Annotated in this window: 206 protein-coding genes, 4 tRNA genes and 3 rRNA genes (2 of these 213 running past the window's edge); 80 read left to right on the forward strand and 133 right to left on the reverse strand. The window is 74.8% G+C overall.

The window, feature by feature from the left end:
• From DMP17_RS18970 to trmD, 9 genes are all read right to left on the reverse strand, one after another.
• A protein-coding gene (locus DMP17_RS18970; protein WP_226355755.1) for a tyrosine-type recombinase/integrase crosses the window boundary here: on the reverse strand, positions 1-187 show its start. Its footprint begins 887 nt before the window's first position; only the first 187 of its 1,074 coding nucleotides appear in the window; its start codon is at positions 185-187; the stop codon falls past the left edge of the window.
• 31 nt (positions 188-218) lie between these two features.
• Complete coding sequence (locus DMP17_RS18975) at positions 219-1,400, reverse strand: DNA-processing protein DprA (protein ID WP_337830212.1); 1,182 nt, start codon at positions 1,398-1,400, stop codon at positions 219-221.
• A complete protein-coding gene (locus tag DMP17_RS18980) occupies positions 1,397-2,911 on the reverse strand; it encodes a YifB family Mg chelatase-like AAA ATPase (protein ID WP_337830213.1) in 1,515 nt (504 codons plus the stop codon). The genes DMP17_RS18975 and DMP17_RS18980 overlap by 4 nt, the downstream gene beginning before the upstream one ends.
• The gene (locus DMP17_RS18985) at positions 2,911-3,273 is read right to left on the reverse strand and encodes a YraN family protein (protein ID WP_062401027.1); all 363 of its coding nucleotides are present in this window, start codon (positions 3,271-3,273) and stop codon (positions 2,911-2,913) included. Before DMP17_RS18985 ends, DMP17_RS18980 begins: the two co-directional genes overlap by 1 nt.
• Before the next feature lie 134 nt (positions 3,274-3,407).
• Positions 3,408-3,731 carry a DUF2469 domain-containing protein gene (locus DMP17_RS18990; RefSeq protein WP_020627284.1) on the reverse strand — a complete coding sequence of 108 codons (324 nt, stop codon included), beginning with the start codon at positions 3,729-3,731 and terminating at the stop codon, positions 3,408-3,410.
• Positions 3,728-4,498, reverse strand: coding sequence for a ribonuclease HII (locus tag DMP17_RS18995; protein WP_226356680.1), 771 nt, complete (start codon positions 4,496-4,498; stop codon positions 3,728-3,730). The genes DMP17_RS18990 and DMP17_RS18995 overlap by 4 nt, the downstream gene beginning before the upstream one ends.
• Positions 4,499-4,590: 92 nt before the next feature.
• The gene (gene lepB, locus DMP17_RS19000) at positions 4,591-6,852 is read right to left on the reverse strand and encodes a signal peptidase I (RefSeq protein ID WP_337830214.1); all 2,262 of its coding nucleotides are present in this window, start codon (positions 6,850-6,852) and stop codon (positions 4,591-4,593) included.
• Positions 6,853-6,894: 42 nt separating this feature from the next.
• Positions 6,895-7,251 carry a 50S ribosomal protein L19 gene (gene rplS, locus DMP17_RS19005; protein ID WP_226355751.1) on the reverse strand — a complete coding sequence of 119 codons (357 nt, stop codon included), beginning with the start codon at positions 7,249-7,251 and terminating at the stop codon, positions 6,895-6,897.
• Between the two features lie 398 nt (positions 7,252-7,649).
• Positions 7,650-8,426, reverse strand: coding sequence for a tRNA (guanosine(37)-N1)-methyltransferase TrmD (trmD, locus tag DMP17_RS19010; protein WP_226355750.1), 777 nt, complete (start codon positions 8,424-8,426; stop codon positions 7,650-7,652).
• Between the two features lie 51 nt (positions 8,427-8,477).
• Here trmD and DMP17_RS19015 point away from each other — a divergent pair, with 51 nt between their 5' ends.
• Entirely contained in the window at positions 8,478-9,236 is a 759-nt protein-coding gene (locus DMP17_RS19015; RefSeq protein WP_178376860.1) for an MgtC/SapB family protein, read from the forward strand.
• Between the two features lie 31 nt (positions 9,237-9,267).
• Here the strand turns inward: DMP17_RS19015 and DMP17_RS19020 are convergent, their stop codons facing one another.
• The 18 genes from DMP17_RS19020 to DMP17_RS19105 form a co-directional block, all read right to left on the reverse strand.
• A complete protein-coding gene (locus DMP17_RS19020; protein WP_337830215.1) occupies positions 9,268-9,807 on the reverse strand; it encodes a Clp protease N-terminal domain-containing protein in 540 nt (179 codons plus the stop codon).
• Positions 9,808-9,820: 13 nt separating this feature from the next.
• Positions 9,821-10,036, reverse strand: coding sequence for a helix-turn-helix domain-containing protein (locus DMP17_RS19025; RefSeq protein ID WP_062401017.1), 216 nt, complete (start codon positions 10,034-10,036; stop codon positions 9,821-9,823).
• 95 nt (positions 10,037-10,131) lie between these two features.
• Positions 10,132-10,683 carry a ribosome maturation factor RimM gene (gene rimM / locus DMP17_RS19030; RefSeq protein ID WP_337830216.1) on the reverse strand — a complete coding sequence of 184 codons (552 nt, stop codon included), beginning with the start codon at positions 10,681-10,683 and terminating at the stop codon, positions 10,132-10,134.
• Positions 10,680-10,910 (reverse strand): RNA-binding protein, encoded by a 231-nt coding sequence (locus tag DMP17_RS19035; protein ID WP_149663515.1) that lies wholly within the window; start codon positions 10,908-10,910, stop codon positions 10,680-10,682. Before DMP17_RS19035 ends, rimM begins: the two co-directional genes overlap by 4 nt.
• 5 nt (positions 10,911-10,915) lie before the next feature.
• Positions 10,916-11,419: a 30S ribosomal protein S16 gene (gene rpsP, locus DMP17_RS19040; protein WP_337830217.1), complete on the reverse strand. Its 504-nt coding sequence runs from the start codon at positions 11,417-11,419 to the stop codon at positions 10,916-10,918.
• A 147-nt stretch (positions 11,420-11,566) separates the two neighbouring features.
• A complete protein-coding gene (locus DMP17_RS19045; protein ID WP_337830218.1) occupies positions 11,567-12,484 on the reverse strand; it encodes a CPBP family intramembrane glutamic endopeptidase in 918 nt (305 codons plus the stop codon).
• A complete protein-coding gene (locus DMP17_RS19050; RefSeq protein ID WP_337830219.1) occupies positions 12,481-13,599 on the reverse strand; it encodes an amidohydrolase family protein in 1,119 nt (372 codons plus the stop codon). The genes DMP17_RS19045 and DMP17_RS19050 overlap by 4 nt, the downstream gene beginning before the upstream one ends.
• Positions 13,600-13,614: 15 nt before the next feature.
• On the reverse strand, positions 13,615-15,183 hold the full coding sequence (ffh, locus tag DMP17_RS19055; protein ID WP_062401008.1) for a signal recognition particle protein: 1,569 nt from the start codon (positions 15,181-15,183) through the stop codon (positions 13,615-13,617).
• A 10-nt stretch (positions 15,184-15,193) separates the two neighbouring features.
• Positions 15,194-15,832, reverse strand: a complete 639-nt coding sequence (locus DMP17_RS19060; RefSeq protein WP_226355744.1) for an AAA family ATPase — start codon at positions 15,830-15,832, stop codon at positions 15,194-15,196.
• A gap of 113 nt (positions 15,833-15,945) precedes the next feature.
• Entirely contained in the window at positions 15,946-16,284 is a 339-nt protein-coding gene (locus tag DMP17_RS19065; RefSeq protein WP_226355743.1) for a P-II family nitrogen regulator, read from the reverse strand.
• Positions 16,281-17,573 carry an ammonium transporter gene (locus tag DMP17_RS19070; RefSeq protein ID WP_226355742.1) on the reverse strand — a complete coding sequence of 431 codons (1,293 nt, stop codon included), beginning with the start codon at positions 17,571-17,573 and terminating at the stop codon, positions 16,281-16,283. Before DMP17_RS19070 ends, DMP17_RS19065 begins: the two co-directional genes overlap by 4 nt.
• A gap of 99 nt (positions 17,574-17,672) precedes the next feature.
• Entirely contained in the window at positions 17,673-20,072 is a 2,400-nt protein-coding gene (locus DMP17_RS19075; protein ID WP_226365984.1) for a [protein-PII] uridylyltransferase, read from the reverse strand.
• 138 nt (positions 20,073-20,210) lie between these two features.
• Positions 20,211-20,549: a P-II family nitrogen regulator gene (locus DMP17_RS19080; protein ID WP_062401001.1), complete on the reverse strand. Its 339-nt coding sequence runs from the start codon at positions 20,547-20,549 to the stop codon at positions 20,211-20,213.
• A gap of 3 nt (positions 20,550-20,552) precedes the next feature.
• A complete protein-coding gene (locus DMP17_RS19085) occupies positions 20,553-21,881 on the reverse strand; it encodes an ammonium transporter (RefSeq protein ID WP_226365986.1) in 1,329 nt (442 codons plus the stop codon).
• 219 nt (positions 21,882-22,100) lie between these two features.
• Positions 22,101-23,846 (reverse strand): signal recognition particle-docking protein FtsY, encoded by a 1,746-nt coding sequence (gene ftsY, locus DMP17_RS19090; RefSeq protein ID WP_226355739.1) that lies wholly within the window; start codon positions 23,844-23,846, stop codon positions 22,101-22,103.
• Between the two features lie 56 nt (positions 23,847-23,902).
• The gene (smc, locus tag DMP17_RS19095; RefSeq protein ID WP_337830220.1) at positions 23,903-27,508 is read right to left on the reverse strand and encodes a chromosome segregation protein SMC; all 3,606 of its coding nucleotides are present in this window, start codon (positions 27,506-27,508) and stop codon (positions 23,903-23,905) included.
• Positions 27,509-27,559: 51 nt separating this feature from the next.
• A complete protein-coding gene (locus tag DMP17_RS19100; RefSeq protein WP_337830221.1) occupies positions 27,560-27,976 on the reverse strand; it encodes a VOC family protein in 417 nt (138 codons plus the stop codon).
• Positions 27,977-28,037: 61 nt separating this feature from the next.
• Positions 28,038-28,328: an acylphosphatase gene (locus tag DMP17_RS19105; RefSeq protein WP_226355736.1), complete on the reverse strand. Its 291-nt coding sequence runs from the start codon at positions 28,326-28,328 to the stop codon at positions 28,038-28,040.
• 22 nt (positions 28,329-28,350) lie between these two features.
• Between DMP17_RS19105 and DMP17_RS19110 the strand changes: the two genes are divergently transcribed.
• Complete coding sequence (locus DMP17_RS19110) at positions 28,351-29,151, forward strand: CAP domain-containing protein (RefSeq protein ID WP_337830222.1); 801 nt, start codon at positions 28,351-28,353, stop codon at positions 29,149-29,151.
• Between the two features lie 7 nt (positions 29,152-29,158).
• Here DMP17_RS19110 and DMP17_RS19115 read toward each other — a convergent pair whose 3' ends face one another.
• From DMP17_RS19115 to kdpF, 6 genes are read right to left on the reverse strand one after another with little or no spacing between them, the layout of a single operon-like run.
• Positions 29,159-29,860, reverse strand: a complete 702-nt coding sequence (locus DMP17_RS19115) for a response regulator (RefSeq protein WP_308253085.1) — start codon at positions 29,858-29,860, stop codon at positions 29,159-29,161.
• On the reverse strand, positions 29,857-32,370 hold the full coding sequence (locus DMP17_RS19120) for a sensor histidine kinase (RefSeq protein ID WP_337830223.1): 2,514 nt from the start codon (positions 32,368-32,370) through the stop codon (positions 29,857-29,859). The genes DMP17_RS19115 and DMP17_RS19120 overlap by 4 nt, the downstream gene beginning before the upstream one ends.
• A 23-nt stretch (positions 32,371-32,393) precedes the next feature.
• Positions 32,394-33,002 carry a potassium-transporting ATPase subunit C gene (locus DMP17_RS19125; RefSeq protein ID WP_226355733.1) on the reverse strand — a complete coding sequence of 203 codons (609 nt, stop codon included), beginning with the start codon at positions 33,000-33,002 and terminating at the stop codon, positions 32,394-32,396.
• The gene (gene kdpB / locus DMP17_RS19130; RefSeq protein ID WP_443217895.1) at positions 33,002-35,092 is read right to left on the reverse strand and encodes a potassium-transporting ATPase subunit KdpB; all 2,091 of its coding nucleotides are present in this window, start codon (positions 35,090-35,092) and stop codon (positions 33,002-33,004) included. The genes DMP17_RS19125 and kdpB overlap by 1 nt, the downstream gene beginning before the upstream one ends.
• Before the next feature lie 38 nt (positions 35,093-35,130).
• Positions 35,131-36,813, reverse strand: a complete 1,683-nt coding sequence (gene kdpA, locus DMP17_RS19135; RefSeq protein ID WP_337830225.1) for a potassium-transporting ATPase subunit KdpA — start codon at positions 36,811-36,813, stop codon at positions 35,131-35,133.
• A complete protein-coding gene (gene kdpF, locus DMP17_RS19140; protein WP_062400985.1) occupies positions 36,813-36,899 on the reverse strand; it encodes a K(+)-transporting ATPase subunit F in 87 nt (28 codons plus the stop codon). The genes kdpA and kdpF overlap by 1 nt, the downstream gene beginning before the upstream one ends.
• 346 nt (positions 36,900-37,245) lie before the next feature.
• Between kdpF and DMP17_RS19145 the strand changes: the two genes are divergently transcribed.
• The gene (locus DMP17_RS19145) at positions 37,246-37,638 is read left to right on the forward strand and encodes a hypothetical protein (RefSeq protein ID WP_226355731.1); all 393 of its coding nucleotides are present in this window, start codon (positions 37,246-37,248) and stop codon (positions 37,636-37,638) included.
• Between the two features lie 44 nt (positions 37,639-37,682).
• Positions 37,683-38,729, forward strand: a complete 1,047-nt coding sequence (locus tag DMP17_RS19150; protein WP_226355730.1) for a magnesium and cobalt transport protein CorA — start codon at positions 37,683-37,685, stop codon at positions 38,727-38,729.
• Positions 38,730-38,769: 40 nt separating this feature from the next.
• Here DMP17_RS19150 and DMP17_RS19155 read toward each other — a convergent pair whose 3' ends face one another.
• Positions 38,770-39,957 carry an HAAS signaling domain-containing protein gene (locus tag DMP17_RS19155; protein ID WP_337830226.1) on the reverse strand — a complete coding sequence of 396 codons (1,188 nt, stop codon included), beginning with the start codon at positions 39,955-39,957 and terminating at the stop codon, positions 38,770-38,772.
• Entirely contained in the window at positions 39,954-40,271 is a 318-nt protein-coding gene (locus DMP17_RS19160) for a PadR family transcriptional regulator (protein WP_226355728.1), read from the reverse strand. The genes DMP17_RS19155 and DMP17_RS19160 overlap by 4 nt, the downstream gene beginning before the upstream one ends.
• Positions 40,272-40,474: 203 nt before the next feature.
• On the opposite strand from DMP17_RS19160, the gene lysA reads away from it, so the two are divergent.
• Positions 40,475-41,809 carry a diaminopimelate decarboxylase gene (gene lysA / locus DMP17_RS19165; protein ID WP_337830227.1) on the forward strand — a complete coding sequence of 445 codons (1,335 nt, stop codon included), beginning with the start codon at positions 40,475-40,477 and terminating at the stop codon, positions 41,807-41,809.
• 13 nt (positions 41,810-41,822) lie between these two features.
• Here lysA and mutM read toward each other — a convergent pair whose 3' ends face one another.
• The 6 genes from mutM to DMP17_RS19195 all read right to left on the reverse strand — a co-directional run bounded on the left by mutM (position 41,823) and on the right by DMP17_RS19195 (position 46,293).
• Positions 41,823-42,701: a bifunctional DNA-formamidopyrimidine glycosylase/DNA-(apurinic or apyrimidinic site) lyase gene (mutM, locus tag DMP17_RS19170; protein WP_226355726.1), complete on the reverse strand. Its 879-nt coding sequence runs from the start codon at positions 42,699-42,701 to the stop codon at positions 41,823-41,825.
• 6 nt (positions 42,702-42,707) lie between these two features.
• Positions 42,708-43,457, reverse strand: coding sequence for a ribonuclease III (gene rnc / locus DMP17_RS19175; RefSeq protein WP_226355725.1), 750 nt, complete (start codon positions 43,455-43,457; stop codon positions 42,708-42,710).
• Positions 43,458-43,465: 8 nt separating this feature from the next.
• A complete protein-coding gene (gene rpmF / locus DMP17_RS19180) occupies positions 43,466-43,648 on the reverse strand; it encodes a 50S ribosomal protein L32 (RefSeq protein ID WP_020626225.1) in 183 nt (60 codons plus the stop codon).
• A 70-nt stretch (positions 43,649-43,718) separates the two neighbouring features.
• Positions 43,719-44,294: a YceD family protein gene (locus tag DMP17_RS19185; RefSeq protein WP_062400972.1), complete on the reverse strand. Its 576-nt coding sequence runs from the start codon at positions 44,292-44,294 to the stop codon at positions 43,719-43,721.
• A 26-nt stretch (positions 44,295-44,320) separates the two neighbouring features.
• Positions 44,321-45,421, reverse strand: a complete 1,101-nt coding sequence (locus tag DMP17_RS19190) for a MinD/ParA family ATP-binding protein (RefSeq protein ID WP_337830228.1) — start codon at positions 45,419-45,421, stop codon at positions 44,321-44,323.
• Positions 45,422-45,525: 104 nt separating this feature from the next.
• Entirely contained in the window at positions 45,526-46,293 is a 768-nt protein-coding gene (locus DMP17_RS19195; RefSeq protein WP_226355724.1) for an AraC family transcriptional regulator, read from the reverse strand.
• 62 nt (positions 46,294-46,355) lie between these two features.
• Here DMP17_RS19195 and DMP17_RS19200 point away from each other — a divergent pair, with 62 nt between their 5' ends.
• Positions 46,356-46,853: a VOC family protein gene (locus DMP17_RS19200; protein WP_226355723.1), complete on the forward strand. Its 498-nt coding sequence runs from the start codon at positions 46,356-46,358 to the stop codon at positions 46,851-46,853.
• Between the two features lie 287 nt (positions 46,854-47,140).
• Here the strand turns inward: DMP17_RS19200 and DMP17_RS19205 are convergent, their stop codons facing one another.
• On the reverse strand, positions 47,141-47,299 hold the full coding sequence (locus DMP17_RS19205; protein ID WP_337830229.1) for a hypothetical protein: 159 nt from the start codon (positions 47,297-47,299) through the stop codon (positions 47,141-47,143).
• A 60-nt stretch (positions 47,300-47,359) separates the two neighbouring features.
• On the opposite strand from DMP17_RS19205, the gene DMP17_RS19210 reads away from it, so the two are divergent.
• Both DMP17_RS19210 and DMP17_RS19215 read left to right on the forward strand, forming a co-directional pair.
• The gene (locus tag DMP17_RS19210) at positions 47,360-48,628 is read left to right on the forward strand and encodes an HNH endonuclease (protein ID WP_337830230.1); all 1,269 of its coding nucleotides are present in this window, start codon (positions 47,360-47,362) and stop codon (positions 48,626-48,628) included.
• Between the two features lie 118 nt (positions 48,629-48,746).
• Positions 48,747-49,946 carry an MFS transporter gene (locus tag DMP17_RS19215; RefSeq protein WP_337830231.1) on the forward strand — a complete coding sequence of 400 codons (1,200 nt, stop codon included), beginning with the start codon at positions 48,747-48,749 and terminating at the stop codon, positions 49,944-49,946.
• A 46-nt stretch (positions 49,947-49,992) separates the two neighbouring features.
• On the opposite strand, the gene DMP17_RS19220 is transcribed toward DMP17_RS19215, so the two are convergent.
• From DMP17_RS19220 to DMP17_RS19250, 7 genes are read right to left on the reverse strand one after another with little or no spacing between them, the layout of a single operon-like run.
• Positions 49,993-50,745, reverse strand: a complete 753-nt coding sequence (locus tag DMP17_RS19220) for a DivIVA domain-containing protein (RefSeq protein ID WP_226355720.1) — start codon at positions 50,743-50,745, stop codon at positions 49,993-49,995.
• A gap of 59 nt (positions 50,746-50,804) precedes the next feature.
• Positions 50,805-51,287, reverse strand: coding sequence for a pantetheine-phosphate adenylyltransferase (coaD, locus tag DMP17_RS19225; RefSeq protein ID WP_226355719.1), 483 nt, complete (start codon positions 51,285-51,287; stop codon positions 50,805-50,807).
• 30 nt (positions 51,288-51,317) lie between these two features.
• The gene (locus DMP17_RS19230) at positions 51,318-52,064 is read right to left on the reverse strand and encodes a GntR family transcriptional regulator (protein WP_226355718.1); all 747 of its coding nucleotides are present in this window, start codon (positions 52,062-52,064) and stop codon (positions 51,318-51,320) included.
• An 8-nt stretch (positions 52,065-52,072) separates the two neighbouring features.
• Positions 52,073-52,852, reverse strand: coding sequence for a glucosamine-6-phosphate deaminase (locus DMP17_RS19235; protein ID WP_337832701.1), 780 nt, complete (start codon positions 52,850-52,852; stop codon positions 52,073-52,075).
• On the reverse strand, positions 52,852-54,012 hold the full coding sequence (locus DMP17_RS19240; RefSeq protein WP_337832702.1) for an N-acetylglucosamine-6-phosphate deacetylase: 1,161 nt from the start codon (positions 54,010-54,012) through the stop codon (positions 52,852-52,854). The genes DMP17_RS19235 and DMP17_RS19240 overlap by 1 nt, the downstream gene beginning before the upstream one ends.
• A complete protein-coding gene (locus tag DMP17_RS19245) occupies positions 54,012-54,278 on the reverse strand; it encodes an HPr family phosphocarrier protein (protein WP_062404348.1) in 267 nt (88 codons plus the stop codon). The genes DMP17_RS19240 and DMP17_RS19245 overlap by 1 nt, the downstream gene beginning before the upstream one ends.
• A 26-nt stretch (positions 54,279-54,304) precedes the next feature.
• Positions 54,305-55,624: a PTS transporter subunit EIIC gene (locus DMP17_RS19250; protein ID WP_337830232.1), complete on the reverse strand. Its 1,320-nt coding sequence runs from the start codon at positions 55,622-55,624 to the stop codon at positions 54,305-54,307.
• Between the two features lie 168 nt (positions 55,625-55,792).
• Between DMP17_RS19250 and DMP17_RS19255 the strand changes: the two genes are divergently transcribed.
• From DMP17_RS19255 to DMP17_RS19265, 3 genes are read left to right on the forward strand one after another with little or no spacing between them, the layout of a single operon-like run.
• Positions 55,793-56,023 (forward strand): glucose PTS transporter subunit EIIB, encoded by a 231-nt coding sequence (locus DMP17_RS19255; protein ID WP_020626212.1) that lies wholly within the window; start codon positions 55,793-55,795, stop codon positions 56,021-56,023.
• Positions 56,020-56,469 carry a PTS sugar transporter subunit IIA gene (locus tag DMP17_RS19260; protein ID WP_073578206.1) on the forward strand — a complete coding sequence of 150 codons (450 nt, stop codon included), beginning with the start codon at positions 56,020-56,022 and terminating at the stop codon, positions 56,467-56,469. The genes DMP17_RS19255 and DMP17_RS19260 overlap by 4 nt, the downstream gene beginning before the upstream one ends.
• The gene (locus tag DMP17_RS19265; protein WP_226355715.1) at positions 56,466-57,134 is read left to right on the forward strand and encodes an HAD family hydrolase; all 669 of its coding nucleotides are present in this window, start codon (positions 56,466-56,468) and stop codon (positions 57,132-57,134) included. Before DMP17_RS19260 ends, DMP17_RS19265 begins: the two co-directional genes overlap by 4 nt.
• Before the next feature lie 7 nt (positions 57,135-57,141).
• Here the strand turns inward: DMP17_RS19265 and rsmD are convergent, their stop codons facing one another.
• Both rsmD and DMP17_RS19275 read right to left on the reverse strand, forming a co-directional pair.
• Positions 57,142-57,696 carry a 16S rRNA (guanine(966)-N(2))-methyltransferase RsmD gene (gene rsmD / locus DMP17_RS19270; protein ID WP_337830233.1) on the reverse strand — a complete coding sequence of 185 codons (555 nt, stop codon included), beginning with the start codon at positions 57,694-57,696 and terminating at the stop codon, positions 57,142-57,144.
• A 21-nt stretch (positions 57,697-57,717) separates the two neighbouring features.
• The gene (locus DMP17_RS19275) at positions 57,718-61,098 is read right to left on the reverse strand and encodes a pyruvate carboxylase (RefSeq protein WP_226355713.1); all 3,381 of its coding nucleotides are present in this window, start codon (positions 61,096-61,098) and stop codon (positions 57,718-57,720) included.
• Positions 61,099-61,367: 269 nt separating this feature from the next.
• Between DMP17_RS19275 and DMP17_RS19280 the strand changes: the two genes are divergently transcribed.
• Positions 61,368-62,021 (forward strand): hypothetical protein, encoded by a 654-nt coding sequence (locus tag DMP17_RS19280; RefSeq protein WP_226366003.1) that lies wholly within the window; start codon positions 61,368-61,370, stop codon positions 62,019-62,021.
• Between the two features lie 4 nt (positions 62,022-62,025).
• Here DMP17_RS19280 and recG read toward each other — a convergent pair whose 3' ends face one another.
• Together recG and DMP17_RS19290 are read right to left on the reverse strand one after the other, a co-directional pair.
• Complete coding sequence (gene recG / locus DMP17_RS19285) at positions 62,026-64,206, reverse strand: ATP-dependent DNA helicase RecG (RefSeq protein WP_226355711.1); 2,181 nt, start codon at positions 64,204-64,206, stop codon at positions 62,026-62,028.
• Positions 64,207-65,952, reverse strand: coding sequence for a DAK2 domain-containing protein (locus DMP17_RS19290; protein ID WP_226355710.1), 1,746 nt, complete (start codon positions 65,950-65,952; stop codon positions 64,207-64,209).
• 157 nt (positions 65,953-66,109) lie between these two features.
• Between DMP17_RS19290 and rpmB the strand changes: the two genes are divergently transcribed.
• On the forward strand, positions 66,110-66,301 hold the full coding sequence (gene rpmB, locus DMP17_RS19295; RefSeq protein WP_020627372.1) for a 50S ribosomal protein L28: 192 nt from the start codon (positions 66,110-66,112) through the stop codon (positions 66,299-66,301).
• 73 nt (positions 66,302-66,374) lie between these two features.
• On the opposite strand, the gene DMP17_RS19300 is transcribed toward rpmB, so the two are convergent.
• From DMP17_RS19300 to DMP17_RS19310, 3 genes are read right to left on the reverse strand one after another with little or no spacing between them, the layout of a single operon-like run.
• Entirely contained in the window at positions 66,375-66,980 is a 606-nt protein-coding gene (locus tag DMP17_RS19300; RefSeq protein ID WP_226355709.1) for a DUF1707 SHOCT-like domain-containing protein, read from the reverse strand.
• A 10-nt stretch (positions 66,981-66,990) separates the two neighbouring features.
• Positions 66,991-67,671 carry a uracil-DNA glycosylase gene (locus DMP17_RS19305; RefSeq protein WP_062400939.1) on the reverse strand — a complete coding sequence of 227 codons (681 nt, stop codon included), beginning with the start codon at positions 67,669-67,671 and terminating at the stop codon, positions 66,991-66,993.
• Positions 67,668-68,192, reverse strand: coding sequence for a gamma carbonic anhydrase family protein (locus DMP17_RS19310; protein WP_226355708.1), 525 nt, complete (start codon positions 68,190-68,192; stop codon positions 67,668-67,670). The genes DMP17_RS19305 and DMP17_RS19310 overlap by 4 nt, the downstream gene beginning before the upstream one ends.
• A 188-nt stretch (positions 68,193-68,380) precedes the next feature.
• Between DMP17_RS19310 and mbhE (DMP17_RS19315) the strand changes: the two genes are divergently transcribed.
• From mbhE (DMP17_RS19315) to mnhG (DMP17_RS19340), 6 genes are read left to right on the forward strand one after another with little or no spacing between them, the layout of a single operon-like run.
• Positions 68,381-71,119, forward strand: coding sequence for a hydrogen gas-evolving membrane-bound hydrogenase subunit E (gene mbhE / locus DMP17_RS19315; protein WP_337830234.1), 2,739 nt, complete (start codon positions 68,381-68,383; stop codon positions 71,117-71,119).
• On the forward strand, positions 71,116-71,424 hold the full coding sequence (locus DMP17_RS19320; RefSeq protein ID WP_062400935.1) for a sodium:proton antiporter: 309 nt from the start codon (positions 71,116-71,118) through the stop codon (positions 71,422-71,424). The genes mbhE (DMP17_RS19315) and DMP17_RS19320 overlap by 4 nt, the downstream gene beginning before the upstream one ends.
• Positions 71,421-72,950 carry a monovalent cation/H+ antiporter subunit D family protein gene (locus DMP17_RS19325; protein ID WP_337830235.1) on the forward strand — a complete coding sequence of 510 codons (1,530 nt, stop codon included), beginning with the start codon at positions 71,421-71,423 and terminating at the stop codon, positions 72,948-72,950. The genes DMP17_RS19320 and DMP17_RS19325 overlap by 4 nt, the downstream gene beginning before the upstream one ends.
• Entirely contained in the window at positions 72,860-73,351 is a 492-nt protein-coding gene (locus DMP17_RS19330) for a Na+/H+ antiporter subunit E (protein WP_337830236.1), read from the forward strand. The genes DMP17_RS19325 and DMP17_RS19330 overlap by 91 nt, the downstream gene beginning before the upstream one ends.
• On the forward strand, positions 73,348-73,620 hold the full coding sequence (locus DMP17_RS19335) for a monovalent cation/H+ antiporter complex subunit F (protein WP_226355704.1): 273 nt from the start codon (positions 73,348-73,350) through the stop codon (positions 73,618-73,620). The genes DMP17_RS19330 and DMP17_RS19335 overlap by 4 nt, the downstream gene beginning before the upstream one ends.
• Positions 73,617-73,985: a monovalent cation/H(+) antiporter subunit G gene (gene mnhG, locus DMP17_RS19340; protein WP_226355703.1), complete on the forward strand. Its 369-nt coding sequence runs from the start codon at positions 73,617-73,619 to the stop codon at positions 73,983-73,985. Before DMP17_RS19335 ends, mnhG (DMP17_RS19340) begins: the two co-directional genes overlap by 4 nt.
• Here the strand turns inward: mnhG (DMP17_RS19340) and mnhG (DMP17_RS19345) are convergent.
• The 11 genes from mnhG (DMP17_RS19345) to DMP17_RS19395 form a co-directional block, all read right to left on the reverse strand.
• Positions 73,901-74,371, reverse strand: a complete 471-nt coding sequence (gene mnhG / locus DMP17_RS19345) for a monovalent cation/H(+) antiporter subunit G (RefSeq protein WP_308016740.1) — start codon at positions 74,369-74,371, stop codon at positions 73,901-73,903. The two genes, mnhG (DMP17_RS19340) and mnhG (DMP17_RS19345), sit on opposite strands and share 85 nt — an antisense overlap.
• Complete coding sequence (locus DMP17_RS19350; RefSeq protein WP_062400930.1) at positions 74,353-74,619, reverse strand: monovalent cation/H+ antiporter complex subunit F; 267 nt, start codon at positions 74,617-74,619, stop codon at positions 74,353-74,355. The genes mnhG (DMP17_RS19345) and DMP17_RS19350 overlap by 19 nt, the downstream gene beginning before the upstream one ends.
• Positions 74,616-75,398, reverse strand: coding sequence for a Na+/H+ antiporter subunit E (locus DMP17_RS19355; protein ID WP_337830237.1), 783 nt, complete (start codon positions 75,396-75,398; stop codon positions 74,616-74,618). Before DMP17_RS19355 ends, DMP17_RS19350 begins: the two co-directional genes overlap by 4 nt.
• Positions 75,395-77,026 (reverse strand): Na+/H+ antiporter subunit D, encoded by a 1,632-nt coding sequence (locus tag DMP17_RS19360; protein ID WP_337832703.1) that lies wholly within the window; start codon positions 77,024-77,026, stop codon positions 75,395-75,397. The genes DMP17_RS19355 and DMP17_RS19360 overlap by 4 nt, the downstream gene beginning before the upstream one ends.
• 5 nt (positions 77,027-77,031) lie before the next feature.
• Positions 77,032-77,490: a Na(+)/H(+) antiporter subunit C gene (locus DMP17_RS19365; protein WP_020622059.1), complete on the reverse strand. Its 459-nt coding sequence runs from the start codon at positions 77,488-77,490 to the stop codon at positions 77,032-77,034.
• Complete coding sequence (locus DMP17_RS19370; RefSeq protein WP_226355701.1) at positions 77,487-78,071, reverse strand: MnhB domain-containing protein; 585 nt, start codon at positions 78,069-78,071, stop codon at positions 77,487-77,489. The genes DMP17_RS19365 and DMP17_RS19370 overlap by 4 nt, the downstream gene beginning before the upstream one ends.
• Positions 78,068-80,440 (reverse strand): hydrogen gas-evolving membrane-bound hydrogenase subunit E, encoded by a 2,373-nt coding sequence (gene mbhE, locus DMP17_RS19375; RefSeq protein ID WP_226355700.1) that lies wholly within the window; start codon positions 80,438-80,440, stop codon positions 78,068-78,070. Before mbhE (DMP17_RS19375) ends, DMP17_RS19370 begins: the two co-directional genes overlap by 4 nt.
• 173 nt (positions 80,441-80,613) lie before the next feature.
• The gene (locus DMP17_RS19380; RefSeq protein WP_226356674.1) at positions 80,614-81,057 is read right to left on the reverse strand and encodes a GNAT family N-acetyltransferase; all 444 of its coding nucleotides are present in this window, start codon (positions 81,055-81,057) and stop codon (positions 80,614-80,616) included.
• 52 nt (positions 81,058-81,109) lie between these two features.
• Positions 81,110-82,330 carry a cytochrome P450 gene (locus tag DMP17_RS19385; protein ID WP_226355699.1) on the reverse strand — a complete coding sequence of 407 codons (1,221 nt, stop codon included), beginning with the start codon at positions 82,328-82,330 and terminating at the stop codon, positions 81,110-81,112.
• 225 nt (positions 82,331-82,555) lie between these two features.
• Positions 82,556-83,737 carry an MFS transporter gene (locus DMP17_RS19390; RefSeq protein ID WP_337830238.1) on the reverse strand — a complete coding sequence of 394 codons (1,182 nt, stop codon included), beginning with the start codon at positions 83,735-83,737 and terminating at the stop codon, positions 82,556-82,558.
• A gap of 80 nt (positions 83,738-83,817) precedes the next feature.
• The gene (locus tag DMP17_RS19395) at positions 83,818-85,968 is read right to left on the reverse strand and encodes a malate synthase G (RefSeq protein ID WP_337830239.1); all 2,151 of its coding nucleotides are present in this window, start codon (positions 85,966-85,968) and stop codon (positions 83,818-83,820) included.
• A gap of 173 nt (positions 85,969-86,141) precedes the next feature.
• Between DMP17_RS19395 and DMP17_RS19400 the strand changes: the two genes are divergently transcribed.
• The 3 genes from DMP17_RS19400 to DMP17_RS19410 are packed head-to-tail and all read left to right on the forward strand — an operon-like array spanning position 86,142 to position 90,194.
• A complete protein-coding gene (locus tag DMP17_RS19400; RefSeq protein ID WP_337830240.1) occupies positions 86,142-87,596 on the forward strand; it encodes an FAD-binding oxidoreductase in 1,455 nt (484 codons plus the stop codon).
• A 56-nt stretch (positions 87,597-87,652) separates the two neighbouring features.
• Complete coding sequence (locus DMP17_RS19405; RefSeq protein ID WP_337830241.1) at positions 87,653-88,798, forward strand: FAD-binding oxidoreductase; 1,146 nt, start codon at positions 87,653-87,655, stop codon at positions 88,796-88,798.
• A gap of 7 nt (positions 88,799-88,805) precedes the next feature.
• Positions 88,806-90,194, forward strand: coding sequence for a (Fe-S)-binding protein (locus DMP17_RS19410; protein ID WP_337830242.1), 1,389 nt, complete (start codon positions 88,806-88,808; stop codon positions 90,192-90,194).
• Positions 90,195-90,207: 13 nt separating this feature from the next.
• Here the strand turns inward: DMP17_RS19410 and DMP17_RS19415 are convergent, their stop codons facing one another.
• Positions 90,208-90,543 (reverse strand): hypothetical protein, encoded by a 336-nt coding sequence (locus DMP17_RS19415; protein WP_337830243.1) that lies wholly within the window; start codon positions 90,541-90,543, stop codon positions 90,208-90,210.
• 248 nt (positions 90,544-90,791) lie between these two features.
• On the opposite strand from DMP17_RS19415, the gene DMP17_RS19420 reads away from it, so the two are divergent.
• Positions 90,792-91,067 (forward strand): hypothetical protein, encoded by a 276-nt coding sequence (locus DMP17_RS19420; protein WP_226355692.1) that lies wholly within the window; start codon positions 90,792-90,794, stop codon positions 91,065-91,067.
• Positions 91,068-91,132: 65 nt separating this feature from the next.
• Here DMP17_RS19420 and DMP17_RS19425 read toward each other — a convergent pair whose 3' ends face one another.
• Positions 91,133-92,119, reverse strand: a complete 987-nt coding sequence (locus DMP17_RS19425) for a thiamine-phosphate kinase (protein WP_226356673.1) — start codon at positions 92,117-92,119, stop codon at positions 91,133-91,135.
• A 100-nt stretch (positions 92,120-92,219) separates the two neighbouring features.
• On the opposite strand from DMP17_RS19425, the gene DMP17_RS19430 reads away from it, so the two are divergent.
• A complete protein-coding gene (locus tag DMP17_RS19430) occupies positions 92,220-92,456 on the forward strand; it encodes an Lrp/AsnC family transcriptional regulator (RefSeq protein ID WP_020627802.1) in 237 nt (78 codons plus the stop codon).
• Between the two features lie 28 nt (positions 92,457-92,484).
• Positions 92,485-93,006: a DUF3515 domain-containing protein gene (locus tag DMP17_RS19435; protein WP_226366013.1), complete on the forward strand. Its 522-nt coding sequence runs from the start codon at positions 92,485-92,487 to the stop codon at positions 93,004-93,006.
• Here DMP17_RS19435 and DMP17_RS19440 read toward each other — a convergent pair whose 3' ends face one another.
• Positions 93,007-94,077: a D-alanine--D-alanine ligase family protein gene (locus DMP17_RS19440; protein ID WP_337830244.1), complete on the reverse strand. Its 1,071-nt coding sequence runs from the start codon at positions 94,075-94,077 to the stop codon at positions 93,007-93,009. It lies immediately after the preceding gene.
• Positions 94,078-94,141: 64 nt separating this feature from the next.
• Positions 94,142-95,479 carry a MocR-like pyridoxine biosynthesis transcription factor PdxR gene (gene pdxR / locus DMP17_RS19445; protein WP_226366014.1) on the reverse strand — a complete coding sequence of 446 codons (1,338 nt, stop codon included), beginning with the start codon at positions 95,477-95,479 and terminating at the stop codon, positions 94,142-94,144.
• Positions 95,480-95,586: 107 nt separating this feature from the next.
• Here pdxR and DMP17_RS19450 point away from each other — a divergent pair, with 107 nt between their 5' ends.
• The 5 genes from DMP17_RS19450 to DMP17_RS19470 all read left to right on the forward strand — a co-directional run bounded on the left by DMP17_RS19450 (position 95,587) and on the right by DMP17_RS19470 (position 103,093).
• A complete protein-coding gene (locus tag DMP17_RS19450; protein ID WP_255655939.1) occupies positions 95,587-96,201 on the forward strand; it encodes a pyridoxamine 5'-phosphate oxidase family protein in 615 nt (204 codons plus the stop codon).
• A 50-nt stretch (positions 96,202-96,251) separates the two neighbouring features.
• The gene (locus DMP17_RS19455) at positions 96,252-97,283 is read left to right on the forward strand and encodes a mechanosensitive ion channel family protein (protein ID WP_226355688.1); all 1,032 of its coding nucleotides are present in this window, start codon (positions 96,252-96,254) and stop codon (positions 97,281-97,283) included.
• 23 nt (positions 97,284-97,306) lie between these two features.
• Positions 97,307-97,690, forward strand: coding sequence for a globin (locus DMP17_RS19460; protein ID WP_062400907.1), 384 nt, complete (start codon positions 97,307-97,309; stop codon positions 97,688-97,690).
• Positions 97,691-97,876: 186 nt separating this feature from the next.
• Positions 97,877-99,247, forward strand: a complete 1,371-nt coding sequence (locus DMP17_RS19465) for a hypothetical protein (protein ID WP_337830245.1) — start codon at positions 97,877-97,879, stop codon at positions 99,245-99,247.
• Between the two features lie 12 nt (positions 99,248-99,259).
• A complete protein-coding gene (locus DMP17_RS19470; RefSeq protein ID WP_337830246.1) occupies positions 99,260-103,093 on the forward strand; it encodes a hypothetical protein in 3,834 nt (1,277 codons plus the stop codon).
• A gap of 27 nt (positions 103,094-103,120) precedes the next feature.
• On the opposite strand, the gene DMP17_RS19475 is transcribed toward DMP17_RS19470, so the two are convergent.
• The 9 genes from DMP17_RS19475 to DMP17_RS19515 all read right to left on the reverse strand — a co-directional run bounded on the left by DMP17_RS19475 (position 103,121) and on the right by DMP17_RS19515 (position 122,039).
• Positions 103,121-103,765: a hypothetical protein gene (locus tag DMP17_RS19475; protein ID WP_337830247.1), complete on the reverse strand. Its 645-nt coding sequence runs from the start codon at positions 103,763-103,765 to the stop codon at positions 103,121-103,123.
• Complete coding sequence (locus DMP17_RS19480; RefSeq protein WP_226366018.1) at positions 103,762-104,187, reverse strand: acyl-CoA thioesterase; 426 nt, start codon at positions 104,185-104,187, stop codon at positions 103,762-103,764. Before DMP17_RS19480 ends, DMP17_RS19475 begins: the two co-directional genes overlap by 4 nt.
• Before the next feature lie 9 nt (positions 104,188-104,196).
• Positions 104,197-109,098, reverse strand: coding sequence for an NAD-glutamate dehydrogenase (locus tag DMP17_RS19485; protein ID WP_443217896.1), 4,902 nt, complete (start codon positions 109,096-109,098; stop codon positions 104,197-104,199).
• A 57-nt stretch (positions 109,099-109,155) separates the two neighbouring features.
• The gene (locus tag DMP17_RS19490; protein ID WP_337830249.1) at positions 109,156-113,463 is read right to left on the reverse strand and encodes a hypothetical protein; all 4,308 of its coding nucleotides are present in this window, start codon (positions 113,461-113,463) and stop codon (positions 109,156-109,158) included.
• Positions 113,464-113,567: 104 nt separating this feature from the next.
• Positions 113,568-115,244, reverse strand: a complete 1,677-nt coding sequence (gene ettA / locus DMP17_RS19495) for an energy-dependent translational throttle protein EttA (protein ID WP_226355681.1) — start codon at positions 115,242-115,244, stop codon at positions 113,568-113,570.
• Positions 115,245-115,268: 24 nt separating this feature from the next.
• Complete coding sequence (locus DMP17_RS19500) at positions 115,269-115,811, reverse strand: single-stranded DNA-binding protein (RefSeq protein ID WP_226355680.1); 543 nt, start codon at positions 115,809-115,811, stop codon at positions 115,269-115,271.
• A gap of 1,022 nt (positions 115,812-116,833) precedes the next feature.
• Positions 116,834-116,950 (reverse strand): 5S ribosomal RNA (gene rrf, locus DMP17_RS19505).
• A gap of 141 nt (positions 116,951-117,091) precedes the next feature.
• Positions 117,092-120,192, reverse strand: a 23S ribosomal RNA gene (locus DMP17_RS19510).
• A gap of 327 nt (positions 120,193-120,519) precedes the next feature.
• Positions 120,520-122,039: ribosomal RNA gene (locus DMP17_RS19515) — 16S ribosomal RNA — on the reverse strand.
• Together the 16S, 23S and 5S rRNA genes form the textbook arrangement of a ribosomal RNA operon.
• 734 nt (positions 122,040-122,773) lie before the next feature.
• Here DMP17_RS19515 and DMP17_RS19520 point away from each other — a divergent pair.
• The gene (locus tag DMP17_RS19520) at positions 122,774-123,397 is read left to right on the forward strand and encodes a class I SAM-dependent methyltransferase (protein ID WP_226366088.1); all 624 of its coding nucleotides are present in this window, start codon (positions 122,774-122,776) and stop codon (positions 123,395-123,397) included.
• 3 nt (positions 123,398-123,400) lie between these two features.
• Here DMP17_RS19520 and DMP17_RS19525 read toward each other — a convergent pair whose 3' ends face one another.
• Positions 123,401-124,204, reverse strand: a complete 804-nt coding sequence (locus DMP17_RS19525) for a PP2C family protein-serine/threonine phosphatase (RefSeq protein WP_226355678.1) — start codon at positions 124,202-124,204, stop codon at positions 123,401-123,403.
• A 192-nt stretch (positions 124,205-124,396) separates the two neighbouring features.
• On the opposite strand from DMP17_RS19525, the gene DMP17_RS19530 reads away from it, so the two are divergent.
• Positions 124,397-124,470, forward strand: a tRNA-Arg gene (locus tag DMP17_RS19530).
• Positions 124,471-124,536: 66 nt separating this feature from the next.
• On the opposite strand, the gene DMP17_RS19535 is transcribed toward DMP17_RS19530, so the two are convergent.
• Genes DMP17_RS19535 through DMP17_RS19545 form a run of 3 tightly spaced genes read right to left on the reverse strand, consistent with a single transcriptional unit; the run spans position 124,537 to position 126,788 of the window.
• Positions 124,537-125,358, reverse strand: a complete 822-nt coding sequence (locus DMP17_RS19535; RefSeq protein WP_226355677.1) for a family 1 encapsulin nanocompartment shell protein — start codon at positions 125,356-125,358, stop codon at positions 124,537-124,539.
• Positions 125,359-125,360: 2 nt separating this feature from the next.
• Positions 125,361-125,933, reverse strand: a complete 573-nt coding sequence (locus DMP17_RS19540; protein ID WP_226355676.1) for a hemerythrin domain-containing protein — start codon at positions 125,931-125,933, stop codon at positions 125,361-125,363.
• A gap of 9 nt (positions 125,934-125,942) precedes the next feature.
• Entirely contained in the window at positions 125,943-126,788 is an 846-nt protein-coding gene (locus DMP17_RS19545) for a serine/threonine-protein kinase (RefSeq protein ID WP_226366090.1), read from the reverse strand.
• Between the two features lie 380 nt (positions 126,789-127,168).
• Here DMP17_RS19545 and DMP17_RS19550 point away from each other — a divergent pair, with 380 nt between their 5' ends.
• Positions 127,169-127,981 carry an LmeA family phospholipid-binding protein gene (locus DMP17_RS19550; RefSeq protein ID WP_337830250.1) on the forward strand — a complete coding sequence of 271 codons (813 nt, stop codon included), beginning with the start codon at positions 127,169-127,171 and terminating at the stop codon, positions 127,979-127,981.
• A gap of 127 nt (positions 127,982-128,108) precedes the next feature.
• Here DMP17_RS19550 and DMP17_RS19555 read toward each other — a convergent pair whose 3' ends face one another.
• Together DMP17_RS19555 and DMP17_RS19560 are read right to left on the reverse strand one after the other, a co-directional pair.
• Positions 128,109-129,608, reverse strand: a complete 1,500-nt coding sequence (locus tag DMP17_RS19555; protein WP_226366092.1) for an FAD-dependent oxidoreductase — start codon at positions 129,606-129,608, stop codon at positions 128,109-128,111.
• A gap of 13 nt (positions 129,609-129,621) precedes the next feature.
• Positions 129,622-130,566, reverse strand: a complete 945-nt coding sequence (locus DMP17_RS19560; RefSeq protein ID WP_337830251.1) for an AurF N-oxygenase family protein — start codon at positions 130,564-130,566, stop codon at positions 129,622-129,624.
• 187 nt (positions 130,567-130,753) lie between these two features.
• Between DMP17_RS19560 and DMP17_RS19565 the strand changes: the two genes are divergently transcribed.
• Both DMP17_RS19565 and DMP17_RS19570 read left to right on the forward strand, forming a co-directional pair.
• Positions 130,754-131,575: an MSCRAMM family protein gene (locus tag DMP17_RS19565; protein ID WP_226355671.1), complete on the forward strand. Its 822-nt coding sequence runs from the start codon at positions 130,754-130,756 to the stop codon at positions 131,573-131,575.
• Complete coding sequence (locus DMP17_RS19570; RefSeq protein ID WP_226355670.1) at positions 131,568-132,371, forward strand: YceI family protein; 804 nt, start codon at positions 131,568-131,570, stop codon at positions 132,369-132,371. The genes DMP17_RS19565 and DMP17_RS19570 overlap by 8 nt, the downstream gene beginning before the upstream one ends.
• Positions 132,372-132,470: 99 nt before the next feature.
• Here DMP17_RS19570 and DMP17_RS19575 read toward each other — a convergent pair whose 3' ends face one another.
• From DMP17_RS19575 to DMP17_RS19625, 11 genes are all read right to left on the reverse strand, one after another.
• Complete coding sequence (locus DMP17_RS19575; RefSeq protein ID WP_226355669.1) at positions 132,471-132,800, reverse strand: hypothetical protein; 330 nt, start codon at positions 132,798-132,800, stop codon at positions 132,471-132,473.
• Between the two features lie 38 nt (positions 132,801-132,838).
• On the reverse strand, positions 132,839-134,134 hold the full coding sequence (locus tag DMP17_RS19580; protein WP_226355668.1) for a YeeE/YedE family protein: 1,296 nt from the start codon (positions 134,132-134,134) through the stop codon (positions 132,839-132,841).
• 26 nt (positions 134,135-134,160) lie between these two features.
• Positions 134,161-136,173 carry a hypothetical protein gene (locus tag DMP17_RS19585; RefSeq protein ID WP_337830252.1) on the reverse strand — a complete coding sequence of 671 codons (2,013 nt, stop codon included), beginning with the start codon at positions 136,171-136,173 and terminating at the stop codon, positions 134,161-134,163.
• A complete protein-coding gene (locus tag DMP17_RS19590; protein WP_337830253.1) occupies positions 136,173-138,005 on the reverse strand; it encodes a hypothetical protein in 1,833 nt (610 codons plus the stop codon). The genes DMP17_RS19585 and DMP17_RS19590 overlap by 1 nt, the downstream gene beginning before the upstream one ends.
• Positions 138,002-138,352, reverse strand: a complete 351-nt coding sequence (locus tag DMP17_RS19595; protein WP_062400879.1) for a hypothetical protein — start codon at positions 138,350-138,352, stop codon at positions 138,002-138,004. The genes DMP17_RS19590 and DMP17_RS19595 overlap by 4 nt, the downstream gene beginning before the upstream one ends.
• A gap of 701 nt (positions 138,353-139,053) precedes the next feature.
• Positions 139,054-139,926, reverse strand: coding sequence for a 4-hydroxyphenyl-beta-ketoacyl-CoA hydrolase (gene couO, locus DMP17_RS19600; RefSeq protein ID WP_226355665.1), 873 nt, complete (start codon positions 139,924-139,926; stop codon positions 139,054-139,056).
• A 13-nt stretch (positions 139,927-139,939) separates the two neighbouring features.
• Positions 139,940-140,905 (reverse strand): 3-hydroxyacyl-CoA dehydrogenase NAD-binding domain-containing protein, encoded by a 966-nt coding sequence (locus tag DMP17_RS19605; RefSeq protein WP_337830254.1) that lies wholly within the window; start codon positions 140,903-140,905, stop codon positions 139,940-139,942.
• Complete coding sequence (locus DMP17_RS19610) at positions 140,902-142,848, reverse strand: acetoacetate--CoA ligase (protein WP_337830255.1); 1,947 nt, start codon at positions 142,846-142,848, stop codon at positions 140,902-140,904. Before DMP17_RS19610 ends, DMP17_RS19605 begins: the two co-directional genes overlap by 4 nt.
• The gene (locus tag DMP17_RS19615; RefSeq protein WP_337830256.1) at positions 142,845-143,621 is read right to left on the reverse strand and encodes a crotonase/enoyl-CoA hydratase family protein; all 777 of its coding nucleotides are present in this window, start codon (positions 143,619-143,621) and stop codon (positions 142,845-142,847) included. The genes DMP17_RS19610 and DMP17_RS19615 overlap by 4 nt, the downstream gene beginning before the upstream one ends.
• Positions 143,618-145,126 carry an acyl-CoA synthetase gene (locus tag DMP17_RS19620; RefSeq protein ID WP_337830257.1) on the reverse strand — a complete coding sequence of 503 codons (1,509 nt, stop codon included), beginning with the start codon at positions 145,124-145,126 and terminating at the stop codon, positions 143,618-143,620. Before DMP17_RS19620 ends, DMP17_RS19615 begins: the two co-directional genes overlap by 4 nt.
• A 57-nt stretch (positions 145,127-145,183) precedes the next feature.
• Positions 145,184-145,663, reverse strand: a complete 480-nt coding sequence (locus DMP17_RS19625; RefSeq protein ID WP_226366750.1) for a MarR family winged helix-turn-helix transcriptional regulator — start codon at positions 145,661-145,663, stop codon at positions 145,184-145,186.
• A gap of 85 nt (positions 145,664-145,748) precedes the next feature.
• Here DMP17_RS19625 and DMP17_RS19630 point away from each other — a divergent pair, with 85 nt between their 5' ends.
• Positions 145,749-147,080: an MFS transporter gene (locus DMP17_RS19630; RefSeq protein WP_226355659.1), complete on the forward strand. Its 1,332-nt coding sequence runs from the start codon at positions 145,749-145,751 to the stop codon at positions 147,078-147,080.
• A gap of 132 nt (positions 147,081-147,212) precedes the next feature.
• Here DMP17_RS19630 and DMP17_RS19635 read toward each other — a convergent pair whose 3' ends face one another.
• Positions 147,213-148,664 (reverse strand): DHA2 family efflux MFS transporter permease subunit, encoded by a 1,452-nt coding sequence (locus DMP17_RS19635; RefSeq protein ID WP_337830258.1) that lies wholly within the window; start codon positions 148,662-148,664, stop codon positions 147,213-147,215.
• 150 nt (positions 148,665-148,814) lie between these two features.
• On the opposite strand from DMP17_RS19635, the gene DMP17_RS19640 reads away from it, so the two are divergent.
• The 4 genes from DMP17_RS19640 (at position 148,815) to DMP17_RS19655 (ending at position 152,333) form a co-directional block, all read left to right on the forward strand.
• Entirely contained in the window at positions 148,815-149,984 is a 1,170-nt protein-coding gene (locus tag DMP17_RS19640; RefSeq protein ID WP_337830259.1) for a geranylgeranyl reductase family protein, read from the forward strand.
• 52 nt (positions 149,985-150,036) lie between these two features.
• Positions 150,037-150,576 carry an isopentenyl-diphosphate Delta-isomerase gene (idi, locus tag DMP17_RS19645; protein ID WP_062400875.1) on the forward strand — a complete coding sequence of 180 codons (540 nt, stop codon included), beginning with the start codon at positions 150,037-150,039 and terminating at the stop codon, positions 150,574-150,576.
• Positions 150,577-150,600: 24 nt separating this feature from the next.
• Positions 150,601-151,596, forward strand: coding sequence for a small ribosomal subunit Rsm22 family protein (locus DMP17_RS19650; protein WP_337830260.1), 996 nt, complete (start codon positions 150,601-150,603; stop codon positions 151,594-151,596).
• Positions 151,597-151,760: 164 nt separating this feature from the next.
• On the forward strand, positions 151,761-152,333 hold the full coding sequence (locus DMP17_RS19655) for a hypothetical protein (RefSeq protein ID WP_226355655.1): 573 nt from the start codon (positions 151,761-151,763) through the stop codon (positions 152,331-152,333).
• Between the two features lie 16 nt (positions 152,334-152,349).
• On the opposite strand, the gene DMP17_RS19660 is transcribed toward DMP17_RS19655, so the two are convergent.
• Positions 152,350-153,351, reverse strand: coding sequence for a CobW family GTP-binding protein (locus DMP17_RS19660; RefSeq protein ID WP_226355654.1), 1,002 nt, complete (start codon positions 153,349-153,351; stop codon positions 152,350-152,352).
• Positions 153,352-153,449: 98 nt separating this feature from the next.
• Here DMP17_RS19660 and DMP17_RS19665 point away from each other — a divergent pair, with 98 nt between their 5' ends.
• Positions 153,450-154,439, forward strand: a complete 990-nt coding sequence (locus DMP17_RS19665; protein WP_226355653.1) for a carbohydrate kinase family protein — start codon at positions 153,450-153,452, stop codon at positions 154,437-154,439.
• A 3-nt stretch (positions 154,440-154,442) separates the two neighbouring features.
• On the opposite strand, the gene DMP17_RS19670 is transcribed toward DMP17_RS19665, so the two are convergent.
• Positions 154,443-155,552 carry a glycoside hydrolase family 16 protein gene (locus DMP17_RS19670; protein ID WP_226366755.1) on the reverse strand — a complete coding sequence of 370 codons (1,110 nt, stop codon included), beginning with the start codon at positions 155,550-155,552 and terminating at the stop codon, positions 154,443-154,445.
• 547 nt (positions 155,553-156,099) lie between these two features.
• On the opposite strand from DMP17_RS19670, the gene DMP17_RS19675 reads away from it, so the two are divergent.
• Positions 156,100-156,501, forward strand: a complete 402-nt coding sequence (locus DMP17_RS19675) for a cupin domain-containing protein (protein WP_226355651.1) — start codon at positions 156,100-156,102, stop codon at positions 156,499-156,501.
• A gap of 25 nt (positions 156,502-156,526) precedes the next feature.
• Here the strand turns inward: DMP17_RS19675 and DMP17_RS19680 are convergent, their stop codons facing one another.
• The 4 genes from DMP17_RS19680 to DMP17_RS19695 are packed head-to-tail and all read right to left on the reverse strand — an operon-like array spanning position 156,527 to position 161,700.
• The gene (locus tag DMP17_RS19680; protein WP_226355650.1) at positions 156,527-157,561 is read right to left on the reverse strand and encodes a PHP domain-containing protein; all 1,035 of its coding nucleotides are present in this window, start codon (positions 157,559-157,561) and stop codon (positions 156,527-156,529) included.
• 10 nt (positions 157,562-157,571) lie between these two features.
• Positions 157,572-159,158 carry a CYTH and CHAD domain-containing protein gene (locus tag DMP17_RS19685; RefSeq protein ID WP_226355649.1) on the reverse strand — a complete coding sequence of 529 codons (1,587 nt, stop codon included), beginning with the start codon at positions 159,156-159,158 and terminating at the stop codon, positions 157,572-157,574.
• Between the two features lie 60 nt (positions 159,159-159,218).
• Positions 159,219-160,706 carry an FAD-binding oxidoreductase gene (locus DMP17_RS19690; RefSeq protein ID WP_226366758.1) on the reverse strand — a complete coding sequence of 496 codons (1,488 nt, stop codon included), beginning with the start codon at positions 160,704-160,706 and terminating at the stop codon, positions 159,219-159,221.
• A gap of 40 nt (positions 160,707-160,746) precedes the next feature.
• A complete protein-coding gene (locus tag DMP17_RS19695; protein ID WP_226366759.1) occupies positions 160,747-161,700 on the reverse strand; it encodes an NAD(P)/FAD-dependent oxidoreductase in 954 nt (317 codons plus the stop codon).
• A 73-nt stretch (positions 161,701-161,773) separates the two neighbouring features.
• On the opposite strand from DMP17_RS19695, the gene DMP17_RS19700 reads away from it, so the two are divergent.
• Positions 161,774-162,385, forward strand: a complete 612-nt coding sequence (locus DMP17_RS19700) for an MSMEG_1061 family FMN-dependent PPOX-type flavoprotein (protein WP_337830261.1) — start codon at positions 161,774-161,776, stop codon at positions 162,383-162,385.
• On the opposite strand, the gene DMP17_RS19705 is transcribed toward DMP17_RS19700, so the two are convergent.
• Positions 162,372-163,343 (reverse strand): o-succinylbenzoate synthase, encoded by a 972-nt coding sequence (locus DMP17_RS19705; RefSeq protein ID WP_226356672.1) that lies wholly within the window; start codon positions 163,341-163,343, stop codon positions 162,372-162,374. The genes DMP17_RS19700 and DMP17_RS19705 overlap by 14 nt on opposite strands.
• Before the next feature lie 49 nt (positions 163,344-163,392).
• Between DMP17_RS19705 and DMP17_RS19710 the strand changes: the two genes are divergently transcribed.
• From DMP17_RS19710 to DMP17_RS19725, 4 genes are read left to right on the forward strand one after another with little or no spacing between them, the layout of a single operon-like run.
• Positions 163,393-163,998 (forward strand): TetR/AcrR family transcriptional regulator, encoded by a 606-nt coding sequence (locus DMP17_RS19710; RefSeq protein WP_226355645.1) that lies wholly within the window; start codon positions 163,393-163,395, stop codon positions 163,996-163,998.
• A gap of 26 nt (positions 163,999-164,024) precedes the next feature.
• Positions 164,025-164,786, forward strand: coding sequence for a siderophore-interacting protein (locus tag DMP17_RS19715; protein ID WP_226366761.1), 762 nt, complete (start codon positions 164,025-164,027; stop codon positions 164,784-164,786).
• 52 nt (positions 164,787-164,838) lie between these two features.
• A complete protein-coding gene (locus DMP17_RS19720) occupies positions 164,839-165,579 on the forward strand; it encodes a response regulator transcription factor (RefSeq protein ID WP_226355643.1) in 741 nt (246 codons plus the stop codon).
• 4 nt (positions 165,580-165,583) lie between these two features.
• The gene (locus DMP17_RS19725; protein WP_337830262.1) at positions 165,584-167,086 is read left to right on the forward strand and encodes a sensor histidine kinase; all 1,503 of its coding nucleotides are present in this window, start codon (positions 165,584-165,586) and stop codon (positions 167,084-167,086) included.
• Here the strand turns inward: DMP17_RS19725 and DMP17_RS19730 are convergent.
• The 3 genes from DMP17_RS19730 to DMP17_RS19740 all read right to left on the reverse strand — a co-directional run bounded on the left by DMP17_RS19730 (position 167,075) and on the right by DMP17_RS19740 (position 169,021).
• The gene (locus tag DMP17_RS19730; protein ID WP_226355641.1) at positions 167,075-167,869 is read right to left on the reverse strand and encodes a MerR family transcriptional regulator; all 795 of its coding nucleotides are present in this window, start codon (positions 167,867-167,869) and stop codon (positions 167,075-167,077) included. The genes DMP17_RS19725 and DMP17_RS19730 overlap by 12 nt on opposite strands.
• Before the next feature lie 349 nt (positions 167,870-168,218).
• Positions 168,219-168,758, reverse strand: coding sequence for a spermidine N1-acetyltransferase (speG, locus tag DMP17_RS19735; RefSeq protein WP_226355640.1), 540 nt, complete (start codon positions 168,756-168,758; stop codon positions 168,219-168,221).
• 62 nt (positions 168,759-168,820) lie between these two features.
• Entirely contained in the window at positions 168,821-169,021 is a 201-nt protein-coding gene (locus DMP17_RS19740) for a hypothetical protein (RefSeq protein WP_226355639.1), read from the reverse strand.
• 165 nt (positions 169,022-169,186) lie between these two features.
• Between DMP17_RS19740 and DMP17_RS19745 the strand changes: the two genes are divergently transcribed.
• On the forward strand, positions 169,187-170,845 hold the full coding sequence (locus DMP17_RS19745; RefSeq protein WP_337830263.1) for an AMP-binding protein: 1,659 nt from the start codon (positions 169,187-169,189) through the stop codon (positions 170,843-170,845).
• Between the two features lie 53 nt (positions 170,846-170,898).
• A complete protein-coding gene (locus tag DMP17_RS19750) occupies positions 170,899-171,888 on the forward strand; it encodes a sucrase ferredoxin (RefSeq protein ID WP_337830264.1) in 990 nt (329 codons plus the stop codon).
• A gap of 63 nt (positions 171,889-171,951) precedes the next feature.
• On the opposite strand, the gene DMP17_RS19755 is transcribed toward DMP17_RS19750, so the two are convergent.
• The gene (locus tag DMP17_RS19755) at positions 171,952-172,737 is read right to left on the reverse strand and encodes an HAD family hydrolase (protein ID WP_337830265.1); all 786 of its coding nucleotides are present in this window, start codon (positions 172,735-172,737) and stop codon (positions 171,952-171,954) included.
• A gap of 100 nt (positions 172,738-172,837) precedes the next feature.
• Positions 172,838-173,350 carry a hypothetical protein gene (locus tag DMP17_RS19760; RefSeq protein WP_337830266.1) on the reverse strand — a complete coding sequence of 171 codons (513 nt, stop codon included), beginning with the start codon at positions 173,348-173,350 and terminating at the stop codon, positions 172,838-172,840.
• A gap of 315 nt (positions 173,351-173,665) precedes the next feature.
• On the opposite strand from DMP17_RS19760, the gene DMP17_RS19765 reads away from it, so the two are divergent.
• From DMP17_RS19765 to DMP17_RS19785, 5 genes are all read left to right on the forward strand, one after another.
• On the forward strand, positions 173,666-175,873 hold the full coding sequence (locus tag DMP17_RS19765) for a glycosyltransferase family 39 protein (protein ID WP_443217897.1): 2,208 nt from the start codon (positions 173,666-173,668) through the stop codon (positions 175,871-175,873).
• A gap of 101 nt (positions 175,874-175,974) precedes the next feature.
• Complete coding sequence (locus DMP17_RS19770) at positions 175,975-177,252, forward strand: bifunctional glycosyltransferase family 2/GtrA family protein (protein ID WP_226355634.1); 1,278 nt, start codon at positions 175,975-175,977, stop codon at positions 177,250-177,252.
• A complete protein-coding gene (locus DMP17_RS19775; RefSeq protein ID WP_337830267.1) occupies positions 177,249-179,540 on the forward strand; it encodes an ArnT family glycosyltransferase in 2,292 nt (763 codons plus the stop codon). The genes DMP17_RS19770 and DMP17_RS19775 overlap by 4 nt, the downstream gene beginning before the upstream one ends.
• A gap of 167 nt (positions 179,541-179,707) precedes the next feature.
• Positions 179,708-180,256, forward strand: a complete 549-nt coding sequence (locus DMP17_RS19780; protein WP_226355632.1) for a PH domain-containing protein — start codon at positions 179,708-179,710, stop codon at positions 180,254-180,256.
• A complete protein-coding gene (locus DMP17_RS19785) occupies positions 180,253-181,971 on the forward strand; it encodes a PH domain-containing protein (RefSeq protein ID WP_337830268.1) in 1,719 nt (572 codons plus the stop codon). The genes DMP17_RS19780 and DMP17_RS19785 overlap by 4 nt, the downstream gene beginning before the upstream one ends.
• Before the next feature lie 8 nt (positions 181,972-181,979).
• Here the strand turns inward: DMP17_RS19785 and DMP17_RS19790 are convergent, their stop codons facing one another.
• Complete coding sequence (locus tag DMP17_RS19790; RefSeq protein ID WP_226355630.1) at positions 181,980-183,548, reverse strand: helicase HerA-like domain-containing protein; 1,569 nt, start codon at positions 183,546-183,548, stop codon at positions 181,980-181,982.
• A gap of 79 nt (positions 183,549-183,627) precedes the next feature.
• On the opposite strand from DMP17_RS19790, the gene orn reads away from it, so the two are divergent.
• From orn to DMP17_RS19825, 7 genes are all read left to right on the forward strand, one after another.
• Entirely contained in the window at positions 183,628-184,260 is a 633-nt protein-coding gene (gene orn, locus DMP17_RS19795) for an oligoribonuclease (protein ID WP_208821361.1), read from the forward strand.
• Between the two features lie 64 nt (positions 184,261-184,324).
• Positions 184,325-184,397: transfer RNA gene (locus DMP17_RS19800), tRNA-His, on the forward strand.
• Positions 184,398-184,478: 81 nt separating this feature from the next.
• A tRNA-Lys gene (locus tag DMP17_RS19805) sits at positions 184,479-184,551 on the forward strand.
• A gap of 23 nt (positions 184,552-184,574) precedes the next feature.
• Positions 184,575-184,650: transfer RNA gene (locus DMP17_RS19810), tRNA-Lys, on the forward strand.
• Positions 184,651-184,750: 100 nt separating this feature from the next.
• Positions 184,751-185,533: an SDR family NAD(P)-dependent oxidoreductase gene (locus tag DMP17_RS19815; RefSeq protein WP_337830269.1), complete on the forward strand. Its 783-nt coding sequence runs from the start codon at positions 184,751-184,753 to the stop codon at positions 185,531-185,533.
• Positions 185,534-185,559: 26 nt separating this feature from the next.
• Positions 185,560-187,488: an NAD(P)/FAD-dependent oxidoreductase gene (locus DMP17_RS19820; protein ID WP_337830270.1), complete on the forward strand. Its 1,929-nt coding sequence runs from the start codon at positions 185,560-185,562 to the stop codon at positions 187,486-187,488.
• Between the two features lie 81 nt (positions 187,489-187,569).
• Entirely contained in the window at positions 187,570-189,015 is a 1,446-nt protein-coding gene (locus tag DMP17_RS19825) for an MFS transporter (protein ID WP_337830271.1), read from the forward strand.
• 16 nt (positions 189,016-189,031) lie between these two features.
• Here the strand turns inward: DMP17_RS19825 and DMP17_RS19830 are convergent, their stop codons facing one another.
• The 7 genes from DMP17_RS19830 to DMP17_RS19860 all read right to left on the reverse strand — a co-directional run bounded on the left by DMP17_RS19830 (position 189,032) and on the right by DMP17_RS19860 (position 194,888).
• On the reverse strand, positions 189,032-189,841 hold the full coding sequence (locus tag DMP17_RS19830) for a D-glutamate cyclase family protein (RefSeq protein WP_226355626.1): 810 nt from the start codon (positions 189,839-189,841) through the stop codon (positions 189,032-189,034).
• Complete coding sequence (locus tag DMP17_RS19835) at positions 189,838-191,169, reverse strand: MFS transporter (protein WP_337830272.1); 1,332 nt, start codon at positions 191,167-191,169, stop codon at positions 189,838-189,840. The genes DMP17_RS19830 and DMP17_RS19835 overlap by 4 nt, the downstream gene beginning before the upstream one ends.
• Before the next feature lie 192 nt (positions 191,170-191,361).
• Complete coding sequence (locus DMP17_RS19840) at positions 191,362-191,835, reverse strand: VOC family protein (protein ID WP_226355624.1); 474 nt, start codon at positions 191,833-191,835, stop codon at positions 191,362-191,364.
• A gap of 11 nt (positions 191,836-191,846) precedes the next feature.
• Positions 191,847-192,788, reverse strand: a complete 942-nt coding sequence (locus DMP17_RS19845; protein WP_337830273.1) for a biotin-dependent carboxyltransferase family protein — start codon at positions 192,786-192,788, stop codon at positions 191,847-191,849.
• Positions 192,785-193,420 carry a 5-oxoprolinase subunit B family protein gene (locus tag DMP17_RS19850; RefSeq protein WP_226355622.1) on the reverse strand — a complete coding sequence of 212 codons (636 nt, stop codon included), beginning with the start codon at positions 193,418-193,420 and terminating at the stop codon, positions 192,785-192,787. Before DMP17_RS19850 ends, DMP17_RS19845 begins: the two co-directional genes overlap by 4 nt.
• Positions 193,417-194,217, reverse strand: coding sequence for a LamB/YcsF family protein (locus tag DMP17_RS19855; protein WP_337830274.1), 801 nt, complete (start codon positions 194,215-194,217; stop codon positions 193,417-193,419). The genes DMP17_RS19850 and DMP17_RS19855 overlap by 4 nt, the downstream gene beginning before the upstream one ends.
• Complete coding sequence (locus DMP17_RS19860; RefSeq protein WP_226355620.1) at positions 194,214-194,888, reverse strand: GntR family transcriptional regulator; 675 nt, start codon at positions 194,886-194,888, stop codon at positions 194,214-194,216. Before DMP17_RS19860 ends, DMP17_RS19855 begins: the two co-directional genes overlap by 4 nt.
• A 147-nt stretch (positions 194,889-195,035) precedes the next feature.
• Between DMP17_RS19860 and DMP17_RS19865 the strand changes: the two genes are divergently transcribed.
• Genes DMP17_RS19865 through DMP17_RS19875 form a run of 3 tightly spaced genes read left to right on the forward strand, consistent with a single transcriptional unit; the run spans position 195,036 to position 197,932 of the window.
• On the forward strand, positions 195,036-195,668 hold the full coding sequence (locus tag DMP17_RS19865) for a class I SAM-dependent methyltransferase (RefSeq protein ID WP_226355619.1): 633 nt from the start codon (positions 195,036-195,038) through the stop codon (positions 195,666-195,668).
• Positions 195,669-195,677: 9 nt separating this feature from the next.
• On the forward strand, positions 195,678-196,919 hold the full coding sequence (locus tag DMP17_RS19870) for an FAD-dependent oxidoreductase (RefSeq protein WP_226364787.1): 1,242 nt from the start codon (positions 195,678-195,680) through the stop codon (positions 196,917-196,919).
• 32 nt (positions 196,920-196,951) lie between these two features.
• Positions 196,952-197,932, forward strand: a complete 981-nt coding sequence (locus tag DMP17_RS19875) for an asparaginase (RefSeq protein ID WP_337830275.1) — start codon at positions 196,952-196,954, stop codon at positions 197,930-197,932.
• Positions 197,933-197,941: 9 nt separating this feature from the next.
• Here the strand turns inward: DMP17_RS19875 and DMP17_RS19880 are convergent, their stop codons facing one another.
• Positions 197,942-198,919, reverse strand: coding sequence for a helix-turn-helix transcriptional regulator (locus tag DMP17_RS19880; RefSeq protein WP_337830276.1), 978 nt, complete (start codon positions 198,917-198,919; stop codon positions 197,942-197,944).
• A gap of 75 nt (positions 198,920-198,994) precedes the next feature.
• Between DMP17_RS19880 and DMP17_RS19885 the strand changes: the two genes are divergently transcribed.
• Both DMP17_RS19885 and DMP17_RS19890 read left to right on the forward strand, forming a co-directional pair.
• Entirely contained in the window at positions 198,995-200,446 is a 1,452-nt protein-coding gene (locus tag DMP17_RS19885; RefSeq protein WP_337830277.1) for a carboxylesterase/lipase family protein, read from the forward strand.
• Between the two features lie 49 nt (positions 200,447-200,495).
• A complete protein-coding gene (locus DMP17_RS19890) occupies positions 200,496-200,825 on the forward strand; it encodes a putative quinol monooxygenase (protein WP_020623433.1) in 330 nt (109 codons plus the stop codon).
• 22 nt (positions 200,826-200,847) lie between these two features.
• Here the strand turns inward: DMP17_RS19890 and DMP17_RS19895 are convergent, their stop codons facing one another.
• From DMP17_RS19895 to DMP17_RS19905, 3 genes are all read right to left on the reverse strand, one after another.
• Positions 200,848-201,852: a TerC family protein gene (locus DMP17_RS19895; RefSeq protein WP_226355614.1), complete on the reverse strand. Its 1,005-nt coding sequence runs from the start codon at positions 201,850-201,852 to the stop codon at positions 200,848-200,850.
• A 110-nt stretch (positions 201,853-201,962) separates the two neighbouring features.
• Positions 201,963-202,862, reverse strand: coding sequence for an SCO6745 family protein (locus DMP17_RS19900; RefSeq protein WP_337830278.1), 900 nt, complete (start codon positions 202,860-202,862; stop codon positions 201,963-201,965).
• 23 nt (positions 202,863-202,885) lie between these two features.
• Positions 202,886-204,202, reverse strand: a complete 1,317-nt coding sequence (locus DMP17_RS19905) for an SLC13 family permease (RefSeq protein WP_337830279.1) — start codon at positions 204,200-204,202, stop codon at positions 202,886-202,888.
• 367 nt (positions 204,203-204,569) lie between these two features.
• Here DMP17_RS19905 and DMP17_RS19910 point away from each other — a divergent pair, with 367 nt between their 5' ends.
• Positions 204,570-205,097: a MarR family winged helix-turn-helix transcriptional regulator gene (locus tag DMP17_RS19910; RefSeq protein WP_337830280.1), complete on the forward strand. Its 528-nt coding sequence runs from the start codon at positions 204,570-204,572 to the stop codon at positions 205,095-205,097.
• 3 nt (positions 205,098-205,100) lie between these two features.
• On the opposite strand, the gene glpK (DMP17_RS19915) is transcribed toward DMP17_RS19910, so the two are convergent.
• Entirely contained in the window at positions 205,101-206,618 is a 1,518-nt protein-coding gene (glpK, locus tag DMP17_RS19915; protein WP_226355608.1) for a glycerol kinase GlpK, read from the reverse strand.
• Positions 206,615-207,376 carry an IclR family transcriptional regulator gene (locus DMP17_RS19920; RefSeq protein ID WP_226355607.1) on the reverse strand — a complete coding sequence of 254 codons (762 nt, stop codon included), beginning with the start codon at positions 207,374-207,376 and terminating at the stop codon, positions 206,615-206,617. Before DMP17_RS19920 ends, glpK (DMP17_RS19915) begins: the two co-directional genes overlap by 4 nt.
• 302 nt (positions 207,377-207,678) lie before the next feature.
• On the opposite strand from DMP17_RS19920, the gene DMP17_RS19925 reads away from it, so the two are divergent.
• The 8 genes from DMP17_RS19925 (at position 207,679) to DMP17_RS19960 (ending at position 216,185) form a co-directional block, all read left to right on the forward strand.
• A complete protein-coding gene (locus tag DMP17_RS19925; protein WP_374203678.1) occupies positions 207,679-208,419 on the forward strand; it encodes an MIP/aquaporin family protein in 741 nt (246 codons plus the stop codon).
• Between the two features lie 52 nt (positions 208,420-208,471).
• Positions 208,472-209,989, forward strand: coding sequence for a glycerol kinase GlpK (gene glpK / locus DMP17_RS19930; RefSeq protein WP_226355606.1), 1,518 nt, complete (start codon positions 208,472-208,474; stop codon positions 209,987-209,989).
• A gap of 130 nt (positions 209,990-210,119) precedes the next feature.
• The gene (locus DMP17_RS19935) at positions 210,120-211,832 is read left to right on the forward strand and encodes a glycerol-3-phosphate dehydrogenase/oxidase (RefSeq protein WP_226350901.1); all 1,713 of its coding nucleotides are present in this window, start codon (positions 210,120-210,122) and stop codon (positions 211,830-211,832) included.
• 16 nt (positions 211,833-211,848) lie between these two features.
• A complete protein-coding gene (locus DMP17_RS19940; RefSeq protein ID WP_337830282.1) occupies positions 211,849-212,151 on the forward strand; it encodes a hypothetical protein in 303 nt (100 codons plus the stop codon).
• Positions 212,152-212,261: 110 nt separating this feature from the next.
• Positions 212,262-212,855, forward strand: coding sequence for a DinB family protein (locus DMP17_RS19945; RefSeq protein ID WP_337830283.1), 594 nt, complete (start codon positions 212,262-212,264; stop codon positions 212,853-212,855).
• Between the two features lie 154 nt (positions 212,856-213,009).
• Positions 213,010-213,972, forward strand: coding sequence for a cytochrome c oxidase assembly protein (locus tag DMP17_RS19950; RefSeq protein WP_337830284.1), 963 nt, complete (start codon positions 213,010-213,012; stop codon positions 213,970-213,972).
• 49 nt (positions 213,973-214,021) lie between these two features.
• Positions 214,022-214,978 carry a pyridoxal-phosphate dependent enzyme gene (locus DMP17_RS19955; RefSeq protein ID WP_226350897.1) on the forward strand — a complete coding sequence of 319 codons (957 nt, stop codon included), beginning with the start codon at positions 214,022-214,024 and terminating at the stop codon, positions 214,976-214,978.
• Between the two features lie 67 nt (positions 214,979-215,045).
• A complete protein-coding gene (locus DMP17_RS19960) occupies positions 215,046-216,185 on the forward strand; it encodes a flavin-containing monooxygenase (RefSeq protein WP_337830285.1) in 1,140 nt (379 codons plus the stop codon).
• Here DMP17_RS19960 and DMP17_RS19965 read toward each other — a convergent pair.
• Genes DMP17_RS19965 through DMP17_RS19975 form a run of 3 tightly spaced genes read right to left on the reverse strand, consistent with a single transcriptional unit; the run spans position 216,162 to position 218,655 of the window.
• Entirely contained in the window at positions 216,162-216,683 is a 522-nt protein-coding gene (locus DMP17_RS19965) for a DUF2127 domain-containing protein (protein ID WP_337830286.1), read from the reverse strand. The two genes, DMP17_RS19960 and DMP17_RS19965, sit on opposite strands and share 24 nt — an antisense overlap.
• Positions 216,680-217,843, reverse strand: a complete 1,164-nt coding sequence (locus tag DMP17_RS19970) for a YncE family protein (RefSeq protein ID WP_337830287.1) — start codon at positions 217,841-217,843, stop codon at positions 216,680-216,682. The genes DMP17_RS19965 and DMP17_RS19970 overlap by 4 nt, the downstream gene beginning before the upstream one ends.
• A 23-nt stretch (positions 217,844-217,866) precedes the next feature.
• Positions 217,867-218,655 carry a polysaccharide deacetylase family protein gene (locus DMP17_RS19975; protein WP_226350893.1) on the reverse strand — a complete coding sequence of 263 codons (789 nt, stop codon included), beginning with the start codon at positions 218,653-218,655 and terminating at the stop codon, positions 217,867-217,869.
• Between the two features lie 123 nt (positions 218,656-218,778).
• Between DMP17_RS19975 and DMP17_RS19980 the strand changes: the two genes are divergently transcribed.
• The gene (locus DMP17_RS19980; RefSeq protein ID WP_226350892.1) at positions 218,779-220,491 is read left to right on the forward strand and encodes an MFS transporter; all 1,713 of its coding nucleotides are present in this window, start codon (positions 218,779-218,781) and stop codon (positions 220,489-220,491) included.
• Between the two features lie 29 nt (positions 220,492-220,520).
• On the opposite strand, the gene gndA is transcribed toward DMP17_RS19980, so the two are convergent.
• Entirely contained in the window at positions 220,521-221,957 is a 1,437-nt protein-coding gene (gndA, locus tag DMP17_RS19985) for an NADP-dependent phosphogluconate dehydrogenase (RefSeq protein ID WP_337830288.1), read from the reverse strand.
• Between the two features lie 94 nt (positions 221,958-222,051).
• A complete protein-coding gene (locus tag DMP17_RS19990) occupies positions 222,052-222,915 on the reverse strand; it encodes an alpha/beta fold hydrolase (protein ID WP_226350890.1) in 864 nt (287 codons plus the stop codon).
• 77 nt (positions 222,916-222,992) lie between these two features.
• On the opposite strand from DMP17_RS19990, the gene DMP17_RS19995 reads away from it, so the two are divergent.
• The gene (locus tag DMP17_RS19995; RefSeq protein ID WP_337830289.1) at positions 222,993-223,817 is read left to right on the forward strand and encodes a sulfite exporter TauE/SafE family protein; all 825 of its coding nucleotides are present in this window, start codon (positions 222,993-222,995) and stop codon (positions 223,815-223,817) included.
• Between the two features lie 35 nt (positions 223,818-223,852).
• Positions 223,853-226,156, forward strand: a complete 2,304-nt coding sequence (locus tag DMP17_RS20000; RefSeq protein WP_337830290.1) for a UvrD-helicase domain-containing protein — start codon at positions 223,853-223,855, stop codon at positions 226,154-226,156.
• On the opposite strand, the gene DMP17_RS20005 is transcribed toward DMP17_RS20000, so the two are convergent.
• The 4 genes from DMP17_RS20005 to DMP17_RS20020 all read right to left on the reverse strand — a co-directional run bounded on the left by DMP17_RS20005 (position 226,153) and on the right by DMP17_RS20020 (position 229,277).
• Positions 226,153-227,040, reverse strand: coding sequence for an SCO1664 family protein (locus DMP17_RS20005; RefSeq protein ID WP_308253083.1), 888 nt, complete (start codon positions 227,038-227,040; stop codon positions 226,153-226,155). The two genes, DMP17_RS20000 and DMP17_RS20005, sit on opposite strands and share 4 nt — an antisense overlap.
• The gene (locus tag DMP17_RS20010) at positions 227,037-227,621 is read right to left on the reverse strand and encodes a DUF3090 domain-containing protein (protein ID WP_208821306.1); all 585 of its coding nucleotides are present in this window, start codon (positions 227,619-227,621) and stop codon (positions 227,037-227,039) included. The genes DMP17_RS20005 and DMP17_RS20010 overlap by 4 nt, the downstream gene beginning before the upstream one ends.
• A gap of 97 nt (positions 227,622-227,718) precedes the next feature.
• Positions 227,719-228,426, reverse strand: coding sequence for a histidine phosphatase family protein (locus DMP17_RS20015; RefSeq protein WP_337830291.1), 708 nt, complete (start codon positions 228,424-228,426; stop codon positions 227,719-227,721).
• Positions 228,427-228,455: 29 nt separating this feature from the next.
• Positions 228,456-229,277, reverse strand: a complete 822-nt coding sequence (locus DMP17_RS20020) for an undecaprenyl-diphosphate phosphatase (RefSeq protein WP_226355602.1) — start codon at positions 229,275-229,277, stop codon at positions 228,456-228,458.
• A gap of 168 nt (positions 229,278-229,445) precedes the next feature.
• Between DMP17_RS20020 and DMP17_RS20025 the strand changes: the two genes are divergently transcribed.
• Together DMP17_RS20025 and DMP17_RS20030 are read left to right on the forward strand one after the other, a co-directional pair.
• Positions 229,446-230,393 carry an aldo/keto reductase gene (locus tag DMP17_RS20025; protein WP_226355601.1) on the forward strand — a complete coding sequence of 316 codons (948 nt, stop codon included), beginning with the start codon at positions 229,446-229,448 and terminating at the stop codon, positions 230,391-230,393.
• Between the two features lie 105 nt (positions 230,394-230,498).
• Positions 230,499-230,686: the 5' portion of a DUF5703 family protein gene (locus DMP17_RS20030; RefSeq protein ID WP_062400830.1), read on the forward strand. The gene runs 97 nt beyond the window's last position; 188 of the gene's 285 nt are visible here — the first part of the coding sequence; it begins with the start codon at positions 230,499-230,501; its stop codon lies beyond the right edge, outside the window.

The following is a 230,686-nucleotide window of genomic DNA, read 5'->3' on the forward strand; positions in this document are numbered from 1 at the left end:
CCGGCGCGAGCCCGTCACCCGCGGCGGCCCCGCCACCCCCTGTGGACCCGTCGCCCGCTGCGGACCCGTCACCCGCGGCACGGGCGCCCGCGGGACCCACGGCCGGCCCGTCGACCGCGCCGGGGACCGGCTCGGTGGCCGTGGGACCGGACGACCCCGCGGGACCGGAGGACTCTGTGCGCGCCATGCCCGGACGGTCCGCCGCCGCGGGGCCCCGGTCAAGGACCCGCCCGGCGTGCCGGACGCTGCCACAGCCCCTGGTGGTACTCGGCGAGCCCACGGTCCTCCAGCTCGGTCAGCGCCGCGCGCAGCTCGTCGGGGCCGACGCCCGCGGCCTCCCCGATCCGTCCCGGCGGCCACGCGGCACGGGCGGGCAGCGCGTCGTGGACCGCCAGCACCCGCGGGTCGAGCCCGTCGGTCGGGCGGGACTCCCCCTGCGGCGGCAGGGCGAGGTCCACACCCAACCGGCCGACGACCTCCAGGACGTCCTCGGGCCGCCCGACGAGGCCCGCCTGGTGGGTGCGGACCAGCTCGTGGCAGCCGACCGACATCCCCGAGGTCACCGGGCCCGGCACCGCCATCAGCGGGCGCCCGAGCGCGGTCGCGTCGGCGGCGGTGCGCTTCGTCCCGCTGCGTGCCCCGGCCTCGACGACGAGGGTCCCGACACCCAGTGCGGCCAGCAGCCGGTTGCGGACGAGGAACCGCAGCCGCCCGGGGATCGTGCCGGGCGGGTACTCGGTGAGCACCAGACCGGTCGCGGCGATCCGTTCCAGGAGACCGGTGTGCGCGGCCGGGTAGACGCGGTCCGGGCCGCAGGCCAGCACGGCGACCGTCGCGCCGTCGACGGCGAGCGCCCCGCGGTGCGCGGCCGCGTCGATCCCGAACGCGGCGCCGGAGAGGACCGCGACGCCGCGCCGGGCCAGCGTCGCGGAGAAGTCCGCGGCCACGTTCAGCCCGTACGGGGTCGCGGCACGCGACCCGACGACGGTGACCGACCGGTCGGCGAGCGTCGCGATCTCCCCCGGCCCGCGCGCCCACAGCGCGATCGGGGGCGCGAGGTCGGCCCGCGGGGCCTCGGCGAACGACCGGAACGGCCACGACGGCCAGCCCGGGTCCTCCGGCACGAGCAGCCGGGCCCCGGCGGCCGCGGCCGCCTCCAGGTCGGCCCCGGAGCGGTCGGTGCCCCGCCGGGCCGCCGCGGCGCGCAGCAGCTCGTCGGAGACGGCGCCACGACGCAGCCGGTCGGCCGCCTCGACCGGCCCGTACCGGTCGACCAGGGCGACGAGGTGCCGGTTCGGGGGTTCGACGCAGCGCAGCAGGTAGGCGCGGGCGCGCAGGACCTCCTCGGGCACCGCGCCGGCGTCGGTACCCGGGCGGACGGCCGGGACCGGGGCGCTCACGCGGCACCCCGCTCACGGAAGTACAGCGCCGCGTCGACCAGGCCGCGGTCGGGCCGGTCGGCTCCGGCGAGGTCGCTGAGCGTCCAGGCGACCCGCAGCGCGCGGTCCGCGCCGCGGGCGCTGAGATCGCCGGCCCGCAGCCGGGCCTCCAGCGGTGCGATCACCCGGGCGGGCAGCGGGAAGCGGGTGCGCAGGGCGGGGCCGGGCACCTCGGCGTTGCACCGCCACCCGTGCTCCGACCAGCGTGCGACGGCGGCGGCGCGGGCGTCGAGCACCCGGCGGCGGACGGTCGCGGTGTCCTCACCCCGCTGCTCGGTCACCCGCAGCGCGGTCACCGGCTCCATCGCCACCCGCAGGTCGACCCGGTCGAGCAGCGGGCCGGACAGCCGGGACATGTAGCGGCGGCGGACGTCGGGGCGGCAGGTGCAGTCGCGGTCGATCGGCGGTGCGCACGGGCACGGGTTCGCCGCGAGGACGAGCTGGAACCGGGCCGGGTAGCGCACGGTGCCGTCGGCGCGGGACAGCCGGACCTCGCCCTCCTCCAGCGGGGTGCGCAGCCCGTCGAGGACCGAGGCGGGCCAGTGCGGGCACTCGTCGAGGAAGAGCACCCCGCGGTGGGCCAGCGACACCACACCGGGCCGGGCGACGCCGCTGCCCCCGCCGAGCAGCGCCGCGGTCGACGCCGAGTGGTGCGGCGCCACGAACGGCGCACACGTGCTGAGCGCCCCGGTGTCGCCGAGCCGGCCGGCCACCGACCGGATCGCGGCGAGCTGCAGCGCCTCGGCGCGGTCGAGCTCGGGCAGCAGCCCCACCACGCGCTGGGCCAGCATCGTCTTGCCGGTGCCGGGTGGGCCGACCATCAGCAGGTGGTGCCCGCCGGCGGCGGCGATCTCCAGGGCGCGCCGGGCGTCGTGCTGGCCGAGCACGTCGGCCAGCTCGGGCGCCGCGACGGCCGGGGCCTCCTCCCGCCCGCCGTCGTGCCGGTGCAGCAGCCGGTTGCCCGCCGCCCAGTCCAGGACGTCGCCGAGGCTGTCGGCACCGAACGCCTCGATCCCGTCGACCAGCGCGGCCTCGGCGAGCGCGGCACGGGGCACGACGGCGCGGACCATCCCGGCGTCGCGCGCGGCGAGCAGACAGGGCAGCACGCCGATCACCGGGCGCAGCCTGCCGTCGAGGGCGAGCTCGCCGAGCAGCGCGGTGCCGCGCAGCCGGTCGGGCGGCACCGCGTCCGCGGCGACGAGGACGCCGAGGGCCAGTGCGAGGTCGAACCGGCTGCCGGTCTTGCGCAGGGTCGCCGGGGAGAGGGCGAGCACGATCCGCTCGTTGGGCCAGGTGCGGCCGGAGTGCACGATCGCGGACCGGACCCGGTCCTTGGACTCGTTGAGGGCGGCGTCGGGCAGGCCCACGAGGTGCACGCCGGGCATCCCGCCGCCGATGACCGCCTCGATCTCGACGGGGACGCCGTCGACGCCGTGCAGCGCCACCGACCAGATCCGTGCCGGGGGCCGCATCAGAACGCCGCCGGGTAGTGGGTGAGCGTGACCGGCCGGCCGGGCCGGATCAGGACCGCCACGACGTCGAACCTGATCTCGACCCAGCTCACCCGGTGGGCGGCCATGAACGCCTTCGCCAGCAGCCGGATCCGGCGGGTCTTGCGGCGGGTCACCGCCTCGGCGGGCTCGCCGTAGCGGAGCCCGGAACGGGTCTTGACCTCGCAGAACACCAGCCGTTGCTGCGGGTCGACCGCGACGATGTCGATCTCGCCGTGCGTGCACCGCCAGTTGCGGCTGAGCACGACCATCCCGTGTGCCCGCTCGAGGTACTCGGCGGCGGTGTCCTCACCGCGGCGGCCGAGCTCGTCCTTCGCTGCCATGGGTCCACGATCGGGCCGGGTGGGCCCGTCGCGGGGGTGGATCGGCCGGCTGTGGACGGATCCGCCGGTTGGGGATGGGCACCGCCGGCCGCGCCGCCGGAGCGGCGGAACCGTCGGTGGGGTCTGCTACGCGCTCATCCCGGGAACTGGTCGTCGTCGGGGAGCCGCAGGTCAGGGGTGTCGAGCTCCTCGATGTTGACGTCCTTGAACGTCACCACCCGCACGTTCTTGACGAACCGCGCCGGGCGGTACATGTCCCACACCCACGCGTCGGACATGCGGACCTCGAAGTAGACCTCGCCGTCGGCGTTGCGCGGGGCGACGTCGACGGAGTTGGCCAGGTAGAACCGACGCTCCGTCTCCACGACGTAGGAGAACTGGGCGACGATGTCGCGGTACTCCTTGTAGAGCGTGAGCTCCATCTCGGTCTCGTACTTCTCGAGATCCTCGGCGCTCACCGGCCCGCTCCTCCTGTGACGATCTCCAACGGCTCCCACGCCCCGACCGTGTCCTCCGGGTCTCCGGGGTCGGGTTCCTGCTCGGGGAGCGCCCCATTGTGGACCAGCCCCGCCGGGACCTCGCGCCCGGCCACCGCGGCGACGTTCGCGAAGGAGAACCGGTGCTCCGGACAGGGCCCGTGGGCGCGCAGCGCGGCCTCGTGGTCCGGGGTGCTGTAGCCCTTGTGCACGGCGAAGCCGTAGCGGTCGTGCTCGGCGTCGAGCGCAGTCATGATGCGGTCCCGGGTGACCTTGGCCAGCACCGACGCCGCCGCGATGCAGGCTGCCACCCGGTCCCCCTTCGGCACCGCGAGGGCGGGGCGGCCGAAGCCGCGGACCGGGAAGCCGTCGGTCAGGACGTAGCCGGGCCGGACCGCGCCCAGCGCGGCCACCGCGCGGCGCATGCCCTCGATGTTGGCCACGTGCACCCCGCGGCGGTCGACCTCGGCCGCCGGGATCACGACGACGGCGTGGTCCAGCGCCCGCGCGCGGATGCGGTCGTACCAGTGGTCGCGGGCGGCCGGGGTCAGCAGCTTGGAGTCGGTCAGCCCGTCGAGGGCCTTCGCGTCCGCGGGCCGCAGCACCGCCGCGGCGACGACCAGCGGTCCGGCACTCGCCCCGCGACCGGCCTCGTCGACGCCGGCGACCGGGCCGAGCCCGTGGCGCTGCAGGACCGTCTGCAGGGTCCAGGTGCCGCCGTCGCGGACGACGGCGCGCGGCGGACGCAGCCCGTCGGGCAGGACCCGTACGGGGCGTCGGCGGGTACGCGGCCGTCCGGTGGGACGGGCGCGGCTGGGCGGAACCGGCACGGTGCTCCCGGTCAGGCTCTCCGGCGCCACCCGTGCGGGGGGCGCGTCGCGGGCAGGAACCGCTCGGCCTCGGCACGGGCGAGCAGGGCGCGTCGCCGGCCGGCCGCGAGCGGCAGGGTCCCCATGATGCCCAGCGCCAGCGGCAGCCCGCTGGGTAGCCCCGGGAGCCCGGCCGCCTCGGCCGTGGTCTGCGGGTCGACCGCGCTGACCCAGCCGAACCGGTCGAAGGGCAGCACGATCAGCCGGACCTTGCCGATGATGTTGGCCTCGGGGATGGGGCCGTGCCCGGCCGCCCGGGAGTCCGCGGAGTTGTTCCGCGAGTCGCCCATCATCCAGTACTGGCCCTCGGGGACCGTGATCGGGCCGAACGGGATCTGCCGGGCCGGACCCGCCTCGGGCAGGTAGTAGATGTAGGGCTCCTCCAGCGGCTGCCCGTCGACGACGACCTGGTTGAGCGCGTCGCAGCAGGAGACGGTCTGGCCGCCGACGGCGATCACCCGCTTGACGAAGTCCTTCTCGTCGGGCGGGGCGATCCCGACCAGCGAGCCGAGCGACTGCAGGCCCTTGAGCAGCGGGTTCTCGGTGCCCTCGCCGCTGTAGGTCTCGCTGGCCCAGCCGTCGGTGCCGCGGAACACGACGATGTCGCCCGGGGTGATGTCGGTGAAGTTGTAGGTGACCTTGTCGACGAGCACGCGGTCGTTGTTGCAGCCGGTGCAGCCGTGCAGCGTCGTCTCCATCGAGCCCGACGGGATGACGTAGACCTTCGCGAGGAAGGTCTGGATGAGGACCGTCAGCAGGATGGCGACCCCGGCCAGGAGCAGGATCTCCTTCCAGAACGCCGTCTTGGGCTTCTCCTCGCCCGCCGCGGCCGCGGCGGAGCCGCGCCCGGTGAGGGCGGCGATCCGGCCGCCGATGCCGACGGGGCCGCTGCGGCGCGCGGCGCGGCCACCGGTGGCGCGCTCCGGCTCGTCCGTCGCGTCCTGCGGGTCGGCGGGGGTGTCGTCGGGGTCCTCGGCCGGTTCCGCCGGGGCCGCGGCCGGGCGACGGCGGCGCGGGGGCCGCGCCGGCGCGTCGGCGCCGGGGTACGGGACCGCGGCGGTCCCGGGGTCGGCGTCGACGTCGTCGCCGACCGGGGCGGCGGCCGCGCGGGCACGCCGCGGGTCGGCCTCCGGAGGCACCCGGCGACGCGTGGTCGCGGCGGCGTCGGGGTCCGGCGGGACCGGGCGACGGGTGGTCGGGGCACCGTCGGCGTCCGGTGGGACGGGACGGCGGGTCGTCGGGGCGGCACCGTCGACGGGCGGGCCGGCGGGCCGGCGACCGGGGACACCACCGTCGGGGCGGGGCTCCGGGCGGGCGCCGTCGGAGTACTCGGCGGACGGGCCGCGGACGGGCGGACGGCCGGGGGCGCGACCGCGCGGGTCGGGGCGGCCGTAGCCCTCGGGCGCGTACCCGTCGGGCCCGTAGGCCTCGGGTGCACGACCGTCCGGCGCGTAGCCGTCGATGCCGTGGCCGCGGGGGGCGTGGCCGTCGGGGCCGCCGGGCACGGGGCCGGAGGGACCGAAGCCGGGGGCGGCGGGGGGCCGGCCGTTGCGCCGGGGCGCGTCGGGGCCGCGGAAGGGCGGTGCGGCGGACGGGTCGAACCCGGCGGCCCGGCGACCGGGCCTGCCGTCGGGGGCTGGCTGGTCGGGGCCCGGGCGGACGCCGTGACGACCGGTGCCCTCGGGGCGCCCGGCCGGCGGCGCCGGATGACGGGGGTCCGGGGCCTGCTCCGGGCGGCTGCCGGGCGGCGGCCACGGCCTGCCGTTCGGTGCGGCGCCGGGCTCGGAGCCGTCGGGCCGGTTCAGCCGGGCCGCGTAGCGGGCCCGCAGCGTGTCCGGGCCCTCGGTGGCCGGGGCGGGCCGCTCCTCGGGGAGCGGGCCGCCCGCGTCGACGCCGTGCCGCCCGGAACGTCCGGCGGCGAGCTCGTCGAAACCGTTGCGGTAGCGACGCCCGCGGGGACGGGCCTCGTCGGCGCCGTCCTCCGGGCCCGCGTGCCGGGTACGGACCCCGCGCGGTGCGCCCTCGGGCTCACCGTCCGCGGAGCCGTCCCGGGCCGGCACCCCGTGCTGCAGCGCGGTCCCGAGCAGCCACTGCTGCTCGTCACCGCCCGGTTCACCACCGGCGGGCGGCGGGTCCTCGGGGGCCCGCCGCCGACCGGGGCGCTCGGGAACATCGCTGCCGCGATACCGCCGGGGGCGGGCCCGGCGGTCGTCGGGGAGCTCGGGGAAGGCCACGCGTCGAGATTACGTCACCGGTCCGTCACGACAGGGTGACGGTCAGGACGCGGTGGTCTCCCGACGCTCCTTGATCTTCGCGGCCTTGCCGCGGAGGTCGCGGAGGTAGTACAGCTTCGCCCGGCGGACGTCACCGCGGGTGGCGACCTCGATCTTCTCGATGTTCGGCGTGTGCACCGGGAAGGTGCGCTCGACGCCGACGCCGAACGAGATCTTGCGGACGGTGAAGGTCTCGCGGGCACCCGAGCCGTGGCGGCGGATGACGACGCCCTGGAAGATCTGGGTACGGGTGCGGCTGCCCTCGATGACCTTCACGTGCACCTTGAGGGTGTCCCCGGGGCGGAAGTTCGGGATGTCGGAGCGCAGGGTCTCCGCGTCCAGTGCGTCCAGGGTGTTCATGTCGACGGTCCGTCCTCGTGTGTCGTTCGTGCGGGTCGTGCGGTGCCGGTCCCGGGTCGATCCGGGATCGCGCCCGGGCCACGGGGCGGTCGTGCCGTACGGCGACGACGCTCCTCCGGTGGCGGGCTCGGTACGGCCGGCACCACCGGCGGGACCGGGGGCACACGTGACCGTCACCGGGCACCACACGCGGCGCTGGCAACCCGTCCATAGTGCCAGACGGACAGATCGCCCCGGACACCCGGTGGTGCGAGGGCCTCCGGAGCGGCTCCGCGGGCCCGGTCGTACCGGACGGACCGGGCACCGCCGGTCGCCGGTGGGGGCCCGCCGGGCGACGGCGGAACGGTCCCCCGCGCCGGCCCCGGAGCCGGGCCGGGGACGCCCACCGGCGGGAACGCTCAGGCGGTGGGGGCGTCGGCGTCGTCGTCGGGGCGCCCGGCGGCGAGCACGGCGCGGTCGGCGGCGTCCAGGGCGTCCGGTCCGAGCGCGTCGAGCAGGTCGGGGCGCCGGTCCCGGGTCCGTTCCAGGGCCCGGTCGCGCCGCCAGCGGGCGATCGCGGCGTGGTTGCCGCCGCGGAGCACGTCCGGCACGGCCAGCTCCCGCCACACCTCGGGACGGGTGTAGGACGGGCCCTCGAGCAGCCCGTCGGAGAAGGAGTCCTCGGCGGCCGAGCGCGGGTTGCCCAGCACCCCGGGCAGCAGCCGGGCGACGGCCTCGACCATCACGAGCACGGCGACCTCCCCGCCGACGAGCACGTAGTCGCCGATCGACACCTCGTCGACGGTGATGCCGCGGGCCCGGGCGTCGAGCAGCACGCGCTCGTCGATGCCCTCGTAGCGGCCGCAGGCGAACACCAGCCGCTCCTCGGCCGCCCAGGCGTGCGCGGTGGCCTGGGTGAACGGCCGTCCGGCCGGGGTCGGGACGACGAGCCGGGCGGGCAGGTCGGGGGTGGCCAGCACGTCGTCGAGGGCCTCGCCCCACACCTGGGGGCGCATGACCATTCCCGGCCCGCCGCCGTACGGGGAGTCGTCGACGGCCTGGTGCACGTCGTGGGTCCAGTCCCGCAGGTCGTGCACCGCGACGTCGAGCAGCCCGCGGTCGATCGCCCGCCCCAGCAGTGCCTCGCGCAACGGCTGCAGGTAGGACGGGAAGATGGTGACGACGTCGATCCGCACGGCGCGGATCGTCGCAGGCGCCCGTCCCCCCGTGCAGAAGGAGGTCATGCGATGTCGGAATCCTGGGCCGAGCCACTCTGGTCGACGGCGGCGCAGTGGAGCCTGCTGCCGCCGGTGCTGCTCGCCCTGCTGCTGACGACCGCGATCGGCCTGGAGCGCGAGGCCGGTGCGAAGAGCGCCGGTCTGCGCACGCACGTGCTGGTCGGCGTCGGCGCGGCGGTGTTCATGGTCATCTCGAAGTACGGCTTCGCCGACCTGCTCGCGACCGAGCACGTCGCGCTGGACCCGTCCCGGATCGCGGCCCAGATCGTGTCCGGGATCGGGTTCATCGGTGCCGGGCTGATCTTCGTCCGGCAGGACGTCGTGCGCGGGCTCACCACCGCGGCCACGATCTGGCTGGCCGCCGCGGTCGGGACGGCGTGCGGTGCGGGCCTGGCCCCGCTGGCCGTCCTGGCGACGGCGGCGCACTTCCTGGTGACCCGGGGCCTGCAGCCGGTCGCGCGGGTGGTGCGGCGGCACCGTCGTCGCCCGCCGGTGCTGCGGATCCGCTACGACGACGGCTACGGCGTCCTGCGCGGGGTCCTGGAGCGCTGCACCGCGGCCGGGTTCTCGGTGGCGGGGGTGGCCGTGCACCGCGGCTCGGTGGCCGCCGACGGCGTCCGGGTCGCGGCGCTGACCCTGCGTCTCGACGGCCGGGGCGACCTGCCCGGCCTGGCCGCCGCGCTGTCGGAGACCGACGGGGTGCGCTCGGCCGAGACCCGGGTGGACCCGACCGAGGACCCGGACGACCCGGACCGCGCCGACGACTGAGCCGGCGACCGGGCCGAGGACCGGGCCCGGCTCAGCCCGCCCGGCGGGGCCGCCGTCGCTCGACGGCGCGCCGGGTCCCGTACAGCGTCATCCCGTACCGGTCGAGCACCTGCGAGGCCGCGGTGTCCGGGTGCAGCAGCCCGAGCAGGACGTGCTCGGTCCCGATGAACCGGTCGCCCAGCCGGACCGCCTCCCGCAGCGACAGCTCCAGGACCTTCTTCGACGACTTCTCGAACGGGATGTGCCCGGCCCGGCGTCCGCGCCGGACCCGGTCGAGCGCCCCGGGCCCGAAGGCGTCCTCCGCGGCCCGCCGGACGGCGTCGAGGTCGATGCCGAGGGCGGCGAGCACCTCGCCGTCGCGGGCCGGGTCGGTGGCGTGCAGCGCCGTCACCACCGCGGCCGTGTCGACCCCGGCGTCGGCGAGGAGCTCCTCCCCCGGCGTACCGGGGCGCCCCAGGACCCCGAGGAGCAGGTGCTCCGGGCCGATCCGTGGCGCGCACCGCGTCCGCGCCTGCTCCTGTGCCGCGACGACGACCTCTCGGGCCTCGTCGGTGAACCGCTCGAAGAACACGTGCGTCTCCCCTCTACAGGCCGAGCCGGCGGTACTTCTTGTGCACCGCCTGCCGGCTGATCCGCAGTGCGTCGGCGATCTGCTGCCAGGACCAGCCCTGGTTGCGAGCACTGGTGACCTGCAGCTCCTCCAGGGACTCCTGCAGCTCGCGCAGGGCCACCACCGCCCGCAGCCCCACGGCCGGGTCCGTGCTGGACGCCGCCGCGGCCACCGCCGTCGCATCACTCATGACTGTCAACATAGGTTGACAATCCGGCGATGTCAACTCTGGTTGACATCGCGGCCGTGAGAACGGCCCGGCACCACGGGGGTGCCGGGCCGGGATCAGTCCTGCGGGTCGAGCAGCCCGTCGGGCGGGTCGAGGACCACGCGTCCGCCCGCCACGTCGACGGTGGGCACGATCGCCCCGACGAACGGGACGAGTGCCTCGTGCCCGGCCGGCCGCCGGACGACCAGCAGTGACCCGCCGGGGCCGTGGACGACGTCGGTGACGGTGCCCGCCTCGGTCCCGTCGACCAGCTCGGCCCGCAGACCGGTCAGCTGGTGGACGTGGAACTCCTCCGGGTCCTCCGGCTCGGCGAGCGCGGAGGTCGGCAGCCGGAGCTGGACCCCGCGCAGGGCCTCGGCGGCGTCGCGGTCGGCGACGCCCTCGAAGAGCACGAGCCAGCGGCCCGAGTGGGCGCGCGCACCGGTGACGGTGAGCGGCCCGGGGCCCGCGGCGCGGGGCCGGTGGCCCTGCAGGACGGCACCGGGCGCGAACCGCTCGGCCGGTGCGTCGGTGCGGGGCTCGACGACGACCTCGCCGCGCAGACCGTGCACACGCACGACGACGCCGACCAGGACCTGGCCGGCGTCGTCGGGTGCGGAGTTCGTCACCGGTCGGTGTCGACGACGTCGACGCGCACGCCGCGACCGCCCACACCACCGATGACGTTGCGCAGGGCGGTGGCGGTCCGGCCACCCCGGCCGATCACCTTGCCGAGGTCGTCGGGGTGCACCCGGACCTCGAGGATCCGACCGCGACGCCCGGTGACCAGGTCCACCCGGACGTCGTCGGGGTGGTCGACGATGCCGCGCACGAGGTGCTCGAGCGCGTCCGCCATGAGAGTCACGACTGGGTCGACTCGGTGGCCGGCTCGGCCGCGTCCTTGGTCGCGTCGGCGACGTCGTCGCTCTTCGTCGCGGCCTCGGCCGGGGCGGCGTCAGCGGTCTTGCCGACGCGGTCGCCACCCTTCTTCTTCGGGGTGGTGGCCGCGGTGGTCGGCTCCTCGTTCGCCGCCGCCAGCGCCTCGTTGAAGCGGGCCAGCTTGTCGACCTTCTCGGCCTGCGGCTTCAGGGTGCCCTCGGTGCCCGGCAGGCCCTTGAACTTCTGCCAGTCGCCGGTGATCTCGAGCAGGTTCTGCACCGACTCGGTCGGCTGCGCGCCGACACCCAGCCAGTACTGCGCACGGTCCGAGTCGATCTCGATCAGGCTCGGCTCGTTCTTCGGGTGGTACTTGCCGATCGTCTCGATGGCCCGGCCGTTGCGGCGCGTACGGGAGTCCGCGACGACGACGCGGTAGTACGGCTGACGGATCTTGCCCAGACGCATCAGCTTGATCTTGACGGCCACGCTGTGGTGCTCCTCGCGAATGTCGATTCGTGCTGCGATGAGTCAGCCGGCCTCGCGTGGGGTTACGGGCTCGCTCACTCGTAGGTGTCGGCCGTGGCAGGTAGAGGGCCGGCCACGGACCCGATCGGCCATTCTGCCAGACGTCGTTCAGACCGCGGGAAAGGCCCCGACCAGCATGAGGGCCAGGGCCAGCCCGGGCAGGAAGTTGTTGACCGCGTGGGCCACGATCCCGGCGGTGACGCGGCCGGTCAGCAGCCGTGCGACCCCCAGCGGCAGCGCGACGACGAACAGCAGCGGCGCACGCAGGAACTCCAGGTGGGCCAGCGCGAACACCGCCGTGGTCAGCACGAACACGACCCAGCGGTTGCCGACCCAGTGCGCGATGGCGTTCCACAGCAGGCCGCGGTAGACGATCTCCTCGCAGACCGGGGCGACCACGACGATGCCGACCATCACGGCCAGCGCGACCGGCCACGTCGTGCGGATGCCCTCGAAGGCGACGCCGACCGAGGTCGTCAGGTCCGGGCCGACCAGGTAGAGGTAGGCCAGCGCGGCCGGGATCGTCACGAACAGCCCGGCGACGCCGATCAGCAGCCCGATGCCGACGTCCTCCCAGCGGAACCGCAGGCCCAGGTCGGCCACGGGCCCGCTGCCGAACACCCGGGTCCAGACGACGCAGGTGAGCGCGGCCAGGATCGTCGGGACGACGATCGCGAGGAGGACCTCCTGCGCGGAGTCGACCTCCCCCAGGCCCAGCGCCAGCAGGAACGACGAGCCGAGGAACACGATCTCGACGACCAGGAAGGCGAGCAGCCCGCGGAACGGGCGCGGCGGGGGCGGCGACGGCTCGATCCCGAACAGCCCGCGCCGCGGCGGCGGACCGTACGGCGCGCCCGGGCCGTAGGGCCCGGGCCCGGCGGGGCCGTACTGCGCCGGCCCACCCGGCCAGCCCGCGGGCGGCCACCCGGCGGGCGGCGGCGCGGTGGCGTCGGACGGGGTGGAGCCGGCCGGGTCGTCGGCGGAGGCTCCGGGCGGTCCCGGCGGCGAACCGGGCGAACTGCTCATGCCCCCGTTGATACCCGACGTCCGCGGATCAGGACCACCGACGGGGCCCGCAGCACGCCGAGATCCCCCCGCGGGTCGCGGTCGTACACGACCAGGTCGGCCGGCGCGCCGGGCACCGGACCCGCCGGGCGGCCCAGCCAGGACCGCGCGGCCCAGCTGGCGGCGCCGATCGGGTCCGGGTGCCCGGCGCGGGCCAGCTCGGCGATCTCGTCGGCGATCCGGCCGTGCCGGATGCCGCCGCCGGCGTCGGTGCCCGCGTAGACCGGGACCCCGGCCTCGATCGCGCGTCCGACGGTCTCCCAGGCGTGGGCGTGCAGGTCGCGCATGTGGCCGGCGTAGCGGGGGTACTTCGTCGCCTTCTCGGCGATGCCGGGGAAGGTCTCGACGTTGATCAGGGTCGGCACCAGGGCGGTGCCGCGGGCGGCCATCTCGTCGATGAGCTCGTCGGAGAGCCCGGTGCCGTGCTCGATGCAGTCGATCCCGGCCCGGATCAGCCCGGGCAGCGCCTCGGTGCCGAAGACGTGCGCGGTGACGCGGGCGCCGGCCCCGTGCGCCGCGTCGATGGCCTCGGCGAGCACCTCGTCCGGCCAGAGCGGGGCGAGGTCGGCGTCGTCGGGGCCCGCCGCGCGGTCGATCCAGTCCCCCACGAGCTTCACCCAGCCGTCACCGCGGGCCGCCTGGGCCCGGACCTCGTCGACGAGCAGGCGCGGGTCGTCGAGCTCGGCGGCGAGCCCGGGGATGTAGCGCTTGGGGCGGGCGACGTGCCGCCCGGCCCGGATGATCTCGGGCAGGTCATCGCGGGCCTGCAGCGGCGAGGTGTCGACCGGGGACCCGCAGTCGCGCAGCAGCAGGGTGCCCGCGTCGCGGTCGGTGCGGGCCTGCGCCGCGCACTCCTCCAGGTCGGTGACCGGGCCGTCCGGGCCGAGCCCGACGTGACAGTGCGCGTCGACCAGGCCGGGGACGATCCAGCCGTCGGTGACCAGGTCCTCCGCCCCGGGCAGCGGCTCCGGGCTGATCCGCCCGGAGCCGTCGACGTACAGGTCGGCGCCCGCGGCACCGTCGGGGCCCAGCAGCGTTCCGCGGAGCCGCCACCCCGCGGCCGGAAGATCGGTCATGGGTGGCGACCCTAGCTACTTCTTCTTGCCGAAGTTCAGCTTCGACGGGTCGAAACCGGGCGGCAGCTGGTCGAGGTTGCCCAGTCCGGGCGGGAGCTGCTGCAGGCTCGGCGGCAGGTTCGACAGGTCCGGCGCCCCGGCCGCGGCGCGGTTCGCGGGGTTGCCGCTGCGCCGGCCCTTCTTGGCCTGCCGGGCCTTGCGCGGGTTCTTCGGGACCTTCTTGGTCGCGCTGCGCCCACCGCCGCCGAAGCCGAACTGGCCGGCCATCTGCTTCATCATCTTGCGGGCCTCGAAGAAGCGGTTGACCAGGTCGTTCACGTCGGATACCGACACACCGGACCCGGTCGCGATGCGCTGGCGGCGCGACGCGTTGATGATCTTCGGGTCCTCCCGCTCGGCGGGGGTCATACCGCGGATGATCGCCTGCAGGCGGTCGATCTGACGGTCGTCGACCTGCTCGAGCGCGGCCTTGGCCTGCCCGGAGTTCATCCCCGGGAGCATGTTCAGGATGTTGCCGATCGGCCCCATCTTGCGCAGCTGCAGCATCTGCTGGAGGAAGTCCTCCAGGGACAGCTCGCCGGAGCTGATCTTCGCGGCGGCGGCCGCGGACTGCTCGGCGTCGAAGACCTGCTCGGCCTGCTCGATGAGGGTGAGCAGGTCGCCCATCCCGAGGATGCGCGAGGACATCCGGTCGGGGTGGAAGACGTCGAAGTCCTCGAGCTTCTCGCCGTTGGAGGCGAAGAGGATCGGCTGGCCGGTGACCTCGCGGACGCTCAGCGCGGCACCACCGCGGGCGTCGCCGTCGAGCTTGGTGAGCACGACACCGGTGAAGCCGACGCCGTCGCGGAACGCCTCGGCCGTGGCCACGGCGTCCTGACCGATCATCGCGTCGACGACGAACAGGACCTCGTCGGGCTGCACCGCGTCCCGGATGTCCGACGCCTGTCGCATCAGCTCCTCGTCGACGCCGAGGCGGCCCGCGGTGTCGACGACGACCACGTCGTACTGCTTGTCGCGGGCGTGCGCGATGCCGTCGCGGGCGACGCCGACCGGGTCGCCGGGGCCCTCGGGGAGCTCACCGGAGCCGGTGGCGCCGGGGTGCGGCGCGTAGGTCGGGACGCCGGCGCGCTCACCGACGATCTGCAGCTGGTTGACCGCGTTGGGACGCTGCAGGTCACAGGCCACGAGCAGCGGGGTGTGCCCCTGCCCCCGGAGCCAGCGCGCGAGCTTGCCGGCCAGGGTCGTCTTACCGGCACCCTGCAGACCGGCCAACATGATGACCGTCGGCGGTTCCTTGGCCAGGTGCAGCCGCCGCGTCTCGCCGCCGAGGATCGCGACGAGCTCCTCGTTGACGATCTTGACGACCTGCTGGGCCGGGTTCAGGGCCTGGGAGACCTCCGTCCCCTTGGCCCGGTCCTTGATGCGCGTGATGAACCCGCGCACCACCGGCAGGGCGACGTCCGCCTCCAGCAGCGCGATCCGGATCTCGCGCGCGGTGGCGTCGATGTCGGCGTCGGAGAGCCGGCCCTTGCCGCGCAGGTCGCGCAGCGTGGATCCGAGCCGCTCGGAGAGGGAGTCGAACACCCTTACCAGCCTACTTGGCCAGCGCCAGTCCCCCACGGGCACCGGAGCGATCCGTGCGACGGACCGAGGACCAGCCGGTCTCGGTGCCCGCCCGCAGGGCGTCGGCGGTGTCGCGGGCGCGCCGAGCGTGCGCCGCGAACGGTCGTGACCGGACCACCCGTCCGCGGGCGTGCTGGCCGTCGAGTGCCTGGTCGGGGGCGGTGTCGAGCCACAGCAGGTGCGGTGCGCGGCCGCCGAGCCGGGCCAGCGTGCGGACCGCGGCGCGCACCCGGGGCGCGGTCGCGGGCAGGTGGACCACGACGGTGTCCGCGGGGCCGAGGGCCGCGGTGACCACCGACGCCCGGTGGGTCAGGTGGGTCAGCCACCGGTAGGCCGGGTACGGCGTCGCGGCCGGGAGCAGCCGCGCGAGCACGGCCCGGGTGGCCCCGGAGTCGAGGACCCGGGTGCCGGCCGGGGCGTCGAGCCCGGCGAGCAGCGTGGTCTTGCCCGCCCCCGGCAGGCCCGCGACGAGCAGCAGCGTCCGCCCCGGCAGCACGACGACCAGGGGGTCCGTCGCGCCGCTGTCGGACGGGTCGGGGACGGCGGGGCGGGGCTCGGTGTCGTGGGTCGGCGGGACGGCACCGGTCGGCACGGCACGGGCGGTTGTCATGTGCGGTGAAACGGTCCGGACGCCCGGATCGTTCCGATCACCCGGAGTGTCCGCCCGGTCGCCGGTGATGATCACCCGGTCGGCCGCAGGGCCACGGGGCGGCTACCGGGCGGTCACAGGGCGTCGGAGCCGCGCTCCCCGGTGCGGACGCGGACGACGTTCTCCACCGGGACGACCCAGACCTTGCCGTCGCCGATCCGGCCGGTGTGCGCGGCGTCGACGACCGCCTGCACGACCCGGTCGGCCTGCTCGTCGTCGACGACGACCTCGACCTTGACCTTGGGTACGAAGTCGACCGAGTACTCCGCGCCCCGGTAGACCTCGGTGTGGCCCTTCTGGCGGCCGAAGCCCTGGACCTCCGAGGTCGTCAGGCCCAGCACCCCGAGCTCCTCGAGCGCGTCCTTGACGTCGCCCAGGACGAACGGCTTGACGATCGCGGTCACCAGCTTCATCGGTCCCCCTCCTCGGTGATCCGCCCGGCCGGCCCGCGGCCCGCCGTGCGCATCGTGCTGAACTCGTACGCGGTCTCGGCGTGCTCGGCCTCGTCGATGCCGCCGTGCTCGTCGTCGGGGGCGGCGCGGAAGCCGATCGTCCGCGACACCACCCAGGCGATCAGCGCCGTCATCCCGAACGCCCAGACCGCCGCGACCAGCACCGACAGCGCCTGCCTGCCGAGCTGGGCGAGGCCGCCGCCGTAGAACAGGCCGTCGGCGCCCGCCGGGTTGACCGCGTCGGTCGCGACGAGACCCAGCATCAGCATGCCGATGACCCCGCCGATCCCGTGGATCGCGACGACGTCGAGCGAGTCGTCGTAACCGAACCGGTACTTCAGCCGGATCGCGAGCTGGCACAGCAGCCCGGCGAGCACGCCGATCGCCAGCGCACCCCAGGTGTCGACGTAGCCGCAGGCCGGGGTGATCGCGACCAGCCCCGCGACGGCGGCCGAGGCGGCCCCGAGGCTGGTCGGACGGCCGTCGAGCCGGTCCTCCAGGACCAGCCACGCGACGACGGCGGCGGACGCGGCGGTCATCGTGGTGACGAAGGCGTTGGCCGCGGTGGCCCCGGCGGCGAGCGCGGACCCGGCGTTGAACCCGAACCAGCCGAACCACAGCAGGCCCGCCCCGAGCAGCACCAGCGGCAGGTTGTGCGGGCGCATCGGCTCGCGCGGCCAGCCGCGGCGGGCGCCGAGGACCAGCGCGAGCGCGAGCGCCGAGGCGCCGGAGTTCACCTCGACCGCGGCGCCGCCCGCGAAGTCGAGGGCGCCGACGGTGTTGACCAGCCAGCCGCCGCGCTGCGACACCGCGCCGTCGACGGCGAAGGTCCAGTGCGCCAGCGGGATGTAGACCACGACCACCCAGACCGCGACGAACAGCGTCCAGGCCCGGAACCGGGCCCGGTCGGCGACGGCGCCGGACACCAGTGCCCCGGTGATCACGGCGAACATCAGCTGGAACATCGCGAACGCCTGCACCGGCACGTCGCCGACCAGCGCGTTCGGGTCGGTGATCCCGGCCAGCTCGAACCCGCCGATCAGCCCGCCGTGCGAGTCTCCGAAGGCCAGCGAGAACCCGAACACGACCCAGACGAGCCCGATCACGCCGAGGCAGACGATGCTCATCATCATCATGTTGAGCACGCTCTTGGCGCGGACCATGCCGCCGTAGAACAGTGCCAGCCCCGGGGTCATGAGCATGACCAGGGCGGCGCTGCCGAGCAGGTAGGCGGTGTTGCCGGTGTCCACGTCGACACTCCTCGTCGCACGCTGCACCGGGCGGGCCCGCACCGGCGACGAGCATGATCGTCGCCGGGCGGCCGCTGTTGCAAGGCGACACGACCCGCGTCACGTCGCGGGGCGGGCCTCCCCCCGCCCGGCGGCCACCGTGAGGACCGCCTTCTCGATCTCGCTGCGGGCCGACCGGTCCGGGGACCCGCCGATGCCGAAGGAGTCGACGACCGAGGCGCCGAGGGTCTCCACCCGGGCCCAGACGAGGTCGACCCCGGTCCGTTCGAGGGCGGCGGTGACGTGGTGGAGCAGCCCGATGCGGTCGGTGCCGCGCAGCTCCAGCACGACCGCGCCGGTGGCCTCGTCGTCGAACCACAGCACCCGCGGCGGGGCGGTCCGTTCCACCTCCGGCGTCGACGGCGCGTAGTCGCGTTCCTTGCGGGCCAGCGCCTGCACCAGGTCCAGCGACCCGGCGCGCACCCGCACCAGGTCGGAGCGGACCAGCGCCGGGTCGGGCAGGCCGCCGAACCGCGGGGTCACCGCGAACGTCTCGACCGCGACCCCGTCGGACACGTTCACGTCGGCGGTGTGCACCTGCAGCGAGTGCAGGGCGAGCACCCCGGCGACGGCCGACAGCACCCCGCGCCCGTCGGGCAGCGCGACGGTGACCGACGCGACGTCGTCCTCGCCGGCGAAGCGGACCTGCGGCTCCCCCGCCGCCGTGACGGCGTCGACCATCTCCTGGTGGGCCGGGTCCGGCGGGCCGGGCTCGACGAACGGACGGCCGTCGAGCGCGGACAGGCAGCGCCCGGCCAGCCCCTGGATCAGGGTGCGCCGCCACGGGCTCCACACACCGGGCCCGGTGCCGAGCGAGTCGGCCTCGGCCAGCGCGTCGAGCAGCTCCAGCAGCAGCGCCACGTCGGCGTCGCCCCGGCCGGCCGGTGCGACCGCCTCGCGCAGCGTCTCGAGCACCCGCGACACCGTCGCCGGGTCCTCCGGGTCGCGACGGGTCGCGGTGTGCGGCAGCAGCAGGTGGTGACGCACCATCGCCGCCAGCAGCACGAGGTCGCCCTCGCGCAGCCCGAGCCGCTCGCCGATCTGGCGGACCAGCGACTCCCCCACCACCGAGTGGTCACCGCCGCGGCCCTTGCCGATGTCGTGCAGCAGCGCGCCGACCAGCAGCAGGTCCGGGCGCGCGACCCGGGTGGTGAGCCGGGCGGCCTCGGCGCAGACCTCGACGAGATGGCGGTCGACCGTCCAGACGTGCGTGCGGTCCCGCGGCGGCAGGTCGCGGACCGCGCCCCACTCGGGGAACAGCCGCCCCCACAGCCCGGTGCGGTCCAGCGACTCGACCACCGCGACGGCGGCCTTGCCGGTCCCGAGCAGGGCGAGCAGCTCGGCCAGCGCGGTCCGCGGCCACGGCGCGCGCAGCTCCGGGGCGGTGTCGGCGAGCCGGGACAGGGTGCCCGCGGAGATCGGCAGCCCGGTGCGGGCGGCGGTGGCGGCGACCCGCAGGACCAGGGCCGGGTCCTTCGTCGCGGACGCGTCGCGGGCGAGCCCGACCTCCCCCGCGTGCTCGACGACGCCGGAGTCCAGCGGCCGGCGCACCGGCGGGCGACGGAGCGCGGCGAGCCCCCGGCGGGGCAGCGCGTTGCGGGCCTGGCGCAGCCCGACCTCGGTCGCGAAGGCGACCGCGCGGGCCGCCCCGGACAGGGCGCGGGCCAGGTCGAACCGGTCCCCGACGTCGAGGATCGTGGCGATGTCGTCGGCCTCCTGGGCGCGCAGGACATCGCGGGCCCGGCCGGAGAGCCGGTGCAGCTCGGTGCGCACGTCCAGCAGCAGCCCACGGGCGGCGACGACGTCGGCCCCCGGCCGGTCGACGAGCTGGGCGGTGGCCAGTGCGTCGAGCAGCTGCACGTCCCGCAGGCCGCCGTGGCCGTTCTTCAGGTCCGGCTCGATGCGGTGGGCGACGTCGCCGTTGCGCCGCCAGCGGTCGGTGGTGGTGTCGACGATCTCGTCGAAGCGGCTGCGCATCCCGGCCCGCCAGGCCGCGCGGACGGCGTCGCGGACCTTGCCGGTGAGCGTCGCGTCCCCGGCGACGTGCCGCAGCTCCAGCAGCCCGAAGGCCGCCCGCAGGTCGGTCGCCGCGATCTGGACGGCCTGTCCGGGGGTGCGCACCGAATGGTCGAGCCCGATCCCGGCGTCCCAGAGCGGATACCAGAGCTTCTCCGCGAGCGCGTCGACGTCGGTCCGGCCGTCGTGCAGGAGCACGAGGTCGAGGTCGGACCAGGGGCACAGCTCGCGCCGTCCGAGCGCACCGACGGCCGCCAGCGCCGTCCCGCTGCCCTCACCGCCGACCCCGAGTGCCGCGCACCGGGAGGAGAGCCAGAAGTCGTGCAGGTCGACCAGAGCGGCCCGCAACGCCTCCGGGCCGTGGTGGTGCCGGCCGTTGGATTCCAGGAGGACCGATTTCGCCTTGACCAGGTCCGCCGCTTCGCCCGACCCGAGGACCGTCATCGCCCCGCGCCACCCGCTTCCTGTTCGTTCGAGTAGTGGACCGCATACATGCCGTGATGTCCGATTCGAATCCGGACGGCGGACGGCCCGCCGCACTCCGGGAAGGGAGCACGACGGGCCGTCGCGAGGGACCGTCGGTCAGATGGCGTCGGCGCCGCGTTCTCCGGTACGGACGCGGACCACGGTCTCGACCGGGGTCACCCAGACCTTGCCGTCACCGATCTTGCCGGTGCGGGCGGCCTCGACGACCGCGTCGACGACCTTGTCCTGCAGCGCGTCGTCGACCACGACCTCGACGCGGACCTTCGGCACGAAGTCGACCGAGTACTCCGCACCCCGGTAGACCTCGGTGTGGCCCTTCTGGCGGCCGTAGCCCTGGACCTCGCTGATGGTCAGACCGAGCACGCCGATCTGTTCCAGGGCGCCCTTGACGTCCTCCAGGACGAACGGCTTGACGATGGCGGTCACGAGCTTCACGGGTCAGACCTCCTGCTTCGCGGCGGGGGTGGCCTTCGCCTCGGTGGCGGGCTTCGGCGAGGAGCCGAGACCGCTGCCGCCGCGCAGGCCGGAGAACTCGTAGCCGGTCTCGGCGTGCTCCGCCTCGTCGATGCCGGCCTGCTCGGCCTCGTCGTCGACGCGCAGGCCGAGGGTGGCCTTGACGATGAACGCGATGATCGCGGTCACGATGCCGCAGTAGATCAGCGTGGCGAGCGCGGCCACGGCCTGGCGCCACAGCTGGTCGACGCCGCCGCCGTAGAACAGGCCGTTGGTCTCGTCGGGGGCGATGTCGGTGGCGAAGAAGCCGATGGCCAGGGTGCCCCAGAGGCCGGCGACGAGGTGGACACCGACGACGTCGAACGAGTCGTCGAAGCCGAGCTTGTACTTCCAGCCGACCGCGTAGGCCGACAGCGCACCGGCGAGGACACCGATGGCGAGCGCGCCCAGCGGCGAGACCGAGGCGCAGGCCGGGGTGATCGCGACCAGACCCGCGACGATGCCGGAGGCGGCGCCGAGCGAGGTGGCCTTGCCGTAGCGGATCTTCTCGATCAGCAGCCAGCCGAGGATGGCGGCGGCGGTGGCGGCGATGGTGTTGGTGAAGGCGTAGGCGGCGGCCCAGTCGGCGGCACCGGACGACCCGGCGTTGAAGCCGAACCAGCCGAACCAGAGCAGACCGGCACCGAGCATGACCATGGTCAGGTTGTGCGGGCGCATCGCCTCACGCGGCCAGCCGCGGCGCTTGCCCAGGATGATGCAGAGGACCAGGGCGGCCATACCGGCGTTGATGTGGACGGCGGTGCCGCCGGCGAAGTCGAGCGCGCCCAGCGTGGTGGCGATCCAGCCCTGCTCCAGGTCGAAGACCCAGTGCGCGATCGGGAAGTAGACCAGGACGGCCCACAGGCCGGAGAAGAGCATCCACGCGCCGAACTTCATGCGGTCGGCGGCGGCACCGGCGATCAGCGCGACCGTCAGGATCGCGAACATCGCCTGGAAGCTGACGAAGGCCAGCTGCGGCAGCGTCTCGGCGGCCTGGTCGTTCGCCAGGATCGCGGTGAGGCCGAAGTAGGCGAACGGGTCGCCCAGCAGGCCGCCGCCGAGGTCCGGGCCGAAGGTCATCGAGTAGCCGAACAGGATCCAGAGGACACCGACGAGGCCCAGCGAGCTGAAGCACATCATCATCATGTTCAGCACGCTCTTGGACCGGGCCTGGCCGCCGTAGAACAGCGCGACCCCCGGTGTCATGAGCAGTACGAGCGCGGCGCTCGCCAGGATCCAGGCGGTGTCGCCGCCGTTGAGGGCCTCTGCAGGCACTGTTCCTCCCATGTCCGTCCATCTGGCTGACTGGGGAGGAAGAATGGTGATCGCGTGTTTCGCATTCGGCGCCTGTCCGTTTCGTAACGGTTAACAGGCCGCCGCGCCGGATGACGGTTGGGTTACCCAACCGGATCCGGAGGACCGAAGGTCATCCGAATGGTCCGGTTCGTGACGTGGCGCACGGTGCGGGCCGTCCGGGACGGCCCGCACCGTGACTCAGTCGAGCAGTGCCTCGACGAACGCGGTGGGCTCGAACGGGGCCAGGTCGTCGGGGCCCTCTCCGAGCCCGACGAGCTTGACCGGCACCCCCAGCTCGCGCTGGACGCGGAACACGATGCCGCCCTTGGCGGTGCCGTCGAGCTTGGTGAGCACCACCCCGGTGACGTCCACGACCTCACCGAACACCCGCGCCTGGGTCAGCCCGTTCTGGCCGGTGGTGGCGTCGAGGACGAGCAGGACCTCGTCGACCCGGGCCTGCTTCTCGACGACGCGCTTGACCTTGCCCAGCTCGTCCATCAGGCCGGTCTTGGTGTGCAGCCGGCCCGCGGTGTCGAGCAGGACGGCGTCCACCCCGTCGTCGGTGCCGCGCTTGACGGCGTCGAAGGCGACCGAGGCCGGGTCGGCGCCCTCGGGCCCGCGGACGACACCGGCGCCGGAGCGCTCGCCCCAGGTGACGAGCTGCTCGGCGGCGGCGGCACGGAAGGTGTCGGCCGCGCCGAGGGTCACCCGGTGCCCGCCCGCGACCAGCACCCGGGCGAGCTTGCCGGTGGTGGTGGTCTTGCCGGTGCCGTTGACGCCGACGACCAGCAGCACCGCGGGGCGCCCGTCGTGCGGCAGCGCGTGCACCGAGCGGTCCTGGCCGGTGCCGAGGGCCTCGACGAGCACGTCACGCAGGGCGGCGCGGGCCGCCTCGGCGGTGCGGACGCCGCGGGTCGCGATCTGCTCGCGCAGCTTCCCGACGATCTCGGCGGTCGTCTCGGGGCCCAGGTCGGCCTGCAGCAGGGTGGCCTCGACGTCCTCCCACGACTCCTCGTCGAGGTCGCCGGCGCCGAGCAGGCCCAGCAGGCTCTGTCCGAGCCCGGAGCGCGAGCGGGACAGCCTGCCGCGCAGCCGGCCGATCCGGCCCTCGGCCGGGGCGATCTCCTCGGTGGGGGCGCCCGGGGCGACCGGGGCCTGCGGGTCCACCGTCTCCGGACGCGCGACCGGCTCGGTCGGGGCACTCGGGGCGGTCCCCGGGCGGGCGACCGGCTCGGTCGGGGTGCTCGGGGCCGTCCCCGGGCGGGCGACCGGCTCGGTCGGGGCACTCGCGGCGGGTGCGGCGGGTGGGGCCGGGATCCGCTCGGTGGTGCCGCCGTCGGGCGTCGCCACGGTCCCGGCGGCCCCGGAGGGGCCCTCGGGTCGGCGGAGCTGGCGGGTGGCCGGGTCCTTGCTGGCCTCGGCCGTGTCGATGACGCGGGCGTCCGGGGTGCCGGTGACGGTCCCGGTCTGCTCGGTGGGAACGGTCGGGCTGCTGGGCGGCGCGGTCGACGGGACCGGCGGGGCGGTGCTGACCGGGATGCCCCCGGGCGGGGTGCGGGCCTCGGTCGCCCCGTCGACGACGGGTGTGCCGCCGGGCGGGGTCCGGACCTCGTCGGCGGTCGGCGCGTCGGCGGCCTCGGCGGGCGGCGCCGGCGCGGCCGGGGTGGCGGGGGTCGGTGTGGCGGCGGTCGGGGCGTCGTCGCCGGGGGCGCGCGGCCGCTCGGGCGCGGTGGCCGTCCCGGAGGAGAACGCGAACCCGCCCCCGGCCTGGTAGCTGCCGCCGGTGCGCGGTGGCTCGTCCGTACCGGTCCCGAGCTCGCGCTGCTGCTCGTCGGACCGCAGGCTGATGCGCCGTCGGCGGGCGGTCACCAGCCCTGCGACGACGGCGATCAGCAACACCGCCACGACGATCGCGACGACGATCCAGAGGGTCTGCGTGGTCACGACGCCACCCTGCCACGCCCGGCCGGCCCGCCGTGCAGGACGGGCCGGTCAGCCGGTCAGGAGGCGGGGCGCAGGCGCTGGGAGATGACCTGGGTGATGCCGTCGCCGCGCATCGAGACGCCGTAGAGGGCGTCGGCGACCTCCATCGTCGGCTTCTGATGGGTGATGACGATGAGCTGGCTGGTCGTGCGCAGCTCCTCCATCAGCGAGATGAGCCGGCGCAGGTTGACGTCGTCGAGGGCGGCCTCGATCTCGTCGAGCACGTAGAACGGCGAGGGCCGGGCCCGGAAGATCGCGACGAGCAGCGCCATCGCGGTCAGCGAGCGCTCCCCGCCGGACAGCAGCGACAGCCGCTTGACCTTCTTGCCCGGCGGGCGGGCCTCGACCTCGATGCCGGTGGTGAGCATGTCGTCGGGGTCGGTGAGCACGAGCCTGCCGTCGCCGCCCGGGAACAGCGTCGCGAACACGGTCTCGAACTCGGCGGCGACGTCGTGGTACGCGGTCGTGAAGACCTCGAGGATCTTGTCGTCGACCTCGCGGACGACGGTGAGCAGGTCGCGGCGGGTGTTCTTGAGGTCCTCGAGCTGGGTGGACAGGAACTTGTAGCGCTCCTCCAGCGCCGCGAACTCCTCCAGCGCGAGCGGGTTGACCTTGCCGAGCAGCGACAGGTCCTTCTCCGCCCGCTTGAGGCGGCGTTCCTGGGTGGGCCGGTCGAACGGGACCGGCGGCGGCGCGGAGACCTGCTCGCCGCGCTCGCGGGCGGCATCGTACTCGGCGGTCTCGGCGGCCGACGGCGGCACCGGGACCTCGGGCCCGTACTCGGCGACGAGGTCGTCGACGCCGATGCCGTGGTCGCCCAGGATCTTCTCGGTCAGCTGCTCCAGGCGCATCCGGGTCTGCTGGCGCACCATCTCGTCGCGGTGGACGGCGTCGGTGAGCTTCTCCAGCAGCGCGGTGAGCTTCGTGGTGGTGTCGCGGGCCTCGGTGTGGGCGCGCTCGCGTTCGGCGCGGGCGGCCTGGATCTCGTCGCGCTCCGCGGCCGCGGCGGCCAGGGAGCGTTCGATCCGCTCGGCGGCGACGTGCCCGGCGTCGACGACGAGCCGGGCGACCTCCGAGGCCCGCTCCCGTTCGGCGGCCGCGGCGGCGGCCCGGGACCGGGCGAGGCGCTCGCCGTGCGCCTGGCGGCGCAGGGTCTCGGCGCGCCCGGCGATGGCGCGGGCCCGCTCCTCGGCGGTGCGCAGCGCGAGTCGGCACTCGACCTCCTCGGAGCGGACCTGTTCGACCCGCTCGGCGGCCTCGTCGCGCAGCTCGGTGTCGGGCTCGTCGTCGACCGGGGCGTCGGAGGCCAGCGACAGCTGGCGCTCGGCGGCCTCCAGCTCGATCAGCGAGTCCGACCGCCGCCGTTCGACGGTGTCGCGACGGTCGCGCAGCCGCTGGGCCTCGGCGCGGGCGGAGGTGACGACCTGTTCGAGCCGCCCGAGCTGGGCGGCGCCCGCCGAGCGGCGCCGGTCGGCGTCGGCGACGGCGGCGCGGGCCGCGGTCAGGTCGGCCCCGCGGGCGGTCTCCTCGGCGCGGGCGCCCTCGCAGGTGGGGCGCAGCGACTCCAGCTCGGCGTCCACGGCGTCGCGGGCGGTGACCGCGTCGTCGACGGCGGCCTGCAGCTGCAGCGCGCCCTCCCCGGCGCCGGTGCCGCCGCGGGCGGCGTGCGCTGTGAGCAGGTCCCCCTCGGTCGTGACCGCGGTCAGGCCCGGCCGGGCTCCGACGGCGGCGGCCGCGGCGTCCAGGCCGTCGACGACGACCACCCCGGCCAGCAGCTCCCCCAGTGCCGGGGCGAGCGCGGGCGGGGCGGTGACGAGCGCGGCCGCCCAGCGGCCGGCGGGCGGGGCGCCGTCGGGGACCGGGACCGGCACCCGCCCGGCGGCACGGTCGGCCCCGGCGGACCCGGCGCCGACGAGCAGCGCGGCCCGGCCCGCGTCACCGCGGCGCAGGGACCGCAGCGCGTCGGCCGCGGACACCACGGAGGCGACGGCGACGCCCTCGGCCAGCTCGCCCAGCGCCGCGGCGACCGCGGCCCGCCCGGAGGGATCGACCTCGACGAGCTCGGCGACGGCGCCGAGCACCCCGTCGTCGCCGGAGTCGAGCAGGGCACCGGTGCCGTCGCGGCGGACCAGGCCGACCTGCAGGGCGTCGACCCGGGCCCGCCAGTGCGCGCGGCGCTGCTCGGCGTCGCGTTCGGCGGCGACCAGCTCGGCGACCCGCTCGGCCGCGCTGCGGTGCGCGGCCTCGGCCTGCTCGACCCGGGCGGCGAGCGCGTCGGTGTCCGCCTCGTCCCCGGACACGCCGAGGGACTCCCGCGCGGTCTCCAGCTCGGCCTCGGCCTCGGCGGTGCGGGCGCCCGCCTCGGCGAGCGCCTCGGACAGCCGCTCGATCTCCTCCGCGGTCGCGGCGACCCCGGAGCGCAGCGCGTCGGCTTTCCCGGCGAGGGTGGCGATCCCGGCGCGGCGGTCGGCGATGGCGCGCACGGCGGCCAGGTGCTCGCGTTCGGCGGCGGCGAGGGTCCGCTCGCGCTCGGCCTTCTCGGTGACGGCCTCGTCGAGCAGGCGCCGGGCGGCGGCGACGGCGGCGACCAGCTCGTCCTCCTGCTCGGCGACCGCGTCGGCCTCGGCCTCGGTCTCGTCCGGGTCGCGGCCGGGGGTGCGCCCCGCCTCGGCCGAGGAGGTGAGGTGACGGACGCGTTCCTCGGCGAGGCGCACGGTGCCGCGCAGCCGCTCGGCCAGCGCGGAGAGCTGGTACCAGGTGTCCTGGGCGACCTGCAGCCGCGGCGCGTCCGCGGCGAGCGCGGTCTCCAGCTCGTCCTGGCGCTCGCGGGCGACGTCGAGCTGCTCCTCGACCTCGGCGCGGCGGCGCCGGGCCTGCTCCTGGGTCGCCTCCTCGCGCTGGGTCTCCTCGGACAGGGTCACGTAGTCGTCGGCGGCCAGGCGGAGCCGGGCGTCGCGCAGCTCGGTCTGCACGGCCTGGGCGCGGCGGGCGATCTCGGCCTGGCGGCCCAGCGGCTTGAGCTGGCGGCGCAGCTCGGCGGTGAGGTCGGTGAGCCGGGTGAGGTTGGCCTGCATCGCGTCGAGCTTGCGGAGCGCCTTCTCCTTGCGCTTGCGGTGCTTGAGGACCCCGGCGGCCTCCTCGATGTAGGAGCGGCGGTCCTCCGGCTTGGACTGCAGCACCCCGTCGAGCTGGCCCTGCCCGACGATGACGTGCATCTCCCGGCCGATGCCGGAGTCGCTGAGCAGCTCCTGCACGTCAAGCAGCCGGGCGCGGGAGCCGTTGATCTCGTACTCGCCGGCGCCGTCGCGGAACATCCGGCGGGTCACCGAGACCTCGGAGTAGTCGATCGGCAGGGCGCCGTCGGAGTTGTCGATGGTGAGGGTGACCTCGGCGCGGCCCAGCGCCGCCCGGCCGGACGTGCCGGCGAAGATCACGTCCTCCATCTTGCCGCCGCGCAGCGCCTTGGCGCCCTGCTCACCGAGCACCCAGCTGATCGCGTCGACGACGTTGGACTTGCCCGAGCCGTTCGGCCCGACGACGCAGGTGATCCCCGGCTCCAGGCGCAGCGTGGTGGCCGAGGCGAAGGACTTGAAGCCCTTCATCGTCAGCGTCTTCAGGTGCACGGGCGGGGATCTCCAGGTGCGCGGGGGCGACCAGGGTATCCGGGCGCACCCTCAGGTGGCGGGGGTGGAGGCGTTGACCAGCCAGCGGACGCCGAAGCGGTCGGTGAGCTGGCCGAACTCGTCGCCCCACATCTGCTTCTCCATCGCGACGTCGACGACGCCGCCCTCGGCGAGCCCGGCGAAGAAGCCGCGCAGCTTCTCCGGGTCGTCGCCGGAGAGGCTGACCGAGATGCCCGACGGGGCCCCGGTCGGGCGCCGCGGGTCGCCGTCGGAGGCCATGAGGGCGAAGCCGTCGGGGGTGCCGAGGTAGGCGTGCATGACGCCGTCCGGCGGCGGGACGGGGCCCTCGGCGCCCATGTCACCGAAGGTCATGACCTGCAGCTCGCCGCCCAGCACGGAGCGGTAGAACTCCATCGCCTCGCGCGCGTTGTCGTCGAAGTGCAGGTACGGGGTCATCTGGACGGGCATCGGGACCTCCGGGGTCGGTGTGGGCACAGGTGTAGACCCCCGCACCGACAGAACTGAGCGGTCAGGCCTCGACGAACCCGGAAAATGCGCCGGACGGCTCAGCCCACTGCTCCGACACCGACGTCACCCGCCCCGGGGTGTCCCCGCCGCGCAGCAGCTCCAGCAGGCGGTCGCAGGAGGCACGGTCACCCTCCGCGGTCACCGCGACCCGGCCGTCGGACAGGTTGCGGGCCTGGCCGACGAGGCCGAGCTCGAGCCCCCGCGACCGTGTCCACCAGCGGAAACCGACGCCCTGCACCTCCCCCTGGACCCATGCGATCAGCCGAACGGTCGAATCCGTGTTGCCACTCACAGTGCTGGTACGTTACGCGGCCGTGACCCGACGACGCACACCGCGCGCAGCGAGCGCCGTGCTCGGCGGGGTGGGGGCTGGCGCCGTGCTGGCCATGGCCGCCCCGCTCGCCGCACCGGCGCTCACCGCAGCGGGCTCGCCCGACGCCCAACGGCCCGGCGGACCGGTCTCCGACACCCAGCCGCTCCGGGCGGTCGGCGCCGCCTACGCGACGACGGCCCCGGCCCCGGCCGGTGACGGCGCCCCGGTCGACGGCGCCGCGCTCGTCCGCGGTGCGCTCGCCGCCGCCCCGGCCGACCCGGGCTCCTCCGCCCGGACCGCGCTGGACGCGCTCTCCGCGCACGAGGCGGCCACCGCCGCCTCCGCGGCTGCCGCGACCACCGCGGCGGCCGCCACCGCGGAGGCAGCACCCCCGGCCCGGGCCGCGGCGTCACCCGCCGGCGGCGCGGTCGCGGGGCTCTCCGGCGAGCTCGCCCGCGTCGTGGAGCTGACCAACGCCGAGCGGGCCGCCGCGGGCTGCGGTGCGCTGCGGGCCGACCCGCGGATCAGCGCGGCCGCCCAGGGCCACAGCGAGGACATGGCCGCCCAGGGCTACTTCGCCCACGACAGCCGCGACGGCCGGGACTTCGCCGACCGCATCACCGCGGCGGGCTACGACTCCCCCGGCGCGGAGAACATCGCGATGGGCCAGCCGGACGCGGCGACCGTCGTGCAGGACTGGATGGAGTCCCCCGGGCACCGGAAGAACATCCTGAACTGCTCGCTGACCACGATCGGCGTCGGGCTGGCCGACGGGTACTGGACCCAGGACTTCGGCCGCTGAGACCGGCTCAGCCGTCGAACCGGTACCCCATCCCCGCCTCGGTGATCAGGTACTTCGGCCGCGACGGCACCGGCTCCAGCTTCCGCCGCAGCTGGGCGAGGTAGACCCGCAGGTAGTGGGTCTCGGTGCCGTACTGCGGGCCCCAGACCTCGCGCAGCAGCCGCTTCTGCTCGACGAGCTTGCCGCGGTGACGCACCAGCAGCTCCAGGATCCCCCACTCGGTCGGGGTCAGGTGCACCTCGGCGCCGTCCGCGCGCGCGACCGTCTTGGCGGCCAGGTCGACGGTGAAGTCCGCGGTGGTCACGACGGCCTCGCCGTCGACGGTCGACACGGCGGCGCGGCGCACCGCGGCCCGCAGCCGGGCCAGCAGCTCGGACATCCCGAACGGCTTGGTCACGTAGTCGTCGGCGCCGGCGTCGAGCGCCCGGACCTTGTCGGTGGAGTCGGTGCGCGCGGACAGCACGATCACCGGCACCGTGCTCCAGCCGCGCAGCCCCTCGACGACCTCGGTGCCGTCGAGGTCGGGCAGCCCCAGGTCGAGCACGACGACGTCCGGGTGCCCGTCCGCGGCCGCCCGGAGCGCGGCGGAGCCGTCGGCGGCGACGAGCACCGTGTAGCCGTGCGCGGTGAGGTTGATCCGCAGGGCCCGCAGGATCTGCGGGTCGTCGTCGACGACCAGCACCCGCACGCCGTTGCCGCCCCCGCTCACCGGGCCACCCCCACCGGCGCGGCGGGCAGCGAGACGACGACGGTGAGACCGCCGCCCGGGGTGTCCTCCGCGGTCAGCTCGCCGCCCATCACCACGGTCAGCCCCTGCGCCACCGACAGCCCCAGGCCGAGCCCGGACGTCGCGTCGCGGTCGCCGAGGCGCTGGAACGCGGCGAACAACGCGTCGCGCTCGCGCGGTGCGACACCGCGCCCCCGGTCGACGACGCGCAGCTCGACCCGGTCGGAGTAGGCGCTGGCGCGCAGGAACACCTCGGTCCCGCCGTGCCGCAGCGCGTTGTCCACGACGTTGGCGAGCACCCGGTCGAGCAGGCCCGCGTCGGCGAGCACGTCGGGCAGGTCCTCGTCGATCTCGACCCGGACCCGGTCGGCGCCCTCCAGGCCGAGCAGCGCGGTGGCGGCGACCTCGTCGTAGCCGACCGGGGCCAGCAGCGGGGTCACCGCGCCCGCGGCGAGCCGGGAGGAGTCGAGCAGGTTGTCGACCAGGCCGGTGAGCCGGTCCGCGGACTCCTCGACGGTCGCCAGCAGCTCGGCGCGGTCGTCCGGTCCGAGCGGGAGGTGCTCGTCGCGCAGGCTGCTCGCGGCGGCTTTGATCGAGGTCAGCGGGCTGCGCAGGTCGTGCCCGACGGCCGAGAGCAACGCGCCGCGGGTCTCGTTGGCGGCCGCGCGACGCTCGGCGTCGGCGGCCCCGGCCTCGGCGCGCTGCCCGCGCAGCGCCAGCAGCGCCTGCCCGCCGACGACCTCCAGCAGCCTGCGGTCGGCCGCGGGCAGGGCCCGGCCGGTCCCGACCAGGTGCAGCCCCTCGTCGACGACGACGTCCACGTCGGCCTTCTCCGGCCGGTCGCACGCCCCGGCGTCGCCGGTGCAGGCGACCCGGCGCCACACCCGGTCCTCGCCCTGTTCGAGCAGTGCCACCGACTGCAGCGCCCAGGTCTCGCGGACCCGGTCCAGCAGCCGCGGCAGCGGGTCGGACCGGGTCAGGACGGTCCGCGCGAACGACGCCAGCAGCGCGGCCTCCGCCCGGGCCCGCGCCGCCTGCTCCGCCCGCCGGGCCGCCCGGTCGACGACGAGCGCCACCAGCACCCCCACCAGCAGCATCGTCGCCACGGTGATGACGTTGCCGGGGTTGGCGATCGCGAGGGAGTACAGCGGCGGGGACAGGAAGAAGTTCAGCAGCAGCCCGCCGAGCAGCGCCGCGAGCAGCGCCGGGCCGAGCCCGCCCGCCAGCGCGGCGAGCACGGTCGCGAGGAAGTAGAGGACGACGTCGGTGGACAGGTCCACCCAGTCGGTCAGCGCGATCCCGAGCAGGGTCGCCGCCGCCGGGGCGAGCACGGCGGTCGCCCAGCCGACGGCCTGCCGGCCCGCGGGCAGCCCGCTGCGCAGCCTCGGCAGCCGCAGGGCCCGCCCGGCGGCGGAGTGGGTGACCATGTGCACGTCGATCGGGCCGGACTCCTGCACCACCCGCGCCCCGATGCCGGGGTCGAACACCCGGGCCAGCCGGGAGCGCCGGGAGGTGCCCAGCACCAGCTGCGTGGCGTTGGCCCCGCGGGCGAAGTCGAGCAGGGCGTCGTCGACGGACTCCCCGACGACGGTGTGGAAGCTCGCCCCGACCCCCTCGGCCATCCGCCGCACCCGGTCCGCGGCGAGCACCGGCGCCCCGGCGCGGCCGGGGACCAGGCCGTCGCCGCGCAGCACGTGCACCGCCATCAGGTCGGCGCCGCCGGAGCGTTTCGCGATCCGCGCGGCACGGCGCAGCACCGTCTCGGACTCCCGGCCACCGGTCAGCGCGACGACCACCCGCTCGCGGGTCTCCCACACGTCGGACACCTGCTGCTCGGTGCGGTAGCGGCGCAGCACCACGTCCACCTCGTCGGCGATCCACAGCAGCGCGAGCTCCCGCAGGGCGACGAGGTTGGGCACCCGGAAGTAGTGCGCCAGGGCGGCGTCGACGCGTTCGGGCGGGTAGACGTTGCCGTGCGCGAGCCTGCGGCGCAGCGCCTCCGGGGTGATGTCGACGATCTCGATCTGCTCGGCGCGGCGGACCACGTCGTCGGGCACCGTCTCCTGCTGGCGGGCCCCGGTGATGGTCTCGACGACGTCGCCGAGGGACTCCAGGTGCTGCACGTTGACCGTGGAGATGACGTCGATGCCGGCGTCGAGCAGCTCCTCCACGTCCTGCCAACGCTTGGCGTGGCGCGAGCCGGGCGCGTTGGTGTGGGCGAGCTCGTCGACCAGCACGACCTGGGGGCGCCGGGCCAGGACGGCGTCGACGTCCATCTCGTGCAGCTCGGTGCCGCCGTGGAGCACGGTGCGCCGCGGGACCGTCTCGAGGCCGTCGAGCAGCCCCGCGGTGCGCTCCCGCCCGTGGGTCTCGACGACCCCGACGACCACGTCGGCGCCGCGCCCGAGCCTGCGGTGGGCCTCGCCGAGCATGGCGAAGGTCTTCCCGACCCCGGGCGCGGCACCGAGATGGATGCGCAGTTCTCCCCTCACCCGGCCATTGTGGTCCCGTCCCACTACCGCGCGTCCCGCACGGACAGGTTGAGTTCGGTGACGTCCACCCGCGGCTCCCCGAGGAAGCCCAGGGTGCGCCCGCTGGTGGCGTCGGCGACGAGCTCCTGGACCCGCGACAGCGGGAGCCCGGTGACGCGGGCGACGCGCGGCGCCTGGAGTGCGGCGTAGGCCGGGCTGATGTCGGGGTCGAGCCCGGAGCCGGACGCGGTGACGGCGTCGGTGGGGACGGCGGCGGGGTCGACGCCCTCCCGGGCGGCGATCACCGCCCGGCGCTGCTGCACCGACTCCAGCAGGCCGGTGTCGAAGCCGCCCTTGTTGGAGCCGCCGGAGGTCGTCGTGTCGGCCGGGCCGAGCCCGGCCTCGGCCGTCGACGTCGACGACGGGCGGGTGTGGAAGTAGGGGTCGGCCGCCGGGTCGGCGGCGACCGGGTCGATCCCGATCAGCGACGAGCCGGTGCCGCCGGGGAGCACCGAGCCCTCGGCCTGCGTGGAGAGCCCGGGGAGGCGGGAGACGCCCCAGATCGCGAGCGGGTAGACGATGCCGCACAGGACGGTCATGACGAGGAGCAGGCGCAGGCCGGTCGCGGTCTGGCGGCGCAGGGTGGTGAGCATCAGATCCCCGGGACGAAGCGGACGAGCAGGTCGATGAGGAAGATCCCGACGAACGGGGTGACGACCCCGCCGAGGCCGTAGATCAGCAGGTTGCGCCGCAGCAGCGACGCCGCCGACGACGGCCGGTACCGCACCCCGCGCAGGGCGAGCGGGATCAGCGCGACGATCACCAGCGCGTTGAAGATGACCGCGGAGAGGATCGCGGACTCCGGCGTCGCCAGGCCCATGACGTTGAGCAGCCCCAGCGACGGGTACAGCGTCACGAACATCGCGGGCAGGATCGCGAAGTACTTCGCGAGGTCGTTGGCGACCGAGAACGTCGTCAGCGCGCCGCGGGTGATCAGCAGCTGCTTGCCGATCTCGACGATCTCGATGAGCTTGGTCGGGTCGGAGTCCAGGTCCACCATGTTCCCGGCCTCCTTGGCGGCGGAGGTGCCGGTGTTCATGGCGACGCCGACGTCGGCCTGGGCGAGCGCGGGCGCGTCGTTGGTGCCGTCTCCGGTCATCGCGACGAGCCTCCCGCCCTCCTGCTCGCGGCGGATGTAGGCGAGCTTGTCCTCCGGGGTGGCCTCGGCGATGTGGTCGTCGACGCCGGCCTGGGCGGCGATCGCGGCAGCGGTGCGCGGGTTGTCACCGGTGACCATCACGGTGCGGATGCCCATGGCCCGCAGCTCGGCGAAGCGCTCCGCCATGCCGGGCTTGACGACGTCGGACAGCTCGATCACGCCGAGCACGGCCGCACCGTCACCGCCGGGGCCGGAGGCCCGGGCGACGACCAGCGGGGTCCCGCCGCCGTCGGAGATGGACTCGACCAGACGGTCCGCCTCGGCGCGGTCGGTGACCCGCGCCCAGTCCAGGACCGCGGCCGCGGCGCCCTTGCGGACGACACCGCCCGGCAGGTCGATGCCCGACATCCGGGTCTGCGCGGTGAACGGCACGAACTCGGCGACGGCCTCGGTCGCGTCGGCCTCCGGCGGGAGGCCGTGCTCGGCCGCGCAGAGCTCGACGATGCTGCGGCCCTCGGGGGTCTGGTCGGCGAGGCTGGACAGCCGCGCGGCGCGGGCGAGCTCCTCGACGCCGGTGCCGCCGACCGGGTGCAGCGCGGTGGCGCGCCGGTTGCCGAAGGTGATGGTGCCGGTCTTGTCGAGCAGCAGGGTGTCGACGTCGCCGGCGGCCTCGACCGCGCGTCCGGAGGTGGCGAGCACGTTGCGCTGCACGAGCCGGTCCATCCCGGCGATGCCGATCGCCGACAGCAGCGCCCCGATGGTGGTCGGGATCAGGCAGACCAGCAGCGCGGTGAGCACCAGCAGCGGCACCTGGGTCCCGGCGTAGGCACTCATCGGCGCGATCGCGGCCACCGCGAGCAGGAAGACGATCGTCAGCGCCGACAGCAGGATGGTCAGGGCGATCTCGTTCGGCGTCTTCTGCCGGGCGGCGCCCTCGACGAGCGCGATCATCCGGTCGACGAAGGACTCCCCCGGCTTCGTCGTGATCCGCACGACGATCCGGTCCGAGAGCACGGTGGTGCCGCCGGTGACGGCGCAGCGGTCGCCGCCCGCCTCCCGGATGACCGGCGCGGACTCGCCGGTGATGGCGGACTCGTCGACCGAGGCGATGCCGTGCACGACATCGCCGTCGCCGGGGATCGTCTCCCCCGCCTCGACGACGACGAGGTCACCGAGGCGCAGCTGCGCGCCGGGGACCTGCTCCTCGGCGGCGTCGCGGTCGGCGGGCGAGTCGGTGACCAGCCTGCGGGCGACGGTGTCGCGCTGGGTGGCGCGCAGCGAGGCGGCCTGGGCCTTGCCCCGCCCCTCCGCGACGGCCTCGGCGAGGTTGGCGAACAGCACGGTGAACCACAGCCACACCGCGACGAGCACCGCGAAGACGCTCGGGTCGGCGACGGCGAGCACCGTGACCAGCACGGACCCGACCCAGACGACGAACATGACCGGGTTGCGGGCCTGCACCCGCGGGTCGAGCTTGCGCAGGGCCTCGGGCAGGGCCGCCAGCAGCTGGCGGGGGGCGAACGCCCCGGCCGCGACCGGCGTCGCGCTCGGCGGCGCCGTCTGCGGCTCGGTCGTCACGGACACGGGTTCCTCCGACTCGGCGCGGTGGTGGTGGGTGGCGGTCACGAGAGGGCCTCGGCGATCGGGCCGAGCGCGAGCGCCGGGAAGAAGGTCAGCGCGGACACGAGCAGCACGGTGCCGCCGACCAGGCCGGCGAACAGCGGGCCGTCGGTCGGGAGCGTCCCGGCACCGGCCGGGACGCGGCGCTGGCGGGCCAGCGAGCCGGCGAGCGCCAGCACCGCCAGCATCGGCACGAACCGGCCGAACAGCATGGCCAGCCCCAGCCCGGCCTGGAAGAAGTCGCTGGTCGCGGTGAGCCCGCCGAACGCGGAGCCGTTGTTGTTGGCCGCCGAGGCCCAGGCGTAGAGGACCTCGGAGAAGCCGTGCGCACCGGTGTTGCCCAGTGCTCCCGCGGTGCCGGGCAGTGCGATGGCCAGGCCCGCGCCGATCAGGACGAACGCGGGCATGACCAGGATCGACACGGCGGCGTAGGTGATCTCGCGCCGGCCGAGCTTCTTGCCCAGGTACTCCGGGGTGCGCCCGACCATCAGCCCGGCCAGGAACACCGCGATGACCGCGAGCACCAGCAGGCCGTAGAGCCCGGAGCCGACGCCGCCGGGGGCGACCTCGCCGAGCAGCATGTTCAGCAGCGCGACGCCGCCGCCCGCCCCGGTGAGGCTGTCGTGGGTGGCGTTGACCGCCCCGGTGGACGTGCCCGTGGTGGACACGACGAACAGGGCGGAGCCGGGGATGCCGAAGCGCACCTCCTTGCCCTCCATCGCCCCGCCCGCGGCGAGCGCGGCCGGGCCGTTGGGGTGCAGCTCGGCGAGCCAGGTCGCGGCGAGGAACAGCGCCCACAGCCCGCCCATGACCGACAGCAGCACGACGCCCTGGCGGACCCGCCCGACCAGCACGCCGAACGTGCGGGTCAGCGCGACCGGGACGACGAGCATCAGGAAGATCTCGAGCAGGTTCGACAGCGGGTTCGGGTTCTCGAACGGGTGCGCGGAGTTGGCGTTGAGGATGCCGCCGCCGTTGGTGCCGAGCTCCTTGACCGCCTCCTGCGACGCGGCCGGCGCGAGCGCCAGCGTGTGCGTGCTGCCGTCGACGGTGGTGACGTCGACGCCGGAGCGCAGCGACTGCACCACCCCGGTGGCGACCAGCACGACCGCGGCGACGGCGGCGATCGGCAGCAGGATCCGGACGACGCCGCGGGTCAGGTCGACCCAGAAGTTCCCGATCCGGCCCCCCTCGTCGTCGCCGGCCGCGCCGTGGGAGACGAAGCCGCGGACGAGTGCGACCGCGACCGCCATGCCGACGGCGGCGGACACGATGTTCTGCACGGTCAGCCCGGCCATCTGCACGGTGTGGCCGAGGACCTGCTCGGGCACGTAGGACTGCCAGTTCGTGTTGGTCACGAACGACACCGCGGTGTTGAACGCCATCGCGGGCGACACCGAGGTGGCGCCGTCGGTGCCGCGGCCGAACCCGAGCGGGAGGAAGGCCTGCAGCCGCTGCATCAGGTAGAGCAGCGCGATCGAGACGAACGAGAAGCCCAGCACGCCCGCGGCGTAGGTCGTCCAGCGCTGCGGGGACGCGGCGTCGATCCGGCAGACCCGGTAGACGAGCCGCTCGGCCCGCCAGTGCCGGGTGTCGGTGTAGACCCGCGCCATCCAGTCGCCCAGCGGCTTCCAGGTCACGGCGAGCAGCGCCACCAGCGCCGCCGCCTGCGCGAGCCCCGCCATCAGAACCGCTCCGGGCGGAGCAGCGCGATCACCAGGTAGACCAGCAGGGCCAGGGCGAGCACACCCCCGGCGATGTTCGCGATCACAGCTTCTCCATCCCGCGCAGGGTGAGCGCGAGGACGGCGAAGGACGCCACCAGCAACGCGATGTAGGCCAGGTCGGCCACGGGACTCTCCTCGGTCGTGCCCACCCGCCGGCATGTCCGGCGGGCTGCGGGGATCGTGCGCCGCACCGGGGGTCGCGCCCACGGCGATGACGGCGGATTGACGCCCACCGGGTCGCGCGTTGACGCGTTCTTGACGCCCGGTGGTGGCCATCACGTCCCCCGGACGGGCGGTCGGTCTCAGGAACCCGTCAACACACGCGCGTGACGACGCCAACACCGCGTCAGGAGCCCGGCCGGTCCGCCGCCGGGGGCGCACGCTCCCGCGCATGCTGCAGCGCCGCCCCGCCCGTCCGGTCCCGCCGCCGCCCCTGTCCGGGGGCGCCGGTTTCGTCGCCGCGATCGCCACCGGCGTCGCCGCGGGGCTCGCCTCCGGTGCCGCGGGGGCAGCCGGTGCGGGGCCCGGCCTCGTCGCCGCGGTCGCGGTCGCCGTCGCGGTGGTGGGGACGGCGGCCCTCGCCGTCGCGACGACGGCGGCCGGTGCGCTGGCCGCCGCGGCGGTCTGCTGGGGGTTCGCCGACGGCTTCGGGCTGCACCGCCTCGCCGAGCTGCACACCGGCGCGCGGGACCTGGAACTCCTGGCCGGGCTGCTGGCGACCGCGCTGGTCACCCACCTCGTCCCGGCGGTTGCGCGGCACAGCGCTGGTTACCCTGCTCGGTGACGGCCCGGGCACCCGCCCGGCCGGCCCGGCGGGGAGGTCTGTGCATGTCGGTGATCGACAACGCGGTCTACGTCGACGGCAAGCGGGCGGCGGCGCCCGACTCCGTCGACAGCGCGGTCGAGGCGCTGCAGGGCTGCCGTGCCGACCACGGCGGCGACGCACCCGCGTTCTGCTGGATCGGCATGCTGCGGCCGGGCGTCGACGAGATCCACCAGGTCGCGGCGGAGTTCGGGCTGCACGCGCTGGCGATCGAGGACACCGTCAACGCCCACCAGCGGCCCAAGCTGGAGCGCTACGGCAGCACCGAGTTCGTGGTGCTGCGCCCGGCCCGCTACGTCGACTCCGACGAGGTCGTCGAGATCGGCGAGGTGCACCTGTTCCTCGGCCCGGACTTCGTCATCACCGTCCGGCACGCCGCCGAGCCGCAGCTCGGCGAGGTCCGCGACCGGCTGGAGGGCGACCCGGACCTGCTCTCGCACGGCCCGATGGCGGTGCTCTACGCGGTGCTGGACCGGGTCGTCGACGACTACTTCCCCGTCCTCGACGGCCTGCAGGACGACATCGACGAGATCGAGGTGCAGGTCTTCCGCGGCGACCCGAACGTGTCGCGGCGCATCTACCAGCTGACCCGGCAGGTCATCGCGTTCCAGCGGGCCGTCGAGCCGCTGCAGGAGATCTTCGTCGAGCTGCGGGCCCGGTTCGCCAAGTCCGGCGACGCCCCGGACCTGGAGCTGCGCCGGGCGATGCGCGACGTGATCGACCACGCCACCCGGGTGCGGGAGCGCGTCGAGGGGTTCCGCGACCTGCTCGGCAACATCCTGACGGTCAACTCCACCCTGGTCGCGCAGCGGCAGAACGAGGAGATGACCCGGCTCACCGAGGCGGGCTTCGCGCAGAACGAGCAGATGAAGCGGGTGTCGTCGTGGGCGGCGATCCTGTTCGCGCCGACCCTGATCGCCGGCATCTACGGCATGAACTTCGACGAGATGCCGGAGCTGCACTGGGCGCTGGGCTACCCGATGGCCATCGGGCTGATGCTGCTGCTCGGGCTGGGGCTGTACCTGGCGTTCAAGCACAACGACTGGCTCTGAGGGCCGGGCGTCCACCCCCCGTGGACGCCCGGCCCCCGGCTCAGCCGCCGGCTCCGGGTGTGGCCGGTGCCGGGGTCGCCTGCGGCGCGGTGGTGGGCGCCTGCGTGCTCGGACGGGCCGCCGTGGTCTGCGGGATCGTCACGACCAGCGGCGGCGGGGGCACGGTCACGCACTCCCCCGACGACGGGTCGGTCGTGCGCACACCCTGCGGGTACGGCCCGGGCGCCGGGGCGGTCGAGGTGGCCGCGGAGCCGTCGGTGGGGCAGTACCCGTCGTCGACGGCGAGCGGGCGGCCGTTCTCGTCGAACAGGTAGACCCCGGTCAGCGGCCTGCCCTTCGCGTCGAAGGGCCGCACGTCGGACACCGTGTTCCCGTCGAGGGTCAGCCCCGGCGGCGGCGTGTACGACGAGACGTCGGTGTCGCGGTCCTGCCCCTGGGCCAGCACCCCGGCCACCAGCAGGCCCGCGGCCAGTGCGTTCAGCGGCACCACGGCCCACAGCAGCCGGCGGTCGGCCGCGCTGCGGCGGCCGAGCAGCACCGACAGCGGAACCGCGGCGACGGCGAGGACGACGGTGATCAGCAACCCGGCGGACCCGCCCCCGCCGAACACCCATCCGACGAAGCCGGCCGCGACCAGCCCGCGCAGCACCCACCAGCCGGGCTGGAGGGTCAGGACGAACGCGCCGACCCCGCCGTCGTCGCGGGTCCGGGCGATCCGCTCCCGCAGCGCCACCACCGACGGCAGCGCCGCGACCGACGGCTGCCCCGGCCCGTCGGACCACACGGCGAGCGCCCCGGCCCCGGCGGCCAGTGCCGCGAGGAACATCGGGAGCGCCGCCGAGGGCCCGACCTGCCACACGGCGAGGCCCGCGAGGGCCATCAGGCCGGTGGCGCCGAGGAGCGCGATCACCGCGAACCACGCCCCGCCCGTGCGGGGGCGTTCGGCGGACGCCTGCGGGGCCGGATAGCCCGCGGCCGCGCGCAGCTCCGCCGCGTAGGCCTCCGGCGTGCCGAGGCGCTCGCGGACCGCGGCCCGGTCGAAGCCGGGTCCCAGCTCGTCGGAGAGGTCGGCGAGGTGGCCCCGCGCGTCCTCGACGATCTCCTCGACCTCCGCCGGGGGCAGGTCGGACAGCGCCTCCCGCAGCCCGAGCAGGTACTCGGTGCCGACCGGGTCGCCGATCCGGGTCGTGGCGGCGCCGTCGGGGCCGCCGGTGCCGTCGGTGCTCACGTGCCCACCAGGCCTTCCATCGTGGTGGCGAACGCGCGCCACCGGTCGGTCGTCTCCTGCAGCCGGGTCCGGCCCGGCTCGTTGATCGCGTAGTACTTGCGGTGCGGCCCCTCCTCACTGGGGACGACGTAGGAGGTCAGCAGACCCGCACCGTAGAGCCGGCGCAGCGTGCCGTAGACCGACGCGTCCCCCACCTCACTGAGCCCGGCCGCGCGCAGCGCGCGGACGACCTCGTAGCCGTACCCGTCCTCGCGGTCGAGCACGGCGAGCACCGCGAGATCGAGCACTCCCTTGAGCAGCTGACTGGTGTCCATCGCACCTCCTTGCGCACCGAAGAGTACTACGCAGTGCGCAGTAGTGCGCGCACCACTGCACCCTGTGCGTGTCAAGGTGCCGCCAGCGGTGGCACCGGCCGCGTCAGGGCGGCGTAGCGGGAGCGGGCACGGAGGCGCCCGCGGGGTGACAACGGAGGGGCACGGCGCCCGCACCGGGCGCCCGCCACCAAGGAGTCATCCCGGTGACCCTCGCCGACCTGCTCCCCTCCCTCCGCCCGACGCTGGCCGCCCGCCTCGAGCCGGGCCTGTGGCCGGTCACGACCCGCGCGACCTCCGACGGCGCCCTGCAGATCGGCGGGGTCGACCTCGCCGAGCTCGCCGCCCGCTTCGGCACCCCGGTGCAGGTGCTCGACACCGCCGACGTCCGCGCCCGCTGCCGCGCCTACCGGGCCGCGCTGCCCGACGCCGAGATCGTCTACGCCGGCAAGGCGTTCCTCTGCCGCGGGATGGCCCGCCTGGTCGCCGACGAGGGCTGCTCGGTCGACGCCTGCTCCGGCGGCGAGGTCGCGGTGGCCGCGGCCGCGGGGCTGCCCGGCGACCGGATCGTGCTGCACGGCACCGTCAAGACCGACGAGGACCTCAAGGCGGCGTTCGCCGCGGGCGTCGGGCGGATCGTGCTGGACTCGGCGGCGGAGGTCGACCGGATCGCCGCGCTCGCGCCGCACCGGCAGAAGGTGCTGCTGCGGATCAGCCCAGACGTCGACGCCGGCACCCACCCGGGGCTCACGACCGGCACCGCGTCGTCGTGGTTCGGGATGCCGCCCGCCGAGGCGTGCGAGGTCGCCGGACGGGTGCTGGCCCGCCCGGAGCTGGAGCTGGCCGGGCTGCACTGCCACCTCGGCTCGCAGGTGCCGTCGGTGTCGCGCTACGAGCGCGCCGCGGTCCGGATGGTGGGCGTGCTCGCGGCGCTGCGCGCGCGGTACGGGATCACCGTCGCCGAGCTGGACCTGGGCGGCGGCCACGCGGTCGGCTACGCCGAGGGCGAGCCCTGCCTGGACCCGGCGACCTTCGGCCGGGCCGTGCGGGGCACCCTGGCCCGGACCTGCGCGGCGCACGGGATCGACGAGCCGCGGCTGCTGGTCGAGCCGGGACGCGCGGTCGTCGCCCGGGCCGGGGTGACGCTCTACCGGGTCGGCGCCGTGCAGCGCTGCGGCGACGGCCGCACCACCGTGCTGGTCGACGGCGGCATGAGCGACGACCCGCGCCCCGCCCTCTACGGCGCCCGCTACCCGGTCCGGCTCGTCGGGCGCGCCACCCGGGCGCCGCTGGAGACGGTCCGCGTGGCGGGGCGGCACTGCGAGTCCTCCGACGTGATCGCCGACGGCGTCCGGCTGCCCGCCGACGTCGCGCCCGGGGACCTGCTGGCGGTGCCGGTGTCCGGCGCGTACCACGCGTCGATGGCCTCGACCTACAACCAGGTCCCGCGCCCGCCGGTGGTCGCCGTCGCCGCGGGGGCGTCGCTGCCGCTGCTGCGCCGCGACACCCCGGAGGACCTGCTGCGCCGCGACTGCTCCTGACCTCGGGCGCCGCTCAGCGACGGGGCCGCGGCGCCGGCTGGCACCGCGGGCAGGTGAACGACGAGCGGTTCATGAACGCGTCCCGACGGATCGGGGTGCCGCAGCGACGGCACGCCCGGTCCGCCTGGCCGTAGACGTTCAGGGAGCGGTCGAAGTAGCCCGAGGCGCCGTTGACGTTGACGTACAGCGCGTCGAAGGAGGTCCCGCCCTGGGCGAGCGCCTCGTGCATGACGGTCGTCGCGGCGTCGAGGACGGCGTGGCCCTGGGCCCGGGTGAGCTTCTCGGTGGGCCGGGTGCCGTGCAGCCGGGCCCGCCAGAGCGCCTCGTCGGCGTAGATGTTGCCGATCCCGGAGACGACGGTCTGGTCGAGCAGCGCCCGCTTGACCTCGGTGCGACGGCGACGCAGCGCCGCGACGGCGTCGTCGGCCGAGAACGCCGGGTCCATCGGGTCGCGCGCGATGTGCGCGACCGGCTCGGGCACCAGGCCGCCGCCCGCGGCCGCGGCGAGCGGGTGCACCGACAGCCCGCCGAAGGTGCGCTGGTCGACGAAGCGGAGCTCGGGGCCGTCGTCGTCGAAGCGGACGCGGACCCGCAGGTGCTTCTCGTCGGGCGCGTCCGGGGGCTCGACGAGCATCTGCCCGGACATGCCCAGGTGCGCGAGCAGCGCGTCGTCGCCGGGGCCTGCGGTGTCCAGCTCCAGCCACAGGTACTTGCCGCGCCGCGCGGCCGCGGACAGCGTGCGCCCGGTCAGCCGGCCGGTGAAGTCGTCCGCGCCGGTCGGGTGCCGGCGTACCGCGCGCGGGTGCAGCACCTCGACGCGGGCGATCCGCCGGTCCAGCACGTGGTCGGCGAGGCCGCGGCGGACGACCTCGACCTCGGGCAGTTCCGGCATCGACGGCTACCGGGAGGAGCCGGCGCTCTCGTCGGACAGCGCGTGCCAGGCGATCTCTGCCGCCTTCTGCTCGGCCTCCTTCTTGGTGCGCCCCTCGCCGCTGCCGAGGTCACGACCCCCGACGACGGCGGTCGCGGTGAACACCTTCAGGTGGTCCGGGCCCTCCTCGTCGATCCGGTACTCGGGCACGCCGTGCCCGCCGGCGGCGGTGAGCTCCTGCAGGCTGGTCTTCCAGTCCAGGCCCGCGCCGAGCAGCGGGGCACTGTGCAGCAGGTCCGCGAACAGCCGGTGGATCAGCTCGCGGGACGGCTCGAGGCCGTGCGCGAGGTACACCGCGCCGAGCAGCGCCTCGGTGGCGTCGGCCAGGATGCTGGCCTTCGACCGGCCACCGGTCAGCTCCTCACCGCGCCCCAGGTACAGGTACGCGCCGAGGCCGTGCGGCCCGTCGTCCGGCGTCGGCAGCGCCACCGCGACGGTGGCGAGCGCGTGCATGTTGACCACGCTCGCGCGCAGCTTCGCCAGCTGCCCCTCGGGCAGGTCCGGGTGGTCCCGGTAGAGCCGCTCGGTGATCACGATCGACAGCACCGAGTCGCCCAGGAACTCCAGGCGCTCGTTGGTCGGCAGTCCGCCGTGCTCGTAGGCGTAGGACCGGTGGGTCAGCGCCAGCGTGAGCAGCGCCTCGTCCAGGTCCACACCGAGTGCGGACAGCAGAGGTGACCGGTCCGTCACCGGACCGGTCACGCTCTTGTCGCCCACTGCTGCGATCAGGCCGGGCTGGTGACCTGACGGCCGTCGTACTGCCCACAGGTCGGGCAGGCGATGTGCTGCAGCTTCGGCTCACGGCAGGCGCGGTTCGAGCAGGCGACCAGGGTCGGCGCAGTGGCCTTCCACTGCGACCGGCGCGCACGCGTGTTCGACCGCGACATCCGGCGCTTGGGAACGGCCATGATGACACTCCTCGGTACTTCGAACGATCAGGTCTGCCCACCGGGGAGCGGGCTCACGAGGAGCCGCCGCTCAGTCGGTGGAGGGCAGGCGCTCACGGAGCGCCGCCCAACGAGGATCCAGTGTCTCATGCCCGTGATCCGACGGGAGATCGGCCCACCTCTCGCCGCACTCGACGCACAGACCGGGGCAGTCCTCGCGGCACAGCGGCGCCATCGGGAGCTCGGTGACGATCGCGTCGCGCACGGTCTGGGTGAGGTCGATGCGCTCGTCGACCAGGCGCGGGATCTCGTCGGCGTCGGTGGTCTCCTCGGTGACCGAGTCCGGGTAGGCGAACAGCTCGCCGATCCGGACCTGCACGTCCTCACCGATCGGCTCCAGGCAGCGCGAGCACTCCCCCGCCAGCCGGGCGTCGGCCGTGCCGGAGACGTAGACGCCCTCGGTCACCGACTCCAGGGACACGTCGAGCTCGACGTCGGACCCGCCAGGGACGGTGATCACCCCGGTCAGGCCGATCTCGGCGTCGCCCGACGGCGCGGGGACCGTACGGGCCACGGTGCGCTGGTTGCCGGGGCGGCGGGCCAGCTCACGGGTGGAGAGGACCCAGGGGTTGTCGTCGGGACGGTTCTGGCTGCGCGCGGTGTTCATCTCGCGGACCAGCGTACGCGGCCCGTTCAGTCGCGTCGTCGCACGTCGAACGCGTCGGCGACCAGGGCGCCCAGCTCCAGAAACGCGTCCGCGGTCGCCGGGCGGAGCCGGGCCGGGTCGACCCGGCCGCCGGTGGCCAGGTGCGGGTCGTGCGGGACCTCGACGACGCCGCGCACCCGCTGGGCGAAGTGCTCGCGGATCCGGGCGGCGTCGACCTCGGCGCTGCGCCGGTCGCAGGACAGCACAACCACCGCGTCGCGGACGAGGTCGCCGTGGCCGTGCGCGACCAGCCAGTCCAGCGTCTTGCTGGCCCGGCCCGCACCGTCGACGGTCGGGGCCCCGACGACGACCACCGAGTCGGCGCGCGCGAGGGTGCCCTGCATCGTGGAGTGCACCATCCCGGTGCCGGAGTCGGTGATGATGATGTTGAAGAAGCGGCCCAGGAGGTCGACGACACGCTCGTACTCGTCGCGGGAGAACGCCTCTCCCGAGGCGGGGTCCTGCTCCGAGGCCAGGATCTGCAGGCGCCCGGCGAGGCTCGTGTAGCGGGACACGTCGGTCCAGGTGCCGACCGAGTCCAGGTCGTTCAGCAGCTCGCGGACGGTGATCCGGGAGTCGCCGGTGAGGCGGTCGGCGAGCGTGCCGGCGTCGGGGTTGGCGTCGAGGACGACGGCCCGGTCCCCGCGGTGCTCGGCCAGCGCCTGTCCGAGGCAGGCCGCGACCGTGGTCTTGCCGACGCCGCCCTTCACCGACATGACCGCCACCCGGTGCGCCCCGGCCAGCGGCGCGCGGACCCGGGTCAGCAGCCCGGAGCGGAGCTCCTCGGCGTCGCTCGGGCCCGGGTTCACACGGCCGCCGGTGACGTCGTAGAGGGCGCGACGCCAGCCGGTGCGCGGCCGGTCGGGCCGCGCGCGCAGCATGGCGTCCTCACGCAGGTCCGCCGCGGCCGCCCCGGGGTTCCCGCGCGGGGCCTCGGAGCGGGGGAGCTCGGGACGCGGGGCCTCGGGGACCGCAGGGGCCGCGGCCTCGGCCGGGGGCTGCGCCGGGTTCGTCACAGGGGGTCCTTCCAGCCGGTGCCCGTAGCGTGCCCACCAGGTCGTCGGGTCGGGTTCGGGCCGGCGTGCCATGCGCGGGAGAGTAGTACGGCGGGTGACCTGGATTCCTGCGTCCGGCGTATCCGACCACAGCGACTGCGCGTGGTGAAGCACCTGTGTCGCAGCAGTACCCGTGATCACCCGGCCGCGCGGGCCGCCTGCCGGGTCGCGCCGGGCGTCTCGCCGAGCACCGCCCGGTAGCGACGGGTGAAGTGGGCCTGGTCGGCATAGCCGAGATCGGCGGCCAGCCCGGCCAGCGCGGTGTCCGGGTCGGTCCGGAGCACCGCGGCGGCGTGCTGCAGGCGACGGCACTCGATCAGCCACAGCGGGGTCAGTCCGATGTGACCGCGGACCAGGCGTTCCAGGGTCCGCGGCGCGACACCGACGAGCTCGGCGAGCTGGTCGGCGCGCAGGACGTCGGCGCGGGACTCGGCCAGCGCGCAGGCCCGGTTGACCAGGCGTCCGGCGTCGGTGACCCGGTCGGCCAGCGGGGCGAGCCAGTCCCGCACCGTCGCGGCCGGGTCGCCGCCGGCCACGGCCGCGGTGAGCTCCGCCACCGGCGCGCCGCGGACCTCCTCGGCGGTCCCGCGCAGCGCGGCGGGTGCGGTGGCCGTGAACAGCGAGGTCGCGCCGGGCCGCAGCAGGACGCCGACGACCCAGGACCGCCCGGCCAGCTCCCGGACGTCGACGCCGGTGCGCGGCCCGTGCAGCGTCGCGGTGACCGGGTCGGTCACGAGGTTGAACGCCGGGTACTGCAGCACCCGCTGGCGCACCGTGCGTCCCGGCCGGACGTCCCAGCGGGCGGTCCAGACCCACCGGACGAGGTCGTCGAGCCCGATGGGCACCCGGTCGAGCGTGACCTCGGGGGCACCCGGGTTCAGGTGTCCGCGCGACTCGACGGTCATCGGCCACCCCCCTTGTCGGCAATGTTCAATCCGCGCCGCCGCGGGGCGGGGAGGCTCGTCGTATGGAGCTCACGAGCAGCGTCACCGGCGCCCACACCACCGACGGCCGTCCGCACGGGGTCACCTCACTCACCCCGCACCTGGTGGCATCGCCCGCCCGCGCGGCGATCGAACTCTACTGCGCCGCCTTCGGGGCCCGGGTGCTCTCGGTCACCGAGATGGGCGGGATGGTCGGGCACGCCGAGCTGGAACTGGCGGCCGGCCGGTTCACCGTCTCCGACGCGATGCCCGACTACGGCCTCGTCGCCGCCCCGGCGGGCGACCACCCGGTGTCGCTGTCGCTCGCGGTGTACGTGCCCGACGTCGACGCGGCCGTCGCGACGCTGGCCGAGGCCGGGTCGACGGTGCGCGAGCCGGTCTCGACGTTCGTGTCCGGGGACCGGTTCGGCTCGGTCGTCGACCCGTACGGGGTGCGGTGGGCGGTGATGACCCGGGTGGAGGACCTGTCGCCGGAGGAGAGCGGGCGCCGGGTCGAGGAGTGGGCGGCGCAGCAGGGTTGAGGACGCGGCGGCCCGGTCGGCATCGCGTTGTGGGGGGCTCGGTCGCGATCGAGGCTTCGGGGTCCGGTCGCGCGGGCGCCGGCGCGGGCACTCGCCGGGTCGCGGGGTGCCAGGCGCGCGGCCCGGGGCGCGCGGTCGCAGGGTGGGGCGGCGGGCGCACTCCCGGGCTCGGGCCCCGATCCGGCGATGGACTCGGTTCGACCGGGCTCATACCGCGGTCCTGGTCGGACAGCGGATCTGGACGGGCGCGGGAGCACCTCGGGAAGTTTTCCCGCAACCAGACGCACCTACCCGGCCTTGAACGCGCCCTCGAGCCCCTGCCCAAGGCTCGGGCTGCAGTGCACCGCGCTCGTGGTCTCGTTCGCGCGGCACGGGCGCGGCCCGTCCCCCGCACCGACGATCAGCACCTCCCGGACGACGACGACACCGACGTTCCCACAGCTCATGAATTCGCAATCGCGAACGGAAACTAGCGATCGAACACACGTTCGAGCATCCTCGATGGTGTGACCGCGACCCAGGAGCCACCCGCCCACGCCACCGGCGTGCCCGGCGGCGGGTTCCCGTCCGGTGACCTCACCCTGCTCCGGTTCCTCGTCGAACAGGCCCTGAGCGCCGACACCTGCGCGTGGTCCGAGGCCGAGCTGATCGACCAGATCCAGGAGATCGAAGCCCTCCAGGCCTCCCTGGCCGCCCTCCAGGCGAGCCGGATCCGGGTCTTCGCCCAGGCCCATGTCGAGAACCGGCGTGTCGACGACCGGAGCGACTTCGACAAGATCCACCGCAGCGTGATCGCCCAGGTCCAGCTGGCCTGCCGGGTCTCCACCGCCGAGGCCCGCACCCGCGTCGCCGACGCCCGCGACCTGCACGCCGGGCTCGACGACATCCGACGCCTCCATGAGGCCGGGCAGCTCAGCGCCGCCAAGGTCACCGCGATCGCCGTCGAGTGCCGCGACCTCAACACAGCTCAGCGGGCGCGGGTCGATGCCCGGCTCGCCGCCGTGCGTGACCTGACCCGGTACGGGATCGGGCGGCTGCGGGCGATGACCCGGCGTCTGGTCGCCGAGATCGCCCCCGACCGGTTCCGCGCCCGGGTCCACGCGGCCAAGGCCGAGCGCCGGGTCACCCTGCGACCCGCGCCGGATGCGATGAGCTACCTGACCGCCTACGTGCCGGTCGAGCAGGGCGCCGCCTGTCTGGCCGCGCTGCAGAAGGCGTTCGTCGAGGTCCAGGTCGACCCCGAACCGCTGACCCGCACCCGTGGGCAGGTCCTGGCCGACACCCTGGTGGAGCGGGTCACCGGTCAGGCCACCGCGACGGCGGTGAACCTGGACGTACAGGTCACCGTCCCGGTCCAGGCCCTGCTCGACTCGCAGTCCCCGCTCCCCGCGGAGATCCCCGGCTTCGGTCCCGTTCCGGTAGACCTGCTCGCCACCAGCGAGGGGACGAAGTCCCTGCGCCGGCTGCTCACCGACCAGGGCATCGTGATCGGCGGGGACTCCCGACAGCGCACCTTCACCGGACTGCTCGCCACACTCGTGAAAGCCCGGGCGCAGAACCGGTGCACCGAGCCCTACTGCGACGCACCCGTCCGCCACGTCGACCACATCCAGCGGGATGCCGACGGTGGGCGGACCGAGCTGGACAACGGACGCGGGGTCTGCGAGTTCCACAACCACGTCCGCGAACAACCCGGCTGGCACATCGCCCGGGCCCCGGACGGGACGGTGGTCACCAGGACCCCGACCGGGCACACCTACCGCGGACCGGACTGACCCGGTCGTCGGACGGTGTGCCGCGGGCCCTCCGCTCCTGGATGCCGTTCCGGAGCGCCTAGTCTCGGACGGTGATCTGCGCTGCTCCGCCGTCCGTCGTCCCGGCGACCTGAGACCGGTGTTCCGGCCCCGATCGCTCCCGCTGGCCTTCGCGACGGCGTCGGTGTCCTTCGTGGTGGTCTGCGCCGCGGCCGGGGTGCCGGCACCGCTCTACGTCGTCTACCAGCGGTCCTACGGCATCTCGACGGTCGCGCTCACCGGGGCGTTCGCCGTCTACGTCGTGCCGCTGCTGGCCGCCCTGCTGTGCTGCGGCAGCCTGTCCGACCACGTGGGCCGGCGCCGGGTGGCGGTGCCCGCGCTGATCGTCGGCGCGGTGGCGTGCCTGGTCCTCGCGACCGTCGACTCGTCCGTGCCGTTGATCATCGGGCGGGCGGTCCAGGGGGTGTCGGTGGGGCTCGCGCTGGCCGCGCTCGGCGGCTACGTCGTCGACCTGGCGCCCCCGACGCGTCCCGGGCTGGCCGGGGCGATCACGAGCGGCGCACCGCCGGGCGGCATCGCGCTCGGCGCGCTCGCCTCCGGAGCCGCGGTGCAGCTCGCGCCGGGCGGCGCACCCGTCTGGTCCTTCGTCGTCGCAGCAGGACTGCTCGTCGTGGCCGCCGTGGCGCTCGCCCTGCTGCCGGAGACCACGGCCCGGCGGCCCGGGGCGCTGCGGTCGCTGCGGCCGGAGGTCCGGGTGCCCCGCGCCGCGCGCCGGGTGTTCCCGATGGTGTGTGTCGTCGTCGCGGCGACCTACGTCCTCGGCGGGTTCACCCAGGCGCTGGCCCCGTCGCTCGCGACCTCCGTGCTGGGCCGCGACGACCTGTTCAGCGGCGCCCTGGCCGTCGCGGTCTACCACCTCGCGGGACCGGCGGCGGGGCTCGCGGCCGCCCGGCTGCCCGCTGCCCGCGCGCTGACCGGCGGGGCCGTCGTGCTGGCGGCCGGCACCGCCGGGTTCGTCGGCGCGATCGCCCTCGGCAGCTTCGCCGCCTACCTCGCCGCCGCGGTCGTGGCCGGGGCCGGGTTCGGTGTCGCGTTCGCCGGCGCGATCCGGGTCCTGCTCGACCGGAGCCCGGAGGGCACGCGCGCCGGCACCCTCGCCGCGGTCTACCTGTACTGCTACCTCGCGGCCGCCGTGGCGAGCCTGCTGGCGGGGGCCGCGGTCGACGTGTGGGGCCTGGCGCCGGTGGCGTCGGTCCTGTGCGGTGTGGTCGTGGTGATGTCGGTCGTGGGCGCCGCCGGGGCCGCGCTCCGGCTCCGCGGCACGGTGGACCCCGGGTGAGCGCCGCGCCGGCGCGCCGCCGGGACTCCCCGGGCCGCCGCGGCCGTCAGTCGATCAGGTCCATCCCGGTGCCGGTGCGGCCCTGCTCCGGCGGCCGTCCGCCGCCGTAGTTCGGGCCGTACTGGCCGCGCCAGATCTGGCTGCGCCCGCGCCCGACGACGCCGAGCGCGTTGTTCAGGGTGGTCTCCAGCTCGCCCAGGGTGGTGTCGACGTAGTCGTCGCACTCCCGGCGCAGCCGGTCGGCCTCGGCGTGCGCGCCGTCGACGATCCGGCCGGCCTCGGCGTGTGCGGAGCGGACGACCTCGGTCTGGGACACCAGCCGGGTCTGCTCGTTCTGCCCGTCGGCGATGAGCCGGTCGTGCGCGGCCCGGCCGGCGTGGCTCATCCGCTCGGCCTCGTCCCGGGCCCGGTCGGTGACCTCGGCGTACTGGCGGCGGCCCTCGGCGACCGCGCGCTCCGCCTCGTGGCGGGCCTCGGCCAGGGTGCGCCCGGCCTCCTCCTGGGCCTCGGCGACGAGCCGCTCGGCCTCGGTGCGCGCGTTCTGCAGCGTCTCCTCGGCCTCGGAGTTCGCCGCGGTCCGGGTCTCCTCCGCCTCGCGCTCGGCCTCGGACACGACGTCGTCGCGCCGGTCGAGCACGTCCTGGGCGTCGTCCATCTCGCCCGGGATCGCCTCGCGGACGTCGTCGAGGAGCTCCAGCACGTCGCCGCGCGGGACCACGCAGTTCGACGTCATCGGGACGCTGCGCGCCTCCTCGACGATCGTCACCAGCGCGTCCAGCGACTCGAAGACCCGGTACACGCGACGGATCCTCTCACCGTCACGGGCGCGGACCCGTTATTGGGCGCCGCTCCCGCGTGTCAGGCGAGCCGGTCCAGCAGCCGGGTGTGCACGCTCGGCGGGAGGAACGCGGTGACGTCGCCGCCGCCGCGGGCGACCTCCTTGACCAGCGAGCTCGACACGTAGACCTGGCCGGGCGCACCGGGCAGGAACAGCGTCTCGACCCCGGTCAGGTGCCGGTTCATGTGCGCCATCGGGAGCTCGTAGTCGTAGTCCGTCGCCCCGCGCAGGCCCTTGACCATCGCCCGGGCGCCGCGCTCGCGGCAGTAGTCGACGACGAGACCCTGGAACGACTCGACCCGCACGCCCGGCAGGTCCGCGGTGATCTCGGTGAGCATCGCGACGCGCTCGTCGACGGAGAACAGCCCCTCCTTACGGGGGTTCACCAGGATCGCGACGAACACCTCGTCGAACAGCGCCGCGGTGCGGGCGATGACGTCGAGGTGACCGACCGTCGGCGGGTCGTAGGAACCGGGGCAGACGGCGCGACGGACCTCGGGCATGGCCGGAACCTATCAGCCGGTGATCACCGGTCAGGCCCAGCTGCGGTCCAGCGACATGTGCAGCTCGTAGCGGTCACCGCGGTAGCGCGACACGGTGTACTCGACCGGCCGGTCGCCGGAGCTGGAGGTCCGGTCGAACACCAGGATCGGGTGCCCGGCGGGGATCCCGAGCAGGACCGCCGAGGCCTCGTCGGCCTGCTGGGCGGCGACGGTCTGCTCGGCGCGGTCGATGGGGAGCCGGTAGTGCTCCTGCAGGATCCCGTAGACCGAGCCGCTGAGGTCGTGGACGTCGAGGTCGGGGACCTGTTCGGCGTCGTACCAGGCGTCGTCGATCGACATCGGCACCCCGTCGGCGACGCGCAGCCGCCGCAGGTGCCAGCACCGGCCGTCGGGCCCCTGGCCGAGCGCGCGGACGGCCTCCGGCGGTCCGGTGGTGAGCGCGACCTCGAGGACGACCGTGGTCGGGGTCAGCCCGAGCCGGCGCATGTCGTCGTGGAAGGACGCGAGGTGCAGCCGGGAGCGCGCGGTGCGGGCGGCGACGTAGGTGCCCTTGCCGCGGACCCGGGTCAGCAGCCCGTCGCGCTCCAGCTCGCCGACGGCGGCGCGCACCGTCACCCGGCTCACGCCGTGGTCCAGGCACAGCCTGCGCTCGCTGGGGAAGGCGTCGCCCGGCGCGAAGTCCCGCGCGATCGTCTCCGCGAGCAGGGTGCGGAGCTGCTCGTGCTTGGGGACGACCCCGTCGCCGATCCGGACCTCGCCGTTCATGGTGCTGTCCACCGTAGCCACTACCGCCCCCGTCCCGGTGCGCCGACCTGCCCGGCCGCGACGGGCCCGGCCCGCTCCCCGGCGGCCGCCCGGTCGAGCACGAGCGTGCAGTGCGGGTGGCCGCGCAGCACGGTCGCGGGCACGTCGGTCGTGACCGGTCCGGACACCGTCGCCGCCACGGCCGCGCGCTTGCCCTCCCCGGTCGCGACGAGCACGATCCGCCGGGCCTCCATGATCGTGGCCGGCCCCTGGGTGAGCACCCGGTGCGGCACGTCCGCGGGGCGGTCGAAGAAGCGGGCGTTGTCGGCGCGGGTCCGCTCGGTCAGCGTCGCGACCCGGGTGCGCGAGCCGAACGCCGAGCCGGGCTCGTTGAACCCGATGTGCCCGTTGCCGCCGATGCCGAGGATCTGCAGGTCCACCGGGCCGGACGAGGCGAGCAGCCGTTCGTAGTCCGCCGCGGCCTCGGCCGGGTCCGCGCGGGTGCCGTCCGGGGCGTGCACCGCGGCCGGGTCGATGTCGAGGTGGTCGGTGAGCTCGCGGCGGATGACCTCGCGGTAGGACTGCGGGTGCCCCGCGGGCAGGCCCAGGTACTCGTCGAGCAGGAAGGCGCGGGCCCCGGCGAAGGACAGCCCCTCGTCGCGGTGACGGCGGACCAGCTCGGCGTAGGCGGGCAGCGGGGAGCTGCCGGTGGCGAGCCCGAGGGTCGCCGGCCGGCCGGTGTCGCGGGCCAGGACGTCGGCGACGGCGTCGGCGACCGCCCGCCCGCAGGCCCGCGGGTCGTCGAGGACCACGATCTCCATCACGCACCCCCACCGGTGACGGGCAGGCCGGCGCGCAGCACCTGCTGCGGCCGCAGGTCGGCGTCGGTGACGAGCACGTCGGCGCGGTGGCCCGGGGCCAGCGACCCGACCTCGCCGTCGAGCCCGAGGAGCCGGGCCGGGGTGCGGGTCGCGGCGAGCACCGCGTCCTGCAGCCGGACCCCCGCGTCGCGGACCGTGGCGCGGACGACGTCGACCAGGCACGCGGTGCCGCCCGCGATGGGCCCGTCCGGGATCCGGGCGACGCCGTCGTCGACCCGGACCTGCATCGTGCCCAGGTGGTAGCGGCCGTCGGGCATCCCGGCCGCGGCCATCGCGTCGGTGACCAGCGCGACCCGGTCCGGCCCGACCAGGTCGAACACCGCGGCGACGGTGTCGGGCGACAGGTGCACCCCGTCCGCGACGAGCTCCACGACGAGCTCGCCCCGGGCGGCCGCGGCCAGGCACGCCGCGACCGGCCCGGGCGCCCGGTGGTGCATCGGGGGCATCGCGTTGAACAGGTGGGTGGCGCTCATCGGCGCGCCGCCCGCCCGTGCGATCCCGGTCGCGGTGGTGCGGGCGTCGGCGTCGGTGTGGCCGATGCTCGGCAGCACCCCGTGCGTGGCGAGCACCGCGAGCAGGTCCGCCGCGTGCGCGGTCTCCGGCGCGTAGGTCACCGACGCGACGGCGCCGTCGGCCTTGGTCAGCAGCTCGTCGAGCAGCGCGGGGTCGCCCGGGAGGATCGCGCGCGGGTCGTGCGCACCGCACCGCGCGGCGGCCAGGAACGGGCCCTCCAGGTGGATCCCGGCCAGGTCCCCGGCGACGACGAGCGGGCGCAGCGTCGCGATCCGCTCCGCCAGCACGGTCGGCGGGGCGGAGACCAGCGAGGCGACCGTCGTCGTCGTGCCGTGGGCGCGGTGGTGGGCGACGGCGGCGGCCGCCCCCGCCGCCGTCGCGTCCGGGAAGCCGTGCCCGGCGCCGCCGTGGTCGTGCACGTCGACCAGCCCGGGCAGCAGCAGCGACGACGACGCCGGTAGGAGCGGACCGTCGTACGCCGCGGCCGGGAGGACCGCGACGATCCGGTCCCCCGCGACCGCGACGACCGAGTCCGGGAGCAGCCGGCCGTCGGTGACGACGGTGCCGCGCAGCACGCGGTCACGCATCACGCGTCGTGGTCCGTCTCGAGCAGCGTCACGAGGCCGTCCAGCGCAGCCGGGGCGCCGTCGCCGTCGGCCCGGAGCACGACCTCGTCGCCGAAGACGACGCCGAGGGTCATGAGCCCGAGGACGCTGCGCGCGTCGACCGGGTCCTTCCCGTCGGTCGCGACGGTGACGGGCAGCCCGGTGGCGGCGGCGGCGCGGGCGAACAGCGCGGCCGGGCGGGCGTGCAGCCCCACCCGGGACGCGACGACGGCGGTGCGGGTGTGCACGGTGCTCTCCTGCTCCTCGGCGGCGGTCACCGGTCGGTCCGCCCTGCGGTGTCGGTGCTTCCGGTGGCGCCGGCGGTGTCGGTGGTCCCGGCGCGCTCGGTGTTCGCGGTGGTGACGGTGGCCGGTGCGGTCTCAGTGCCGGTGGTCTCGTCGTCCTCCCGGCCGGGGGTGCGCAGGTTCCAGCGACGGATCACGAAGCGGAACAGCACGTAGTAGACGACGGCGTAGGCGAGCCCGATCGGGATCAGCCACAGCGGCCGGGTGGACTGGCCGAAGTTGAGGACGTAGTCGATGGCGCCTGCGGAGAAGCTGAACCCGCTGTGGATGTCGAGCGCGTTCACCAGTGCCAGCGAGGTGCCGGTGAGCACCGCGTGGATCAGGTACAGCGGCCACGCCACGTAGACGAAGGCGTACTCGAGCGGCTCGGTGATGCCGGTGACGAACGAGGTCAGCGCGACCGAGACCATGATCCCGCCGACGACCTTGCGCCGCTCCGGACGGGCCTCGTGCCAGATCGCCATCGCCGCGGCGGGCAGCGCGAACATCATGATCGGGAAGAAGCCCGTCATGAAGGTGCCCGCGGTCGGGTCGCCCGCGAAGAACCGGGACAGGTCGCCGTGCACGCCGTTGAAGTCGCCGACCAGGAACCAGACGACCGAGTTGATGATGTGGTGCAGCCCGACCGGCAGCAGCAGCCGGTTGACCAGGCCGAAGACCCCGCCGCCGACGACGGCGTTCTCCCCGACCGCGTTGCCCAGCCCGGTCAGCCCGGCGTTGAACACCGGGTAGACCAGGCTCAGCACCGACGCGATCACCATCATCGACACGGCGGTGAGGATCGGGACCAGCCGGCGGCCGTTGAAGAAGCCGAGGAAGGTCGGCAGCGTCGTGCGGTGGAAGCGCTGCCACAGCACCGCCGCGACCAGGCCCGCGACGATGCCGCCCAGCACCCCGAAGTCGATCGTGGCCTGCTCGCCCTTGGAGTCGAGCACCCCGGGCAGCAGCACCGGGGACAGCGCGGTGAACACGCCGTCCATGACGAGGTAGCCGACGAGGGCGGCCAGCGCGGTGGACCCGTCGGAGCGGCGTGCCCAGCCGATCGCGATGCCGAGCGCGAAGATCATCGGGAGGTGGTCGAACAGCGCGCCGCCGGCCGCGGCGAGCACGGCCGCGGGCTGCTTCAGCGCCTCGACGCCGCCGAGCAGGTCGTCCTGCCCGAGGCGCAGCAGCAGGCCGGCCGCGGGCAGGACGGCGATCGGGAGCATCAGGCTCCGGCCGAGCCGCTGCAGCCCGGCCAGTCCCGGCCGTCGTCGTACCGGCTCCGCCGTGGAGGTGTCAGTGCTCATGGACTCGCACTCCTCGTCGAGTATCGGCGACCGGACGGGCTCGGCGGGCGTTGTGGAGCCGCCTCGACAACCGGTACGGTCTGGTTATAACCAGTGAGGGTGCGGGCGGAACGCGGCACTGTCAAGACACTGGTCATAACCAGTAGGTACCGGAGGTGGAGAAACCCCATGAGCAGGGCCGACGACATCGTGGCGGGGCTGGGCGGGCCCGGGAACATCACCGACATCGAGGCGTGCATCACCCGGCTCCGGACCGAGGTCGGCGACCCCGGCCTGGTCGACGACGCGGCTCTGAAGGCCGCCGGGGCGCACGGTGTGGTCCGGTCCGGGACCGTCGTGCAGGTCGTGATCGGGCCGGAGGCGGAGAACCTCTGCGACGACGTCCGGGACCTGCTGTGACGTCCGTCGTCGCACCCGTCGACGGCGCGGTGGTCGGCCCCGCGGGGGTGCCCGACCCGGTCTTCCGCGACGAGCTGCTCGGCGGCGGGACGGCCGTCGAGCCGCCCGCGGACGCCACCGAGGCGGTCGTGCTGGCCCCGGTCGCCGGCACCGTCGCGGCGCTGCACCCGCACGCCTTCGTGATCACCGCCGACGGCGGCCCCGGGATCCTGGTCCACGTCGGCATCGACACGGTCTCGCTCGGCGGGGCCGGGTTCACCACGCACGTCGCGAAGGGCGACGCGGTCGAGCGGGGCGCGCCGGTGCTGACCGTCGACCTCGCCGCCGTGCGGGCGGCCGGCCTCGCGCCGACCTGCCCGGTCGTCGTGCTGGACTCCCCCGCCGGCTCGGTGAGCGCCCCCACCGGGCACACGGTCCGCGCCGGCGACGAGCTGTTCCGCCTGTGACGGGCACCGTTCCCGACGGCGCCCCGGTCGTGTTCGACCTCGACGGCACCCTCGTGCGCAGCGAGCACGTGCACCGCCGGACCTGGGCCCGGTTCTTCGCCGAGTGGGGCGCCGAGGTCGACGACGAGACCTACCGGCACCGGTTCATGGGCCGCCGCGCGGCCGACGCGCTGCGCGAGGTCGACGGGCCGTGGCGCGACACCGACCCCGACGAGCTCGCCGCGCGGCTGGCCGGGCACGGCACCGCCCTCGCCGACGACGTCGACGTCGTCCCCGGCGCTCCCGCGCTGCTCCGGTCGCTGGCCGGGCGCGGGCACCGGCTCGCGGTGGTGACGAGCGCCCGCCGCGGCTGGGCCGACCGGGTGCTGGGCGACGTGCTCGGTACGGCACCGCTGGTCGAGCTCGTCGTCACCGCCGAGGACGTCGTGCGCGGCAAGCCGGACCCGGAGGGCTACCTCACCGCGTGCCGCCGCCTCGACGCCGACCCGGCCGGCTGCGTCGCGTTCGAGGACTCCGTCGCCGGGGTGTCCTCGCTGGTCGCGGCCGGGATGGGCACCATCGTCGGAGTCCGGACGACGGCCGGGGACGCGGAGCTGACCGCCGCCGGGGCGCACCGCACGGTGCCCGACCTGACGCCCGGCCGGCTGCTGGGCCCGGCGGCCTGAGCCGGGCTCAGCCCGCGAGCGAGCCGTGGTGCAGGACGGTGTCGCCGTAGCGGCGGGACCGGCCCGCGGTGAACCCGGCGGGCCAGCCGAACCCACCCGACGACTTCGCCCGCTCGACGACGACCGCCGCCCCGGGCGCGAGCCAGCCGTGGGTGGCGGCGGCGGTCAGCCAGCCCGCGACCTCGTCGTCGGGCACCGCGTAGGGCGGGTCGACGAGCACGACGTCGAACGCCCGCGGCGCGGGCCCGGCCAGCACCGTCCCGGCCCGCCCGGTGACGACCGACCCGCCGAGCCCGACCGCGGCCAGGTTGCGCCGCAGCACCCCCGCGGCCCGCTTGTCCGACTCGACGAACACCGCGTCGGCCGCACCCCGCGACAGCGCCTCCAGCCCGAGCGCGCCGGACCCGGCGCACACGTCCAGCACGGCGGCACCGCCGAGGCCCGGGTCGTGGTCGAGTGCGGAGAACAGCGCCTCACGGACCCGGTCGGAGGTCGGCCGGGTCCCCGACGGCGGCACGGCGAGCCGTCGTCCGCCCGCCGTGCCCGCGATCAGCCTGGTCATCGCTCCATCGTGCCGTGCGGCTCAGTCCAGCTCGACCAGCAGGTCCCCGCCCTCGACCTGGGTGACCTGGCCGATCGCCAGCCGCTTGACGGTGCCGGCCCGGTGCGCGGTGATCGACGCCTCCATCTTCATGGCCTCGATGGTGGCGACGGTCTGGCCGTCGTCGACGGTGTCGCCCTCGCCGACCTGCAGCGTCACGACCCCGGCGAACGGGGCGGCGACGTGCGCGTCGTTCCCCTTGTCGGCCTTCTCCGCCGCCTTCACCTCGGTGGCGACCGACTCGTCGCGCACCGCCACCGGGCGCAGCTGCCCGTTGAGCGTGGTCAGCAGGGTGCGGTAGCCGCGCTCGTCGGGCTCGGAGACGGCCTCCAGCTCGATGATCAGCGTGACACCGGGCTCCAGGTCGACGGTGTGCTCGAGGTCCTCCTCCAGCCCGTAGAAGAAGTCCTTCGACGACAGCACCGCGGTGTTGCCGTACTGCTCGCGGTGGCTGTCGAAGTCCTTCGTCGGGCCGGGGAACAGCAGCCGGTTCAGCGTGCGGCGACGCTCGTCGCGCAGCCCGCGGCGGTCCTCGATGGACAGCTCCGCCTTCTCCGCCTCCGGGCTGCGGCCCTCCAGCGCGCGGGTCCGGAACGGCTCCGGCCAGCCCGCGGGCGGCGAGCCCAGCTCCCCGCGCAGGAACCCGATCACCGAGTCCGGGATGTCGAACGACGCCGGGTCCTTCTCGAAGTCGGCGGCGTCCACCCCGGCCCCGACCAGGTGCAGGGCCAGGTCCCCGACGACCTTCGACGACGGCGTCACCTTCACCAGCCTGCCCAGCATCCGGTCCGCGGCGGCGTAGCAGTCCTCGATCAGCTCGAAGCGGTCGCCCAGGCCGAGCGCGATCGCCTGCTGGCGCAGGTTCGACAGCTGACCGCCGGGGATCTCGTGGTGGTAGACCCGCCCGGTGGGGCTGGCGAGGCCGGACTCGAACGGCGCGTAGACCTTCCGCACCGCCTCCCAGTACGGCTCCATGTCCCCGACCGCGGTCAGGCTCAGCCCGGTCGCGCGGTCGGTGTGGTCGGTGGCCGCGACCAGCGCCGACAGCGACGGCTGGCTGGTGGTGCCGGCCATCGAGGCGACCGCGCCGTCGACGGCGTCGACCCCGGCGTCGATCGCCGCGACCAGCGTCGCGAGCTGGCCGCCCGCGGTGTCGTGGGTGTGCAGGTGCACCGGGAGGTCGAACCGCTCCCGCAGCGCCGTGACCAGCTTCTTCGCCGCGGGCGGGCGCAGCAGGCCGGCCATGTCCTTGATCGCCAGGACGTGCGCGCCCGCGTCGACGATCTCCTCGGCCAGGCGCAGGTAGTAGTCGAGGGTGTAGAGCTTCTCCCCCGGGTCCGACAGGTCCGCGGTGTAGCAGAGCGCGACCTCGGCCAGCGCCGTGCCGGTGCTGCGGACGGCGTCGATGGCCGGGCGCATCTGGGAGACGTCGTTGAGGGCGTCGAAGATCCGGAAGATGTCCATGCCGGTGTCCGCCGCCTCCTGCACGAAGGCGTCGGTCACCTCCGTCGGGTACGGCGTGTAGCCGACGGTGTTGCGCCCGCGCAGCAGCATCTGGGTGCAGATGTTGGGCGCCGCGGCCTTGAGCGCGGCGAGCCGGTCCCACGGGTCCTCGGCGAGGAAGCGCAGCGCGACGTCGTAGGTCGCGCCGCCCCAGCACTCCAGCGACAGCAGCTCGGGCATGGTCCGCGCGACGTAGGGCGCGACCGCGAGCAGGTCCCGGGTCCGGATCCGGGTCGCCAGCAGCGACTGGTGGGCGTCGCGGAACGTCGTGTCGGTGACGGCGACGGCGGTCTGCTCGCGCAGCCGCCGCGCGAAGCCCTCGGGCCCGAGCTCGCGCAGCAGCTGCGCGGAGCCGTCCGGCGCGGGCGTCTCCAGGTCGACGCCGGCGGGCAGCTTGTCGACCGGCTCCACGACCAGCGGCCGGTCGCCGTTCGGCTTGTTGACCGTGACCTCGCCCAGGTACTGCAGGATGCGCGAGCCGCGGTCGGCCGACGGGCGGGCCTTGAGCAGGTGCGGGCGCTCCTCGATGAAGCTGGTGGTGACCCGGCCCTGCTTGAAGTCCTCGTCCTCCAGCACGGCGGCGAGGAACGGCAGGTTCGTCGCCACGCCGCGGATCCGGAACTCGGCCAGCGCGCGCCGGGCGCGCCGGGCGGCGTTGGCGAAGTCGTGGCCGTGGCAGGTCAGCTTGACCAGCATCGAGTCGAAGTGCGCGGAGACCTCGGCGCCGACGTGCACGGTGCCGCCGTCCAGGCGCACGCCCGGGCCGCCCGGGGAGCGGTAGACCGACAGCGTGCCGACGTCGGGCCGGAACTCGTTGGCCGGGTCCTCGGTGGTGATGCGGGTCTGCATCGCCGCACCGGTGAGGGTGATGTCGTCCTGGGTCAGCCGCAGCTCCGGCAGCGTCATGCCCGAGGCGATCCGCAGCTGGGCGATGACGAGGTCGCGGTCGGTGACCTGCTCGGTGACGGTGTGCTCGACCTGGATGCGCGGGTTCATCTCGATGAAGTGGTGCTTGCCGCGCTCGTCGAGCAGGAACTCGACGGTGCCCGCGTTGACGTAGCCGATCTTCCTCGCGAAGTTCACCGCGTCGGCGCAGATCCGGTCCCGCAGCTCCGGGTCCAGGTTCGGGGCCGGGGCGATCTCGACGACCTTCTGGTGGCGGCGCTGCACCGAGCAGTCGCGCTCGTAGAGGTGCACGACGTTGCCGTCGGCGTCGGCCAGGATCTGGACCTCGATGTGCCGCGGGTTGACGACGGCCTGCTCCAGGAAGACGGTGCCGTCGCCGAACGCGGACTCCGCCTCCCGGCTCGCGGCCTCGATCGCGTCGCGCAGGTCGCCGGGCTCGGTGACCCGGCGCATCCCGCGTCCGCCACCCCCGGCGACGGCCTTGACGAAGATCGGGAAGTCGATGTTCTCGGCCGCCGCGAGCAGCTCCTCGACGTCCGACGACGGCTCGGAGGACTCCAGCACCGGCACGCCCGCCTCCCGGGCGGCGGCGACGGCGCGGAACTTGTTGCCCGTCAGGTGCAGGACCTCGGTGGGCGGCCCGACGAAGGTGATGCCCTCGTCGGCGCAGGCACGGGCCAGGTCGGGGTTCTCCGACATGAAGCCGTAGCCGGGGTAGACGGCGTCCGCGCCGGCCTTTTTCGCGGCGCGGATGACCTCCTCCACCGACAGGTAGGCGCGGACCGGGTGGCCCGGCTCGCCGATCTGGTAGGACTCGTCGGCCTTCGCGCGGTGCAGCGAGTTGCGGTCCTCGTACGGGAACACCGCCACCGTCGAGACACCCAGCTCGAACGCGGCCCGGAATGCCCGGATGGCGATCTCGCCCCGGTTGGCCACCAGCACCTTGCGGAACATCGTTCTCCTCATCACGATCGGCGACGACGCCCGCCGCGACGGGGGTTCCCGCGCGACGGACGCGTGATCCTGACACGGATCGCGCGATCGGGACCACCGTTCGGGACGCGGTGCCCACGGAGCGGGACATCGTCGTGCGCGGGAGTGCCGACGGGGGCCCGCGACGTGGCACGACGTGCCGGGACGGCATCCGGGCGCATGGCGCGATCCGGACGGCTGGGGCACCGTGGGGAGCGGGACCGGCCCCTCGGCCGGCGCGGAGGGCGGTGGTGACGGTGGTGGCCGTGGTGTTCCAGCTGCTGTCGTTCGCGCTGCTCGTGATGGCCGTGGTCGGCGCCTACCGGCGGCTGCGCGCCGACCGTGGTCCCGGTCCCGGCCCCGCCCCGGAACCGGCCGCGCGTCCCGTGCTGTCGTCCGAGGCCGTCGCCGCCGAGCAGGCGTGGCGACGCGCGCGGGCGGAGTTCCAGCGGCTGCGCGCGGAGTTCGCCGCGCACGAGGCCGACCCGCTGGCCGTGCTGCGCCGCCCCGCGCTGTCCGACACCACGGTGGCGGCCACCGCACGGTTCGTCGACGCGTTCGCCGAGGCCCAGGCACTGGACACCGACGGCTACCCGGGCGAGCCGCACGCCGGGACCCACGTGCGCGCCGTCGACGCCGCCCGCCGCGCCTGGACCGCCGCGGTGGACGCCGCCGACCGGATCCGGCTCGCCGGGCTGGACCCCGAGGAGCGGCGCACCGTCGAGCGCGTGGTGAAGCTGCTGACCACCGCGCGGGACTCCGACTCCGAACCCGAACGGCTCGCCGCCTACGGCCGCGTCCGCGTCGAGCTGGACCGGCTGGAACGGTCCGGGCGGGTGCACCTGCCCCGCCCGGCCCGCGCCCGGCTGGACGCCGCGGCCCGCGGCGAGCTCCCCGGGCCGTGACCGGTCAGGACTTGTCCAGGTAGGCGGCCCGCTCCTCGTCGCCGAGGGTCTCCCCCACCAGGTCCCGCAGCCGCGGGTGGCCGGCCAGGCCCGGGTCCTCGGCGACCAGGTGCCGGGCGTACACCTGGGCCTTCTCGATGACCTCGCCGTGGCGCAGCAGCGACAGCAGCTTGAGCCCCGAGCGGGAGCCGGACTGGCTCGACCCGAGCACGTCGCCCTCGCGGCGCAGCTCCAGGTCGAGGCGGGCCAGCTCGAAGCCGTCGGTGGTCCCGGCGATCGCGTCGAGCCGTTCGCGGGCGGCGGTCGCCGCGGGCATGTCGGTGACCAGCAGGCACAGGCCGGGTGCGCTGCCCCGGCCGACCCGCCCGCGCAGCTGGTGCAGCTGGGACAGGCCGAAGCGGTCCGCGTCGAGCAGCACGATCCCGGTCGCGTTCGGCACGTCGACGCCGACCTCGATCACCGTGGTCGCGACGAGCACGTCGAGCTCGGCGCGTTCGAAGGCCCGCATCACGGTGTCCTTCTCCTCCGGCGGGAGCTTGCCGTGCAGGATCCCGACCCGCAGCCCGGCCAGCTTCTCCTCGATCAGCGGGGCGATGTCGAGCACCGCGAGCGGGGCGCGCCGCTCCTCGCCGCCGTCGTCGTCCGGCGGGGGCTCCTCGGCGTCCTCCTTCTCGGCACCCTCCTTCTCGGCACCACCGACCCGGGGGCACACGACGTAGCACTGGTGGCCCGCCTCGACCTCCTCGCGGATCCGCTGCCACACCCGCTCGATCCACGACGGGTGCTCCGCCAGCGGCACGACCGTCGTCGCGACCGGGGAGCGGCCCTTCGGCAGCCCCTTCAGCTCGGACACGGCCAGGTCGCCGTAGACGGTCATGGCCACGGTGCGCGGGATCGGCGTCGCCGTCATGACCAGCATGTGCGGGGCCTTCTCGCCGCGGGCGCGCAGCGCGTCGCGCTGCTCCACCCCGAACCGGTGCTGCTCGTCGACCACGACCAGCCCCAGCTCGGCGAACCCGACGGTGTCCTGGATCAACGCGTGGGTCCCGACGACGATCCCCGCCGCCCCGGACTGCGCGTCGAGCAGTGCCTGCCGCTTGGCCTTCGCACCCATCGACCCGGTCAGCAGCGTCACCGCGGTCGCGTCCTCGCCCGCGCCGAGCTCGCCGCCGCGGCCGAGCGCGCCGAGCATCGCGCGCAGCGAGCGGGCGTGCTGGGCGGCGAGGACCTCGGTGGGGGCCAGCATCGCGGCCTGGGTGCCCGCGTCGACGGCCTGCAGCATCGCCCGCAGCGCGACGATCGTCTTGCCCGCGCCGACGTCGCCCTGCACGAGGCGGTTCATCGGGTACTCGCGGGCGAGGTCCGCGGCGACCTGCTCGCCGACCTCCTGCTGTCCCTCGGTCAGCGGGAACGGCAGGTCCGCGTCGAACGCGGCGAGCAGGCCGTCGTCGCGGCGCGGGCACACCGGGGCCGGCCGCGCGACGGCGGCCTCCCGCCGGAGCGCGAGCGCCAGCTGCACACCGAGCGCCTCGTCCCACACCAGGCGGTGCCGGGCGGCGAACAGGTCGGCCTCGGTCTCCGGCACGTGGATGCGCCGCAGCGCCCGCCCCAGCTCGGGCAGCTTCTCCCGCTCGCGCAGCGACTCGGGCAGCGGGTCGGTCGGGTCGTCGATCTGCTCCAGGACCTGGCGCACCGAGCGCGCGATGGCCTGCGAGGTCACCTTCGCGTTCGCCGGGTAGACCGACAGGAACGGGCGCAGCGAGTCGCTCTCCTCGATCTCTTCGAACTGCGGGTGGGTCAGCTGCAGCCGGTTGTTGAACACCCCGACCTTTCCGGAGAACACGCCGACGACGCCCTGCTTGATGAAGCCCTGCAGCTTCCAGCCGTTGAAGAAGGTGGCGTCGAGCTCGCCGCCCTTCTCGTCCCGGATGACGGCCTTGAGCATCTTCCCGCGCCGGTTGCGCATCTCCCGCAGCTCGGCGCGCGCCACCGCCGCGACGACGGTGACGTGCTCGCCCGCGACCAGCCCGGCGATCTCGGTGAGCCGGCCGCGGTCGACGTAGCGCCGCGGGTAGTGCCGCAGCAGGTCCCCGACGGTCTCCAGCCCGAGCGGGGCCAGCGCGTCGGCGGCCTTGCGCCCGAGCGGCCCGTCGAGCCGGCTGTCGAGGTCGAACCCGTCGTCCATCTACTCCACTCCCAGCACCAGCGGGTAGTCGCCCTGCTCCCCCCGGTGCACCACGACGTCGACCTCCGGGTGGGTGCGGCGCAGGTCCTCGGCGAACCGCTCGCCGAGCTCGTCGGGGGCGGCCGAGCCGAGCAGCACGGTCACCAGCTCCCCACCCGGAGTGAGCATGCGGTGAGCCAACCACAGGGCACCGACAGCGAGATCCGGGGCGATCAGCACGACCTCGCCGTCGGAGATCCCGAGGATCTCCCCCGGGCGGCAGGGACCGGCCCAGGTGAGCGCCTCGGCCTCGGCGACGGCCAGCCCACCGGTCCGGGTGGCGGCCGCGGCCTCGGCCATCGCGACGACGTCGTCCGGGGCGCGACGGGCGGGGTCGTGCACCGCGAGCGCGGCCAGGCCCTGCAGCACCGAGCTGGCCGGGATCACCACGACGTCGATGCCCTCGAACCGCACCCGCTCGGCCGCGGTCTCGGTGACCGTGCGCCGGTGCGTGGCGCACGGCAGCACCACGACGTGCTCGGCGCCGGTCGCGCGGATCGCGGCCAGGACCTCGTCGACGGTCGGGTCCGGGTCGGCGACCAGCACGTTCCCGCCCGCGGCCCGGGCCAGCGCACCGGCCCCGCTGCTCTCGATCATCAGCAGGACGGCGCGGTCCCGGGTCGGCGGCGCCGGCGGCAGCGCCTCGATCCGGATCCCCGACGGGCGCCCCACCGCCAGCCCCGCCTCGACCGCCGGCCCGGCCTCGGTGGTGTGCACGTGCACCATCACCCCGCCACCGCCGTCGCCGGCGAGACCGACCGAGTCCCCGAGCCCGGCGAGCCGGGCACGCAGCGTCTCCAGCGCGGCCGGGTCGGGCCCGGGCAGCCAGTAGGTGACCTCGTAGACCGGCTGGGGCACCCACGGCACGAGCTCGCCGTCGGCGGTGACCGCCGAGGCCGGACCGGGCGTCCCCACCTGCGACGACGGCGGCGGTCCCGGATCACCGCCCGCCGCGGCGACCAGCGCGTCCAGCACGACGACCAGGCCCAGCCCGCCCGCGTCGACGACCCCGGCCCGCACCAGCTCCGGCGGGCGCCCGGTGGCCCGGGCCAGCGCGGCCCGCGCCGCGTCCGCGGCCACCCGGGCGGCCTCGGCGAGCGCACCGGTCGTGTCGAGGCCCCCGCCGTCGGGGTCGGCGCGGTGGGAGGGGTCGGCGACCCGGGTGAGCTCCGCACCGGCGGCGGACGGCCCGGTGGCCGCCCCGGCCGCCACCCGCGCCGCCACGGCCGCGGCGGCGGCGTCGAGCACGGTGAGCGCGGTCCCCGGGCGCGGCGCGGACACCGCGACGGCCGCCAGCGCCGCGGCCCGCCGCAGCGCCCCGGCGAGCAGCTCACCGGCCGGGGTGTTCGGCCGTCGTGCGGCCGCGGCCTCCAGCTCCTCGGCCAGGCCCCGGAACAGCTGGGACAGGATCAGGCCGGAGTTGCCGCGGGCCCCGCGCACCGCGGCCGCGGCCAGGGCCGCCGCGGCGCGCACCGGCCGGACATCCTCGGCGGCGGGGTCCGCGGCGGGGGCGTCGGCGGCCGGGGCGTCCCCGTCCAGCGGGGCCGAGGCCGCCGCACGGGCGGTCAGCAGCAGGTTCGACCCGGTGTCGTGGTCGGCGACCGGGAAGACGTTGATGCGGTCGATCTCGGCCCGCCCGGCGGTGAGCCGCTCGGCGGCGGCGTCGATCCAGCGGCGCAGCAGCGCGGGGTCGAACGGCGAGGCCACGGGCCCCACACTAGGTGCGCGGAGGCCCCCGGTGCCGCGGGACGGCCCCGCGCGCCGGTCACCACACGGGCGTGGCTAGAATTGAAGGCCGAGCCTCGGCACGTCCGTGCCGAGAATCTGTTCGTGAATCTGTTCGTCAACCCGAGGAGTGTCCGACGTGGCTGCCGTCTGCGACGTCTGTGGCAAGGGTCCGGGCTTCGGCATGTCCGTCTCGCACTCGCACCGCCGCACCCACCGCCGCTGGAACCCCAACATCCAGACGGTGCGCGCCGCGATCAACGGCGGCAACCGCCGTCGGATCAACGCCTGCACCTCCTGCCTGAAAGCGGGCAAGGTGACCCGCGTCTGAGTGCGCGAGACCCGAACCACGATCGAGGCCCGGTCCCCTGGGGACCGGGCCTTCGTCGTTCCCGGGGGCCGGTTCAGCCGACCACGGACCGCCACCAGCTGCGGCGTGCCCCGCGCACGGTGACCGACCCCATGCCGACCTTGCCGTGCACCACGAGGTGCGGCCCGGCCGCCCCGGGCGTCGAGGGCACCCGGGTCTTCACCTCGCCCCAAGACGCCTTCGTGCCGTCGACGTCGGCGGTGCCGCCCTCGGGCAGGACCAGCACGACCTCGCCCATCCCCAGTGCGACCTCGACGTCGATCCGCGGCGGCAGCGACCGAACCTCGGACAGGTCGAGGTGGATGGTCCCCATCGACGACGACAGGTGCAGCGCCGCGGGCACCTGCCAGTCCCCGGTGCGCTTGATCGTCCCCGCCGCGGTCGTCAGCCGCACCCGCTCCGACGGCGCGGGCGGACGCGCGGGGACGGGCGCCAGCGCGGTGACCGACGGCGGCAGCCCGCCCGGCAGGTCCGCCAGCGGCGGCTGCAGGTCCCGGGCGACGCGCGCGGCGTAGACCGCGTCGAGCCGTTCCTCCAGCTCGCTCAACGTGATGCGGCCCTCGCCGACCGCGTCGTGCAGCCGGCGGGCCGCCGCCTCGCGGTCGGCGTCCGATATGCGCATGTCCCCCGGGTCGTCCACCCGGTCCAGCCTAGGGCAGCTTCCAGTCGACGGGTTCCCCGCCGATCTCCTCCAGCAGGTCGTTGGCCCGGCTGAAGGGCCGCGACCCGAAGAAGCCGCGGTCGGCCGACATCGGCGACGGGTGGGCCGACTCGATCGTCGGCACGTCCTCCAGCAGCGGAGCGAGGTTGCGGGCGTCGCGGCCCCAGAGGATCGCGACCATCGGCTCGGCGTCGCGGGCCACCAGGGCGCGGATCGCCTGCTCGGTGACCTCCTCCCAGCCCTTGTTGCGGTGCGAGGCCGGCTCCCCGGGGGCGACGGTCAGGCACCGGTTGAGCAGCAGCACGCCCTGCTCGGTCCACGGGGTCAGGTCACCCGAGGTGGGCGCCGGGTGCCCGAGGTCCTCGGCGTACTCGCGGAAGATGTTCTGCAGCGAGCGCGGGAGCGGGCGGGTCTCGGGGGCGACGGAGAACGACAGCCCGACCGCGTGCCCCGGGGTCGGGTACGGGTCCTGCCCGACGAGCAGCACCCGGACCTCGTCGAAGGGCTGCTGGAACGCGCGCAGCACGTTCGCCCCGGCGGGCAGGTAACGACGGCCCGCGGCGATCTCGGCGCGCAGGAACTCGCCCATCGCGGTGATCGTCTCGGCGACCGGCTCCAGGGCCTGGGCCCACCCGGCCTCGACGACCTCGTTCAGCGGCTTGGCCATCAGCCCTCCAGCCGGCGCAGCTGCGACGCGAAGCGGCGGCCCCGGTCGACGTAGGACTCCACGGCGTGCCGCCAGCGGTCGGCGGGCACCTCGTAGCCGTCGCGGACACGGGCGGGCACGCCCAGCGCCATCCGGTAGGCGGGCACGTCGGCCTTCGGGGAGACGACCGCGCCGGCGGCGACGATCGCGCCCTCGCCGATCGTCGAGCCGTTCAGCACCACCGAGCCCGACGAGATGAGCGCCCGGTTGCCGATGGTGGCGGCCTCGATGTGCACGTTGTGCCCGACGGTCACCTCGTCCCCGATGATCGTCGGCTGCTCCAGGGTGGTGTGGATGATCGACCCGTCCTGGATGCTGCTGCGGGCACCGACCTCGATCCGGCCGTCGTCGCCGCGCAGCACCGCGGTGGGCCAGACCGTGGACTCCGGGCCCAGCGTCACGTTGCCGATCACGACGGCGTCCGGATGGACGTAGGCGGTCGGGTGGATGTCCGGTTCGGCGTCACCGAGCGCGTACAGAGGCACACCGCGAGGGTACGAAGCGCCCGCGGGCCGCCACGCCGGGGGCCCACCCACCCGCGGAGACGTGCGCGGCGCAACCGATCGGGGTGACCGGAAACGTCGGTGTGGAAACCCCGTCGAACGGGTAGAAGCTCCCGAGTCATGATCAGGGTGCGCGGCACCCCCGGCCCCCTGGACGGAGGCGCTGCCCGGTGATCCCCCTGGTCACCCTGGGCGGGGCGGTCGCGCTGGCGCTGCTCGCCCCGGTGCTCGCCCGGCTGCTCGGCCGCAACGCGGGCTACCCGCTGGCCGCAGGTCTCGCCGCACTGGCCGTGTACGCGAACACCGCCGCCGGCGACGTCGTCCGCGGGGAGGTCCTCACCGCGGGCGTGTCCTGGATGCCGTCGCTGGGCATCTCCTTCGGCCTGCGCATGGACGGCCTGTCGCTGCTGTTCGTGACGATCGTGCTGGGCGTGGGCGCGCTGGTGATGGCCTACTGCCCGCGCTACCTGGAGGCGTACTACCCGATCGGCACGGTCTACGGCCTGCTCGCCGGGTTCGCCGCCGCGATGATCGGCCTGGTCACCGCGAACGACCTGGTGCTGCTCTACGTCTTCTGGGAGCTCACCACCGTCCTGTCGTTCCTGCTGGTCAACACGGCCGGGCCGGCGGCGGCACTGCCCGCGGGCCGCGCGCTCGTCGTGACGGCGATGGGCGGCTTCGCACTGCTCGGCGCAGTGGTGATGATCGGCGTCGCGGCCGGGAGCACCAGCCTCGACGTGGTCCTCGCCGACCCGGGCGCGGTGCTGCGAAGCCCCCTGGCCCTGCCCGCGGGGGCGCTGCTGATCCTGGCCGCGGCGACGAAGTCCGCGCAGCTGCCGTTCACGTTCTGGCTGCCCGGGGCGATGGTCGCGATGACCCCGATCAGCGCCTACCTGCATGCCGCGACGATGGTGAAGGCCGGCATCTACCTGCTGATGCGCTTCACCCCGGTCTACGTGCCGTCGGTGGCCTGGTCGGCGGTGCTGGTCCCGCTCGGGCTGGCGACGGCCGTCGTCGGCGCGGTGCTGGCGCTGCGCGAGCACGACCTGAAGGCGGTGCTCGCCCACTCCACGGTGAGCCAGCTGGGCCTGCTCACCGCCGCGATCGGCGTCGGCACGTCCTACGCGCTGTCCGCGGCGGTGCTGCACACCTTCGCCCACGCCCTGTTCAAGGCGACGCTGTTCATGCTGGTCGGGATCATCGACAAGGAGGCGGGCAGCCGCGACGTGCGCGAGCTCGGCGGCCTGCGGAAGGTCATGCCGGTCACCGCGGTGCTGACCGGGGTCGCCGCGCTGTCGATGGCGGGGGTGCCGCCGCTGCTCGGGTTCGTGTCCAAGGAGAACCTCTACGAGGGCTTCCTGGAGGCCGACTTCGCGCCCGGCGCCGGGCCGGTGGCCGCCGCGGTCGCGGTCGTGGCGTCGGCGCTGACCTTCGCCTACTCCGCCCGGATCGTGCACGGCGCGTTCGGCGGCAGGCTCAGCCAGCCCGGCCTGTACGAGCCGTCGTGGGCGTTCCTGGCCCCGGCCGCCGTCGCTGCGCTGCTCGGGCTGGTCCTCGGGCCCGCCGTGCGGGTGCTCAACCCGCTGACCGACCGGGCCGCCCGCGACCTGGACCCGGGTTCGGAGCCGGTGACGTTCGTTCTCTGGCCCGGCTTCGGCACCGCGCTGGTGCTGTCGGTGCTCACCATCGCCGGCGGCTACGCGCTGTTCCACTGGCGCGACCGGGTCGACCGGGCGCTGGAGCGGCTCCCGGTCCCCGACGGCGCCGCGGTCTTCGACCGGATCCGGGCCGGGGTGCTCGCCCTCGGCGCCCGGGTGGGGCGCCCCGACACCGACCCCTCCCCCGCCGCCGTCCTGGCCCGCCCGGTGCTGGCGCTGCCGGTGCTCGCCGTCGCCGCCGGGGTGGCCCTGCCCGCGCTGCCGCCGTTCCCCGGGCCGGTCACCCGGCCGCTGGACTGGGTGGTCGTCGTGCTCGTGCTGGCCACCGTCGCCGGGGCCGTGACGACCCGCTCGGTCACCGCGGCGCTGGCGCTGACCGGCTTCGGCGGGCTGGCGACGGCGCTGTGGCTGCTGCTCGCCGGCGCCCCGGACGTCGCGATGACGCTGCTGCTGGTCGAGGTGCTGACCACCGTCGTCGCGGTGCTGGTGCTGCGCGGGCGCGGGGTCCGGCTGCACCGCCCGGCGCAGTGGCGGCGCGCCCCGGCCGCGGTGGCCGCGCTGGCCGCGGGCCTGTCGCTGGGGGCGGCCACCTACGTGCTGACCGGGCGCCGCGAGCCGTCGCCGGTCGGCGGGTACCTGCTGGACACCGCGGAGGCCGCCACCGGCGGGACGAACGTGGTCAACACGATCCTCGTCGACTTCCGCGGCATGGACACCTTCGGTGAGGCCGTCGTCGTCGGGGCGGCGGCGCTGGGGCTGCTGGTGTTGATCCGGCGCGGTGAGGCCGGTGCGGAGGGCAGCACGCGGCAGCGGGTGGCCACCGACGGCCCGGCCGACACGATCGTCATGCGGGTCGCCAGCCGCGTGCTGGCCCCGCTGATGCTCGTGATGTCGCTGTTCCTGCTCTGGCGCGGCCACGACGAGCCCGGCGGCGGGTTCATCTCCTCGCTGGTCGGGGGCGTCGCGGTCGTGTTCCTGCGCCTCGCCCACCGCGGCGACGCGTGGGCGCTGCGCCTGCGGCCCGAGCCGCTGGTCGGGTCCGGGCTCCTGCTGAGCCTGCTCACCGGGATCGCGGTGTACCCGCTGGGACTGCCGTTCCTGACCCCGGTGTACCTGCCGGGCGGGGTGCTGTTGTCGTCGTTCGTGTTCGACCTGGGGATCTACCTGATGGTGGTGGGGCTGATCGTGGCCGCGACCGACCGGATCGGCGGGCGCGCCCGCACCGGCTCCCTGCTGGGGAGCTCCGAGTGACGGCCGCGGTCGTCGTCGCCGTGCTCGTCGCGGGCGGGGTGTACCTGGTCCTGCAGCGCGAGCTGCTGCGCACGGTGCTCGGGTTCGTGCTGCTCGGGCACGGCGTGAACGTCCTGATCATCTCCGCGGGCGGGATGGCGACCCGTGAGCCCGCGCTGCTGGGTCAGCAGGACCGGGCGCAGATGGCCGACCCGCTGCCGCAGGCGTTCGTGCTCACCGCGATCGTGATCGCCTTCGCGATCACGGTGTACCTGCTGGCGCTGCTCAAGGCCGGCGACGAGGACGAGGGCGGGGACCCCCGGTGACCGGCCTCGAGGCGCTCGTCGTCGCGCCGATCCTGGTCCCGCTCGCCGCGGCGGGCCTGCTGGTCCTGCTCACCGCGCGCCCACCGGGCGGGGGCGGGCCGTTCCTGCTGCCGATGACGGCGCGGCGGGGCGTCGCGTTCACCGCGCTCGCCGCGTCGACGGCGGTGTCCGCGGTCCTGCTGGCCGCCACCGCGGACGGCGCGGTGATCGTGCAGCGGCTCGGGAACTGGCCGGCCGGCATCGCGATCCCGCTGGCCGCCGACGCGTTCGGCACGATCATGCTGACCGTCACCGGGGTGCTGGGGATCGCCTGCCTGGCCTTCGCCGCGGTCACCGGCTCCGACACCGACCGGGCGTTCCTGCCGCAGTCGCTGCTGCTGCTCGCCGGGGTGCACGGCGCCTACCTCACCGCGGACCTGTTCAGCCTGTTCGTGTTCGTCGAGGTCATGCTCGTCCCCAGCTACGTGCTCATCGCGACCGGCCGGGGCCCGGAGCGGATCGCGGCGTCGCGGCTGTACCTGACGGTGAACCTGCTGGCCTCGACGGTGTTCCTCGCCGGGCTCGGCCTGGTCTACGGCGTCGCCGGGACCGTGCAGCTCGGCGACCTCGCCGGGCGCGCCGTGACCGACCCGGCGCTGGCCGCGGCGACCGCGGTGATCCTGCTGGCGCTGTCGGTGAAGGCCGCGCTGGTGCCGCTGCACAACTGGCTGCCGCGGGCCTACACCGCCGCACCGGCCGCGGTCACCGTGCTGTTCTCCGGGCTGCTGACCAAGGTCGGCGTGTACGCGCTGTTCCGCGTCTACGCCGTGATCTACGACGGCGACCCGCGCTTCCTGCCGATCGTGCTGGTGGCGGCGCTGCTGACGATGGTCGTCGGGGTGCTCGGCGCGGTCGGCGCCGGCGGGATGCGCCAGATCCTGACCTTCCACATGGTCAGCCAGATCGGCTACATCGTGCTCGGCCTGGCGATCTCCACCCCGGCCGGGCTGGCCGCGGCGATCTACTTCCTGGTGCAGTACGTGCTGGTCAAGGCGGCGCTGCTGATGGTCGCCGGTGCCGTCGAGCAGTACGTCGGCACCGACACGCTGTCCCGGCTCGGCGGGCTCGCCGCCCGCAACCCGGCGACCGCGGTCGCGTTCGCGGTGTCGGCGCTGAGCCTGGCCGGGATCCCGCCGCTGTCCGGGTTCGTCGCGAAGCTCGCCCTGGTGCTCGGCGCGGTCGACGCGGGCATGGTCACCGCCGCGCTCGTCGCGGTCGGGGTCAGCGTGTTCACCCTGCTGTCGATGCTCAAGATCTGGAACGGCGCGTTCTGGGGCGGCGACGCCCCCGAGCCGGACCCCGGTGGCGGTGCGGGCACCGTGGTCTCACTGCGGGTCCCGGTCCGCGCGGTGGTCCCGGCGCTGGCGCTGGGGGCGCTGTCGCTGCTGCTCGGGCTGTGGGCGGAGCCGCTGCTGGCGCTCTCGTCGGTCGCCGGGCAGGGTCTCGCCGACACCGCCGCCTACGTCGGGGCGGTGGGGGCGCCGTGACGACCCGCCGACGCGCACCCGGCCGCGGTGGCCGCCCGCGCGCCGCGGTGGGGTTCCTGCTGTGGTTCACCGGCGAGTTCTTCCGCGCCAACGCCGTCGTGCTCCGCGAGGTCCTCACCCCCGGGCACGGCATCGACCCGGCGGTGGTCCGGGTCCGGCTGCGGTCTCGGAGCATGGTCGAGATCGCGTCGATCATGAGCCTGCTCAGCCTCACCCCCGGCACCCTCGCCCTGAACCTGACCACCGGCTCGCGCAGCCCGGAGCTGCTCGTGCACGGCATGCACGCCTCGGACCCGGAGCAGCTGCGGGCGAGCGTGTACGAGATGGAGGACCGGTTGCTGGCGTTCCTGCGCCGCCCCGCCCCGGGCGCGGTCGACCGCGATCCGGAGGAGACCCCGTGAGCACCCTCTTGCTGGACGCCGGGATCGTCGTGCTGGCGCTCGGCCTGCTCGTCGCGGTCGGGCGGGTCCTGGCCGGGCCCACCGACGCCGACCGCGGGCTGGCCGTGGACTACGGCTTCGTGGTCGTCGTCGGGCTGATCGCGTTGCTGGCGCTGCGGCTGGGGTCCACCGCGATGCTGGACCTCGTCGTCGTCGCGACGCTGGTCGGGTTCCTGACCACGGTCGCCGTGGCCCGGCTGATCTGGGCGGAGAAGGGGGCGAAGCGGTGAGCGTGCTCGTCGGCGGACCGGTGCAGAACGCGATCGGCGGGATCGTGCTCGGCGCCGGGGTGCTCCTGGTCGCCGCGGGCGCGGTCGGCATGGTGCGCCTGCCCGACGTCTACAACCGCACGAACGCCGTCACCAAGGCCGCCGGGCTCGGGATCGTCGCGATCCTCGTCGGGGTCGCGATCCTGGTGCCCGAGCCCGGGGTGCTGCTGACTCTCGGCGTCGCCGTGGCGCTGCAGCTGTTCACGATCCCGATCGCCAGCTTCGCGATCGGGCACGCCGCCTACCGCTCCGGTGCCCCCTCGACCTCGTCGACGCTGCGCGAGGACGACCCGGGCTCCGCGGACTCCCGGGGCGACGGCGGCTGAACCGTCCGCACCTCCCGGGCGCGCGCGTCGGCGTCGATGTCCTCCCCCAGGTCGTCGACGACGAGTGCGTCCCGGTCGATCGCGCCGCTGCGGTAGGCCGAGCGCCCGACCACCTGCGAGATGACCGGCGCCGTCAGCACCTGGAACAGCACGACCAGGATCAGCGTCGAGGAGTTCTCGAACTCCAGGTTCACCGCGACGCCCAGCAGGATCAGCAGCAGCCCCAGGGTCTGCGGCTTGGTGGTGGCCTGCAGCCGGGCGGGCAGGTCCGGCAGCCGGACCAGCCCGAGCGCGCCGAGCAGGCAGGACAGCCCGCCGGCGAGCATCAGCGCGGCGGAGACCACGTCGAGCACGTCGTGCACGCCCATCAGCGGTGCCGCTCCCATCGTTCGACCAGACGGGCCGCCGTCGCCGAGCCGACCAGCGCGATCAGCGCGACCGCGGCCAGCAGCGGGATGTTCGACCCGTCGGAGTAGATCGCCGCGTACACCGCGGCCGCGGCCACGATCAGCACGACGAACACGTCCAGGGCCGCGATGCGGTCCAGCGTGGTGGGGCCCTTCAGCAGCCGCCACATCGTCAGCGCCGCCGCGGCGGTCAACATGATCAGTACCAGCGTGTGGACGACGGTCACCGGTCGTTCCTCCCCGCGTCCTCGGCGGTGACCGCGGCGACGGCGGCGGCGCACCGGTCCCGGTCCTCCTGGCTGCCGACGGCGTCGATCACCCGCATCTGCAGCCGCATCATGTCCCGGCGGAGCCGTTCGACGGCGCCGGGCCGGTGCAGGCCGAGTGCGTAGACGTACCAGCGGTGCCGGGCCCGGTCGATCTGCAGCGTGAAGCTGCCCGGGGACAGCGCGCAGGCCGCGACGATCGTCGTCGCGGTGCGGTCCGAGCCGGTGCACAGCGGCAGCCCGACGATCCCGGACCGGGCGCGCGGCCCGTGCCGCAGCGTCACCATGCTGACCCGGATCCCGGAGACGACCAGGTCCGAGGCCAGGAACGCCAGCAGCCGCAGCAGCTTCCACGGGCGGAACGGGAGCCGCTCGGGCAGCAGCGGCAGCGGGAAGATCGCCGTCACCGCGGCGCCGACGAGCATCCCGCCGACGACCGCGGCCGGGGACACGCTCCCCCACAGCAGCACCCAGACCAGCGCCAGCGCGAGCACCTGCGGGATCCGCCGGCGCACGCTCCCGCCGCGGGCGGAGCCGCCCATCGGCTCGGCGACGGTGTCGGGGACCGGCGGGGGCACCCGGGCGGGGGTGCGGTCGGTCTCGGGTGTCTCGCCCGCCTCGGCCGCGCCCATCTCGCGGTCGCGGACGGCCTCCGGGGAGGTCTCGGCGTCGTCGAGTTCGCGCGGGTCCGGTCCGTCGGCCGTGCCCGCGCCACCGCGGCTCGGGGTCTGCTCGCTCACGGGGTCACCTCCGGGGTATCGCCGGCCGCGGTCCGCACGGTCGCGTTCCCGTCGACGCCGCCGGACCGTCCGCTGGCGCTGATGGTCCCATCGCTGCCGGGGTCGGCGCCCGGCCCGAGGACGGCGTCGGTGTAGCCGGTCCGGTCGTGCAGGTCCACCCCGGCCCGGGCGGTCACCCCGGACAGCGGGCCGGCGAACAGCGCGATCGCGACGCTGACCACGACCAGCGCGGACGCGCCGACGTACATGCCGCGGGCGCTGCGTGCGGTCCCGACGACGAGCTCGTCGTTCGGGTCGTCGTCGGCGAGGGGCTCCTTGGGGGCGCCCCAGAACACCCGCACCCAGACCCGGGCCACGGCGTAGAGGGTCAGCAGGCTCGCCAGCACGACGACGGCGGCGACCAGCTCCCCGGCGAGGCCCGCGCCCGCACCGGCCTGCAGCAGCGCGAGCTTCGCGACGAACCCCGAGGTCGGGGGCAGCCCGGCCAGGGTGATCGCGGGGATCGCGAACAGCACGGCCAGGTGGGGCGCCTGCTGGGCCAGCCCACCCATCTGGGAGATCGACACCGTCCCGGTCCGGCGGGTGATGAGCCCGCTGACCAGGAACAGCGTCGCCTGCACCGTGATGTGGTGGACGACGTAGAGCCCGGTCCCGGCGATGCCGTCGGGGGTGTGCAGGGCGAGCCCGAACACCATGAACCCGATGTGGCTGACCAGCAGGAACGACAGCAACCGGTTGAGGTCGTCCTGCGCGACGGCGCCCAGCGCGCCCACCACCATCGTCACCGCGGCGATCACCAGCAGCAGCGTCGACGGGCTGTCCTGCGGGAACACCAGCGTCTGGGTGCGCAGCAGCGCGTAGATGCCGACCTTGGTGAGCAGGCCCGCGAACAGCGCGGTGACCGGGGCGGGGGCGTTCGGGTAGCTGTCGGGCAGCCAGAAGTGCAGCGGCACGATCGCCGCCTTGATGCCGAACACCACGATGAGCACCAGGGCGAGCACCGCGCGCAGGCCCTCCGGCAGCGCGCCCATCCGCCCGGCGAGGTCGGCCAGGTTGACCGTGCCGGTGGCGGCGTAGACGAGCCCGACCGCGGTGAGGAACAGCAGCGACGAGGTCAGCGACACGATCACGTAGGTCATGCCGGACCGGATCCGCGACGCCGACGTCCGCCGGGTGATGAGCACGTAGCTCGACGCCAGCATGATCTCGAACGCGACGAACAGGGTGAACAGGTCGCCGGTCAGGTAGGCCAGCGACACACCCGTCGACAGCAGCAGGAAGATCGGGTGGAAAGTGGTGCTGGCGGTCTCCCGGCCGTAGTCGGAGATCCGCTGGTCGATCGCGTAGACCAGCACCGCCAGCGTCACCACCGACGAGATGAGCAGCAGCAGCGCCGACATCCGGTCGGCGACGAGCACGATGCCCATCGGGGCGGGCCAGCCGCCGAGCTCGGCGACGACCGGCCCGTGGGTGTCCGCGGCCACCAGCAGCACCGCGCCGACGACGCACACCAGCGCCAGGGTCACCACGCCGATGACCCGCTGGGCCGAGGCGCGGCGGCTGACGACGACGCTGGTCGCGGCGCCCAGCATGGGCAGCAGCACCGGCAGCGTGACCAGGGCCTGCAGCGGGGTCACTTGCGGCCCTCCTCGAGCTCGTGGGAGTCGGCGGTGTCCTCGGGCTCGGCGTCGGTCTCGTCCGCGGTGCCCTCCTCCATCGCGCCCTTGGGCTTCTGCCGGTCGGCGATGCGGCGGTCCTCCACGTCGTCCTGCACCTCGTCGTGCCCGACGAGCACCCAGGAGCGGTAGCCCAGCGCCAGCAGCAGCGTGGTCAGGGCGAAGGTGATGACGATGGCGGTCAGCGCCAGCGCCTGCGGGAGCGGGTCGGCGATCTGCTCGGGCAGCACCGCGTCGAGGATCGGGGCGCGGCCGGGCGGGCCGCCGGAGACCTGCAGCAGCAGGTTCGCGCCGTGCCCGAGCACCACGATGCCGATCAGGATGCGCATCAGCGACCGCTGCATCAGCAGGTAGAACCCGACCGAGTACAGCACCGCGAGCACGATCGCCATGCTCAGGTTGATCGTGGTGTTCATCCGCGGCCACCTCCGCCCGGGACGTCCTCGCCGGCCTCGCGGGCGTCGCGAGCGATGCCGGAGCCGAGCGAGCGCAGCAGGTCGAGCACCACGCCGATGATCAGCAGGTAGACGCCGACGTCGAGCAGCAGGCTGCTCACGATGTCGAGGTAGCCGAACGGGCCGAAGGTGATCGTCCACTTGACCGAGGCGAGCACGGGGTCGCCCCAGGCCACCGGGGCCAGTGCGGTGAGCACCGCGACGATCAGCCCGGTGCCGACGAGCACGGGCGGGCGGATCCGGAACCGGGAGCCCAGGTTGTCGTCGCCGCCCGCGATGTGGCGCAGCACGAACGCGAGCCCGGCGACCAGGCCGCCGGAGAACCCGCCGCCGGGGCCGTAGTGGCCCTCCAGCAGCAGGAACACCGAGAACACCAGCACCACGGGGAACAGCAGCCGGGCCGCGGCCTCCAGCACGAGGGTCCGCTCGCGGACGTCCGGGCAGGTGCCGGGGAGCATCCACCGCCCGCTGGGCTGGTCCATCCGGGCCCAGCTCTCGGCGTCCCCCGGCGGGGGTGCGGGCTTCTCCTGCGAGGCCGTCATCCGAGCACCTCCTTCTCGTGCTTCGGCGACCCCGAGCCGCTGCGCACGACCTTGCCGCCCTTCCTCTTGTCGTAACGGGTCGCGAGCACCAGGCTCGCGGTGCCGGACGCACAGATCAGCAGCACGGTGATCTCACCGACCGTGTCGAGCGCGCGGAAGTCCACCAGGATCGCGCTGATCAGGTTGGTCGCGCCGGCCTCCGGCGCGCCGGCGATGAACGGCCCGGTGGTCGCCGGCGGCAGCGTGCGGGCCCCGGAGAGCACCACGGCCATCCCCGCGACGAGCAGGCCGCCGACCGCGGCGACCGCGGCCTTGGGGGCGCGGACGCGGCGCTCGCTGTCCGGCTCGTCGAAGTGGGCGGGCAGGCGTCGCAGCACGAAGACGAACGCCACCAGGGTGAGCGTCTCGACCAGGAACTGGGCGAGCGCCAGGTCGGGGGCACCGTCGATGACGAACAGGCCGCCGATGCCGTAGCCGACGGCGCCGACCAGCAGCACCGCGGTGAACCTGCGGTGCGCCAGGCACAGCGCGATCGCCGCGACGATCACCATCAGCCCGACCGGGACCTGCATGATCGAGTGGTAGGGCGCCTGGTCGGTCGGGAACGTGCCGGTCACGGCGAGGACCGGGCCGGGCAGCGCGATCAGCGTCGCGAGGATGCAGCCGAGGTAGACCGGCAGCGAGCCGATCTGCAGCCGGCCGGTGACCGTGATCGCCGAGCGCTCCAGCCCGGTCACGACGGCCTCGTACCCCCGCTGGGCGGACACGTGCGGCACCGAGAGGTGCCCGGTCAGGGTCTGCCCGTAGCGGTGCAGGAGGAGCCCGCCAGCCAGCGCGACGCCGGTGAACAGCAGCGGCAGCCCCGGGGTGTGCCACAGGGCCAGCTCGTAGCGGGCGGCGTAGGCGTCGCCGAGCGGAGGCAGCGACGCGGCGTAGGAGGCGGCGAGCTGCTGGACCAGCGGCGCGGCGAACCCGGCCGCGATCCCGGTCAGCGCGCACAGCCACGCCGGGCCGGACAGACCGAGCGGGACCGGGTCGCCGCCGGTGGGGTGCAGCCCCTTGGTGGAGAACGCGCCCCACAGGAACCGTGCGGTGTAGGCGACGGTCAGCAGCGAGCCCGCGACCAGGCCGATCGCCGCGATCCAGCCGCGGACGCCGCCCTCGAGCACGAACGCCTCGAAAGCGGCCTCCTTGCCGACGAAGCCGAGCATCGGCGGGAGCCCCGCCATCGACAGCCCGGCGAGCGTGGCGACGACGGCCAGCCCGCGCCGGCGGCGCCCGAGCCCGCACAGCTCCCGCAGGTCACGGGTGCCGCAGGCCTTGTCGATCGCCCCGACCACCATGAACAGGGGCGCCTTGAACAGGCCGTGCGCCAGCAGCATCGCGATGCCGGCGAGCCCGGCCACCCGCGAGCCGGACCCGAACAGCACCATGAGGAACCCGAGCTGGGAGACGGTGCCGAAGGCCAGCAGCCGCTTGAGGTCGGTCTGGCGCATCGCGCGCCAGCCGCCCAGCACCATCGTCGCGAGGCCGAGCACCATGACCGGCGCCCACCACACGGGGTGCACCGAGAACGCGGGCCCGAGCCGCGCGACGAGCACGACCCCGGCCTTCACCATCGAGGCCGCGTGCAGGTACGCCGAGATCGGCGTCGGGGCGGCCATCGCGTAGGGCAGCCAGGGGTGGAACGGCAGCTGCGCGGACTTGGTCAGCGCGCCCAGCAGGATCAGCACGAGCGACACCGACAGCGCGACCGGGCTGTCGGGGGCGAGCGTGCCGGAGGTCGCGGCCGCGGTGATCTCCGGGATCGAGTACGTGCCGGCCAGCTGGCCCAGCAGCACGATCCCCAGCAGCATCGCCAGCCCGCCGAACACGGTCACGACGAGCGCCTGGACCGCGGCGCGGCGGTTCTCCCGGTACTGGCCGCCCTGCCCGACGAGCAGGAACGACGTCAGCGACGTCAGCTCCCAGAACACGTAGAGGGTCAGCAGGTCGTCGGCCAGGACCAGGCCGAGCATCATCCCGGCGAAGGCGACCAGCAGCGCCGCGGAGCGGGCCGCGTCGGTGGAGCGCGGCCCGAAGTACCAGGCCGCGTAGATCATGATCAGCGCTCCGACGCCGGAGACGAGCACGATCATCGCGATCGCGAGCGCGTCCATCCGCAGGCTCAGCGTCAGCCCCAGCTCGGGCGCCCACTCGATGCGGTCGGTCACCCCGCCGGAGAGCGCGGTCGAGGCCTGCGTCATCGCCCACACGAGCGTGGCGGCGAGCAGGGCGGCGCCGGCGCCGAACGCCAGCCGCCGGTGGTACCGGGCGAGCGCGGGCAGGCACAGCGCCAGGACGAGATGGGCGGCCACGACGGCGAGCACCGACACCTCCTGGAGTCACGGGGTCGTTCGGACCAGCGGTTCCGCTCACGTCACGGCCGGACCCGGGGAGCGCCGGAAGAGGCCGCCGCACGATCACCGGAAGGGACGCGGCGACGACGCCGGGGTCATCCTATCGGCGCAACCGGACGTTTCGCCCGTGACCGTACCGAGGCTCACGCCGGGAGCGGTTTGGCGAAGCACCGGGAGCGGGGGTCGTTCCGGTACGCACCGAAGTTGCTGGTCCGACGGTATCCGCTGGTCTCGTACAGCGCGATCGCAGCGGGCTGGCCGTCACCCGTCTCGAGGATCATGCGACGACGCCCGGCGGCGGCCGCCGCACGCTCCAGCGCGACGAGCACCGCCCGGGCGTGTCCCCGCCCGCGGGCGGCGGGCTCGACGTACATCCGCTTCAGCTCGGCGTCGCCGTCGCGGCGCGCCGGGTCGGCCGGGTCGGCGTCGACGGCGCGCCACGCCCCGGTCGCGACGGGGACGCCGTCGTCGTAGCCGACCAGGAACAACCCGGACGGGGTCCGGAAGTCGGCCGGGTCGACGGGGGTGGCGTCGCCGTCGCCGTAGACCTCGCCGTAGAACGCCTGCAGCCGCCGCATCAGCGGCATCACGTCCGGATGGTCGAGCCCCGCCACCCGCAGTTCGAGTTCCCCCACGTCCTCATGATCGGTCCCAGGTGACCGGCAGCGCGCGCAGCCCTCCGGTGAGCACGTCCGAGCGCAGCTCCAGCTCGGTGCGCGGCACCGCCAGGCGCAGCGACGGGAACCGGGCGGGCAGCGCGCGGAACACCTCGGTCAGCTCGACCCGGGCCAGGCTCGCGCCCACGCAGAAGTACGGCCCGTGCCCGAACGCGAGGTGCGTCGGCTTGCGGTCGGCGTCGAACTCCGCGGCCCCGTCGAAGTGGCGCGGGTCCCGGTTCGCCGCGCCCGGGGCGAGCAGGATCGCGTCGCCCGCCGGGATGTGCACCCCTGCGATGTCGACGTCGGCGTGGGCGTAGCGCGGGATGCCGCCGTTGCCCCCGCTGGGCACGGCCAGCCGCAGGACCTCCTCGACCGCCCCCGCGGCGCGCTCCGGGTCCGCGGCGAGCGCCGCCCACTCCCCCGGGCGGTCCAGCAGCAGGACGGTGCCGGTGTCGATCCGCCCGACCGTGGTCTCGTGCCCGGCGAACAGCAGCCCGGCACCGAGACGGGCGAGGCCGTCGCGCTGTGCGGGCTCCGAGCCGAGCGCGGCGAAGTCGGACAGGACGTCCTCCCCCGGCTCGTCGTCCTTGCGGTCGATCAGGCCGCGGACGTAGGCGAACAGCGCCTGCGCGGCGGCCTCGGCACGGGGCCGGTCGTGGAGCAGCCCGAGTTCACCGGACCAGCGCCGGAACTCCTCGCGGTCGTCGTAGGGGACGCCGAGCAGCTCGCAGATGACCAGCACCGGCAGCGGGAAGGAGAACAGCTCGTGCAGGTCGGCGCCGGGACCGGCGGCCTCGACGACGTCGAGCTGCCGGGCCACCAGCTCCGCGACGTGCCCGGAGAGCCTGCGCATCCGGCGCGCGGAGAACGCGGGCGCGAGCAGCTTGCGCATGAGGGTGTGGTTCGCGCGCTCGGTCTCCGGTGAGTCGCCGCTCGGCCCGCCGAAGATCATCGAGTCGGAGATGCGCGCGGCCCGCTCCGGCTCGGGGTGGCTGCGGCCGAGCCGGTCGTCGGCGAACAGGGCGCGGGCCTCGTCGTAGCCGGTGACCAGCCACGCGACGTCGCCGGCCGGGGTCCGGACCGGGGTGATCGGGGACCGCTCCCGCAGCCGGGCGAACAGCGGCGGGAGCTCGAGGACGTCGTGGCGCGGGAACGGGAGGCGCGGCAGGTCCGTGGCGTCGGGACCGGTGGTGGTGGTCACCCGTCCGACGGTACGAGCGACGGCCGGTGGCCGCCTCCGTCCCGGGGTGGACATCGGGTCGATCCTCGGCCGGTGGCGTGATCCGCACCGCGCGCGGTGATCCGCCGTCCGAGCGTGCCCGGACGTGCGCGCGGAGCGGATCAGCGCGCGAACAGCGATCAACCGATCGTCGGCGCACGTGAGACGGGTGGCCGATGCGGCGACGCACCGGAGTGTGACCGCGGGTCAGGCCACCGCCGGCTGCTCCGCCGCGACCGGCGCCACCCGGCGCGCCCCCACCCACACCAGGCCCAGGCACACCGCCTGCACCGCGGCGACGACGAGCAGCAGCACCGGGTACCCCGTGACCCCCGTCAGGGCCGAGAGCAGCATCGGCAGCAGGAACCCGACGTAGGTCAGCGAGTAGAACACCGCGGTCAGCCCGGCCAGGTGCTCCGGCGCGGCGATCCGCTGGACCTCCTGCAGCCCGGACAGCAACACGAACCCGTAGCCGGCGCCGAGCAGCGCGGCCGCGACGACGGCGGCCGGGACGCTGGGCAGGCCCGCCGCGAGGGCGGCGACGAGCGTCCCCGCGACGACGAGTGCGAGCCCGACCCGGGTCGCGGCCAGCGGCGAGCGGGCGTCCACGAGACGCGCGGCGGACTGGGCCAGGACCCCGCAGCCGAGCGCGACGGCGGTCAGCAGTGTCGCGACGAGCAGCCCCCACCCCTCGGTGATCCCGTCGAGCGTGGTCGGCAGCACGGCGTAGGCGAGCGCGGCCGCCCCGAACACCCACGGCGCGGCGGGCAGCACCAGCCACACGAACCGCGGGTGCGCGACGGCGGGGACGCGCAGGTCCTTCAGCCAGGACCGGGAACGGCCCGGCTCGACCGTCTCCGGCGCGGCGAGCAGCCACCAGGTGACCGGCACCGTCAGGACGATGTGCACCAGGTAGGGCAGCTCCATCGGCAGCGGCGCGAACTGCGCGAGCAGCCCGGCGACGAGCGGGCCGAGCCCGAACCCGGCGGTGAGCGCGAGCGCGGCGCGCCGGGCGCCCTGTCCGGGCCCGGACAGCTCCTTGACCCACGTCGTCGCCACCGCCATCGCGACGCCGACGCACACGCCGAACAGCAGACGGCCGGCGAAGAGCAGTGCCTCGGAGAACGCGCCGAGGGCGAGGACGGCGCTGGCCGGGATCGACGCGGCCGTCGCGGGCAGCAGCACCCGGCGGCGGCCCCAGCGGTCCGACGCGGGCCCGCCGACGAGCAGGCCCGGGGCGAGACCGAGCACGTAGACGCCGAAGAACGCGGCGACCACGGTCGCCGAGTAGTGCCCCTGCTCGCGGTACATGACCATCAGCGGGCTGAACTGGTTGGCGCCGTAGCCGACGCCGAACAGCACGGCGGCCGGCCGCATCCACGGCTTCACGATCGGTCTCCTCCTCGGAACGCGACGACGCCCCCGGGAACCGGTCCCGGGGGCGTCGTCGTCGACGGTGGTGGTGCGGCCTAGGCCGCGGCCTTGGCCCGCTGACGCCAGCGGGTGAGCGTCCGCTCGGTGTAGCCGTTGGGCTCGGTCGCCCCGCTGAACACCAGCTCCAGCGCGGCCTGGAACGACTCGCTGGACTCCAGATCCTTCGCCATCGCGGGGTAGCCGTCCTCGCCGGCGTTCTGCTCGTCGACCACGGCGGCCATCCGGGCGAAGGTGTCGCGCACCGTCCCCTCGTCGACGACGCCGTGCTGGAGCCAGTTCGCGACCAGCTGCGCGGAGATCCGCAGGGTGGCGCGGTCCTCCATCAGCCCGACGCCCTCCAGGTCCGGCACGGTGGAGCAGCCGATGCCCATGCCGACCCAGCGCACCACGTAGCCGAGGATCGACTGGGCGTTGGTCTCCAGCTCGTGGGTCACGTCCTGCGCCGACAGCGACGACGCGTCGGTCACCGGGACCTCGAGCAGCTTGCGACGGTCGGCGGTGGTGCGGGAGGCGATCTCGTCCTGCACCCCGTGCACGTCGACGCGCAGGTAGTGCAGCGCGTGCAGGGTCGCGGCGGTCGGCGACGGCACCCAGGCGCAGTTCGCGCCGGCCTTCGGGTGGCCGATCTTCTGCTCGATCATCTCGGCCATCGCGGCGGGCTTGGCCCACATGCCCTTGCCGACCTGCGCGGAGTGCGCGAACCCGGCGGCGAGCGCGACGTCGACGTTGCGGTCCTCGTAGGTCGTGAGCCACGTCGTCGTCTTCATGTCGCCCTTGCGCAGGACCGGGCCCGCGGTGAAGCAGGTGTGGATCTCGTCGCCGGTCCGGTCGAGGAAGCCGGTGTTGACGAAGATGACCCGGTTCGCGGCCTCGGCGATGCAGGCGGAGAGGTTGACCGTGGTCCGCTTCTCCTCGTCCATGATGCCGATCTTGAGGGTGTTCGCCTGCAGCCCGAGGGCCTCCTCGACGGCGCCGAACAGCTCGACGGTGAGCGCGACCTCCTCGGGCCCGTGCTGCTTGGGCTTGACGATGTAGACGCTGCCCGCGCGGGAGTTGGTGTGCGGGCCCTTCCCCTGCAGGTCGTAGAGCCCGGCGACGGCCGAGACGAGCGCGTCGAGCACGCCCTCGGCGACCTCGGTGCCGTCGGCGGTGCGCACCGCGTTGGTCGTCATGTGGTGGCCGCAGTTGCGGACCAGCATCAGCGAGCGCCCGGGCAGGGTGAGGTCGGAGCCGTCGGGCGCGGTGTACTCGCGGTCCGGGTTGACCCGGCGGGTGACGGTCTTCCCGCCCTTGCGGAACTCGGCGGTCAGGTCGCCGCGCAGCAGCCCGAGCCAGGTGCGGTAGGCCAGCGCCTTGTCCTCGCCGTCCACGGTCGCGACGGAGTCCTCGAGGTCGACGATCGTGGTGACCGCGGACTCGAGCACGACGTCGGCGACGTCGGCGTGGTGCTGGGTGCCGACCTGGGTGGTCGGGTCGATCGTGATCTCCAGGTGCAGCCCGTTACGGGTCAGCAGGACCGCGCCGCGGCCGTCGCCGTCGACCGGGCGGAACCCGGCGAACTGCGCGGTGTCGGCGAGCCCGACCGTGCCGTTCGAGGTGGTGTCGACGACGAGCCCATCGGTCGAGGCCCGGTAGGCGGTGGCGTCGGCGTGGCTGCCCTTCGCGAGCGGGAACAGCTCGTCGAGCAGCTCGTCGGCGGCGGTGATCACCTGCGCGCCGCGGCGCTCGTCGTAGCCCTTCGCGAGCTCGCCGTCCTGCGGGAGCGCGTCGGTGCCGTAGAAGGCGTCGAACAGCGAGCCCCAGCGGGCGTTGGCGGCGTTGAGCGCGTAGCGCGGGACGGTGGAGGGCACGACCAGCTGCGGGCCGGGGACCTCGGCGATCTCCGGGTCGACCCGGTCCACGCCGATGGTCGGCGACTGCTCGGGGAGCAGGTAGCCGAGGTCGGTGAGGAACTTCTCGTACTCCTCGACCGACCCGACCCCGTGCTCGCGGTGCCACTCGTCGATGCGCGACTGGATCTCGTCGCGACGGGCCAGTGCGTCGGCGATCCTCGGGGCGAAGCGCTCCTGGAGCCTGGCCAGGGTCGCCCAGAAGTCGTCCGCCGTGAGGTCGACGTCGGACAGGAGCTCGCCCTCGACGAAGGACTTCAGGTGCTCCTCGACCTGCAGGCCGGCGGTGTCGGCCATCTGTGACCACCCTCTCTGCGTGGATGACGGGACTGGTCGTATTTCTACCAGTGGATTATCTTTTCCGCATCACGGAAGTGGTGGCGGTCCCCCTCCGTTCGCAGAGCGCGGACCGTCACGGGGTCGACGTACCCTCCCGTGAGCCCCGCCACGCGCAGCAAGGGAGTGCAGCGATGCCTCTGGCCCGCTCCATCCACGACGAGTTCGTCGCCCTCCTGGGCGCGGCGGACGTGCTCGACGACCCGGTCCGTACCCGCACCTACGAGTGCGACGGCCTGACCGGCAGCCGGGTCGTCCCCGAGCTGGTCCTGCTGCCCCGCACCGCCGACGACGTCGCCGGCTGCGTGCGGATCTGCGCCCGGCACCGGATCCCGTTCGTCGCCCGTGGCGCCGGGACCGGCCTGTCCGGCGGCGCGCTGCCGGTGGCCGAGGGCGTCGTCATCGGGCTGAACCGGCTCAACCGGGTGCTCGAGGTCGACCCGGAGAACCGGCGCGCGGTGCTGGAGCCGGGCGTCACGAACCTGGAGATCACCGCGGCCGCGTCGCCGTACGGGCTCTACTACGCCCCGGACCCGTCGAGCCAGCAGGTGTGCACGATCGGCGGCAACGTCGCGGAGAACTCCGGCGGCGCGCACTGCCTCAAGTACGGCTTCACCACCAACCACGTGCTGTCGATGGAGGTCGTGCTCCCCGACGGCGAGGTGGTCACCCTCGGCTCGGACACGATGGAGCAGTCCGGGCCCGACCTGCGCGGGGTGTTCCTCGGCTCCGAGGGCACGCTCGGCATCGTCACGAAGGTCACCGTCCGGCTGCTGCGCACCCCCGAGGTCATGCGGACGCTGCTGGCGGACTTCCCGTCGGTGTCGGCGGGCGGCCGGGTCGTCTCCGACATCGTCGCGGCCGGGATCGTGCCCGCCGCGGTCGAGATGATGGACGCGCTGGCCATCGAGGCCGCCGAGGGCGCCACCGGCGCCGGCTACTCCCTCGACACCCCGGCCGCGCTCGTCGTCGAGCTGGACGGGACCGTCGAGGAGTGCGAGGAGCAGTTCGCGCTGGTCAAGGAGATCTGCGACCGGCACGGCTGCACCCGGCTCCACATCGCGGGCTCCCCCGAGGAGCGCGCGAACATCTGGCGGGGCCGCAAGGCCGCGTTCGCCGCGGTCGGCCGGATCTCGCCGGACTACATCGTCCAGGACGGCGTGGTCCCCCGGACCCGGCTCGCCGAGATCCTCGAGCGGATCGACGAGATGGGCTCCGAGGCCGGGCTGCGCGTCGCGAACGTCTTCCACGCCGGCGACGGCAACCTGCACCCGCTGGTCCTGTTCTCCGCCGCCGAGGGCCAGACCGAGCAGGCCGAGCACCTGTCGGCGCAGATCGCGGAGCTGTGCGTCGAGATGGGCGGCTCGCTGTCGGGCGAGCACGGCATCGGCACCGACAAGGCCTGCTCGATGCCGCGGATGTTCGGCGAGGACGACCTGGCCGTCATGCGCCGCATCCGCGACGGCTTCGACCCCGACCACATCTGCAACCCCGGCAAGCTCCTGCCCACCCCCCGGCTGTGCGGCGAGAAGCCGGGGCTCTACCGGCCGCACCCGCTGGAGGAGGCGGGCCTGATCGAACGGCTGTGACCCGTCCGGCCGACCTGTCCGACCGACCCGTACGAGACCCGGAAGGGCCCGACGACATGACACGCGCTGCTCCCACCACGCTGCGCCCCACCTCGGCGAAGGAGGTCCGGGACGCCGTCCTGGACACCCCCGGCCGCCTCGCGATCACCGGCGCCGGCACCGCCACCGGCTGGGCCGGACGACCCGCCGACGACGTCGCCGCGACGCTCGACCTCTCCGCGCTGTCCGGGGTGATCCACCACAACCCGGGCGACATGACCGTCTCGGTGCACGCCGGGACCCCGGTCCGCGCGCTGCAGGAGCAGCTGGCCGAGCACGGTCAGCGCCTCGCGTTCGACGCCGCCCGGATCGCCCGCGGCGCCACGGTCGGCGGGCTGCTCGCCACCGCCGACGCCGGCCCGTCCGCCCTGGTCTGGGGCGGTCTGCGGGACCTGGTCATCGGCACCACCTCGGTACTCGCCGACGGCACGATGGTCCGCTCCGGCGGGCACGTCATCAAGAACGTCGCCGGCTACGACATGGCCAAGCTGATGCACGGCTCCTACGGCACCTTCGGCCCGCTGGTCGAGGTCGTCCTGCGGCTGCACCCGGTCCCGAAGGCCGTCGCCTGCGTGAGCGTCGACGGCCCGGTGGCCGAGGCCGCGTCGCGGGTGCTGGAGCTGATGGCCAGCCCGCTGGAGCCGATCGCCGTCGAGTGGGTCTCCGGTGACCCGGGACGCCTGCTGGTCCGGTTGGAGGGCGGCGCGGAGACCCTGCCCGCGCGGGTCGCGCGGCTGCGCGAGCTGCTCGGCGCCGACGCCCGGGAGGCGGGCGCGGACGTGTGGGACGTCCACACGTCGCTGACCGACGGCCCGCACGCCGGCGGTGACGGCGACGGGCCCGCCCTCGACGGCGCCGTCGTCCGGATCGGGTGCGCCCCGACCCGGCTGGCGCCGCTGGTGGAGCAGCTGCCCGCCACCGCCGTCACGGCCGGCCTCGCGACCGGCGTCGCGACCGTCACCGTGCCGGGGGCCGCCGTCGCGGAGGTGCACGACGCCGTCGCCGCGGTCGGTGGCACCAGCGTGCTGCGTGACCGGCCCGAGGCCCTCGACGCCCCCGCGTGGGGCCCCGCACCGTCCGCACTCGCCCTGCTCAGGGCCGTCAAGACGCAGCTCGACCCCGAGGCCCGGTTCGCCGCCGGTCGCTTCGCCCCCTGGATGTGAGGCACGCATGACGAGCACCCACGAGCCCGCAGGCACCCCGACCGGGGCGGCCGAGACCAAGATCCCCCAGCAGGGCCCGAGCGCGTTCGACGACGTCCACCCGCCGCAGCGCGAGCTGCTCGACGACTGCGTCCACTGCGGCTTCTGCCTGCCGACCTGCCCCACCTACGTGCTGTGGGGCGAGGAGATGGACTCCCCGCGCGGCCGGATCCTGCTGATGGACCTGGCCGAGAAGGGCGACATCGGCCTCGACGGGCCGTTCACCGAGCACATGGACAACTGCCTGGGCTGCATGGCGTGCGTGACCGCCTGCCCGTCCGGGGTGCAGTACGACAAGCTGCTGGAGTCGGTGCGCCCGCAGATCGAGCGCAACGTGCCCCGCAGCGCGTCGGACAAGCTGTTCCGCGACGCGATCTTCGCGCTGTTCCCCTACAAGCGACGGCTGCGGGCGGCCGCCCTGCCCGGCGCGCTGTACCAGCAGCTGCGGAAGGTCCCCGCGATCCGGAGGCTCGCCGAGAAGCTGCCCGGTCAGCTCGCGGCGATGGAGTCGCTGCTGCCGCCGGTCTCGGTGCGCGAGGCGTTCGCGACGCTCCCGGTGCACACCCCCGCGGTCGGCACCCGCCGGGCCCGGGTCGCGCTGCTCACCGGCTGCGTGCAGGACGTGTTCTTCCACCGGGTCAACGAGGCCACCGTGCGGGTGCTCGCCGCCGAGGGCTGCGACGTGCTCGTCCCCCGCGACCAGCAGTGCTGCGGCGCGCTGGAGGTGCACGCCGGGCGCGAGGAGTCCGCGCTGGACCGGGCCCGGCGCACCATCGCCCGCTTCGAGACCCTCGACGTCGACGCGGTGGTCACCAACGTCGCGGGCTGCGGCTCGTCGATGAAGGACTACGGCCACCTGCTCGCCGACGACCCCGCCTGGGCCGACCGCGCGGCGCGCTTCTCCGCCCGCTGCCGCGACGTGCACGAGGTCCTGGCCGAGCTGTACTCCCGGGAGGACGACGGCGGCCCCCGCGCCCCGCGCACCCCGGTCACCGGCCGCGTCGCCTACCACGACGCCTGTCACCTCGGGCACGCCCAGGGCGTCCGCAACCAGCCCCGCGAGGTGCTCCGGACGATCCCCGAGCTGGAGCTCGTCGACATCGCCGAGGCGTCGCTGTGCTGCGGCTCGGCCGGCATCTACAACATGGTGAAGCCGGACGCGGCCGCCGACCTGGGCGTGCGGAAGGCGGAGAAGATCCGCGACGCGAAGCCGGACGTCGTGGTCACCGCGAACCCGGGCTGCCTGCTGCAGATCGGCAAGTACCTGCCGAACGAGGACTTCGCCGACGTGCCGCTGCTGCACCCGGTGCAGCTGCTGGACGCGAGCATCCGCGGGGCGGCGGTGCCGCAGCGCTGACCCCCGCCCCCGTTCAGGAGGGGCGCCGCCGGGTACGGCCCACCGGGCGCCGGTGCGACCGGCGCCATGCCGTGGCGCCGGCCGTCCGGGTACGTCCGGGCGTCCCGCCGGCCGGGACCGGGACCCCGGGGTCGGACACGGCGGGGTCGGACGGCTCGTCCGGCCGCCGGTGCAGCGCCCGCAGCTCCGCACGCAACGCGACGATGTCCCACTTGCGGGCGGTGTGCTCCCGCTCGAGCTGCTCCAGCCGCCGGTGGGCCAGCACGAGCAGCACACCGGCGGCGATCCACCCCGCCAGGGCGGCCCACGCCACCACCGCCACCAGCCCCGACACGCCCGCTCCGTCCACTCGTCCCACCTGCTCGGCACTCACCGTAGCGAGCACCCGGGTGTCCGACGGCGTGCCGGGTGAGCCACCGCACACGTCTCCGGCGCACGTCACGTCGGTACCCTGGGTGTGCAGGCACCGCCGCCCCGCGCTCCCTCCCGGGCCCGGCTGGTGGCCCGCACCGGATGCGGCCCGCGCGGGTGGACCCCGGCCCCGGCGGGTACGGGTCCCGGCGGTGCGCCCCGCCCGAGACCGTGAGGAGGCCGGAGATGCAGCAGGCCGTCGGTAACGATCCGACCACCGCGAGCGATGGACCGGCCGTGGAGGAGACGACCGTGCACCCCGAGAAGACCCCGTCGCCCGATGCGCGCCACTTCCCGCAGACCCTGGTCGCGATGGACCCGCCCACCCTCCCGGCGGCCCACCTGACCCCGCCGCCCGCGGAGTTCCGGCAGTTCCCGGCCCCGCAGCGGTCCGTGCCCGGTCACCCGACCCTGCGCAGCCGGCTGCGCCGGGTCCTGCTGTTCTGGCGGCGCGGCGCCTGACCCCGATCCCGGCCGACGGCCCGGTCCCCCTCCGGGGACCGGGCCGTCGCCGTATGTCGGGTGTCTCAGTAGCGGGAGAAATGGACCCAACCGGCGGCGCCGTCGTAGGGACGGCCGTCGACCGTGACGCCCGGCCCGTCGGCGTCGGGCGCCTCGACGGCCCCGACCTCGGTCCACCCCTCGGGCAGCGGCGCGTCCCCGGGGAAGGTCGCCGCCAGCGCGTGGTCCTCACCGCCGGTCAGGACCCAGCGCAGCGGGTCCAGGCCCAGCGCGGACGCGATCTCCGCCATCCGCGGGGCCACCGTGAACGCCCGCGACCGCAGCCGCAGCGCCACCCCCGAGGCCCGCGCGACGTGTGCCAGGTCGGCCAGCAGGCCGTCCGAGACGTCGATCATGGACGTGGCGCCGGCGTCGGCGGCCTGCGGACCGGCGGAGTAGGGCGGTTCCGGGACCCGGTGCGCGTCGACCAGGGCCGCCGGGGAGCGGAACCCGCGCCCGAGCACCGCCAGCCCGGCCGCGGACCAGCCCAGCCGCCCGCAGACCGCGACCCGGTCTCCCGCCCGCGCACCGGAGCGCAGCACCGGGGCCCGGCCCTGCAGGTCCCCCAGCGCCGTCACCGAGACGACGATCACCGGCGCCGAGGTCAGGTCGCCCCCGACGAGCCCGGCACCGGTCGAGCGGGCCTCGGCCCACAGCCCGTCGGCCAGCTGCTCCAGCTGGGCCGCGGGCGTCGACGAGGGGCAGGCCAGCCCCACCAGCAGCGACGTCGGCACCGCCCCCATCGCGGCGATGTCGGCCAGGTTCGCGGCGGCCGCCTTGCGCCCGACCTGCTCGGGGCTCGACCAGTCGAGCCGGAAGTGCACGCCCTCGACGAGCACGTCGGTGCAGGCGACGACCCGCCCGTCAGCGGCGGTGACGACGGCCGAGTCGTCCCCGGGCCCGAGCTCCGTCGTAGCCGGTTGGACACGGTCCGTGGTGACCCGGTCGATCAGTGCGAACTCACCGACCTCCCGGAGTGAGACACCGGTCTCGGAACCGCCCTCGGGCGTGATCGCGGATGGGGACACGGGGGCGGCCTCCGGTAGGTTCTGCGTCCGACATTCCTGCCGCCAACCATCCGGCAGGTCGGCAGTTACCGGAAAGGGGCACGCCGTGGTGCAGGCATACATCCTCGTCCAGACCGAGGTCGGCAAGGCCGCCTCCGTCGCCTCCGAGATCGGGGGTCTGCCGGGCGTCGTCTCGGCCGAGGACGTCACCGGCCCGTACGACGTGATCGTGCGTGCCGAGGCGGACGACGTCGACGAGCTCGGCCGGCTGGTCGTGGCCCGGGTGCAGAACGTCAACGGGATCACCCGGACGCTCACCTGCCCCGTGGTCAAGCTCAGCTGAGACGGGCGGAGACGTGGCAGGGGCACGCGTGTCACCACCGGTCGTGGTGGCGATCGCGCTGCCCCTGCTGCTCGCCCTCGTCGTGGCGGGGCTCGCGGTCTGGGCCCGCCTGACGACGGGGCCGGACACCGGCCCCCTGGAGCTGCCCGCGCAGGCCGCACCGCAGGCGTCGTCGACGTCGTGCGACGCGGTGCTGCGCGCGCTGGGGGCGGGCATCCCCGGCGACACCGGGGACCTCGCGCCGCGCGAGATCGACCCGCCGGTCCCCGGCGCGCGGGCGTGGGTCGCCGAGCCGGAGCCGGTGGTGCTGCGCTGCGGCACCGAACGGCCGGCCGAGCTGGGGCCGACCTCGCCGCTGATCGTGGTCAACGGGGTGAGCTGGCTGCCGCTGGCGACCCCGCAGGGCGCGCTCGCGACGACCTACGCCGTCGTCGACCGCGGGGTGTACCTGGAGCTGTCCGCGCCCGCGGAGACCGGTCCGGGGCCGCTGCAGGCGGTGTCCGACGCGGTCGTCGACACCCTCCCGCCGCAGCCGGTGCGGGTCCGGTAGCTACCGCAGCCCGGTCCCGCGGGCCAGCGCGGTGTCGACCATCGTGCTGAGCAGCTCGGAGTAGTCGAGCCCGGTGACCGCCCACATCTTCGGGAACGCCGAGCTCGGGGTGAACCCGGGCATGGTGTTGACCTCGTTGACGGTGATGTCGCCGTCGTCGGTGACGAAGAAGTCGACCCGGGCCAGGCCCTGCACGTCGAGCGCGCGGAACGCGGTGATCGCCTTCCAGCGCAGCGACTCGGTGATCTCGTCGTCGAGCTTGGCGGGGATCTGCAGCTCGGAGGTGTCGAGGTACTTGGACTCGAAGTCGTAGAACTCGCCGTTGTAGCGCAGCTCGGCGGGCAGGCTGGCGCGGACGCTGCCGTCGGGGAACTCCAGCACCGCACACTCGATCTCGCGGCCGGGCACGGCGGCCTCGACGAGCACCTTCGGGTCGTGCCGGCGGGCCTCGGCGACGGCGGCGTCGAGCGCGGCCGGGTCGGTGACCCGGGTGACGCCCATCGAGGACCCGGCGCGGGCCGGCTTCACGAACAGCGGCAGCCCGAGCCGGTCGCGGTCGGCGAACCCGATGTCGGTGCCGGGGCGGAGCACGACGCCGTCGGCGACGTTCAGGCCCTCGGCGCGCAGCAGCTTCTTCGCGAACTCCTTGTCCATGCCGACCGCGGAGGCCAGCACGCCGGCTCCGACGTAGGGCAGCCCGGCCATCTCCAGCAGACCCTGGATGGTGCCGTCCTCGCCGAAGGCGCCGTGCAGGATCGGGAAGACGACGTCGACCGAGGTCAGCGCCTCGCGCGCGTCGAGGCGGACCAGGCCGCGGCCCGGCTCGCCGGGCAGCACCAGGGCCTCGGCGGTCCCGTCGACCTCGGGCAGCTCGCGACCGGAGATCGCCAGCCGGGCGGGGTCGGACGGGCCGACCACCCACGCGCCGTCCGGGGTGATCCCGACCGGGACCGCCTCGAACCGCTCCGGGTCGAGGTGGGTCAGCACGCTGCCCGCGGACACGCACGAGATCGCGTGCTCGGAACTGCGGCCGCCGAAGACGACGGCGATCTTCACCCGGTCGGCACTCATGGGGCCCGAGGGTAGGCGGCGGCTCCGCGGGGGCGCGCAGCCGGGCGTCGGCCCGGGGGGCCGCTCACCCCACCAGCGCCGCCAGTGCGGCGGTCAGCTCGGCCCGGGTCCCGGCGGCGTACCCGACGACCAGGCCGGACGTGCCGGGTCCGTCCCGGTGGTAGTCGGCCAGCCCGCGCACGGCGACGCCCCGCCGGGCGGCCGCGGCGATCGCGGCCCGCTCCCCCTCGGGCGGGCGGAGCACGAGGTGTGCCCCGGCCGGGTCCCCCTGCGCGGCCCAGCCCGCCGTGCGGGCGGCGTCCAGGACCAGGGCCCGCCGCTCTCGGAGCTCGCGGCGCAGCCGTCGCAGGTGCCGGGACAGGTCGCCGTGTGCGGCGAGCGCGGTGAGGACCAGCTGCCCCGCGGGCGACGGCCGGGTGCCGGTCCGGGCGCGCAGGTCCCGCCACGCGTCGACGACGGCGGGCGGCGCGACCGCCCAGCCGACCCCGAGCGTCGGGCTGAGGATCTTGCTCGCGGTGCCCAGGTGCACGACGTGGCCGGGTGCGAGGGCGGCGAGCAGGGGCAGCGGGGCGACGTCGTAGCGGAGCTCGCCGTCGTAGTCGTCCTCGATGACCAGGAAGTCCTCGGCGCGGGCGCGCCCGACCAGGGCGACCCGGCGGGCGGCGGACAGGCGCACCGCGGTCGGGAACTGGTGCGCGGGCGTGGTGTAGACCGCCGCGCAGCCGGCCGGGACGGCGTCGACGACCAGGCCGTCGTCGTCCACGGGTACGCCGACGACCCGCAGCCCGGCCGCCAGCAGCGCGGTGACCGCGCGCGGGTAGCCCGGCTCCTCGACGGCGACGGTCGCGCCTGCCGGCAGCAGCCGGGCCAGCTCGGCGACGGCGGCGGAGGTCCCGGCGGTGGTCAGCACGGTGTCCGCGGGCGGGGTGAGGCCGCGGTGGCGCAGCAGGTGGCCGGTGACGGCGTCGTGGAACGCGGGCAGCCCGTCGGCGCGGGGCCGGTCGTCCGGGGGCGGATCGGCGGCGGCCCGCCAGGCGCGGCGCCACATCGCGGGGTCCAGCGCCGCGACGCACGGCCGCCCCGGGTCCAGCACCGACGGCTCGGCCTGCGGCGGGGGCCCGGCGGGCGCGGCCGGGCCCGTGGGGGCGGGCCCGGGGACCGCGGTCACGAACGTCCCCGCTCCGACCCGGCCGGTGACCCAGCCCTCGGCGAGCAGCTGGTCGTAGGCCGCGGCGGTGACCGTCCGGCTCACCCGCAGCGTCGTCGCGAGCCCGCGGGTCGACGGCAGCCGGTCGCCGGGCCGTAGTGCCCCGCCGGCGGCCGCGGCGCGCAGGCCGTCGGCGAGCTGGACCGCCAGCGGCGTCGCCCCGGAGCGGTCGAGGACGATCGGGAGATCCTGCACAGTGGCCTTTCGTTCACGAGCGGAAGTGGCCGTTCCAGGATGCCACTGCCGACGGCCATCCTCGGGAGGTGACGCTCTCCCCCACCACCCGCAGCACCCTGGGCCGCATGCGCGACCGGGCCGCCGTCGACCGCTCCGACCTGCACGCGGTCCTCGACGACGGCCTCGTCGCCCACCTGGGCTTCGTCCGCGACGGCGCGCCCGTCGTCCTCCCGACCGCCTACGGCCGCGACGGCGACACGCTCTACCTGCACGGCTCGTCCGGGGCCCGCTACCTGGCCGGGGACACGCTGCCGTGCTGCGTGACCGTGACCCACCTCGACGGCATCGTGCACGCCCGCGCACTGATGCACTTCTCGATGAACTACCGCAGCGCGGTCGTCCACGGCGACGCCCGCCGCGTCACCGGGGACGACGAACGTCTGCACGCGCTGCGGGTGATCGTCGAGCACCTCACCCCGGGCGCGTGGGACCACGCCCGCCGCCCGGACCGCCGGGAGCTGGCCGCCACCGCGGTGTTCGCGCTCGATCTGACCGAGGCCAGCGTGAAGAGCCGCTCCGGGCCGCCGTCCGACGACGAGGCCGACGTCGCGGCCGGTCTCGCCTGGGCCGGCGTGGTGCCGCTGCGGACCGTCGCCGGGCCTCCGGAAACCGCCCCTGACCTGCACGGACACCAGTCGGTTCCGGACCACGTGCGCGACCGTCGTCACACCGGAGGGTGACGTAGCCTCGGGGGTTCCGACGCAGCCCTCACCGCCCCCGAGGAGGACTCGTGACCCCCGTCGTGCTGCCCGACGTACCCCTGCAGAACGTGACCCTGATACCGGACTGCGTGCAGGACGCCGGTTCGTGGTGCGCCACGCTCTACCGCTGGACCAGCAACGACTTCCTGGCCCAGCACGCGGACACCCTGGTCAGCAGGACCGTGGCGATCACCGTGATCGTCGTGGTCGCGGTGCTGTTCCGGTGGCTGGCGCACCGGGCGATCGCGCGGATGGTCGACGGCGCCACCAACGGCCGGTTCACCGCGCTGGTGGGCCGGGCCCGCCGGCTGCGTCCGGGTGGCGGCGCCGCCGTCGCGCCGGCGGCGGACCCGGGCACCCAGCGACGGGCGCAGCGGGCACGCACGATCGGCTCGGTGCTGCGCTCGATCGTCTCGGCGGTCGTGCTGCTCGTCGCGGTGATGATGGTGATGAACGAGCTCGGCTACCCGCTGGGCCCGCTGCTGGCCGGTGCCGGGGTGATCGGGCTCGCCATCGGTTTCGGTGCGCAGAACCTGGTGCGCGACTTCCTGTCCGGCATGTTCATGCTGCTGGAGGACCAGTACGGCGTCGGTGACGTCGTCGACGTCGGGGAGGCCGTCGGCACCGTCGAGGCGGTCGGCCTGCGGATCACCACGATCCGCGACATCAAGGGCACCGTCTGGTACGTCCGCAACGGCGAGATCCTGCGCGTGGGCAACATGAGCCAGGGCTACGCGGTCGCGGTGGTCGACCTGCCGATCGCGCACCACGCCGACGTCGAGGAGGCCACCGAGCTGGCCGGGAGCACCGCCACCGAGCGCGCCTCCCAGGACGACATCGCCGGTGACGTGCTGGAGGCCCCCGAGGTGCTCGGCGTCGACAAGATCGGCCCGGAGGGCGTCACGCTGCGGATCACCGTGCGGGTCAGCCCCGGCCGGCAGTGGGCGGTGCAGCGCGCGCTCAACGGCGCGATCACCGACGCCTTCGACGACCACGGCATCCCGCGGCCGATGGTCTTCCCCGGCGCGGCCTTCGACGGCCAGGCGCAGAAGCAGAACTGACGACTCCTGGGAGACTGGTCGGCGTGAGTGCACCGCAGAACTTCTACGCCGAGGTGGGTGGCGCCCCGGTCTTCCACCGGATCGTCCACCGGTTCTACGAGGAGGTCGCCCGGGACGAGGTGTTGCGGCCGCTGTACCCGGAGGAGGACCTCGGCCCGGCCGAGGACCGCCTGCGGCTGTTCCTGGAGCAGTACTGGGGCGGCCCGCGGACCTACTCCGACCAGCGCGGCCACCCCCGGCTCCGGATGCGGCACGTGCCGTTCAAGATCGGCCCGATCGAGCGCGACGCCTGGCTGCGCTGCATGCGGATCGCCGTCGACGAGGAGAACCTCTCCCCGGAGCACCGCGAGCAGCTGTGGAACTACCTGCAGTACGCCGCGGTGAGCATGCAGAACTCCGAGTTCTGACCCGAGTAGGGGCATTACCACACAGTGTGATCGTTAGCCCGTCCGTCCGGCGGCCATTCGAGTGGCATTCGGGCGCTTTACGGGTTGATCCAGCGCTGAACGTGACCGAACGCGTCCGGTCTCGTTGGACGGGACGCCGCCCCGGCACGTCGGGCGGCTCGTAGTCACCCGTCTTGGGGGTTCATCGTGAGCGTCTCTCCCTCGCTGTCCGGTCCGCATCGGCACGAGCCGGTCAACGGGTCGTCGCGGCACGCGCACCGCAGCGGCGACTCCGGGGCCCACCCCGACCGCCACGAGGGCGAGGACGGCTCCTGGTTCACCGTCGTGCTGCGCGGCTACGACCGCGGCGAGGTCGACACCCGGCTGGCCGAGCTCGACCACCGCATCCACGACGAGATCCGCCGCGCGGACGCCGCCGAGCAGTCGCTGTCCGCGGCCCGCGCGCAGGTCCGGCGGCTGCAGGAGCAGCTGGAGAACGACTCCGCCGCCCGGGCCGGTGAGGAGCGCCGCGCCGAGGAGGCCGGCTTCGGCCGCCGCGTCGAGCGCGTCCTGCAGGCCGCCGAGCAGGAGGCGGCCGAGCTGCGCGAGCGTGCGGCCGACGAGGCCGCGGAGATCGTGGAGCGCGCCCGCCGCGAGGCCGAGGACCGTCGTTCCCGCACCGAGGAGGCGCTGCTCGGCCGCGCCGCCACCCTGGACCGCGAGTTCACCTCCCGCAGCAGCACCCTCGACGACCGCGAGCACGACGCCGACCGCCGCGAGCGCGACCTCGCCGAGCGGGAGCGCACCGTGTCCGACCGGCTGTCCGGTGTCCACACCGAGGCCGAGCGCATCCTCGCCGACGCCCGCTCCGACGCCGAGCAGACGCTGTCCACCGCCCGCGCCGAGGCCGCCGCACTGCTGCGCGACGCCGAGCAGGGCGCCGGGGAGCGACGGTCGGCGGTCGTGCGCGACGTCGAGCGGCTGGCCGCGCTGCGCGACGACGTCCGGGACGAGCTGACCCGGGTGCAGCGCACCCTCGCCGAGGAGCTGGACCGTGAGCCGGTCTCCGCCGCCCTCGACGACGCCCTGTTCGGCCCCGCGCCCGTCTCCCTGCCGCCGGTCTCCCCGTCGCCCATCTCCCTGCCGCCCGTCTCCCTGCCGCCCGTCTCCCGGCCGCCCTCGACCTCGACGTCCTCGAGCCTCTCCTCGTCGTCCTCGGCGCCGGCGTCGGACGAGGGTTCGATCGCCTCGGTGTCGGAGCTCGGCAGCAGGCCGTCGGCCGACGCCGCCGGCTCCCGCTCCGAGGCCGGCGGTCCCGCCGAGGACGAGGACGCGGACGCGCCCGCCACCGGTTCCCTGCTCCTCGGTCCCGGGCACCGCCCGGCCGAGGAGGACCCCGACAGCACCACCGTCGGCCGCATCCCGCCGATCTCGCTCACCTCGATCGGGGTCCTCCCGTTCGGTGACCTCGGAACGGGGCGTGACCAGCCCCGGACCATGACGGACGTCGCAGGTGGGACGACCAGGACGGGCCGGGGGGCCACCCGGGGTCCGGGCCCGGGGCGACGCTCGCGATAATCGAATCGTTATGTGCACCCGACCGCCGCAGAACGCATGACGTCGGCGCCCGGTCACCCGGGCCCCGACGACCGCTCCCCCCGGCGTGCCGACGGCCCGCCGGACCCCGAACCGAACCCCGACGGGCTCGGCGAGGCGATCCGGACCGGCCGCGTGCCGGTGGTCCCCGGCTCCCTGGTCGACCTGGTCATGCGGTCCGGCTCGGGCGAGGAACCGGAGCCGGAGGCCACGTCCGAGGACGACGGCGCCCGGCGCGAGCCGACCCCGACCGGGTTCACCGAACTGGTGTCCCGCGAACGGGGTCCCGCGCCCGCCCCACGTCCCACCCCGGGTCCGCGGCCCGCCGCCCCCGAACCGTCGTCGAATGCGGGTGACTACGCCGATCTCGGCGACCTCGGCGACGACCCGCTGGGCGTCGGGCCGCTGCCCGACGAGCCCGGCGACGACGGTCTCGATCCCCTGCACACCCCGGCGGACCGCTTCGCGCCGCCGCCGTCGTTCGCGCCGGGCACACCGGGCGGGACGACACCGCCCGCGACCGGCGGCGCCCCGACCGCGCCCCGCCCCGGCCCGGCCGACGCCACTCCGGCGTCGTCGCGGCCGGACTCGGCGGACGGCGGCCCGTCGTCACCCCGGCCCGGCCCGGCGGACGCCATTCCGGCGGCTCCCCGGTCCGGCTCGTCGGACGTCTCCCCGTCGGCTCCCGTGTCCGACGCAGCGGGCGCCGTCCCGTCGGCGCCCCGGCCGGACTCCACGCCGACGGGGCGTCCCGGCCCCGGCGCCGGTGCGAGCCGGCCCGACCCCGCCGCCACCCCGGCGGAGGGCGGTCGTCGCACCGATGCCGGTCCCGGGCCGGACGGTGTCCCGGTGACCGCACCCGCACCGACCGTCGTCCCGCCGATCGCGCCCACCCCGCGCCCGCTCGGCGACGGCACCCGCTCCACCACCGGCTCCACCCCGGACCAGGACGCCACTCCGTCGCCCTCGGCCGGGGACGCCACGGAGTCCGGCGGCACCGGCTCCGGCGACGCGGACCGGGACACCGCGGGACAGCACACCGCCAAGCGGTGGCCGCCGCGCCCGGCGCGCAACGGCGCCGACGGCCCGGAGACCGACATCCTGCCGCCCGGCGCGCTGATCGGGCACTACCCGAGCGCGGACCCCTCCGACGACCGGACCGAGCAGCCGCCCGCGCGGCCCTCGACCCCGCCGTCCGGGAACCGTCCGACGATGCCCGGTCGCAGGCCTCCCGCACCCGCGGGCCCGGAGCAGCGTCCGGTGCGTCGTCCGGCGATGGGTGGGGCCCCGTCCGGTCCGGCGATGGCCGGGCTGTCGGGCAACGACCTGTTCGCCACCGCCGGCGGTGACTCGGGCAGCGGCTTCGGCCGGCTCCCGGGCCGTGCCGACACCGCGGCCTCCGCACCCGACACCGACGGGTCCACCCCCGACGACGTCGACCGTGACGACACCCCTCGTGACGACACCGCCGGTGAGGGTCCCGCCCGTGAGGGTTCCGCCCGGGACGACTCCTTCCGGGACGACTCCTTCCGGGACGACTCCTTCCGGGACGACTCCTTCCGGGACGACTCCTTCCGGGACGACTCCTTCCGGGACGACTCCTTCCGGGACGACTCCTTCCGGGACGGCGACGCTCCCCGGGGCACCGACCCGGGCCCGGACGGCGGTCCGGGTTCCTCCGTCGGCGGGCCGTCCGCGTGGGACCGGGACGCACCGGCGTGGGACGCCGGCCGCCCGCCCACGGGCGACGCCGCACCGTCCCGCAACGGCGCGTTCCCGACGCCGGGGTCGTACGGCGACACGCCGTCGCGCTCCGGGTCGGCCGCGGCCCCGGGCCGCGCAGCCGCTGCGTTCTCCGGACCGGCGCGGACCGGGGCGTTCCCCGCCCCCGGCACGGGCCCGGACGAGCGGCCCGGCGGACCGGGCACGGACGGGTACCCGGCCGGTCGGCCCGACGGGCAGGGCACCGGGGTGTTCCCCACCGGCCGACCCGGCGGACCGGGCACCGGCGCGTTTCCCACCGACCGGCCCGCGGGACAGGGCACCGGGGCGTTCCCGGCCGACCGACCCGGCGGACCGGGCACCGGAGCATTCCCCACCGACCGACCCGGCGGACCGGGCACCGGCGCGTTTCCCACCGACCGGCCCGCGGGACAGGGCACCGGCGCGTTCCCGACCGACCGCTCCGGTGGTCCGGGCACGGGGGCGTACCCCGTCGACCGCCCCGGCGGGCAGGGCTCCGGTCCGTCTCCGACCGACCGGCCCGGCGCCCACCCGTCGAACGGCGCCCCCGGCGCCCGTTCCTGGGCCCCCGCCCCGGACCGCCCGGGGCCCGGAGGACCGGACGGACGGCCCGCACCGCGACCGGACGCCCCGTCCGAGAACGAGACCACCGTGGTCCTGCGGCCCGTCGGCACCGACGGCGAGCCGCCCACGCTGCAGGGCCTCACCCCGGTCACCGGACACCCGGACGCCCCGGCGACGGACGACACGGCCGGCCCGTCGGACCCGGACCGGCCGGACGCCTCGACGACCAGCCGCAACGCCGCCGCCGCGGCCTCGATCGGGGCCGTCTCGGTGGCCGCCGCCCGTGCCGCGTCCGGCCGGGACGGCACGGTCAGCGACACCGGTCCGGGCACCGCGGTCCAGCCCGCGGCCGCGGAGGCCGCCGCCCACGCCGCGGTGACCGGTGAGAAGCCGCCGGTCACCCCGCGCCGCGAGGCGATCATGTCGGCGAAGCCGCGCAACGGGCGTCGCAGCCCGTCCGCGGCCGGGCTCGCGATCGCGCTGGCGATCGTGCTGCTCGGTGCGCTGACGCTGTGGGCGATGCTGTCGCCCAGCCAGTCCGACCCGGGCGCGAACGCGACCCGGCCCGCCGTCTCGGCCGGTCCGGGCACGGGGCCGCGTCCGGACGCGGTCGCCGCCGGGGCGAGCCTGGCGCAGCCGACGGTGCGGGCGACCGTGCCCGTCGGCGGCGCCCCGGTCGCCGTCGCGGCCGCCCCGGACGGCGCGACGGCCCTCGTCGCGGTCCGCGACGCGAACCGGCTCGCGGTCGTCGACACCGCGACCGACGCGGTCACCGGGGAGATCGAGCTCCCGGCCGCCCCGCAGGGCGTGGTGACCTCCCCGGACGGCACCCGCGCCTACGTCAGCACCGCCGGTCAGGGCGGCGGGCAGATCGCCGTCGTCGACGTGCCGGGGCGGAGCGTCGTCTCGACCGCCGCCGTCGGCAGGGACCCGGCCGCGGCCGCGGTGTCCCCCGACGGCCGGTTCCTCTACGTGCCGTCCCGCGCGGACGCCACCGTGCAGGAGCTCGACCCGAACGCGGGCACCGTCACCCGGACCGTGCCGGTGTCCCGCGACCCCTACGCGAGCGCCACGAACGACGCGGGCGACCGCGTCTACCTCGCCACCCGCGGCGCCGACCAGCTCACCGTCCTCGACCCGGACAGCCTCACCGTGCTCGGCAGCTTCCCGGTGCGCGGCGGCGCGGAGTCCCTGGCCGTCAGCCCCGCGTCGGTTCCGCGGACCGTGGTCGCGGTCGGCGGTCCGGAGTCCGGCACCGTGACCGTCCTGGACCCCGCCGACGGCCGCGAGATCGCGACCGTGCAGGTCGACGGCGGCGCCACCGGCATGGCCTTCGCCCCCGACGGCCGCCACCTCTACGTCGCGACCCGGCAGGGTCTCGTCACCGTCGACACCGGGACCTGGCAGGTCACCGGTACCACCGACGTCGCCCCGAACCCGACCGCCGTCGCGGTCGCCCCCGACGGCCGCACCGGCTGGGTCACCGGCGACGGCGCGGTCAGCGTGCTGAACCTGAGCTGAGCCGTCCCCGGCTGCGGGCCCGGTCCGTCAGCGCGCGACCGACAGCGGCAGCGACACCACGCGCCGCTTCACCACCGCCCCGTACCGGGCGTCGAGCCGCATCCACGACCCCGACGCGGACACCCGTACCCGCGGACCGTCGGTCTCCTGCGGCGCCGAGCCGAGGAACCCCATCCCGGACATCGCGAACAGCACCCGCATCGGCACGGTCACCGGGCGGCCCGCGTCCGGCGGGGACACCGTCAGCACCGTCTGGTCCAGCAGCGACGCCGGCGGTCCCATCGGGCCCGCGTGCTCCCGGGCCAGTGCCAGCCCCCGGTCGGCGAGCTCGTCGAGCTCCGCGGCGGGGACGTCGTCGACCCGGGACCAGCCGTCGTCGGGCGGGAGCTCGTCGAGCCACGGCGCGGGCCGGCCGGGGTCGACCGCGGCGGAGCGGTCGACGGCCAGCGCCGTCAGCAGCGTCGACGCCTGCGCGGTGACCGGCAGTGCCGGGTCGAGCTCCCCGGCCACCGACCGGGTCACGAGCACGTCGAACGGGGTGCGGGCCCACGCGGTGACCCGGCCGGCACCGGCGGTGAGCCGGATCGCGGCGGTCTGGTCGAGCCGGGCGACGCGCGCGGTGAACGCGCCGAGGTCGTCGCGCTCGGTCGCGTCCGCCAGTCGCAGGGTCACGACACGTCTCCCAGGTGGCGCTTGAGGAAGTCCCGCTCGTCGGCGGTGAGCCGGCGGACCCGGTCCGCCTCGAGGTCGTAGAGGGCCATCCGGGTCCAGGCGGTGACCGCGACCGGGTCGTCCGCGCCGGGCCCGTCGTGCAGGGCGTAGTCGAGGACGAACGACGCGGCCCGCAGCTCCCGCACGGTGATCGCACACCGCAGCGGCTCGGGCCGCCACGGCAGCTGCCGCTTGTACTCCACGTGCAGCCCGGCGACGAGCAGCCCGGAGGAGAACCCGGCGAGCCCCTCCCGCCCGGCGGCGGTGAAGGCCAGCGCGACGCGGGCCTCCTCGATGAGCGTGACTATCCGGGCGTGGTTGACGTGCCGGTAGGCGTCCTGGTCGGTCCAGCGCAGCGGGACCTCGGCGACGAAGGCGGTCACGGGGAGCTCCTACCGGGCCAGTCCGCGCAGCTGACGCGAGATCACCGACAGGGTCGCGAGGTCCAGCGACGCCGACGCCCCGATCTCCTCCAGCGCACTGCGGGCGCGCGCGAGCTTCGAGGAGTTCGCCTGCTCCCAGGCGGCGATCGCGTCGTCGACACCCGTGCCGGGCGGGGTCTCGCGCAGCGCGTCGAGGGTGATCGAGCGCAGCGACCCGTAGAGGTCGTCACGCAGTGCGAGCCGCGCCAGCGCGTGCCAGCGGTCCCCGCGGTCGAGCCGGGACACCGCGGTCAGCGCCTGGTCGACGCCGAGGTGCTCGGACAGCGCGTAGTACAGGCGGGCCACCTCGGCGCCGGGCCGCGGCTCGGCCTCGCGGTCGGACAGCTCCACCAGCTCGACGACGTCGAGCAGCCCGTAGGCGTAGAGCGACAGCGCGGCCGACTCCACCATCTCCTCGGGCACCCCGCAGGCGCGCAGCTCCGCGGCACGTTCCTGCACCGCGTCGAGCTCGCGGCCCTGCAGCAGCTCGGGCAGCCGGGCCCGCAGCTCCGCGATGGGGCCGGCGAACCGGTTGACCTCCGCGCCGACGGCGAGCGGCTGCGGCCGGTTGGTCAGGAACCAGCGCGACACCCGGTCGAGCAGCCGCCGCGACTCCAGCACCACCGCGTCGGCGATCGGGACGGGGACCTCGGCCCGGCGGACGGCCTCCCAGAGCGCAGGCAGCCCGAACACGCGGGTGGTGACGGTGTAGGCGCGCAGCACGTCGTCGGGGCCCGCGGAGATCTCCTCGCCCAGCCGGAATGCGTAACTGATCCCGGCGCCGTCGACCATGTCGTTGACCAGCGACGTCCCGATGATCTCGCGACGCAGCGGGTGGTTGCGCACGGCGTGGTCGAAGCGCTCCCGCAGCGGGTGCGGGAAGTAGCCGGGCAGCGTCGGCGCGAACGCCGGCAGGTCGGGCAGGTCGGTCTGCAGCAGCCGGTGGGTCAGGTCGAGCTTGGTGTGGGCGAGCAACGTCGCCAACTCGGGGCCGGTGAGGCCGAGACCGTCGGCGGCCAGGCGGGCGAACCCCGCCTCGTCGGGCAGGACCTCCAGCGTGCGGTCGAGCCCGGTGCGCCCGGCGAGGTCGGTGACCATCCGGGCGTGCACGCCGACCATGCCCGGGGCGTGGGCGCGCGCGACGCCGAGCACCTCGTTCTGCGCGACGTTGTCGGCGAGCACGAGGGCGGACACCTCGTCGGTCATCGACGCGAGCAGCTCGTTGCGGGCGTCGCGGTCCAGGGAGCCGTCCGCGACCGGGCGGTCCAGCAGGATCTTGATGTTGACCTCGTGGTCGGAGCAGTCGACGCCCGCGGAGTTGTCGATGGCGTCGGTATTGACCCGGCCGCCGGCGCCGTCCGGGCCGCCGAGGCGGGCGAACTCGATCCGCCCGCGCTGGGTGAGCCCGAGGTTGCCGCCCTCCCCGACGACGCGCACCCGCAGTGCGCGGCCGTCGACCCGGATGGCGTCGTTGGCCTTGTCCCCCACCTCGCCGTCGGTCTCGCCGGACGCCTTGACGTAGGTGCCGATGCCGCCGTTCCACAGCAGGTCGGCGGGGGCGAGCAGGATCGCGTGGATCAGCTCGGGCGGGGACATCGCGGTGACCGTGTCGGCCAGCCCGAGCGCGGCCCGGATCTCCGGCCCGACCGGCACCTTCTTCGCCGTCCGCGGCCACACCCCGCCACCGGCGCTGATCAGGGAGGTGTCGTAGTCGGCCCACGAGCTGCGGGGCAGCTCGAAGAGCCTGCGACGCTCGGCGTAGGAGGTCGCGGCGTCCGGGGTCGGGTCGACGAACACGTGCCGGTGGTCGAACGCGGCGACGAGCCGGATGTGCTCCGACAGCAGCATCCCGTTGCCGAACACGTCGCCGGACATGTCGCCGACGCCGACGACGGTGAACTCCTCGCGCTGGGTGTCGACGCCCAGCTCGCGGAAGTGCCGCTTGACCGACTCCCACGCGCCGCGGGCGGTGATGCCCATGGCCTTGTGGTCGTAGCCGACCGAGCCGCCGGAGGCGAACGCGTCGCCCAGCCAGAAGCCGTAGGACTCGGCGACGGAGTTGGCCAGGTCGGAGAACGTGGCGGTGCCCTTGTCCGCGGCGACGACGAGGTAGGAGTCGTCGCCGTCGTGACGCACCACGTCGGTGGGCGGCAGCGTCTCGGTGGCGCCGTCGGCGTGGGTCAGCAGGTTGTCGGTGATGTCGAGCAGCCCGGAGATGAAGGTCCGGTAGCAGTCGCGGACGTGCTCGGGCGCCGGTCCGGGCCTGCGCACGACGAACCCGCCCTTCGCCCCGACCGGGACGATGACGGCGTTCTTCACCGCCTGGGCCTTCACCAGGCCGAGCACCTCGGTGCGGTAGTCCTGCTGGCGGTCGGAGAAGCGCAGACCGCCGCGGGCGACCGGGCCGAACCGCAGGTGCACGCCCTCCACCGCGGGCGAGTACACGAAGATCTCGAACCGCGGGCGGGGCAGCGGCATGTCCGGCACGGCGGCCGGGTCCAGCTTGAAGGAGAAGAACGGGCGGCCCCGGAACCAGTTGGTCCGCAGCGTCGCCTCGATGACCGCGAGCAGGCCTCGCAGGATGCGGTCGGCGTCGAGACCGGAGACCTGGTCGATCAGGGTGGTGACGTTCTCCAGGGCCCGCTGGTGGGCGGCCTCGCGCTCGTCGGCGTCGGTGGTGGCCGGGTCGAACCGGGCCCGGAACAGGGTGATCAGACCCTGCGCGACCTGCGGGTGCGCGACCAGGACGCCGGCCGTGTACTGCAGGGTGAACAGCCCGCCGAGCTGGCGGGTGTAGCGGCTGTAGGCCCGCAGGACGGCGGCCTCGCGCCAGTGCAGACCGGCCCGCAGGACGAGCGCGGAGAACCGGTCGGACTCGGCGTCGCCCCGCCAGGCCGCGGCGAACGCCTCCTCGAAGCGACGACCGGCGTCCTCGACGGTGACAGTGGGGACCGCGGGGGCACCGGCGGGCTGCGGGGGCCGGAGCCCGAAGTCGTAGAGCCAGCAGCGACGGCCGTCGGGGCGGCGGAACTCGTAGGGCCGCTCGTCGACGACCTCGACGTCGAGCTGCTGCAGCAGCGGCAGCACACCGGTGAGGGTGACCGGGTCGTCGCCGACGTAGAGCGCGAACCGGATGTCGCCCTCGATGCTGCGGTACAGCCGCAGGTCGAACGCGTCCTCGCCCTTCTCCCCCAGCGTCATCAGCCGCCGCAGGTCCTCGACGGCGCGCAGCGGGGTCACCGTCGCCTTGTAGGACTCGGGGACTCCGGCCAGCATCGGCCGGGCGGCGGGCCCGGCGTCGCCGAGCGCGGCGACGAGCAGGTCGTCCCAGGTCCGGGTCGCCTCGGCGACGTGGTCCTGCAGCTCGGCCAGGTCCACCGTGGCCGGCTCGGCGCCGGGGTCGGTGGTGATCGTCAGGTGCAGCAGCGCCAGCTCGACGTCGCCGACCTGGGCGGTGTAGCTGACGTCGGTGCCGCCGAGCCGGGTGCGCAGGATGTCGGTGATCCGCAGCCGGGTCGCGGTCGTGTAGCGGTCACGCGGCAGGTAGACCAGGCAGGACAGGAAGCGGCGGTAGGGGTCGGGGTGCACGAACAGCCGCACCGCGCGGCGGGCGCCCGCCTCCAGTACGCCGACGGCGGTGTCGTGCAGCCGCTCCTGCGACGAGGTGAACAGCTCCGCGCGCGGCAGCTGGGAGAACACCTCGAGCATCTGCTGCCCGGAGTAGGAGTCGGCCGGGAAGCCCGCGCGCCGGATGGCGCCACGGATGCGGCGGGCGACGACCGGGATGTCCAGGACCGACTCGTGCCGGGCCGGGACGGTCAGCATCCCGAGGAAGCGGTGCTCGCCGGTGACGGTCCCGTCGGCGTCGCGGGTGCGGACACCCACGTAGTACGGGTGCACCGCGCGCAGCACCCGGCTGCGCTCGCTGGCGCGGGTGAACAGGAGCAGGCCCGCGGGGTCGGCGGCGCCGGTCTCCTCGGGGAGGAAGACGTTCGCGCCGGCGTCGCCGGGGCGCAGCACGCCGAGACCGGTGTCGGTGTCGGGCCGCAGCCGCCCGTCCGGGTCGCCCCCGCTGTCGGTGCGCCGGGAGTAGTGGCGGTAGCCGACGAAGACGAAGTGGTCGTCGACCAGCCAGCGCAGCAGGTCCGCGACCTCGGCCGGGTGCACGTCCCCCTCGTCGGCGTCGGCGGCCGTGGCGGCACCGGTGCCGGAGAGGTCGTCGGCGAGGGCGCGGGCGCGCAGGGTCATCGCGGCGGTGTCGTCGACGACCTGCCGGACCGCGGCGAGCGTGTGCTCCAGCTCGGCGTGCAGCGCGTCGGGGTCGAGATCCCCGGAGGACACGACGTCGACGTGCATCCACGACTCGACCGAGGCCCCCTCGGTGGGGTCGGTCGGGTCGGCGGCGGTGTCGACGCCGGTCAGCGTGCCGTCGGCGGCGCGGTGCACGACCAGGATCGGGTGCACGACGCGCCGCGCGGTGCCGCCGGCCCGGCCGATCCCGGCGAGCGCCGACTCGACGATGTAGGGCATGTCGTCGGTGACGATGTCGACCGTCACCGCGTCTCCCCCGGCGGCGGCCACCCGGACGGCGGCCCGGCCGGGTTCGCGGTGCGCACCGAGCGCGAGATGGGTGTCGACGACGGTCGCCGGCCCGGGCAGCTCCGCGCCGCCGGTCGCGTCGGTCTCGGGGGTGTGCCGGGCGTAGAGACGGACGAGGTCCGCGGCGGCACCGCTCCCGGGGCGGGGATCACCGCCCGGCCCGTCGGTGCTCGTGGTGTTCCCGGTCTGCCCCGTCGTCCCGCTGCTCACGATCCACTCCGGCCCCGTGCGTGTGCTGACGGCCGTCACCCTATCCCGAGGTACCGACACCATCGGCGGACCGGGACGGCCGCGTCCGCGACGACCGGGCGAGCGGTTCCCGGCGGCCGGTCAGATCTCGCGGTAGGCCGCGAGGGCCCCGGCGAGGAGATCGGCGAGGCCCATGTCCTCGGGGATGCCGGCGGGGTCGGACGGGGCCGGCGTGGCCGGGGCGCCCGGTGTGCCGTCGGCCGGTGACGACGTCGTCCCGGGGGCGTCGGCAGCGCTGTCCTGCCGTCCGGTCGTCACGGGTGACGCGCCGTCCCGCGTTCCGGCCGGGGTAGGTGCGTCGTCGCGCGGGGGCCCGGTCGACGGCTCGTCCCTCGTGGCCGGGCCGTCCTCCCGGTCCGCGGCGTCCGACGGCACCGATCCGTCCGCGGGGACCGCTCGGCGGGAGCGGGCCCGTCGGGTCGCGGGACCGGCGCCCGGCGTCCGGCGTCCGCCTGCGTCCGGTCGGTTCCCGCCGGGTCGGTTCCCGCCGGGTCGTACGTCCGTCGTCGGAGTGTGGACGGCCCCGGTCGCCGGTTCGTCGTCGCCGCTCGCGGCAGCGTCACCGCGCGCGAAAGCGTCACCGCGCGCGGCAGCGTCGCCGGTCGCGGCAGCGTCGCCGGTCGCGGCAGCGTCGCCGGTCGCGGCAGCATCGCCAGTCGCGGCAGCATCGCCGGTCGCGGCAGCATCGCCGGGCGTCGGGGCGAAGACGGCCGCTGCGCCCCGCACCACGGTCGGTCCGGTCGCGGTACGCAACGTCCAGGTCCCCGCGCCCACGCCACTGCCGTCGGGCTCGCCGGACGCACGGTGGCCGGCGACCCGGGCGGACGTGGTCCCGCCCCCGTCGAACAGACCGGCGGTCCCGCCGTGTCCGTCATCGGCCGGTGGGGTGGTGTCCCGCCCACGACGACGCGGCAGCGCGGACTCCCCCGCTCCGTCGTCGACCCCGGACCACCGCACCGGCAGCCCGGAACGTTCACGGGCCGGGCCGTCGTAGCGGGAGGCGGCGCCGTCCGGCCCGAGGAGGTCGAGGTGGGCCCGGACCGCCTCGGCGAGGCGCCGATCCGGCTCCGGGGGCAGCGCGAACCGGGTGTCCAACGGGTCCGGCACCGACATGGGGTCCGCCGGGGCGGAACCGCCCCACACCTGCGCCCGCTCATCGCTCGCCGGTCCGGTGGGGTCGCCGCCCGCAGCGCCGCGGGCCCCGTCTCGGGCCTCCTCGCGGGCGGAGGGGTGCGGCTCGGCGAGGTGTCCGGGGCCACGATCCCGGGCACCGGAGTCGCGGGCGGCCGGGCTCCGGACGGTCCGGTCGTGGGCCGCCGGGTCCCGGACGGCTCCGTCGGAGCGCCGCCGCCCGCCGCTCCCGGGCCGCACGGTGAGACCGACGGCGCTCAACGACGCCGTCCCGTCGCCGGCGGCCCGTCGCCGCCCGCCCCGGGCCGCGCGCTCGCCGGACAGGTCCAGCGGCGTCGCCAGCGCCGGCCCCGCGACCGGCTCCGGGGCGGCCGACGGCTCACCGGCACCCGACCCCGCGTCCCCGGTCTGCGCGGCGCCGGAGTGCCCACCGACCCGGGCCGAGGGCGCCTCAGGGAGGGGCGCCGGCGTGTCCGGCCCGGTCAGCTCGGTGACGATCTCGTCGCCCTCGACACCGTGCGGTCCGACGGCCTGCATCCGCAGGGACGTCCCCGCCGGCAGCCCGCCCCGGCGCACGCGACCGCCGAGGTGCGTCGCGAGCGACCGTGCCCAGAGCAGGACGGTGACGTGGTCGACGTCGGGCAGGGTGACCCGCACCGTGTCGTCGTCGCGACGTGTGGTCCCGGACGGCGGAACCAACCGGCGGGCCCGGGTGACCACGTCGTGCAGGGCCCCCACCGCCGCCGTACCGGTGACGGTCTCGAGGTCGCCGTCGACGAGGTCGAGGACGATCGACCGCTCCGCCGGACCGGGTGGACCCGTCGGGGCCGCGGGGGCGGTCGGTGCCGCTGCCGGGCCGCTGTCCGGGACACGGGCCGCGGCGCGCGCGCTCGCCCGACCGGACCTCGGGTCGGCCTCGGCGAGGGTCGACTCGCCCGCAGCCCGCTCGGCGACGACGGCCGGCTCGTCCACAGCCCGCTCGGCCTCGACGGCCGGCTCATTCGCAGCCCGCTCGGCGGCGACGGCCGGCTCCGGAGCGGGAGCCCCGTTCCGGTGACCGTCGACGGGGCCTGGCCCGGCTGCCGGGTCGGCCCCGTCGCCGTCGCCGGACCGGTGGGCCCCGTCGTGCCGCGCTCCGTTCCGCGGAACGACGTCAGCCGGGCCGTGGGACCCGTTGCGGTGCGTGGCCGCAGGCGGCTCGGGGGCGCGCCACTCGGCCAGGAGGGCGTCGGCGAGCGGCGAACCGCCTGCCGCGTCGGGGGTCCACGACGGCCCGGTCCACGACGGGTCCCGGGGTGCCATTGGTGCCGGCCCGTCCGCGAGGAGCCCGGAGACGCCCAGCGGGTCGGCGGGGTCGATGCCCGCGGGTCGTCGACCTCCGGTGTCCGTCGTGTCGTCCGACGCCCGGTCAAACGATCCTGCGGCGCCCGTCGTGTCCGACGTACCGGTGGTCCCTGTGGTGTGGGTCGTGCCCGGCGTACCGGTCGCCGACGACGCATCCGTCGTGAGGCCGGCCTCGCCGGGACGGTGACCGTTCCGGTTCGCGCCGGTGGACCGCTCCACGGTGCGGTCGGCGGGCGACGGGTCGGCGGTTGCGGCACCGTTCGTCGTGCCGGGGCCCAAGAGCAGGCTCTCCGACGGCGCCCAGCGCACCGGGAAGCGTCCGGCCGCGGGGAGGTCGTTCGCCGGACGGCCGTTCGTGGCCCCGGCTCCCGTGGCGCCGTCGTCCCCGTCCCCGGCTCCGGCTCCGGCTCCGGCTCCGGCTCCGGCTCCGGCTCCGCGACCGTCCCTGCTCACCGTGGCGGAGGACCGGTCGGCCCGTGGCCGATCGTCGGTCGGGCGATCGTGCTCGGGCTCGGTGTGGCCGGTTCCGGCGGGGCGGTCGGTCCCGGCACCGACCGTGCGTTCCTCGACGGGCGTCCGGGCGGGAGGGTCGTCTCCGCCTCGCTGGTCCCCGCCGGAGGACGACTCCGCACCGCCGGAGCGGGACGCGGCGAACCCCGGTTCCGGCGTACCGCGACCGACGCTGTCCCGGGTACCGACACCGGGCCCGCCCGTCGGAGCACCGGCGACGGCGCCTCCGGTCGCAGCCGGACGCTCGGCGGGTACGGCCGGCGCTCCGCCCGTGCGCGGGAACGGGGTGGGTCGCTCGGCGGTGCTGGTGCGGACGGCGGCGAGCGGCAGTAACGCCGCCACCGCGGCGCGGAAGCGCGTCCCGCGGTCGCGATCGACCTGGTCGGCCTCCATCGCGGCCCGCATCGTCTCGAGGGCCTCGCGGTACCTGCCCGAGCCCTCGTGCAGCTCGGACTGGGCGGTTCGGCAGGCTGCAACCAGCGCGGAAACGCCCGCCTGTTCGGCGCCGTCGGCGGCCTCGACCAGGGCGCGGGCTGCGTGGTCCGCGCGCCCCGCCTGCACCCGGGCGAGCGTGAGCCGCAGCAGCACGCCCTGACGACCGGCGTCCCCGGCGTCGCGCTGCACGGCGGCCGCGGCGACCGCGTCGGGCGGGACGTGCCCGGAGTCGAGCAGCGCAGTGATCCACTGGCTGAGCAGTGCCGCGGCGAGGTGGGTCGACAGCGGGCGGGACCCGGGCCGTTCCGGTGTCCATCCGAGCTGGGCCAGGCCGCGCAGCGCGCGGTCCACGGCGGCGTCGTGTTCGCGCCGGGCCCGGTGCACCGACCCGACGACGAGGTCCGCGTACGCCGCGGGTTCGCCACCGAAGCCGGACCCGCAGGCGTCGACGTCGCTGCGCAGCCGTTCGAGCTCGGCGGCGGAGGCGCCGGCGAGTGCGCAGCGCACCTCGACCGCGAGCCGGTCGAGGCGCAGCAGCCCCTGGTCCTCCCCCGGGGCGTCGTCCGGCAGTCCGACGACGAGTGCCCGAGCCGCCTCGAGCTCCCCGTCGGCCTGGGCGACCCCGGCCAGCTCCACCCGCAGACGGGCGCCCTCGGGACGGGTGAGGACCTCGGTGCCGGGCGCGCGGAGGGGCACGGGGACCGTGCTGTCACCCGGGTTGACATGACCGGTCACCCCGGCGACGACGGCGGTGGCGACGTCGCGGGCGTCCCCACCCGCGGCGTGGCCGTCGAGCAGCCAGCCCGCGGCCTGCAGCCAGCGCAGATCGTCACCTTCTGCGACGGCTCGCGCGCACGCCTGCTCCGCCAGTTCCGCGGTGAGCAGGGGCCGCTGCCAGCGCAGGGCCGCCGCCGTGCGCAGTTCGGCCGTCGTCGCGCCGGCGGCCCGACCTCCCAGGTCGAACGTCACATCGCCTCCCCTGAGTGACACCACCGTCCGGACCTCCCGAGGGAGCCGGTCACCCGTCGCCGGGGCCGGCCCGACCGGATGGGGAGGTCCGGACCGGGCGGTGATCAGTCGCGGGTGAGCTTACGGTGGGTGACCCGGTGCGGTCGCGCCGCCTCCGCGCCGAGGCGCTCCACCTTGTTCTTCTCGTACGCCTCGAAGTTGCCCTCGAACCAGAACCACTCGGCCGGGTTCTCGTCCGTGCCCTCCCACGCCAGGATGTGCGTGCAGGTCCGGTCGAGGAACCAGCGGTCGTGGGAGATGACCACGGCGCAGCCGGGGAACTGCTCGAGCGCGTTCTCCAGCGAACCGAGGGTCTCGACGTCCAGGTCGTTCGTCGGCTCGTCGAGCAGGATCAGGTTGCCGCCCTGCTTGAGCGTCAGCGCCAGGTTGAGGCGGTTGCGCTCACCACCGGACAGGACCCCGGCCGGCTTCTGCTGGTCCGGGCCCTTGAAGCCGAACGCCGCGACGTAGGCGCGCGACGGCATCTCGGTGTTGCCGACCTGGATGTAGTCGAGCCCGTCGGAGACCACCTCGAAGACGGTCTTCTTCGGGTCGATCCCGCCGCGGTTCTGGTCGACGTACGACAGCTTGACCGTGTCGCCGATCTTGACCTCGCCGGAGTCCGGGTGCTCCAGACCGACGATCGTCTTGAACAGCGTCGTCTTACCGACACCGTTCGGACCGATCACGCCGACGATGCCGTTGCGCGGCAGCGTGAAGGAGAGGTCCTTGATCAGCTGGCGGCCGTCGAAGCCCTTGTCGAGGTGGGAGACCTCGACGACCTGGCTGCCCAGGCGCGGGCCCGGCGGAATCTGGATCTCCTCGAAGTCGAGCTTCTTGTGCCGCTCGGCCTCGGTCGCCATCTCCTCGTAGCGGTCGAGCCGCGAGCGGCTCTTCGCCTGGCGGGCCTTCGGGTTGGAGCGGACCCAGGCCAGCTCCTCCTTCAGGCGCTTCTGGAGCTTCTGGTCCTTCTTGCCCTGGACGGCGAGGCGCTCGCCCTTCTTCTCCAGGTAGGTGGAGTAGTTGCCCTCGTAGGGGAAGGTGCGTCCGCGGTCGAGCTCGAGGATCCAGCCTGCGACGTTGTCCAGGAAGTACCGGTCGTGGGTGACCGCGAGGACGGCGCCCGGGTAGCTCGCGAGGAACTGCTCGAGCCACAGGACGCTCTCGGCGTCGAGGTGGTTGGTGGGCTCGTCGAGCAGGAGCAGATCGGGCTGGGACAGCAGAAGCTTGCACAGCGCGACGCGCCGGCGCTCACCACCGGAGAGGTGGGTGACCTCGGCGTCCCCGGGCGGGCAACGCAGTGCGTCCATCGCCTGCTCGAGCTGGGAGTCGATCTCCCACGCGTCGGCGTGGTCGAGCTCCTCCTGGAGCTGGCCCATCTCCTCCATCAGCTCGTCGGTGTAGTTGGTCGCCATCTCCTCGGCGATCGCGTTGTACCGGTCGAGCTTGACCTTCACGTCGCCGAGGCCCTCCTCGACGTTCCCGAGGACGGTCTTCTCCTCGTTGAGCGGGGGCTCCTGCTGGAGGATGCCGACCGTCGCCCCGGGCTTGAGGAAGGCGTCGCCGTTGTTCGCGTTCTCCAGCCCTGCCATGATCTTGAGGACGGTCGACTTCCCGGCGCCGTTGGGGCCCACGACGCCGATCTTCGCCCCCGGCAGGAAGCTGATCGACGCGTTCTCCAGGATGACCTTGTCGCCGTGCGCCTTACGCACGTTCCGCATCGTGTAAATCAGATCCGCCACGATGCGATGGTAGATCGGGCCCGCTCAGCCGCTCGAGGCCGGTGCGGTCGCCAGCCTCGCGAGCTCGTCGAGCTCCGCACTCTCGACCTCGTCCGGGGCGTCGTCGTACCCGTCGTGGTCCGGCTCTTCGGTGGGCGGGGTGCCCCATCGCATGGCGGCGTCGTCGGTGCCCCGGGCCTGCGGCACCGACGGCCCCTGTGACACCGACGGCCGGGGCGCGACGGCCGCCGGGGAGAAGCGGATGTCGAGCCCGACGCTGGACGGCTCGATCCGGATGCTCTGCCGCACGTCGCCCTCCCGGCCCGTCCACTCCTCGACGTACATCCGGCCGATGACGATGACGCGGTGCCCCTTCTCGAACGTCCGCACCGCGTGCTCGGCCAGGGTCCGCCAGCACGTCACCGTGTAGTAGGTGCACGCGACGTCGTGCCACTGCTCGGTCATCGGGTCCTTGCGACGGTGGTTGACCGCGACCGTCAGGTCCGTGACCGGGATGCTGTTCGCGGTGTAGCGCAGGACGGGGGTGCGGGTCAGGTTGCCGACGATGGTGGCGGTGTTGTCGCTCATCGGATCCTCCGAGGCTCTGGGGTGCGTTGTCCCCATGAGCTTCACCCGCCCACGCCCCGTCGACGGGGTCACGTCAGAGCCTGTGGACAACCGTGCCCGTTGGGGATGACCGGCCGTCCCGACCCGCTTCGGCCACGACGACTGTCGGTCCGGTGTGCTTCCCCCCACCCGGACATGTCCATCCCCGTAGCCGGCATCCCGGGGCGGTGACACCGCGGCCGCACGGATCCCGCCGTCACGTCATCTATCCCCTGCCGACCGGAGACACGGGCCCTGGGGACCCCGCCGCCTGATCGGAGCGGACACCATCGCCCGCCCGACGCCTCCTGCTCCCTCTCGCACCGGACGCGGACTCTCGATCGCACAGCATCGAGCCTCCGACGCTCAGCGGCGTGCCCCGACACGATTCGTCGCAGGCCGCCGACCGTGGACGTCACGGACGCGGGCGGCGGCCGCCCCGGTGGCGGAGCCGTGTGGCCGCCACGAGCCGCGCACCGCACCCGACGGACGTGCCCGGCATCGGCCGACGGGCCCCGCGGCGCACACAGCGCTCTCCGGGCCACCCTGTGCCGCCTCGCACAGCCTTCGTCGACCTCGCACGCTCTGCGACTGAGAGCAGACGGCACGACCCCGCTCGTCGGCACCGTGTCCGCTCTCGCCGGCGGAGGAGCTCCCTCGGCGGAACGAGTCACCGATACCGCGCTCCTACAACGGAGCCTTCGCGCACGCCGCACCGGGCACCGCACGTCGCACACGTTCCTGCGACCTCGCAGCCCCTGCAGAGGGTGCGAGGTCGCAGGAAAGCGTGCGAGGCGCGCCGGCCCACCGGTGGTGCGGGACCGGGTGCGACTCCACGAGGGAGCACGCGCCTCGACCCCCGGCCCCGGAGGACCCGTGCCAGGGCCCGGGAACGGATGCACCGATCCCGCCCCGGACCGGCATAACGCAGCGGAGCGAAAAAGGGTCCGGAAATGAGAAATGCCCCGGACTCGAAAGTCCGGGGCAGATCCCATGAAGTTGAATGTCGGCGACGACCTACTCTCCCACACCCTGGCGAGTGCAGTACCATCGGCGCTGGAAGGCTTAGCTACCGGGTTCGGAATGGGACCGGGCGTTTCCCTACCGCAATGACCACCGACAACACTATCCAACTATCACCCCACCCCCAAAAACCTAGGGGCAGGGGTCGAGCACACACACCACCCCACAACCCCCGGTGTCAACCAGGGGATGTGGATGGTTGTGGACTCAGGGTCACACAGTGGATGCGAACAACTCGTTGTGGCAAGCCCTCGGCCTATTAGTACCGGTCAACTCCACCCCTCACAGGGCTTCCATCTCCGGCCTATCAACCCAGTCATCTACTGGGAGCCTTACCCACTCGAAGGTGGTGGGAGACCTCATCTTGGAACAGGCTTCCCGCTTAGATGCCTTCAGCGGTTATCCCTCCCGAACATAGCCAACCAGCCGTGCCCCTGGCGGGACAACTGGCACACCAGAGGTTCGTCCGTCCCGGTCCTCTCGTACTAGGGACAGCCTTCCTCAAGTCTCCAACGCGCGCGGCGGATAGGGACCGAACTGTCTCACGACGTTCTAAACCCAGCTCGCGTACCGCTTTAATGGGCGAACAGCCCAACCCTTGGGACCTACTCCAGCCCCAGGATGCGACGAGCCGACATCGAGGTGCCAAACCATGCCGTCGATATGGACTCTTGGGCAAGATCAGCCTGTTATCCCCGGGGTACCTTTTATCCGTTGAGCGACACCCCTTCCACAAGGTGGTGCCGGATCACTAGTCCCGACTTTCGTCCCTGCTCGACCCGTCAGTCTCACAGTCAAGCTCCCTTGTGCACTTACACTCAACACCTGATTGCCAACCAGGCTGAGGGAACCTTTGGGCGCCTCCGTTACTCTTTGGGAGGCAACCGCCCCAGTTAAACTACCCACCAGGCACTGTCCCTGAACCAGATCATGGCCCGAGGTTGAGACACCCAATTCGACCAGAGTGGTATTTCAACAACGACTCCACCACCACTGGCGTGGCGATTTCACAGTCTCCCACCTATCCTACACAAGCCGAACCGAGCACCAATACCAAGCTATAGTAAAGGTCCCGGGGTCTTTCCGTCCTGCCGCGCGTAACGAGCATCTTTACTCGTAGTGCAATTTCGCCGAGTCTGTGGTCGAGACAGCGCCCAAGTCGTTACGCCATTCGTGCAGGTCGGAACTTACCCGACAAGGAATTTCGCTACCTTAGGATGGTTATAGTTACCACCGCCGTTTACTGGCGCTTAAATTCTCCGCTTCGCCCCCAAAGGAGCTAACAGGTCCTCTTAACGTTCCAGCACCGGGCAGGCGTCAGTCCGTATACATCGTCTTGCGACTTCGCACGGACCTGTGTTTTTAGTAAACAGTCGCTTGGGCCTGGTCTCTGCGACCGGCCGTCCCTAGCCCGCAAGGAGCCTCAAGACAACCGGCCCTCCTTCTCCCGAAGTTACGGAGGTATTTTGCCGAATTCCTTAACCACAGTTCGCTCGATCGCCTCGGTATTCTCTACCTGACCACCTGTGTCGGTTTGGGGTACGGGCCGCAACAGCACTCGCTAGAGGCTTTTCTCGACAGCATGGGATCACCCTCTTCGCCTCAATCGGCTACGCATCACCTCTCACCCTTTGATGAGCCCCGGATTTACCTAGGACTCGGGCTACAGGCTTACACCACGACAACCACCGCGTGGCGGAGCTACCCTCCTGCGTCACCCCATCACTTGCCTACTACCAGATCGGATCCCACGCTCCCCCACAAACACAACTCCCGAAGGAGCCGAGGTGGGTTCGGATGGTTAGCATCACCAGATTCAGCATGGACGCACTGTCACGAGCACGGGAATATCAACCCGTTGTCCATCGACTACGCCTGACGGCCTCGCCTTAGGTCCCGGCTCACCCTGGGCGGAACAACCTGGCCCAGGAACCCTTGGTCATCCGGCGGCAGAGATTCTCACTCTGCATTCGCTACTCATGCCTGCATTCTCACTCCCACACCCTCCACCCGTAAATCACTCCCGGGCTTCACCAGATGCAGGACGCTCCCCTACCCAACAACACCATAAGTGTCATTGCCACGGCTTCGGCGGTGCGCTTGAGCCCCGCTACATTGTCGGCGCAGGACCACTTGACCAGTGAGCTATTACGCACTCTTTCAAGGGTGGCTGCTTCTAAGCCAACCTCCTGGTTGTCCGGGCGATCCCACATCCTTTCCCACTTAGCGCACGCTTAGGGGCCTTAGCCGGTGATCTGGGCTGTTTCCCTCTCGACCACGAAGCTTATCCCCCGCAGTCTCACTGCCGCGCTCTCACTCACCGGCATTCGGAGTTTGGCTGACTTCGGTAAGCTTGTCGGCCCCCTAGGCCATCCAGTGCTCTACCTCCGGTGAGAAACACACGACGCTGCACCTAAATGCATTTCGGGGAGAACCAGCTATCACGAAGTTTGATTGGCCTTTCACCCCTACCCACAGCTCATCCCCCAGGTTTTCAACCCTGGTGGGTTCGGGCCTCCACGACGTCTTACCGACGCTTCACCCTGGCCATGGGTAGATCACTCCGCTTCGGGTCTACACCCCGCGACTACAGCGCCCTATTCGGACTCGCTTTCGCTACGGCTACCCCACACAGGTTAACCTCGCCACGAAGCATAACTCGCAGGCTCATTCTTCAAAAGGCACGCCATCACCCTGTACCACAAAAGCACTGCAGGCTCTGACGGCTTGTAAGCACACGGTTTCAGGTACTATTTCACTCCCCTCCCGGGGTACTTTTCACCTTTCCCTCACGGTACTTGTCCGCTATCGGTCATCAGGTAGTATTTAGGCTTGACGGGTGGTCCCGCCAGATTCACAGCGAATTTCACGGGCTCGCTGCTACTCGAGAACACGCCCACAACAGAACCCAGTGTTTTCGCGTACGGGGCTATCACCCACTACGGCCGACCATCCCAGAGTCGTTCCGCTAACACAGGCTCTTGCTGTCCCATCCTCGGCAGAAGATGAACGACACGTCTCACAACCCCGCACCCGCAACGCCTGCCGGCTTGACACGGACACGGTTTAGCCTCTTCCGCTTTCGCTCGCCACTACTCACGGAATCACTATTGTTTTCTCTTCCTGTGGGTACTGAGATGTTTCACTTCCCCACGTTCCCTCCACGCACCCTATGAATTCAGGTACGGGTAACGCCCCATGACGGGCGCTGGGTTTCCCCATTCGGACACCCTCGGATCACAGCTCGGTTGACAGCTCCCCGAGGCCTATCGCGGCCTCCCACGTCCTTCATCGGCTCCTGATGCCCAGGCATCCACCATGTGCTCTTAACAACTTGACCACAACAAGATGCTCGCATCCACTATGCAACACTCAACCCACAACCACACCCGACCAAGAAACAACCACCACCCACACACAAGCAGGCGTTAGGAAGCCCCCGACCAGAGCGGCCAAAGAAGAACCACCGTTCCGAAGAACCGCAGATGTCTTCTCAGGACCCAACAGTGTGCCAAGCCAAACGGTCCGACGTGCTGCGTTCCACCCAACGCACCCAACCCACGAACGGGGCCGCTGATGCGATTCAATGAAGGAACCACAGACACCCAAAATGAGCACAACTCACTTACGAGCGTGTGGTGCCCCATCACATGATGGGACTCCTTAGAAAGGAGGTGATCCAGCCGCACCTTCCGGTACGGCTACCTTGTTACGACTTCGTCCCAATCGCCAGTCCCACCTTCGACAGCTCCCTCCACAAGGGTTGGGCCGCCGGCTTCGGGTGTTACCAACTTTCGTGACGTGACGGGCGGTGTGTACAAGGCCCGGGAACGTATTCACCGCAGCGTTGCTGATCTGCGATTACTAGCGACTCCAACTTCACGGGGTCGAGTTGCAGACCCCGATCCGAACTGAGACTCACTTTAAGGGATTCGCTCCACCTCACGGTCTCGCAGCCCTCTGTATGAGCCATTGTAGCATGTGTGAAGCCCTGGACATAAGGGGCATGATGACTTGACGTCATCCCCACCTTCCTCCGAGTTGACCCCGGCAGTCTCCCATGAGTCCCCACCATTACGTGCTGGCAACATGGAACAAGGGTTGCGCTCGTTGCGGGACTTAACCCAACATCTCACGACACGAGCTGACGACAGCCATGCACCACCTGCACACCAACCACAAGGGAAGCCCTATCTCTAGGGATGTCTGGTGCATGTCAAACCCAGGTAAGGTTCTTCGCGTTGCATCGAATTAATCCACATGCTCCGCCGCTTGTGCGGGCCCCCGTCAATTCCTTTGAGTTTTAGCCTTGCGGCCGTACTCCCCAGGCGGGGCGCTTAATGCGTTAGCTGCGGCACAGAAACCGTGGAATGGTCCCCACACCTAGCGCCCAACGTTTACGGCGTGGACTACCAGGGTATCTAATCCTGTTCGCTCCCCACGCTTTCGCTCCTCAGCGTCAGTATCGGCCCAGAGACCCGCCTTCGCCACCGGTGTTCCTCCTGATATCTGCGCATTTCACCGCTACACCAGGAATTCCAGTCTCCCCTGCCGAACTCAAGTGATGCCCGTATCGACCGCACGCTCAGAGTTAAGCCCCAAGTTTTCACGGCCGACGCGACACACCGCCTACGAGCTCTTTACGCCCAATAATTCCGGACAACGCTCGCACCCTACGTGTTACCGCGGCTGCTGGCACGTAGTTGGCCGGTGCTTCTTCTCCAGGTACCGTCAATTGCTCTTCGTCCCTGGCGAAAGAGGTTTACAACCCGAAGGCCGTCATCCCCCACGCGGCGTCGCTGCGTCAGGCTTCCGCCCATTGCGCAATATTCCCCACTGCTGCCTCCCGTAGGAGTCTGGGCCGTGTCTCAGTCCCAGTGTGGCCGGTCGCCCTCTCAGGCCGGCTACCCGTCACCGCCTTGGTAGGCCATCACCCCACCAACAAGCTGATAGGCCGCGGGCCCATCCCCCACCGAAAAAACTTTCCACCACCAACCATGCGATCAGTGGTCCTATCCGGTATTAGACCCAGTTTCCCAGGCTTATCCCAGAGTGGAGGGCAGGTCACCCACGTGTTACTCACCCGTTCGCCGCTCGTGTACCCCCGAAAGGGCCTTACCGCTCGACTTGCATGTGTTAAGCACGCCGCCAGCGTTCGTCCTGAGCCAGGATCAAACTCTCCAACAAAACCCTGACTTGCAACAAACAACTGGCCACAACACCCGACGGGATCGAATGCTGCAACCAAACAAACAATCTGGCACAAAACGCCAAACCGAATAAATAGCTCGACACACTGTTGAGTTCTCAAAAGACACCCGCACCGCAATCACCCGGACTCTCCAAGAAGAACGGGATCCTGAAGGCGGATCGCCTTGACCCACAAAGATAACCACACCGAGAAACTCGGTGAACCACCGGGGGTCGCTGTCCGCGGGGCCTGTTGACCGAGCCTCTCAGGGCCCGGTCTGTCCGGCTCACTCGCTGACAGGAAGAAAGTTACGGCATGGCATTCGGGCACGTCAAACCGGGGTCGGAAACCCGTGCTGACCTGGGGAAACCCGTCTCCGGGCCGCACAGCACCACGGTCGAGCCCGACCCTGTCGAGCGACGAACGGTCGCCCTGACGAGCTCACTCCGGATATTGGTTGACCAGCGCCGATCGCGCAAGTCGAAGCTCGCGACGGGGGCCGGAACCAGCGCTCCACCCGTCGTTCGTCCCGCGCCCTCCTGCCCGCCAACTAATTTCAAGATTTTTTTCGACCGTCCGTCGTGGCGTCCGGTCGCGACGAGCGGTCGGCAGGCGGGAGCTCGTCCTCGACGGGGACCGGCCGGGGCGGGTGATCACGATCGTCGTCCGCGGGTGGCCGTTCGTCGTGGTGCCCCGTGGGAGCCGTCCGTTGGCACGCGAGACTCGGCGCGTGCAGCCCGACGGAGACGTCCTCCCGCCCGTCCTGCACCGGCTGCGTGCCGGAGCGGAGCTCACCGCAGCGGCCTGGTGCCGAACCCCGGGTGCGACGAGTCGGGTCCGGGCGACCGTCGTCGCCGGGCGGCTGGTGGTGGAGGCGGGGAACAGTGAGCCCCTGTGGATCACGGCGTCGCCCGTGGCGCTCCCGCTGCGGACGCGGTCGGTGGACCGGGTCGCCGTCCCGATGCTGCTCCCCCACCTACGGGACATCGACGGTCTGTTCGCGGAGCTGCGGCGGGTACTCGCCCCGCACGGGCTCATCTCGGTCCTGGTGCCGGCGCCCCGGTCGTTCGGCTGGGGTGGGGGCGCGCTGCGGAAGGCGGTGCGTGACGCATGGCGGCACCGGTCGGCCGTCGAGCACCCGGAGTGGCTCGCGGCCGCCGCGGACTTCGCCGTGCTCGCCGACGACCGTCTCGACTTCACCCTCGACGGGGTCGAACCGTCGGACGGGGCGGACGAGCTGTGCGCGGCCGGCGTCTACCCGCCCGATCTGCCGGAGCGGGCCCGGGCGGACCTCGCGGCGCACCGTTCGGCGGTCCGCACGGTGCGGCTGCGCCGGGTGGTGGCCCGGCGCTGAGGGTCAGTCCGCGGTGGCGATCTCGGCGACGGCCCCGGCGATCCGCAGGTCCTGACCCGGGCCGTCGACGTCGTCGATTTCCACGACGTCGGCGACGATCGCGGTGATGTTGTCGGGCCCGCCGCCCTCGTTGGCGAGCGCGATGAGCTGGGTGACGACCTGGTCCGGCTCGGCGCCGGAGGCGAGCTCGCGGTGCAGGGCCTCGTCGTCGAGCACCGCGGTGACGCCGTCCGAGCAGAGCAGGTAGCGGTCCCCGGCAAGGATGTCGACACGGTCGAGGTCCGGGTCCGGCGCGTGGTCGGTGCTCAGCGCACGCATCAGGACGGATCGGCGCGGGTGGTGCGCCGCCTCCTCGAGGGTGATCTGGCCCTGGTCGACGAGCTGCTGGACCATCGTGTGGTCGTGGGTGAGACGGCTCAGCTCGCCACCCCGCAGCAGGTAGATGCGCGAGTCGCCGATGTGGGCGAGCGCGAGCTGGTCGCCGGTGAGGAGCAGCGAGACGACGGTCGTGCCCATCCCCCGCATCTCCGGCTCGTCCGCGGCGCGGCGGGCCAGCCGGTCCGTGGCGTCGTTGAGCGCCTCGGTCAGCTCGGCGGCGAGATCGATGTCGGTGAGGTCCTGCGGGAGGCGGGCCTCCAGCTCGGTGAACACCGACACCGTCGTCGCACTCGCGATCTCGCCGTGGGCGTGACCGCCCATCCCGTCGGCCACGATCAGCAGTCGGCCGGTCGTCGCTCCGGAGTCCTGGTTCGACGTCCGGCGACGGCCCACATCCGACCCGAGCGCGGATCGCAGTCCCAGCACCATGGGGACAGTATGGACGTCACGGTCCGTCAGCGTCGCAGGCGAGGCCCGTTCGGCGTGTGCTTCAACCGGTCGGATGGCACTCCGCCCAGCACACGGGCCGGATCGGGTGGTTCCTGACGGCGGTGCCGCGGCCGTGATCGCTTGCCCTCCTCGCTACGGTGGGAGCGCACCGGACGAGGTCCGGGGCGGCCGGCCCTCGTAGCTCAGCTGGATAGAGCAAGAGCCTTCTAATCTCTAGGTCGCAGGTTCGAGTCCTGCCGGGGGCACACTTTCCGCACACGACCGTGCCCCGCCGGATCACGACGGGGCACGGCCGGTGGCGGGTCCGCGGGTCAGCGCAGGCGCACGCTCGCGTCCGGCTCGACGGCGCGGAAGGTGAAGCTCTCCTCCAGGTAGAGGTGCACCTCGCGGGCGTCGTGGTCGGAGTAGCCGATCGCCAGGTCCTGGCCGACGTCGAGCAGGAAGTCCCCGCCGCGCTGGCTGACGACCACGGCACCGTCGAGGCCGTGGGCGCGCAGGATCTGCCCGCCGAGGATCCGGCTCAGGTGCTCGAACAGCGGGTAGCCGCCGTGCTCGGCGGTCTCCACGATGCGGGTGTAGCCCTCGGGCGCGATCGCCATCGCGTAGGGGCCCTCGATGCCGTTGCGGCGCAGCTGGTCCACCGCGCGGGCGACGGCGCCGGGGTAGGTCTCGGGGTTGTCGCCCAGGGCCACGGTGTCGTAGGGCGAGACGTCCGCGATTCCCTCGAAGCCGGCCTCCGGCCAGCCGTGGAAGATCGCGCGGTTCTCGATCGCGGCGGCCGCACGGGCGGCGCGGGCGAGGTCGTCGAACTCCGGGTCCTGCGCGCCGCGCTGCAGGTCGTCGATCTCGTCGCGGGACACCGTGAACGGGACCCGGAACTCGGCGAGCGGCTGCACCCGGCGCAGGCGGGCCGTGATGCCGTCGACGGCGACGCCCGGCGGCGGCCCGTCGAGCCGCTGCGAGCGACCGAGGTCGACCGACGACGTCTGCCAGCCCGCGGTCCCGGTCCAGTCCGCGAGGCGGCGCCCGGCCAGGAGCGGGGTCAGGCGCTCACGCGCCTCGTCGTCGACGGCCTTCCAGGCGGTCGTGGGGATGGGTGCCTTCTCCCGCAGGAGGTGGTCGTGCACGGCCATGTCTACTTCCCCTTCAGACTGCCGATGCCGAGCCCGTCACGGGTCGGGTCGGACGGGTCGATCTCGGCCTGGACCTCCTCGACGTAGCCCTCGGGGTCCTTGTCGGAGTTGTCGAGGCCCGCGGTGGTGGGGTGGGCGTCGAGGAACTCGGCGAACTGCCGGCCGAGCGACTCGCGCAGGCCGGTGGTGGCGTTCAGGCGGAAGTTGGCGAGGCCCTCGTTCTCCTCCTCGCCCATGTGCTCGTCGTTGGCGCGGCGGGCGGCCCACACCCCCTCCCACCACTGGCCGCTGCCGACCGGGCTGCGCTCGGCCTGCGCGACGCCGTCGCGGATCTCGTTGTGGTCCCCGATGGCGTCGAGCGTCTCGTCCTCCGGGTCCTCCCCGTGCGCGAGGAGCTGCGGGTAGAAGATCTTCTCCTCGGCGAGGGCGTGCACGTCGAGGCGCGCGGCGAGCGGCTCCCAGAGGCCGGCGAGCTCACGGGGATCGGAGTCGCGGGCCTGGAGCTCGTCCAGCGCGGCGAACTGTCGACGGAACCAGGCGTGGTCGTCGAGGATCAAGGTGGTGATGTCCGGCACCCGCGCAGGCTACGACGGTCCGGGGCCGCCGTCTCGCCGAAGATCCGGCGGTCGTCGGGGGTGCCGGAGGCGGAGGGCGAGGTCGGCGGCGGCCGGCCGCTCCTCCGGGTGCCGGCGGGTCGCGTCGGACAGCGTCCGCCGCAGCCGGGCCGGCAGCTCCTCCGGGACGCGCGGTGGCCGGTGCAGCCGGGCGACGGCGGACTCCACCGTGGTCCCCGGGTACTCCCGTTCCCCGGTGAGCGCCTCGAGCAGGACAAGGCCGAGTGCGTGCACGTCCGCGGCGGGCCCGACGGTCTCACCGGCGACCTGCTCGGGCGCGAGGTAGGCCGCGGTGCCCAGGACGGCGTCGGTCCGGGTCAGCACGGAGTGGCCCAGCACGCGGGCGATGCCGAAGTCGGTGAGCCGCGCCCGGCCGGTGTCGGAACAGAGCAGGATGTTGGCGGGCTTCACGTCGCGGTGCACCACCCCACGGGCGTGCAGGTGCGCGAGACCCGACGCGATGTCGGCGCCGATCCCGACGACCCGCTCGACCGGCAGCGGGCCACGGGCCAGCCGGGCCGCGAGTGTCTCCCCCTCGACGAGCTCGGACACCAGGAAGGGTCGGCCGCGGTCGACTCCCCCGCCCAGCAGCCGCACCAGGCCCGGGTGGTCCAGGTGCGCCATGGTCCGCAGCTCGCGGCACTGCCGGTCCACGCCACCGGCGTCGCAGCGGTCGAGGAACAGCTTGACCGCGACCACCCGGTCCTCGTGCGGGTCCCACGCCCGGTACACCGTCGCCGTCGACCCGATACCGACATGGGTCGCCAGGATGTAGCGGCCGGCGATCACGTCGGTCTCCGGGACCGGAGAACGCATCACTGCCATGACAGACGGTGCCGTCGACACCTGTGCACGTGTCCAGACCGGAGCCCGTCGATCACTCTCACGGGCACCCGTAAACGACCCGATGAGGCCATTCCCGACGGCGGACCGGCATCCGGCGCGGTCCGCGTCGGACCCGGATGGCGTTGCGGGACAGCGGCAGGACGACGGGTGTCCACCGCCCCGCCGCGCGCGACCGGAGGACCGTCGACGGCGGGCGGTGCCGGTGCGCCGGAGCCGCGCGACCGCCCTCGCGCCACCGGCCGACGACGCCGGGCGGGTCGTCGCACACCCCGGCCGCGGCCGGGCGGGTCGCCGCCGGGCCTGCGACGCTCGGACCGACCCGTCCACCGTCCGAGGGAGCCCGCAGCGCCATGGCAGTCGAGACGACGGCCGGGGTCTCCGCGGCGTCGGCCCTGCTGGACGCGGGGACGGCGCCCGGCTCGGCGCTGCTGCTGCGCGCGCTGCTGGAGGCCGCGCGGCTGCGCTACGTCGGACGCCCGACGACGCTGCGTTCCCGCGGGTCGGAGGTACGGCTGGTGCCGACGGCCGTCGCGTCGTCGGGGCTCGGGGCCCGGGCGCTGACGACCGGGCGGTTCGCCACGGTCACCCTGGCCGCACGCGACGTCGTCCGGCCCGGCCTCGCGCTGCGCGGGCTCACCGTGACCGCCGCGGACGTGCGGCTGCGCCCCGGCCTCACCCCGGAGCTGGTGGCCGGTCCGGTGGAGATCGAGGCCGAGCTCGACCCGGACTGGGTCGCCGGGCGCCTGCGGGAGCACGTGCCGCAGGTCGAGGTGGGTGTCGACGCCGACGGCGTCGCCCGGGCCCGGCTGCGTCGCCGTCCCGCGCTCGGGGCCGCCGACCTCGCGGTGACGGTGGACGGGCACACCCTGTCCTGGAAGGTCACCGGCCTGACCGTCGCCGGGCGCTGGATGGGGCCACCCCGGTCGGCGGACACCCGTCGCTCGGTGCGGGCGATGGTCGACCGCAGCCCGCTGGCGGCGATCCGCTCGGGCCGGGTCGAGCTGCCCGGGCTGCCCGGTGCGCTGCGGCTGCACGGGCTCGATCTGGCCCCCGGTCGGATCCTGGTGCACGGCGGGCTCGACGGGTGGCGCCGCACCGTCCCGCTCACGCGGATCGACGACGTGCTGCGCGGCGCGCTGTCCCTGCTGGACCTGAGCCGCTGACCCGGGACGGCCGCCCGGCTGCCCGTAGGCACCCGCGAGCCCGTGCCCGGCCGTCGATCAGCACCTGAGCGTCGTCGTCCGGCGGCGGGACAGCGCTGAGGTACTGATCGACGGGCGGGGTGGGCGGTCAGCTGCGGCGGAGCCGCCGGGTGATGGCTCCCAGGCGCGAGGCCGGGCGGCGCGACGGGAGCCGGCCGGCGACGGCGTCGTCGAGCAGGGACCCGACGGTCTCGGCCGCGCAGGTGCGGTTGGTGCCGATCCCCCCGGACGGGCCCCGCTTGATCCAGCCGACGACGTAGTGGCCGGGACGGCCCTCGACGCGGCCCGCGTCGTGCGGGACGACGCCGCGGTCGTCGTCGAAGGGCAGGCCGGCGACCGGGCGGCCGCGGTGCCCGACGGCGCGCACGACCAGGTCGGCCGGTATGTCGGTCCCGTCGGCGGTGTGCACCCCGCGGGCCCGGGTGGTGCCGTCGACCCGTTCGGGCGCCGAGTGGAACCGGAACACCACCCGCGGGCGCTCCGCGGGCACCGACCAGTCGATCTTCTCCCGGCGGGCGCCGCGCAGCAGCGCGTGCGACGGGGACGCCGCGGGGCCGTCGAGGGACTCCGCGATGCGGGGGTCGTGCTCGTCGACCACGACCTCGACCGTGCTGCGGCCCAGCAGCTCGCGCAGCTCCGGCGCGGTCGCGGCGACCGCCTCCGGGCCACGGCGGGCGAGCAGCACGACCTCGGTGATCGCACCGGTGCGCAGGGCGGCCAGCGCGGCGGGGTCGATCGGGGTGCCCTCCAGGTCCGCGGCGGGCGCGGTGAGGACCCGGGCGACGTCGATCGCGACGTTGCCGGTGCCGACCACGACGACCCGCTCCACCGCGGTGTCGACGGCGTCACGTGGCACGTCGGGGTGGCCGTTGTACCAGCCCACGACGGTGTCGGCGGCGATGCTGCCGGGCAGCCCCTCCCCCGGCAGGCCCAGGTCACGCGGCGCGGGCGCGCCGACGGCCCAGACCACGGCGTCGTGCCGGGCGGCCAGCTCCTCGGCCGAGACGTCCCGGCCGACCTCGGTGCCCAGCCGCATCCGCACCCGCGGGTGGGCGCGGAACCGGGCGAAGGACTCCCCGATCCCCTTCGTCGACGGGTGGTCGGGCGCGACCCCGAACCGCACCAGCCCGCCCGCGACGTCGAGCCGGTCGTAGAGCGTGACCGTCGACGAGGTGTGCAGCAGCAGGTCCTGGGCGGCGTACATCCCGGCGGGCCCGGTCCCGACGACGGCGACGTCGAGCGGGGCCATGTCCGCGGGCAGCGACCGTGTGAACGTCAGCGGGTACCAGTCGTGGAACAGCGGGGAGTCGCCCTCCAGCTTCCCGGCGACCGGCTTGCCCTCGTAGTAGTCCGCGTTGACCTCGGCGTACCCGGCGAGCGACGCGCTCAGCCTCTCCACCGGGAAGATCGCGTCGACCGGGCACGCGTCGGCACACGCCCCGCAGTCGATGCACGCCCGCGGGTCGATGTAGAGCATGTCGGTCGTGGCGAAGTCCGCCTCGTCGGGCGTCGGGTGGATGCAGTTGACCGGGCAGGCCGCGACGCAGGACGCGTCGGTGCAGCAGGTCTGGGTGATCGCGAAGGGCACGGCCGGCTCCGGGTCAGATCAGGTTCGCGCGACGGTAGAAGTACAGCGCGGGCTTGGTCAGCAGGCCGCAGGATCCCAGGAACTCCATGAGCCCGGCGCAGGAGGAGCGCAGCAGCGCCTTGTGGTGCTCGTTGGCCGCCGCCTCGCGCAGGGCACGCCCGGTGTCGAGGCCGACGTTGGCGTAGACCTTCTCGTTCCACATGCTGGTGACGATGAAGTACGCGGCCATCGCGACGGCCAGCGCCTGCCAGTGACGACGGACGGGGCCGGCGCCGCGCAGGTTCTCCTTGGTCTCCTCGCGGGCGAACTTCATGTGCCGCGACTCCTCCACCACGTGGATGTTGGAGATGGTCCGCACGAACGGGGCGACCCGCTCGTCGCGCATCCAGTCGCGCTGCATGACGTCGAGGACCTCCTCGGCGACCAGGATGGAGGCGTAGGCGGCCTCGCCCCGCCAGGTGGCGGCGCAGAAGCGGCCGAGCGCGACCGTGGAGCGCTTCGGGACGTACGCGGGGGCCCCGAGCTTCGCCGAGCCGCGGGCGAACATGATCGAGTGCCGGCACTCGTCGGCGATCTCGGTCAGCGCCCACTGGAACGACGGGTCGGTCGGGTCCTTGGCGTAGAAGTCCCGCAGGACCAGCTGCTGCAGGATCATCTCGAACCAGATGCCGGTCGAGGCGACCGAGGCGGCCTCGTGGCGGGTCAGCTCCTTGCGCTTCGCCTCGGACAGCTCCGCCCAGTAGTCGGTGCCGTAGAGGCTGCTCCACTCCGGGCTCATGCCGTGGTCGTCGGGGTTCAGCGGGGTCTCCCAGTCGACCTGCGTGGCCGGGTCGAACGACAGCTCCGCGGACGAGCGCAGGAGACGCTCGGCCGTGTCGTGACGCTCGGCGGTGTGCCGGTCCGCTGCGTGCCGGACGTCCCCGGCCTCGAGCCCGTGCTCCGGAACGGTGGCGGTCATGTCGACTCCTCGCAGACAACGACGTCAGATGCTGTAACCGCCGGTAACGTTACCACCGGTTACACGTGACGCAAGTCCCGGGACGCGGCACGGCACGATCACCGGCCGACGACACCGGTGCGGGTGACGCACCGTCCACCCGGGAGGGTTATCGTTGCGATACGCAACTAACCTGGGAGGTCGCGACGTGACACCGGAACGGGACGGACCTGCGGTCGTCGGCACCGTGCGGGGGCGCTCCGGCACCCCCGTGCCGGGCGCGACCGTCACCGTCACCGACCTCGACGGGCGCCAGCACGGGCGGGCCGTCAGCGGCGGCGACGGCACCTACGCCGTGGCCCTGACCACCGGCGGGACCTATCTGGTGGTGACCCGCACCGACGGTGCCGGGCCCGACGCCGGGCTGGTCGCCGTCGTCGCCTCCCCCGCGCGGCACGACGTGACCGTCGCCGGCGGCGGCACGGTGCGGGGCACGCTGACCGACGCCGCGGGCCGCCCGGTCGGGGGCGCCGCCGTCACGCTGATCGACACCGCGGGCGAGGTCGTCGCGCACACGCCGACCGACCCGGCGGGCCGGTTCCTGGCCGAGACCCCCGGCACCGGCCCGCACACCCTCACCGCGACCGCACCCGGGCACGGGCCGCTCGCCCGCACGGTCGACGCCGACCCGGCCGGACCGCCGGTGGAGCTGCGGTTCCCGGCCCTGGCCGGGATCGCCGGCATCGCGCGCAGCGGCGACGGCCGCCCGGTGCCCGGGGCGCGGATCGTGATCGGCGACAGCGACGGGCGCACCGTCGCCGAGACCACCACCGGCCGGGACGGCAGCTACGAGCTGCACGGGCTCCCGCCCGGACGGCACGAGCTGACGGCGAGCGGCTGGGCGCCGGTCGTCGTCGCGGTGCAGGTGGCGCGCGGCGCGACCACACCGGTCGAGGTGCGCTTCGGCGCCCCGGACCCGACCGACGACCGGATCGGCGACCCGACGAGGACGGAGCAGGGACGTGGCTGAGCTCTACGGACGGCTGAGCACCCCCGACGGCTGGCCGGTGACCGGCGCGACGGTCACCGTCATGGACGCCACCGGCGTGCAGCGGGGCCGGGCGGCCAGCCGGGCCGACGGCGGGTTCGCGGTGACGGAGCTGGCGTCGGGGCCGCACACGGTCGTCGTCGCCGCGGCGGGGTACGAGCCGTCCGCGCGGGCGGTCTCCCTCGCCGGGGACGGCACCGACCTGGGCCGCGTCGAGCTCGCCCGGGCGGGCGGCGCGGTGCTGCCCACCCCGGGCCTGTGGCGGATCGACCCGCAGCACTCCAGCATCCGGGCCACCGCGCTGCACCTGGGTATGAGCCGCATCCACGGCAGGCTGCGCCGGTTCTCCGGCGACCTGCGGGTGGCCGACCCGTTCGAGGCCAGCTCGGTGAGCGTGTCGATCGACGCGGGCTCGGTGGACTCCGACGACCCCGACCGTGACACCCACCTACGGACCGCGGACTTCCTCGACGTCGACACCCACCCGGCCATCGGCTACGAGGGCGACGGCCTGACCCGCGTCGACGCCACCCGCTGGACGGTGCACGGGATGCTGGCGCTCAAGGGCGTCAAGGCACCCGTCGACCTGCACATGACCTACGGCGGCACCGGCCCCGACCTGTGGGGCGGCACCCGGGCGGCGTTCACCGCCACCACCGAGATCTCCCGCGACGAGTTCGCGATCGACTGGAACCAGTCGGTGCTGGCCGGGGTCCTGGCCGTCGGCCGGACGCTGCGGATCGACCTCGACGTGCAGGCCGTCCTGCAGGAGGACTGACCCACCCCCGGCGCACGGCCGCCCCGCCCGGACACGTGGTCCGGGCGGGGCGGCCGGCTCGGCCCGGGCGGCCCTGTGCACAGCGGCCCGGGGCGGGTCTCAGCTCAGGCCGTCCAGCACGCCGAACGCGGGCGCGGTCAGGTCGACCGGCTTGAGCAGGTCCTCGGGCAGCGGCGCGGCCGGGACGTCCCGGAGCAGGTACACCGCGGTGTTCCCGTCCTGCCGGTCGCCCGCGGACGGGGCCGGGTCGGCCGAGTCGGCGGGGTGGGCCTCGCCGTCGTAGTGCCAGACGGAGCCGTCGTAGTGCGCGCCGCCGTGGCGGCCCTCGTGGTGGCCCTCGTCGGCGTGCGCGAGGCCGCCGGCCAGGGTGGCCAGCGCCCCGGCGCCGGCGACGGCGGCCAGCGCGCGGACGGTGGTACGTGCGGTCATCGTGTGAACCTCTCTGGTGGGGGGAGCGTCCGGCCGGCTCAGCAGAGCGAGTCGGCCGGCTTGGGGTTGGTCAGGCCGAAGACCGGCCGCAGCCGCAGCCCGACCCAGGTGCCGCCGAGTGCGACGACGGCCCAGATCCAGCCGTGCAGGCTGAACGAGGCGATGCCGGAGAAGTAGGCACCGATGTTGCAGCCGCCCGCGAGGCGCGCGCCGTAGCCCATGGCGATGCCGCCGAGGACCGCGCCGAGGGCGAGCTTCCACGGGATCCGCTTGTGCAGCACGAACGCGCCGCCCACCGCGGAGGCCACCAGCGCGCCGATCATGATGCCGACGTCGAGGTTGGAGATGCGGTCGGCCAGCACCGGGGCGGCCAGCGACCGCGCATTCGCCGGGACCTGCCAGTACGCCAGCCCCGCCATGTCGAACCCGACGGCCTGCAGCAGCTTCGAGCCCCACAGCGCGAACGCCGAGGTCACGCCCCACGGGGCGGCGGAGACGAACAGGACCGCCGCGTTGAGCACGGCGAGCACGACCGCGCCGACCCACATCGGCCACGAGCCGCGCAGGACCCGCGCGACGCCGCGCGCCGAGGGCGGGCGCTCGACCGGCGGCGGGGTCCGCCGGCGGGCGACCACCCAGGTGACCGCGGTGATCGCGGCCGTCACCAGCAGGGTGACGGCGACGGCGCCGGGGTAGCCGAGCAGCTGGGCCAGGTTGACGCTCGGCCCCTGCGGCACGGTCTGCGTCCAGAAGGTGTGGGTGAACACCGCGAACATCGAGCCGACGACGAACCCGAGCAGGGTCAGCACGATCGCGGACTGCCCGCTGCCGACGGCGAACAGCGTGCCCGAGGCGCACGACCCGCCGACCTGCATGCCGACGCCGAACAGGAACGCGCCGACGACGAGCCCGATGCCGATCGGGTTGGTGAACCCCTTCGGCTCGCCGGCGAGGGCGAACCCGGACGAGAGGATCACCGCGAACAGCACCGACGCCGTCGCCAGCATGACCATGTGCGCGCGGATCGCGGCGCCCTGCCCGACGGCGACGAGCTGACGCCAGCCGGAGGTGAAGCCGAACCGGGAGTGGAACAGGGTGAAGCCCAGGGCCAGGCCGAGCGCGGCGGTGCCGACCATCGTCGCCGGGGCCACCGTGCCCACCCCGACCAGGAACAGCAGGGCCAGGACCAGGCCGACGGCGACGACCCGCCACTGCGGCGGGGCGGCGGCGCGGTCCTGCGGGCCGAACGCGGTGCGCCCGCTGCCGGGCAGCTCGCGCAACGCGCGGGCCAGTGTCCCCGGCGACCGGCCGGGCGGGTCCTTCGTGATCGACACGGGAGTCTCCTCGTGGGTGGTGCTGGTCAGGGGGTGGGTCCGGCGGGGGCGCCGGTCCCGGGGTCGGTGTCCGCTCGCCCGGGCTCGGTCAGCGCGGAGCCGATCCGGACGATCGCGCCGCCCGGGAACCAGGCGGCCTCGTTGGGGGCGCCGTGGTGCCCGCCGCCGTCGTCGTCGGCGGTCATCGGCACGCTCACCGGGGCGGCACCGTACAGAGCCGGTGCCGGGTCGGTGTAGGCCTCTCCGGTCGTCGCCGCCCAGGCGCGCAGCCCCGACAGCGACGGGGCGGACCCCGGTGCGACGGCGGCGAGCGTCCGGACGTAGCGCTGCGGGACCTGTTCCTGCGGGCCGAAGTCCAGCGGGAGCAGGGTGCCCGGGCTCTGCCCGAGCACTCCCCCGGTCAGCAGCCACGGCGCGAGGTAGGTCCCGCCGAGCGCGGTCGGCGTGGTCTGCGCCGCGCGGGCGGTGTCGCGGACCGTCGTCGCGGCGTGCTGCCAGCCGGAGACGACGACCAGGGCGTCGTCCGGGCCGGGGGCCGGGCGCACCGGCAGCCCGGCGGCAGCGGCCGCGGTGCGGACGACGTCGGCGGCCGCCCGGGAGCGGGGCGACACGTCACCGGCGATCGCCAGACCCGGAGCCCCCTGGGAGGCGAGCGCGCGGACGGTGCCGCGCAGCGCCCGGGCGTCGGCCGGGTCGAGCCCCTCCGACGGGCACGGGCCGAGCACGGGGTCGCCCCCGGCCAGGATCCGCCCGACGGCGGCGGACAGGCACTCCGGCCCGTCGGCACCGCTCGCGCCGGCGGGCGCCGTCCGGTCGGTGCCGACGTCGACCGGCACCGCGCGGGCCAGTCCCCCGGCGGTGACGGTGATCGAGGTGGCGCCCTCGGGCAGGTCGACCAGCGCCCAGCCGCCCGGGGCGCCGGAGCGGGCCGTGAACGGCACGTCCCGGTCCCCGGTGCGGACGGCGTAGCCGGCGGGGGCACCGGTCTCCCCGTGCCCGGCGGGCATCGTGGCGTCCGGCCCGGTCACGGTGACCCCGGCGCCGGTGAGCTGCACGAGGTTGGGGCCGGGCCGCATCGGGGCGACGGCCAGGGTGAGCGGTCCGGTGCCGAGGTCGACCGAGCGCAGCAGGGCCTGTCCGGGGACGGCCGCGGGCGCCGGCGCCGGGAGGGCGGCGAGCAGCGTCGCCGCACCGACGGCGACGACCGCGGCCAGCGCGGCGGGGGTGCGGACGCGGTCGCGCACCTCGTCGGCGCGGACGCGGTGGACCGCACGGCGGGTCAGCACGCTCTCGGCGAGCAGCAGGGCCGCGACCGCGGCCGGGGCCACGACCGTCACCAGCGCGGCGCGGCCGAAGCCGGTGCCGTGCACGTCGGTGAGCGAGAACGGCCCGGCGACGGCGAGCCGCACCGCGGCGAGCACGGCCCCCACCGTGCCCGCCGCGATGCCGAGCACGCGCACCCGGGCGGGCCGCGCGTCCTCGTCGGTGCGGGTGGTGACCAGGTGCACCGCCGCACCGGCGGCCAGGGACCCGGCGACGGCGTACCCGGCGTCGAGCGCGAACCACGGTGCGACGCCGGGGGTACCGGCGAGCTGGAGGACCAGCAGCGCGGTCACCGCGAGCGCGGGGACCACGGCGAGGACCGGGCGCGACCCGGCCAGCAGGGCCGGCACCGCGACCGTGGCCGCGAGCAGGAACAGGGTCCAGCCGGTCGGCCCGGCGCCGGACCGGGTCACCGCGGCAACCGCGGCGGAGACGGCGACGAGCGCCGCGACTCCCGCGACGACCCGCTCGGCGCGTCCGGGCGCGCCGGCCAGGACCCGGACCAGACCGGTTCCGGCCACCACGGCGAGCGCGGTGAGCAGGACCAGCCGCAGGGCCGTGTCCGCGAACGGCACGCCGTCCTGGGGTCCCCGGGCGAGGACCGCCGGGGCGGCCCCCGCCACTGCACGGAGCAGGGCGGGGGCGTCCCCGGCCGGGCCGGCGGGCAGGAGCCCGCCGGCCGGCACGAGCGTCACGATCGACGAGGGGGACATCATCAGTCCTTGATGTCCTCGTCGGCCGCGACGAACAGCATCGAGTGCGGCTTGGCGTTGCCGAAGTCGCCGTGCGGCCAGTGCTGGCGGTTGAAGCTCAGGCACGTGTCGCCGGTGTCCTCGTCCTTGAACGTCTCGTCCAGGCTGAGCTTGCCGTCCTGGGCGATGTCCACCATGCAGACCCGGTGGTCGCCGTCGAGCCCGGTGCGGGCCACGAAGTAGTTCGCGGTCGCGAGGCGCTTGGGCTGGTCGGTGTGGTGGTAGTAGCCGTCGTCACCGCGCTCCAGGTTGTCCAGCGCGCCCCAGTGCGGGCCCGCGCCGGTCTGGTCCGGGTTGATGCCGACCGTGCCCTTGAGCGTCGGGCAGTCGCCCTCGGCGCCACCGGCGGTGGTCTCCTCGATGGTGTCGATCGAGCAGCCCGGGGTCGGGCCCGAGGCCAGCAGCTTCTCGATGTCGAGCGCGATCACGCCGCCCGCGGTGCCCTTGTCGTCCGGGCCCAGCGTGCCGGCCTTCCGGCCGATCGTGGCGTGGTAGAGCGTCCGGTCGTCGGCGCTGGTCTGGATCCAGCCGCCGTTCGCGCTCGGGCCGCCGTTCTCGCCACCGACGCCCAGCTCGGGTGCGGAGGTCGCCAGGTCGAAGACCTCTCGCCACTCGGGGTTGTCGGCGGTGATGTCCGGCGTGTAGAAGATCGCGCCGCCCTGCATGGTCATCGCGAACGCGCCCTTGTGCTCCGGGCGGTTGGTGACCGTGGTCTCCATGACGGCGCGGTTCTCGTTGCGCAGCGGGTCGACGCCGTTGCTGCGCGGACCGGTCGGCAGGTACTGCACCGACTTGACCTTCGGCTTGTTCAGGTCGGAGATGTCCCAGGTCCGCACGGTGGGCCGGCGCAGGTACGGCGACGGGTTCTTCACCGGGTCGAGGATGATCGTCCGCGGCTCCGCGTAGTCACTGGTGACCATGGTGTTCAGGTCCTCGCGGACCTGGATGCCGTGCGGGTTCGCGCAGGTCGGGTTGCCCAGGGCCGGCATGTTGAGGCACTGGGTCGGGTCCTCGGGCGTCTCGGTCGCGGCCGGGGCCTCGACGAGGTTCTTCCCCTCCTGGTCGAACCGGACCACCGAGCCGGGAGAGCCCGCGAAGCCGTTGCCGGTGCGGACCTCGCCGTTGGTGTAGCGGCACGGACCCGGGGCGACGGGGCCGCCCATGTAGGTGCCGTAGGCGGTGCCGTCCTTCAGGACCCAGTAGGCGTCCGGCACCGAGCCGCAGAGCGTCTGCGACGGCAGCGAGATGCCGGACAGCTTGATCTCCGGCAGCGCCGCGACGTCGAAGACGTAGGTGGCCGCGGAGAACAGGCCGCCCGCGTAGATCTTGTCGCCCTTGCGCCACGAGTACTGCATGTGGTGCGGCTCGTTCTCCACGAGCGGGCCGACGGTCGCGGTGTTGACCACCTTGCCGTAGTCCGGGGTGCCCTTGGTGACGTCGACGACGGCCAGGAAGTCCGGGCCCGGCGCGGCGTCGCGGACCTTGTCGACCGGGTCGAGCAGCGACCCGGGCAGGTTGCGCACGTCGGCGACCGCGGTGTCGGCGACGTTCTCGTCACCGGCCCAGACCAGCGCGTACTCCTTCTTGGGCCCGTCGGCGGACTGCTGACGGGCCTCCGGCGTGAGGTTGTTCTCGACCCAGTAGTTCTTGCCGTCGGCGCCGGTGACCTCGGACTTGACCTTGTCGATCGTTCCCTGGGCCGACGCGGGGATCGCGACGACCCCGGCGACGACGGCGGCGCTCGCGAGGGCGATGAGCCCCCGCCGCGCCCAGCGGGACCTCGGGAGCAGGCTCATTCGCCCGCCCCGCCGCTGAGGAAGGTCGGGGTGATCTGCTTCGGCGCCTTCGACACGACGTCGACCAGGCCGGCGGCGGGGACGCCCGCGGGGGCGAAGTCGCGCAGCTGCTGGATCGGCTGGTCGGAGTCGAACGCCTCGTAGGACGACTCGACCGGGGGCGCGGTCGGCGCCGGGTCGGGCTGGTCGTCGTTCGGGGCGCTGAGGATCGGTCCGAGGTCGGGGACCAGGTCCGGGGTGGCCGCCTGGGCCGCGCCGGACAGGCCGATCAGGGCGGTGCCGGCGAGAGCGGCGCCGCCGGCGATCAGCCGGGCCCGGGACGCGGACCGTGCGCGGTGCTGAGGCACGACGTGTCTCCTTCTTTCGTGACGGGGAGCGAGGTGGAGTCCGATGTGGACATCCGCCGAGCGGCGAGCCGGGGCGTCGTCCGTCGTGGACGGCGCCGCGGGGCGCGGGCAGGTGCGGGCGTGCGCTCCGAGGGGCGTCGGACTCCGCCCTCCCGGGCCGCCGGGAGGGCGGGGCGGGAGGTCCGCGCGGGGGCGCGGTGGTGTGTCGGGGAGTGCTAGGGGCGGTCCCGTGGCTACCGCGGCTGCGGACCCCGTGCCGGGGTCGGCGTGCGGCGGAGCGCGGGCGCGCCCCGGGAGCCGGGCGCGGTCAGGCGCCGGAACAGAGCGCGCTCGCCTGGCGGCGCAGGTCGACGTGACGCCGAACCGCGAACCGGGAGACGAGGTGCATGGGAACCAGTAAACAGACCCGTTCGGACCAATCCGACACCGGACAGGTCCACATCATGGGATCGGGCCCACGGGGCCCCGGGATCGGGCGCGGGGAGTGACCTGGGCTACCCGGTACGGACCGGGACGACCCGCCCCGGCGCATCGGAACCGGGCGAAACGAATCACCCGATCGTGTCAACGGCGTCGGGAACCGGTCCGGCACGAGGCGCTGACCTGCGACGACGCGGGCCGCGGCAGCCCGTGCGGGAACCGGTCCGGACAACCCGGCCGCCGCCCCCGCCGGTCGGTACGGCGGCGGGGGCCGGCGCCGGTCACCCCAGGCCGAGCATCCGGACCGCGTTGTCCTTGAGGATCATCGGCCGGACCTCGGGCTTCATCTCGAGGGTCTCGAAGTCCGCGCGCCACCGGTCCGGGGTGATGACCGGGTAGTCCGAGCCGAACAGCACCTTGCGGCGCAGCATCGTGTTCGCGGCCCGCACCAGCTGCGGCGGGAAGTACTTCGGCGACCAGCCCGACAGGTCGATGTACACGTTGGACTTGTGGGTGGCGATCGAGATCGCCTCGTCCTGCCAGGGCACCGACGGGTGGGCGAGCACCACGGTGAGGTCGGGGTGGTCGGCGGCGACGTCGTCGAGCAGCATCGGGTTCGAGTAGCGCAGCTTGATGCCGCGCCCGCCCGGCAGCCCGGCGCCGATCCCGGTCTGTCCGGTGTGGAACAGCGCGGGCACGCCGAGCTCGGCGATGGCCTCGTAGAGCGGGTAGAAGCGCGTGTCGTTCGGCTCGAACGCCTGCAGGCTGGGGTGGAACTTGAAGCCGCGGACCCCGTGCTCGGTGACCAGCCGGCGGGCGCGGGCGACGGCGGCCTTGCCGGTGTGCGGGTCGACCGAGCCGAACGGGATGAGGATGTCGGCGTGCGCGGCGGCGGCGTCGGCGATCTCCTCGCTGGACAGCGGCGGGTGCCCGGTGCCCGACGGCGCGTCGACGGTGAACACCACCGCGGCGATCCGGCGTGCCCGGTAGTGCTCGGCGATCGCGTCGATGGTCGGCGTGCGGTCCTGGTCGGCCTTGAAGTACTTCGCCGAGGCGTCGAGCAGCTCCTGGTCGAGGGCCAGACAGCCGTGGCCGTCCTGTTCGACGTGGACGTGCACGTCGATCGCGTCGACGGCAGCGAGGTCGATGGGCATGGGGGAACCTCCGTCAGGGGAGCTCGGTACGGGACTTGGCCTCGAGCAGGGCGGCGAGGACGGTGTCGCGGCGGGCGGCGAGCGCGGGGCCGTCGAGGTCGCCCAGCTCGTCGCGGACGCCGTCGACCAGCGTCGCGGCCAGCTCGGGGGTGAGCGTGACCCGGCCGAGGTCGCGCCACCACCGCTCGGTGGGCGGACCGAGGTGCTCCAGGATGTGCGCGAGGCCGCCGGGGCCGCCGGACAGGTGCTGGTTGGCGAACGGGCCGAGCACCGCCCAGCGCAGGCCGGGGCCGTGGGAGATGGCGGCGTCGACGTCGGCGACCGTCGCGACACCCCGCTCGACCAGCGAGTACGCCTCCTGCCACAGCGCGGCCTGCAGCCGGTTGGCCAGGTGGCCCGGCACCTCGGCGCGCAGCCGGACCGGCCGCTTGCCCAGCGCGGTGTAGAAGGCGAGCGCGGCCTCGACGGCGGACTCCGCCGTCCGCTCCCCCGGCACGACCTCGACCAACGGGATGACCTGCGGCGGGTTGAACGGGTGCCCGACGAGCACCCGCTCGGGGTACCGGGCGGCGCCGCGGGCGATCGTCGTCGGCAGCAGGCCCGAGGAGCTGGACGCGAGCACGACGCCCGGGGCGGCGGCCTCGTCCAGCTCGGCGAACAGGGTGTGCTTGAGGTCCTCGCGCTCGGGGCCGTTCTCCTGCACGAACCCGGCGGGCCCGGCGGCGTCACCGGCGCTGCCGGCGAACACCAGGTTCGCCACCGGCAGCGGGCCGTCGTGGCCGGGGAACGGTCCGAGCGCGGCGAGGTCGGCGCGCAGCCGGTCCTCGGCGCCCGGTGCGGGGTCGAAGGCGCGCACGTGCAGGCCGCGGGCCAGGAACAGCGCCGTCCAGCCGACGCCGATCACCCCCGTCCCGACGACGGCGACGGTGCCGACCCCGGCCACGGCACCGGCGCCGCCGGGGGTCCCGGGCGCGCTCACGCCGGCGTCCCGGAGGCGAAGCGGACGAACGCGTCGAGCGCGGTCGGGTCGGCGAGCACGTCGCGGGAGGCGACGTCGTCGACGGCCGCGCCGAGCAGGATGCGCTTCACGGGGACCTCCAGCTTCTTGCCGGTGCGGTTGCGCGGCACCACCGGCACCGCCTCGACCCGGTCCGGGACGTGGCGCGGGGTGAGCTCGCCGCGCAGCGCGGTGCGGATCCGGGTGACCAGGGCGTCGTCGAGGGGGGTGCCGTCGGCGGGCTGCACGAACAGCAGCAGCTCGCCGTTGCCGCCCGCGGGGTCCTCCAGGTGCACCACGAGCGAGTCCTCGACCCCGGGCAGCTCCTCGACGACGCGGTAGAACTCGGCCGTCCCCAGCCGGACGCCGCCCCGGTTGAGGGTGGCGTCGGAGCGGCCGGCGACGACCGCGGAGCCGTCGGCGGAGAAGCGGACCCAGTCGCCGTGCCGCCACACCCCGGGCCAGGTGGCGAAGTAGGTGTCGCGGTAGCGGCTGCCGTCGTCGTCGCCCCAGAAGCCGACGGGCATCGACGGCATGGGGGCCCGGATGACCAGCTCGCCGAGCTCGTCGACGACCGGGCGGCCCGCGTCGTCGAAGGCGGCGGCGTCGACCCCGAGGCAGGGCCCGGAGATCTCGCCGGACCACACCGGCTGGAACGGGCTCCCCTGCACGATGCCCGAGCACACGTCGGTGCCGCCGCTGCCCACGTTGAGCAGCACGTCCGGGCCGAACTGCTCGGCCACCCAGCGGTAGCCCTCCGGCGGGAGCGGGCTCCCGGCGGCGCCGATCTGGCGGACCGCGGACAGGTCGTGCTCGGCGGCCGGGCGCAGCCCCGCGGCGCGCGAGGCCATGAGGAACCCGGGGCTGGCACCCAGCAGCGTCGCGCCGGTCTCGGCGGCGAGACGCCACTGCCACCCGAGGTCGGGGTGGGCCGGGTTGCCGTCGATCAGCACGATCGAGGCCTGCCGCAGCAGCCCGGACACCAGCGCGTTCCACATCATCCAGGCGGTCGTGGAGTACCAGAGGATCCGGTCGCCGGGGCCGAGGTCCCAGCTCAGGGCGTGGTTCTTGAGGTGCTCGACCAGGATGCCGCCGTGGCCGTGCACGATCGCCTTGGGCAGCCCGGTGGTGCCGGAGGAGAACAGCACGCACAGCGGGTGGTCGAACGGGACCGGGTCGGCGCCCGGCTCCGGGTCGGCGGCCAGCAGCTCGTCCCAGGTCATCGCATCGGGCACGGTGTGCGGCCCGTACGGCACGGCGACGACGTGGCGCACCCCGGGCAGCCCGGCGCGCAGGGCGGCGACCTCGTCCTGGCGGTCGACGTCGCGTCCGGCCCAGCCGTAGCCGCCGACGGTGAGCAGCACGACCGGGTCGACCTGGCCGAACCGGTCGAGCACGCTGCGGGCGCCGAACTCGGGGGCGCAGCTCGTCCAGACCGCGCCGAGCGAGGCCGTCGCGAGGAACGCGACGACGGTCTCGGGCAGGTTCGGCAGGTACGCCGCGACGCGGTCGCCACGGCCGACGCCGAGCCTGCGCAGCCCGGCCCGGGCGCGGGCGACCTGCTCGCGCAGCCCGCCCCAGGTGAGCTCGACCTTCTCGCGGGTCTGGGAGTACGCGACGACGGCGACGTCGTCCTCGGGTCCGTCCAGGGCGTGCGCGGCGTAGTTCAGCGTCGCGCCGGGGAACCACTGCGCGCCCGGCATCCCCCGGCGCCCGAGCACCACCCGGGGCGGGGTGTCGAACCGGACGCCGAGGTGGGTCACGACCGCGGACCAGAACGCCTCGGGCTCGGTCACCGACCAGCGGTGCAGCGCGGCGTAGTCGGGCAGGGTCAGGCCGTGCCCGCGCTCGACGGCGGTGACGAACCGGCCGATCTCCGTGGTCTCCCGGACGTCGTCGGCGACCGGGCGCAGCAGCTCGCTCACCGGCGGACCTTCCCACCGCGGCCGTCGAGGAAGGCCCGCATCCGTTCCTGGGCCTCGGCACTGGACGAGGCGACGGCGGCGACCAGCGACTCCATCATGAAGCCGTGGTCCGGGGAGGCCTCCGCGATCCGCGGCAGCGCCTGGAGCACCGCGACGTTGGTGATCGCCGAGTTCCCGGCGACGGTGCGGGCCAGCTCGCAGGCGCGGGCCAGGCCCTCCCCCGGACCGGTGCGGTAGTGCGACAGGCCCAGCGTGTGGCCCTCGTCGGCGTCGAGGACGCGGCCGGTCAGCATCATGTCGGTCATCCGGTGCACGCCGATCAGCCGCGGCACCCGCACCGACCCGCCGCCGCCGACGAACAGCCCGTGCTGGCCCTCGGGCAGCGCGTAGAAGGTGGAGTCCTCGGCGACGCGCAGGTGGGTGGCCGAGGCCAGCTCCAGCCCGCCGCCGACGACGGCGCCCTTGAGCACCGAGACGACCGGCAGCCGTCCCTCGGCGAGCCGGGCGAACGCGCGGTGCCACATCCGGGAGTGCTCCATCGCCGCGACGACGTCGCGGTCGCTGAGCTCGGACAGGTCCAGCCCGGCGCAGAAGTGGTCGCCCTCGGCGTCGAGGACGACGGCGCGCACCCCCTCGGGCGGGCGGGCGAAGAAGTCCTCGATGCCGAGCACGGTCGCATCGTCGAGGGCGTTGCGCTTGCGGGGCCGGGACAGGCGCAGCACGGCCACCTCGTCGTGGCGTTCCACGGTCAGCGACTCGGGCAGAGAGTTCACGACAGCTCCTCGGCGACGGCCGCGGCCGCGCGCAGGTCGACGCGCCGGACCTTGCCGGACGCGTTGCGGGGCAGCTCGTCGACGAACCGCACGTACTTCGGGACCTTGTAGCGGGCCAGCCGCCCGGCGAGCAGCGCGCGCACCGCGTCGGCGTCGAGGTCGGCGCCGGGGCGCAGCTGCACGTAGGCCGCGCCGACCTCGCCCCAGCGCTCGTCGGGGACCCCGACGACGGCGCAGTCGGCGATGTCGGGATGGGTGACCGCGACCGCCTCGACCTCGGCCGGGTACACGTTCTCCCCGCCCGAGATGATCATGTCCTTGACCCGGTCGACGGCGAACGCCCAGCCGTCGTCGCCGGCCCGGAGCACGTCGCCGGTGCGGAACCACTCCCCGCGCCGCGACGCCGCGGTCTCGTCCGGGCGGTTCCAGTAGCCGGGACTGACGTGCGGCCCACGGACCAGCAGCTCGCCGGGCTCGTCGTCGAGGGGGACGAGCTCGCCGTCGCGCTCGACGGCGACGTCGGTGAAGAAGTGCGGCACCCCGACCGAGGTCGGCGGGTGCGCGGCCGTGCCGGCCCGGGTCGCCATGTGCACCCCGGGCGAGGCCTCGGTCATCCCGTAGCCCTGCTGCAGCGCGACGCCGCGCTCCAGCCAGGCCCGGGCGACCCGCTCCTGCACCGGGGACCCGCCGTAGACCACGGTGCGCAGCGACGACAGGTCCGTGCCCGCGAACGACGGGGACTCGCACAGCATCTGCAGCATCGTCGGGACGGCGGCGAAGCTGGTGATCCCGGCCTCGGCGATCCGGCCCAGGACCGACGCCGGGTCGAACCGGGCGACGAGCTCGACGCTGCCGCCCTTGAACAGCGTGGGCAGCGTGACCTGGGAGAGCCCGACGCAGTGGAACAGCGGCGAGATGCACAGCGTGCGCTCGTCGGAGCAGACGTCGACGTGGGCGAGCTGGTTGACCGTGTTCCAGGTCAGGTTGCCGTGGGTCAGCACCGCCGCCTTCGGACGGCCGGTGGTGCCGGAGGTGTAGAGCAGCACGGCCGGGTCGTCGAGACCGGCACCGGCGTCGTCGCGGGCGGGCCCGCAGGCGAGGTCCTCGACGCCGCGCACGACCGGGATCCGCGGCGCGGTCGCGGCGACGAGGTCGTCGGCGTCCGGGCCGTGCACGAGCAGCGTCGCGCCGCAGTCGTCGAGCATGTAGCCGACCTCGGCGGGGGCCAGGCGGTAGTTCAGCGGGACCGCGACCGCGCCGAGGCGCCACGCCGCGAAGCAGGTCTCCAGGGTGGCGACGGCGTTCACCCCGAGCCAGGCGACCCGGTCCCCCGGCCCGACGCCCCGCTCCGCCAGACCGCCGGCGATCCGGGCGGCGCGCCCGGCCAGCTCGGCGTGGTCGACCGCCCGCTCCCCGTCGGACAGGGCCGGGGCGTGCGGACTGATCCGCGCGCGGCGGGCGGGCCAGGTGCCCAGCCCGAGGCCGGGACCGGTGATCGGGCTCATGGGGCTCCCTCGCTCCTTGATATCAAGCAAGTTGATAGCAAGGTGCTTGCCATGGGGTCAAGCGTCGCCGTCCGGCGGGATCCCGTCGCGACCGGCCAGTGCGGCGAGGCACCGTTCGAGGGCGTCGGCGAACACCTCGGCCTGGTCGGGCTCCAGCGCGTCGAGCATCCGGCGCTCGACGACCCCGGCCGCGGTGTGACAGCGGGCCAGCGTCGCGTCGCCGTGCGGGGTGAGCCAGACCTGCAGGATCCGGCGGTTGTCCGGGTCCGGCCGGCGCTCGACGATCCCGTCGCGCTCCATCGCGGCGACGAGCTGCTGCATCGCCTGCGGGGTCACGAAGTGCCGCCGCGCGAGCTGCGCCGAGGACAGCCCGCCGCGGCGCTCCAGCACGCTGAGCGCGGTGTACTGGGCCAGCGTCACGCCCAGCGGACGCAGCGCCTCCTCCATCCGGGCCCGCTCGGCCATCTGCAGGCGCTTGACCAGGTAGGTCAGCCGCTGCCCCCGCGTCCCCGTCGGTACCGACGCCGCATCCGTCACGTGTGCGATCCTAACGATCGTGGCGCGGATCACAAGGTACTTGCTATAAAGCTGCTTTCCATCTCACGGAAGGCAGGGAGCTGCGATGACGCACCCCCGGTTCTCCCCGACCCAGCGCCGGCGCGCGGTCCTGTCGAGCTACCTCGGCAGCCTGATCGAGTACTACGACTTCCTGCTCTACGCGACGGCCTCGGCCGTCGTGTTCAACGCGGTCTTCTTCTCCGACCTCGACCCGCTGGTCGGCACCGTCGCCGCCTTCGGCACGCTGGCCACCGGCTACCTGGCCCGCCCGCTCGGCGGGATCGTGTTCGGCCACTTCGGGGACCGGGTCGGGCGCAAGAGGATGCTGGTCATCAGCATGGTGCTGATGGGGGTGGCGAGCACCCTGATCGGCCTGCTCCCCACCTATGCGCAGGTCGGCGCGCTGGCCCCGGTGCTGCTGATCGTGCTGCGGGTCGTGCAGGGCGTCGCGGTCGGCGGGGAGTGGGGCGGCGCGGTCCTGATGTCGGCCGAGCACGCGTCGTCGCGGCGGGGGCTGTGGGCGAGCTTCACCAACGCGGGCGCGCCGAGCGGCATGGTGCTGTCGACGCTGGTGCTGGCGCTGTCGGCGTCACTGACCGGGGACGCGTTCCTCACCTGGGGCTGGCGGATCCCGTTCCTGCTCAGCGTGGTGCTGCTGGGCATCGGCCTGTTCGTCCGGCTGTCGGTCACCGAGACCCCGGTGTTCGCCGCGGCGGCCGCCGCACAGCCGGCGACGCCGGCCCGCGCACCGCTGCTGGAGGTGCTGTCCCGGCCGCGCAACCTGCTGCTCGCCGTCGGCGTGGGGTTCGGGGCGTTCGTGGCGCAGGGAACGCTCACCACGTTCCTGATCTCCTACGCCGTCGGTGCCGGGTTCGAGCGCCAGACCGTGCTGAACGCGCTGACGCTGTCCTCGCTGGTCGCCATCGTGGGGATCATCGGCTTCTCCGCACTGTCGGACCGGGTCGGACGACGGCCGGTCGTCCTGGGCGGGGCCCTCGCCACCGGGCTGTGGTGCGTCGCGATCTTCCCGATGATCGACACCGGCTCGGCGGTGCTGCTCACCCTCGCCGTGGTGGTCGGGCAGGGCGTGACGCACGCGGCCTGGTTCGGGCCGTCCGCGGCGCTGTACTCGGAGATGTTCTCCACCGGCTCGCGCTACACCGGGGCCTCACTGGGCTACCAGATCTCCGGGATGGGCGCGGGCCTCTCGCCGGTGCTGTTCGCGTCGCTGCAGGCCGCCGGGTTCGGCACCGGGGTGCTGTCGGCCGTGATCGGGGTGCTGGCGCTGGTCTCGGTCGGGTCGGTGCTCGCGCTGCGCGAGACCTCCCGCGACGGGCTGAACGACCCGGACGTCCCCGCCCCGGCCGGCACCACCGAGAACACCCCCACGCGCTGACCCGCCGCGCCGCCGCAGCACCCCGTCACCTGCCGCGGCGGCCCATCGCCTGCTGCGGCACCCCACACGCGGGGTGCCACGCGACGTCACGGGTCGCCACGAGACGGTTCCGCACGACGGCGGGGGCGGGGGTCAGGCGCGGGCGTCCTGCGGGGCCGCGGTGGGCGCCGGCAGGCGGGACGCGGCCACCGCGACGACCACCGTCACCAGGGACACCCCCGCCGCGACCAGGAAGGCCGCGTGCACCCCGGCCGCATCGACCCCGGCGCCGGCCGAGGCCAGCGTCATGACGGTGATGAACAGCGCCGTCCCCGCCGCGCCCGCGACCTGCTGCAGCGTGGTGAGGATGGCGCTGCCGTGCGAGTACAGCTCGCCGGGCAGCGAGCCGAGCGCGTCGGTCATCAGCGGCGTGAACATCAGCGCCAGCGCCGCGGACAGGCCCACGTGCAGCACCACGACCAGCCAGATCGGCGTCGCCGCGGCCAGAGTGGTGAACCCCCACATCACGATCGCGAGCAGCACCGAGCCGGGCAGCACCAGCGGACGGGCGCCGACCCGGTCGTAGGCCCGGCCGACGAACGGGCCCAGCAGCCCCATCGCGAGCCCGCCCGGCAGCACCACCAGGCCGGCGACGAACGCGCTGTCGCCCAGCACCTCCTGGATGTAGAGCGGCAGCAGGATGATCGCGCCGAACAGCGACATGAACCCGGTCGCGACGAGCACCAGCGACAGCGAGTACCGGCGGACCGCGAACGGACGCAGGTCCAGCAGCGGGGCCGTGCCGGTGCCGCGCTGCAGCCGGACCTGGCGATGCACGAACACCGCCAGCGCCGCCGCCCCGAGCACCAGCGGCACCCACGGCGGCACCGCGGTGTGCGCGCCCCCGGCGGCGGACTCGCCGATCGCGGACAGCCCGTAGACGATCCCGGAGAACGCGACCGCCGAGATCAGGACCGAGGCGACGTCGAGCGGGGTCCGCGTGGTCTCCGCGGCCACCCGCAGCCGCAGCGCCCCAGCGACCAGGGCGACCAGCGCGATCGGCAGCACGATCCAGAACATCCAGCGCCAGCCCAGCGCGGAGAGGATCACCCCGGAGAGCGTCGGGCCGACCGCGGGCGCCACCGCGATGACGATCGAGATCGTGCCCATCGTCTGCCCGCGGCGGCTCGCCGGGACCAGGCGCAGGATCGTCGTCATGAGCAGCGGGATCATCACCGCGGTGCCGGTGGCCTGCACGACCCGCCCGGCCAGCAGGAACCCGAACGCGGGCGCGACCGCGCACAGCAGGGTCCCGGTGCTGAACAGGCCCATCGAGGCGAGGTAGACCGACCGCGGCGGGAACCGCCCCAGCAGGTAGCCGGTGATCGGGATGACCACGGCCATCGTCAGCAGGAACCCGCTGGTCAGCCACTGTGCGGTGGCCGGGGTGACCCGCAGGTCGGCGATCAGCGCGGACAGCGCCACGCTCATGATCGTCTCGTTCAGGATCATCACGAACGCCGAGCCGACGAGCAGCGAGATGATCAGCAGGGCTCCGGCGGGCAGCCGCTCGGCGTCGCGGCCGGCGGCCGGCTCGGTGGTCACAGCGTGCTCCTCGGTACGTGACGGACGCGCCCACCCGCGGCGGCGGCGCACGGCGCGGCCGGGCGACGGGGTGGCGGTGTGCGAGTGCACCACGGCCGGGCGGGCGGTGGCGAGCCGTTTCCGCCCGGGCGCGGAGGGGACAATGGCGCCATGTCCACCTACGACGTCGTCGTGGTCGGGGCCGGTCCCGCCGGCTGCGCCGCGGCACTCAACGTGCTGCGGCTGCGACCGTCGGCGTCGGTGCTCCTGCTCGACGCCGCGGCCTTCCCCCGCGACAAGACCTGCGGCGACGGCGTCGCGGCCGAGGTGTTCGACCTGCTCGACGAACTGGGCGCCACCGGGGTCCGGGCGCTCGGCGTCGCGGCACCGCGGCTGCGCCTGCGCACCCCCCAGGGCCGGGTCGTGCACCGCACCGCGCCCCGGCCGAACCGGGTGGTCACGCGGCTGGAGCTGGACGCGGCGCTGGTCGACGCGGCCGTCGCCGCCGGGGCGCAGCTGCGCCGCCACCGGGTCCGCACCGTCGTCCCGCACGGGGACCGGGTGCTGCTCGACGACGACGTCGTCGCGAGGGTCGTGATCGGCGCCGACGGGGCCCACTCGGTGGTCCGCCGCGCGCTCGGCGCGCCGGGCGTGCCGCCGTCGTCGACGGCGGTGGCGATCCGCGGGTACGCCCCGGTCGCCGCCGAGCCGGGGACGCTGTCGATCGAGTACGCCGGCGGCGCCGTCCCGGCCTACGCCTGGTCGTTCCCGATCGCGGGCGGCGGCGCGAACGTCGGCTACGGCGTGTTCGACGAGCGCGGCGCCGGGAACCGGGCGTCGCTGCTGGAGCGGCTCGCCGCACTGCTGCCCGGCCAGGAACCGGACCCGGCGACGCTGCGCGCGCACCACCTGCCGCTGTCCACCGCGCCCCGGTTCCAGCCCGACGGCCGGGTGCTGCTGGCCGGCGACGCCGCGGCGAAGGTGAACCCGCTGACCGGCGAGGGGATCTTCGACGCCGTCGCCTCCGGGATCCTCGCCGGGCGCAGCGCGCTGCGCGGCGACGACGCGGGCGCCGCCCACCGCGCCGCCATGGAGCGGACCTTCGCCCGCCACCACCGCCACGTCGGGGCGCTCGCGCGGCTGGCCGCGCGTCCCGCGTTCCTCGACGCCGCGATCGGCGCCGCCGCCCGGAACCAGCGGGTGTTCGACTGCGCGGTCGGGCTGGGGCTGGCGCGGGGCACGGTCTCCCCCGCCGCGCTCGCGGTCGTCGCCGCGCACCTGCCGGGTGCCGCGCTCGGCGGCGCGGTCCGGCGCCGCGCGGCCGCCCGCTCCGGGGTGTGAGCCGGTACCGGCCGACGGGCCGCGGCCGCCGGGCTCCGGTAGACAGGACGGCATGGAACAGGTCGTGCTGCTGGACGACGACGGCAACCCGGTCGGCGTCGCGGACAAGGCCACCGTGCACGGTGCGAGCACCCCGCGGCACCTGGCGTTCTCCTGCTACGGCGTCGACGACGCCGGCCGGCTGCTCGTGACCCGGCGCGCCCGCACCAAGACCGCCTTCCCGCTGGTCTGGACCAACACCTGCTGCGGGCACCCCGCCCCCGGCGAGGACATGGCCGACGCGGTGCACCGCAGGCTGGCCGACGAGCTGGGCATCCGCGCGACCGAGCTGCGGATGGTGCTGCCGGACTTCAGCTACCGGGCGTCGCAGGACGGGATCGAGGAGAACGAGCTGTGCCCGGTGTTCGTCGCCCGGATCAGCGGCGAGCCCGAGCCGCGCCCCGACGAGGTCGAGGACGTGGCCTGGTGGAGCTGGTCTCGTTTCCGCGCCGCCGCCGACGACCCGGCCTCCGGGCTGTCGCCGTGGGCGCGGATGCAGGCCCCGCTGCTCGACGTGCTGGCCGACCCGCTGCTGGTCGGCGCCCGGGGCTGAGCCCGGGACTGGTGGAATGGGCGGGTGGTCCCCGACCTGTCCCCCGACCTGTCCGGCGCGCTGGGCGCCGCCCTCGACGACGCGCTCGACCGGGTCCCCGCCGCGCGGCTCGCGCCGGTGGTCGACCGGCTGATCCGCGACTACCGCAGCGGCACCGTGCCCACCGCGCCGATCCTGCGCACCGACGACGACGCGGCCGCCTACGCCGCGTACCGGATGCCCGCGACGCACGCGGCGGTCGTCGACGTGCTGGAGCGGGCCGCCGCGCGGGTGCCGGAGCCGGTGTCGCTGCTCGACCTCGGCGGCGGGACCGGCGCCGCGGTGTGGGCCGCGGCGCAGGTCTGGCCGTCGCTGGAGCGGGCCACGGTGCTGGAGGCTGCCGCGCCGGCCCGGGCGCTGGGCCGCAGGCTCGCGGGCGGGGCGCCGTCGGCACTGCTGCGCGGGGCCCGCTGGGAGGCCGCGGTGCTCGGCACCGCCCCGGCGCTGCCGGACACCGACCTGCTGACCGCCTGCTACCTGCTCGGGGAGCTGCCGGTGCCGGTGCGCGACGCCGTCGTCGACGCCGCCGCCCGGGCCGCGCGGGTGGTCGTGCTCGTCGAGCCGGGGACGCCGGCCGGGCACGCGCGCATCCTCGACGCCCGTGCCCGGCTGCTCGCCGCGGGCCTGACCGTCGCCGCGCCCTGCCCGCACGACGGCGCCTGCCCGGTGACCGGCGACGACTGGTGCCACTTCGCCGTGCGCGTCGGGCGCAGCTCGCGGCACCGGGTGCTGAAGGCCGGCTCGCTGGGCCACGAGGACGAGAAGTTCTCCTACGTCGTCGCCGCGCGTGACGACGACGGCACCGTCGGACGGGCCCCGGGCCGGGTGATTCGGCACCCGCACACACGCAAGGGACTGGTGACGCTGCGTGTCTGTGAGGCGGACGGGACGCTGCGGGACACCCCCGTCCCGCGCAGTCGCAAGGAGCTGTTCCGGCACGCCCGTGACACCGCGTGGGGCGACGCCTGGCCACCCGGGTGAGCCCTCCGGGTTGCTCGCAAGCGGGGGAGGCGAACGTCACAGCCCGGACGCGCCGAAGAACGTTGTGAATCTGTAACACCGACCGGCATCGTGGGCGACTGACCGGGCGAGACGGCCATCAGGTGGGCCGCGAGCAGCAGCATTCTCACAGATCGAGCACGACCATGAACGACTTCGTCGCCGGCGCCCCCGCCGACCGCCTGCCCACCCTCGTCCGCACCCGTACCGGATATCGCGTGTACGACCCGGCCCTGATCGCCGGCACCGACTACGTCGTCGACGACGCGGGCGACCTCGTCTACACGAAGCTCCCGGCCGGTGCGATGACCGGCTCCGCCGTCGTCGCCGCCGCCGTGGTGGCGCTCACCGTGGGTGAGAACAGCTGGTCCTGGTCGGCGCTGGCGTTCCTCGTCTGCCTGCCCGTCGCGCTGGGGCTGGCGATCGGGGTGCTCTCGGTCATCCACGCGGTCACCGACCCGGTCCGGCCCTACCGCGCCCGCACCGGGCACACCCGTTTCGCCCGCGACATCGCCGCGACCGACCCCGCCTCCTGGCAGCTCTGCGTGCGCGCCGAGCGGCTCGCGGCGACGCCGTCGTGGCAGGCGGGCCGGATCGACCCGACCCGCACCCTCGGTGTCCTGCTGTGGACCGCCGTCGCCGGTGGGGAGGCGTGGGCCGCCGAGGCGCTGACCCAGCTGGCCGAGCCGGCGACGGGCCCGGACCTCACCTCGGTCTGAGCCCTCCCCGGGGTCGTCAGGTCGCGTAGCGGGCGACCGGGAGCAGGGCGTCGGCGTCGCGGCGGTCGGTGTCGGTCGCGACGCAGGCCCGCAGCGACCGGTGCAGCGCGTCGGAGTCCAGCCCGGTCCCGATCAGGACCAGGGTGGTGCGGCGGGGCTCGTCGGTGTCCCACCGGCTCCGGTGGAACCGCACGTACCGGCCGACGGTGTGCAGGTCCCAGCGTTCCCGGTCGGGGGCGGCGGCGAAGCGCACCGAGCCCTTGATCCGGTACAGCCCGGACGGCCGGGCGTCGAGGAGGTCCTGCAGCCGGGCGGCGTCGAGCGGCTCGTCGCACAGGAACGTCAGGCTCTGGTAGCCGGCGTGCAGGTGGTGCTCATGCGGCTCGTCGACGCGCTCGCCCAGCATCAGCTGCCTGCCCGGCACGATCTCGATGTCGAACAGCAGCGCCGGGTCCACCGCGCCGTCGCGGACCGGGACGATCGGGGCCCGCGGGTTCGCCTCGCGGCAGAGCCGCCGGACCCGCCACAGCGGCCCCGGCCCCACCCGGTCGATCTTGTTCAGGACGACGAGGTCGGCCATGCCGACGTGCTTGTCGAGCTGGGGGTGGCGGCGCCGCGAGTCCTCGAACTCCGCGGCGTCGACGACCTCGACGAGCCCGCCGAAGCTCAGGTGCTGGCCCAGCGCGTCGAGCACGAGCTGGACCAGCGTGCCGGGCTCGGCGATGCCGCTGGCCTCGATGACGACGACGTCGATCTCGTCGCGGCGGCGGGTCAGCTTCTCCAGCACCGAGGAGACGCCGCCCTCGCCGACCTCGCAGCACAGGCAGCCGTTGCCGAGCCCGACGACGTCGCCGGCCTGACCGGCCACGCGCATCGCGTCGATGCCGACCGACCCGAAGTCGTTGACGACCACGCCGATCCGCGCGTCCCCGCCCGCGGCGAGGAGGTGGTTCAGCAGTGTCGTCTTGCCGGCTCCGAGGAATCCGGCCAGCACCACGACCGGGATCTTCCGGGGCATCCGTCATGCCTACCACGTGCGTGTCGACGCACCGTGACGTGGTCGTGACCCGTCACGGACCTGTCCGGGGACCCCGATCGGACCACTACAGTGCGGCCATGCCCGACACAGCTGCCGGACGCCCGCCACGCGGAGTGATCGCCGTCGCCGGAGAAGCCCTCGTCGACATCGTCCCCGCCCCCGCGCACGGGTACTGGGAGCTCGCGCCCGGCGGCAGCCCGGCGAACGTCGCGGTCGGGCTGTCCCGCCTCGACGTGCCGGCCCGGATGCTGGCCCGGCTCGCCGACGACCTGCTCGGGCGCAAGCTGCGCGACCATCTCGCGGACAACGGCGTCGACCTGTCGCACTCGGTCGAGGCGGACGAGCCGTCGTCGCTGGCGATCGTGGAACTGGCCGCCGACGGGCAGGCGTCCTACGACTTCCGGATCGCGGGCACCGCGGACTGGCAGTGGACCGACGACGAGCTCGCCGGGGCCCTCGACGACGGCCCGGCCGGCCCGGTCGTCGCCGTCCACTCCGGATCGCTGGCGCTGACCACCGCGCCCGGTCACGAGGCGCTGCGCGAGCTGCTCGCCTCCGCCGTGGACACCGCGACGGTGAGCTACGACCCGAACTTCCGGCCGCTGCTGATGGGCACGCCGGAGGAGATCCTGCCCGGCGTGCACGAGCTGCTCGGCGTGGCCGACGTGGTGAAGGTCAGCGAGGAGGACCTGGGCTGGCTGCACCCGGGCCGCGAGCCCGGCGACGTCGTCGGCGAGTGGCTCGAGCTCGGTCCGGCGGTCGTCGTGGTCACCCTCGGGGCGAACGGGGTGCTGGCCGGGACGTCGTCGGGGCTGCACCTGGTGCTGCCCGGCCGCACCGTCGAGGTCGTCGACACCGTCGGTGCCGGGGACAGCTTCTCCGCGGCGCTGCTCGCCGGTCTGCACCGGCGCGGGCTGCTCGGCGCGACCGCCCGCGACGACCTCTACCGCATCGACCGGCCGACGCTGGAGGCCGTGCTGACCGAGGCCGTCGCGGCGTCGGCGATCACCTGCTCGCGGCACGGCGCGAACCCGCCCACCCGCGCGGAGCTCGACGCCGCGGTCTGAGCCTCAGCGGTGCTCGCGGGCGAGCATCGCGGTCTGCGCCTGCTGCTCGGGCCCCGACAGCTCGCGCGGCTTCCGGTCGGGGAAGTCGCGGGGCTGCCCGGTCGCGGCCGAGCCGGGCGGGAGGCTCAGCGTGGCCACGGTGCTCTGCGGCAGCGCCCACTGCCGGGCCCAGTCCATGTGCATGGCGGTGGGGCCGCCGGCGTTGCCGAAGTAGTCCAGCTGCATGGTCATGTTCATCGGGCGCGGCGGGAACTGGTCGGTGTCGGTGTTGGAGTACCACTCCTTCCCGTTCACGTACGCGGTGATCTTCTCCGGGGTCCACTCCAGCGCGTAGGCCGACCACTGCGTCGAGTCGTGCTTCACCGACCCGTAGTCCTGGTCGTTGCCCGGTCCGTAGTGGAGGAAGAAGCTGGTCTTCTGGCGGGAGTCGTCCATGATCTCCATCCAGTCGACCTCGCCGCCGACCGGGAAGTCCTCGGCCACCGGCCAGAGCAGCAGCAGCGCGTTGATCCCGCCCCGGCCCTCGTCCGACTTCACGCAGGCCTCCCAGCGGCCGTACTTCTGGCCGGGGTGCCAGCTGACGGCACCGGTGTTGCCGTCGGCGTCGGCGGAGATGGTCATCGCCCCGTCGGCGACCGTGACCGCCTCCGGGGTGCGGGTGCCCTTCTTGTTGTGGCCGGGCTCGGGGCCGTAGGGGTGCCAGTCCGGCGGGACCGTGGTGCCGTCGAAGTCGGACTCGCGGGTGGGAGCGCCCCAGCCGAGCTCCTGCGCCGCGGTCTCGGTGCAGTGCGACGACGCCGGGGGTGCGGCGGGGTCGGCCGGGGCCGCCTTCGCCGTCCCGCCGGCCGGGTCGCCTCCCGGGGTCGCGGTGCCCGCGGCCGGGCCGGTCGGGTCTCCGCCGGCCGGGTCGGTCGGGTCTCCGCCGGTCGGGGTGGGCGCGGCCGCGCCGCTGCCGTCCCGCGGGGGCGCCGGGTCGTCGGCGACGGTCCGGGCCACGGCGCTCGCCGGCGCCGCGGGTGCCGCCGACGCCGCCGACGCACCGGCCGTCGTGACCGCCGACAGCGTGAGCGTCGCGGCGAGCACCGCCACCGTCGTCCTGGTCCTGGTCCGCACCGTGGATCACTCCCGTCACTCGGTCACCTGCGGTCCCATCTCACGTGCGGTGGGTGAGGAGCACCAGTCGAACCACCCGTCCGGGGAGCGCGCGGACGGGTGGGATGCGGTCGTCAGTGGACGGAGGGTGATTCTCCTGCGGGCACCGGTGACGACGGGTGACCGTCCCGGTGCGCGGAGGCGGCTGTGGCGCCCCGTCGCGGCGCGGGGCACCCCGCGCGCGGGGTGCCGGGCGCGGTGGCGGGTCGCCGCGCCTCGCGCGCCCGCCGGTCGGCGCGGTCGCGGCGCCGACACGCACCCGGGCCGGTCGGCGGCCGCCGCCGCGGAGCACCCGGGTCCGCCGACGCGGCCGGCCCGGAGAGGCGGCGCGGTCCGGCGTCGCACCCCGCGGACGGAGGTGTCGCACCCCGGCGGGGGCTCCCGCACCCGCCGCGACGGGTGCGGCGACCGCACCAGGGGTGCGACGCGCCCCCGGGGGCCGATGCCCCGGGGCGCTGCGAGGTGGGGGTCCGGGAGGGACTGCGCGTCCGCCTGCCAGAGTGGCGGCGTGGCTCGCCCCGACCTCGCCGTCGCGCTGGACCTCGCCCCGCACCCGGAGGGTGGCTGGTACCGGCGGACCTGGACCTCACCGGTCGTCGTCGGGACCCCGTACGGTCCACGCCCCTCGGCGACGGCGATCCTCTACCTCTTCGACGCCCCCGGCCGCTGGCACCGCGTCCGGTCCACCGAGCTGTGGTGCCGGCACTCGGGCCCGGAGGCGGACCTGGTCCTCGGTGGTGACGGGCCGGACCCCGTCCCCGGGGCCCGGTTGCGCCTCGGGCCGGCCGGCCCGCAGCAGGAGGTCCCGGCCGGGGTGTGGCAGCGGGCGGACCCGGCGGGGCCGGGGGCGGTCCTGGTCAGCTGCGTCGTCTCCCCCGGCTTCGACTTCGCCGACTTCGAGCTGCGCTGAGCCGGGCGCCCGCCGGCACAGGAGGTCAGCGGCGCAGCAGGCCCGCGAGGTCGCGGGTGTTGCGGATCCGCTCCGGGTCCACCCCGCAGGCGACGGCGCGGGCGCAGCCGTGGTCGAGCCAGTCGAGCTGTCCGGGGGCGTGCGCGTCGGTGTCGATCGTGAACTCGCACCCGGCCTCGACGGCCAGGCGCAGCAGCCGCTTCGGCGGGTCGAGGCGCTCGGGCCGGGCGTTGATCTCCACGGCGACGCCGTGTTCCGCGCAGGCGGCGAAGACGGCGTCGGCGTCGAACTCGGACTCGGGGCGCTTGCGGCGGCCGGTGACCATCCGGCCGGTGCAGTGCCCGAGCACGTCGACGTGCGGGTTCGCGACGGCGGTGAGCATCCGCTCGGTCATCTCGTCGCGGGGCATCCGCAGCTTCGAGTGCACGCTGGCCACCACCACGTCGAGCGCGGCGAGCAGGTCCTCGGACTGGTCGAGGGCGCCGTCGTCGAGGATGTCCACCTCGATGCCGGTGAGCACCCGGAAGTCCGACCCGGACGCGGCGATCCGCTCGTTGAGCTGCGCGATCTGCTCGACCTGGCGGCGCAGCCGGTCCGCGGACAGCCCGTTCGCGACGGTCAGGCGTGGCGAGTGGTCGGTGACGACGAGGTAGTCGTGGCCCAGCCCGATCGCGGTCTCGGCCATCTCGGCGAGCGGGGAGCCGCCGTCGGAGGCGTCGGTGTGGCTGTGGCAGTCCCCGCGCAGGCCCTCGCGCAGCCGCAGCGCCGCCTCGGCCAGGGGCACCCCGGTGGCGTCGGCGCGGGCGACGGCGTCCTCCAGCCGTCGCAGGTAGACCGGTTCCTCCCCGGCGACGGACTCCCCCACGCAGCGCGCGGTCACCTCGCCGACGCCCTTCAGGTCGGTGAGGCCGCCCGCGGCGTGCAGCCGGGCCAGCTCCTCGGTGTCACGGCCGCGCAGCGCGGCGGCCGCGGTCCGGAACGCGCGCACCCGGTAGGTCGACTCCTGGGCGCGTTCGAGCAGGAACGCGATCCGGCGGAGGTCGGCGACGGCGTCTCTCACCCCGCGCAGGCTAGCGGCGCATCCACCGGCGGGCGCGCCGCGTCCACGCCGTCTCCCACACCGTGGGCAGCCTGCGCTCCAGGTCGAGCATCGTCGCGGTGTCCCGGCCGTGCAGCACGCCGAAGGTGAACCCGTTGTCCCGCTCGGCGCCGGCGCGGGCCCCGAGGGTCCGCAGGGTCTCCCGGGAGACGACGGCGTCCTGGTGCTCGCCGAGCACGTCGGAGACCTTCTTGAGCCGCTTCGCGAACGCCCGCGCGTCCTTCCCGACGCCGGGCCGGGCGACCTCGGTGGCGTAGCGGAGCTGCTTGCCGGTCTTGCGGGCGTCGTGCAGCGAGTCGGGGGCGACCCGACCGGCGTCGAGGTCGGCCAGTGCGCGTTCCATCCGCCGCTCCAGCTTGCGGGCCGTGCGGCCCACCATCGCGGGCAGGACCGCGGTCGCAGGCCTGCGGGCCCGGCGCGACAGCGGCGGGTCGGCGAGCAGCCGGCGCAGCGCGCCCTGCAGCGCGGCGTAGCGCTCCCCGTCGACGACGTCGAGCACCGCCGCGCCGGTCTCGGCGCGGGTGCGGGCGAAGTGTCGGGTGACGGCGGCCTGCACCGGTCCCAGCAGCAGCTCCGGCTCCAGCGCGGTCAGCCGGGCGTTCAGGCGCTCCTCCTGGACCTCGGCGTCGCGCTCACCGGCCAGCGCCCGGCCCAGCCAGCGCAGCTCGGCGACCACGTGCGCGGCCCGCGGGCCCTCCAGGAGCCTCGCGTAGGTGCGCAGCGCGCTGCGCATCCGGCGGGCGGCGATGCGCATCTGGTGCACCGCGTCCGGGCGGTCGGCGCGCAGGTCCTGCTCGCGTGCGGCGAGCGCGTCGACCTGGTCGCCGAGGTAGCGCAGCAGCAGCGCACCGGCGCTGCCCTTGCGCCCGGTCCGCCGCGGCGGGTCGACGGGCGCCGCCTCGGCCAGCAGCGCGGTCAGCCGGGCGTACCCGCCGCGCGGGGCCCGGACGAGGCCGGTGGTACGCAGGGCGTCGTCGAGCTGCTGCAGCAGGGCGGTCCCGGCCGTCCCAGGTTCGACGACGGCCTCGGTCCAGCTCTCGACGGTCGCCGACCCGCCCAGCGTCGCGACGTCGACCTGCTCGCGGGTCAGGGTGGCCAGGTCGCGCCCGGCGTCGTCGCGCAGCCTGCTGACGGTGCGGGTGACGTGCACCCGGCCCACCGGCACCAGCGGCGCGTCGCCGCGGATCCGGCGGACGAGCGCGTCGATGCCGTCGGGGACCGACCGGTCGGCGACGCCCTCGACCTCGCTGCCGGACAGCGGGACGCGCAGGTCGTCGTCGGGGCCGGCGTCGGGCAGCCGCAGCACCCAGACCGAGCCGGGCGCCACCACCGAGGCCCGGTCGGGCACCACGTGCTCGACGACGAGCTCGATGCCCGCGGAGAACAGCCGCAGGTCGGCGGTGTCGAGACGGTCGACCTCGCGGACCTCGGCCGCCACCACCGCCACCACCTCGTGCACGCCGTCCACGCCGGACAGCCGCGGCGCGCCGGTGTGCGCCGGGCCCCGGTAGGTCAGGGCGAGCGCGGACGGGACCAGGGCCGGGTCGGTCGTACTCATCCTCCGGGGTTCCCCGGCGCAGGGACGATCACGCGCGGCCATCCGGGCGACGCATCCGGTTCAGACGGCCTTGCCCGGGTTCAGGATGCCGTCCGGGTCCAGGGCCGCCTTCACCGCCCGCTGCAGGGCGAGCACCTCCGGGCCGAGCTCCCGCTCCATCCCGTCGCGCTTGAGCAGGCCGACGCCGTGCTCGCCGGTGACCGTCCCGCCCAGCTCGACGGCCGCGCCGATGATCTCGTCGAACGCGGCGCGGGTGCGGTCCCGGGCGTCCGGGTCGTCGTGCGGGGTGAGCATCAGCGGGTGCAGGTTCCCGTCGCCGGCGTGCGCGACGGTCGCGATCCGGACCCCGCGGCGACGGCCGATGTCCTCGATCCGGGCGAGCATCTGGGCCATCCGCGGCCGGGGGACGCAGACGTCCTCGGTCAGCATCCCCATCCCGAGCTGCTCCAGCGCCGGGTAGGCCATCCGGCGGGCGGCGAACAGCGCCTCGGACTCGGTCTCGTCGGTCGAGGCCATCGCCTCGGTCGCCCCGTGCGCGGTGAACGCGGCCAGGATCGCGTCGGCCTCGGCCTGTGCGGCGGGCTCGGGCAGGTCGGTCTGGGCGATCAGCAGCGCCGCGGCGCCGGTCGGCAGGCCCGCGTTGCGCCACGCGTTGACCGCGGCCAGGCACTCCCGGTCGACCAGCTCGAACACCGCGGGCTGCAGCCCCTGCTCGGTGACGGCGGCGACCGCGGCCCCGCAGTCGGCGAGGGAGTCGAAGAACCCGACGACGGTGCGCGGCGCGGCCGGGCGGGCCGGGCGCAGCTTCACGGTGATCTCGGTGATGATCCCGAGCGTCCCCTCCGAGCCGACCATCAGCCCGGCGAGGTCGTAGCCGACGACGCCCTTCGCGGTGCGCCGCCCGACCCGCACGACCTCCCCGGTGGCGGTGACGACCTCGAGGGCGAGCACGTAGTCGCGGGTGACGCCGTACTTGACGCAGCACAGCCCGCCCGCGTTGGTCGCGACGTTGCCGCCGATCGTCGACCAGGGCGCCGACGCCGGGTCCGGCGGGTACCAGAGGCCCTGCTCCGCGCAGGCGGCCCGCAGGTCGTCGTTGACCACCCCCGGTTCGACGACGGCGAGCCGCTCCCCCGCCGAGATCTCCCGGATCGCGGTCATCCGTTCCAGGCTGACCAGGACGCAGCCGTCGACGGCGTTCGCCCCGCCGGAGAGCCCGGTGCCCGCGCCCCGCGCGACGACCGGGACCCGGTGGGCGGCGCAGGCCCGCACGGTCGCGGCGACGTCGGCGGTGGTCCGTGCCCGCACCACGCAGAGCGGTGTGCCGTACTCGGCCCACTCGGCCTCGTCGTGGACGTAGGGGCGCACGACGTCGGGATCGGTGAGGACCCGGTCGGCGTCGAGCGCGGCGGCCAGCTCGGCGAGCACCGCGCGCCCGGCGGTGTCCGGGCCGGAGGCGTCGAGCTCCGCGGGCGCGGTGGACCCGCCGAACGGCCGTCCCTCCGGTTCGACGACGACGGGGGCGGCAGCGGTGGCGCGGTCGGGCATGCCCACGACGGTAGGTCGCCGACGCCGACGCGGCCAGGGCTCAGCGGCCCGGGCGCCCCGCGAGCTCCCCGGCCAGCTCCAGCCCGGACAGCCAGGCCGTCTGCACCCGGGACCGGCCCCAGCCGTCCCCGGCGAGGGCGATGCCGTCGTCGCCGAGGTGGAAGGTCTGCTCCCGCGTGCCGGCGGGGGCGGCGAAGCGCCAGCGGTGCACGTGCGTCCAGTCCGGCTCCGCGGTGATGCCCAGCAGCTCCCGGACGGCGGCGGTCATCGCGGGCACCGCGCCGGCGGGGTCGGCGTCGTGGGCGCGGGCGAGGTCGCCGGTGGAGTGCGCGACGAGCACCGGGGCGTCGTCGCCGCGACGGTCGCCGTCGTCGGCGACGAGGGACAGGACGGGGTGGTCGTTGACGAACGCCGCGGGCAGCCGCGGCCAGTCCCGCGCGGCGAACCCGGCGGTCAGGGCGAGCACCGGGTTCCACGCCCGCCCGGCGACCGCGGCGCCCGCGGGGGTGTCCGGGTCGAGCAGCCGGGCGGCCTGCGGGTCGGGCATCGCCAGCACGACGGCGTCGGCGCGCTCCCCGTCGACGGTCGGGCCGTCCGGGCCGGGGCGGACCCGCTCGACCGTGTGGCCGGTGCGGACGTCGAGGTCACGGGCGGTGTCGGTGACCAGCGACCGCAGCCCGGCGGGCGCCGCGAACCGCAGCGGGCCCGGGTTGTCCGCGCCCCGGGCGGCGCCGTCGAACACCGCGAGGGTGTCGGTCCACCCGCGGACCAGGCCGTCGTCGCGCCAGCGGCGGACGCGGGCGTCGAACCGGTCGTCGGAGACGGTGAAGTAGGCGGCGCCGATGTCGGCGGGACGGCCGTCGTGGCGGTGCACCGCGAGCCGTCCCCCGGCTCCGCGGGCCCGCTCGTACACCGTCACATCCACGCCGCGGGCGGCCAGCTCCGCGGCGCAGGTCACCCCGGCGATGCCGGCCCCGATCACGATCACGCCCACACCGGGACCCTAGGCGGGGGTCGCCCCGGGAGCACGTCCACGGTTAGGGTGGCCTAAGAACGAGGGGGATGCGATGGAACACGTGACCGACGAGGCCAGGCTCCGGGAGATCATCGGCGAGGTGCCCGAGTTCATCCGGGACAAGGCGCGCGACCGGGTGGACCCGGTGACCGCGGAGTTCCTGGCCGCGTCGCCGTTCTTCCTGCTGGCGACGACCGGGCCGGACGGCGTCGACGTCTCGCCGCGGGGCGACCCGGCGGGCACGCTGATCGTGCTCGACGAGCACTCGGTCGCCTTCGCCGACCGCAAGGGCAACCGGAAGCTCGACTCGATGCGCAACATCCTGCACGACCCCCGGGTCGGGATGATCGTCGTCGTGCCGGGGTCGAACGACACCGTGCGGATCAACGGGCGGGCCCGGATCGTGTACCGGCCGGACTTCGCCGACCGGCTCACCGTGAAGGGCTCGACCCCCGAGGTGGCGATCGTCGTCGAGATCGACGAGCTGTTCCTGCACTGCGCGAAGGCGTTCCTGCGCTCGTCGCTGTGGGACACGGCGACCTGGCCGGGCAAGGCCGCGGTGCCCAGCGCCGGGAAGCTGGTGAAGGGCCAGTACCAGGTGCCCGGTCCGGCGCGGGCGATCGACGCGGCGCTGCGCCGCGACGGGCGGGTCAACCAGTACTGACCCGGCCGGCGCCGGTGGCCGCGTCGAGCAGGGCGGCGACGCGGTCGTGCCGGTCGCGCCACCACGCGGCGCGGTCCGGGGCGGCGGCGACCCCGGCCCGGTGCACCGGCTCGGGCGCGACCCGCGGCACGGGCAGGTAGCCCCGCTGCGGGGCGAGCGGCTCGGCGACGACGTCGGCGGCCAGCAGCGAGACCGTCCCGAGCCCGCAGGCGTGGTGCAGCTCCGGCAGCGCCCCGGCCAGCGCGAGCCCGGCGGCGAGCCCGACGCTCGACTCCACCGCCGAGGACACGACGACCGGCAGCCCGACCTCCTCGGCGATCCGCAGGGCCCGGCGCACCCCACCCAGCGGCGACACCTTCAGCACGACGACGTCGGCCGCCCCGGCCCGCACCACCCGCATCGGGTCCTCGGCGCGGCGGATCGACTCGTCGGCGGCGATCGGCACGTCCACCTTCCGGCGGACGGCGGCGAGGTCCTCGACCTCCCAGCAGGGCTGCTCGACGTACTCCAGTCCCCCGGCGGCCCGGTCCAGCTCGCCGATCGCGGCGACGGCCGTGTCGACGTCCCAGGCGGCGTTGGCGTCCACCCGGACCAGCCCGGCGGGGCCGAGCGCGTCGCGGACGGCGGCGACGCGCTCGACGTCCCCGGACAACGGCGCGCCGGCGTCGGCGACCTTGACCTTCGCGGTGGTGCAGCCGGAGGCGCGCACGATCCGCTGCGCGTGTTCGGGGCCGACGGCGGGCACGGTGCAGTTGACCGGTACCCGGTCGCGCACCGGCTCCGGCCAGCCCACCTCGGCCGCCTCGCGGGCCGCGGCCAGCCACGCGACGGCCTCGCGGTCGTCGTACTCGGGGAAGGGGCAGAACTCCCCCCAACCGGCCGGGCCGGACAGCAGCAGGCCCTCGCGCACGGTGATCCCGCGGAACCGGGTGGTCATCGGCAGGGAGTAGACGTCCATTCCGCTCACTTCCTACCGTCGGTAACTTACTGCGGGTAAGCTCTCGCCCGTGACCGCGCAGACCGTACCCGGCCCCCGCCGCCGCGTGCCCAGGGCGGAGCGGGAGCGTCAGATCGTCGACGCGGCCGTCGCCGTCTTCGGCGAGCGGGGCTACGCCGAGGTCTCGATGGAGCAGGTCGCGGAGCGGGTCGGGGTCACCAAGCCGGTGCTCTACACCCACTTCGGGTCCAAGGAGGGCCTGCTGCTGGCCGCGATCGCGCGGGCCCGGTCCGAGCTGCTCGACGTCGTCGCACAGGCGGCGGGGGCCGCGGACTCGCCGGAGGCGATGCTGCGGGGCGGGACGCTGGCCTTCTTCCGCTACCTCGACCGGCGGGCGCCCGCCTGGCAGCTGTTCTGCTCCGAGGCCGGGGTCACCGACACCGCGCTGGAGGAGATCCGCGCCCAGCAGACCGACTTCACCGCCGCCCTGCTCGCCGCGCAGGTCCCCGGCACCGAACCGGCCCGGCTGACCGGCTGGGCGCAGGTGATCGTCGGGGCCTGCGAGCGGCTCGCCGTCTGGCGCGGCCAGGACGGGTCGGTCACCGCCGAGCAGGCCACCGAGTACCTGATGGACCTGGTCTGGACCGGCCTGGCGGGCCTCGGCCACCGGGCCTGAGCGCGCGTCCGGGACAATTCCCGGCCATGAGCACGACCGCACCACGCCTGCTGCAGGTGGCCCGCACCGAGCGGGTCACCCCCGGCATGGTCCGGGTGACCCTGACCGGCGAGGAGCTGGCCGGGTTCCCCGGGCACGGCCCGGACCGCCGGATCAAGATGTTCTTCCCGGTCGAGGGCCAGGAACGGCCCGCCGTGCCGCGCGCCTCGACCGGCGGACCGGTCTGGCCCGCCGGGGAGGCCCGCCCGGCGATCCGCACCTACACGGTGCGCCGCTTCGCCCCCGACGCCGGCGGCCACGGTGAGCTCGACGTCGACTTCGTCGTGCACGCCGGGCACGGCCCGGCCGCCGCCTGGGCCGTGTCGGCCGCCCCCGGGGACTGGGTCGGGGTGTCCGAGCCCGGCGGGCGCTGGGAGCCGGACCCGGCCGCCGCGCACCACCTCGTGATCGGCGACGAGTCCGCGCTGCCCGCCATCGCGACCGTCTGCGAGACCCTCGCCGAGGACGCGCCCGGGGTGCCGGTCCGGGTCGTCGCCGAGGTCGCCGACGCCGGCGAGGAGCAGACCCTGCCCGGCGACGTCGCCGTCACCTGGGTGCACCGGGGCGACGCCCCGGCAGGTGAGCCGCTGGTCGCGGCGGTGCGGGCCGCACAGCTGCCCGACGGGCGCGGCCAGGCGTGGCTGTCCGGCGAGTCCGCCGCGGTCAAGGAGCTGCGCGCGCACCTGCTCGGCGAGCGGGGGTTCGACCGGCGCGCCGTCTACGCCACGGGGTACTGGCGCGCCCGGTGAACCGACAGCCGGTGCACAGCCGTCGCACAGGTTCGTGCGGTGTGCTCCTAGCATGACCGAGGTGATGGACCGGGACGCCGACCCGCTGCGCCGCGCCGACGGCGGCCCGATCCGGGTGCTCGTGGTGGACGACGAGTCGACGCTGTCGGACCTGCTGTCGATGGCCCTGCGCTACGAGGGCTGGGAGGTCCGCGCCGCCGCCGACGGCATGTCCGCGGTCCGCCACGCCCGCGAGTTCCGCCCGGACGCGATCGTGCTGGACGTGATGCTGCCCGACTTCGACGGCTTCGAGGTGCTGCGCCGGGTCCGCGCCGACACCCCCGAGGTGCCGGTGCTGTTCCTGACCGCGCGCGACGCCGTCGAGGACCGGGTCGCGGGCCTCACCGCGGGCGGCGACGACTACGTCACCAAGCCGTTCTCGCTGGAGGAGCTGGTCGCGCGGCTGCGCGGGCTGCTGCGCCGCGCCGGGATGGCCGCCGCCCAGCGCTCCTCCGAGCTGGTCGTCGGCGACCTGGTGCTCGACGAGGACGCGCACGAGGTGTCGCGCGCCGGCGACCCGGTGGAGCTGACCGCGACCGAGTTCGAGCTGCTGCGCTACCTCATGCGCAACCCGCGCCGGGTGCTGTCGAAGGCCCAGATCCTCGACCGGGTGTGGAACTACGACTTCGGCGGCCAGTCCAACGTGGTCGAGCTCTACGTCTCCTACCTGCGCAAGAAGATCGACGCCGGGCGCCGGCCGATGATCCACACGGTGCGCGGCGCGGGCTACGTGCTGCGTCCCGCGGCGGAGTGACCCGGTGGTCGTCACCCGCGTCTCCGGCCGGGTCCGCTCGCTGCGGGCCCGGCTGGTCGTCACGGTGCTGCTGCTGTTCACGGTGGCGTGCGTGGCGATCGGCGTCGCGACGACGCTCTCCCTCGACCGCTACCTGTCCACCCGGCAGGACCACGAGCTGTCGTTCTCCCTGGAGGGCTTCGTCGCCCAGCAGACCGGGCGCGCCCCCGGGCCGCTGACCCAGGACGAGGGCGACGGGACCGGCGCCCCGTCCGGCGACGGCGGCCGGCGCTCCGGCCCGCCCGACGGGGTGTTCCTCGGCCCCGGCCCGAGCGCGAACGCGATCGGCGCGGTGTTCGACGACGGCCGTGTCGTCGTGGCCCGGCTCGCCCAGCGCGGCGGCACCAGCACCGCGGTGTCCGACGACGACCTCGGCGCGCTCCGGTCGGTGCCCGCCGACACCGCACCGCACGACGTCACCCTGTCCCTGGGCGACTACCGGGCGATCGGCTGGACCGAGGGGACGACGACCTACCTGATCGCGCAGCCGGACAACGCCGGCGCCACCGTGACCAGGCTCGTCGTCACCGAGCTCGTGGTGCTGGGCGGGGCGGTGGTGCTCGCGGGCATCGCCGCGGCCGTGCTGGTGCGCCGCGAGCTGCGCCCCCTGGAGCGCGTCGCCGGCGTCGCCGCGCAGGTCGGGGACCTGCCGCTGGACCGGGGCGAGGTCCACCTCGCCGCCCGCGTCCCCGACCCCGACCCCCGCACCGAGGTCGGCCAGGTCGGCACCGCGCTCAACCACATGCTCGACAACGTCGAGGGCGCGCTCGCCGCCCGCCAGGAGTCCGAGACCCGGCTGCGCCGCTTCGTCGCCGACGCCAGCCACGAGCTGCGCACCCCGCTGACGGCGATCCGCGGCTACGCCGAGCTGTCGCGCCGCGAGCGCGACCCGGTCCCGGAGCGGACCACGCACGCACTGGCCCGGATCAGCTCGCAGGCCGAACGCATGTCCACCCTGGTCGAGGACCTGCTGCTGCTCGCCCGGCTCGACGCGGGCCGCCCGCTGGAGCGCGCCGAGGTGGACCTCACCCGGCTGGTCCTCGACGCCGTCGGGGACGCCCACGTGGCGGGCCGCGACCACCGCTGGTTCCCGCAGCTGCCCGACGAGCCGGTCACGGTCACCGGCGACGCCCACCGGCTCGCCCAGGTGGTCACCAACCTGTTCGCGAACGCCCGCACCCACACCCCGCCCGGCACGACGGTCACCGTCTCCCTCGACCGGCCCGTCCCCGGCCGGGTCCGGCTGCGGGTCGCCGACGACGGCCCCGGCATCGCCCCGGACGTCCTGTCCCGGGTGTTCGAGCGGTTCGCCCGCGGCGCGGAGGGACGCACCCGCGCCGGGAACGACACTCCCAGCACCGGGCTGGGCCTCGCGATCGTCGCCGCGGTCGTCGCCGCCCACGACGGGACGGTCGGGGTCGACAGCGCCCCCGGCCGGACGGTGTTCACCGTCGACCTACCGGTCTGAGTACGGCTCCGCGGCCCCGGGGCCGACGGGCGGGTCGGCCGGGGCGAGGTCGGTGGACAGCCGGCGGATGAAGTCGTCCATCGCCTGCTGCATCGTCTGGCGGAAGGCGCCCAGCAGCGACTGGGTGGCGACCGGCTGCAGGGCCTCGACCGCCGTGCGCAGGTCCGCGACGCCGCTGCGGGGCAGCCCGGCCGCGACGTGCGCCGCCCAGACCTGCTCCCGGAACAGCTCGACGAAGATCTCGGCGATCTCACGGGTGCGGGTCAGCAGCTCGTCGCCGACCTGCTGCACCGCCTCCGGGGCCAGGCCGAGGGCGACGGCGTGCGCCCCGGACCGGACCATCGACGGGTTGAGCACGCGCAGCCGCCCCGGGCCGGTGCGCTCGATCATCCCGGAGGCGACCAGCTGCCCGACGAACTCCGGGGACGTCCGGGCGCCGGCCCACTCGGCCAGGTCCTCCTCGGCGAGCTCGACCGGCTCCTCCGGCTGCCACGGGGCGAGCATGCCGCGGTAGAGGCGCAACGCCTCCTCGGCGCTGCCGGAGGGGGTCTGGTTGATCAGCACACCGATCGCGGCGAGCGAGAACCCGCGCCGCTGCAGGCCGGCGATCAGCTCCAGCCGGGCCAGGTGGACGGGGCCGTACCAGGCGGTGCGCCCGCGCATCTCCCCCGGCTGCAGCAGCCCGCGGGACAGGTGGGCGCGCACGTTGCGGACGGTCATGCCGGCACGCGCGGCGAGCTTGTCGATCGGGAACTCGTCCCCGGCCGTCGGAGTTCCGGACATCGGGGCGGATCCTACCCGGGGTAGCCGGGCGCGCACGGCGACGACGGGCGGGCCGCAACCACCCCGTGACCCGCGGCGACGACGGTCGCGGGCACTCACCCGACGATCAACGATGTCATCGGTTGCCCGATCCGCACCGCGACATCGAGCTGACACCGACCCACACCCGGTTCCTGCTGGTCATGGGCGCAGCGTAGCGGAACGTTGACACGAGTACGTGGCGGGATAGTACTGTTCATGGGTGTCGTCGTCATCACGGTCGACGCGCCCGACTCCGGTCGCATGCCCGCGACCGGTGCACGCCGGGCCGGCCGACGGGTCCCCCTCCCTGCCGGCCGGTCCGGTCCGCTCAGCGCGGTCCGTCGACGGTGCGACCGAGGTGCTCGCGCTGCAGCACCGCCATCCGGTACGCGTCGTGGTAGCGGCCGCTGGCGAAGTACTCCTCGCGCAGCTCGCCCTCCACGACGAAGCCGGTGCGTTCGTAGGCGCGCACGGCGCGGGCGTTGTCGACGTCGACGACGAGGTACACCTTGTGCAGGTTCAGCACGCCGAAGGCGTAGTCGAGGGCCGCGGCGGTGGCGCGGGCGGCGAGACCCCGGCCCTGGAAGGCGGGGGCGACGATGATCTGGAACTCGGCGTTGCGGTGGATGTAGTCGATCTCCACCAGCTCGACCAGGCCGGCGCGCTCGCCGGCGCAGTCGATGATGAACCGCCGCTCGCGGTTGTCGTGCACGTGCCGGGCGAAGATCTCCTGCAGCTCGACGAGCGACTCGTAGGGCTCCTCGAACCAGTACGACATGATCCCGGAGTCGTTCGACAGCCCGTGGACGAACGGCAGGTCCTCGCGCTCGAGGGCGCGCAGCCGCATCTCGGGGGTGGGCGTACTCATGGGGCCTCCGCGGTCGACGGGCCCGGTGCCCGTCGACCCGGGAACCTACGAGGCCGGGGCGTTCAGCGCCCGGCGCGGGCCCGCTGCGGTGTGCAGGACGGACAGTCGCGCCACGGCAGGGCGCGCGCGTCGGCGGGCCGGGCCGCTCCGCAGCGGCAGACGCCGGCGAGGCCGCCGAACCCGGGCATCGACTTGGTCGGACGTCCCGCGCGGACCAGGGTGCGGCCGGAAGTGGACGTGCGTGTGGGCAGGTAGAGGCGCATCAGGATCCCCGACGGTGTGTGGTGGAGAGTTCGGCGACCTGTGGGTCACCGAGGGACACATCGTCTTCACCCTACGAAACATGACGGACATGCTCAGTGACCTCTGACACAGATCCCCGGACCGGACCCGACGCGGCTGCGGGTGGCCCTGCCAGACTGCGCCGCATGGCTGGCTCCCCGCTGCTCCAGAACCTCTCCGGCACCGCCCGTACCGCCTACGAGCTGGGCAGCGGCACCGCCCGCGCCGCCGTGGCCCTGACCCGCTCGGGAGTCGTCCGCCCGCTCGGCCCCGGGAAGCTGTACGGGATGGGCCGGGCCCTGGTGCGCTACGGCAACAGCATCACCGCCGCGTTCGCCGTCGGGGCGGCCCGCCACCCGTACCGGCTCGCCGTCGTCGACGACGACGGGGTCACCACCTACGCCGAGCTGGAGGCCCGCACCGACAGCCTGGCGCTGGCGCTGCTCGACTCCGGCGCCGGGCCGGGCGCCCCGGTCGGGGTGCTGTGCCGCAACGCCCGCGCGCCGATCGAGGCGATGGTCGCGGCGGGCAAGGCGGGCGCCGACGTCGTGCTGGTGAACACCGGGCTCTCGGCCGAGCAGATGCGCGGGGTGCAGGAGCAGCAGCAGCTGCACACCCTCGTCGCCGACCCGGACTTCCTCGACATCGTCCCGGACGGGCCGCGCGTCGTGCTGACCCGCACCCCGGACGGGCCGCGCCCCGCGGGCGACCGCGCGCTCGACGACCTCGACGCGATGGTCGAGCGCGGCGGGCCGGGCGAGCTGCCGTTCAAGCCGGAGCCGTCCCAGCAGATCGTGCTGACCTCCGGGACCACCGGGACGCCGAAGGGCGCCAAGCGGCCGCACCCGTCGACCCTCGCCCCGGCGGCGTCGATCCTGTCGGCGATCCCGCTGCGCGCCGGTGAGCCGACGCACATCGCCGCGCCGCTGTTCCACACCTGGGGCAACGCCGGGCTGCTGCTCGCCTCGCTGCACGGCGCGACCGTCGTGCTGCGCCGCAGGTTCACCCCCGAGGGGTTCCTCGACGCCGTGCGCGAGCGCCGGTGCACGACGGTGTTCGCGGTGCCGGTGATGCTCCAGCGGGTCCTGGAGTCCGAGGCCGAGGGCTGGGGCGACGACGAGGGCCCGCGGATCGTGGCCGTCTCCGGGTCGGCGCTGCCCGGCGGGCAGGCCAACCGGTTCATGGACCGCTTCGGCGACTGCCTCTACAACCTCTACGGCTCCACCGAGGTCTCGTGGGTCTCGATCGCCGGACCGGAGGACCTGCGCGACGCCCCCGGCACCGCGGGCCGCGCCCCGGCCGGGACCACCCTGGTCATCCTCGACGACGACGACCGGCCCGCCGCGGCAGGCGTCGACGGCCGGGTGTTCGTGGGCAACGACCTGCCGTTCGAGGGCTACACCGGCGGCGAGGACGGCCTGGAGGAACGCGACGGGCTGCTCGGGACCGGCGACGTCGGACACCTCGACGAGCAGGGACGGCTGTTCCTCACCGGCCGCGCCGACGACATGATCGTCTCGGGCGGGGAGAACCTGCACCCCGGCCCGGTCGAGGAGCTCGTCTCGGGGATGGACGGGGTGCGCGAGGCCTGCGTGCTCGGGGTGGACGACGACGAGTACGGCCAGCGGTTCGCCGCCTGGGTGGTGCTCGAGCCGGGAGCCGACGTCACCGCGGACGCGATCCGCAGCCGGGTGAAGTCCGACCTGGAGAAGTTCGCCGCCCCACGGGACGTGCACTTCCTGGACGAGCTGCCGCGCAACCAGACCGGGAAGGTGCTGCGGGCCGAACTACCCGGCCGGGGGTGACCCGTCCGAGGGGCCCGACTTGAAGTTAGGCGACCCTTCTCTACACTGGCCCGATGACGGACCCGCCGGCCACCGACGCGTCGCGCGGCCCCACCCCGCGGGCGACGGCCGGCTGTGCGGGTCTCAGCGAGGCCGCGGGCGAGCCCCAGACCGGGACCGCTCCCCACGTGCGACGGCTGGTGGCCGTCGAGCACGTCGGCGCGTGGCCGCGGGCCGTCGCCGACCATCCCGACCCCGCGGTCGCCGCACTGTGGGCACGGCTCCGCGCCGACGACGTGACGCTGCTGCTGATCCGGCGCACCGGACGGGCGGGCAGGTGTGCCGCCGACGACGCCCGTACCGTGTACGTCGCCGACCTCGCGCCGGGCGCCTCACTGGCCTGGTCACGCACCGTCCGTAGCACCGACGACCTGGCCGGGATCGACCTCGACCCGGCCGCCGGCACTCCGGTCACCGACCCGGTGATGCTCGTGTGCGCACACGGTCGGCGCGACGTGTGCTGTGCCGTCCTCGGCCGCGCGCTGGCCGGGGACCTGGCCGCCGAGGGCGCAGACGTCTGGGAGTGCACCCACCTCGGTGGGCATCGCTTCGCGCCGACCGCGCTGGTGCTGCCGACCGGCTACGCCTACGGCCGTCTCGACACCGGCGCCGCGCTCGCCGCGCTCAAGGCCGCGGCCGGTGGCGGCGTCGACCCGTGGGCCTGCCGTGGACACACCGGCCTGGACCCGGCGCAGCAGCTGGCGGAGCTGGCGGTGCGCGAGCACACCGGGATCGGGGACGCCGGCGCCCTGCTCGTCGACCCCGTCTCCCCCACCGACGGCGGACCCGTGACCGTGACCGTGCGCGCCCGCGACGGTCGGGTGTGGACGGTCCCGGTCCGGGCCGGCGCCGCGCTGCCGGCGCGGCCGCCGTCCTGCGGGGCCGCCCTGGAGCCGGCGGTGCCGATGGTCGCCGGTGTCCCCGTCCTGCGCCGGCGGGTGCGGCGCACCGCGACGCGGGTCCGGTCGGTCGTGCGCGCCCGGGTGAGCACCGCGCGCCACTGACCATCCCGGCGCAGCTCCCGGCCCGGCCCACGATCCGGACCGGCCCGGGCTCGGGGACCGGGCTCAGCCGAACGCGCGTTCCAGGGCGTGGGCCAGGCCGTCGTCGGCGACGGTCGCGGTCGTCTCGTCCGCGTCGGCGTGCACCTGCGGCGGGGCCTGGCCCATCGCGATCCCCCGGCCCGCCCAGCGGAGCATGGCGCGGTCGTTGTCACCGTCGCCGACGGCGAGGACCTCGGACCGGTCGATGCCCAGCCGGTCCGCGACGCGGGCCAGCCCGGACGCCTTCGACACCCCGGCCGGCACCATCGTCACCCACGGCAGCTCGTGGTCCAGCGTCGGCTCGGTGCCCTCGACGTGCAGGTCCGCGGCCCGCGCTGCGGTCTCGGCCGGGCTGTGACCCGGCCAGTACATGATCAGCTTCGGGGTCGGCTCGTCGAGCAGACCGGCCGGGCCGACCTCGCTGACCGTGCCGGCGAGGATCCCGTCCGGGAACGGCGCGGAGATCCGCTGGCCGACACCGACGTGCTCGCAGGCGAACACCGCGCCGGGGAACAGCGCCGTCATCCGCTCCAGCGCGTCGGCGACGACCGCCCACTCGAACCGGGCCACGGACAGGACGCGCCGGGTGCCGGTGTCCATCTCCACCGCCCCGTTGGACGTGAGGGTGACGCCGCGGCTCAGCCCGATCGCGTCCAGGGCGGGTGCGACCCCGACGACGGTCCGGCCGGTGCAGAGCATGACCTCGGCCCGTGAACCGGCGAGCGCGATCGCGTCGAGCACCCGGCGGGTGGGCGGGCGACGGCCGTGGACGACGGTGCCGTCGATGTCGAGTGCGACGAGCCTGATCACCCGTCCGACCCTAACCGCGGTGATCACCGGTCGGGCAGTCCATGGCGCGGTGGGCGCGCGCTGTGCTCCCCGACCGGTGATCGTGCGGGATCGGGACGGGTCAGCCGGCGGTGCCCTGGGTCGCCTCGCCGCCGCCGGCGACGGACGCACAGGCCGCCTGCGCCTTCTCCCACACCGTGGCGTCGACGCCGGGCGGGGCCTGACCGCCGCCGGCTCCGGCCTGCGGCGCACCGCCGCCCTGTCCGCCCTGCTGGGCGCCGCCCTGGCCGGCCTGTCCGTTCGCGGCCGGGGCGCCGCTCGGCGGGGTCCCGCCGCCGGAGCCGCCGCCGTCCGGCGGGGCCGGGACGCCGTTCTGCTCCAGGCAGGCCATCAGCGCGTCGTCACCGGCGGCCCCGGACTGCGTTCCCGACGACGCCGCACCGGACTGTGCTCCCGACGACGCGGTGTCGGCCGATCCGGTCGAGGCGGCCGAGGTGCCGCAGGCGGCGGACCCCAGCAGGACGACGGCGATGGCGGTCCCGGCGGCGATCCGGCGGCCACGACGCAGCCGTGGGGTGGGTGACCCGTCGGCGTCGAGGACGTCCGTACGGGCGGGGGTGGTCTCGGGGGACATGGGGTGATGACTCCTCTTCCGGTCACGCGGGGCGGGCACGATGCCCGCGGCGCGCGACCGGCACCCACGCTGGTGGTCGTGCCTGTGCGCAGGCTGTGCGCGACATCGGAATCCGCCCTCCGTCCCGGTCTCCGGCGACCGCGACGACGACCGAGACGACGACCGAGACCGCCACGGCCACGGCCACGGCGATAGGCACGGCGATAGGCGCGGCGATAGGCACCGCGCGGCCGCGCGGCCCGGGGGCGGGTCCGCACAGCTGGTTCACAGGTCGATCACCGGGTCCGCACAGCGGTCGGCGGGAGCGTCGGCCGGGTGACGAGCACCCTGTCCCGGTCCCGACCGGTCCCCGCGCCCGATCCGTCCCCGCCGCCGCGACGGCTGCTCGGCCGGCTGCCGCTGGTCGTCCTGCTGGCCGGGACGGCGGCCCTCTACCTGTGGGGGCTGTCGGCGTCCGGCTGGGGCAACGCGTTCTACGCCGCGGCCGCGCAGGCCGGCGGCGAGAGCTGGTCGGCGTGGTTCTTCGGGGCGTCCGACGCCGCGGGCGGCATCACCGTCGACAAGGCGCCGGGCGCGCTCTGGCCGATCGGGCTGTCGGTCCGGCTGTTCGGGCTGTCGAGCTGGAGCGTGCTGGTCCCGCAGGCGCTGATGGGCGTCGGTGCGGTCGCGCTGCTGCACGCGTCGGTGCGCCGGGTCGCCGGGTCCGGCGCCGGGCTGCTGGCCGGGGCCGCGCTCGCGCTGACCCCGGTCGCGGTGCTGATGTTCCGCTTCGACAATCCGGACGCGATGCTCGTGCTGGTCCTGACCGGCGCCGCGTACGCGCTGACCCGGGCCGTGGAGCGGGGCCGCACCGGCTGGCTGGTGCTCGCCGGCGTGCTCGTCGGCTACGGCTTCCTCACCAAGATGCTGCAGGCGTTCCTGGTGCTGCCGGCGTTCACCGCGGTGTGGCTGCTCGCCGCGCCGGTCGCGTGGTGGCCGCGGATCCGCGGCCTGCTCGCCGCCGCGGCGGCGCTGGTCGTGTCGGCGGGCTGGTGGGTGCTCACCGTCGAGCTGTGGCCGGCGGCGGACCGGCCCTACATCGGCGGGTCGCAGACGAACAGTGTGCTGGAGCTGGTGTTCGGCTACAACGGCGTCGGCCGGCTCACCGGCGACGAGGTCGGCTCCGTCGGCGGCGGCGCGGGCGGGCGGAGCGGGGGCTGGGGCGAGACCGGACTGCTGCGGCTGTTCGGGTCGGAGATGGCCCGGGAGGCGTCCTGGCTGCTGCCCGCGGCGCTGCTGCTGCTCGGCGTGCTGCTGGTGCGGACCCGGCGCGCCCCGCGCACCGACCCGACGCGGGCGGCGGCCCTGCTGTGGGGCGGCTGGCTGCTGGTCACCGCTCTGACGTTCAGCCTGATGGCCGGGATCATCCACAGCTACTACACCGTCGCGCTGGCCCCGGCGGTCGCCGCGCTGGTCGGGATCGGCGGCGCGTCGCTGTGGCGCGACCGCGGCTCGCTCGCCGCGCGGCTGTCGCTCGCGGCGGTCGTCGCGGTGACGGCGGTCTGGTCGTTCACGCTGCTGCCCTCGGACTGGCTGGCGTGGTTGCGCTGGACGGTGCTGGTCGTGGGGCTGCTCGCGGCGGCCGCGCTGATCGGGGTGCACCGGATGCCGCGGGTGGTCGCGGTCGGGGTGCTGACCGCGGCGCTGCTCGCCGGTGCGGGCGGTACGGCGGCCTGGGCGGTGGCGACGGCGGGGACCGCGCACAGCGGGGCGATCCCGAGCTCCGGGCCCGAGGGCTACGGCACCGGTCCCGGCGGACGCGGCGGTCCGGGCGGTGGCGGTCCGGGCGGTGGCGGCGGGTCCGGAGGCTTCGGCGGGATGCGCGGCGGCCAGGGCGGTCCCGGTGGCGCACCGGGCGGCGGCACGGCCCGGAGCGGCGCCGCACCGAGCGGTACGACACAGGGCGGCACGACACAGGGCGGCACGACACAGGGCGGCACGACACAGGGCGGCACGACACAGGGCGGCACGACACAGAACGGTGCGGCCCAGAACGGTGCCGCCCAGAACGGTGCCACGCAGGGTGGCGCGCCCCAGAACGGCATCACGCAGAACGGCGCGGCACAGGGCGGTGGTCGCGGCGGGGGTGCCGGCGGGCGCGGCGGTGGCCCGGGCGGCATCCTCAGCGCACCCACGCCGTCGTCGCAGGTCACCGCCCTGATCCAGCAGGACTCCGGCACCTTCACCTGGGCCGCGGCCGCGGTCAGCTCGATGCAGGCCGCGGGCTACCAGCTCGGCGCGGACGCGCCGGTGCTCGCCGTCGGCGGGTTCAACGGGACCGACCCGTACCCGACGCTGCAGCAGTTCCAGGACCTCGTCGCCGAGAAGAGGATCCACTGGTTCGTCGGGTCGTCGGGCACCGGGATGATCTCGACCGACTCCGGTGGCAGCGACGCCGCGGCGCGGATCGCCGAGTGGGTGGAGGCGACGTTCCCGGCGACGACCGTGGACGGCGTCACCCTCTACGACCTGAGCGCGTCGTGACCGGGCCGGCGGCGGGGCGGGAGCTCACAGCGGAGGGGCTCACAGCCGGCGCACAGGTCGATCACACGGCCGCGACAGCGCACGCGCCCAGTGTCGACGGCATGACCACCCTCGTCGCCGGCCCCGAGACCGGCACCGACCCGGCACCCGGCCGACACTCCCGGACGGTGCTCGACATCGTCGTCCCCGTCTACAACGAGGAGGGCGACCTCGAGTCCTCGGTCCGGCGGCTGCACGCCTTCCTGACCTCCGGGTTCCCCTACTCGTTCCGGATCACCATCGCCGACAACGCGAGCACCGACGCCACCCCGGCGATCGCGGCCCGCCTCGCCGGCGAGATCGAGCAGGTCGTCGCGGTGCGGCTGGAGCAGAAGGGCCGCGGCCGGGCGCTGCGCCACGTGTGGAGCGGCTCGGACGCCGACGTCCTCGCCTACTGCGACGTCGACCTCTCCACCGACCTCGGCGCGCTGCTCCCGCTGGTCGCGCCGCTGGTGTCGGGACATTCCGACCTGGCGATCGGGACCCGGCTGGCGCGGACCTCGCGGGTGGTGCGCGGGCGCAAGCGCGAGTTCATCTCGCGCAGCTACAACCTGATCCTGCGCGGCGCGCTGTCCGCCCGGTTCTCCGACGCCCAGTGCGGTTTCAAGGCGATCCGGTCCGACGTCGCGCGGCGGCTGCTGCCGCTGGTCGAGGACACCGGCTGGTTCTTCGACACCGAGCTGCTGGTGCTCGCCGAGCGCGCCGGGCTGCGGATCCACGAGGTCCCGGTGGACTGGGTGGACGACCCGAACTCCAGTGTGGACATCGTGGCGACCGCGACGGCCGACCTCAAGGGCGTGTGGCGGGTCGGGCGGGCGCTCGCGACGGGTGCGCTGCCGATCGCCGACATCCGGGCCCAGCTCGGCCGCGCCCCGCTCGCCCCGGCCCCGGTCCCGGGGGTACCGCGGGCGATGCCGTTCCAGCTGGCCCGGTTCGCCGCGATCGGCGTCGCGTCGACGGTGGCGAACCTGCTGCTGTTCCTCGCCTTCCGCGGGCTGTTCGGTGCGATCACGGCCAACGTCGCCGCGATGCTGATCTGCGCGATCGCCAACACGGCGCTGAACCGTCGGTTCACCTTCGGCGTCCGCGGCCGGGACCGGGCGGTCACCCACCAGTTCCAGGGCCTGGTCGTGTTCGGGCTGGGGCTCGGGCTGACCACCGGTGCGCTCGGCCTGCTGGCGCTGCTCGCGCCGGGGGCGCACCTGGCGGTGGAGGTGGCGGTGATCGTCGTCGCGAACCTGGTCGCGACGGTGCTGCGTTTCGTGCTGTTCCGTTCCTGGGTGTTCCGGGGCGCCTCCGCGCCGGCCACCGCCCCGCTCGAGAAGGCGACCGCTCTGTGACCAGCACCCTCGACCGGGACACCGTCCGGTCCGACACCGCGCCCGCCCCCGCCGGCCGGGGGTGGGCGCGGCCCGCCTCGGTCGCCGCGCTGCTCGCCGGCACCGCGGTGCTCTACCTCTGGAACCTCAGCGCGTCGGGCTGGGCGAACTCCTTCTACACGGCCGCGGTGCAGGCCGGCGCAAACGACTGGACGGCGTTCTTCTTCGGGTCGCTGGACCCGGCGAACGGGATCACCGTCGACAAGCCGCCGGCGTCGCTGTGGCCGATGGAGCTCGCCGCCCGGATCTTCGGGTTCTCCTCGTGGAGCCTGCTGGTGCCGCAGGCGCTGATGGGCGTCGCCGCCGTAGGGGTGCTCTACGCCGCGGTGCGCCGGGTGTCCGGGCACGGCGCCGGGCTGCTGGCCGGGGCGCTGCTCGCGCTGACCCCGGTCGCGGCGCTGATGTTCCGGTTCGACAACCCCGACGCGATGCTGACCCTGCTGATGGTCGTCGCGGCGTACCTGGTGGTGCGGGGGCTGCAGGACGGCCGGACGCGCTGGATCGCCGGGGCCGGTCTCGTCCTCGGCCTGGCGTTCCTGACCAAGTCGCTGCAGGCGTTCCTGGTGCTGCCGGGGATGGCGCTGGCCTGGGCGTGGGCCGCGCCCGGCCGGCCGTGGCGACGGGTGTGGCAGCTGCTGGTGGGGGGCGCCGGGCTCGTCGTCGGGGCGGGGTGGTGGCTGCTCGCCGTCGCGCTGTGGCCGGTGGACGCTCGGCCGTACATCGGCGGGTCCGGGGACAACACCCCGCTCGGCCTGGCGTTCGGCTACAACGGGCTGGGCCGCATCACCGGCAGCGAGGGCGGCAGGGGCGGCGGGGGCATGCCGGGCGGCGGTGCCCCCGGTGGAGCCGGCGACGCCGCGGGCGGCGGCATGCCCACAGGCAGCGGCATGCCCACGGGTGGCGGCATGCCCACCGGCGACAGCATGCCCACCGGCGGCGGGATGTCCACGGCCGGCGGCATGAGCGGTATGGGCGGCGGCGGTATGGGCGGCGGGCCCGGGGGCGGCGGGTTCAGTGGGCAGTCCGGGCTGCTGCGGATGTTCGAGTCGTCGTTCGGCACCCAGATCTCGTGGCTGCTGCCGGCCGCGCTGCTGCTGTTCGTGGCCGCGCTGGTCGTGCGCGGACGCCGGTCGCGCACCGACGCCGTCCGCGGGTCGCTGCTGCTCTGGGGCGGCTGGACCCTGGTGACGGCGCTCGTGCTGTCGTTCATGGAGGGGATCGTCCACCCGTACTACTCGGTGGCACTCGCCCCCGGGATCGCCGCGCTGATCGCGATCGGCGGGCGCGAGGTGCTGGGCGAGCGGGACCGGTGGTGGGCTCGCGGAGTGCTCGCCGCCGCGACCGCGGGCACCGCGGTGTGGGCGTTCACGATGCTCGGCTGGTCGCCGGAGTTCCTGCCGTGGCTGCGGTGGGCGGTGCTGGTGGTCGGCGTGCTCGCCGGGGTCGCCCTGCTCCTGCCGGGCCGAGGACGCCGGAGGCTCGCCGTGGTGCTCGGGGTGGCCGTCCTGAGCGGGGTGGCGGCCCCGGCCGCCTACGCCGTGCAGACCGCCGCGACGACGCACGCCGGGTCGATCCCGACCGCGGGCCCGTCGGTCGCCGGTGGCGACGGCGGTGGTGGTCCGGGCGGGCGGGGCGGCCGGTTCCGCGACGGCGACCGGGCCGCTGCCACCTCGGGCGGCGACGCCGCGGGCGCCGGAGCGACGGGTCGGCCGGGCGCCAGCGGACAGAACGCCTCCGGGCAGAACGGCATGGCCGGACAGAACGGTGCGGCCGGACAGGGCGGCGCGGCCGGACAGGGCGGCGCGGCCGGACAGGGCGGCGCGGCCGGACAGGGCGGCGCGGCCGGACAGGGCGGCGCGGCCGGGCAGCAGGGCGGCGGGCGTGGTGGTCCGGGCGAGGGACGTGCGAGCGCCCAGGTCGCGGCGCTGCTCCGCGACGCCGGACCGGCCCGCTGGGCCGCGGCCACGATCGGTTCGCAGAGTGCGGCGTCGCTGATGCTCGCGGCCGGTGGCGACACCGCCGTGCTGGCAATCGGCGGCTGGTCGGGCAGCGACGAGTACCCGACTCTCGCGCAGTTCCAGCAGTACGTGCACGACGGCGAGATCCGCTACCTCGTGAGCGGTTCGGGTGGCGGCCCCGGCGGCGACCGCGGGGTCGGCGCCGAGATCACCACCTGGGTCACCGAGCACTACACGGCGACGACCGTCGACGGCACGACCGTCTACGACCTGTCCGCCCCGTCCCGCTGAGCCCGGCCCGAGCCCCCGTCGAGTGGCACGTCAGGTACCCGGCACCCTCCTGCCGAGGTACCTGACGTGCCACTCGGCGGGGTAGCTCGGTCTCTCCTCCGGCCACGGTCGCGCATCGCCCGGCGTGCTCGGGTGCTGCGCGCACGACCGTTCGGCAGAGTGGGGTCATGACCGCCACCGGCCCCCGCACGACCGGCGAACCCGGCCCCACCGGGGCAGCGCTGCCGCTGCCGCTGCGCCCGCCCGCGAACCGGGTCGACCCGCGCGCGATCTGGTGGTGGCGGCTGTCCGCGCTCCCGCTGCCGGTCCTGCTGCTGGTCGCGCAGGGTGTCGGCGCCTACCTGCTGCCGGCCCGCCCGTGGCACCCGCTGCTCGCCGTCGCGGCGGGGCTCACGGTGCTGTGGCTGCTGGTCGGGACGCTCGTCGTGCCGTCGCTGCGCTACCGGCTGCACCGCTGGGAGGTGACCGACGACGCCGTCTACCACCGCTCGGGCTGGCTGGTGCGCGAGTGGCGGATCGCGCCGATCCCGCGGGTGCAGACCGTCGACACCGAGCACGGCCCGCTGCAGCAGGCGCTGCGCCTGGCCACGGTCACGGTCACGACGGCGTCGGCGCGTGGACCGGTCCGGATCGCCGGGCTCGACGCCGAGGTGGCGAGCGAGCTGGCCCGCCGGCTCACCGAGACCACCGGCCGGTACGCCGGGGACGCGACGTGAGCGAACCCGGCCACACCGGGCACCGGGACGAGCCTGCCGACCGGTACCGCGGCGGCCCCCCGCCGGCGCACGACCACCCCGCCGACCGGTACCGCAGCGAGCCCGCGCCCGCGCCCGACCACCCCGTCGCCGGGGCCGACCCCGGATCCGGCGGGTTCTCCGAGTCCCCCTGGCGGCGGCTGCCGGGCCGGATGCTGCTCGTCGCGCCGGGCACCGCGCTGCTGAGGCTCGCGCCCGCCCTGGTCGTGCTCGTCCTGTTCGGTGCGGGCAGCGGACACCGTGCCCAGGTGTGGATCGCGGGTGCGGCCGTCGTGCTCGCCGTCGCGGCGGGCGTCGTCCGCTGGCGCACGACCCGGTACCGGATCACCGACGAACGCGTCGAGCTCCACAGCGGACTGCTGAACCGACAGCGCCGCTCGGTACCACGGGACCGGATCCGCACCGTCGACCTGACGACTCCGTTGCTGCACCGGATGGTCGGGGTCTCGGTGGTGAAGGTCGGCTCCGGACAGGGCGGCCGGGACTCCGGCCTGGACCTCGACGCCGTCACCACCGACGAGGCCGAACGGCTGCGCCGCGAGCTGCTCGCCCGTCCCGGCCCGGCACACGGACGGGCCGGAGCCGATAACGGGACCCCCGAGAACGAGACAGCCGAGAACGGAACCGACGGGGACGCACGCGTTCCGGTCGGTCCGTCGGATCCCGCCGAACCCGGGGGCGAGCGGCTCGACCGGATCGACTGGTCCTCGCTGCGCTACGCCCCGCTGACGGTCAGCTCGCTGGCCGCGATCGGCGCGCTGGCCGGCGCCGGCTGGAACCTGCTGAACGAGACCGGCCTCGACCCGCGCTCGCTGCCCGGCGCGGACGCCGTCGCCGGGGAGCTGTCGGCCGCACCGGTCTGGGCGACGGTGCTCGTCGCGGTCGGGCTCCTGCTGCTGGTCATGGTCGCCGGCAGCATCGTGCTGTTCGTGGAGCGCTGGTGGGACTACCGGCTCAGCCGCGAGCCCGACGGCACGCTGCGGGTACGGCGCGGCCTGCTGACCAAGCGGTCGCTGTCGGTGTCCGAGCAGCGGCTGCGCGGGGTGACGGTGTCCGAGCCGCTGCTGGTGCGCGCCCTGGGCGGCGGCGCCCAGGCCGGGGCGCTGACCGTCGGGCTCGCCGGGGAGGACAAGGGCTCCGGCGGCGGCGCCCTCGGCCCGCCGGTGCGCCGCGCGCACGCCCACGCCGTCGCCGCGACGGCCGCACGCGCGACCGGCCCCGTCACCGACGGCCCGCTGCGGGCGCACCCGGCGCGGGCCCGGACCCGGCGGCTGGTCCGCGCGGTCGGTCCGGCGCTCGTCCCCGCCGCGGCGCTCGGGGTGCTCGCCTGGTTCGACGCCGCGGTGTGGCCGGTCGTGGTGGGTGTGGCACTGGTGGTGCTGGCCGTGCCGCTCGCGCTGGACCGTTACCGCGCCCTGGGCCACCGGCTCGACGAGCGCTACCTCGTCGCCCGGCACGGGTCGCTGCTGCGCACGACGACCGCGCTGCGCCGCGACGGCGTCATCGGCTGGCGGGTGCGGCAGAGCCTGTTCCAGCGCCGCGCCGGGGTGCTGACGCTGGAGGCGACCACCGCCGCGGGCGGCGGCGCGGTGCAGGTGCTGGACCTGAACCCCGCCGACGCCGTCGCGCTGATGGCCGCGGTGACCCCGGACGCGGTCGCCCCGTTCCGGGCCTGACCCGGGGGTCAGCGACGCCGGCGGGTCCCGAACAGGCTGCGGGTGATCTCGCGGGTCACCGTGTTGGTGAGCTGGCGGCCGGTCGGCGACTGCAGGAAGTCCCCGATCTTGGAGAGGAACCCGCCGCCCGGCGAGTCCTGCGGCGGAGGCGGGGGCGGCGGGGCCTGGCCCGGCTCCGGGGCGGGTGCCGGGGGCGCCTCGACCGGCGTCGCCTCGCCGCCCGGCCCGGCCGCGATGCTCGCGGTGAGCTTCTCGTAGGCGGACTCGCGGTCCACCATCTGTCCGTACTTCGCCTGCAGCGGTGAGGCGGCGGCGTCGGCGCGGACGTCGTCGACCGGCAGGGCGGCCATCAGCGAGCGCGGGGCCCGCAGCCGGGTCCAGGCGACCGGGGTGGGCGCGCCGCGCTCGGACAGTACCGTCACGACCGCCTCACCGGTGCCCAGCGAGGTCAGCGCCGACTCCAGGTCGTAGACGTCGGACTTCGGGTAGGTCCGCACCGTGCGCGACAGCGCCTTCTGGTCGTCCGGGGTGAAGGCCCGCAGCGCGTGCTGGATCCGCGCGCCCAGCTGGGACAGCACCTCGTTCGGCACGTCGGTGGGCAGCTGGGTGCAGAAGAACACGCCGACGCCCTTGGACCGGATGAGCTTGACGGTCTGCTCGATGCGGTCGAGGAACGCCTTCGAGGCGTCGGTGAACAGCAGGTGCGCCTCGTCGAAGAAGAACACCAGCTTGGGCCGGTCGAGGTCGCCCGCCTCGGGCAGCTCCTCGTACAGCTCGGCGAGCAGCCACATCAGGAACGTGGAGAACAGCACCGGGTTCGCGGCGCGTTCGGCCAGCTCCAGCAGGGTGACGACGCCCTTCCCGTCGATCTGACGCATCAGGTCCGCGGGGTCGAACTCGGGCTCGCCGAAGAACTCCTCGCCGCCCTGGGCCTCCAGGTTGACCAGCGCGCGCAGGATGACCCCGGCCGTCGCCGGGGAGACCCCGCCGATGCCCTTGAGGTCGGCCTTGCCCTGGTCGGAGGTGAGGTGCTGGATGACCGCGCGCAGGTCCTTGGTGTCGAGCAGCGGCAGCCCGCGCTGGTCGGCCCAGTGGAAGATCAGGCCGAGGGTGGACTCCTGGGTGGCGTTGAGGCCGAGCACCTTCGCCAGCAGGATCGGGCCGAACTGGGTCAGCGTCGCCCGCACCGGGACGGCGACGCCGCCGTCGCCCAGCGACAGGAACTGCACCGGGTACGCGGTCGGGACCCAGTCGTCGCCGGTGTCGGTCGCGCGGGCGGTGACCTTGTCGTCCGGCTCGCCCGCACGGGCCATGCCGGACAGGTCGCCCTTGACGTCGGCGAGCAGGACCGGGACCCCGGCGTCGGACAGCTGCCCGGCCAGTGCCTGCAGGGTCTTGGTCTTGCCGGTGCCGGTCGCCCCGGCCACCAGGCCGTGCCGGTTCAGCGTCGCGAGCGGGATCCGGACCCGTGCCTGCGGGTCGCACACCCCGTCGACCAGGACGGTGCCGAGCTCCAGCGCGGCCCCGTCGGTGGCGTATCCGGCGGCGATGGTGCGAGCAGGTGTGTCGTCAGCCACGGCGCGAGCCTAGGGCACTCCCCCGACGGTGACGGGCGAGGCTCGCACCCGTCGCACCGATGTCACCTAGGCTGTGGCGATGACCGATCGGCTGGTGTGGATCGACTGCGAGATGACCGGGCTGGATCTGGGCTCCGACGCCCTGATCGAGATCGCGGCACTGGTCACCGACGGCGACCTCAACATCCTCGGCGAGGGCGTCGACGTGGTGATCGCCTGTGACGACGCGAAGCTCGACGCGATGCCCGACGTCGTGCGCGACATGCACGCCCGGTCCGGGCTGACCGAGGAGGTCCGGCGCGCGACGGTCACGATCGAGCAGGCCGAGAAGATGGTGCTCGACTACGTCCGCACCCACGTCCCGGACGCCCGCTCCGCGCCGCTGGCGGGCAACTCAATCGCGACCGACCGCGGCTTCATCGCCCGGGACATGACCGAGCTCGACGGGTACCTGCACTACCGGATGATCGACGTCAGCTCGGTGAAGGAGCTGGCGCGGCGCTGGTTCCCGCGGGTGTTCTACGCGAAGCCGGAGAAGGGCCTCGCGCACCGCGCGCTCGCCGACATCCGCGAGTCGATCCGCGAGCTGGCCTACTACCGGCAGGCGCTGTTCGTGGCCCCGCCCGGTCCGACGACCGAGCAGGCGCAGGCCGCGGCGGCCGCGGTCGCGCACGTCGCGGCACCCCCGGAGGGCGGTACGACCCCCGCCTGACACCCCCCGGAGCGGGCGGGCTACAGTAGTCCAGCGCTTCCGGGAGTGCCCGGGAGAACGCATGGTGGGTGTAGCTCAGTTGGTAGAGCACCTGGTTGTGGTCCAGGGGGCCGCGGGTTCAAGTCCCGTCACTCACCCGGTCGCCGCCTCGGCGATCGATCCCACCGCACGTCCGGGATCGATCCTCCGTGCGTGGGCGAGGCACGACAACTCCACACGCGCCGTTAGCTCAATTGGCAGAGCAGCTGGCTCTTAACCAGCGGGTTCGGGGTTCGAGTCCCTGACGGCGCACGCAGTACCACAACTGAACACATGCGCCGTTAGCTCAATTGGCAGAGCAGCTGGCTCTTAACCAGCGGGTTCGGGGTTCAAGTCCCTGACGGCGCACCATCACGACGGCCGCCCTCCACACGGAGGGCGGCCGTCGTCGTCGTGGGGCACGGTCCACGGTTTTCTAGCGAGACTTAGAAACGGTCGTTATGCTCGCCGCGTGACCGACCCCGCACCCCCGCCCTCCCCCGGCCCCCGCCGGTGGGTCCTCGTCGCCGGAGGGTCCGGTGGGATCGGCGCCGCCGTCTGCACCGCGCTCGCCGACGACGGCTGGGACGTCGCCCTCACCTACCGAGCGAACGCCGGCCGCGCCGAGGAGACGGCGGCGGCCGTGGCCGCGCGCGGCGCGCGCGTCCGGACCGAGGCGCTCGACCTGCGCGACGCCGGGGCGACCGGCGCGCTGGTCGACACCCTCGCCCGGGAGCACGGGCTGGCGGGCGTCGTCTACGCGGCGGGCCCGCACATCCACATGGACTACGTCGCGAACACCTCCCCGGAGCGGATGCGCGACCAGCTCCACGACGACACCCTCGCCTGCTACACGCTGCTGCAGGCGTCGCTCGCGGCGCTGCGGGAGACCTCGGGCGCGATCGTCGCCGTGTCGACGCCTGCGGTCGTCCGCTACCCGAAACGCGACCTGCTCTCCTCCGCCCCCAAGGCGGCCGTCGAGGCGATCGTGCGCGGGATCGCCGCCGAGGAGGGGCGCTACGGGGTGCGGGCGAACTGCGTCGGGCCGGGCCTGATCGAGGCCGGGATGTGGCACGACCTGAACGAGCGCGGCGACTACACCGAGCGCGCCCTGGAGATCGCCCGCTCGAACATCGCGCTGCCGCGGCTCGGGACGGCCGAGGACGTCGCGCACGCCGTGGCGTTCCTGCTCTCGGCCCGGGCGGGCTGGGTCACCGGCCAGACCCTGTACGTCGACGGCGGGTACAGCGTGTGATCCGGGCGACCCCGCGGACCGTCACGATGACGGCCGGCGACGATGAGCTCCGGACCGCGCTGGAGTCGGCGAACCTCCCGACGCTGCTGCTCGTGCTGGAGCGCTTCACCGGCGACCCGCGCTGGCTGGCCGACCCGTACCGGCCGAGCCGGACCAAGGGCCTCGACGACAACGACGACGGCGGGTTCCCCCCGGAGGTCCGCGACCGGATCCGGGAGGCCGCGTTCACGGTGCTGACCGAGTGGCGCGACGGCCGGCGCGCACTGCCGGAGCCACCGCCGGACTCCGCGATCACCGGGCTGCTGAGCGTCTCCCTGGGCGAGACCGTCCCGCCCGAGTACGGCCCGGGCATGGCCGCGGAGGCCGGCTTCCACCCGCGCCTGGAGGTCCGCTGGACCGCGGGACGCCCGGCGGCGGCGGACCGGATGCACGTGCTGGTGGTCGGGGCGGGGCCGTCCGGGGTGGCGACGGCCGCGACGCTGCGGGAGCTCGGCATCCCCCACACCGTCGTCGAGCGGGGCGGCGACGTCGGCGGGGTCTGGGCGCAGAACGACTACCCCGGCGCCGGGGTCGACACCCCGACCCACCTCTACAGCTACTCGTTCCTGCCCCGGCCCGGCTGGACGCGGTACTACGCGAAGCAGCCCGAGATCCTCGGCTACTTCCGGCACGCCGCCGACGAGCTCGGGATCCGCCCGAAGGTCCGGTTCCACACCACGGTCACCGACGCGGAGTGGGACGAGGCGGCCGCCCGGTGGGACGTCACGCTGCGCGGACCGGACGGCACGACCGACCGCATGCGGGTCACCGCGGTCATCAGCTGCGTCGGCGTGCTCACCGAGCCGTCGGTCCCGGACCTGCCCGGGGCGGACACCTTCGCGGGCCCGCTGTTCCACTCCTCCCGCTGGGACCACGCGCTCGACCTCACCGGCAGGCGGGTCGCGGTCATCGGGACCGGGGCGACCTCGCAGCAGATCGTCCCGGCGATCGCCGACGCCGCGGGCCGGGTGCTGGTCTTCCAGCGCACGCCGCAGTGGGTCGCCCCGAACCCCAACTACCGCCGCGAGGTGCCCGAGGGCGCCCGGCTGCTGCTGGAGCAGGTCCCCTACTACGGCGCCTTCTACCGGATCCGGCTGGTCTGGCAGTTCCAGGACAAGCTGCTCGCCACCCTGCACCGGGACCCGGGGTGGGAGCACCCCGAGCGGTCGGTCAACGCCGCCAACGACCGGCACCGGACCTTCTTCACCCGGCACCTCGAGGCGGAGCTCGGCGACCGCACGGACCTGCGGGACAAGGTCCTGCCGGACTACCCGCCGTACGGCAAGCGGATCCTGATGGACAACGGCTGGTTCCGCACCCTCCTGCGCGACGACGTCGAGCTCGTCACCGACGCGGTGACCGGCTTCGACGCCCACCACGTCCACACCGCGGACGGCGGGCGGCACGAGGCCGACGTCGTCGTCCTGGCCACCGGCTTCCGGACCAGCGCCATGCTGGCCTCGATGCGCGTCCGGGGCCGGTCCGGGGCGACCCTGCGCGACCACTGGGGCGACGACGACGCCCGCGCCCACCTCGGGACGACGGTGCCGGACTTCCCGAACCTCTTCCTCGTCGGCGGGCCCAACACCTTCCTCGGCCACGGCGGCAGCACGATCCACGTCACCGAGTGCTCGGTCGCCTACATCGCCCAGCTGCTGGTCCGGATGGTCGAGGACGGGATCGCGGCGCTGGAGGTGCGGGAGGACATGACCGCCGCCTACAACGCCGAGATCGACGCCGCGCACGAGGGCCTCGTCTGGACCCATCCCGGCACCACCAACTGGTTCCGCAACCGGGCGGGCCGGGTGGTCGCGCTGAGCCCGTTCCGCGGCGTCGACTTCTGGGCGCGGACGCGGACACCCGACCTCGCCGACTTCCACCTCACCCCGGCGGAGCCGGACCCCGCGGCGGGGTGAGACCGGTCGCCGTCGCGGGCCGGGCGCCGCGGGGCGGTCTATCGTCGACCCCGGTTCGTTAGCTCCGGACAAGGAGATGCCGTGGGGAACGACGTCGTCGTACCTGCCGGGCCCGCCGGACGCCGGCACCGGCTGCTGATCCTGGCCGTGCTGTGCACGAGCATCCTCGTCGTCTCCATGGACGTCACGATCATCAACGTGGCGCTGCCCGCGCTCGTCGCGGACCTGCACGCCTCGATCACCGAGCTGCAGTGGACCGTCGACGCCTACACCGTCGTCCTGGCCTGCTTCCTGATGCTGGCCGGTGCGACGGCCGACCGGGTCGGGCGCCGCCGCATCTTCCAGACCGGGCTCGTCCTGTTCGGGATCGGGTCGCTGCTGTGCAGCCTGGCCCCGACGGTCGGCTGGCTGATCGGGGCGCGGGTGGTGCAGGCCCTCGGCGGCGCGATGCTCAACCCGGTCGCCATGTCGATCATCACCAACGTCTTCACCGACGTCCGGGAGCGGGCCCGCGCGATCGGCGTGTGGGGCGCGATGGTCGGCATCTCGCTGGGCGTCGGCCCGGTGCTCGGCGGGCTGCTCGTGGACACCGTCGGCTGGCGGGCGATCTTCTGGGTGAACATCCCCGTCGTGCTGGCGGCCTGGGTCCTGACGGCCCGGCTCGTCCCGGAGTCGCGGGCCGCCCGTCCGCGGCGGGCCGACCCGGTGGGGCAGCTCCTCGTGGTGGCGCTGCTCGGGTCGACGGTGGCGGCGGTGATCGGGGGCCCGCGGCTGGGCTGGTCGTCGGCGGGGGTGCTCGGGCTGGCGGCGCTGGCCGTCGTCGCCCTGGTCTCCCTGGTGGTCTGGGAGCGGCGCCACCCCGAACCGCTGGTGGAGCTGCGGTTCTTCCGGAGCGCCCCGTTCACCTCGGCGACGGTGATCGCGGTCTGCGCGTTCGCGGCGTTCGGCTCGCTGCTGTTCCTGTCCGCGCTCTACCTGCAGGACGTCCGCGGGCTCGGTGCGCTGCAGGCCGGGCTGACCCTGCTGCCGGCCGCCGTCGCCACCACGGTGGTCGCGCCGCTGTCCGGGCGGATGGTCGCCGCCCGCGGGGCACGCCTGCCGCTGGTGCTGGGCGGGAGCGCGATGGTGCTGGTCGCGCTCACCTTCTCCCAGCTCTCCCCGACGACGCCGCTGTGGCTGATCCTGCTCGCGCACGGGGTGTTCGGCTGCGGGTTCGCCCTGCTCAACCCGCCGATCACGAACACCGCGGTGAACGGGATGCCGCCGGAGCGGGCCGGGGTCGCCGCCGCGGTGGCCTCGACGAGCAGGCAGGCCGGGCAGTCGTTCGGCGTCGCGGTCAGCGGGACCGTGGTCGCCACCGCGGCGAGCACCGCCGCCGGGGTCGCGACGGCGTGGGCGGTCGTGACGCCGCTGACCGTGGCGGTCGTGGTGCTCGGTGTGCTGGGGACGACGGCGCGGGCCTGTGCCTCCGCGGCACGGGTCGCGGCGCTGTTCCCCGCGGCCCCGTCCCCCGCCCGCGCGTCCTGAGCGGGGGACGGCGGCGTCACCCCCGCGGGCCGGCGGTCGCGGCCGCGTCGACCGAGTGGTCCAGCACCACCATGTGCCCGGCCGCGTGGGTGAACACGTACTCGGCGCCGCTGCCGGGCAGCGCCAGCTGCGGGGTGACGCCGCAGCCCCAGAAGACCGGGACGTCGCCGTCCTCGACCACCGGCGCCGGGCCGAAGTCCGGTGCCGCGAGGTCGGCGATGCCCAGCGCGGCGGGGTCGCCGACGTGCACGGGCGCACCGTGCCCGGTCGGGTAGCGCGCCGTGACCTCCCGGGCCCGGTCGACCAGTGCGGCGGGCACCGCGCGCATGCTCACCACGAGCGGCCCGTGGACGCGGCCCGCGGGGACGGTGGGCCGCGTCGTGACGTAGACCGCGGGCGCCGCGGACTCCGGGTTGCGCCGCACCGGGACACCGGCCCGCTCCAGGGGCTCCTCGAAGGTGTGGCTGCACCCGAGCAGGAACGCCACCGAGTCCTCACGCCACCGGTCGCGCAGGTCGGTCGGCCCGCCGTCGTCGACGCCGTGGTGCCAGGTCCGGTAGCGCGGGAAGTCGGTGCGGACGTCGACCCGGGTGTCCCCGACGGTGACGACCGGGTCGCCGGTGTCGCCGACGCCGAGCAGCGGGCACGGCGTCGGGTTCCGCACGCAGAACAGCAGGAAGTCGTACGCCGCCGCCTGCGGGACGACCACCAGGTTGGCCTGCTGGTACCCGCCGAACAGGCCCGCGGTGGGCCCGGTCCAGCGCCCGGCGGCGGCCAGTGCCCGCAGCTCGGCCGGGGTGGTGGGCGCCGTCGTCGCGGCGGTCACCGGGCCAGCTCCCGGCGGGCGGTCTCGCGGACGGTGAGCAGGGTCAGCAGCGCGACGACCGTCGCGACCATCAGCAGGTAGCCCGGAGCGAGGGGGTCGCCGGTGACCGACGTGAGCCAGGTCGCGAGGAACGGCGTGAGACCGCCGCCGATGATCGTCCCGCCGTTGAAGGCCAGGGACAGGCCGGTGTAGCGGACCCGGGTCGGGAACTGCTCGGCGTAGGTCGGGTAGGTGACGGCCTGGACGACCGGCATGGGCAGGGCCAGCAGGAACATGCCGACGACGGCGAGGGTGAAGTCGCCGGTGCCCATCAGCGCCATCGTCGGCAGGACGAGCACCGAGTAGCCGAGGAAGCCGACGACGATGAGCTTCTTGCGGCCGTAGCGGTCGGACAGCGCGCCGGCGATCGGCATCAGGCAGGCCACGAACAGCCCGATCGCGGCCATCAGCCAGAACGTGCTCGACTTCGGGTAGCCCAGCTCCGAGGTGAGGTAGATGTTCATGAAGATCAGGCCGATCCAGTAGCCGGCGTTCGACCCGGTGGCCAGCAGCAGCACGGTCACCAGCGCGCGGCGGTGGTGGGTGAACACCTCCCGCACCGGGGCCTTGGGCAGCTCACCGGAGGCGCGGCTCTGCTCGAACTCCTCGGAGTCCTCCAGCCGGTGCCGGGCGATGAGCGTCAGCACGACCAGCGGCAGCGCGAGCAGGAACGGGATCCGCCAGCCGAACGCCGACAGCTGCTCGGTGGTGAGGACGGTCGAGGTGATGCCGGCGACCAGCGCGGCGGTGCCGCCACCGAGCGCGACCCCGACCGGGGTGAAGGACCCGAAGAAGCCGCGACGGCCGGCCGGGGAGGACTCCGCGAGGTAGGTGGCCGACCCGGTCACCTCGCCACCGGCGAAGAAGCCCTGCGCGAGCCGGGCGAGGACCAGCAGCGCCGGGGCGAGCAGACCCGCGGTGGCCGCGGTCGGCAGGAGCCCGACCAGCGCCGTCGCGGTGCCCATCCCGGTGATCGTGAACACCAGGACGGGCTTGCGGCCGAGGCGGTCCCCGAGCTGGCCGAGGACGATGCCGCCGAGCGGGCGCATCAGGAACGCGCTGCCGAACACCGCCAGCGTCGACAGCAGGGACGCGACCGGGTCGGCGCTGGGGAAGAACAGCGGCCCGATGACGACGGCGAGGTAGCCGTAGACCCCGAACTCGTAGTACTCGACGGCGGTCCCGGACGCGGCGGCGAGCGCCGCGCGGCGGGACCGGGCCGGGCTCGGCGGGGCGACGGGCGCCGTTCCGCCGGACCGCCCGGTGGGGGCGTCGCTTGATAGGGTCATGGTGGTCTCCCGGTGAGGAACGCCCGCGGGAGCGGGCAGGCGTGATCGCGGTGTGGTGGGCGGACGAACCCGGCGCGCGCGAGACGGCGACACCGGCGGCACAGCGGGTCATCGGTGGGCGGCATCCCGCCGATGACCCGGCCGCGGACCGTCCGGGGGACGGGCCGCGACCGTACGGGGACCTCCCCGCCGTCAGACGGCGAAGAGCTGCTCCAGGTCGGCGAAGGCCTTGAACTCCAGCGCGTTGCCCGCGGGGTCGAGGAAGAACATCGTCCACTGCTCCCCCGGCTCGCCCTCGAACCGCACGTAGGGCTCGATGACGAAGTCGGTGCCCGCGGCGGTGAGCCGCTCGGCCAGCGCGCGGAACTCCGGGACGCTCAGGACCAGGCCGAAGTGCGGGACCGGCACGTCGTGGCCGTCGACGGGGTTGGTCCCGGCCACACCGGCGCGCGGGGTGTCCGACGGCTCGCCGACCTGGTGGGTGACGACCTGGTGCCCGGCGACGTTCCAGTCCGTCCAGCGCTCGGCGGAACGGCCGCGGCCGAAGCCGAGCAGCGTGCCGTAGAACTCCCGGGCCGCCTCGATGTCGTCCACCGGGATCGCCAGGTGGAACGGCGGGCGGACGGACGTGACGATCGCGGGGGTTTCCGTGGTCGGTGCGGACACAGGGGTACCTCTCATCCTTCGGTGTCGCGCCCGGACACGATGGCGTCCAGACGCAGGGGGTCCCCGGGCCGGAGCTGGCCGAGGAGGTCGATGTCGGCGTCGGCGACGACGCCGACCACCGGGTAGCCGCCGGTCACGGGGTGGTCGGCGAGGAACAGGATGGGCTCGCCCGAGGGCGGGACCTGGATGGCGCCGAGCGGCACACCCTCGCTGGGCAGCGAGCGGTCGCCGACCGCGAGGGTGGCGCCGGTGAGCCGGATGCCGACCCGGTCGCAGTGCCCGGAGACCCGCCACGCGGCGCGCCGGAGCAGGGACCGGTCCGCCGGGCCGAGGACCGCGTCGCGAGGGCCCCAGTGGAACCGGACCCGGGTGCCGGGGCCGGGGAGCCGGGGCACGACCAGCTCGACGGGGACGGCGGGCGGCTCGCCCGGCGCCGGGCCGAGCGGCAGGTCGGCCCCGGGGCCGACGACGGGCGGGCCGAGGCCGGTCAGCGAGTCCCGGGCCCGCGAGCCGAGCACCGGTGCGGGGCGCACCCCGCCGCCGACGGCGAGGTAGCTGCGCAGACCGTGTCGCGGGGTACCGAGCCGCAGCTCGGCACCGGCCGGGACCCGCAGGCACCGGGGGTCGGCGACCGGCCGGCCGTCGAGGGTGACCGGGACCGGGGCGCCGGTGACCGCGACCCAGCGCGGCGTGTCCAGCACGACCGCCAGGCCGCCCAGGGTGACCTCGATGGCCGCCTCCTCCGGCGGGTTCCCGACGAGCCGGTTCGCGGTGGCGAACGCGGCCCGGTCGACCGGCCCGGAGGCCGTGACCCCGAGGTGGGCGAGCCCGGGCCGGCCGGGGTCCTGCACGCTGCAGCCCGGCCGGACCTCGAGCACCCGCAGCCGGGCCCCGACGGCGGACGGGCCGGCGGGTCGCGCGGCGCGGGCGGGCGGGTCGAGCAGCGTGGTCATGCGGGCACCTCCACGAACCGGACGCGGTCGCCGAGCGCCAGCCGGTTGGGCGGGGTCGCGTCGACGTCCCAGAGGACGGCCGTGGTGGTGCCGATCCGGTGCCAGCCACCGGGCGTCCCACCCGGGTAGACGACGGTCTGGTTCCCGGCGATCGCGACCACCCCGGCTGCGACCCGGGGCCGGGGCGTGGACAGCCGCGGCAGGCGCAGCGCGTCGGGGAGCCCGTCGAGATAGGCGAAGCCCGGCGCGAACCCGAAGAAGCCGACGTGGTGCTCGGCGGCGGCGTGCCGCCGGGCGACGAGCTCCGGGGTCGTCCCGAGCCGCTCGGCGACGGCGGGCAGGTCGGGGCCGTCATAGCGGACGGGGACCTCGACCGTGCGGGGCCCCGGGACGGGTGTCCCCCGGCCCCGCGGGGTGCTCCCGGCGAGGGCGCGCAGGTGGCGGCGCAGCGCCGCCATCCGGGCACCGGGGCGGGCGACGACCAGCACGGTGCACGCGGCCGGGACGACGTCGGTCACCCAGGCGTCCCACCCGTCGGCCGCGGCGCCGTCGGCGACCTGGCGGACGGTCCCGGGGGGACAGTCCACGATCCACGCCCGGTCGCCCGCGCGGTGCACCGCGGGCGCGGTCACCGGAGGGCCCCGGTGACGGGGGCCAGCGGCTCCGGGCCGCAGCCGAACCCGGCGGCGGTGAGCGCGGCCCGCGCGGCCCGCGCCAGGGCGTCGGCGCCGGGGGTGTCGCCGTGCACGCACAGCGCGGCGACCGCGCCGCCCGCCGGGCGTACGGACACGACCGTCCCGTCGACGGCGGTGACCCGGCCGTCGCGGGCGATCGAGACGGCCCGGGCGGCGGCCTCGGCCGGGTCGCGCACCAGGTCGCCGGGCTGCCCGCGGGGCACCAGACCGCCGGCGGCGGTGTAGCCGCGATCGAGGAACGCCTCGGCCCGCGGGCTCAGCCCGGCCGCGCGGGCCCGCTCCCACACCTCGGTCCCGGGCAGGCACACCAGCGGCAGGCCCGCGTCGACCAGCCGGACGGCCTCGACGAGCGCGTCGGCGTGGGCCGGGTGCGTGCCGCTGGCGTGGTAGAGCGCGCCGTGCGCCTTCACGTACCCGACGCGGGTCCCCGCGGCCGCGGCGAACGCCGTCAGGGCACCGATCTGGTAGACGATGTCGTTCACCAGGGAGTCCCGGGCGACGTCGACGAAGCGGCGGCCGAACCCGGCGAGGTCGCGGTAGGACACGTGCGCACCGACCGCGACGCCGCGGCGCGCGCAGTCGTCGCAGGTGCGGCGCATGACGTCGGGGTCGCCGGCGTGGAAGCCGCAGGCGACGTTGGCCGCGTCGACGACGTCGAGCAGCGGGCGGTCGTCGTGGACCCACGCGCCGAAGCTCTCGCCGACGTCGGTGTTGAGCGCGATCGCGGTGCTCACCTCGCCTCCCGTGCCGCCCAGAACGCGGAGAGCTCGCCGCGGTCGGCCGACCAGGCCGCGTGCAGGCCCTCCTGGCCGCCGTCGATGTGGGCCAGCACGAGACGGCCGAGCTCGTCGGCGTCGCCGTCGGCCAGTGCCTGGACCATGCCCCGGTGCTCGTCCTGCACGCGGTCGTAGGCGCCGGTGCCGTGCACGTAGAACCGGGAGTAGGGCTCCAGGCGGTGGTAGAGCTGGGAGATCAGCTCGTAGCGCAGCGGCAGCCGGGCGAGCCGGTACATGTCGAGGTGGAAGGCCAGGTTGGTGCGGGACCACTCGGCGGCACCGGTCCGGGCGACCTGGTCCATGTCGCCGGCCATGCCGTCGAACCGCGCGACGTCGCGCCGGGACACCCGGTCCGCGACGTGCGGGGCGAAGCTCGGCTCGACCATGCGCCGCAGGTCGTAGATCTCGTCGATCTCGGCCAGGTCCAGCTCGGTGACGAAGGTGCCGCGGCCGGCCTCGCTGCGCAGCAGGCCCTCGCCGACCAGGGTGCGCAGCGCCTCCCGCAGCGGGATGCGGCTGACGCCGTAGCGGTCCGCCAGCTCCTCCTGCACCAGCCGGTGGCCGGGCGGGTACACGCCTTCCACGATTGCGCGACGCAGGGCGTCGACCAGCGCGTCATCCGGTGCCATGTGCTCTGTATACGGTGGATACAGCGTGTACGGAAGCCCCTCGGCGATCGCTTTACAGGAACGACACCGACCGACACACGCCCGTCGCCGGGTGACCCGGATCGCCCGGACATGACCGGGACCGCGCGAACGGCCACGATGTACCGCATGGGCCGACCCGACCACGCCGTCTTCCTCAAACGCTCGTTCTCGAAGATGGACCAGCTCGCGACCCCGTTCCTCACCGGACGGCGGCTGTGCCGCCAGCTCGCCGCCGTCGTCCCGCGCGGGACGAACGGCGTCGTCGTCGAGCTCGGCGCCGGACCAGGGGTGCTCGCCGAGCCGATCCGTGAGCGGCTCGGACCGCACGCGCGCTACCTCGCGATCGAGATCGACTCCGAGCTGGTCGCGCACCTGCGCCGGCACAAGCCGTGGCTGGAGGTCGTGCAGGGCGACGTCGCCGACCTGGACCGGATCCTCGACGAGGCCGGCATCACCGAGGTCGACGCGTTCGTCTCGACCCTGCCGTGGGCGGTGTTCCCGCAGACCCTGCGCCTGCAGGTCATGGGCACGATCGCGCGCCGGCTGGTCCCGGGCGGGGTGATGAGCATGATCATCACCTGGATGGCGCTGCCGAACCGGGTGCGGGTGCTGCGCGACCTGCTCGACACCCACTTCGACGAGGTCGTGGAGACCGCGACCGAGTGGCGCAACCCGCCGCCCGCCCGCACCTTCCTGTGCCGCCGACCGCTCCCCCAGTTCAACTCTCTCGACGAGCGAGACACTCGTTCGGCGAGCTAACATGGCCGGGTGACCGCGGAACGGACGATCGTCGCGGGCGGTGGCCCCGGCGGCATGCTGCTCGCCTACCTGCTGGCCCGGGCGGGCCTGCCGGTGACACTGCTCGAACGCCACCGGGACTTCGACCGCGACTTCCGCGGCGACTCCCTGCACCCGTGGACGCTCGAGCTGTTCGACCGGCTCGGGCTCGCCGGACGCCTGCTGGAGCAGCCGCACGTCCCGGCCCGGCGGTTCCGTTTCCGCACCGGTCGCGGGACGGTCACCACCACCGACTACGGCCTGCTCGACACCCCCTACGACTACGTCGCGCTCATGCCGCAGGCCCGGTTCCTCGACTTCCTCGCCGCCGAGGCGGCGACCCTGCCGACCTTCGAGCTGCGCACCGGCGCCGCGGTGAACGGCCTGCTCGGCGCGGGCACCGACGACGACCCCGTCCGCGGGGTGACCCTGCGGTCCGGGGAGCGGATCGACGCCGGGCTGGTCGTCGCCGCCGACGGCCGGTTCTCCCGCCTGCGCACCCTCGCCGGGCTGACCGCGGAATCCCAAGGAGCCACCACCGACCTGCTGTGGTTCGCGCTGCCCCGCCACGACGACGACCCGCCCGACGCCGCCGTCGACCTGTTCCTCGGCACCCGCAGCTACGTCGGGCTGCTCGGCGGCGAGGAGCGCTGGCAGGTCGGCCTGTCGCTGCCCAAGGGCGGCTACCCGGCGCTGCGCGAGGCCGGGGTGGAGCACGTGCGCCGCGAGGTCGCCGGGCTCGTGCCGTGGCTGGCCGACCGGGTCGGGCTGCTCACCGACCTGAACGACGCCACACTGCTGTCGGTCGACATCTCCCGGGTGCCGACCTGGCACCGGCCCGGCCTGCTGCTGATCGGCGACGCCGCGCACGTCATCTCCCCCGTCGGCGGCAACGGGATCCTGATGGCCCTGCAGGACGCGCTCGCCGCGGCGAACCACCTGGTCCCCGCGCTGCGGGCGGGCACGGTCGGCACCGCGACGCTCGCCGCGGTCCAGGCCGAGCGGGAGCCCGCGATCGTGTCCGTGCAGAGCCGGCAGGTCCGCATCGAGCGGGGCGTCGCACGGGCCCGCGAGCGCGGCCGCACCATCGCCCCGCCCGCGTTCGTCCGGCTGCTGATGCGCCTGCCCGCCGTGCGGCGGCGCTCGGCCCGGGGCAACGCCTACGGTCCCGTCCCGGTGCACCCGACGCCGGAGCTGGCACGGGAGCTGGGTCTGGCCCCGGTCCCCGCCTGAGCGCCCGCCGCGGCGGACGTAGCGTCGGCCGCATGAGCACGCCCGGCCCCGTCCCACCCGTCCCGCCCGTCCTGGCCGCCGCCGTGCCGCTGGCCGTCGTCGAGCGGGAGGGCACCGTGGAGTCGGTGCACCTGGGCACCGTCGCGGTGCACCACCCCGGCGGCACCGTGACCGGCTCCGGCGACCCGGACGTGGCGTTCCTGCCGCGCTCGGCGCTCAAGCCGGTGCAGGCGGTGGCGATGCTGCGGGCCGGGCTGGACCTCGACGGCGAGCTGCTCGCGCTGGCCTGTGCCTCGCACTCCGGCGAGCCCGGCCACGTCGACGGCGTGCGGCGCATCCTCACCGGTGCCGGGCTCGACGGGTCCGACCTGGACAACACCCCGGACCTGCCGCTGGGGCCGGCGGCCGCGGCGGCCGTCCGCGCGGCGGGGACGGGACCGTCGCCGGTGCTGCAGAACTGCTCGGGCAAGCACGCCGCGATGCTCGCCGCCTGCGTGGCCGCGGGGTGGCCGACGGCCGGCTACCGCGACCCCGCGCACCCGCTGCAGCGGCTGGTCCGGGAGACCGTCGCCGAGCTGACCGGGGTGCCGGTCGGCGTCACCACCGTCGACGGCTGCGGCGCGCCGCTGTTCGGCACCACACCGGCCGGGCTGGCCCGGGCCTTCGCGACGCTGGCGACGGCCGCCCCGGACACCGCCGAGGGGCGGGTCGCGGCCGCGGTCCGCGCGCACCCGTGGTGGGTCGGCGGCACGGACCGGCCGGTGACCCGGCTGGCGGGCGCGGTGCCGGGCCTGGTCACCAAGGACGGCGCCGAGGGTGTGCTCGCGGCCGCACTGCCCGACGGGCGGGCGTTCGCCGTCACCGTGCTGGACGGGTCGCCGCGACCGCTGCCGGTCGTCGCACGCGCCGTGTTGGAGTCCCTCGGCGCCGGATCCGACGCGCTCACCGCCGCGACCCGCACCGACGTGCTCGGCCACGGCACGCCCGTGGGCGCGGTCCGCGCCCTGCTCTGAGCGGCCCGGTCAGCCGCCGCCGTTCGCGCGCGCGTGGTCTGCGGCCCGCCCGAGGCGGGCGGCGACCGCGTCGAGGTGCTCCACCAGCTCGACCGGCTCGACCACCTCGAAGTCGACGCCGAAGAAGCACAGCCACACCGCCAGCGACTCCAGGGTCCAGGCCCCGGCCGTGAGCTCGCAGCGGTCCCCGCCGAGGTCGGTCACGATCCCCGACGCCGGGGTGACGTGCTCGGCGATCCGCTCCGCCGGGGCGTGGAACACGATCCGCGCCCGGTGCGGGTAGGCACCCGAGGAGATCCCGCGCTGGGCGAACGCGGCGAGCCCGCCCTCCGGTTCCGGGCGCGGGGCGAAGCGCGGCCCCGCGGGCAGCTTGGGCCGCATCCGGTCCACCCGGAAGGTGCGGCGGTCGTCGCGGCCGGTGTCCCAGGCGACGAGGTACCAGCGGCGCCCGGTGTGCACGAGCCCCTCGGGCTCGGCGACCCGGCGGGTCTCGGTCCCGTCCCCCGCGATGTAGTCGAACCGCAGGACCTCGTGGTCGCGGCAGGCGGCGGCCAGCGCGGACAGCACGTCCGCGTCGACGGTCGGGCCGCGCGCGGCGAGTGTGGACGTCGCGGTGCCCAGCGCGGCGACGCGGCGGCGCAGCCGGTTCGGCAGGACCTGCTCCAGCTTGGCCAGGGCACGGACCGAGGTCTCCTCGATGCCCGAGACCGACCCGCCCGCGGCGGTCCGGAGCCCGACCGCGACGGCGACGGCCTCGTCGTCGTCGAGCAGCAGGGGTGGCAGCGCGGCCCCGGCGCCGAGCCGGTAGCCGCCGGTCACCCCGGGTGTGGAGTGGACCGGGTAGCCGAGGGTGCGGAGCTTGTCGACGTCGCGGCGGACGGTGCGCACGTCGACGTCGAGGCGCTCGGCCAGGGCGGGCCCCGTCCAGTCGCGCGGCACCTGCAGCAGCCCGAGCAGGCGCAGCAGCCGCGCCGATGTCCCCATCACGACGACCAGTGTGCCGCCGATTCCGGTCGGATCCTGTCCTGGATGGCGGCGGGCGGATCGGAGTAGACCGGAACCATGGCATCCGAGGAGATCGTCGGCACCACCTCCGGACCGGTGCGCGGCGTCCGCACCGGCGACGTCGTCCGGTTCCGGTCCGTGCCCTACGCGGCACCGCCGGTGGGCCCGCTGCGCTACGCAGCCCCGGCCGCCGCCCCGGTGTGGGAGGGGGTCCGCGACGCCTCGGGCCCGCCCGGCCCGAACGCCCCGCAGCCGCCGCGCATGATCGCGGGCGGCCTGGACATGAGCCCGGTGATCGGCACCGGGCGGCGGCCCGGCGAGGACTTCCTGACCGTCGACGTGTGGACCCCCGACCCCGGCGCGGGCGGGCTGCCGGTGCTGGTGTTCCTGCACGGCGGCGCGTTCGTCGCGGGTGAGTCCTCGGCCCCCGCCTACGACGGGGCCGTGCTCGCGGCGGGCGGCGCCGTGCTGGTCGCGGCGAACTACCGGCTCGGTGCGGAGGGGTTCCTGCCGCTCGGGGGCGGCGCGACGAACGTCGGGCTCCGCGACCAGCTGGCGGCGCTGGAGTGGGTGCGCGACAACGCGGCCGCCTTCGGCGGGGACCCGGACCTGGTCACCGTGGTCGGCGAGTCGGCGGGGGCGATGAGCATCGGCCTGCTGCTGGCCTCGCCGCGCTCGGCCGGGCTGTTCCGCCGCGCGGTGGTGCAGTCCGGGGGCGCCGAGATGTGCCGGTCCGCGCCGGAGCGGGCGGCCCCGCTGGCCGCGGTGCTGGCCGCCGAGCTCGGCGTCGCGCCCACGGCGGATGCCTTCCGGTCCGTCCCGGTCGACGACGTCATGGCCGCACAGGCCCGGGTGGACCTGCCCGGCCGCCGCGGCGACCTGCGCGAGCCCGACGGCGGCGACCCCGGCTTCGGCCTGGCCGGGTTCCTCCCGGTCCTCGGCGACGACCTGCTGCCCGCCGACCCGCTCGCCGCGCTGCGCGCCGGGGCGTCGGCCGGCGTCGACCTGCTCGCCGGGAGCAACGCCGAGGAGATGAACCTCTACCTCGTCCCGACCGGGGTGCTCGACGCGCTCACCGAGGACCAGGCACGGGGCGCGCTCGCCGCCGTCGCACCGCAGGTGACGCTGCCCGGCGGCGGCACCCCCGGCGAGCGCTACGCCCGCGCCATGACCGAGCTGGTGTTCGCCGGACCGACACGGCGGCTGCTCGACGCGCACACCGGACGCCGGTTCGGCTACCTGTTCGCGCACCGCTCCGACGCCTGCGACGGCCGGCTCGGCGCGGCACACGCGACCGAGCTGCCCTACGTGTTCGGGACGCTGGACTCCGCGTCCGGCCCGTCCGGGCTCGCCGGGCACCACCCGTCGGCGGAGCTGTCGGAGCGGATGCGCGCGACGTGGCTGCGGTTCGCGGCCACCGGGGACCCCGGATGGTCCACCTGGGACCCGGCCGCACCGGTGCACCGCCGCTTCGACGGCCCCGGCGACGCCGACGAGCCCGCGGGCTGAGCCCGCCCCGACCCCGGGGCGCCGGGAGGGGCCGTCTACGGTCGCCGCCGTGGACACGAGCGAGCGGGTCGGCCGGTACGTGCGGATGGTGGCCCTGGAGGGACAGGGGACCGAGCTGGCGGGCGCGCTGCTCCGCGTCGCCGACGACATGGCCGCCCAGCCCGGCTGCCTCGCCTACGTCGTGAACGCCACCCCCGACGAGCCCGACGTCGTCTGGGTCACCGAGATGTGGTCCGACGCCGCGTCGTCGGAGGCGGCGCTGAGCCGCGACATCGGCGAGAGCGGCCTGGGCGACGTGCTGGCGCTGCTCACCGCCCCGCCGGACTACATCGAGGTCACCCCGCTCGGCGGGCCCGGCCTGGCCGGCCTGCCCGGCTGAGCGCCGGGCCGGCCGGGCCGGCTCAGTCGCGCTGCTCGGAGCGCTCCTTGCGGGCGCGCAGCGACCCGGCGTGGGCGGTCATCGACGGGTCGCCCTTGGTCTTGACGAGGCTGGCGACGGTGACGACCGCGAGGATCCCCAGGATCACGACCAGGCTGACCATGGTCGGGATCTCGGGCACGGCCGGCGAGATGTCGACGTGGAGCCAGTGCAGGATCAGCTTCACGCCGATGAACGCGAGGATGACCGCGAGCCCGGCCGACAGGTAGACCAGCCGGTCCAGCAGGCCCTTGACCAGGAAGAACAGCGCCCGCAGGCCGAGCAGCGCGAAGGCGTTGGCGGTGAAGACGATGAACGCCTCCTGGGTCACGCCGAACACCGCGGGGATCGAGTCGAGGGCGAACAGCAGGTCGATGCCGCCGATCGAGACCAGCACGATGAACATCGGGGTCGCGACCCGGCGGCCGTTGTCCCGGGTGAACAGCTTCCCGCCGTCGTACTCCTCGGTGACCGGGAAGAGCCTGCGCGCGCCCCTCACGACCATGTTGTCCTCGATGTCGGGGTCCTCGTCCTTGTGCCGGTAGAGCTGCACGGCGGTCCACAGGAGCAGCAGACCGAAGACCAGGAACATGAACGAGAACAGGTTCAGCAGCGTCGCCCCGACCGCGATGAAGATCGCGCGCATGATCAGGGCGAGCACGATGCCGAAGGTCAGCACCTTGTGCTGGTGCTCCTCCGGCACCGCGAACGTCGTCATGATCACGACGAAGACGAACAGGTTGTCGACCGACAGGCTCTTCTCGACGATGTAGCCCGTGAAGTACTGGGTTCCGAAGTCCCAGCCGTGGATCGTCGCGAACACCAGTCCGAACGCGATCGCGACCAGGATGTAGAACACCGACCAGGCGGTGGCCTCCTTGAATCCCACCCGGTGCGGCCGCAGCCAGCCCAGGACGAGGTCGAACGCGAGCAGCGCGATGATCACGCCGATCGTGACGGCCCATTCGAGACCGCTGATCTCGAGCACCGGGGGTCCTCCTGCAGGTCACCGCACCGACCACGGCGGTCGGTTGCGGAGCGCACCATATCGGGCAGTCAGGACACCGCGCCCGTCCTGGGGCCGGGCGCGGGCCGTGATCAGCCCTTCGGACGCGCCGCGAAGACCCCCTCGGCGGGGAACGCCCCGTTCGCCAGGGCCGTCCGGACGAACGCCCCGCCGAGCTCGCCGAGCCGCGTGGCCCCGTCGGCGCCGAGCGCGGACCACGGGGCGGCACCGAGACGGTGGGTGTCGTTCTCGATCCGCTTGCGCAGCGCCGTGCCCTCCTCGGTCAGGACCGGTTCGACGGCGTCGTCCCCGGCCGTGTCGGCCGGCTGCAGCAGGCCGCGGTCCGCGAGTCCGGCGACGGCGGCGTTCCACTCGGCGGCCGACCAGCCGCGGCTGCCGCGGGCGAAGGCCACGGTGAACCCGGTGCCCGTCGCGGTCGCGGTGACCAGCGCCTCCAGCCCGGACAGCCCGGCCTCGACCAGCAGCGCGATGTGCCCGTCGCCGCGGTGCTCGCGCAGGATCGACAGCGCGTGCCAGAGGACCAGGTGCGGCGCGGTCGGCCAGGGCACGTCGAGGTGGCCGGCGGCGAGCGGGCGCCCGTCGGGGGTGACGGCCCCGGCCGCGGTCCGGGCCAGCCCGGCGGCCTCGGCCATCTCGGGCGAGGCGACGGCGTCGTCGCCCAGGGTGCGGCGCAGCGAGGCGTCGGCGACGGCGAACCGCACGTCGAGCAGATCCGGTGCGGACACCAGCTCCCAGGCCCGCGGGACCGACCTCGCGACCAGGCGCGGGGAGAAGTTGTAGAACGTCGCGGTGACCACCGAGGCTCCGACCGCGCCCATCGGTGCGGCCCGCGGGGCGAAGTAGCTCATCCGACCCGGCTCCAGCCCGGCGGCGGTGTAGGCCGGTTCGCCCTCGGGGGCGAAGTAGACCTGGGAGTGCAGCGGTTCCAGCCCGCGGGCGAGGCGCCCGGCGGCCACGGCGGCGTCGTTCATGGCCGCGACGCTAGTCGGGCGGGTCAGAGGATGCCGGGCAGCACGAGCAGTGCCCAGGCCAGCAGCGGACCGACCAGCACGACGACGCCGGCGTAGGCGAGCATCTGCCGGTAGAAGCGGTCCCGGTCGACGTCGGCGGGCGCGTTGGCGAGCACCAGCGCCCCGTTCGTGGAGAACGGGCTGACGTCGACGACGGTCGCGGCCACCGCGAGCGCCGCCACCATCCCGACCGCGGACACCTCGCCCTGCTGCAGGAACGGCAGGGCCAGCGGGATCGCGACACCGAGGATCGCCACCGAGGACGCGAACGCCGAGAGCACGCCGCCGACGTAGCAGAGCAGCAGCGCCGCGAGCAGCGGTGCGCCGATCCCGCTGATCCCCGAGGAGACCAGGTCGACCGCGCCGGCCTCCAGGAGCACGCCGACGTAGGTGACGACACCGCAGATCAGCAGGACGGTGGACCAGGAGATCTTCCCGACGACGTCCGGGCGGCGCGGGGCGGCTAGCCGCAGCACGATCGCGACGGCGAGCGCGACGACGCCGACGTCCCAGCCGAACGCGGCCGAGCCGACGGCCATGAGCGCGATGCCGGCCAGCGTGATGCCCTGCTCCAGCCCGACCCGGCCGACGACCGGGGCCTCGGTCACGGTGCCGGTCGCGGCGCCGCTCCCGGTCCCGGTCCCGGCGTCCCCGGCGGGGGCGGCGTCGTCGCCCGGTGCCTCGACCGGGTCGACCGTGCGCCCGACGAGCGACCGGCCGCCGAGCACCAGGAAGATCCCGACGGCGATCACGACGTTGACCACGAGCGGGGTCAGGAACAGCGCGATCGGGTCGCTGGGCAGGCCCACGGTCGCCATCGTCGAGTTCACGAACGCGCCGTAGACGGTGATCGGCGAGAACGCCCCGCCGAGCGCGCCGTGCACGACCATCATGCCCATGAGCAGCAGGTTGATGCCGTAGCGCCGGGCGAAGGGCATCGCCAGCGGCGCGACGATCGCGACCGCGAACAACGCCCCGAGCGCCGAGAGCCCGCAGGAGATCGCGAAGAACACGAACGGCGCGAGCACCAATCGTCCGCGGACGGCCCGCATCGCCCAGTGGACCAGCAGGTCGACGGTGCCGTTGGCCGTCGCCAGCGCGAACAGGTAGGTCAGCCCGACGAGCAGCAGGAACAGGTCTCCGGGGAAGCCCGCGAGGACGTCGTCGAGGCTCAGCCCCAGCACGCCGATCCCGACCGCGGCCGCGGCGAGGAACCCCAGTGCGCCGAGGTTGACCGGCATCGTCGTGGCGATCACGAACATGACCACCAGCACGGCGATCGCGATGATCTCGGGCCCCATCGGCCTCGCTCCTCGGTGTCGACCGGCCCGGACGGCGGTGACCGGGCCGGTCGACACCGTGACAGATCGCCCACATCGTGAGCAAGCCACCACATCGCGACTTTCCGTCGTCCGGTCGACCGCAGACAGCCGATCGCGACTGTGAAGCATCGCGCCGCGTTCCAGGCCGTCCGGCCCGCCGAGCTGGTAGGTGGACCCGGTGACCGCCGATCCCCCGCCTCCGATGGAGGACTCCCTCTTCGGAAACCCTTCACGGCGTGAACGGTTCTCCGGCCACCACCCCCGCTCGAGCCCCGACTCCGACTCCGGCTGTCCGGACGGCACCACCGAGCCGGAGTGGACTCCCCGAGATGGTTCATCGCATGAAGTGTTTCCACCGACATGGGGCCTCGACCCCGACCAGGTCGACCGCGTCGTCGCGCTCGGGACACTCCTCCCCCGCTGGGAGCTGACCGCGCTCTACCGGCTCCGCGTGGTCGCAGCACGCCTCGACCTCACCCTGAACGAGCTCCTCGTGGTCGCCGAGCTGCTGGTACGGGACCGGACCCTCAGCGGGGCGGAGATCGCCGGGATCGTCGGCCTCGGGGCACCGGCCGTCACCGCGATCCTCGCGCGACTCGAGGAGCGTGATCTCGTCCACCGCGATCCGGACCCGCACGACGCTCGACGCCAGGTCGTCGCCGCCTCGCCGGAGGCACGGACGATGCTGCACCGCGCCCTCCACGACCACGACACCCGACACCTCCTCGACGGTCTGTCGGCCGAGGCGGCGGACGGGGTGCTCGTCGCCGTGGGGCGGGCGGCCGACCACGGTCTGCGCCGGGTGCAGCGTGACCGCGACCGCTGGGCGGACGAGCGGATCCGGCGGTCCCGCCTGGACGCACCGCGGGCGTGAGCCTCAGTCCGGGCGCGCCCACCCCGTGCTCCGCTGCACCGCCCGCTTCCAGTTGTCGTGCTCGCGGCGGCGCAGGCCGGGGTCCATCGTCGGCTCCCAGGCGGCCGCCCGGTGCCAGTTGCGGCGCAGCACCTCCGGATCCGGCCAGTAGCCGACGGCCAGGCCGGCCGCGTAGGCCGCGCCGAGCGACACCGCCTCCGACCCGAGGGGGCGTTCCACCGTGAGGTCCAGGACGTCGGCGACGCACTGCATGAGCAGGTGGTTCGCGGTCATGCCGCCGTCGACCTTCAGGCGGGTGACGGGCAGGCCGGAGTCGGCGTTCATCGCGTCGAGCACCTCGCGGGTCTGCCACGCGGTCGCCTCCAGCACCGCGCGGGCGAGGTGGCCGCGATGGATGTAGGAGGTCAGGCCGACGATCACGCCGCGGGCGTCGGGGTACCAGTGCGGGGCGTAGAGACCGGAGAAGGCGGGGACGACGTAGCAGCCGCCGTTGTCCGGGACGGTCAGTGCGAGCGTCTCGATCCGGGCCGCCGTGGAGATCATGCCCAGCGCGTCGCGGAACCACTGCACCAGCGAGCCGGTCATCGCGATGGAGCCCTCGAGCGCGTAGACCGGGTGGTCGCCGAACAGGTAGCCGACGGTCGGGATCAGGCCGGCCTCGGAGCCGGCGATGCGGGAGCCGGTGTTCTTCAGCAGGAACGCGCCCGTGCCGTAAGTGCACTTCGCCTCGCCGGGTGCGAAGCAGGTCTGGCCCACCAGCGCCGCCTGCTGGTCGCCGAGGGCACCGGCGACCGGCACCCCGTCGAGCAGACCGGAGCACCGGCCGTAGACGCGGGCGTTCGGCACGATGGTCGGCAGCATCCCCCGCGGCACCCGCAGCGCCGAGCACAGCGCGTCGGACCACTCCAGCGTGCGCAGGTCCATCAGCATCGTGCGGCTGGCGTTGGTGACGTCGGTGACGTGCACGCCGCCGTCGGGGCCGCCGGTGAGGTTCCAGATCAGCCAGGACTCCATCGTCCCGAACAGGACCTCGCCGCGTTCGGCGCCGTCGCGCGCGCCCGGCACGTGGTCGAGCAGCCACTGCAGCCGCGGGCCCGCGAAGTACGTCGCCGGGCCGAGCCCGCTGACCCGGGCCCAGCGGGCGGCGTCGGTGTCGGCGGCGAGACCGGCGACGATGTCGGTGGTCCGGGTGTCCTGCCAGGTGATCGCCCTCGCGAGGGGGACCCCGGTGCGCCGGTTCCAGATGACCGTCGTCTCGCGCTGGTTGGCGATGCCGAGCGCGACGACGTTCTCCGGCCCCAGCCCGGCCCGGCGCAGTGCCGCGGGCACCACCCGGGTCACCGCCCGCCAGATCTCCGACGCGTCGTGCTCGGCGCGGCCCGGGCTCGGGAAGTGCTGCCGGTGCTCGCGCTGGGCGACCGCGACCATCCGGCCCGAGCGGGTGAACAGCAGGCAGCGCGTCGACGTCGTCCCCTGGTCGATCGCGGCGACCACCCGCTCCCCCGACGACAGGCCGCTCACGTCAGTCCCTCCAGCCCGTCGGCGATCTCGGCGGCCGCGGCGACGAGCTCGACGACGGCCTCCGGGCGGGCGCGGCCGTCCGCGGCGAACAGCTCCTCGACGGGGGCACCGATCCCCAGCGCCGCGACGGTCAGCCCGCCCCCGCTGCGGACCGGCACCGCGAGCCCGCCGACGCCCGGCTCCCAGCCGCCGGCGTCGGCCGCCCAGCCGCGCCGCCGCATCGCGGTGATCTCGCGGGTCAGCGCCGCCGGGTCGGTCACGGTCGCCCGGGTGTAGGTCTCCAGCGGCTCGACCGCCCGCACCGACGCCGGCGCGAACGCCAGCAGGCACCGCCCCCACGCCGTCGCGTGTAACGGCTGGGTGGTGTTGGTCCGCAGCCGCTGCGGCGTGTCGTCGGGCCGGAACACGTGGTGCACCACGTCGACCCCGGCCCCGTCGGCGGACGGCACGCCCAGGTACACCGCGCAGCCGGTGCCCGCCGCCAGCGCGTCGGCCCAGTTCATCGCCCGGGCGCGCAGGTCGTGCCGGTCCCACGGGGTGCCCAGCCGCCCCAGCCCCTCGCCCAGCAGGTAGCGGCCCGACGACGACTCCTGCGCCACCAGCCCCTCCTCGCGGAGGGTGCGCAGCAGACCGTGCGCCGTCGGGCGCGGCAGGTCCAGGGCCGCCGCCAGCTCGGCCAGCGCCAGCGGGCGCCCCGCGCCGCCGAGCAGCCGCAGCAGCGCCGCCGCCCGCTCCACCGACTGGATCGCCCGTGCCACGCAGCGATCGTAGGCCGTCCGGACGCTCCGCGGACTGGATCATGGACCGATCGACCCGCAACGTTCGGCATCGTCGAACGATCCTCGTTGCCCGCGACCGCGCGCGCTCCTAGCGTCCTACGTCACACGGCGGGGCCGCCCGGTCCCGTGAGGGGGACTCACCAGGAGGGGGTTCGATGACGAGCTCCGAGAACACCGCGGCCGATCCCGCACCCGCGGCACGGACCACACGGGCGACCCCGGCGGCCGCCGCCAAGGCGCCGTCGCTGATCGGCGAGCTGAGCGCCGAGTTCGCCGGGACGATGATCCTGATCCTGTTCGGCGTCGGCGTCGTCGCACAGGTCGTCACCACGCCCGACGGCTCGAAGGGCGCCTACGACTCGATCGCCTGGGCCTGGGGCTTCGGCGTGATGCTGGGCGTCTACGTGGCGGGCCGGATCTCCGGCGCCCACCTGAACCCGGCCGTCACGCTGGCCTTCGCCGTCTACGAGGGCTTCCCGTGGCGGAAGGTCGCGCCGTTCGTACTGGCCCAGACCCTCGGTGCGTTCGTCGCCGCGCTGATCGTCCGGTTCGTCTACGCCGACTTCATCCGCTCGGTCGACCCGAACCTGACCGACACCCAGGGCATCTTCTCGACCTCGCCGGGCGACCCGACGACGATCACGACGGCGTTCTTCGACCAGGTCGTCGGCACCGCGATCCTGGTGTTCGTGATCTTCGCGCTGGTCCACCCGCGCAACAAGGGCCCGCTGTCCAACATGGCTCCGTTCATGATCGGCATCCTGGTCGTGGGCATCGGCATGGCCTGGGGCGCGAACGCCGGCTACGCCATCAACCCGGCCCGCGACTTCGGCCCGCGCCTGGCATCGTGGATCACCGGGTACGAGACCGCGTGGGTCACCGGTGACGGCACGCCGTACTGGTGGCTGCCGATCGTCGCGCCGCTGGTCGGCGCCCTCGTCGGCGGCGGCCTGTTCAAGCTGCTGATCGACCGCTACATCCCCGTCGAGGACGCTCCGCAGGAGGTCGGCGACGTGCGCTGACCGCACCCGCCCCCACCCCCGAACCACCCGCTCGAGACACACAGGAGAACTCATGGCCGAGTTCGTCGGCGCCGTCGACCAGGGCACCACCTCCAGCCGCTTCATGATCTTCGACCACAGCGGCAACGAGGTGGGTCGCCACCAGCTGGAGCACGAGCAGATCCTGCCGCAGGCCGGCTGGGTCGAGCACGACCCGATCGAGATCATCGAGCGCACCAACACCTGCCTGCAGCAGGCGCTCACCAAGACCGGACTGTCCGCGTCCGACCTGGTCGCGCTGGGCATCACCAACCAGCGTGAGACCACCGTCGTGTGGAACCGGCGCACCGGGCGCCCGTACTACAACGCGATCGTCTGGCAGGACACCCGCACCGACCGGATCGCGACCGCACTCGACCGCGACGGCCGCGGTGACGTCATCCGCCGCAAGGCCGGTCTCCCGCCCGCCACCTACTTCTCCGGCGGCAAGATCCAGTGGATCCTGGAGAACGTCGACGGCGTCCGCGAGGCCGCCGAGAACGGCGACGCGGTCTTCGGCAACACCGACACCTGGGTCATCTGGAACCTCACCGGCGGCACCAACGGCGGGCTGCACGTCACCGACGTGACCAACGCCAGCCGCACCATGCTGATGGACCTCGAGAGCCTCGACTGGGACGACGAGCTGCTCGGCTTCTTCGGCATCCCGCGGCAGATGCTGCCGGAGATCAAGCCGTCGTCGTCGGCGACCGCGTTCGGGAAGACCCTCGCGAACGGCCCCCTCGGCGGCGAGGTCCCCATCACCGGTGACCTGGGCGACCAGCAGGCGGCGACCGTCGGCCAGGTCTGCTTCGCCCCCGGCGAGGCCAAGAACACCTACGGCACCGGCAACTTCATGCTGCTCAACACCGGCACCGAGCTGGTCCGCTCGGAGTCCGGCCTGCTCACCACGATGTGCTATCAGTTCGAGGGCGAGCGTCCGGTCTACGCGCTGGAGGGCTCCATCGCGGTCACCGGCTCGGCCGTGCAGTGGCTGCGCGACCAGCTCGGCATAATCTCCGGCGCCTCGCAGTCGGAGTCGCTGGCCCGCCAGGTCGAGGACAACGGCGGCGTGTACTTCGTCCCGGCGTTCTCCGGCCTGTTCGCGCCGTACTGGCGTTCCGACGCCCGCGGCGCGATCGTCGGCCTGTCCCGGTTCAACACCAACGCGCACCTGGCCCGGGCCACGCTGGAGGCGATCTGCTACCAGTCCCGCGACGTCAGCGACGCCATGACCAAGGACTCCGGGGTGACCCTGGAGACGCTGAAGGTCGACGGCGGCGTCACCCAGAACGAGCTGTGCATGCAGATCCAGGCCGACGTGCTGGGCGTCCCGGTCTCGCGGCCCGTCGTCGCCGAGACCACCGCGCTCGGTGCGGCCTACGCGGCCGGGCTGGCCGTCGGGTTCTGGAAGAACACCGACGAGTTGCGGGAGAACTGGAACGAGGCCCGGCGCTGGGAGCCGACCTGGTCCGAGGAGCAGCGCAACGAGGGCTACGGCCGCTGGAAGAAGGCCGTCGAGCGGACCCTGGACTGGGTCGACGTCCAGTAGGACCACCCGCCCGGTGTCGCCCTCACCACACGTGGGGGCGACACCGGGCACACCCGCGATCGGACGGGTGTTCAACGGGTAGTCCCCCGGCGGGACAGCACGAGCACGAACCACTCAGGAAGGTCTGATCATGAAATCGGTGGCGCTCTCCCCGGAGGCCCGTACCACGGCGCTGCAGGCGATGGGCGACCGCGAACTGGACGTGCTGGTCGTCGGCGGTGGCGTCGTCGGCGCCGGTGCCGCCCTCGACGCGGCCACCCGTGGTCTGTCGACCGGGCTGGTCGAGGCCCGCGACTTCGCGTCCGGCACGTCGAGCCGTTCCTCCAAGCTCATCCACGGCGGCCTGCGCTACCTGGAGATGCTCGACTTCCGCCTGGTGGCCGAGGCGCTGCAGGAGCGGGGGCTGCTGATCCAGACCCTCGCGCCGCACCTCGTCCGCCCGGTGCCGTTCGTCTACCCGCTCAAGCACCACGTGTGGGAGCGCTTCTACGCCGGTGCCGGCGTCGCGCTCTACGACTCGCTCGGGCTGCTGTCCGGCCGGGCCCGCGGCCTGCCCCACCACCGGCACCTCACCCGTCGCGGCGCCCGCAAGGTCGTGCCGTCGCTGCGCAAGGACGCCCTGGTCGGGGCCCTGGAGTACTACGACGCCCAGGTCGACGACGCCCGCCACACCATGGAGATCGCCCGTACCGCGGCCGCCTATGGCGCGCACGTGGCGACCCGCGCCCGCGTCGTCGGGCTGCTGAAGGACTCCGGCCGCGTGATCGGCGCGACCGTGCAGGACCTGGAGTCCGGCGACCGGTTCGACGTCCGCGCCAAGGAGGTCATCAACGCCACCGGGGTGTGGACCGACGACACCCAGGGCCTCGCCGGCGAGCGCGGCCAGTTCAAGGTGCGTGCGTCCAAGGGCATCCACCTGGTCGTCCCGCGCGACCGGATTCGCGGCGACGCCGGGCTGATCCTGCGCACCGAGAAGTCGGTGCTGTTCGTCATCCCGTGGGGCCGGCACTGGATCATCGGCACCACCGACACCGACTGGGACCTGGACAAGGCGCACCCGGCGGCGAGCGCGGCCGACATCGAGTACCTGCTCGCGCACGTCAACGAGGTGCTGGAGCAGCCGCTGACCCACGAGGACGTCGAGGGCGTCTACGCCGGCCTGCGCCCGCTGCTGCACGGCGAGTCCGAGGCGACCTCGAAGCTGTCCCGTGAGCACGCCGTCGCCACCCCGGTTCCCGGGCTGGTCGTCGTGGCCGGGGGCAAGTACACGACCTATCGCGTGATGGCCAAGGACGCCGTCGACGCGGCCGTGCACTCGCTCGACGCGAAGGTGCCCGCCTCCTGCACCGAGAAGGTCCCGCTGCTCGGCGCGGAGGGCTTCACGGCGCTGCGCAACTCGACCCACCAGCTCGCCGCGCGCAGCGGGCTGCACCCGGTGCGGATCGAGCACCTGCTCGGCCGGTACGGCTCGCTGATCGACGAGGTTCTCGACCTCCTCATCGCCGACCCGACCCTGGCCGAGCCGCTCACCGGCGCCGAGGACTACCTGCGGGCCGAGGTCGTCTACGGCGCCTCGCACGAGGGAGCGCGGCACCTGGAGGACATCCTCGCCCGCCGCACCCGGATCTCGATCGAGACCTTCGACCGGGGCGTGGGTGCCGCCGAGGAGACCGCGAAGCTGGTCGCCCCGGTGCTCGGCTGGAACGACGAGCAGATCGCCCGCGAGGTCGACCACTACGTCAAGCGGGTCGAGGCCGAGCGGGAGAGCCAGAAGATGCCCGACGACGCCACCGCCGACGCCGCCCGCCTCGGCGCGCCGGACGTGGTGCCGGTCAGCGGCTGAGCACCGCCGCCACCCCGTGAGCGAACCCGAGCGGACCCCGGACGGCCGGTACATCGTCGTCCGGGGCCGCCGGTGGCGCGCCACCGATCCGACGATCCCCGACGACGTGCGGTCCGCGCTGCAGCAGCACCTCGGGAAGGCCCGCGCCGAGGTCGGGGCCGGTAGGCGGACCGGCGACGACGACCGCGTCGCCGCCGCCCGGACGCGGGTGTCCGCGGCCAAGCACGGCCTCGGCGAGCGCGGCACCCCCTGGTGGGACCTGGACGACGACGCCCGCCGGGAGCGCTGGGAGACCGCGCTGCACGATCTCGACGACTGATTCCGGAGACGCCCCTGATCGAGGACCGGATCCGTCCGCGATCGGTCCTATCGTCGTTCCCGTCGGACCGGGACGGACCCGGTCCGCGGACCCCGAGAGGCGGCCCCGGAATGAACGCCACCGACGAGAAGCAGGCCCTGACCGGCGAGCGTGCCGAGCTGATCGCCACCCTGGAGCGGCACCGCGGCTTCCTGCTGCAGACCGCCGACGGGCTGACCGAGGAGCAGGCGCGCACCCGCAGCACGGTGAGTGCGCTGACGATCGCCTCGCTGCTCAAGCACGTCGCGGACACCGAGGAGCAGTGGTTCCGCTTCGCCGTCGAGGGCGCCGCCGCGTTCGGTGACGTCGAGGTCTACAACGAGTCCGTCGACTGGGGCGCCGTCGACGCCGAGGCCGACGCGAACGGCGGTGACTGGTCCGCCTCCGGCGAGGAGTGGGTGGACACCCGGTTCGTCCTGGCCGACCACGAGACCCTGGAGTACCTGCGGGCCCGGGTCGAGCAGGTCGCCGCGCGCACCGAGGAGGTGCTGCGGACCGCGGACCTGGACGCGGCGCACGCCCTGCCGGTCGCGCCGTGGTTCGAGCCGAACACGTCCTGGTCGGTGCGCCGGGTCGCGATCCACATGCTCGCCGAGACCAGCCAGCACGCCGGGCACGCCGACATCATCCGCGAGGCGATCGACGGCGCGCGGACGATGGGCTGAGCCCGGGCCCGGTGCTCCGGACGACCCGCACGAACGGCGCCGAACGGATCCCGGGCGGGTTCGACGCAGTCGTGCCGACCCGCCCACCGTCCCTTCCACGGCGGTCCGGAGCGGCGCAGGATGACGCCGTGACCTGCTCCCCCGCGGCCCGACGGTGACGGCCGCCGCGCTGCTGCCGCCGCTGACGGCGCTCCGGCTGTTCACGACGTGGCGGTTCGCGCCCCTCCTGCTCGGGGCGAGTGCCACGGCGGCCGCGGGCTACACGGTCGCCGCCCGGGGCCGTCCAGGATGGCCGCGGGGCCGTGCCGTCGCGTTCGGCGCCGGGCTGGTCGTCGCCGTACTGGCCGGGTCGTCGTTCGTCGGGGTGTACGACGACACGCTGTTCTGGGTGCGCGCCGTGCAGAACCTGCTGCTGCTCATGGTGGTGCCGATGCTGCTCGCGCTCGGTGCGCCGCTGACGCTGCTGGCGGCGGGCGTGCCGGAGGACCGTCGCCCGGCCTGGCGACGGGTGCTGCGCTCCCGGGTCGCGCGGGTGCTGACCGGCCCGTTCGCGGCGACCGTGCTGCTCGTCGCGCCCCTGATGGTCGTCTACCTCACCCCGCTCTACGCCATGACCCTGCGCGACGGCGTCGTGTCCGGTGCCGTCGGAACCGGCCTCGTGGCCTGCGGGTTCGTCTACTTCTGGACCCGGCTGCGGATCGACCCGACACCCGCGTCGACGCCGTACCCGGTGACCCTGGTGCTGACGATCGCCGAGATGGTCGGCGACGCCGTGCTCGGGATCGTGCTGTGGCTGGGCCCGGCCGTCGCGGCGGCGTACTACCTGGGGCTGCACCGCGGCTGGGGCCCGGACCCGCACACCGACCAGGTGCTCGGCGCCGGGGTGCTGTGGATCGGCGGCGACGTGGTCGGGCTGCCGTTCCTCGGGGTCGTGCTGTGGCTGTTCTCCCGGGAGGACGCACGCCGGGCCCGCGCGACCGACGCCGAGGTCGACGCCGCCGAGACCCCGGCTCCTGCGTCCGGCCCGGAATCCGGAGCCGACGCCGCGCCCGCCCCGTCCCGGCTGTGGTGGCAGGACGACCCGCAGCTCGCCGACCGCTTCCGGCCCCGGACCTGACCGGGCCCGGCCGCGGGGCCGGGGTTACGTTGCGGCGGTGGCGGACCGGGTGAGCATCGCAGACATCGAGACGGCGGCGGAGCGGATCGCCGGGGGCGTGGTGCGCACCCCGACCGTCCCCTCCCCCGGGCTGTCCGCGGCCCTCGGCGCGCCCGTGCTGCTCAAGCTGGAGCACCTGCAGCGGGCCGGGTCGTTCAAGCCGCGCGGGGTGCTGGCCAAGCTCGCGTCGCTGACCGACGTCGAGCGCGCCGCGGGCGTCGTCGCGGTGTCGGGCGGCAACCACGGGCTCGCCGTCGCCGAGGTCGCGGGCGCCGCGGGGGTGGACGCGGTCGTCGTCATGCCGCGCACCGCGCCGGCCCGGTCGGTCGCCGCGGCCCGCGCCGCCGGTGCCGACGTGCGGCTCACCGACGACATCGCGGCCGCGTTCACGCAGGCCGGGGAGCTGCAGCGGGCCGGGCGGACGCTGGTGCACCCGTTCGACGACCCGGTGATCGTCGCCGCGCAGGGCACCGTGGGGCTGGAGCTGGCCCGCGACGCGGTCGCCCTCGGCGAGCCGCCGACCGACGTGCTGGTCTCCATCGGCGGCGGGGCGCTGATCTCCGGGGTCGCCACGGCCGTCCACGCCCTGCTGCCCGGCACCCGGGTGTGGGGTGTGGAGACCGTCGGTGCCGAGGCGATGTCCGCCGCCCTGGCCGCGGGCGGCCCGACGCCCGTCACGATCTCGTCGGCGATCACCACGCTGTCCGCGCCGTCGGCGTCGCAGCTGACCTACGACCACGTCCGCGCGCTGGTGCACGAGGTCCTCGTCGTCGACGACGCCGAGGCCTGCCGCGGCACCCTCGCCCTCGCCGAGCACGCGGGGATCTGGGCCGAGCCGGCCGCGGGCTGTCTGGTCCCGGCCGCCCGCCGGATCGTGGAGTGGCACCCGGACGCCCGGCTCGCCCTGGTCGTCTGCGGCGGCAACGCCGACGTCGCCGACGTGGTCCGCGCCGCGGCGCAGCCGTGATCACCGGTTGTGGAGCGCAGCGTCCGCGAGGCGGGCGTGATGCTCCACAACCGGCGATCACCGCGGGATGACCGGATGCGGCCGGGGCGTTGGCCCGGATGTGGAGCGGACCGGGGTCGTGGTGATCGGCGCGGGCCAGGCGGGCCTGTCGGCGGCGGCCGGGCTGCGGCGCGGCGGGCTGGAGCCGGGCCCCGGCTTCGTCGTGCTCGACGGCGAGGACGGCCCCGGCGGCGCGTGGCGGCACCGCTGGCCGACCCTGCGGATGCGCACGGTGAACGGCATCCACGACGTCGCCGGGGTCCGCTCCGGCTTCGACGACCCGGGCGCCGACCCGGACCTGCCCGCGCGGGACGCCGTCCCGGCCTACTTCGGGCGCATCGAACGCGAGCTGGACCTGCGGGTCGTGCGCCCGGTGCACGTCCGCCGGGTGTCCGACGCCGGCGGGCCGCCGGACGTCGACACCGACGGACCGCTGGCGGTCGACACCGACCGCGGCACCTGGGTCGCCGACCACCTGATCAACGCCACCGGCACCTGGACCCGCCCGTTCGTGCCCGCCTACCCGGGCCTCGCGACGTTCCGCGGCACGAGCCTGCACGCCCGTGGGTACCCGGGTCCCGAGGCCATGGCCGGCCGGCGGGTCGTCGTGGTCGGCGGCGGGATCACCGCGGTGCAGCTGCTGCTGGAGATCGCCCCGTACGCCGCCGCGACGACCTGGGTCACCCGCCGGGAGCCCGAGTGGCACGACGGGCCGTTCGGGCCCGGGCAGGGGCGCGCCGCCGTCGCCCGGGTCGAGGAGCGGGTCCGGGCCGGGCTGCCACCCCGCAGCGTCGTCGGTGTGACCGGGCTGGGGCTCACGCCCGGGGTGCGGGCCGGGATCGCGAGCGGGGTGCTGGCCCGCAGGCCGATGTTCGCCCGGGTCGTGCCGGACGGGGTGGAGTGGTCCGACGGCACCCGCGAGCCCGCGGACGTGCTGCTGTGGGCGACCGGCTGGCGGCCCGCGCTGGGCCACCTCGCCCCGCTGCGGCTGCGCGGACCGGGCGGCGGGATCGTCATGGGCGCCCCGCTGGACACCGGCGTCGTCGCCGACCCGCGGGTGCACCTGGTCGGCTACGGCCCCTCGGCGAGCACGATCGGCGCCGACCGGGCCGGTCGCGCCGCGGCGCGCGCGGTCCTGGAGCGACTACCCGTCGCGGCCGGCGCCTGAGTCGGCGGCCTCCCGGCCGAGCAGCCGGTACTCCCGGATCACCATCACGATGATCGCGATGTCGAGCGCGGCGAGGAACGGCAGCACGATGGAGTGCGTGTGCCAGGCGTGGACCAGCTCGTACACGACGAACACCGCGAGGATCACCACCGCGGGCGGGTAGGCGGGGCGCCAGCGGGTCAGCAGCGCCGCGACCAGGCCGAGCTTGAGCACGCCGTGCAGCCCGAGGTAGACGATGACGAAGGTGCGGTCCCCGCCGGCGAAGCGGTCGACGCCCTCGGTCAGGTGCCGGGCCAGGGTGCCGTCCGGCGGTCCGATCAGGTCGCGGGCGAGGATCTGCGCGACGACCCGGTGCAGCCAGTCCCCCGACACCAGCACCAGCGCGACGGCGCCCAGCAGCTCCGCGGCCCCGTCGATGCCCTTCACGACCAGGGCGACACGGAACAGCTGCTCGGTCCGGCGGGCCGAGGTCGTCGTCGCCGTCGGTCCGGCGGTCACCGGGTGATCCCGGTGTGGCCGAGGGAGTAGCGGCCGGGCTGCGGCCACACGCACAGCCCGTGCGGGCCGTCGCCGACCGGGATCCGCCGGATCAGGTGCCCGTCGTCGGTGGAGAGCACGTACACCTCCCGGTCGTAGCGCCCGGACAACCACAGGGTCCGGCCGTCGGCCGAGACGTTACCCATGTCGGGACTCGCCTTCCCGGGGATCCGCCAGAGCGCCTTCGTCGCGCCGGTGCGGGAGTCCAGCACCGAGACGCTGCCGTCGTGCCGGTTGGTGACGTAGAGGTCGCGGGCGTCGCGGGAGAGGTAGAGCCCGTGCGCGCCGGCGCCGGTCGGGATCTCGCGCAGCACGCGGGTGGCGGCGCCGTCGAGCACCCAGACGCCGTTCTCCTCGGAGTCGGCGATGTAGAACACCGAGCCGTCCGGGGCGAGCTTGATGTCCTGCGGGCCCATCATGGTGTGCCGCACCGGCATGTCGACCATCCGCAGCAGCCGTCGTCCCGGGATGTCGACGACGGCGACGCGGCCGGCGAACTCGCAGGTGAACACCGCGGTCCGGCCGTCGGGGGTGAAGTCGGCGTGGTCGATGCCCGCGCAGTCCGGGGTCGGGATCTCGGTCTGGCGGGCCCAGGTGTGCGGGTCGTAGAAGTCCAGCTTCCGGCGGGCCTCCGCGACCGAGATCGCCGAGGCCCCGTCCGGGGTGAAGTACATGTTGTAGGGGTCCTCGACCGGGATGTTCCGGCCCGGCAGCCCGGTGCGCGGGTCGAACGGGGTGATCTTGTTCGTGGTGTCGTCGGTGGCGTAGAGGGTCTGCATGTCCCACGCCGGGACCACGTGCTGCAGCTCCCCGCCGAGGCGGTAGGTGCCGACGGTGGCGAAGGCCGCCGGGTCGATCACCCGGACCTCCCCCGACTTCGTGTGCGGGACGTAGACCAGCGGCTTCGCCGCACGGGCGGCGTCGGAGAGCATGTTCGCGCCGGCGGCCGCGTCGACGTTGCCGGGGTCGGTCACCGGGGGCATGCCGGGCAGCCCGGCCTGCTCCGGCGCGGCCTGCGCGGCCGACGGGGCCGGGGACGCCCCGGGGGTCGTCGGCGCGGGGCCGGAGCAGCCCGCCGCGAGCGCGGCGAGGGCCAGCAGGACGTACAGCGGGCGGCGCACGGGTTCCCTCCGGGGTGGGCGGGTCATGCCGGGGCCAGCAGGCGGGTCGCGGTGACCGCGCGCAGGCCGCGGGCGTCGAGGTCGTCGAGGACGGCGGGGAGCGCGGCGAGCGTGCCGGGGTGGCCCAGGTGCATGCTCACGACGCTGCCGGGCCCGGCCGTCCGCACCCGGGCGGCGACGGCGGCCGGTCCGGGGTCGGTGAAGTCGCGGGAGTCGACGTCGTAGGACAGGGTCACCGGGTAGCCCGCGTCGGCGGCGAGGCGGCGCAGCAGCGGGGTCGCGTGCTGGGCCTGCGAGGGCCGGAAGAACGCCCCGGGCCCGCCGGTGGCCGCCGCGATCACGTCCCGGCAGCGCTCGATCTCGACGCGGGCGGCGGCCTCGCCGAGGCCGTCGACGTCGCCGTGGGACCAGGTGTGGTTGCCGATCTCGTGGCCGAGCCCGGTGACGATCCGGGCGGCGTCGGGGCTGTCGGCGAGCCAGGTCCCGACGGCGAGCACGGTCACCGCGGCGCCCCGGTCGTGCAGCAGCGTGAGCACCCGGCGGGCCAGGTCGAGCTCGCCGGCGCCGTGGAAGGTGAGCGCCAGCTCGGGGCGCCCGGTGCCGGCGTGCGCGACCTCGGTCCCGGCCGGGTCCGGGGCGGGCGTGGTGGTCGGCGGAGCGGACGGGGTGCCGGTCACCGGGGACGGCGGCGGGGATGCCGCGGTGCCCGTGGAGCACCCGCCCGTCGCCGCCAGCAGGGCTGCGGCGGCCGCCGCGCGCAGCACCTCGCGCCGGGTCGTCCCGGCGGACGGCTCCACCCCTCGCCACCTCACGCCGCGGACTGTAGACCCCGCCCGACCTGGGAATTCCTTTACCCGAGGGAGGATCGGGACGGACCGGACGAGCCGGGCGAGACCGTGGCGCGAACGCGCACCGGAGAGCTACAGTTATTAGCGATGCTCAACAAATCGGGACCGGCCGACCGGTACAAGTGGGTCGCACTGTCGAACACCACGATGGGCGTGCTGATCGTGACGATCAACATGTCGATCCTGCTGATCGCGCTGCCGGACATCTTCCGCGGCATCGGGATCGACCCGCTGGCGCCGGACAACATCGACTACCTGCTGTGGCTGATCATGGGGTACCTGGTCGTCACGGCGGTGCTGGTCGTGAGCTTCGGCCGGCTCGGCGACATGTACGGCCGTACCCGCATGTACAACCTGGGCTTCGCCGTCTTCACGGTGTTCTCGGTGCTGCTGGCCGCCACCTGGATGCAGGGCGACGCCGGCGCGGTCTGGCTGATCACCATGCGGGTGCTGCAGGGCGTCGGCGGGGCGCTGCTGCTCGCCAACTCGACCGCGATCCTCACCGACGCGTTCCCGGTCCACCAGCGCGGGCTCGCGCTCGGGATCAACTCCGTCGCGGCGATCGCCGGCTCGTTCCTCGGGCTGGTCGTCGGCGGGGTGCTCGCCCCGGTGAACTGGCACCTGGTGTTCCTGGTGTCGGTCCCGGTCGGGGTGTTCGGCACGATCTGGGCCTACGCCCGGCTCCGCGACACCGGCGCCCGCCGCGCGGCGCGGATCGACTGGTGGGGCAACCTGACGTTCGCGGTCGGGCTCGTCGCCGTCCTGATGGGCATCACCTATGGCATCCAGCCCTACGGCGACGACGTCATGGGCTGGACCAGCCCGCTCGTCCTCGGCCTGATCCTCGGCGGGATCGCGGTGCTGGCGCTGTTCACCTGGATCGAGCGCCGGGTGCCCGAGCCGATGTTCCACGTCTCGCTGTTCTCGATCCGCGCGTTCACCGCGGGCAACATCGCGAGCCTGCTGGCCGCGCTCGGCCGCGGCGGGCTGCAGTTCATCCTGATCATCTGGCTGCAGGGCATCTGGCTGCCCGAGCACGGCTTCCCGTTCGAGACGACGCCGCTGTGGGCGGGCATCTACATGGTCCCGCTGACGATCGGGTTCCTCGTCGCCGGACCGGTGTCGGGCATCCTGTCCGACCGCTACGGCGCCCGCGCCTTCGCCACGGTCGGGATGCTCGGCGCGGCCGCGACGTTCCTCGCGCTGCTGGCGCTGCCGGTCGACTTCGACTACCGGGCGTTCGCGCTGCTGCTGGCGCTCAACGGCCTGGCGATGGGCCTGTTCAGCTCCCCGAACCGGGCGGCGATCATGAACTCGCTGCCCGCGCACCAGCGGGGCGCCGGGGCCGGCATGACCTCGACCTTCCAGAACGCGGCGACGGTGCTGTCGATCGGGGTGTTCTTCTCGCTGCTCATCGCGGGCCTGTCGACGACGCTGCCCACGTCGCTGCACGACGGGCTCATGGCCCAGGGCGTGCCGGAGCTCGCGGCGGACCGGGTCGCGGCGCTGCCGCCGGTCGGGATCCTGTTCGCGGCGCTGCTGGGCTACAACCCGATCGCGACGCTGCTCGGCCCGCAGGTCCTCGGCGCGCTGGCGCCCGCGCAGTCGGCGTACCTGACCGGGCGGGAGTTCTTCCCGCAGCTGATCTCCGGCCCGTTCGCCGACGGGCTGACCTTCGCCCTCGGCTTCGCCGCCGTCGCCTGCCTGGTCGCCGCGGTGGCGAGCGCGCTGCGCGGCGGGAAGTACCACCACGTCGACGACGAGGCCGACGTGGTGGCCCCGGTCCCCGCCCGGACCTGACCCCCGGGGCCGGGCGGGGACCGCGGGCGTCAGTCCGCGGCGACCTCGCTGCCGTCCTGGCTCCAGCGGGTGTGGAACTTGCCGTCGGCGTCGGTGCGCGCGTAGGTGTGCGCCCCGAAGTAGTCGCGCAGCCCCTGGATCAGGTTGGCCGGGCCGCGCTCGCGGCGGTAGCCGTCGTAGTAGGACAGGCTGGAGGAGAACGCGGGGATCGCCACGCCCTGCTCGGTCGCGGTCACCACGACCCGGCGCCACGCGTCCTGTGCGTTCGCGACGGCCTCGGTGAAGTACGGGACCATCAGCAGGTTGTCCAGGTCCGGGTGGGACTCGTAGGCCTCGGTGATCCGGTTGAGGAACTGGGCGCGGATGATGCAGCCGCCGCGCCAGATCCGGGCCATCGCGCCGAGGTCGAGGTCCCAGTCGTTGGCCTGCGAGGCGGCACGCATCTGTGCGAAGCCCTGGGCGTAGGCGACGACCTTGGACGCGTAGAGGGCCTGGCGGATGTCCTCGACGAGCTCGTCGCGGTTCTTCCCCGAGCCCGGGGTCGGGCCGCCCAGCGTGGTCGAGGCCTCCCGGCGCTCGTCGCGCAGGTTGGACAGCGTGCGGGCGAACACGGCCTCGGTGATGCCGGTCAGCGGGACGCCGAGGTCGAGCGCGTCGATGGCCGTCCAGCGGCCGGTGCCCTTCTGCTCGGCCTGGTCGACGATCACGTCGACGAGCGGCTTCCCGGTCCTCTCGTCGGTCTTGGCCAGCACGATGCCGGTGATCTCGATGAGGAAGGACTCGAGGTCGCCCGAGTTCCACTCCTCGAAGATCTTGCCGATCTCCGGCGCGGACAGCCCGGCGACGTGCGTGAGCAGGTCGTAGGCCTCGGCGATGAGCTGGATGTCGGCGTACTCGATGCCGTTGTGCACCATCTTCACGTAGTGCCCGGCGCCGCCGGGGCCGACGTGGGTGCAGCACGGGGTGCCGTCGACGTTCGCGGCGATCGCGGTGAGGATCTCCTCGACCTCGCCGTAGGCCTCCTGCGGGCCGCCGGGCATGATGCTCGGCCCGTTGAGGGCGCCCTCCTCGCCGCCGGACACGCCGATGCCCATGAAGCGCAGCCCGCGCTCCTCGCAGTACGCGGCACGGCGGTCGGTGTCGGGGAAGTGCGAGTTGCCGGCGTCGATGATGATGTCGCCCCGGTCGAGCAGCGGGGCCAGCTCGTCGATGACGGCGTCGACCGGCTTGCCCGCCTTCACCATGACGACGATCTTGCGCGGGGTCTCCAGCGCGTCGACGAACTCCTGCAGCGACTCGGTGCCGGTGAAGGCACCCTCGTCGCCGTAGTCCTTCATGAACTCGGTCGTCTTCGAGGTGGTGCGGTTGTGCACCGCCACCGGGAAACCACGGCGGGCCATGTTGCGGGCGAGGTTCGCCCCCATCACCGCCAGCCCGGTGACCCCGATCCGGCTCTTCTCCGCCATCAGTGCTTCCTCCGTGTCGTTCGGACGCCGCTGTACCCGACCCATCCTGGCCCGCGGCCCCCGGCAGCGCAGCGAGGAGCGCGTGTCCCCTCGGTCACCCTGCGAGGAAGTCGGCGAGCAGGGCGCTCGCGGTCTCCGGCGCCTCCTCCGGGATCCAGTGCCCGCAGCCCTCGACGAGCTCGAAGCGGAAGTCGTCGACGTACGCCGAGGACCCCCGCATCTGCCCCTCGGTGAGCGCGAGGTCGCCGTCGCTCCACACCCCCATCGTCGGCACCGTGATCCGCGGGGGCTGCGGGATCGTGGTGGGCACGAACGTCGCCGGGTCGATGTTGGCGCGGTACCAGTTCAGCGACGCCGTCAGGGCGCCCGGCCGGGACAGGTCGGCGAGCTGGCGGACGGCCATCGGGTGCCCCTCGGGCAGGGTCGCGTGCAGCCAGCCGCGCAGGAACTGCCAGTCGTCGGCCGGGACGACCTGCTCGGCGACGCCGGGGAACTGGAACCAGAGCATGTACCAGGACATCGCCTTCTGCCGGAACCCCGCGGTGGCGAACGCGGCCGGGTGCCCGACGGAGAACGCGGCGTAGCGGGTCACCCGCGGCGAGGCGAGGGTGAGGGCCCAGCCGAGCGAGGCGCCCCAGTCGTGCCCGGCGAGGGCGAACCGGTCGATCCCGAGAGCGTCGGCGACGCCGAGGACGTCGGCGACCAGGGCCCGCATCCGGTAGTGCTCGACCTCGGCGGGCCGGTCGGAGTCCCCGAAGCCGCGCAGGTCCGGGACGACGACGCGGTGCCCGGCCCCGGCGAGCGCGGCGGCCTGGTGGGTCCACAGGGCGGCCCGGTCCGGCCAGCCGTGCAGCAGCAGGACGGGGCTGCCGTCGCCGCCGGTGTCGTGCACGGACAGGGTGATCTCGGGCAGGGTCGTGCCGGGGACGGTGATCCGCTGCGGGGCCGGGAGCGTCATGGGCCGACCGTATCCCCGATTCCCGCCCGCTGGGACGCCGCGCACGGCGGGACCGCCGGTGGGGTGACACTGGCCCGATGGTCCGCCTCTCCCCCGACACGGACCGGGACGGCCGGGCCGTGCCGGTGGGCGTGATCGGCCTGGTCGGCGGTGTCGTCGGCGGGCTGATCGGCGGCGGCAGCGGGGTGCTGTTCGTGCCCGCGCTCGACCGGTTCACCGCGATGTCGCGGGCCCGGATCCACGGCTCGTCGACGATCGCGAACATCGGGGTCTGCGTCGCCGGTGCGGCCGCCTACGCGCTCGGCGGCGGGACGCTGGACCTGCGGACCGGCGCCGGGCTGATCGTCGGCGGCACGGTCGGCGGGTGGATCGGGCCGAAGCTGCTGGCGCGCGCCTCGGAGACGCTGCTGCGGGTGCTGCTGGTGGCCGTGCTGGTGCTGACGGCGGCGAAGCTGCTCGTCGACGCGCTGGGCGTGCCGCTGCTCGGCGGGGCGGTGGTGCCGGCGTCACTGGTCGCCGATCCCTGGTTCCTGTACCCGACGGCGACGGTGGTCGGCCTGGTCATCGGGGCCTGGGCGGGTGCGATGGGACTCGGCGGCGGACTGCTCGCGGTTCCGGCGATGGTGCTGCTGTTCGGCACGGACCTGCACGTCGCGGCCGGGACCTCGCTGCTGATGTTCATCCCGAACTCGATCGTCGGGACGGTCGCGCACCTGCGTCAGGGCACCGCGTCCGGGAAGTGGGGCACGGTGCTGGCGGTGACCGCCGCGCCGGGCACGGTGGCGGGCGCGTTCCTCGGCCTGGCGCTCAACGCGGTCGTGCTGGGGCTGGTGTTCGGCACGTTCGCGACGGCGATGGCGGTGCGCGAGACCGTCGGGCTGGTCCGCCGACGACGGGAATGAGTGCGCAGGGAACCGGGGGCGCGCTACCCTGTGGGGTGCGCTCAGAACACGAGAACGTGGACCTGCACTTCAAGTGTAACACGGATGGCAAGACCCCGGCGACCACCGACTCCGCCTACGAGGTGGAGCTGATCCGCGAGACCCGGCACCTCCGCGGGCTGCACGCCCTGCTCGACGACGAGCTCGCCGCGGCGGACGCGCAGGCCCGGGGCGCCGCCGCCGAGCGCGCCGGGGAGCAGCTCAGCGCCCGCTGGGAGCGCGACGTGTCGGTGCAGCGCGCCTCGGAGCGGGTGCGCACGCTCACCGCGGCCCGCGCGGGACTGTGCTTCGGGCGTCTGGACCACACCGACGGGGCCGCCCCGACCCGGGTCGGCCGGATCGGGCTGACGGACCCGGCCGACGGCGAGAGCGCGCTGGTCGACTGGCGGGCCCCGGCCGCGCAGCCGTTCTACTGCGCCACCCCGGTCACCCCGCTCGGGGTGACCCGGCGCCGGCACTACACCGTCGCCGGCACCGCCCCGCACGAGCGGGTCGCCGGCTTCCACGACGACCTCCTCGACGGCGACGGGCCCGGCACCGGGACCGTGTCGGCGTCGGATCCCGCGCTCCTCGCCGCCCTCACCGCGCCGCGCGGGACCCGCATGCGCGACATCGTCACGACGATCCAGTCCGAGCAGGACGAGATCATCCGGCTGCCGCTGTCGGGCACCGTCGTGATCGAGGGCGGCCCCGGGACCGGCAAGACCGCCGTCGCGCTGCACCGGATCGCGTACCTGCTCTACACCCACCGCGACCGGCTCGCCCGCAGCGGTGTGCTCGTCGTCGGGCCGAGTGCGGGGTTCGTGCACTACGTCGGCGGGGTGCTGCCCGCGCTCGGCGAGTCCGCGGTCGTGTTCACCACCCCGGGACGCCTCGCGCACGGCGTCGTGGCGGAGACGACCGACCCGCCGGGGACGGCCCGGCTCAAGGGCGACCTGGCGATGGTCGACGTGCTGCGCCGCGCCGTCGACGACCGCCAGGAGCTGCCCGGGACACCGGTCGCGATCGAGATGGACGACGTCACCGTCGAGATCGACACGCCGCTGGCCGCCGAGGCGCGCCGCCGGGCCCGCGCCACCGGGCAGCCGCACAACACCGCCCGCACCACGTTCCGCGACACCCTCGGGCGGCTGCTCGTCGACCAGGGGCTGGAGCGGCTCGAGGTCGGTCTGGAGGACCCGCCGGAGCTCGCGGAGCTGCTGGCGGGGCTGGACATCCCGGAGATCGAGCCCGCCGGGGCGGCCGAGGTGTCGGCCGAGATGCGGGCCGAGCTGCGCGACGCCGTGCGCACCGACCCGCGGTTCCACGCGGCCGTCGAGCGGCTGTGGCCGGTCCTGACCCCGCAGCGGGCCCTGACCGAGCTGTACGCCGACCCGGACCGGCTGGCCGCCGCGGGCGCTCCGGAGTCGCTGCGGCGGGACCCGGGCACGCCGTGGACCGTGGCCGACGCGCCCCTGCTCGACGAGCTCGCCGAGCTCCTCGGCCCGGTCCCGGACGGGACACCCGCCGCGGCGCCCGAGCCGGACAGCGCCTACGCCGCCGAGGTGCTGACCGTGCTGGAGTCCGCGGACCGGTCGCTCGCCGGGGAGGACCCGGACGAGCTGCGCCCCACCGACTTCGTGACCGCGGACATGCTCGCTCAGCGGCACGTCGCCGGGGTGCCGCTGACCGTGGCCGAGCGCGCGGCAGGTGACCGGGACTGGCGCTACGGGCACCTCGTCGTCGACGAGGCGCAGGAGCTGTCCGCGATGGACTGGCACGTGCTGCTGCGGCGCTGCCCGGCGCGGTCGATCACCGCGGTCGGCGACCTCGCCCAGCGCAGCGCCCCGGCCGGCGCCCGGGCCTGGGCCGACGTGCTCGCCCCGCACCTGGCCGGACGCTGGACGCACCGCACGCTGACGGTGAACTACCGGACGCCGTCGGAGATCATGGACGCCGCCGCACGGGTGCTGGCGACCTACGCCCCGGACCGTCGCCCGCCGGAGTCGGTGCGCAGCACCGGTGAGCAGCCGTGGACCCGCACGGTCCCGGCCGGGGAGCTCGCCGCCGCGGTCCGCGCCGCCGTCGACGACGAGCGGGCCCGCACCGCCGACGGGACGGTCACCGTGATCGCCCCGCCCGGCACCGACCTGGGGTCACCCGGTGTGCCGGTGCACACCCCGGTGTCGTCGAAGGGCCTGGAGTTCGACGCCGTCGTGATCGTCGACCCGGAGCGGATCCGGGCGGCCGACCCGGCGGACCTCTACGTAGCGATGACCCGCGCGACGCAGCGGCTGGGGCTCCTGGAGGTGACCGGTTAGAACGCCGGCCAGGGGATGGCCGGGCCGTAGCCGTCCGGGCCGGGGAAGCGCGGCTCGGCGAGCAGGTGGTCGATCCGGGAGCGCAGCGCCGCGACCTCGCGGCGGGTGACGTGCTCGCCGAGGACGTCGGCGAACTCCCCCGCCAGCCGCGCACGCAGCTCCTTCAGGACGGCCGTGTGCTCCTCGCCGAGCTCGTCGCCGACCCAGCCCCACAGGACGGTGCGCAGCTTCGGCTCGGTGTGCAGGGTGAGGCCGTGGTCCACGCCGTAGACGTCGCCGTCCCCGGCGAGGATCACGTGCCCGCCCTTGCGGTCGGCGTTGTTGACGACGACGTCGAACAGCGCCATGTCCCGCAGCTGCGGGTGGTCGGCGTGGACCAGCACGACCGGATCCCCCGCGCCGTCGCGGGCACGGAGCACCGGCAGCCAGCCGCCGGGGATCTCGTGCGGCTCGCACAGCTCGACCAGCGACTCGGTGGCGAGCTGGATGGTCTCCTCGGTGATGTCGCCGTCCAGCTCGTCGCCCGCGTCGTCGGCGGGCGGCTCGGACAGGGCGCTCTCGTCGCCCGAGGAGACCCAGGCCTGCACCATGCCGGTCCCGAACGGGGCCTGGTCGCGCAGCACCGTGGGCGGGACGACGTCGAGCCCGGAGATCTGGGAGACGAGGAAGGCGCCGACCTCGCGCCCGGCGAGGGTGCCGTCCGGGAAGTCCCACAGCGGGCGCTCCCCGCGCACCGGCTTGTAGACGCAGCGCAGCTCGACGCCGTCGAGGGAGACGGTGCCGAACAGGGTCGCGTTGGAGGCGTCGACCATCCGGCCGGTGATGTCCATGCGGCCGGTGCGCAGGACCTCGAACACCGCGGGGTCGCGCAGGTCGAGCGTCACTCCGTCCCGGCCACGGGGTTGCGGTCGTGGTAGCCGTTGAGGCGCACGCAGACATGGCCAGCCGGGTCCAGCGGCTCGGCGCACAGCGGGCACGGGGCACGGCCGGCGTCGACGACCTTCTCGGCGCGCTCGGCGAAGGCCTTCGCCGCCGTCGGGGACAGGAACACGCGCAGCGCGTCCGGGCCCTCCTCGGTGTCGTCGAGGACGACCGACTCGTCGATCTCCTCCTCGGTGACCGCGAGCAGCTCGACGACGATCGAGCTCGAGTCGGCGTCCCAGCCCAGGCCCATGGTCCCGACCCGGAACTCCTCCTCCAGCGGGACCGCGAGCGGGTCGTTGTCCGAGGACCCCGTGGTCACGGTCGCGCCGAGCAGGTTGTCCTCGCCGAAGCGCTTGGACACCTCGCCCAGCAGCGCCGTGATGCGTTCGGCCAGCACCGAGACCTGCTGTTTCTCCAGCAGCACACTGATCGTGCGGCTGCTCTCGATCGCCTGCAGGTAGAAGGCGCGATCGCCGGGCTCGCCGACGGTCCCGGCCACGAAGCGGTCGGGTCGGCGGAAGACGTGGATGACGCGTGCCATGACCCTTCCCAGGGTAGGCGTATCCGGCTGCGGGGGCATCCCCGCGGTCACCTGTGGGTGCGTCCACCAGGGACGATGCGAGGTGGATCACCCCGCCTCACGCGTTCGTGGAACCCCCGACCACGGCGTCGGAGGCGTTCACCGGCTGCTCCTCGCCCTCGGCGGGCTTCGGCTTCGGGACCAGGCTCGCGACGTCGCCGGACTGCTCGTTCATCCGCGCGACGAACGGCCGCAGCTCGGTGTAGGTGACGACGCTCACCGAGCAGGTGTCGACGACGATCCGCTGGAAGTTGTCGAGGTGGCTGGCCAGCGCGTCGGCGAGGATCGCCTTGATCACGTCACCGTGGCTGCAGGCCAGGACGATCGCGTCCTCGCCGTGCTCGGCCCGGACCCGGGCGACGTGGCGGCGCACCGCCGCGACCGAGCGGGCCTGCATCCCGGCGAGGGACTCGCCGTCCGGGAAGGTCGCGGCCGACGGGTGCGCCTGGACGACCTTCCACAGGTCCTCCTTGATCAGGTCGGTGATCTTCCGCCCGGTCCACGCGCCGTAGTCGACCTCGGCCAGGTCGTCCTCGACGACCGGCTCCAGCCCGCGGGCCGCCGCGAGCGGCGCGACGGTCTGGCGGCACCGCTCCAGCGGGGAGGTCACGACCGAGGCGATCGGCAGGGCCGCGAGCCGGTCGACGACGGCCGCCGCCTGCTCCCGGCCGCGGTCGTCGAGCTCCACGCCCGGGGTACGCCCGGCCAGCACGCCCGCGGTGTTCGCGGTGGACCGGCCGTGCCGCAGCAGGATCAAGGTCGTCACGCCGACCGAGGCTACGGGAGTGACGGCGGTCAGTACGCGCTGACCGCGCCGAGCGACAGGGCGGCGAGCAGGGCGACACCCAGCGCGATCCGGTAGGCGACGAACACGTAGACGGTGTTGTTCTGCACGAACCGGAGCAGCCACGCGATCACCGCGTAGCCGACGACGAACGCGACCACCACCGCCACGAGCATCTGCGCCCCGGACGGGCCGTCGCCGGCGAACACGTCGGGCAGCGTGAACAGGCCGGCCCCGAACACCGACGGGATCGCCAGCAGGAACGAGTACCGCACGATCGCGGGCCGGGTCAGCCCCAGGAACAGGCCGGCGGTGATCGTGCCGCCGGACCGCGAGACACCCGGGATGAGCGCCATGGCCTGGGCGAAGCCGAGCAGGATGCCGTCCTTGACGGTGATCCGTTCGACCGGCTTGACCTGCTTGCCGAAGCGCTCGGCCAGGCCGAGCAGGACACCGAACACGATCAGTGTGGTCGCGACCAGCCAGAGGTTCCGGGCGACGCCCTCGATCTGGTCCTTGAACAGCACTCCGAGCACCGCGATCGGGACCGACCCGATGATGACCAGCCAGGCCAGCCGGTAGTCGTCGGTGGCGCGGACCTCCGCGTCGCGGAACCCGCGCACCCAGGTGATGAACAGGTGCCAGATGTCCTTGGCGAAGTAGACGATCACCGCGGCCTCGGTGCCGAGCTGGGAGACGGCGGTGAACGCCGCCCCCGGGTCCCCGCCGAAACCGACCGCCGAGACGATCCGCAGGTGCGCCGAGGAGGACACCGGGAGGAACTCGGTGAGCCCCTGGACGATCCCGAGGACGACGACCTCGAGCCAGCTCACGAACGGCTCCCGTCGCGGCCGCGGACCGGGGTGCTCCGGTCCGGGGTCGTCCGGTCCTGGCGGCTCGGCTCCTGGTTGATCACGGGCCGTCACCGTACTCGCCGAGACGGGGGTCACTCTGCGCGCCCTCACCGGTCCCGCGGGCCCGCGCGCCTAGGCTCGACGACCGTGCAACGCAGACCGGTGGGCAGCAGCGGCCTCGAGGTGTCGCGGGTCGGCCTGGGCACCATGACCTGGGGCGAGGACACCTCCCCGGCCGACGCCGCGGACCAGCTGCGCGCGTTCGTCGACGTCGGCGGGACCCTCGTCGAGACCGCCGAGGACTACGGCGGCGGCGCCGCCCAGCAGGTGCTCGGCGGGCTGCTGCGGGGCACCGTGCGTCGCGACGACGTCGTCCTCGCCGGGCGCGGCACGGCCGCCCCCGACGCGGGTGAACGGGCCTCGCGGACCGCGCTGCTGCGCTCACTGGACCGCACGCTGCGCCGGCTGGGCACCGAGCACCTGGACCTGTGGCAGTTCCCCGGCTGGGATCCCCGGGTGCCGCTGGACGAGACGCTGTCCGCGGTGCAGGTCGCCGTCTACTCCGGACGGGTGCGCTACGCCGGGCTGGTCGCCCCGGCCGGCTGGCAGCTGGCGACCGTCGCGGGCGGCGCCACCGCCGGGCCCGACCCGGCCGTCTGCCGTCCGGTGTCGGCGCAGGTGGAGTACTCGCTGCTCGCCCGGGAGCCGGAGGCCGAGCTCCTGCCCGCCGCCCGGCACCACGGCCTCGGGCTGCTGGCCTGGGCCCCGCTGGGCCGGGGTGTGCTGACGGGCAAGTACACCGACGGCACCCCGGCGGACTCCCGCGGCGCGAGCGCGCTGCTGGCCTCGTACGTGGAGGCGCGCCGCACCGAGCACTCGGCGCGGATCGTCCAGTCGGTCCTCACCGCCGCCGACGGGCTCGGCACCTCGCCGCTGTCGGTGGCGCTGACCTGGGTGCGGGACCGCCCGGGGGTGGCCTCGGCCGTCGTCGGGGCGCGGGACGCGGCCCAGCTGCGGGCCTCGCTCGCGGCCGAGGACCTCGTGCTGCCCGCCGAGATCCGCACCGCGCTCGACGACGTGAGCGACCCCGTCTGACCCTCCCCCGCCGGCCCGGGTGCCCTTTACAGTGGGAATGCCCGACGCGACACCCACCGTTCACCCGGTGGGCACCGACGAGCACGGCACGACCGGGAGGCACGCATGACCGAGGGCGCTGGGAACGGGTCGGAGGACTCCGCCGCCGGGAATCGGGTGGCCGGGACTCGGGACGGCGACGGCTGGACCGACGACCGGTACGAGTACCGCCCGGTGCGCATCGAGGGGGACGTCTCCCGGCTGACGGCGTCGGTGCGGCTGGCGATCCAGGCCGAGTTCTCCGGCTGGGAGCT

The organism is Pseudonocardia sp. TMWB2A (assembly GCF_017312135.1).

Excerpts from the sequence above, each read along its gene's own strand:
- DMP17_RS19935 (WP_226350901.1), top strand. The coding sequence starts at position 210,120 with ATGAAATCGGTGGCGCTCTCCCCGGAGGCCCGTACCACGGCGCTGCAG.
- mutM (WP_226355726.1), bottom strand. The coding sequence starts at position 42,701 with ATGCCGGAACTGCCCGAGGTCGAGGTCGTCCGCCGCGGCCTCGCCGAC.
- DMP17_RS19550 (WP_337830250.1), top strand. The coding sequence starts at position 127,169 with ATGGCAGTCGAGACGACGGCCGGGGTCTCCGCGGCGTCGGCCCTGCTG.
- rplS (WP_226355751.1), bottom strand. The coding sequence starts at position 7,251 with ATGAACACCCTGGACGCACTGGACGCGGAGACCCTGCGCTCCGACATC.
- DMP17_RS19500 (WP_226355680.1), bottom strand. The coding sequence starts at position 115,811 with ATGAGCGACAACACCGCCACCATCGTCGGCAACCTGACCCGCACCCCC.
- DMP17_RS19865 (WP_226355619.1), top strand. The coding sequence starts at position 195,036 with ATGGGCCGACCCGACCACGCCGTCTTCCTCAAACGCTCGTTCTCGAAG.
- DMP17_RS19160 (WP_226355728.1), bottom strand. The coding sequence starts at position 40,271 with ATGGACACCAGTCAGCTGCTCAAGGGAGTGCTCGATCTCGCGGTGCTC.
- rpmF (WP_020626225.1), bottom strand. The coding sequence starts at position 43,648 with ATGGCCGTTCCCAAGCGCCGGATGTCGCGGTCGAACACGCGTGCGCGC.
- DMP17_RS19640 (WP_337830259.1), top strand. The coding sequence starts at position 148,815 with ATGTCCACCTACGACGTCGTCGTGGTCGGGGCCGGTCCCGCCGGCTGC.
- DMP17_RS19060 (WP_226355744.1), bottom strand. The coding sequence starts at position 15,832 with ATGACAACCGCCCGTGCCGTGCCGACCGGTGCCGTCCCGCCGACCCAC.
- DMP17_RS19705 (WP_226356672.1), bottom strand. The coding sequence starts at position 163,343 with ATGGACGTCTACTCCCTGCCGATGACCACCCGGTTCCGCGGGATCACC.
- gndA (WP_337830288.1), bottom strand. The coding sequence starts at position 221,957 with ATGGCGGAGAAGAGCCGGATCGGGGTCACCGGGCTGGCGGTGATGGGG.
- DMP17_RS19620 (WP_337830257.1), bottom strand. The coding sequence starts at position 145,126 with ATGAGCCCGATCACCGGTCCCGGCCTCGGGCTGGGCACCTGGCCCGCC.
- DMP17_RS19400 (WP_337830240.1), top strand. The coding sequence starts at position 86,142 with ATGCCTCTGGCCCGCTCCATCCACGACGAGTTCGTCGCCCTCCTGGGC.
- speG (WP_226355640.1), bottom strand. The coding sequence starts at position 168,758 with ATGAGTACGCCCACCCCCGAGATGCGGCTGCGCGCCCTCGAGCGCGAG.
- coaD (WP_226355719.1), bottom strand. The coding sequence starts at position 51,287 with ATGCCCGAGGTCCGTCGCGCCGTCTGCCCCGGTTCCTACGACCCGCCG.
- DMP17_RS19700 (WP_337830261.1), top strand. The coding sequence starts at position 161,774 with ATGGAACACGTGACCGACGAGGCCAGGCTCCGGGAGATCATCGGCGAG.
- DMP17_RS19630 (WP_226355659.1), top strand. The coding sequence starts at position 145,749 with ATGACGCACCCCCGGTTCTCCCCGACCCAGCGCCGGCGCGCGGTCCTG.
- DMP17_RS19065 (WP_226355743.1), bottom strand. The coding sequence starts at position 16,284 with ATGAAGCTGGTGACCGCGATCGTCAAGCCGTTCGTCCTGGGCGACGTC.
- DMP17_RS19925 (WP_374203678.1), top strand. The coding sequence starts at position 207,679 with ATGATCCTGATCCTGTTCGGCGTCGGCGTCGTCGCACAGGTCGTCACC.
- DMP17_RS19545 (WP_226366090.1), bottom strand. The coding sequence starts at position 126,788 with ATGCGTTCTCCGGTCCCGGAGACCGACGTGATCGCCGGCCGCTACATC.
- DMP17_RS19875 (WP_337830275.1), top strand. The coding sequence starts at position 196,952 with ATGAGCACGCCCGGCCCCGTCCCACCCGTCCCGCCCGTCCTGGCCGCC.
- DMP17_RS19035 (WP_149663515.1), bottom strand. The coding sequence starts at position 10,910 with ATGGCGGACGCGCTCGAGCACCTCGTGCGCGGCATCGTCGACCACCCC.
- DMP17_RS19075 (WP_226365984.1), bottom strand. The coding sequence starts at position 20,072 with ATGACGGTCCTCGGGTCGGGCGAAGCGGCGGACCTGGTCAAGGCGAAA.
- kdpA (WP_337830225.1), bottom strand. The coding sequence starts at position 36,813 with ATGGCGGGGCTCGCGCAGGCGGCGGCGCTGGTGGCGCTGCTCGCCGTG.
- DMP17_RS19050 (WP_337830219.1), bottom strand. The coding sequence starts at position 13,599 with ATGACCGATCTTCCGGCCGCGGGGTGGCGGCTCCGCGGAACGCTGCTG.
- DMP17_RS19485 (WP_443217896.1), bottom strand. The coding sequence starts at position 109,098 with ATGGTGTCGGTACCTCGGGATAGGGTGACGGCCGTCAGCACACGCACG.
- DMP17_RS19715 (WP_226366761.1), top strand. The coding sequence starts at position 164,025 with ATGAGCACGACCGCACCACGCCTGCTGCAGGTGGCCCGCACCGAGCGG.
- DMP17_RS19380 (WP_226356674.1), bottom strand. The coding sequence starts at position 81,057 with ATGCCGCTGATGCGGCGGCTGCAGGCGTTCTACGGCGAGGTCTACGGC.
- idi (WP_062400875.1), top strand. The coding sequence starts at position 150,037 with ATGGAACAGGTCGTGCTGCTGGACGACGACGGCAACCCGGTCGGCGTC.
- DMP17_RS19690 (WP_226366758.1), bottom strand. The coding sequence starts at position 160,706 with ATGCCCGACCGCGCCACCGCTGCCGCCCCCGTCGTCGTCGAACCGGAG.
- DMP17_RS19720 (WP_226355643.1), top strand. The coding sequence starts at position 164,839 with ATGACCGAGGTGATGGACCGGGACGCCGACCCGCTGCGCCGCGCCGAC.
- DMP17_RS19370 (WP_226355701.1), bottom strand. The coding sequence starts at position 78,071 with ATGACGGCCTCGCAGGAGAAGCCCGCACCCCCGCCGGGGGACGCCGAG.
- DMP17_RS19525 (WP_226355678.1), bottom strand. The coding sequence starts at position 124,204 with ATGGTGCTGGGACTGCGATCCGCGCTCGGGTCGGATGTGGGCCGTCGC.
- DMP17_RS19420 (WP_226355692.1), top strand. The coding sequence starts at position 90,792 with ATGCAGCAGGCCGTCGGTAACGATCCGACCACCGCGAGCGATGGACCG.
- DMP17_RS19730 (WP_226355641.1), bottom strand. The coding sequence starts at position 167,869 with ATGTCCGGAACTCCGACGGCCGGGGACGAGTTCCCGATCGACAAGCTC.
- DMP17_RS19240 (WP_337832702.1), bottom strand. The coding sequence starts at position 54,012 with ATGCGTGACCGCGTGCTGCGCGGCACCGTCGTCACCGACGGCCGGCTG.
- DMP17_RS19770 (WP_226355634.1), top strand. The coding sequence starts at position 175,975 with ATGACCACCCTCGTCGCCGGCCCCGAGACCGGCACCGACCCGGCACCC.
- DMP17_RS19590 (WP_337830253.1), bottom strand. The coding sequence starts at position 138,005 with ATGAGCCTGCTCCCGAGGTCCCGCTGGGCGCGGCGGGGGCTCATCGCC.
- DMP17_RS19045 (WP_337830218.1), bottom strand. The coding sequence starts at position 12,484 with ATGAGCAGTTCGCCCGGTTCGCCGCCGGGACCGCCCGGAGCCTCCGCC.
- DMP17_RS19780 (WP_226355632.1), top strand. The coding sequence starts at position 179,708 with ATGACCGCCACCGGCCCCCGCACGACCGGCGAACCCGGCCCCACCGGG.
- DMP17_RS19900 (WP_337830278.1), bottom strand. The coding sequence starts at position 202,862 with ATGAACGACGCCGCCGTGGCCGCCGGGCGCCTCGCCCGCGGGCTGGAA.
- DMP17_RS19575 (WP_226355669.1), bottom strand. The coding sequence starts at position 132,800 with ATGACCGCACGTACCACCGTCCGCGCGCTGGCCGCCGTCGCCGGCGCC.
- DMP17_RS19535 (WP_226355677.1), bottom strand. The coding sequence starts at position 125,358 with ATGGCCGTGCACGACCACCTCCTGCGGGAGAAGGCACCCATCCCCACG.
- DMP17_RS19945 (WP_337830283.1), top strand. The coding sequence starts at position 212,262 with ATGAACGCCACCGACGAGAAGCAGGCCCTGACCGGCGAGCGTGCCGAG.
- mnhG (WP_308016740.1), bottom strand. The coding sequence starts at position 74,371 with ATGGGAGCGGCACCGCTGATGGGCGTGCACGACGTGCTCGACGTGGTC.
- DMP17_RS19025 (WP_062401017.1), bottom strand. The coding sequence starts at position 10,036 with ATGAGTGATGCGACGGCGGTGGCCGCGGCGGCGTCCAGCACGGACCCG.
- orn (WP_208821361.1), top strand. The coding sequence starts at position 183,628 with ATGACCGATCGGCTGGTGTGGATCGACTGCGAGATGACCGGGCTGGAT.
- DMP17_RS19145 (WP_226355731.1), top strand. The coding sequence starts at position 37,246 with ATGCTGCAGCGCCGCCCCGCCCGTCCGGTCCCGCCGCCGCCCCTGTCC.
- rsmD (WP_337830233.1), bottom strand. The coding sequence starts at position 57,696 with ATGACCAGGCTGATCGCGGGCACGGCGGGCGGACGACGGCTCGCCGTG.
- recG (WP_226355711.1), bottom strand. The coding sequence starts at position 64,206 with ATGGACGACGGGTTCGACCTCGACAGCCGGCTCGACGGGCCGCTCGGG.
- DMP17_RS19150 (WP_226355730.1), top strand. The coding sequence starts at position 37,683 with ATGTCGGTGATCGACAACGCGGTCTACGTCGACGGCAAGCGGGCGGCG.
- DMP17_RS19820 (WP_337830270.1), top strand. The coding sequence starts at position 185,560 with ATGACGGCCGGCGACGATGAGCTCCGGACCGCGCTGGAGTCGGCGAAC.
- DMP17_RS19365 (WP_020622059.1), bottom strand. The coding sequence starts at position 77,490 with ATGAACACCACGATCAACCTGAGCATGGCGATCGTGCTCGCGGTGCTG.
- DMP17_RS19395 (WP_337830239.1), bottom strand. The coding sequence starts at position 85,968 with ATGGCCGACACCGCCGGCCTGCAGGTCGAGGAGCACCTGAAGTCCTTC.
- DMP17_RS19860 (WP_226355620.1), bottom strand. The coding sequence starts at position 194,888 with ATGGCACCGGATGACGCGCTGGTCGACGCCCTGCGTCGCGCAATCGTG.
- DMP17_RS19235 (WP_337832701.1), bottom strand. The coding sequence starts at position 52,852 with ATGGAGATCGTGGTCCTCGACGACCCGCGGGCCTGCGGGCGGGCGGTC.
- DMP17_RS19995 (WP_337830289.1), top strand. The coding sequence starts at position 222,993 with ATGGTCCGCCTCTCCCCCGACACGGACCGGGACGGCCGGGCCGTGCCG.
- DMP17_RS19665 (WP_226355653.1), top strand. The coding sequence starts at position 153,450 with ATGCCCGACACAGCTGCCGGACGCCCGCCACGCGGAGTGATCGCCGTC.
- DMP17_RS19195 (WP_226355724.1), bottom strand. The coding sequence starts at position 46,293 with ATGACCGTCGAGTCGCGCGGACACCTGAACCCGGGTGCCCCCGAGGTC.
- DMP17_RS19750 (WP_337830264.1), top strand. The coding sequence starts at position 170,899 with ATGACGGACCCGCCGGCCACCGACGCGTCGCGCGGCCCCACCCCGCGG.
- DMP17_RS19190 (WP_337830228.1), bottom strand. The coding sequence starts at position 45,421 with ATGGCACGCCGGCCCGAACCCGACCCGACGACCTGGTGGGCACGCTAC.
- DMP17_RS19255 (WP_020626212.1), top strand. The coding sequence starts at position 55,793 with ATGAGCAGGGCCGACGACATCGTGGCGGGGCTGGGCGGGCCCGGGAAC.
- DMP17_RS19560 (WP_337830251.1), bottom strand. The coding sequence starts at position 130,566 with ATGACCGCCACCGTTCCGGAGCACGGGCTCGAGGCCGGGGACGTCCGG.
- DMP17_RS19685 (WP_226355649.1), bottom strand. The coding sequence starts at position 159,158 with ATGAGTACGACCGACCCGGCCCTGGTCCCGTCCGCGCTCGCCCTGACC.
- DMP17_RS19835 (WP_337830272.1), bottom strand. The coding sequence starts at position 191,169 with ATGACCCTATCAAGCGACGCCCCCACCGGGCGGTCCGGCGGAACGGCG.
- DMP17_RS19205 (WP_337830229.1), bottom strand. The coding sequence starts at position 47,299 with ATGAGCTGTGGGAACGTCGGTGTCGTCGTCGTCCGGGAGGTGCTGATC.
- DMP17_RS19100 (WP_337830221.1), bottom strand. The coding sequence starts at position 27,976 with ATGCCCGTCCAGATGACCCCGTACCTGCACTTCGACGACAACGCGCGC.
- DMP17_RS19185 (WP_062400972.1), bottom strand. The coding sequence starts at position 44,294 with ATGAACACCGCGCGCAGCCAGAACCGTCCCGACGACAACCCCTGGGTC.
- DMP17_RS19660 (WP_226355654.1), bottom strand. The coding sequence starts at position 153,351 with ATGCCCCGGAAGATCCCGGTCGTGGTGCTGGCCGGATTCCTCGGAGCC.
- DMP17_RS19450 (WP_255655939.1), top strand. The coding sequence starts at position 95,587 with ATGCGCGACCGGGCCGCCGTCGACCGCTCCGACCTGCACGCGGTCCTC.
- DMP17_RS19275 (WP_226355713.1), bottom strand. The coding sequence starts at position 61,098 with ATGTTCCGCAAGGTGCTGGTGGCCAACCGGGGCGAGATCGCCATCCGG.
- glpK (WP_226355606.1), top strand. The coding sequence starts at position 208,472 with ATGGCCGAGTTCGTCGGCGCCGTCGACCAGGGCACCACCTCCAGCCGC.
- DMP17_RS19125 (WP_226355733.1), bottom strand. The coding sequence starts at position 33,002 with ATGCTCACCACCCTGCGCCGCCAGACCGCGACCGGCCTGCGCCTGCTC.
- DMP17_RS19405 (WP_337830241.1), top strand. The coding sequence starts at position 87,653 with ATGACACGCGCTGCTCCCACCACGCTGCGCCCCACCTCGGCGAAGGAG.
- DMP17_RS19845 (WP_337830273.1), bottom strand. The coding sequence starts at position 192,788 with ATGACCACGCTGCTCGACCCGCCCGCCCGCGCCGCGCGACCCGCCGGC.
- DMP17_RS19655 (WP_226355655.1), top strand. The coding sequence starts at position 151,761 with ATGAACGACTTCGTCGCCGGCGCCCCCGCCGACCGCCTGCCCACCCTC.
- DMP17_RS19905 (WP_337830279.1), bottom strand. The coding sequence starts at position 204,202 with ATGGGGCCCGAGATCATCGCGATCGCCGTGCTGGTGGTCATGTTCGTG.
- DMP17_RS18980 (WP_337830213.1), bottom strand. The coding sequence starts at position 2,911 with ATGCGGCCCCCGGCACGGATCTGGTCGGTGGCGCTGCACGGCGTCGAC.
- DMP17_RS19745 (WP_337830263.1), top strand. The coding sequence starts at position 169,187 with ATGGCTGGCTCCCCGCTGCTCCAGAACCTCTCCGGCACCGCCCGTACC.
- DMP17_RS19960 (WP_337830285.1), top strand. The coding sequence starts at position 215,046 with ATGACCGGATGCGGCCGGGGCGTTGGCCCGGATGTGGAGCGGACCGGG.
- DMP17_RS19760 (WP_337830266.1), bottom strand. The coding sequence starts at position 173,350 with ATGTCCCCCGAGACCACCCCCGCCCGTACGGACGTCCTCGACGCCGAC.
- DMP17_RS19250 (WP_337830232.1), bottom strand. The coding sequence starts at position 55,624 with ATGAGCACTGACACCTCCACGGCGGAGCCGGTACGACGACGGCCGGGA.
- couO (WP_226355665.1), bottom strand. The coding sequence starts at position 139,926 with ATGCCCATCGACCTCGCTGCCGTCGACGCGATCGACGTGCACGTCCAC.
- DMP17_RS19585 (WP_337830252.1), bottom strand. The coding sequence starts at position 136,173 with ATGATGTCCCCCTCGTCGATCGTGACGCTCGTGCCGGCCGGCGGGCTC.
- DMP17_RS19440 (WP_337830244.1), bottom strand. The coding sequence starts at position 94,077 with ATGAGTGCCGACCGGGTGAAGATCGCCGTCGTCTTCGGCGGCCGCAGT.
- DMP17_RS19740 (WP_226355639.1), bottom strand. The coding sequence starts at position 169,021 with ATGCGCCTCTACCTGCCCACACGCACGTCCACTTCCGGCCGCACCCTG.
- DMP17_RS20010 (WP_208821306.1), bottom strand. The coding sequence starts at position 227,621 with ATGGCACGCGTCATCCACGTCTTCCGCCGACCCGACCGCTTCGTGGCC.
- DMP17_RS19885 (WP_337830277.1), top strand. The coding sequence starts at position 198,995 with ATGGCATCCGAGGAGATCGTCGGCACCACCTCCGGACCGGTGCGCGGC.
- DMP17_RS19015 (WP_178376860.1), top strand. The coding sequence starts at position 8,478 with ATGTCGGAATCCTGGGCCGAGCCACTCTGGTCGACGGCGGCGCAGTGG.
- DMP17_RS19410 (WP_337830242.1), top strand. The coding sequence starts at position 88,806 with ATGACGAGCACCCACGAGCCCGCAGGCACCCCGACCGGGGCGGCCGAG.
- DMP17_RS19980 (WP_226350892.1), top strand. The coding sequence starts at position 218,779 with ATGCTCAACAAATCGGGACCGGCCGACCGGTACAAGTGGGTCGCACTG.
- DMP17_RS19990 (WP_226350890.1), bottom strand. The coding sequence starts at position 222,915 with ATGACGCTCCCGGCCCCGCAGCGGATCACCGTCCCCGGCACGACCCTG.
- DMP17_RS18985 (WP_062401027.1), bottom strand. The coding sequence starts at position 3,273 with ATGGCAGCGAAGGACGAGCTCGGCCGCCGCGGTGAGGACACCGCCGCC.
- DMP17_RS19200 (WP_226355723.1), top strand. The coding sequence starts at position 46,356 with ATGGAGCTCACGAGCAGCGTCACCGGCGCCCACACCACCGACGGCCGT.